This is a genomic window from Streptomyces sp. NPDC015345, assembly GCF_043078805.1.
Taxonomy (GTDB): Bacteria; Actinomycetota; Actinomycetes; order Streptomycetales; family Streptomycetaceae; genus Streptomyces.
In genome coordinates, this window is the sequence record NZ_JBIBTX010000009.1 from 57,672 (window position 1) to 288,357 (window position 230,686).

Sequence of the window (230,686 nt, forward strand, 5' to 3'; positions counted from 1 at the left end):
CCGCCGAACGTCCTGCTGCCGAGCGCCCCGCCGACCGCGCCCCGGAGCGCCCCACCGGACGCCGTGACACCGACGGCATGGCCGTCGCCTCCTTCGTCTGCGGCCTGCTCGGACTGCTCGTCCTGAACGTCTTCCTCGGCCCCCTCGCGATCGTCCTCGCGGGCCTCGCCCTGTGGCGCGGCACCGGCCGAAGCGGCCGTGCGCTGCTCGGACTCGGGCTCGGCGTGGCCGACCTCGTCGTCCTCGGCGTGCTCGTCTCGATGGACGGCACCGTGTCCTGGGGTCTCGCAGGCTGATACCACCGGGTCGTACGGTGCCGTACGGCTCGTAGAATCGTCGCACCATGGCCTACCTCGACCACGCAGCGACCACTCCGATGCTCCCGGAGGCGATCGCGGCGATGACCGCGCAGATCGCCGTCACCGGCAACGCCTCCTCGCTGCACGCGGCGGGCCGCCGGGCGCGCCGCACCGTCGAGGAGGCCCGCGAGACACTCGCCGAGTCGCTCGGCGCACGCCCCAGCGAGGTGGTCTTCACCTCCGGGGGCACCGAGGCCGACAACCTCGCGGTGAAGGGCCTGTACTGGGCCCGCCGCGACGCGGAGCCGGCCCGCACCCGCGTCCTCGCCAGCCCCGTCGAGCACCACGCCGTCCTCGACGCCGTCCACTGGCTCGGGGAGCACGAGGGCGCCACCGTCGAGTACATCCCGGTCGACGCCCACGGCCGTGTCCACCCCGATGCCCTGCGCGAGGCGATCGCACGCGACCCCGACGACGTCGCCCTGGCCACCGTCATGTGGGCCAACAACGAGATCGGCACGATCCAGCCGGTCCGCGAACTGGCCGACGTCGCCGCGGAGTTCGGCGTCCCGCTGCACGCCGACGCCGTGCAGGCCTACGGCCAGGTCCCCGTCGACTTCGGGGCGTCCGGGCTCGCCGCGATGACCGTCTCCGGACACAAGATCGGCGGACCGTACGGCATCGGGGCGCTGCTGCTCGGCCGTGAGTACAGCCCCGTCCCCGTGCTGCACGGCGGCGGCCAGGAGCGGCATGTGCGCTCCGGGACGCTCGACGTGCCGGCCGTCGCCGCCTTCGCCGTCGCGGGGGAGTACGCCGCCGAGCACCGCGAGCGCTTCGCCGCCGAGATCGGCGCGCTCCGCGACGACCTGGTGGCCGCGGTCCGCTCGGCGGTCCCCGAGGCGGTCCTCGGCGGTGACCCGTCCCCGGCGGGCCGGCTGCCCGCCAACGCGCACTTCTCCTTCCCCGGCTGCGAGGGCGACTCGCTCCTGCTGCTGCTCGACGCGCAGGGCATCGAGTGCTCCACCGGGTCGGCGTGCACGGCGGGCGTCGCCCAGCCCAGCCACGTCCTGCTCGCCACGGGCACCGCCCCCGCCCTGGCGCGCGGCACACTCCGCTTCTCGCTCGGCCACACGTCGACGAAGGCGGACGTCGACGCGGTGGCCGCGGCGATCGGCCCGGCGGTGGAGCGGGCGCGCTCGGCGGGCCTGAGCTAGGCGGGCCTGAACTAGGCGGGCCTGAGCCAGGCGGGTGAGCCGCAGGGCGAGGAAGGTGCCGCCTAGGCCTTCCTGGTGGCCTTCCGGGGTGCCTCGCGGGCGGCCCGCACCAGGCGCATGTACCGGTCCCAGTCCCAGTGCGGGCCGGGGTCCGTGTGGTCCGTGCCCGGCACCTCCACGTGCCCGATGATGTGCTCCCGGTCGACCGGGATGTCGTACCGCTCGCATATCCCGGCCGTCAGCCGCGCGGACGAGGCGTACATCGCGTCGGTGAACGACGACTTGTCGTCGACGAAGCCCTCGTGCTCGATGCCGACGCTTCGTTCGTTGTAGCTCCTGTTGCCCGCGTGGAACGCCACGTCCAGCTCGCGGATCATCTGCGCCACATGCCCGTCCTTGCGGACCACGTAGTGCGTGGCGGCGCCGTGGCTCGGGTCCTTGAAGACCCGCAGCGCCGTGGCGTACCCGCCCTGGACGACGTGGATGATGACGCGGTCGATGCCGTAGTCGTCGGGGCGGTCGGCGCGCCGCCAGTTGTAGTCCGACGCGGCGGTCCACTGCGCGCCCTTGGCGTCGACCTCGCCCTCCTTGCGTCTCTTGACGACCCCGGGCAGCCGCCACCACAGCCGCCCCAGCTCGTCCTGGGCGAGCACGGCCGTGCCGGCGGCGGCCACGCCGCCACCGATCAGCAGGGTGCGCCGGCTGACTCCGCGGCTTCCCGGCTTCTGCGCCTCTGGTTCCCCCATGTGATCGTCAACGCTTACTCACGGGCATCCGGTTCCCGCGGGCCCGTACTCTGTTAGGGCTATGACTTTGACCGAGACCCCGCAGCCCGCCCAGCGCCCCCTCCGTGTCCTGGCCGCCATGTCCGGAGGCGTGGACTCCGCCGTCGCCGCCGCCCGTGCCGCCGAGGCCGGACACGACGTGACGGGAGTGCACCTCGCGCTCTCGGCCAACCCCCAGTCGTTCCGCACGGGCGCGCGGGGCTGCTGCACCATCGAGGACTCGCGCGACGCCCGCCGCGCCGCGGACGTCATCGGCATCCCGTTCTACGTGTGGGACCTCGCCGAGCGGTTCCGTGAGGACGTGGTCGAGGACTTCGTCGCCGAGTACGAGGCGGGGCGCACCCCCAACCCGTGCCTGCGCTGCAACGAGAAGATCAAGTTCGCCGCGCTCCTGGACAAGGCCCTCGCGCTCGGCTTCGACGCGGTCGTCACCGGCCACTACGCCAAGGTGATCGTCCGCGAGGACGGCACGCGCGAGCTGCACCGCGCCTCCGACATGGCCAAGGACCAGAGCTACGTCCTCGGGGTCCTGGACGACCGTCAGCTCGCCCACGCGATGTTCCCCCTCGGTGACACGGTCACCACCAAGGAGGAGATCCGCGCGGAGGCCGAGCGCCGAGGCCTCGCCGTCGCCAAGAAGCCCGACAGCCACGACATCTGCTTCATCGCCGACGGCGACACCCAGGGCTTCCTCGCTGCCCGCCTCGGCAAGGCGGAGGGCGACATCGTGGACGAGTCCGGGGAGGTCCTCGGCACCCACGAAGGGGCGTACGGCTACACCATCGGCCAGCGCAAGGGCCTGCGGATCGGCACCCCCGCCCCCGACGGCAAGCCGCGCTACGTCCTGGACATCTCCCCGGTGAACAACACCGTGACGGTCGGCCCGGCCGCCGCCCTGGACGTGACCGCCCTGACCGCCATCAAGCCCCGCTGGTGCGGCGCGGCCCCCACCGGGCCCGGCACGTACACGGCACAGCTGCGGGCCCACGGTGGCGAGACGGAGGTCACCGCGGAGCTCGTCGACGGCGCCCTGAACGTCTCCTTCACCGAGCCCGTCCGGGGCGTGGCCCCCGGCCAGGCGATCGTCCTGTACGACGGCACGCGCGTGGTGGGCTCGGCGACGATCGCGGCGACGGAGCGGGCGACGGCCGGGGTCTGACCTGTCGGCATGCTCCGGGCGGGCTGCTTGTACGGGACTGGCCCCGGGCCGGCGTCGGCGTCTGCGGCGGGACCGAGCGGTGTCCACTCGCGGCGGCCGGTCCGGGCGAGGACGAGGCCGCCCGCGTGCTGTCCTGCGGGAGAAGGGACGAGGCCGCGAGTGAGCGGCGGGCGTCAGCAGGCGAACAGCGCGCGGGCGTGGTCCTCGGTCTGAAATAGACCTGGCATAGGGGCTGTCTGGAGTGTGCGCACGCTCGTGGCATGGTGCTCAAGCTCCGCCACATCCAGGAAACCCGGAGGGATTTCGCCTCGGCACTCGTCCCACCACCCGCGCGTGCCACCTCCGGTCATCGAGGCAAGAGCATCGCGATGTTGCGCGAAGCAGGCGTCCCGGCCCGCGCTATGCCTTGCGGCGGCATCCGGCGAGGAGGGTCGCGACCATGTGCTCCGCGTCGGCCCGGTCGTAGTCGGGGCCGGTGATGCAGAGGTTTCCGATGGCGCGCATGAGCGTGTAGGCGGTGATGTCCGGGCTGATTTCGTCGGCGGCGGCGCAGGCGTCGAGCAGCGTTGCGCAGGCCGGGACCAGGGTGTCGAGCATGAGGGCGTGGAGGTTCTCCAGTCCTGGATCGCCGGACCCCAGGGCGGCGCCGAGGCCGTGCTTGGTCACCAGGAACTCCACGAACGCGTCCGCCCAGCGGGTCAGGGCGGTGAACGGGGAGGCCGATTCCTCCAGGAGCCGGGGCGCGAGTGCGGTGCAGGTGTCGATCTGGTGCCGGTAGACGGCGGTGACGAGGTCCGCCCGTGTCGGGAAGTTCCGGTAGATGGTGCCGACGCCGACGCCGGCGCGTTCGGCGATATCGCGGATGGGGGCCTGCACGCCCTGGTCCACGAAGACCGCCGCTGCGGCCGCCAGCACGCCGCTGCGGGTGCGCTGCGCCTGTGCTTGACGTACTCCGGCCGGTTCCGGCACGAGGCTCTCCCTTTACTCGCGGAACAATGTTCCGCTAAATTGGCGGAACGGTGCTCCGCCAAAGTACGGCAGAGCGATCCCACGGGGAAAGCGCAGGTCTCCCATGTCTTCCAGCCATCTCGACCAGCAGATCGTCGCCGTCAAGCCCATCACTGTTTCCGCGCCCAGCCGCAGCGTCGGCCTCCAGGTAAAGGTCACCGCCCCGCTGACAGGCCAGAACCTTCCCGTCATCGTGTTCTCCCACGGCAACGCATGGTCCCTGGACGGATACGAGCCTCTCGTCGACAGGTGGGCAGCCAACGGATTCGTCGTCGTGCAGCCCACCCACCTGGACTCCCGCCGCAACGGCATCGGGTGGGACGACCCGCGCTTCGCCACCATCTGGCGCGTCCGGATCGCCGACCTCCACGCGGTCCTCGACAACCTCGGCGACATCTTTCTCCAGGCGGGCCTGGAGACCCGCGTCAACCCCGAGCGCATCGCGGTCGTCGGCCATTCCTGGGGCGCCCAGACCGCCGGCGCGATCCTCGGCGCACGCGTGCTCGACGCCGACGGCATTCCCGGAGAGGACTTCTCCCACTCCGCGGTCTCGGCCGGCGCGCTGATCGCCGCGACCGGAACCGGCGACACCCTCACCCCGTTCGCCGCCGAACACCTTCCGTTCATGAGGCCGGACTACTCCACCATGACCACCCCGGCCCTGGTCATCGCGGGCGGCAAGGACCAGTCCCAGCTCTCCACCCGGGGACCGGAGTGGTTCACCGACGCCTACCACCTCAGCCCGTCCCCGAAGAGCCTGCTCACCATCGCCGAGGGCGAGCACACCCTGGGCGGCCTCGCCGGCGAGATGGCCGCCGAGACCACCGATGAGGACCCCGCCCTCGTCGCCCTCGTCGCCGACGCGATCTCCGCCTACCTCCACGACGCCCTCAAGCTCGACGACGCCGCGTGGGCTGCCCTCAACAACGCCGCTGCGGCTGGTGACGGCACATGGAGCATCACCAGCAAGTGAACCCGGCCAGACGGCGCTGACGACCGAGCCGAGGGCGAGCGGAGCGGGCTCACGGGTGCACGCCAACCGCGACCGCCTGCGTCGACGCGGAATCCGCTGCACGGTTCCGAAGAAGCCCGACCTGATCCCCGACCGCAAGTCCCGGGCGGCTCGCGGCGGCGAACCGACGCGAGCGCCACGCGGTCCAGCGACAAGCATTCTCGATACGCGGCCTAGCCGACCTGGAGCACGATCTTGCCTCGCGTACGGCCCCGCTCGCCGTAGGTGTGCGCCTTCGCCGCCTCCTCCAGGGGCAGCACCGTGTCGATCTCGGCGCGCAGCTTGCCCTCGTCCACCAGGCGCGCGATCTCCAGCAGGCCCGCGCGGTCCGGCTCGACCACGGTCCAGCCCGTGTGGATGCCGCGCTCCCGCGCGCGGGCGGGGTCCGGGAGGCCCCCGGGGTCGGGGAGGGTGACCAGGTGGCCGCCGCGGCGCAGGACCTCCACGGACCGCGTGCCGTACGTCCCGCCCACCCCGTCGAGGACGACGTCCACGTCGCTGATCGCCTCGGTGAAGTCCACGCGCGCGTAGTCGACGACTTCGTCCACGCCGAGCCCGCGCAGGAAGTCGTGCTTCTCGGTGCGGGCGGTCCCGATGACGTACGCCCCGTGCGCCTTGGCGATCTGCACGGCCAGATGCCCCACGCCCCCGGCGGCCGCGTGGATCAGCACCCGCTGCCCGGCCCGCAGCCCGGCCGTCTCGACCAACCCCTGCCAGGCGGTGAGTGCCGCGAGGGGCAGTGCGGCGGCCTGGACGTGGTCGATGCCCGCGGGCTTGGGTGCGAAGCGCCGGGCGGGAGCGGCGACGTACTCGGCGTAGCCGCCCGCCTGCTCGGGGAAGCGGGGCATCCCGAAGACCTCGTCACCGGGGGCGTACAGCGTCACTCCGGGGCCCACCTCCTCGACGACGCCCGACACGTCGTAACCGAGGATCGGGGTGTCGCCCCAGGTGCCGAAGGCGCCCTCCGCGCGGGTCTTCCAGTCGACGGGGTTGACGCCCGCCGCGTGCACCCGGACGAGGACCTCCGTGAGGCCCGGCTCGGGCCGGTCGACCTCCACGGGGACCAGGTTCTCCGGGGCGCCCCAGGCGCGGGGGCTCACGGCACGCATCTTCATGATCATCCTCTTGAATCCTCGTTCGAAAACGGCCTGAGGACCCAGAGTGCGACGGGTCCGCCGATCACAGTGCTGGCAGTCCGGCCATGATGTGACAGGATTCGGCCATGGCTTCGGCAGACGGACGACACCGGGTGGCGGTCCTCGCGCTGGACGGCGCGTACGCCTTCGAGATGGGCATCCCACCCCGGATCTTCGGAGCCGCGCAGGACGCCGAGGGGCAACCGCTCTACGACGTCGTCGTCTGCACGGTGGACGGCGGCCCGGTGCGCACCGACGCCGGGTTCCAGGTGATGGCGGAGCACGGCCCCGAGGCGCTCGCCGAGGCGGACACGGTGGTGATCCCGCCCACGGACCGCCTCTGCGGCGGCACCCAGGACGGCGTCCTGCCCGGACCGCTCGCCGCCGCCCTCGCCCGGGTGCGGCCCGGCACGCGCTGGGTGTCGATCTGCACCGCCTCGTACGTCCTCGCCGCGGCCGGGCTGCTCGACGGGCGCCCCGCGACCACGCACTGGAAGGAGGCCGACCACTTCCGGCGGACCTTCCCCCGGGTCGACGTCGACGAGGACGTCCTCTTCGTGGACGACGGCGACGTCCTGACGGCGGCGGGTGTCGGCGCCGGCGTCGACCTCTGCCTGCACCTGCTGCGCCGCGACCACGGCAGCGCCGTCGCCCACCGTGTCGCGCGCCTGTGCGTGGTCCCGCCCTGGCGCGAGGGCGGCCAGGCGCAGTACATCGAACGGCCCGTCCCCGAGCCGACGCTCGCCACGACGGCCGCCACGCGCGCGTGGGCGCTGGAACGGCTCCAGGAGCCGCTTCCCCTCGGTGAGCTCGCCGCGCACGCGCGCATGAGCCTGCGCACCTTCACGCGCCGCTTCCAGGAGGAGGTCGGCATGCCGCCGGGCCGCTGGCTGACCGCCCAGCGCATCGAACTGGCCCGCCGGCTCCTGGAGTCCAGCGACCTGCCCGTGGACGTGGTCGCCCACCGCGCGGGCTTCGGCACGGGCAACTCCCTGCGCCAGCACATGCGTTCCGTGCTCGGCGTCTCACCGGCCGCCTACCGCAGGACGTTCGCCTCCGCCGCCCCGGTGACCGCCCCCGTGACCGCCCCCGCCGTCCGGTGACTAACCCTGCCGTGCGGTGATCTCCGCGTCGTAGAAGCAGTAGTGGTCCTTGATGGCCGCCACCTCCGGCTTTGGCTCCCGGTACGCCCACACCGCGTCCGGCGCGCCCGGCAGCGACCAGTAGGAGGCCGTGCCCTTGAAGGGGCAGTGCGTGGTGGTCCCGGAGGGTGTCAGCAGGTCGGTGCGCACGTCCTCCGGCGGGAGGTAGTGGCGCGCCGGGTAGCCCGTCTCGCGCAGCAGCAGCGGGCGGCTGCTCTCCGCCACCACCTGCCCCTCGTGCACCACCCGCACGTGGTCCGTGCCCTGCTCGACGGTGATCCGGTGTCCCTTGGTCACGACGTGTCCTCCTCGACAGGTGCTGTCAGCGTCGGACCGTACCGTGGGCGCATGAACATCTGCGTCTTCCTCTCCGCCGCCGACCTCGACGACCGCTACACCCGCCCCGCCCGGGAGTTCGCCGAACTGCTCGGCAAGGGCGGGCACACCCTGGTGTGGGGCGGTTCCGAGAGCGGTCTGATGAAGGTCGTGGCGGACGGCGTCGAGGAGGCGGGAGGCCGGCTCGTCGGCGTCTCCGTGGACTTCCTCGCGGCCAAGGCCAGGGTCATCGCCGAGCCCCACGAGATGGTGATCGCCCGCGACCTCGCCGAGCGCAAGGCGCTGCTCCTGGAGAAGGCCGACGCCATCGTGATCATGGTCGGCGGCACCGGCACCCTCGACGAGGCCACCGAGATCCTGGAGCTCAAGAAGCACGGCAAGCACACCAAGCCGGTGGTCCTGCTGAACTCCGCGGGCTTCTACGACGGCCTCAAGGAGCAGTTCCGCCGCATGGAGGACGAGGGCTTCCTGCCCCTGCCCCTCACCGACCTGGTCTTCTTCGCCGAGGAGCCCGTCGGCGCACTGGCGTACCTGGAGGCGAAGACACTAGCGGCTACCGCCGCGGGACAGGGCACCCAGTGATGCGAGCATGGCGGGTATGGCAACACATGTGATCACCGGGGCCGGCTCCGGCATCGGAGCGGCCGTCGCCCGCCGCCTGCACGCACGCGGCGACGAACTCGTCCTCCACGCGCGGGACGCGGGCCGCGCCAAGGAACTCGCCGCCCAGTTCCCCGGCGCGAGCACGCTCGTCGGCGACCTTGCGGACCCCGACAAGCTCTCCTGGGCCTTCGGGCACCAGTCGCTGCCCTCGCGCGTGGACTCGCTCCTGCACATCGCGGGCGTCGTCGACCTCGGACCGGTCGGCGAGCTGACCCCCAAGTCCTGGCACCACCAGCTCAACGTCAACCTCATCGCCCCCGCCGAGCTGACCCGCCACTTCCTGCCGCAACTGCGCCTCGCCCAAGGGCACGTGGTCTTCGTCAACTCGGGCGCGGGTCTGAACGCCCACGCCGACTGGTCCGCGTACGCCGCCTCCAAGCACGGCCTGAAGGCCCTCGCCGACTCGCTGCGTCAGGAGGAGCACGGCAACGGCGTCCGGGTCACCTCGGTCTACCCGGGCCGCACGGCGAGTGCCATGCAGGTCAAGGTGCACCAGCAGGAGGGCAAGGAGTACGACGCCTCGCGCTTCATCGACCCCGAGTCGGTCGCCACGACGATCATCATGGCCCTGGACCTGCCGCGCGACGCGGAGGTCAACGACCTGACGGTGCGGCCGGGCCGATGAGCGACACCTTCACCTGGGGCGCGGCCACCGGCGTCGGGTCCATGCCCGGCGCGGACGCCCGCGAGGCCGCGAAAACCGTCACCGGCAGCTTCGACGGGCCGCGGGAGGGCATGCCGTACCTCGCCGAGCTGCCCGCGCGCGGACCCGGCGCCGACATGATCGGCCGCACGGCCGGCCTGCTCGTCGACGTGTACGCGCGCGTGGAGCCCAGCGGCTGGCGCGTCGGCGACCGCCCCGGACGGGACACCAAGCGGGCCAGGGCCTGGCTCGGCGAGGACCTCGACGCCCTGGAGGAGTTCACGCAAGGGTACGAGGGCCCGCTGAAGATCCAGGCCGTCGGCCCGTGGACGCTCGCCGCCGCGCTGGAGCTGCGCAACGGCGAGGCGGCGCTCTCCGACCCGGGCGCCTGCCGTGACCTCGCCGGATCGCTCGCCGAGGGCCTGCGCGAGCACCTCGCCGACGTGCGCCGCAGGGTGCCCGGCGCCCAGGTGGTGCTGCAACTCGACGAGCCCTCGCTCATCGCCGTGCTCCGCGGGCAGGTCAAGACGGCGAGCGAGTACCGCACCCACCGGGCCGTGGACCGCCAGGTCGTGGAGGACACCCTGCGGGCCGTCCTGGCCGTACAGGGCGAGGGCCCGACGGTCGTCCACTCCTGCGCGCCGGACGTGCCCTTCGCGCTGCTGCGCCGCGCCGGCGCCCACGCGATCTCGTTCGACGCCTCGCTCCTCACCGAGCGTGACGACGAGACCATCGGCGAGGCCGTCGAGGGCGGCACGAAGCTCTTCGCCGGTGTCGTGCCGGGCGTGGGCGGCCGATTGTCAGACCCTGCCGGTAGCGTCATGGGTGTCAGGACGTTGTGGCGCAGGCTGGGGCTGAATCCGGGATCGCTCGCGGAGTCGGTCGTGGTCACTCCGTCGTGCGGTCTCGCGGGGGCGTCTCCCGCGTACGCGCGCGCGGTGCTCGCCCACTGCGTCAAGGCGGCGAGATCGCTCGCAGACAACCCTGAGTAATTGGGTATGACGTAACGGGAGGACTTTACGGTGGCTGTCGAACAGCAAGGCTCTGTGCCCGCCGAGGCACGGGATCAGCATGCCCAGCTGGCCGAGCAGATCGAGGAGCACCGCTTCCGGTACTACGTGAAGGACCAACCGGTCGTCAGCGACGCCGAGTTCGACAAGCTCCTGCGTACCCTCGAAGCCCTGGAAGAGGAATATCCGGAGCTGCGGACGCCGGACTCGCCCACCCAGAAGGTCTCCGGTTCGTACGAGACGGAGTTCACGGCGGTCGAGCACCGCGAGCGCATGCTCTCGCTGGACAACGCCTTCGACGACGCCGAGCTGGCGGCCTGGGCCGACCGCGTGGCCAAGGACGTCGGCTCGCCGGGCTACCACTTCCTGTGCGAGCTGAAGGTCGACGGCCTCGCGGTCAACCTCACCTACGAGCACGGCAGGCTGACCCGCGCCGCCACCCGGGGCGACGGCCGCACCGGCGAGGACATCACGCCGAACGTCCGTACGATCGCGGACATCCCGCAGCGCCTCAAGGGCGAGCGCGTCCCGGCCCTCGTGGAGATCCGCGGCGAGGTCTTCTTCCCGATGGAGAAGTTCGAGGAGCTGAACGCCCGCCTGGTGGAGGCGGGCGACAAGCCCTTCGCCAATCCGCGCAACGCGGCGGCGGGTTCACTGCGCCAGAAGGACCCCCGTGTCACCGCGACCCGCCCGCTGCACATGGTCGTGCACGGCATCGGCGCCCGCGAGGGCTTCGACATCGACTGCCTCAGCCACGCCTATGAACTGCTGCGCGAATGGGGCCTGCCCACCGCCAAGCACAACAAGGTCGTCGACGACATCGAGGGCGTGCGGGACTTCATCGCGTACTTCGGCGAGAACCGCCACTCCGTGGAGCACGAGATCGACGGCGTCGTCGTCAAGCTCGACGAGATCCCGCTCCAGGGCCGCCTCGGCTCCACCTCGCGCGCGCCGCGCTGGGCGATCGCCTGGAAGTACGCGCCGGAGGAGGTCAACACCAAGCTGATCAACATCCGTGTCGGCGTCGGCCGCACCGGCCGCGTCACGCCGTACGCCCAGGTGGAGCCCGTCACCGTCGCCGGTTCCGAGGTCGAGTTCGCGACCCTGCACAACCAGGACGTCGTGAAGAAGAAGGGCGTCCTGATCGGCGACACCGTCGTGATCCGCAAGGCCGGCGACGTCATCCCGGAGATCCTCGGCCCCGTCGTGGACCTGCGGGACGGCACCGAGCGGGAGTTCGTGATGCCCGCCGAGTGCCCCGAGTGCGGCACGGCGCTGCGGCCCATGAAGGAGGGCGACATCGACCTCCGCTGCCCCAACGCCCAGACGTGCCCCGCCCAGTTGCGTGAACGTCTCTTCTATCTGGCGGGCCGCAAGTCCCTGGACATCGAGAACTTCGGATACGTCGCCGCGGCCGCGCTGACCAGGCCCCTGGAGCCCGCCGAGCCGCCCATCCTCGACGAGGGCGACATCTTCGACCTCAAGGTCGAGGAGCTGCTCCCCATCAAGTCCTACGTCCTCGACCAGGACTCCGGCCTGCCCAAGCGCGACCCCAAGACCGGCGAGGAGAAGGTGGTCACCTTCTTCGCCAACCAGAAGGGCGAGGCGAAGAAGAACACCCTCGCCATGCTGGAGAACATCGCGGCGGCCAAGGAGCGCCCCCTCGCCCGCGTCCTGACCGGCCTCTCGATCCGGCACGTCGGCCCGGTGGCCGCCGAGGCGCTGGCCCGCGAGTTCCGCTCCATCGACCGCATCGAACAGGCCACCGAGGAAGAGCTGGCCACGACGGAGGGAGTGGGCCCGGTCATCGCGGCCTCCCTCAAACAGTGGTTCGCCGAGGAGTGGCACCGCGAGATCCTCCGCAAGTGGCGGGCGGCCGGGGTGCGCATGGAGGAGGAGTCGAGCGGCGAGGACGAGGGCCCCCGCCCCCTGGAGGGCCTCACCGTCGTCGTGACCGGAACGCTTGAGCACTACACCCGGGATGGCGCGAAAGAGGCGCTCCAGACCCGGGGCGCGAAGGTGACCGGTTCCGTTTCGAAGAAGACGTCGTTCGTGGTCGTCGGGGACAACCCCGGTTCCAAGTACGACAAGGCGATGCAGGTGAAGGTTCCGGTTCTCAACGAGGAAGGCTTCGTTGTGCTGCTGGAACAGGGACCGGACGCGGCGCGGGAAGTCGCGCTTCCGACCGAGGAGTAGCGGTTGAAGGCCACCCGTTCAGCGCATACCAGATGCATACGGGTGGCCGGGTCGCATTCGGGCAACCGTAGTCGACCGCTGCCCGTGGAAGCCTTCTGCGGCCTACTGTTGAGGTGTGCGCCTGCCGTGCCCCGCTGCGAACGGGGTATCTCCTGCTCAACAAGAGCTTGGAAGGGAGCATCCCCTGCTCGACACGGGCTCGGGAGCAGAGCAGCCCCTTGCTCGTCGAGAGCGAGGGGACGGATTTGTGGACGCGGCCGAATCCGGGCCGAGTCCGTATGGCGTGGGCACCGCCGGCTGTGAGAGGGACGGGAATGGAACCGACCGAGAGCGCCGCCCCGGACTCACCGCTGCGCGCGCGCCGGTGGCACGCGCCGGGCACCTGGCTGCGCGGCCGCCGGACCGCACAGGACACCGATTCCGCCACCTCGAGCGGGTCTTCGGCCGGGGCGCTGAGCACAGCCATCGAACCCCGTGAGCGGGCCTGGACGGCCCCCACCACAGGACGCGGCACGGAGAGCGCCGTGGCCCTGGCGGGCGGCCCCACCGAGCCGGACCCGCGCGACGCCTGGCCGCTGCTGCCCGTCGTGGTCGTCACGGCGGCCGCGGTCCTGCTGGGCACCGGCTTCTTCCAGGCTTTCACGGGCCGGCACACGCTGTTCCCCTCCGGCGCCGCCGGCTGGTCCTTCGCCGTGCTCACCGGCCTCATCGTCGGCCACCTCGTCGCCCTCGGCAGGGACCGCTGGTGGGGCGGCACGGGCTCCGGCGGGGCCCTCACCGTCGCCGTCCTGCTGCTGTACGGCTGGGTGCCGGCCGGCATGGTCAGCCTCACCGTCGTCGTCCTGGTCGGCGCCGCGCGCAGACACCGCTGGCGCCAGGGCGTGCTGCACGGCGCGGTCGACATCCTCGGCATCGGCGCGGGCGCGCTCACGATGGCCGCGTTCGGCACCTCACCGACGGCCGAGTCGCCCTGGCTGCCCGAGACCTGGGACCTGTACACCGCCCCCGAGGTGGCCCTGGTCGCCGTCGCCTACCTCGTCGTCACGCGCGTACTGCTCTGGTACGTCCACGCGCCGCGCACCGGCGCCCTGCCCACCGTCACCCGAACGGCCCTGGTGCGCCAGGGCCTCCTCGGCATCGCGCTGCTCGGCATCGCCCCGCTGATCTGTGTGGTGGCGATCTCCCTGCCGATCCTGCTGCCGCTCTTCGCGATCCCACTGGTCGCGCTCGACTCCACCCTGTGGATCGCCCGCGCCCGCGCGGAGGAGCAGCTGAGGGACCCACTCACCGGACTGCCCAACCGGCAGTGGCTGTTGGAGCGGACCTGGACGGCCCTCGACGACGCCGAGCGGATCGGGGCGCGCTCCGCCCTGATGCTGATCGACATGGACCGTTTCCGCTCGGTGAACGACACCCTCGGGCATCTCGCCGGTGACCGGCTGCTGTTGCAGATAGCGGACCGGCTGCGGCTCGCGCTGCCGCGCGGCGCGGAGGCGGCCCGGCTCGGCGGCGACGAGTTCGCCGTACTGCTCCCCATCGCCGACTCCACGACCTCCGCCACGCGCGTGGCCCGCCAACTGGTCGCGGCCCTCGGCTCGCCGCTCGACCTCGACGGCCTCACCCTGGTCCTGGAGGCCAGCGCGGGCCTCGCCGTCTTCCCCGACCACGCGCTCGACGCCGAGGGGCTGCTGCGGCGGGCGGACGTGGCGATGTACCAGGCGAAGCGGGACCGCACGGGCGTCGAGGTGTACGAGTCCAAGCGGGACTCCAACACCCCCGACCGCCTGGGTCTGTTGGGCGACCTGCGGCGGGCGCTGGACGCGGGCGACGTCGAACTGCACTACCAGCCCAAGGTCCGCTTCGACGGCAAGGTGGCGGGTCTCGAAGCGCTGGTGCGCTGGGTGCACCCCGAGCGCGGGAAGGTCCCGCCGGACGAGTTCATCGCCATCGCCGAGTCGTCCGGCCTCATGCCCCACCTCACGGAGTACGTCCTGGAGTCAGCGCTCGGCCAGGTGGCCAAGTGGCAGGCGCAGGGCCTGAAGGTCCCCGTCGCCGTGAACGTCTCGCCGCGCGACGTCCACACGCCCGGTTTCGCGGGCTCGGTCGCGGCGCGGCTCGCCCGGCACGGGGTCCCCGCGGGGGCGCTGCAACTGGAGATAACGGAACACGTGCTCCTGGAGGACCCGCAGCGCGCCGCCGACACGCTGGCCGGGCTCACCGGCCACGGCGTCAAGATGTCCCTGGACGACTTCGGCACGGGGTACTCCTCACTCGTCCACCTGCGGCGGCTGCCCGTCAGCGAGCTGAAGATCGACCGCTCCTTCGTGGCGCGGCTCGCCGTGGACAACGAGGACGCGGAGATCGTCCGCTGCACGGTGGACCTCGCGCACTCCCTCGGCCTGCTCGTCGTCGCCGAGGGCGTCGAGGACGACGAGACCTGGGAGCGGCTGCGCGACCTCGGCTGCGACGCCGTGCAGGGCTGGCTGGTCGCCGCGGCGATGCCGCCGGACGAGACCACGGCGTGGCTGCGGGCGCGCGGCTCCCGCGGCTGGCGCCGGCCCGCGGACGTGGCGGCGGAAGCGGCGGCGGCGCTCGTCGAGGGCTCCGACGTGGCACAGCCCCAGTCGTCGGACCACGTGGTGAACTGACCGCCCGCCTTCGGCCCTCCCGATGCGGAGGGCCGAGGCCGCCGGGCCCTCGCGGGGAAACCGTTTAACGGGCACACCACCCGGCCCCATAGGATTGGGGTCACAACCCGCACACTCACCCCTGAGGATCGCCGCATGCCTGGCATCACGCGCGAGGAGGTCGCCCACCTCGCCCGCCTTGCACGTCTGGAGCTGAAGGCCGAGGAGCTCGACCACTTCGCCGGACAGCTCGACGACATCATCGGCGCGGTCGCCCGCGTCTCGGAGGTCGCCGACCAAGACGTACCGCCGACCTCGCACCCGCTGCCGCTGACGAACGTCATGCGCGCGGACGAGGTCCGTCCGTCGCTCACCCCCGAGCAGGCGCTCTCTGGCGCCCCGGCCCAGGAGCAGCAGCGTTTCAAGGTGCCGCAGATCCTGGGGGAGGACTAAGAACATGACGGACATCATCAAGCTCACCGCCGCCGAGATCGCGTCGAAGATCGCCTCCGGCGAGCTCACGGCCGTCGAGGTCACCGAGGCCCACCTGGCCCGCATCGACGCCGTCGACGAGAAGGTGCACGCCTTCCTCTACGTCGACCGCGAGGGCGCCCTCGCGCAGGCCCGCGCCGTCGACGAGAAGCGCGCCAGGGGAGAGAAGCTCGGCCCGCTGGCCGGCGTCCCCGTCGCGCTCAAGGACATCTTCACCACCGAGGGCATCCCGACCACGGTCGGCTCCAAGATCCTCGAGGGCTGGATCCCGCCGTACGACGCGACGGTCACCAAGAAGCTGAAGGCGGCCGACGTCGTCCTGCTCGGCAAGACCAACATGGACGAGTTCGCCATGGGGTCCTCCACCGAGAACAGCGCCTTCGGCCCGACCGGCAACCCCTGGGACCTCACCCGCATCCCCGGCGGCTCCGGCGGCGGTTCCGCCGCCGCCCTCGCCGCCTACGAGGCCCCCCTCACCCTCGGCACGGACACCGGCGGCTCCATCCGCCAGCCCGCGGCCGTCACCGGCACGGTCGGCGTCAAGCCCACCTACGGCGGCGTCTCCCGCTACGGCATGGTGGCCTTCTCCAGCTCCCTGGACCAGGGCGGCCCCTGCGCCCGCACCGTCCTGGACGCCGCTCTGCTGCACGAGGCCATCGCCGGGCACGACGAGCTCGACTCGACGTCCATCGACGCCCCGGTCCCGCCGGTCGTCGAGGCCGCGCGCAACGGCTCCGTACAGGGCATGCGCGTCGGCGTCGTGAAGCAGTTCTCGGGCGAGGGCTACCAGGCCGGTGTCGTCCAGCGCTTCAACGAGTCGGTGGAGCTGCTCAAGTCCCTCGGCGCGACCGTCGTCGAGCTGGACTGCCCCTCCTTCGACCTGGCCCTGTCGGCGTACTACCTGATCGCGCCCTCCGAGTGCTCCTCGAACCTCGCCCGGTTCGACGCCATGCGCTACGGCCTGCGCGTCGGCGACGACGGCACGAAGTCCGCCGAGGACGTCACCGCGCTCACCCGCGAGGCCGGCTTCGGCGACGAGGTCAAGCGCCGCATCATCCTCGGCACGTACGCGCTCAGCTCCGGCTACTACGACGCGTACTACGGCAGCGCCCAGAAGGTCCGCACGCTCATCACGCAGGAATTCGAGAAGGCCTTCGAGCAGGTCGACGTGATCGTCTCCCCGACGACGCCGACCACCGCCTTCCCGATCGGCGAGCGCGCCGACGACCCGATGGCGATGTACCTGGCCGACCTGTGCACCATCCCGACCAACCTGGCGGGCAACTCCGCCATGTCGCTGCCCTGCGGCCTCGCGCCGGAGGACGGCCTGCCCGTCGGACTGCAGATCATCGCCCCCGCCATGAAGGACGACCGCCTGTACAAGGTGGGAGCCGCCGTCGAGGCCGCCTTCGTGGAAAAGTGGGGGCACCCGCTGCTGGAGGAGGCACCGTCGCTGTGAGCGCTCTGAACAAGGCCAAGGGCTTCAAGAAGTCCAAGACCGGTACGTATCTGTCGATCGGCACCACCGCGTTCGGCGCGGTCTCCGTGCTCAAGCAGGCCAAGCTGGCCCGCCGCGAACACGACACGCTCCGCCTCGTGGACGCCGTCGTCTCCGCTGCCGCCATCGCCACCGGCGTCGCGCTGCTCCTGCGGGAGCTCAAGCGCCTCGGCGACGACGACGTCCTGCTGGGCTGAGAGGGAAAGTTTCACCGTGACTGTCACTACCGACCTGGTGTCGTACGAGGAAGCCCTCGCGACGTACGACCCCGTCATGGGCCTTGAGGTCCATGTCGAGCTGGGCACCAAGACCAAGATGTTCTGCGGCTGCTCGACCGCCCTCAAGCAGGGCGCGAACAGCCAGACCTGCCCGACCTGCCTCGGCCTGCCCGGCGCGCTGCCGGTCGTCAACGAGATCGGCGTCGAGTCCGCCATCAAGATCGGCCTCGCGCTGCACTGCGAGATCGCCGAGTGGTGCCGCTTCGCCCGGAAGAACTACTTCTATCCGGACATGCCGAAGAACTTCCAGACCTCCCAGTACGACGAGCCGATCGCCTTCAACGGCTATCTGGACGTCCAGCTGGAGGACGGCGAGGTCTTCCGCGTGGAGATCGAGCGCGCCCACATGGAGGAGGACACCGGCAAGTCCACCCACGTGGGCGGCGCGACGGGCCGCATCCACGGCGCCTCGCACTCGCTCCTGGACTACAACCGCGCCGGCATCCCGCTGATCGAGATCGTCACCAAGCCGATCGAGGGCGCGGGCGAGCGGGCCCCCGAGGTCGCCAAGGCGTACGTCGCCGAGCTGCGCGAGCTGATCAAGGCGCTCGACGTCTCCGAGGCCCGCATGGACAAGGGCCAGATGCGCTGCGACGTCAACCTCTCGCTGCGCCCCAAGGGGCAGCAGGAGTTCGGCACCCGCAGCGAGACGAAGAACGTCAACTCGCTGCGCTCCGTGGAGCGCGCGGCGCGCTACGAGATCCAGCGCCACGCCGCGGTGCTCTCCTCGGGCGGCACGATCATCCAGGAGACCCGTCACTTCCACGAGGACGACGGCTCCACGACCTCCGGCCGCATCAAGGACAACGCCGAGGACTACCGGTACTTCCCGGAGCCCGACCTCGTCCCCGTCGCCCCGTCCCGTGAGTGGGTCGAGGAGCTGCGCGCCGGCCTCCCGGAGCTGCCGCGGCTGCGCCGCAACCGGCTCCGCGAGGAGTGGGGCATCTCCGAGCACGACATGCAGTCGATCCTCAACGCCGACGCGATCGGCCCGATCGTCGCCACCATCAACGCGGGCGCGGACGCCGCGTCGGCCCGCAAGTGGTGGATGGGCGAGCTGGCCCGGCACGCCAACGAGCAGGGCGTGGACCTCGGCTCGCTGGCGATCACGCCGGAGCACGTCGCCCGGGTCGCCGAGCTGGTCGCCAAGGGTGACCTGAACGACAAGCTGGCGCGCCAGGTCATCGAGGGCGTCCTGAAGGGCGAGGGCACCCCGGACGAGGTCGTCGAGAAGCGCGGCCTGAAGGTCGTCTCGGACGAGGGCGCGCTCACCGCCGCCGTCGACGAGGCCATCGCCGGCAACCCGGGCGTCGCGGACAAGATCCGCGGCGGCAAGGTCGCCGCGGCCGGCGCGCTGGTCGGCGCGGTCATGAAGGCCACCCGCGGTCAGGCCGACGCGGCCCGCGTGAAGGAACTGATCCTGGAGAAGCTGGGCGTCAGCGAAGGCTGAGCCCGGTCCGGCCAGGTGAGGGGCGGCGCACCCGAAAGGGGGCGCCGCCCCTTTCGCGTACCGCCAGGACCGCTACGGCACGTCGGGCCGCGGCGGTCCGAACGGCTCGAAGAACATCTCCTCCAGCGGGTCTTGGTCCTTGCGCAGGCCGTAGAAGGCGGAGTTGCCGGGGCCGCCGCGCAGCCAGTTCAGCAGCGTCTCGGTGAAGTCGCCCTCCAGGGGCGGGCCCTGGTTCGTGTGCCGGGGGTTGACGGCCACGCGCCACTGCTCGGGCTCTCCCTCGACGCACCAGCCGATCTGGTCCCCGTCGATCGTGGAGACGGCCGGCAGGAAACCTCCCGGCTCGGGCCAGGCGGGCAGGGGGTAGAACTGCGGATGCGCCTCGCGCAGGCTGCGGTACCCCTCCAGCATCTCCTCCACCCCCGCCGCCAGGCCGAGCCGGTGGCCGAGGTCGAGCGGGGCCGGCATGTCGAGCCACCAGCTCCAGTTCCCCGCGCCGTACCGCTCGCTCAGCGCCATGAAGTCCGGGGGCAGCCGGGTGCCGAGCCGCTCGAAGAGCTGCTCCCATGTGCCCTCGCCCACGTAGGGAACGAGGGGCGGGGGTATCAGCGCGGTGATCGCCTCCAGGCCCTCGCCCTCGGTGAGCGCGGCGTGCTGCCGGGCGTCCACATAGGTGCCGCGGGGCGGCGGCGCCCAGGGCGCGGCGCCGGCGAGGGGCGGCCAGGTGCGCACGGCGGGCGGCAGGGGGCCCAGGAGCCCGCCGGGCTCGCCGGGGTTCGGGACGCCGTCGCGGACGGCCGTGAACAGCCACTCCAGGAGCGGGAGTTCGTACGCCACCCAGGGCTTGGCGCCGCCGACCGCCACAGACGTGGTCAGCAGCACCACCGGCCACTCGTCCGGGTCCTTCGACACGGAGGTGTCCCAGAAGAGGTGGTCGCCGCCCGAAGTCGTGGCGAAGGCCAGCAGACCACCCTCGTCGGGCAGGAAGCGGCGCCGCTCCCGGGTGAACATGCCCGGCCTGATCGCGGAGTGGCGGTGGGTCTCCAGGACCCACGCGGCGAAGTCGTAGCGGCCGTCGGCGCTGACGCAGGGGGTGTGCAGCCGGACGGACGGGGCGTCGGGGCGGCCTGGTCCGCCTATCTCAGCCGGGCCGTACGCCGACACGAGCGCCTTGTAGTCGGCCGGGAGCGGCACCTCCAGCCAGGCTTCCACCGCCGCCCAGTCGACGGCGGGCACAGGGTCGGGCGGCGGCCCGACCAGGTCCGTGAAGGCGGCGATGCGTGCGGTGATCTCCATGCGTCCGAGGATGGCACCCGCCACTGACAACGCCCGCGCCGCGCGCCTTGGAAGCGGGCCAGCGGCCTCCGCGTCCGGGACCTTTTGGACGTTCACCCCGACTTCGGCCGGCGGCCTTCACAACGAAACCAGACGTCACTAGCGTCCCCGCCGTACAGGGCAATGGATCAGCAGAGAACCATTGGCTGTCGGCCAGCACTACTGGGAGGTCGTACGTGACTCCGGAGATTTCGCGCAGACGCCTGATGGCGATCGGCGGCGGCGCGCTCGGCGCGGCCGCCGCCGGCTCCTTCCTGCCACCGTCGTTGCAGGAGGCGCTCGCGCACGAGCCGCCGCGTGGCGGCGGTCTCGACTCGATCGAGCACGTCGTGATCCTGATGCAGGAGAACCGGTCCTTCGACCACTACTTCGGGTCCCTGCGGGGCGTGCGCGGCTTCGGCGACCGCAACGCCATCCGGCTGCCGAGCGGCAAGTCCGTGTTCGAGCAGCCCGACGCCCTGCGCACCGTCCTGCCCTTCCCCGTGCGGGAGGCCGCCAGGACGCAGAAGAAGGACCTCCAGTACATCGGCGACCTCGACCACTCCTGGAGCGGCGGCGCCAAGGCCTGGCATGACGGCTGGATGGACGGCTGGATCACCGCCAAGACCGCGGCGACCATGGCGTACTACACGCGCGAGGACATACCGCTGCACTACGAACTCGCCGACACCTTCACCGTCTGCGATGCCTACCACTCCTCCATCCACACCTCCACCAGCCCCAACCGCAACCACCTGTGGAGCGGGAAGACGGGCCACGAGGCGAACGGCAAGCGGGCCGTCGGCAACGACGCGTACGCCGAGGGCACCCACCCCGGCTACGGCTGGGGGACGTACGCCGAGCGCCTGGAGAAGGCGGGCGTGAGCTGGCGTACGTACACGGAGTGGGAGAACTTCACCGACAACCAGATCGAGTTCTTCACCACCTTCAAGGCCATCGCCCGCAAGGCGCTGGCCAAGACCGGCCTCACCTTCATGGAGGCCTTCTACGCCAAGGTGCGCGACGCCAAGGACGAGGCCGAGCGCGCCAAGCTCCTCGCCGCCCTGGAGGAGGGCGTCGCCATGCTGAGCAGACACGAGCGCTCACTGTTCGAGCGCGGCCTGCGGCGCGTGCCGACCGGCAAGCTGGCCGAGGAGTTCGCCAAGGACGTCGCGGGCGGCAAGCTCGCGAAGGTCACCTATCTGGTGCCCTCCGCGGTGGACTCCGAGCACCCCAGTGTCTCGTCGCCGATCCACAGCGCGACCATCGTCTACAAGATCCTCGACGCGCTCGCCTCGCACCCCGAGGTGTGGCGCCGCACCGCCGTCTTCATCAACTACGACGAGAACGACGGCTTCTTCGACCACGTGCCGCCGCCCGTCCCCGGCGGCGACTCGGCCGAGGAGCGGGAGGAGCGCTGGGAGGGCAGGCCGACCGGGCTGGGCGCGCGCGTGCCGATGCTCGTCGTCTCGCCGTGGACCGTCGGCGGCTACGTCTGCTCCGAGGTCTTCGACCACACCTCCGTCGTGCGCTTCCTGGAGAAGTGGACCGGCGTCGAGGAACCGAACATCAGTGCCTGGCGCCGCAAGGTCACCGGCGACCTCACCGGCGCCTTCGACTTCCGGCGCGCCCACCGGCAGCCCGACGTCGAGCGGCCGGGCCCGATCCCGGTGTTCAGCGGACGCTGGAGGCCCCAGCCGCCCCTGAAGCAGTCCATGCCGGTGCAGGAGCCGGGTGTCAGGCGTGCCCGCCCGCTGCCGTACCAGCCCGACGCCGACGTGCGGCCCGCCGAGGACGGCACGCTCACGGTGCGGCTGCGCAACGGCGGCAGCTCCAGCGCGCACTTCGCCCTCTACCCCTATGCCGGTGAGTTCACGATCCCCCGGCACCAGGACGTCGTCCGCAAGGGCTCCTGGACCGTGCCGGTGCCCGGCGACGCTTACGACTTCACCGTCACCGGGCCCAACGGCTTCCGGCGGGAGTTCGAGGGCGGTGCACCGGGCAAGGACGGCGGCGCGCGGCTCGCCTCCGCGATCACACGCCGCGAGATCCACCTCACCCTCGCCAATCGCGGCCGAGGGGAGCTCGTCTTCACGGTCAAGCCGCTCGGATACGTGGACGAGTCCGACGTCAGGCACCGGACGCGCACCGTCCGCGTCAAGGCGGGCAGCAGCCGCACCGTCGCCTGGCGGACCGACGACGAGCACGGCTGGTACGACGTCGAGATCACGACGGACCGCGACAGCGCGTTCCGCCGCCGCCTCATGGGCCACATCGAGAACGGCCGCGCCAGCGTCTCGGGCTGACGCCCCAGCGCGCGCGGGTGCGCGGAGGTGCCCCAGGTACCTCCGCGCACACGTCGTGTTCTTGTGAGTATGGCCACGAAAGGGACCAACGATCTTAAGCGGCTGTCAAGGTGACTGAGGCGCTCATGTCGTCTCACATGCGTTCTTTACGGGCTGTTCAGTTGATCCACTGCTGTTCCCGATGAAGATCCACAAATCACCCAGGGAGCCAGTACGTGGCAGCACTCGCACGGTGGTGTGTCAGGCACCGTCTTCTCGCCGTCCTGCTCTGGCTCATAGCCCTCGGTGGCGCCACGACCGCCGCCGCCGTCGCCGGATCCGCGTACTCGAACGACTACGAGGTCCCCGGCACCGAGTCCGGCCGCGCCACCCAGCTCCTGGACCGGGGCTTCCACGGCCTCGGCGGTGACAGCGACACCGTCGTCTGGCACACCGGCCCCGGCGGCACCGTCCGCGCGGCCGACGTGGAGCGGACCATGTCCGGCGCCCTGGGCAAGATCGCCGACCTGCCCGCCGTGGCCTCTGTGACGAGCCCCTACGACAGCCAGGGCGCGAGCCAGATCAGCCGGGACGGCCGCACCGCCTACGCCACCGTCACCTTCCGCGAGCAGGCCGACGACATCGACAAGGCCGACGCCCAGCGGGTCGTCGACACGGCCAAGGCCGCCGAGTCCGACGGCCTGGAGGTCGAGCTCGGCGGTACCGCCATCGGCCTCACCGAGTCCAAGAGCGCCCAGGTCGCCGAGGTCGTCGGAATCGCCGTCGCCGCCGTCGTGCTCTTCCTGGCCTTCGGCTCGCTCGCCGCCTCCGCCCTGCCCATAGCCACCGCGCTGGTCTCCGTCGGCACCGCGTACGCCGGCATAGTCCTGCTCGGCCATGTGATGACCGTCGCCGACTTCGCCCCGATGCTGGGCACGCTCATCGGCCTCGGCGTCGGCATCGACTACGCCCTGTTCATCGTGACCAGACACCGCAAGGGCCTCAAACGCGGCCTGCCCGTGGCCGTCGCCGCCGAGCGTGCCGTGGCCACCACCGGGCGCGCCGTCGTCTTCGCGGGCGCCACCGTCTGCATCGCCCTGCTCGGCATGCTCATCCTGCGGCTCAGCTTCCTCAACGGCGTCGCGATCGCCGCCTCGCTGACCGTCGTCCTCACCGTCGCCGCCTCCGTCACGCTGCTGCCCGCCCTCCTTGCCTGGATCGGGCCGCGCGCCCTGAGCCGCCGCGAACGCCGCAGGCTCGCCGAGCACGGGCCCGCGCCGGAGCTGCCGACCGGGCTCGCCGCCCGCTGGGCCGCCTTCGTCGAACGTCACCCCAAGCTCCTCGGTGGCATCGCGGTCCTCGTCATGGCCGTGCTCGCGCTGCCCACCTTCGCCCTCCACCTCGGCACCTCCGACCAGGGCAACAACCCCGCGTCCGCCACCACCCGGCAGGCCTACGACCTGCTCGCCGACGGCTTCGGGCCGGGCGTGAACGGCCCCCTGACGCTGGTCACCGAGGTCTACGGCGCGGGCGACCGCAACGCCCTGAACGACCTCGGCACGACGCTGAGGTCGACAGAGGGTGTCGCCTCCGTCAGCCCGGCGACGTACGACGACGGCGGCCGCACGGCCTTCCTCACCGTCGTCCCCGACTCGGCCCCGCAGTCCAAGGAGACCAGCGACCTCGTCGACCGGCTGCGCGACGACGTCCTGCCCGGCGCTGAGGCGGGCAGCTCCCTGGACGTGGCGGTCGGCGGCGTCACCGCGAGCTACGACGACTTCGCGGAGATCATCGTCGGGAAGCTGCCGCTCTTCGTGGGCGTCGTCATCGCGCTCGGCTGCGTCCTGCTCCTGCTCGCCTTCCGCTCGGTCGGCATCCCGCTCAAGGCGGCCGTGATGAACGTCGCCGCCGTCGCCTCCGCGTTCGGGGTCGTCGTCGCGGTCTTCCAATGGGGCTGGGGGAGCGAACTGCTCGGACTCGGCGCGGCCGGGCCGATAGAGCCCTTCCTGCCGGTGATCATGGTGTCCGTCCTCTTCGGGCTCTCCATGGACTACCAGGTGTTCCTGGTCAGCCGGATGTACGAGGAGTGGCTGGAGACCGGTGACAACCGGCGGGCCGTCCGCGTCGGCCTCGCCGAGACGAGCCGCGTGATCAACTCCGCGGCCGTCATCATGATCTCGGTCTTCCTGGCCTTCGTCCTCAGTGGCGACCGCGTCATCGCGATGTTCGGCATCGCCCTCGCGGCGGCCGTGGCCCTCGACGCCTTCGTCCTGCGGACCCTGCTCGTCCCCGCCCTCATGCACATGCTCGGCGGCGCCAACTGGTGGCTGCCGCGGAGCCTGGACCGTCTCCTGCCGCGCATCAGCATCGAGCCGCCCGAATCTCGTTCGAACGAGCGCCACGACCGTGCGAGTATCCCCGGGCAGTGCGGAAGGCAGAAGCCGCACGAGGACGTGAGTGGACCTGAGGAACGGGAGCGGGATGTTCGCGATATCGCTGGGCGAGGACGCTGAGCTGCGGCCGATCGAGCCGTGGCAGGCGCAGGAATTTCTCGGACACATCGAGCGCGCACGGGAGTACGCGGGCGCGTGGGTGCCCTTCACCGTGACGGTGAAGGACCTGGAGACGGCGCGCGGTTTCCTCCAGTCGTACGCCGACAAGCAGGCCTCCGACACCGGGCGCCTCTACGGCATCTGGCTGGAGGGCACCCTGGTCGGCGGCGTCCTCTTCCGGATCTTCGACACCGGCTCCGACAGCTGCGAGATCGGCGTGTGGCTGGAGCCGTCGGCCGCCGGGCGCGGCCTGGTGAACAAGGCCTCGCGGATCCTCATCGACTGGGCGGTCGAAGAGCGCGGCATGCACCGCGTGGAGTGGCTGGTGTCGTCCCGCAACGAACGCAGCAAGGCCGCCGCGGAGCGCCTCGGATTCGCCAGGGACGGTGTGCTGCGGGAGAGCTTTCCCTGGCAGGGGGTGCGGCACGACATGGAGGTGTGGTCCGTGCTCGCGCCGGAGTGGCGGGCGGCGCGGGCGGCCGCGGACGGCGTTCGTTAAGACGGCTCTCAGACTCCGTCCGTACGGTGCGGGGCATGGGTACTAAGACAGATGACGCGGCCGGTGCCAAAGGTGCGGCCGGGACCGGGGCCGAGGCCGACGAAGTGACAGGGGCCGGGAAGCCGGAGACGGTCGACGTCACGAAGTCCGACGCGGCCGACGCCGCCGGGCCCGAGGGCGCCGCCCCCGAGGCGGCGGAGGCCGCCGACGCGGACGCCGAGAACGCCGCCGCCGATGACGACGTGGATGCCGATGTGGTCGCCCGGCCCGCCGGGTCCGCCGGTGTCGGCCAGGGCGCCGCGGCCGTCGTGTCCGCCGCGCTCGGCGTGATCGGCCTCTCCGGAGGCTGGCTCGGCACGATCGCCGGGGCGCGCTCGAACATCATGGGGCAGCTGGAGACCAAGCAGTCCGCGAGCGTCTCCGACCAGCTCCAGGCCATGTACGGCGACTCCTGGCAGGCCACCGCGCTGGTCGCCGGCTTCTTCGCGGCCGCCGCGCTGGTCGTCGGCTTCCTGGTGCTGGTCAGGCCCGCGTTCGGCGCCCCCGGCCAGGAGCAGGCGCCGTGGATCAAGTCCGTGGCGTGGGCGGGTGTCGCGCTCGGCGTGATCGGGCTGATCCTCGCCGTCGCCAAGTACTCCGACCTGCTGCTCGGGCTGCCGTCCGCACCTTCCTGAGCCGCCGGTCCCCCGTACGCAAGGCACGTAAGGCAGGGGCGGGGCGAGGGCTAAGGCCCCCGCCCCGCCCCTCGTCGTACCTAAGGCCCCGCGCCCCCGGGAGATGCGGCATCCGCCCGATGTGGGCGACCCCCCTGGGAGACGAAAGTGGAGACATCGCAGAGCACGACACCGGCGATACCACTGACAACCCGAGGGGTACGACATGTTCGAGTACGAGATGCACCAGATGCGCGCCGCCGACCTGGCCCGCGAGGCCGACCGCCACCGGCTGCTCGGCGAGGCCCGCAAGCTCCGTGCCGCCGCCCGCCGTTCGGCCCGCCACGAAGCCGAGGGGCGGGTGAGTACGACGCTCTGGAGGAACCGCCTCATGCGGGGCAGGGCGCGCTTCACACGGGCCGCCTGAGATGACCGGACCCGTGCCGGTGACCGCTCCGCGGACATCGGGTGCCGCGCCGGCCGCCCTCTGTGCGATGCTCGCGGCTGTGCAGACCAGGTCCGTGAGCCCGGTGTTCGTCGGTCGGACCGATGAACTCGGCGTACTGAACGAAGCGCTCGCCCGCGCCACGGGCACCCCGCTCGAAGGAGCCGGGGGCCCGGGCCCGGGCGAGCCGCAGGCGTTGCTGCTCGGCGGCGAGGCGGGGGTCGGCAAGACCCGCCTCGTCGAGGAGTTCGCCGCGGCCGCCGAGAGCCAGGGCGCCGTCGTCGCGCTCGGCGGCTGCGTGGAGATCGGCGCCGACGGCCTGCCGTTCGCCCCCTTCGCCACCGCGCTGCGCTCGCTGCGCCGCCAGCTCCCCGACGAACTGGCCGCCGCCGCCGAGGGCCAGGAGGAGGAGCTCGCCAGGCTGCTGCCCGAACTGGCAGCGCCCGCCACGCACGGACACACCGCGCACGGACACGCCACCGGAGGCAGATCCGACGAGGGAACGGCCCGCCTCTTCGAGCTCACCGCACGCCTCCTGGAGCGCCTCTCCCGCGACCGCACCGTCGTCGTCGCCCTGGAGGACCTGCACTGGGCCGACACCTCCACCCGCCACCTCCTCGCCTATCTCTTCCGCACCCTGCGCGGCGGCCGCCTCGTCCTCATCGCCACCTACCGCGCCGACGACATCCACCGCCGCCACCCGCTGCGCCCCCTCCTCGCCGAGCTGGACCGGCTGCGCACGGTGCGCCGCGTCGAGCTGAGCCGCTTCAGCAAGGACGAGGTCGCCCGCCAGATGGCCGGGATACTCGCCGCCGAACCCGAACAGACCCTGGTCGACGACATATTCGACCGCTCCGACGGCAACGCCTTCTTCGTCGAGGAACTCGCCGTCGCCTCCCACGGCGGCAGCTGCGCGAGCCTGACGGACTCCCTGCGCGACCTCCTCCTCGTCCGCGTCGAGGAGTTGCCCGAGGACACCCAGCGGGTGGCGCGGATCGTCGCCGAGGGCGGTTCCACCGTCGAGTACGCACTGCTCGCCGAAGTCGCCGGACTCGACGAGGACGACCTCATCGAGGCGCTGCGAGCGGCCGTCGGCGCCAACATCCTGCTCGCCTCGCCGGACGACGACGGCTACCGCTTCCGTCACTCCCTGGTCCGCGAGGCCGTCAGCGACGACCTGCTCCCCGGCGAGCGCTCCCGCATCAACCGCCGCTTCGCCCAGGCCCTGGAGGCCGACCCCACGCTTGTCTCCGCCGACCAGCGCGCCGCCCGCCTCGCCACCTACTGGTACCACGCGCACGACGCGGCCAAGGCCCTGCCCGCCGTCCTCGACGCCTCCGTCGAGGCCCGCCGCCGGTACGCCTACGCCGAGCAACTCCGCCTGCTCGAACGGGCGATGGAGTTGTGGGACGACGCCCCCGAGTCCGTCCGCGAAGATCTCCGCCCCGCCGACTACGTCGAGGGCTACCCCGCCTGCGGCTGCGACCCCGCCACCGCCCCCCTGCGCTACCTGGACCTGATGGCCGAGGCCACGGTCGCCGGCCGCCTCTCCGGCGAACGCGACCGCGCCCTGAAGATCACCAAGCGCGCCCTCCGCTTCCTCGACGGCGAGCACGATCCCCATCGCTCCGCATGGTTCTGGGTGGCCCGCTCCCGGCTCGTCTCCACCCTCGGCCGCGGCGACGGCTGGGCGGAGATCGCCAAGGCCGAGGAGCTGATGCGCGGCCTGCCGCCCTCCGAGGTGCACGCCGACGTCCTCGTCTACCGCGCCTCCTGGGGCATGCTGCACGACCCGGGCCCCGAGACTCTCGCCGCCGCCGAACGCGCCGTCGAGTACGCCCGCATGGTCAAGGCCGACACCATCGAGCTCAACGCCCGCCTCACCCGCGGCGCCCTCCTCGTCGAGGCCGGCGACCCCGAGACGGGCCTCGCCGAGATGTACGAGGTCAGGGACCGCGTCGTCCGGGACGTCCTGGTCACCGACCTCAGCCGGGTCCACATCAACCTCCCCTCCTCCCTCGAAGGCGTCGGCCGCTCCGCCGAAGCGGTCGAGGTCGCGATGGAGGGCATCGACTTCTGCCGGAAGTACGGCCTGGTGGATTCCGAGGGCTGGGTCTGGGCCAACGTCGCCGAGTCGCTCATCTCCCTCGGCCGCTGGGACGAGGCGGCCCACGCCGTCGCGGAGACCCAACGCTGCGTGCAGAGTTCGAAGCCCCGGGCCTCGGCCTCCGAACGATCCGCGCGCATGGCGCTCTACCGCGGGGAGTACGCCGCGGCCGCCCGCCACATGCACACCGCCCACCAGCACCTCGGCACCCACGATCCACAGCCCCAGTACATCCTCGTCCTCGTCCGCATCGCCCTCGGCCTCGCCGCCGCCGAGGGCCGGATCCTCGACGGCCGCGCCGAGTTCGAACGCGGCCTCACCACCGGCCTCCCCCTCGGCACCTACAAATACGGCTGGCCCCTGCTTCTCGCCGCCGCCACGATGGAGGCCGACGCCCGCGGCCTGCCCGCAGCCGAACCAGGCCGCCCCGCCGCCCTCGAACGGATCCGCGGCGTCACCAAGACCCTCGCCACCCCCACCCCGCTCTCCCTCGCCCACGACGAGTGGACCCGCACCGAACTCCTCCGCGCCGAGGGCCGCGACCGCCCCGCCGACTGGGAAGCCGTCGTCACCGCCCTCGAACCCCTCGACCGCCCCTACGACCTCGCCCAGGCCCGCCTGCGCCTGGCCGAGTCCCTCCTCGCCCCGGACACCACCGACCGCGACCGCGCCGCCCTGCTGCTGCGCCAGGCCGGCGAGGTGGCCGACCGGCTCGGCGCCCGGCCGCTCTCCGACTCCATCAACGGACTCGCCCGGCGCGCCCGCCTCACGCTGCACCCCGCCGAGGCCCCCCGCGCCCCCGCCGCCCCGGCCGACCCCGCCGAGGCGCTCGGCCTGACCAGCCGGGAGCGGGACGTTCTACGCCTGGTGGCCGTGGGCCGCAGCAACCGCCAGATCGCCGAGGAGCTCTTCATCTCCCCGAAGACGGCGAGCGTCCACGTCTCCAACATTCTCGCCAAGCTGTCCGTCACCGGCCGCGGCGAGGCCGCCGCGCTCGCCCACCGGCTGCGGCTGTTCCCACCGGGCCGAGAGACCACCGCGAGTCAGGAGGCCGCCACCTAGGGCCTGCCGCGGTGACCTGCGCCTTTGTGGTCCCGGTCGGTTATCGGCCGCCTCGCTTACGCTTGACGACAGAGACTCGGCTCCAGGGAGGCGCAGTGTTCAACGCGATCGAGGCGCTCTTCGCGCCGGGGCGCAAGCACACCGACGATGAGCAGAAGCGTCTGGAGATGACCCGCGTCGACCTCGCCGACGGCGACCCCGGGCGCGGACCGATCGACCTGTCGTCGGGCAAGGTGGTCGTACGCCCACCCGTCCCCTCGCCCCGCGCGGACGAGACGCCGGACCCCGCCCGGACGCCGGACTCCGACGAGCAGGCGGTCGCGCGCGGCTGACTCACTTCACCTCCACCTCCAGGATCTTGTCGTCGCCCTTCTCCGGTGTGCCCCGCGAGTCCGTCTCGTTCGTCACCAGCCAGAGCTTGTCGCCGCCCGCCGCGAGGACCGTGCGCAGCCTGCCGTACTCACCCTTGAGGAACGACTGGGACTTCGGCTCGCCCTCCACGTCCCTCACCGGGATGCGCCACAACCGCTCACCCCGCAGGCCCGCCATCCAGACCGAGCCCTCGGCGTAGGCGATGCCGCTCGGTGAGGCCTCGGAGGTCTTCCACTGGGCGAGCGGATCGCGGAAGCCCTCCTCGCCGGCCTTGCCCTCGGCCTTGGGCCAGCCGTAGTTCTCCCCGGCCTTGATCTCGTTCAGCTCGTCCCAGGTGTCCTGGCCGAACTCGGAGGCCCACAGCCGCTTCTGCTCGTCCCAGGCGAGGCCCTGCACATTGCGGTGGCCCAGGGAGTAGACGGGGGAGTCGGCGAAGGGGTTGCCGGGAGCGGGCTCGCCGTCCGGGGTCAGGCGCAGGATCTTGCCGCCCAGCGACTTCTTGTCCTGCGCCAGGTCCGTGTCACCCGTCTCGCCCGCGCCCGCGTACAGCATCTTGTCCGGGCCGAAGGCGATCCGGCCGCCGTTGTGGATCATGCCCTTCGGGATGCCCTTGAAGATCGTGTCGGGCGCGCCCAGCTGCTCGCCCGCGGGCTTCTTCTCGTCGTACAGCATGCGGGCGATGCGGTTGTCGGACTCCGTCGTGAAGTACGCGTACACCATGTGGTCCGAGGCGTATGACGGGGAGAGCGCGAGGCCCATCAGGCCGCCCTCGCCGCCGGGGGAGACGCCGGGCACCGAGCCGAGCTCCGTCTTCTTGCCCGTCGTGCCGTCCACCCGGGTGATCGTCCCTTCGTCGCGCGAGGAGACCAGGAGGTCCCCGCCGGGCAGCGCGGCGAGGCCCCATGGGGAGGCGAGGCCCGTGGCGAGGGTGCGGGTGACCTTCGCCGAGCCCTTCTCCGGTGGGGGCTGGGCGCCCGGCTTTCCGGTGGGGGACTCGCTCTGCCTCCCCTGTGCGGAGGGGCTCTTGCGGTTGTCCGGCGCGTCCTCACCTCCCGACGAGCACCCGACCGCGAGGACGAGGGCGGCGGCGGTCAACACGGCCGTAACAGCAGGTCGTTGCACGATCAGGGTCCCTTCGACGCAGCGCTTCTACTGTTCATACACCGCTCGCGCCCCGCAGGTTCCCATTCCGCCACCACGAGATCACGAGGCGCCCGCCGTGGCAGGAGCCACCCTCAGTCCCACGACCCCAGCGCCGCCGGCAGCGCCGCGATCTCCGCCAGGTCCGTGCCGGTCAGCCGCAGCCCCGCCGCCCCGGCGTTCTCCACCGCCCAGCGCTCCCGCTTGGCCCCGGGGATCGGCACGACATGCCGGCCCTGGGCGAGCACCCACGCCAGCGCGACCTGCGCCGGCGTCGCCCCGTGCCGCTCCGCCACCCGGCGCAGCCCCACCACCAGCGGCTGATTGGCGGCCATCATCTCGGCGGTGAAGCGCGGATGCCGGGCCCGCAGGTCGTCCGGCTCGAAGCCCTGACCGGGCGTCAGCGTCCCCGTGAGGAAACCGTTCCCCAGCGGCATCGCCGCGAGGAACCCCACCCCGCGCGCCACACACCACGGCAGCAGCGCCTCCAGCGCCTCGGGCGACCACACCGACAGCTCGGCCTCCACCGCGCTCACCGGAAAGACCTGCTGCACCCGCTCCAGCTGGCGGATCGTCACATCGTGCAGCCCGGCCCCCGGCCGCCCCGGCGCCGCACGCCGATGCGAGCGCGCTCCCACCGCGCACAGCCCGAGCGCCCGTACCTTCCCTGCGGCGACGAGCTCGGCCATCGCGCCCCACGTCTCCTCGATGGGCACCTCGGGGTCGGCGCGGTGCAGCTGGTACAGGTCGATGGTCTCGGTCTGGAGCCGCCGCAGCGACGCGTCGCAGGCCCGCTTCACATAGCCGGGGCGGCCGTTGGCGACGATGTGCTGCTCGCCCACGAGCAGCCCGCACTTCGTCGACACGAACGCCTCCGCGCGCCGCTCCTTCAGCACCCGGCCGATCAACAGCTCATTGGTGAAGGGGCCGTACATGTCCGCGGTGTCGAGGAGCGTCACCCCCGGACCGGCGGCACCCGTGGCGTCCAGTGCGGCGTGCACGGTGCGCATCGACGCGTCGCCGCGCTGCTGTGAGCCGGTGTACGCCCAGCTCATCGGCATGCAGCCGAGGCCGACGGCGCCCACTTCGAGCGCCCCCGCGCCGATCGTCCTGCGCTCCACCTGGTCGTACCCTCCCGCCCCTCGTCCGGAGATCACCCAAACCTAACCGCTGCCGTCCCCGGCCCGAGCGCGGCCTCCCCGCGGCGGCGCCGGGAGCGGGCGCACTAGCCTCCTGACCATGGCGAAAGATGTATGGCTTCCCTACGAAGCGCAAGAGATCCAGGGGCTCCCCGACGCGTCCAAGGCGGGCCTCGACTACCGCTACTGGGACGGCGGCCCCGACTTCCCCGCGGACCCGGCCGACTGCGCCTTCTACGTGGTGCCCTACCTCAAGGGCACGGAGATCTCCGTGCGCCCCCTGTCCGAGATGACGTCCGTACGCGTCGTGCAGACGCTGTCCGCGGGCATCGACCACATGGAGCCGGGGCTCAAGTTCCTCGCCCCAGGAGTACGGCTGTGCAACGCCCGTGGGGTGCATGAGGCCAGCACCGCCGAGCTGGCCCTCGGCCTGATCCTCGCGTCCCTGCGGGGCATCCCGCGCTTCGTCGAGGGACAGCGGCAGGAGGAGTGGCGGTCCGGGTTCTACCCGGCGCTCGCCGACAAGTCCGTACTCATCGTGGGCTACGGATCGATCGGTTCCGCCATCGAGGACAGGCTCACCCCCTTCGAGTGTGCGCGGGTGACGCGCGTCGCGCGCTCTGCACGTGCCACGGAGCGCGGTCCCGTGCATCCGCTCGCCGAACTGCCGTCCCTGCTGCCCGAAGCCGACGTCGTCGTGGTCTCGACACCGCTCACCGAGGACACCCGAGGGCTGGTGGACGCCGGCTTCCTGGCCCGCATGAAGAACGGCGCGCTGCTCGTGAACGTGGCCCGCGGACCCGTGGTCGACACCGCCGCGCTCATCAACGAACTGGAGTCCGGCCGCATCACCGCCGCCCTCGACGTGACCGATCCGGAACCCCTGCCCGCAGGCCACCGCCTGTGGCACGCTCCTGGAGTGCTCATCAGCCCGCACGTGGGCGGTTCCACGTCCGCGTTCCTGCCCCGCGCCAAGCGCCTGATCGCCGCCCAGCTCACCAAATACGCCGCGCACGAGCCTCTTGACAACGTCGTCCGGACCACGGGCAGTTGATCGCCTGAGGCCGTTTCATGCACGCTACGCGCTCGTATGCGTGCGCCCCGTGTTCGCTCGGGCCTTGATCGTCACGCAGCGTAGAGCGGCTATGTCCCTGTGTGACGATGCTGGTGTATTGTCCCGACAGGGGATGCGCCGTGGACCTTTCGGCGCCGGGGATGAGACGTAGGACAGCGAGGGGGGCGACGGGCGATGTATGGCCTATGGGCGGACGATCCGACGCGGCGGGAAAGCCGTCGCCGACTCTCGCGCACACCGGTCGGCAGGCGCCGGAGCGGCGCGGACCGCATGAGCGGGGAGCCCCGCGCCCCGCAGCACCAGGACGGGTACGGCCGACGCACGGGGCGGACGGACATGGGGGCGGCACGGACCGGGGCGGTCCGGTGAGCGCCCCGCCGGCCACGACCGTCCTCGAAGCGGGCCCCTCCTCGGCCCCGCCGGCCCCGGGGACGCCGCCGGCCCGCCGCTCCTTGTCGGGCGGTCGCGGCCTCGTCTCCCAGTTCGCGCTGCTGCTGATCTGCGGCGCGTACGCGCTGGGCTCCGCGCTCGGCTGGGGTTCGGAGCGACTCGCCCTGATCATGGGCGACTTCGGGCTGAGCGTCGCCGCCGCGGCCGCCGCGGTCTCCTGCTTCCGCTACTCCCGGACCCGCCGCAGCCGGTTTCGACCCGCATGGCTGCTCTTCGCGCTCTCCTCCGCGATGGCGTCCCTCGGCAACGGCGTCTGGGGCTGGTACGAAGTCGTGCTCCAGCAGGAGGTGCCGAGCCCGGGCCTGGCCGATCTCTTCTTCCTGTGCTTCGCCCCGCCCGCCATCATCGGCCTTCTCGTGCTCGCCAAGCGCCCGGTGACCAAGGCGGGCTGGGGCTGCCTCGCCCTCGACTCGTGGCTGATCGGGGGCTCGCTCCTCACGCTCTCCTGGAGCCTCGCCCTCGCGCACACCGCCCACTTCGAGGGGCACAACGTCGCGCACGCCGCGCTCTCGCTCGCCTACCCGCTCCTCGACATCGCGCTGGTCAGCATGGTGCTGGCGCTGCACTTCAGAAGGTCATCGGCCAACCGCACCGCGGTGAACACCGCGATCGCCGCGCTCGCCCTGACCGTGATGTGCGACGCGCTGTTCACCTCGCCCCTGCTGCACGCGACGTACCGCTCCGGCCAGCTCCTCGACGCCGGCTGGTTCGCGGGCTCGCTGCTCCTCGCCTACGCCCCCTGGGCCGCGCCCTTGCGTCTGCGCGGGGAAGCGGGGACGGACCACGCGCGCGTGCCGGACGAGGTCCCCGAGGACGCGCGGGCCGCCGCCACCCGGCCGATCGCCGGATCGCTGGCCGCCCTCACGCCGTACCTCGCCGCGGCCGTCTGCACCTTGGGGATTCTCTACAACGTACTCAGCGGACGGAGCGTCGACCGCGTCGTGCTCTTCACGGCGGGCACCGTCGTGCTCGCCCTCGTCGCCCGCCAGGGCATCATGCTCCTGGACAACATCACCCTCACCCAGGAGCTGGCCCAGAAGGAGAACCACTTCCGCTCCCTGGTCCAGGGCTCCAGCGACGTCATCATGATCGCCGCCCCGAACGGCATCCTGCGGTACGTGAGCCCGGCCGCCGCCGGGGTCTACGGCCGAGACGCCGAAGAGCTCGTGGGATCCGAGCTCGCCTCGCTGATACACCCCGAGGACCTCGGCCGGGTCGTCCACGAGGTGCGCAGGTTCCTCGCAGCCAACCCCGTCGAGGAGCCCACCACCCGCATCGAGTGCCGCTTCAGGTCGGGCAACGGCGACTGGCTGAACGTGGAATCCACCGTCAACCGCCACCACGGCGGCCTGATCTTCAACAGCAGGGACGTCACCGAACGGGTCCGTCTCCAGGCGCAGTTGCAGCACAACGCCGAACACGACCCGCTCACCGACCTGCCCAACCGCGCGCTGTTCACGCGGAGCGTCAGCCAGGCACTGACCGGCCGCAGAGTGACCGACCGGGGCACGGCCGTGCTCTTCATCGACCTCGACGGCTTCAAGGCCGTCAACGACACCATCGGCCACCAGGCCGGTGACGAACTGCTCATCCAGGCGGCGCGCAGACTTCAGGAGGCGGTGCGTTCGGGCGACACCGCCTCCCGGCTCGGCGGCGATGAGTTCGCGGCTCTCATCGTCGGCGACGGGACCAGGGACCAGGCCGCCAGGGAGCAGCACATCTACGAACTCGCCGACCGGCTGAGGATCACCCTCTCCCAGCCCTACGCCATCGACGGCAACGACGTACGTGTCGCGGCGTCCATCGGAGTGGCGTTCGCCGAACCGGGCATCGGTGCCGGGGAGCTGCTGCGCAACGCCGACCTCGCGATGTACCGCGCCAAGGCGGCGGGCAAGGGGCGCGTCGAGCTGTACGCCCCGCAGATGCAGGCCGACGTCGTCCGCAAGGCGGAGCTCGCCACCCGGCTGCGCTCCGCCCTGCACGACGGCGAGTTCGCGCTGCTCCACCAGCCGGTGGTCTCCCTCGACGACGGCCGGATCACGGCGGTCGCCGCGCAGGCGCGCTGGCGCTCGGCGCAGGGCATACTCTTCACGCCCGCCGAGTTCCTGCGGGGCTCCGAGGCCGGGGACGGCCGGGAGGGCGACCGCACGGCCGAGCTCGGCCGCTGGACGCTGGAAGAGGCCGTCGAGCAGGCCGCCGAGCGCGGACGCACCGGCCACGCGGTGCCGGTGGCCGTCCGGATGAGCGCGCGCCGCCTGCTGGACCGCTCCATGCCCCTCGGTTCCATCGAGGCGCTCCTGACCCGCCACGGGCTGCCCTCCGGGGCGCTCATCATCGAGCTGGCCGACAACGACCCCCGGGTCTCGCTGGACGACCTGGAGCGCCGCCTCACGGCCCTGCGCAGGCTCGGCGTACGCATCGCCCTCGACGGCTTCGGCAGTGGCTACGCCGCGATCACGGCGTTGCGTCGCCTCCCCGTGGACGTGCTGAAGCTGGACCGCAGTCTGATCGAGGGCGTCGTCGAGTCCGCGCGGCTGCACAAGATCACCGCCGGTCTGCTGCGCATCGCGAACGACCTCGGGCTGCTCTCCGTGGCCGAGGGCGTGGACCTTCCCGAGCAGGTGGTCGCCCTGCGCGCGATGGGCTGCACGCACGGGCAGGGCGTGGCCTTCTCCGGGCCGCTCGACGAGTACCGGCTGCGCCGGGCGCTCTCCCTCGGCGAGTACCCGGTGCCGCGCGGTCCGGCCGAGCCGGTGCTGGCGGGCGGCCCCGCGGGCACGACGTACGTGGGCGGACCCGCCGGAGTCTTCGCCGGCGGGCCCCCCGGGGCCTACGCGGGCAGCCCGCCGGGAGCCTTCGCGGGCGGGTCCACGGGGGCGTACGCGGGGAGCTCCCCGGCGACGTACGCCACAGGCCTCTCGGCCTACGCCCGTTCACATAATGAGACCCCCATCCCACCTACTTGACAGGCACTGCGTGCCGGGGGGAGGGTCAATGCCATGCGCACCCGAATTCTCGTACTTGGAAAGCGCGTCGGCTGAAGCTGGGACCGACCGGTCCGAACACCGGATCCCAGCGACCGCACCCGGCGCGCTCCCCTCGCTTGCCTCACGGCACGAGGGGTTTTTTGTTGCACCGGCACCCGCCAAATCCCTGCAAAACCCCCGCAAAAACCCTCAGCTTCGAGAAGAGAATGCCGATGACCGAGCAGGCCACCGGGGCCCACCATCCGCAGCCGCGGCCCCGATCCTCTGGACAGCACTCCGCCCCCGTCGAGCACGTCACGGGTGCGCAGTCCCTCATTCGTTCTCTCGAGGAAGTCGGGGCCGACACGGTGTTCGGCATCCCCGGCGGCGCCATCCTTCCCGCGTACGACCCGATGATGGACTCCACCCGGGTGCGGCACGTCCTGGTCCGGCACGAGCAGGGCGCGGGCCACGCCGCCACCGGCTACGCCCAGGCCACCGGCAAGGTCGGCGTCTGCATGGCGACGAGCGGCCCCGGCGCCACCAACCTGGTCACCCCGATCGCCGACGCCCACATGGACTCCGTCCCGATGGTCGCGATCACCGGCCAGGTGGCCTCCAAGGCCATCGGCACGGACGCCTTCCAGGAGGCGGACATCGTCGGCATCACGATGCCGATCACCAAGCACAACTTCCTGGTCACCAAGGCCGAGGACATCCCGCGCACCATCGCCGAGGCCTTCCACATCGCCTCCACCGGCCGCCCCGGTCCGGTTCTCGTGGACATCGCCAAGGACGCGCTCCAGGCGCGGACGACGTTCTCCTGGCCGCCGCAGCAGGACCTGCCCGGCTACCGCCCGGTGACCAAGCCGCACGCCAAGCAGATCCGCGAGGCCGCCAAGCTCATCACCGCGGCCAAGCGTCCTGTCCTCTACGTCGGCGGCGGCGTCCTGAAGGCCCAGGCCACCGCCGAACTGAAGGTCCTCGCCGAGCTCACCGGAGCGCCCGTCACCACCACCCTGATGGCGCTCGGCGCGTTCCCCGACAGCCACCCGCTGCACGTGGGAATGCCGGGCATGCACGGTGCGGTCACCGCCGTCACCGCGCTGCAGAAGGCCGACCTGATCGTCGCCCTCGGAGCCCGCTTCGACGACCGCGTCACCGGCAAGCTGGACAGCTTCGCGCCCTTCGCGAAGATCGTCCACGCCGACATCGACCCGGCCGAGATCGGCAAGAACCGCGCCGCCGACGTGCCGATCGTCGGTGACGCCCGCGAGGTCATCGCCGACCTCGTCCAGGCCGTCCAGGCCGAGCACACCGAGGGCCACACGGGCGACTACTCCGCCTGGTGGAACGACCTCAACCGCTGGCGCGAGACATACCCGCTCGGCTACACCCAGCCCGAGGACGGCTCGCTCTCCCCGCAGCAGGTCATCGAGCGCATCGGGCAACTCGCCCCCGAGGACACGATCTTCGCGGCGGGTGTCGGCCAGCACCAGATGTGGGCCGCGCACTTCATCGAGTACGAGAAGCCCGCGACCTGGCTCAACTCCGGCGGCGCCGGGACGATGGGCTACGCGGTCCCCGCCGCGATGGGCGCCAAGGCCGGTCAGCCCGGCCGCACGGTGTGGGCCATCGACGGCGACGGCTGCTTCCAGATGACCAACCAGGAGCTCACCACCTGCGCCCTGAACAACATCCCGATCAAGGTCGCCATCATCAACAACGGCGCCCTCGGGATGGTGCGCCAGTGGCAGACGCTGTTCTACAACCAGCGTTACTCCAACACCGTCCTGCACAGCGGTCCCGAGGACATCGGCCCCAACAAGGGCACGCGGGTCCCGGACTTCGTGAAGCTGTCGGAGGCCATGGGCTGCGTGGCGATGCGCTGTGAGCGCCCCGAGGACCTCGACAAGGTCATCGCCGAGGCCAACGCGATCAACGACCGCCCGGTCGTCGTCGACTTCATCGTCCACGAGGACGCCCAGGTCTGGCCGATGGTCGCCGCCGGCACCTCGAACGACGAGGTCATGGCCGCCCGCGGGGTCCGCCCCGACTTCGGCGACAACGAAGACGACTGAGACCGAGAGCGAAAGAGAGACCACGAGTCATGTCCACCAAGCACACGCTCTCCGTCCTGGTCGAGAACAAGCCCGGCGTCCTCGCCCGGATCACCGCCCTGTTCTCGCGCCGCGGCTTCAACATCGACTCCCTCGCCGTGGGCGTCACCGAGCACCCCGACATCTCCCGCATCACCATCGTGGTGAACGTCGAGGACCTGCCGCTCGAACAGGTCACCAAGCAGCTCAACAAGCTCGTCAACGTCCTGAAGATCGTCGAACTGGAGCCGGGCGCCGCCGTGGCGCGCGAACTGGTCCTCGCCAAGGTCCGCGCCGACAACGAGACGCGCTCCCAGATCGTCGAGATCGTCCAGCTCTTCCGCGCCAAGACCGTGGACGTCTCCCCGGAGGCCGTCACCATCGAGGCCACCGGCAGCAGCGACAAGCTGGAGGCCATGCTCAAGATGCTGGAGCCCTTCGGCATCAAGGAGCTCGTCCAGTCCGGCACCATCGCGATCGGCCGCGGCTCCCGCTCCATCACGGACCGCAGCCTGCGGGCACTCGACCGCAGCGCCTGACCCCGGGGCCTTCCCGTATCCGCGGTCCTCTCGGATACCGAGACCCCTGAACTTCCCTCACTGAACCCGCCGTACGGTGGGACGCAACACCAGCACACATAGGAGATTCCCAGTGGCCGAGCTGTTCTACGACGACGACGCCGACCTGTCCATCATCCAGGGCCGCAAGGTCGCGGTCATCGGTTACGGCAGCCAGGGCCACGCCCACGCGCTGTCGCTCCGTGACTCGGGTGTCGACGTCCGCGTCGGTCTGCACGAGGGCTCCAAGTCCAAGGCCAAGGCCGAGGAGCAGGGCCTGCGGGTCGTCACGCCGTCCGAGGCGGCGGCCGAGGCCGACGTCATCATGATCCTGGTGCCGGACCCGATCCAGGCCCAGGTCTACGAGGAGTCCATCAAGGACAACCTCAAGGACGGCGACGCGCTGTTCTTTGGCCACGGCCTGAACATCCGCTTCGGCTTCATCAAGGCCCCCGAGGGCGTCGACGTCTGCATGGTCGCCCCCAAGGGCCCCGGCCACCTCGTCCGCCGTCAGTACGAGGAGGGCCGCGGCGTTCCGTGTATCGCGGCCGTCGAGCAGGACGCCACGGGCAACGGCTTCCAGCTGGCGCTCTCGTACGCCAAGGGCATCGGCGGCACGCGTGCGGGCGTCATCAAGACGACCTTCACCGAGGAGACCGAGACCGACCTGTTCGGTGAGCAGGCCGTGCTCTGCGGCGGCACCGCCGCGCTGGTCAAGGCGGGCTTCGAGACGCTGACCGAGGCCGGCTACCAGCCGGAGATCGCCTACTTCGAGTGCCTCCACGAGCTGAAGCTGATCGTCGACCTCATGTACGAGGGCGGCCTGGAGAAGATGCGCTGGTCGGTCTCGGAGACCGCCGAGTGGGGCGACTACATCACCGGCCCGCGGATCATCACCGACGCCACCAAGGCCGAGATGAAGAAGGTCCTCGCGGAGATCCAGGACGGCACGTTCGCCAAGCAGTGGATGGACGAGTACCACGGCGGCCTGAAGAAGTACAACGAGTACAAGACCCAGGACGAGAACCACCTCCTGGAGACCACGGGCAAGGAGCTGCGCAAGCTCATGAGCTGGGTCAACGACGACGACGCGTAAGTCGTACGGGTGAGGGCCGGGGCAGCTGCCCCGGCCCTTGTCCACCCTGTCCAGCCACGGACGGGTGATCCTTCCGTAGAGGCGCATGCTGATCCGTTCGGCGCCACTATGCTTCTGTTCAACATTCGCGTCGGGCCCACAGCGTCGTGCGTCTTCCACGCGGCTAAGCGACTCCGCCTGCGGCCGTCGGGACGGCCGTCCGCAATGGACTTGTGAGGACTCACGTGAGCACTGCTGCCACCGGCAAACCCGTCGTACTCATCGCTGAAGAGCTGTCGCCGGCCACTGTCGACGCCCTCGGACCGGACTTCGAGATCCGGCAGTGCAACGGCGCGGACCGCGCCGAGCTGCTGCCCGCCATCGCCGACGTCGACGCGATCCTGGTCCGCTCCGCGACCAAGGTCGACGCCGAGGCCATCGCCGCCGCCAGGAAGCTGAGGGTCGTCGCCCGCGCAGGCGTCGGTCTCGACAACGTGGACGTGTCCGCCGCCACCAAGGCCGGCGTGATGGTCGTGAACGCCCCGACCTCGAACATCGTGACGGCCGCCGAGCTGGCCTGCGGCCTGCTCCTGGCCACCGCGCGCAACATCCCCCAGGCCAACTCCGCCCTGAAGAACGGCGAGTGGAAGCGCTCCAAGTACACGGGCGTCGAGCTGGCCGAGAAGACCCTCGGCGTCGTGGGCCTCGGCCGCATCGGCGCCCTCGTCGCCCAGCGCATGAGCGCCTTCGGCATGAAGGTCGTCGCCTACGACCCGTACGTGCAGCCCGCGCGCGCCGCCCAGATGGGCGTGAAGGTGCTGTCGCTCGACGAGCTCCTCGAAGTCTCCGACTTCATCACCGTGCACCTCCCCAAGACGCCCGAGACCCTCGGTCTCATCGGCGACGAGGCGCTGCACAAGGTCAAGCCGACCGTCCGCATCGTCAACGCCGCGCGCGGCGGGATCGTCGACGAGGAGGCGCTGTACTCCGCCCTCAAGGAGGGCCGCGTGGCGGGCGCCGGTCTGGACGTGTACGCGAAGGAGCCCTGCACGGACTCCCCGCTCTTCCAGTTCGACCAGGTCGTCTGCACCCCGCACCTCGGCGCCTCCACGGACGAGGCGCAGGAGAAGGCGGGCATCGCCGTCGCCAAGTCGGTGCGTCTCGCCCTCGCCGGTGAGCTGGTGCCCGACGCGGTGAACGTCCAGGGTGGCGTCATCGCCGAGGACGTCCGCCCCGGCCTGCCGCTCGCCGAGAAGCTCGGCCGCATCTTCACCGCCCTCGCGAGCGAGGTCGCGGCCCGCCTCGACGTCGAGGTGTACGGCGAGATCACCCAGCACGACGTCAAGGTGCTCGAACTGTCCGCGCTGAAGGGCGTGTTCGAGGACGTCGTCGACGAGACCGTGTCGTACGTGAACGCGCCGCTGTTCGCCCAGGAGCGCGGCGTCGAGGTCCGCCTCACCACGAGCTCCGAGTCGCCCGACCACCGCAACGTGGTCACGGTGCGCGGCACGCTCGCCGACGGCGAGGAGATCGCCGTCTCCGGCACGCTGGCCGGGCCGAAGCACCTCCAGAAGATCGTCGCCATCGGTGAGTACGACGTGGACCTGGCGCTCGCCGAGCACATGGTCGTCCTGCGGTACGCCGACCGTCCCGGCGTCGTCGGCACCGTCGGCCGCGTCCTCGGCGAGGCGGGCATCAACATCGCCGGCATGCAGGTCGCGCGTGCCGATGTGGGCGGTGAGGCCCTCGCGGTCCTCACCGTCGACGACACGGTCCCGCAGTCGGTCCTGACCGAGCTGGCCGCCGAGATCGGCGCGGAGTCCGCGCGTGCGGTGAACCTCACGGACTAGGGGTTATGGGCCCTGGAGCTTCGGGCCCCGTCATCACCGGCTTCGCCGAGTTCGTCCTCAAACGCCGGACGGGCTGGATGATGTGCCGGACGAGCTGGGGGATATTTCCCCGGCTCGTCCGGCTTTTTTCGTGCGCAGCGCCCCCGCCGCCACTGTCGCCGCCGTCAGCAGGATCACCGCGCCGGTCAGTGCCGCGGCGTGCATCCCGTTGGTGAACGCCTCGCGCGCCGTCGTCAGGAGCGTGTCCGCCGCCCGCCCCGGCAGATGGTGGGCAGAGGCCACCGCGCCGCCGAGCGTCTCGCGGGCCTCGGCCGGTGCGGAGTCGGGGATCGCATCGCGGTAGACCGCGTTGCCGACGGAGCCGAGGAGCGCCATGCCCATCGCGCCGCCGAACTCCTGCCCGGTCTCCAGGAGCGACGAGGCGGAGCCCGCCTTCTCGACCGGGGCGGCCCCGAGGGCCAGGTCGGTCAGCTGCGAGCCGACGACGACCGAGCCGCAGGCCATGACGCCCGCGCCGGCGAGGACCACCCACAGGGAGTCGGTGCCGGCCAGGGCGAGCAGACCGCAGCCTCCGGCGGCGACGACGAAGCCGGCGGCCACCACGTGCGCACGGTCCACGCCGCGCCGCACCAGCGCGGTGGCGACGGGCGCCGCGAAGCCGATCGGCACCGAGGGCAGAAGCGCCCAGAGCGCGGCCTCGACGGCGCTCTTGCCGAGGACGGACTGGAGGTACTGGGTGGTGAAGTACGTCGAGCCCATCACCGCCAGGGCCGAGACGAGGTTCAGCGAGACGGCGGCGCCGAACGTACGGCCGCGCCCGCGGAAGAGGTCCGGCGAGATCATCGGCGAGGCGGTGGTGCGCTGGCGGTGGACGAACAGGGCGGCGAAGACCAGGCCCACGGCCACCGAGGCGACGTACTCGGTCCGGACGCCCTCGGCGGACGTCTCCTTCAGGCCCCAGACCAGCGGCAGTACCGCGGCCATCGACAGCGGCACGCTCAGCAGGTCGAAGCGGCCCGGCGCCGGGTCCTTGGACTCCGGGATCAGCAGGGGCGCGAGGAGCAGGAGCACGGCCATCGCGGGCAGGTTGACCAGGAAGACCGAGCCCCACCAGAAGTACTCGACGAGGACGCCGCTCATCACCGAGCCGAGCGCGATACCGGCGATCAGGACGCCGGACCAGATGCCGATCGCCGTCGCGCGCTGACGCGCGTCGTGGAACATGGCGCGCACCAGCGCCATGGTGGACGGCATCAGGGTGGCGCCGCCGATGCCTAGGACGGCGCGGGCCGCGATCAGGGTCTCGGCGCTGTCGGCGTACGCGGCGACGAGCGAGGCGGCGCCGAAGGCCGTGGCCCCGAACAGCAGGAGCCTGCGGCGGCCGATGCGGTCGCCGAGCGAGCCCATCGTCATCAGCAGTCCGGCGAGCACGAACGCGTAGATGTCGAAGATCCACAGCTGTTGGGTGCCGCTGGGGTCGAGGTCGGCGCTGATCTGCGGTATCGCGAAGTACAGGACGGAGACGTCCATCGAGACCAGCAGCAGCGGAAGCATCAGGACGGCGAGGGCGGTCCACTCCTTGCGGGTGGCACGAGCGGGGGCGTGCGGATTCGTCTGCATGGCGGCGACTGTACGGGCGTCTTATACGGGTGTCTAGTACGAGCGTATAAATCGGCCGTGTAAGACGTGGGTATGGGACACCTGTATGGGACGGCTTAGGCTGCCCGCATGGGACACCGGGAAGATCTGCTCGAAGGGGCCAAGCGCTGCCTGCTGGAGAAGGGGTTCGCGCGGACGACGGCCCGCGACATCGTGAAGGAGTCGGGGACGAACCTCGGGTCCATCGGCTACCACTACGGGTCGAAGGACGCGCTGCTCGCGGAGGCGTACATCGCACTCATCGAGCCGGTGGGAGACGGCTTCGAAAGCACGCGGGCCGGGGGAGACACCGGAAAAGGGGGCCTGGAGCGATTCCAGGAGGTCTGGGGGAACGTCATCCGCTCCGTCCCCGAGGCGCGGCCCATCTGGATGATGACGCTGGAGGTCATCACCCAGGGTGAACGTCTCGCGGGCATCCGCGAGTTGCTGATCCAGGCGCAGCAGCAGGGGCGCAGCGGACTCACGGCGCTGTTCACCGGCATCGAGGAGAGCGAGATCCCCGAGGAGGTGCTGGAGAGCGAGGGCCGCCTCTACACCACGCTCCTCAACGGCCTGATGGTGCAGTGGCTCTTCGACCCGGAATCGGCCACCACCGCCGAGCAGTTGACCGAAGGGCTGCGGCGGGTGATGGAGCGGGCGCGGGACGAGGCCTGAAACGGGTGCGCGCACCCGGGGCCGGCCGAGGTGCGGCCGCGGGTGCGCGCGAGGGGAACGCCGTGTGGGCGACTACCAGTCCATGCGGGTGGCCGGGACGTAACCCCTGATGTTGTAGTCACTCGGCATGACGTACAGCTCCGAGATCACCGCAGCGGCGGTTCGTTCTTCTTCGGTTCGGCCTCTCCCGCGACACCTGATGTGTTCGACTGTCAGGCAGCGTGCGCGGTGGCATGTTCCGACTTCTCGGGGAGGCATCTGATGCAAGGTCTGACGCGGGTGCCGCTGGAGGGCGGCGGAGTGATCCTGTTCGAAGCCGGGCCGGAACTGGAACTCGGCGGGCCGGTGAAGGCGGGGCGGGTCGGGGATGCGATCCGTGAGCTGCCGCAGACACTGCAGGCCGCTCTGGTGCCGGTTCGGGAGACCGCGCGGGTGGTACTGGAGCACCTGAAAGAGGCGGGGCCGGACGAGGCGGAGGTGGAGTTCGGGGTCAATCTCTCGTCGGAGGCCGGCGCCGTCATCATCAAGAGCGGCGCAGCCGTTCACCTGAAGATCCGGTTGCTCTGGAAAAAGGATGAGCCCGCGCCCGCCGCGGGAGACGCCGGAGCATGAGGGCCGATGAAGGCCTGCCGGCAGGCGGAGGCCGCAACCGCTCCGTGGGGGCCGCCCCACACCCGACAACCTCCGGTGAGGCACCTGGGTCCATGCCGGATTCGGTGGTCCAGGTACTGGCAGCGGACGGCGAGGTGGCCGGGGCGGGGTTCCTGGTCGGTGAGAGTGTCGTCGTCACCTGTGCGCATGTCGTGCGCGCGGCCGGACAGGGACCGGGCGGCCGGGTGGAACTCGCCTTCCCGCACCTGCCGAGTGCGCCGCGGGTGTGGGGTGAGGTACCAGCAGAGCAGTGGCGGAAACCGGAGGCCGAAGACATCGCCTTCGTGGAGCTGAGCAGTGTTCCCACAGGCGTACGGGCGTTACCGCTGGGGTCGGGGGCGGGGTGTCAGGGGCACAGGGTCTCCTCGTTCGGGTTTCCCGCCCAGGCGCCCCCCGGCGGCCATTTCGGCTTCGGCACGGTCGGTGATCTGTTGCCCGACAGCACCGGTACGGGCGAGCTGTTGCAGCTGACGGGGGCCAACAGCCTGACGACCGGGTTCAGCGGCGGGCCGGTTGTGGACGGGGCGACCGGGCTGGTGATCGGCATGGTCACTGCCATCACCACTCCTGACGCCCACCTGAGGGGGACGGGCATCGCGTATGCCACGCCGGTCGATGTGCTGCGCCAGGTCCGGCCCGAGCTGGCTGAGCACGAGGTGTGCCCGTACCTGGGGCTGGAGCCGTTCACCGCTGGGGACGTCGGCTGGTTCCATGGCCGCGACGCGGCGGTGGAGGAGGTCTTGGAGGCGCTTGGAGGGCATCGGCGGATGCTGATGCTGCTGGGCTCCTCCGGAGCAGGAAAGACCTCTTTGGTCAACGCGGGTGTGTTGCCCGCCCTGGCCGACGGGGCGCTCCCGGGCAGCGACCGCTGGCTGCCCGTGGTTGTTCGGCCCGGTCCGGACTTCTTCGCGGAACTGGACGGCGCGGGGTTGCCCGGCGCTGCCGCCGTCGGCCTGACGGCGGCGGTCGAGGCCCGCCTCGCGGCGGAGCCCGACTTCGATCGACTGCTGCTGGTCGTCGACCAGTTCGAGGAACTCCTCACGCAGCCGGGCCCCGCATCCGGTGGCGGGGCGTCCGAAAGGCGGCAGAGCGCGGCAACTCAACTCGTGGAGCTGAGTGACTCCCCGGTCGCCGTGACCATTCTGCTGATCATGCGTAACGACTTCTATGCTCCCCTCGACGCCTTCGCCCCTCATCTCATGCGAGCCGCCTTTCGCGGACTGCTGAACGTGCCCGCGACCGTGAGCCGCCGGGAACTCGAGGCGATTGTCACCAAGCCGGCCGAGGCCGTCGGCCTGCGTATCGAGAAGGGCCTGACCGAGCGGATCATCAACGACGTTCTCGACGCCGAGTCCACGGGGCGGCAGGCACCGGTGACCCTGCTGCCGCCCTTGGAGCTCGCTCTGCGGGAGCTGTGGCGGCGCCGTGAGGACGGTCGGCTGACTCACGCCGCGTACGAGAGAACCGGCCAGGTCACCGGCAGCATGACCACGTGGTGCGATACGGCTCTCAATCAACTGCCCGCCGATCAGCGGCCCATGGCGCAACGGCTCCTGACCTCGCTGGTCCGGCCCGCTGACGAGTCGGGCGGCATCCCCGCCACACGCCACCTCGTCCCTCTCAGTCGTCTGCGCTCCCTGGTGGTAGACGCCCACCGGGGAGGTCCGGACGCCGAGACCGCCTTCGAAGCAGTGCTGGCATCCCTCACCCATTACCGGATCGTCATCACCGGAGTCACCACCACCCGTGGTGAGACTGCGGGGGAACCGGCGGCCGAGCTCATCCACGACGCGCTCGTCCGGGACTGGGCCAGCCTCCGTGAGTGGGTCGCCCGCGATCAGCGGTTCCACCTCTGGCTGCACCGTGTCGCCGAACATCAGATCCGCTATTCCCGCAGTGGCCTGCCAGGTGATCTTCTGGACGGGTCCCTACTGGCCGAAGGCCTGCAGTGGGTCGGACAGCGGCCGCTGCCGGCCGATGTCTCCGCGATCGTCACGGCCAGTCGGCGCCACCACCAAAGAGCCATCCGTCGCACGCGGCGCATCAACGTCGCTCTCATCGTCCTGGTCGTCCTCGCACTGGTCGCCACGGGCATCGCCTTCCAGCAACAGCGCAGTGCCGCCACCGCAGAGCGGCAGGCCCTGTCCCGGCAGCTCTCCGCCCAATCGGCAAGCCTCCTCACCGAGAACGCCGATCTCGCGTTGCTGTTGGCCGTCCAGGCGTATCGCGTGAGCCCCACGGCCGAGGCGATCGCCAGCCTTCAGAGCGCATCCCAATTCCCTCTGACACGGAGTTTCGGTGTCCCCAAGGACGCCCACTCGGTGGCCTTCGATCCCCACGACGGGAACACCCTCGCGATTTCTCGCGAAACCGGTGTGCAACTACGGGATGCGACAACCGGTAAAACCTTGCGCACCTTCACCTACGGCGACACCGTTACGTCAATTGCGTTCGACCCCAAAAACAGTCGATTCCTTGCCCTTGCCGGATCCAAGGGGGTGCAAATCAGGGACACGGACACTGGGAAAATTCTAAGAACCGTCGCTCGCGACAAGGGTATCAGCGCTGTAGCCGTGGATCCGAAGGGGAATACCTTAGCCACGGGAAGCGTCGACGGCGAAGCCGAATTGTGGGACATAAGCACCGGAAGTTTTATCCGGAGATTCGACTTCTCAGAAGCTTCGTCAATCGGGACCATCGAATCCGTGGCCTTCAGCCCCAATGGGCGCACGCTTGCCGCAGGCAACGATTCGGCCTGGCTATGGGATGTCGCGACCGGAGAAATGTTGTCGAGCGAATCTCCGGGGGAGGACTCCGTAGGGTCCGCGGCATCTGTCGCGTTCAGCCCTGACGGAAAGAAGCTCGCGACCGGGCCCGGCGGAGCGGTGGGAGAGAAGGCGAAGCTGTGGGATGCCACCATCGGTCTGAGCACGGCCACCCTGGACGCCACCGGCTTCGTCTCGGTGGCGTTCAGCCCGGACGGCAGGACCGTGACCACCAGCGGCGAGAGCGGAGTCCAATTGTGGAACTCGGCAACCGGCCAGCTCCAGACCGCTCTCAGCCGCACCCCTTTCGGTTCCGTCACGTTCGGCCCGGACGGGCGCACTCTTGCCGCCATTGACGAAGACCGCGCCATGGTACGGATCTGGAACACCGGCATCCACCAGGCCCGTGGCATTCTTCCCTGTACCGAAAGCGACTGGGTGGCTTTCAGCTCGACCGGGAAGACATTTGCCACCAGTCCCCCAATCCCTGCCTACAGCACAGGGCCCCCAATAGGCGCCGTAACGCTGTGGGAATACCACTCGGAGCAATTCCCGAAAAAGCGACGGTGTGATGGCGAAGGGGCATATGCCGGCCGCCCCTTGGGGCGCCTCACGCCGCAGAGCAGCCCTCTCGGCGGCTCACCGGCGAAGTTCAGCCCCGACGGTCGCCTCGTCGCGACCGGGCGGACCTACACAGAAACAGAAGTGAATAATGAGGTGCATCTGTGGAGTGCGGTCAGCGGCGAGGGTAAAAAGCTCCCTGCGGGAACCGCGGCTCTTGCCTTCCACCCCAAGGTTGCCCGCACACTGGCCATTTCCAACAGTGTGGACGTCCGACTGTGGGATCTGAAAACTCATAAGGCTTCGGCTCTGCGGGGGTCGGACGGCGAGACCGTCCTGGAGTTCGGCCCGGATGGGAAAACCCTGGCCACCTGGGCAGAGGGCAAGGGGGCCCGCATCTGGGACCTGGGAACCCGAAAGGCCTGGACCCTTCCGGAAACGAAGGGCGAGACCGTCCTGGAGTTCGGCCCGGATGGGAAAACCCTGGCCACCTGGGCAGACGGCAAGGGGGCCCGCATCTGGGACCTGGGAACCCGAAAGGCCTGGACCCTTCCGGAAACGAACGACAAGACCGTCCTGAAGTTCGGTCCGGATGGGAAAACCCTGGCCACCTGGGCAGACGGCAAGGGGGCCCGCCTCTGGAACCTGGGCACCCGCAAGGCCTGGACCCTTCCGGAAACGAAGGACGAGACCGACTTGGAGTTCGGCCCGGACGGAAAAACCCTGGCCACCTGGGGAGCCGACAAGGGAGTCCGGCTATGGGATGCGGAGTCTCGAAAGGGCCGGGCGCTCAAGGGAACAAGCAGCAGCGGCAGTGTGGCATTCCATCCGAAGGACAGCCGCATCCTGGCCGTCCAGACCGACCGTGACGTGCTGCTGTGGGACATCACCATCGACCACGTCTGGGCCACCCTGCATGACAGTGGCACCACGAACGGCCTGTTCTTCAGTCCGGACGGGCGCACTCTCGCCACCAGTGACAGCAACTCGATCCCGGTTCGACTGTGGGATGTCCACCTTCCGCGTCCCGTCGAGTCGATTCGAAGGATCTGCAAGGCAGTTGTCCGCGATCTCACCCAGCAGGAATGGTCGCTGTACCTGCCGGGTCAATCCCCAAGACCTGTCTGCGACTCATGACGATCACCAGGGCTGTCCCGTAATCACAGTCGTGACGACTTCAGGACCATGTGCAGCAGCAGCCGGTCCTCGCCGTCGTCCAGGTCCAGGCCCGTGAGCTGTTCCACGCGCGAGAGGCGGTAGTAGAGCGTCTGGCGGTGGATGCCCAACTCCGCGGCCGCGCGCCCCGCCTGGCCCGCGCAGTCGAGGAACACCTCGGCGGTGCGGGCCAGTTCGCGGTGGGCGGGGGAGAGCAGTCCGCGGGCCACCGGATCGTGCGCCGCCTCCGGGGGCAGGGCCGTGAGGAGCCGGTAGGGGCCCACGTCCGACCACTGCGCCACCGGGCCGAAGCGCCGCTCGGCGAGCGCCGCGCGTGCCGCCCCGGACGCCTCCCACCAGGCGGCGCCCAGGTCCTCCAGGCCGTGCCGGGCCCCGGCGATCCCGGCGGCGCTCCCGGCAGCGGCGCCCCGCGCGGTCTCCAGGAGGCGCGCGGCCGCGGTGTGCGCGGGGGAGAGCACGTCGGCCGAGCGGAGGCGGACCAGCGCCGCGAGGGACTGGCCCGTCGTGCCCCACGGCACCGTGCAGATGGCCGCGGCGGACGGCACCGTGCGGACGGCGGGGGCGGCCTCCGGGCCGGCGGAGGGCCAGGGGGCCACGCACACCACCGCGTGCAGCCCGTCGGCGCCGGAGCCCAGAGCGGTGCGCAAGGAGGCTACCGCCATGTCCCGCTGCCAGCCGCGCTCGGCGGTCAGGGCCGCGCGGAACTCCCGGGTCAGATCGGCGCCCGCCTGCGCCTCGTCGGCCAGCAGCGCGCCGATCCTGGCCGTCACCTCCATGGCGGCGCCCAGCTGCCGCTCGGTCGGGCCCGGCTCGTCGTCGAGCAGCCATACGTACCCCAGGGCGAAGCCCCGATGGCGCACCGGCAGGCAGATCCGGCCCCGCAGGACGCCCGCCTCGGGGGTGGGCGGGATGCGGACCGGGCCGGTGGCGCGGGTGATGCCGAAGCCCTCGAACCAGGCGCGGACCTCGGCCGTGGAGCGGCGCGTCAGGATCGAGCGGGTGCGGACCGGGTCGAGGGCGGTCGCGTCGAACCCGCTGTCCCCGTCGCCCCCGCCGTCGTGCGCGCCGAAGGCGATCAGCTCGAAATCGCGGTTCTCCAGGGTCGCGGGAGCGCCGAGCAGCGCCGAGATCTCGTCGACCAGTTCTTGGTAGTCGCCCTTCACCTGTCCATTCTCGCCCAGGGTGCCGGGTTTCTCAGACATCTGTATGAGATCCAGGGCACGGATGCGTGACAGGTGTCGATGGTTCGGGGCGGGGGTGATCCTTAGATTTCACGGTGGTTCTCCGTGCCGTACCGCCGAGTCACCTCCCCGTAGGACTATGGCGGTAGGGCACTCGATTTCGTACACCCGTGGAGGTGCCCCGTGCTGGGTCCCGTGATTCTCGCCGCGTCACGCAGCGACAAGATGCGCCGTTTCGTCTCGGCGGCCCCCGGCACCAAGCAGGTCGTGGCCCGGTTCATCGCCGGTGAGAGCGTCGACCAGGTCGTCCCGATCATCGTGGACGCCGCCGACAAGGGCCTTGAGGTCACCCTCGACGTGGTGGGCGAGGACATCACCACCGTCGAGCAGTCCCACGCGGCCCGCGACGCCTACCTGGAGCTCATCGACCGCCTGAAGGACCTGGGCCTCGGCACGAAGGCCGAGATGTCGGTGAAGCTGTCGATGTTCGGCCAATCCCTCCCGTCGCCCGCCACCGCCCTCAACGGAGAGCCCTCCGGGCCCGCCGAACGATTCCCGGGCGGCCACGAGCTCGCCCTTGCCAACGTGCGGCCCGTCGTCGAGGCCGCCGCCGCCATCGGCACCACGGTCACCCTGGACGCGGAGGACCACACCACCCTCGACTCGATGTTCGCCATCCACGACGCGCTGCGCGAGGACTTCCCGCAGACCGGCTGCGTCATCCAGGCCTACCTCTTCCGTACGGAGGCCGACGCCCGCCGCCTCGCCGCGAACGGCAGCCGTGTGCGTATCGTGAAGGGCGCCTACAAGGAGCCCGCCGAGGTCGCGTACCAGGACAAGGCCGAGATCGACAAGGCGTACGTCCGTGTCCTGCGCATCCTGATGGAGGGCGAGGGGTACCCGATGATCGGGTCCCACGACCCGCGCCTGATCTCCATCGCACAGGAGCTCGCGCGGCGTGCGGGGCGCAAACTGGATGAGTACGAATTCCAGATGCTGTACGGCATCCGCAGCGACGAGCACCTGCGGCTGGCCGCCGAGGGCCACCGGATGCGCGTCTACACGGCCTATGGAACCGACTGGTACGGCTATTTCATGCGCCGTCTCGCGGAGAAGCCGGCGAACCTGCTCTTCTTCGCCCGCTCCATCCTCACCAAGGACTGAACCAAGGGCTGAGCTCCCACCCCCCTCGACCCTTTTAAGGAGATACGGAACTCATGGACGCTGTCACTCAGGTCCCCGCCCCGGTCAACGAGCCGGTGCACGGTTACGCCCCCGGCTCCCCCGAGCGCGCCCGCCTGGAGATCAAGCTCAAGGAGCTGGCCGAGAACCCCATCGAGCTGCCGATGACCATCGGTGGCGTCAAGCGCCTCGGCGGCGGCGAGCCCTTCCAGGTCGTGCAGCCGCACAACCACCAGGCCGTCATCGGCACCGGCCGCGGCGCCACGCAGCAGGACGCCCAGGACGCGATCGACGCCGCCCTGGCCGCCGCCCCGGCGTGGCGCGCGATGTCCTTCGACGACCGCGCCGCGATCATCCTGCGCGCCGCCGAGCTGCTGTCCGGCCCGTGGCGCGAGACGCTGGCCGCCTCCACCATGCTCGGTCAGTCGAAGACCGCCCAGCAGGCCGAGATCGACACCCCTTGCGAGCTCGTCGACTTCTGGCGCTTCAACGTCAAGTACGCCCGTGACCTGCTCGCCGAGCAGCCGCCGGCGAACGCCCCCGGCGTGTGGAACCGCCTGGACCACCGCCCGCTCGAAGGCTTCGTCTACGCGATCACGCCGTTCAACTTCACGGCCATCGCGGGCAACCTCCCGACCGCCCCGGCCCTGATGGGCAACGTGGTCGTGTGGAAGCCGTCCCCGACGCAGACCCACGCCGCCGTGCTGCTCATGCAGCTCCTGGAGGAGGCCGGGCTGCCCAAGGGCGTCATCAACCTCGTCACCGGTGACGGCATCGCCGTCTCCGAGGTCGCCCTGAACCACCGCGACCTGGCCGGCATCCACTTCACCGGCTCGACCCCGACCTTCCAGCACCTGTGGAAGACGGTCGGCGAGAACATCGCGAAGTACCGCACCTACCCGCGCCTCGTCGGCGAGACCGGCGGCAAGGACTTCGTCGTCGCCCACCCGAGCGCCGACCGCGCGATCCTCAAGACCGCGCTGACCCGCGGTGCCTTCGAGTACCAGGGCCAGAAGTGCTCCGCGACCTCGCGCGCGTACATCCCGGCCTCCATCTGGAACTCGGGCTTCAAGGAGGAGTTCGCGGCCGAGGTCGACGGCATCAAGATGGGTGACGTCACCGACCTGACGAACTTCATCGGCGCTGTCATCGACGAGCGCGCCTTCGCCAAGAACAAGGCGGCCATCGACCGCGCCAAGGCGGACGACACCTGCACGATCGTCGCGGGCGGCACCTACGACGACTCGGTCGGCTACTTCGTGCGCCCGACCGTCGTCGAGTGCACGGACCCGGCGAACGAGGTCTTCACGACCGAGTACTTCGGCCCGTTCCTCGCCGTCCACGTCTACGAGGACGAGAACTACGACGAGATGCTGGCCCAGATGGAGTCGGTCTCGGACTACGCGCTCACCGGCTCGGTCATCGCGGGTGACCGCGCGGCGGCCGCGTACACGATGGACAAGCTCCGCTACGCGGCGGGCAACTTCTACATCAACGACAAGTCGACCGGCGCCGTCGTCGGCCAGCAGCCCTTCGGCGGCGGCCGTGGCTCCGGCACCAACGACAAGGCGGGCGCCCCGCAGAACCTCCAGCGGTGGACGCTGACGCGCGCCATCAAGGAGACGCTGGTGCCGCCGACCGAGTACGGCTACCCGCACATGGGCTGACGCCCTCCCCGGGCCGCACAGGCCCGCCCCTGAACCCCGCCTCCGACCTGGGCCCCACCCCGGTCGGAGGCGGTGTCGTGTCCGGGGTCAGCCGAGCGTGTCGACGACGATCCGGGTGATGTCCTCGGCGATGCGGTCCTCGCCGGGGGTGTCCGGGTCGAGGCGGGTCGTGTAGACGGAGATGATCCAGGGGGCCTGGCGCGGCGGCCAGGCGACGGCGACGTCGTTGACTCCGCCGTAGGCCGGGGTGCCGGTCTTGTCGCCGACCCGCCAGTCCTTCGGGAGGCCGGCCCGGATCCGCTTGTCGCCGGTGGTGTTCTCCAGGAGCCACCGGATGAGCTGGTCGCGGTCGCGCGGGTGGAGGGCGTCGCCGAGGATCAGCTTGTCCAGGTCGGCCGTCATGGCCGCGGGGGTCGTCGTGTCGCGCCGGTCGCCGGGGAGGTTGGTGTTGAGGTCGGGCTCCCAGCGGTCGAGGCGGGTGCGGGAGTCGCCGAGCGAGCGGGCGAACTCGGTGATGCCGGACGGCCCGCCGATGCGCCGCATCAGCAGATTGGCGGCGCCGTTGTCGCTGTACGTGATGGTCGCGTCGCACAACTCCCGTACCGTCATGCCGGTTTCGAGGTGCATCTCGCACCTCGGCGAGTACGTGACCAGGTCGTCGCGCCCGTACCGGATCAGTACGTCGAGCAGCCCGGGCTCCTGTTCGCGCGCCCTGCGCAGGATCGCGGCGGCGGCCAGCACCTTGAACGTCGAGGCGATGGCGAAGCGTTCGTCCGCGCGGTAGCCGAGGCTGGCGCCGGTACCGGTGTTCAGGGCGTGCACGCCGATGCGGCCCGGATAGCCCTTCTCCAGCTCGCGCAGCCGCCGCCGGGCGTCGGTGGAGGGCGTCGCGGCGTGCGCCGTGCCGGGCACGGAGAGGAGGACGGGGGTCGCGGCGGCGGCGCCAAGGAGGATTCTGCGGGATGGGGTTGCGTTCATGATCTTGACCGTACCCGGGGGCCCCGGTGCCGGGCCAGGAAGTCGTCGATCAGCCCGGCGATCTGCGTGGCGTGCGTCTCCAGGGCGAAGTGCCCGGTGGGCAGCAGGTGGACCTCGGCCTCCGGGAGGTCGCGGAGGAAGGCGAGGGCGCCGTGCGGCACGAAGATCTCGTCGTGGGCGCCCCAGGCCGCGAGCAGCGGGACCCGGGAGGTGCGGAAGTACTCCTGGAACGCCGGGTAAAGGTCGATGTTGGCGCCGTAGTCGCCGATGAGCGCGAGCTGGATCGCGTCCTGGCCCTCGCGTGCCATCAGCGCCGCGTCGTGGTGCCATGCGTCGGGGTTCAGCAGGCTCGGGTCGGGGACGCCGTGCGTGTACTGCCACGTGATGCCCTCCAGGGAACGGATCTCCCGGATGGGCGCGGCGGTGTTCTCGTTCGGGTCCGCGATGTAGGCGAGGACCGGCGCCCAGGCCTCGGCGCCGAGGCCTTCCTCGTACGCGTTGCCGTTCTGCGTGATGATCGCGGTGACGCGCTCGGGATGGGCGAGCGCGAGGCGCAGGCCGATCGGGGCGCCGTAGTCCTGGACGTACAGCGCGAAGCGGTCAAGACCCACGGCGTCGGCGAACTCGGCCGTCACCTCCGCGAGTTCGGCGAAGGTGTACGTGAACTCGTCGGCGGCCGGCGCCGCCGAGCGGCCGAAGCCGATGTGGTCGGGGGCGATGACGCGGTAGCGGTGGGAGAGCAGCGGGATGAGGTCCCGGAACATGTGCGAGCTGGTCGGGAAGCCGTGCAGCAGGAGGAGGGCGGGGGCGTCGGCGGGGCCTGCCTCGCGGTAGGCGATCTCGTGGCCCCGGACGGTCTTGGAGCGGTAGTGGGTGCGGTGGGTCCGGTTCCGGTGCGCGCCGCTCATCTCTAACCCCTCAAATGCGCTTTGGTGGTTGGCGTGGGGCGAGTAGAGCACGCGCGCACCTAACCAGTCAATGTGTTGTGAGGGGTTGGCGGACGTGGGGGAGGGTCAGTGCGTCCGGCCCGCCGCCGCCGTGATGACCTCGTCCAGTACCTCGCGGGCCCGCAGCAGGTCCTCCACCTGGCGGTCGATCCTCGCGCGTTCCAGGGTCAGCTCGTCGACCAGCCACGGCGTCGCCTTCTCCGAGGGGCCGCCGTCCTGGTCCCGCATGCAGGGCAGGAGTTGGACGATCTTCGCGCTGGACAGGCCCGCCGCGAACAGCTCCTGGATGTGGACGACCCGGTCCACCGCGCTCTCGGGGTAGTCGCGGTGGCCGCCCGGGGTACGGTCCGCGTACAGCAGCCCCTGCTTCTCGTAGTAGCGCAGCGAACGCTCGCTCACGGCGGTGCGCTTCGCCAGCTCGCCGATTCTCATCCTCGCGGACCTCCGCACTTGAAACTCACACCGGTGTCAACTTCTACCGTTCCGGCATGACGAACACCACGCTTCTCGCGCCCTATTCCGCAGGCACCCTCGGTCTTCTCCCCAACCGCATGGTGATGGCCCCCATGACCAGGCTGCGGGCGACCGCCGACGGCACGCCGCTGCCGGTCGTCGCCGACTACTACGCCCAGCGCGCGAGCGCCGGCCTCATCGTCACCGAGGGCATCTGGCCCAGCAGCCGCGGCCAGAGCGGCTGGCGCTACCCGGGGCTCGAGACCGCCGCGCACATCGAGGGCTGGCGGCGCGTCACCGACGCCGTGCACGCCGCGGGCGGCCGGATATACGCCCAGCTGATGCACGGCGGCCGCCACGGCCACCCGCTGTCCCGCGTGGACGGTGACGTGCCCGCCGCGCCGTCCGCCGTGCTCGTGGACCCGAGCCCCGTGCACGTGCCCGGACACCGCAAGGCCGACGCCGTCACGCCGCGCGAGATGACCCGGGACGACATCCGCACGGCCGTGCGGGACTTCGTGGCCGCCGCCCGCAACGCCATCGCGGCGGGCTTCGACGGAGTCGAACTGCACGGCGCCAACAGCTACTTGATCCACCAGTTTCTCGCGGACAACAGCAACCTCCGTGACGACGAGTACGGCAGGGGCTCCATCGCCGACCGCATCCGCTTCGCCGTCGAGGTGGTGCGCGCGGTGGCCGACGCCATCGGCGCCGCACGGCTCGGGCTGCGCCTGTCGCCCGGCAACCCGCAGTTCGGCATGGCGGAGGCCGACCCCGGCCCCGTCTACCGCGCGCTGCTCGACGAGCTCGACGGGACCGGTCTCGCCTACCTCCACCTCACCGACAACGACCGCTACCCGGCCCTCGCCGACCTGCGCCCCCGCTGGCACGGCGTACTCATCGCCAACGTCGGCGAGAACGGCGACCCCACGACGCGGGAGGCGGGCGAGGCCCTGCTCGCGTCCGGGCTCGCCGACCTCGTCTCGTACGGGCGGGGCTTCATCTCCAACCCCGACCTGCCGGAGCGGTTCGCGGCCGGCGCGGCCCTCCGGCCGATCGACGAGGCGCACCTGTACGCGGAGGGCGCCGAGGGCTACACCGACTATCCCTCCCTCGCCCAGGAGAGCCGGCTCGTGTCCGCTCAGACCTCCGCTCAGACCTCCGCTCAGACCTCGACGAGGACCTGATCGAGCGACTTGCGCACCAGGTCGGGAACCTGGCAGTCCGGCGCCGGATACCCGACGGGGATCACCGCGAACGCCTTCTCGTTCTCGGGGCGGCCGAGCACCTGGGACAGGAACCGCATCGGGCTCGGGGTGTGGATCAGCGCGGCGAGGCCGGACAGATGCAGGGCGGACAGCAGCATCCCCACCGCGATGCCGACCGACTCGTCCACGTAGTAGTGCTTGTGCTTGGTGCCGTCCTCGCCCAGCCAGTACCGCTGCTGGAAGACGACGATCAGCGCGGGCGCGTCCGTCAGGTGCGGCTTCACCTCGTCCGTGCCGAGGGGCCGCAGGGCCGCCAGCCACTCCTCGCCGAGCCGCCCGTCGTACGACACCCGCTCCTCGTGCTCGGCGGCCTCGCGGATACGGCGGCGGACATCGGGGTCCTGGACGAGGACGAACGTCCACGGCTGCTGGTGCGCCCCGGACGGCGCCGTCGCCGCGCACGCGATGGCGTCCCGCACCACCTGCGAGGGCACCGGGTCCGGGGCGAACTGCCGCACCGTGCGCCGCTCCCGCATCCGCTCCCTCAACTCCGCCGCCCGCGTCAGGGACTGGGCCTCGGGCATCCGCTCGGGCCGGTACGGCACGGAGCGGTAGGGCTCGCCATGGATGGGGGTCCACTCTCGTTGCTGCTCGGTCTCAGGCATGCGTCCGATTCTGCTGCGGGCACCGGCCTCCGCGCCATGGTGCAGACCAATCAGATCCGGGCTGAGTACGGTGGGAAGGTGACGGAGAACTTCCTGCGCCGCGCCCACACCAGCGACCTGACCGCCGCCGACCTGCGCGCCGCCCGCGCTCTGCTCGACGAGGCCTTCGACGGCGACTTCAGCGACCAGGACTGGGACCACGGCCTCGGCGGCGTCCACGCCCTGGTCCACGACGGCGCGGGCACACTGCTCGCGCACGGCTCCGTGGTGCAGCGGCGGATCCTGCACAACGGCCGCTCCCTGCGCGTCGGTTACGTGGAAGCGGTCGCCGTCCGCCCCGGCCTGCGGCGGCAAGGGCTCGGCGGCCAGGTGATGGGCGCACTGGAACGCGTCATCGACAAGGCATACGCGATGGGCGCCCTGTCGGCGTCCGACGAGGGGGAGCGGCTCTACCTCGCGCGCGGCTGGCAGCGGTGGAAGGGCCGGGTCGGCACGCTCGGCCCGGCGGGCGCGCTCCACCTGCCGGACGAGGACCCGCCGCTGCTGTGGGGCGCCGGCCTCGACCCCGCGCACGAGCTCCTCATCGACTGGCGTGACGGAGACGTGTTCTGACCACCCGCGGCCGCGTCAGGCCTCGGCCCCGGCCGCGCGGACGATCATCTTCCCTTGGTTCTCGCCCCTCAGCATCCCGAGGAACGCGTCCACGATCCGGTCGAACCCCTCGACCACCGTCTCGTCGAGCGCGACCCGGCCGCTCCGCAGATGCGGCACCACGAACTCGTACAACTCCTCCTGGAGATGCGGGTAGTCGCGGACCAGGAAGCCCTCCATGCGCAGGCTCTTCTCGACGATGTCGGGGAGGTTGCGCAGCGCGTACGGCGTGCCCGTCGCGTCGTACTGCGCGATCGTGCCGACGCGTACGATCCGCCCGCGCTCGCGCAACGCGGAGATCGCCGCCTCCAGCTGCTCGCCGCCCACGCCCGGCGCGTCCTGCGGCTGCTCGACACCCTGGTGACGGAGGCGCGCGGCGCCGAGCGGGGCGTCGCCGAGGGCCCCCTGCGCGTCGCCGCCTTCCGCAGCGCGGCCCTGCACCTGCTCCCGGCCGCCCTGGAACGCCTCGCCGCCCGCCACCCCGGCATCCGCCCGGAGGTCAGAGTCGTGCGCGAGCTGGGCCCGGGTACCGCCGGCGAGGTCGCCGAGGGCCGCGCCGAGCTCGGCATCGCGACGCTCGGCGGCTCCTCGCCCGTGCCCGCCGGGCTCATCGGCGGCGTACTCCTCGACGAGCCGTACTCCCTCGTGCACCCGGCGGGCCATCCCGACCCGCGCTCCCTGCCGCTGGTGGACTGGCACGAGAACTGCGGGTCGTACACGCGCGCGTGGTGGGCCGGGCAGGACTGGATCCCGCGGGCGACCGTCCTGACGGAGGACGACGGCGCGGTGCTCTCGATGGTGGCCAACGGCCACGGCATGGCGATCATGCCCGCCCTCTCGCTGGCCGGAGCGCCCGATTCCGTCGAGATCACCGACCTGGGGGCGGACCGCCCGACCCGCTCCGTCGGCTACGTCACCACCCCTGAGCTGGCCTCTTCCGTCGTCGTGCGGGCCCTGATCCGCGAACTGAGAGCGGCCCACGCGTGAAGCCCGTCTCAGATAGTAGGAAGCCCGAGTAATTGTGGAGACAGGCGCTCCGGCCTGCCTTAGCTTTGTAGGAGCCGAACGTCTCGCTCGATCAAGCGAATGGCGGTCGTGAGCCGGAGCCCAGCGCAGGCGAACCCTGCCGCTCCGCAGCTCCCCGTCGCTTGGGGGTCCCCTCACGCCCATTAGGCAGTGGGGGAGTCTCGAAAATCACCCTTTCCTCTGCTTCAAGTGCTTCAAGGAGTGGATCTCCCATGGCCGAGACGACCGTCCGCCGAGTCCGTCACACCTCCCGCAAGAGCGACTCCGAGCGCACCGAGCGCAAGAACGCCGCCCTGGCCCTCCAGCGGGCCCTCGACCGCAGGGACAACGGCGGGGAGACGGGTCACTGAGACCCGCGCACCCCGCGTACGACCTCGAAGTGGTCGATGCGCTCGCCGCTCTCGGCGAGCGCGGAGACCGAGAGCTTCGGGCGCGCGCCCGCGCTCACCTCCACCGCGAGGAACGAGAAGCCGGTGTAGCGCACCCGTGACCACGCGACCTTCTCGGGGTCGGCCCGCCGCGACTTCGTCCAGCGGAAGGTCGTGATCTCGTCGCGATCACGGACGTCGCCCTCGTAGCTGTCCTTCACCCCGGGGCCGAACTCGTAGAGGTCCTTGCCCGCGCCGCCCGCGGTGACGTACACGATGCCGTCACGCGTCGGATCGGTCGACGCGCCGACCGGCACGGGCTTGCCGACCTCGCCGCCCTTGATGGCGTCGGTGCGTTCGTAGACGTGGTTGTGGCCGTTGACGACCAGGTCCACCTGGTGCTTCGTGAACAGCGGCAGCCACGCGTCGCGGACCCCGCCGTCAGAGGCGTGCCGCGACGTCGAGTAGGCGCAGTGGTGGAAGAAGACGACGACGAAGTCGATGCCGTCCTCCGCCCGCAGCTCGCCCAGCCGCTTGTCGAGCCAGGCGGTCTGCTTCCCGTCCGTATAGCCCCGGTTGGCGGGGATCTCGTACGAGACGTCGTTGGCGTCCAGCGCGACGACGCCGACGTTGCCGTACGTGAAGGAGTACACGCCGGGCGCGTTCCGCGGGTCGAAGCCGTTCTCGGGGAGCGACCAGCGCGCCGACTGCCCGCCGTAGCCGTTCGGCGAGTACCACGCCTCCATGTCGTGGTTGCCGGTCGTCACCATCCACGGCACCGACTTCGCGACGGACTCCGTCTGGGCGAGGAAGGTGTCCCATACGCGCGCGTCAAAGGTGTCCGAGTCCTTGCCGTGCCCGGTGGTGTCCGCGTAGCAGATGTCGCCCGCGTGCAGATGGAACGCCGGGTTCTGGCCCAGGATCACCTGGTCGTTGGCGAGCGCGTGATAGCTGACGCCCTGGTCGCCGAAGGCCGTGAACACGAACTTCTCCGCCCGCGCGGGCGCCGTCCTGAACGAGCCGACCGTCGCCATCCGCTCGGGCGAGGCCGGGTCGAAGCCGTCGTGGCCGACGCCGTAGTAGTACGTCGTGCCGGGCTCCAGGCCGTCGAGCGCCGCGTGCAGGTAGTACTGCTCCACGGCCGGCAGCTTCTTGGAGAGCGAGGGCGTGTGCAGGTCGCGTACCTCCGCCTCGATCTTCTGGCTCAGCTCCCAGGGCTTCGGGCCCACGCGCACGTAAGGGGACTTGACGGCGAGCGGCACCTGCCAGGAGACGCGCATCTGCGTCCTCGGGTCGGCCCCGAACGCCAGATGCCGGCCGAAGGGCGCGACCAGCTTGCCGTCGACCCGCACCGGGGCGGCCGGGGCGCTCGACGTGTGCGCGGCCGGCACGCCATGCCCGTACACGGTGCTCGAACTGCCCGTGAGCAGACCGGCGCCGGCCACCGTCCCCGCCGCCGCGAACGAACGGGCGAGCACCTTGCGCCGCGAGAGCTTCCCGCGCAGGTACTCGTGCTGCTCCGGCATGCTCATCCGGGCCGCCAGCCGCTCCGGAATGCCGAGGTTCGGAGTGCCGAGGTTCGGTGTGTCCATGGCAGGGAATTTCCCAGCGTCGCCCAACTCCCGCCACACATCGGAGTGAACAGAACCTGTCTGCCGAGCGGATGTCCGCATGTCGGACGGCTCATGTCATCCCCTGGGACGAAGAGTAGGCTGCCCGCATGTCGGCTAGCTCTCGCATCCTCAATCTCGCAGTGATCCCCGGTGACGGCATCGGCCAGGAAGTCGTGGCCCAGGGGCTCAAGGTCCTTGGCGCCGTCCTCCCGCCGGATGTGAAGCTGGAGACCACGGAGTACGACTTCGGCGCCAAGCGGTACCACGCCACCGGTGAGACCCTCACCGACGCCGACGTCGAAGCCCTCAAGCGGCACGACGCGATCCTCCTCGGCGCGATCGGCGACCCCTCGGTCCCGTCCGGTGTCCTGGAGCGCGGCTTCCTGCTGAAGCTCCGCTTCCTCTTCGACCACCACGTGAACCTGAGGCCCTCGAAGCTGCTCCCGGGTGTCGCGACCCCGCTCAAGGGCCAGCCCGAGATCGACTTCATCGTCGTACGCGAGGGCACCGAGGGCCCCTACACCGGCAACGGCGGGTCGATCCGCACCGGGACGCCGCACGAGGTCGCCACCGAGGTCTCCGTCAACACCGCCTTCGGCGTGGAGCGCGTGGTCCGCGACGCCTTCGCTCGCGCGCAGGCCCGCCCCCGCAAGAAGCTGACGCTGGTCCACAAGAACAACGTCCTCGCCTACGCCGGACACCTGTGGACGAACGTCTTCAACAAGGTGGCCAAGGAGTTCCCCGAGGTCACCACCGACTACATCCACGTCGACGCCGCGACGATCTACCTGGTCACCGACCCGGGCCGCTTCGACGTGATCGTCACCGACAACCTCTTCGGCGACATCATCACCGACCTCGCCGCGGCCGTCTCCGGCGGCATCGGCGTCGCGGCCTCCGGCAACATCAACCCGAGCCGCGAGTTCCCGTCCATGTTCGAGCCCGTGCACGGCTCGGCGCCGGACATCGCCGGTCAGGACAAGGCCGACCCCTCGGCCACCGTCCTCTCCGTCGCCCTCCTGCTGCGCCACCTCGGGTACGAGCCCGAGGCCGCCCGCATCGAGGCCGCCGTCTCCGCGGACCTCGCCGAGCGCGGGGAGAGCGTGCGCGGCACCGAGCAGATCGGCGACGCGCTCGCCGTACGAGTAGCGGGCTGACCCGGCAGCTCGAAGATCACACGGAAGCCGCCGGGTCCCCTCAGGACACCCGGCGGCTTCTCGTATGCGGCCCCGGGGTGTCACCATCGATCCCCGGGCCGCATTCATGCCGTTTCTTCCTCGGGACCCCGCGAGCGATAATCGAACGTGGGGCCGTGAAGACAGGGAAGCTCGGACGTCGTAGTACCGGTGGGAGCACCGCTCGGTACGGGCGTGAGCGCGGTCCGTCACCATCACACCGTGAAGGACGAAGCACTCATGACGACGACGCCGACCACGCCGACCATCGAGCTCAAGCCCTCCTCGTCGCCGCTGGCCGCGGCGGAGCGCGAGGCGATCATGGCCAACCCCGGGTTCGGCCGCCACTTCACCGACCACATGGTGACGATCAAGTGGACGGAAGGCCGCGGTTGGCACGACGGTCAGCTCGTCCCCTACGGCCCGCTCGCGCTCGACCCGGCGACGAACGTCCTGCACTACGCCCAGGAGATCTTCGAGGGTCTCAAGGCCTACCGGCAGCCCGACGGCACGGTGGCCACCTTCCGGCCCGACGCCAACGCCCGCCGCTTCCAGTCCTCCGCGCGTCGCCTCGCCATGCCGGAACTGCCCGTCGAGACGTTCATCGAGGCGTGCGACGTGCTGGTCAAGCAGGACAAGGCGTGGGTTCCGGCGCACGGTGGCGAGGAGTCCCTCTACCTGCGCCCCTTCATGATCGCGACCGAGGTCGGCCTCGGTGTGAAGCCCGCGAACGAGTACCTGTTCGTCGTCATCGCCTCGCCGGCCGGCGCCTACTTCCCCGGTGGCGTCAAGCCCGTCTCCATCTGGCTCTCGGAGGACCGAGTGCGCGCGGTGCCCGGCGGCATGGGCGACGCGAAGACCGGCGGCAACTACGCCGCGTCGCTGCTCGCGCAGGCCGAGGCCGCGGCGAAGGGCTGTGACCAGGTCGCCTACCTCGACGCGGTCGAGCACAAGTGGGTCGAGGAACTGGGCGGCATGAACCTGTACTTCGTGTACGGCAACAAGATCGTCACCCCTACGCTGACCGGCTCCCTGCTCGCGGGCGTCACGCGTGACTCGCTCCTCACGGTCGCCCGTGACCTCGGGTACGAGTCGGAGGAGGCCCGCGTCTCCATCGACCAGTGGAAGGCCGACTCCGAGAACGGCACGCTGACGGAGGTCTTCGCCTGCGGCACGGCGGCGGTCATCACGCCGGTCGGCACGGTCAAGTGCAATGCGGGGGAGTGGCGGCAGAGCGGTGGCGAGCCGGGGGAGGTCACGATGAAGCTGCGGGATGCGTTGCTGGACATTCAGCGGGGGACGGTGGAGGACAGCCACGGCTGGATGCACGGGCTCGGCTGAGGGCTTGACGGAATGTGGCGGGCCCCGCGGCTGTGCTGAGCGCGGGGCCCTCCCGTTTTTCGGCTGTGGGTGTGTGGGGGCTGGTCGCGCAGTTCCCCGCGCCCCTAGGGGGCCTTGCGTGTCGGATGGTGAGGGGTCTCCGGGTCCTTGGTGCGCGGGGCCCTTCTGTTTTCGGCTGTGGGCCCGGTGGGGGCTGGTCGCGCAGTTCCCCGCGCCCCTAGGGGGTCTTGCGCGTCGCATGGTGAGGGGTCTCCGGGTCCTTGGTGCGCGGGGGTCCTCCTGGTTTGCCTGCGGACGCGTCGTGGCTGGTCGCGCGGTTCCCGCGGCCCCTTGAGCGGCTCCGCCGCAGGGGCGCACACCGGCTCCTCAGGGGCGCGGGGAACTGCGCGACCAGCCCCCACCGGGCCCGCGGACGAAACCGCCCGTCCGCCGGGGGCTACCGCGCGGCAAGGGCGAGACTCCCCGGCACCGCGCCGCAGGCATCCCGTACTGCCGTCGCGAGGGAGTCCCGGGTCGGCGCGGGGCCCTCGGCCCACCCCTCCAGCGCCCGGTGGAACGCCGCCACCAGCAGGTCGATCGCCAGCCGAGGGCGCAGATCACCCCCGCCCGGCAGGGCGAACCGGCGCCGCGCCGCCACAAGCGCCGCCCGACTCGTGCGGTCGCAGAACGCGAGGCCGTGCGCGTCCATGGACGGAGTCACCGCCGCCAGCCGCCGGCTGAGCAGCACCCGCTGGACCCACCCCTCACCCGGCATCCGCGCGACCGCGCCGAGCAGCGTGTCCCGCAGTACGTCGAACAGCGGCTGCCCCGCGGCCGGTTCCGCCTTCTCCAGCTCTTCGAGGAACGCCGCCCACAGATCCTGGGTCGGCGCCATCGCCACGTCCTCCTTGCTGCTGAACGTACGGAAGAACGTGCGCTTGCTGACCTCCACCGCATCGCACAGCGCGTCGAGCGTGACGCCGTCGAAGCCCCGCTCCGTGAACAGCTCCAGCGCCGCGTCGACGAGCGCCTGACGCGTCCGCAGCTTCTTGCGCTCCCGCAGGGGCAGCCCTTCGAGGTCCATCGCGTCCATGCCGGGAGTGTAGCGGCCGTATGGGACGCGGAAGCGAATGCCTCTTGAGGGCTTGTGCCACTCAGTGGCAGTTGGCAGGATGAGTCGCCCACCCGCTGGCATACGTCGAAAGGCTCCACACCCATGCGCGCACTGCTGGTCGACCGTTCCGCCCCCGGCGGCCTGCGCCTCGGCGAGGCTCCGGACCCCGAGCCCGCGCCGCACCAGGCCCTGGTGCGGGTGGCCGCCACCTCCCTCAACTACGGAGAGATCCGCTTCGTCCTGGAGGGCGCCAAGGAAGGCGCGATCCTCGGCTGGGACGCGGCCGGCGTGGTCGAGCGGGCCGCCGCCGACGGCTCGGGGCCCGCGGCCGGGACCCCGGTGGTGACCGTGGACGGCGCCGGCGGCTGGGCCGAACTCCGCGCCGTCTCCACGGACTTGATCGGCACCGTGCCCGAGGGCGCCGACCCGGGGGCCATCAGCACCGTGCCGGTCGCCGGTGCCAGCGCCCTGCGTGCCTTGGACCGCATCGGCCCGATCCTCGGCAGACGTGTCATGGTCACGGGCGCCACCGGCGGCGTCGGGCGGTACGCGGTGCAGCTCGCCCGGCAGGGCGGTGCGGAGGTCGTCGCGGTGACCGGCGATCCCGAGGGGCGGGGCGAGGCGCTCAGGGTCCTCGGCGCGCACGAGGTGATTCACACGCCCGCCGCGGCCGCGGCTCCGGTGGACGGCGTGGTGGACGTGGTCGGCGGCCGGCAACTCGTCGAGGCGTACGAGCAGTTGGGGCAGCACGGCACGCTGGTGTCCGTCGGCCATTCCGGCGGTGACGCCGAGCACTTCCCGTACGGGACCCTCTATGGCGACCAGGGCCGCCACGACCGCTCGGTGGTCAGCTTCCACCTGTTCGGCTGCGCCGACCTCTCCGGAGCGCTGACCTGGCTCGCGCGGCAGGTGGCGTCGGGCACGCTCGACCCCGGCACCTCCTGGCGAGGTCCTTGGGGCGAGGTCCGGGAGGCGGCCGACGCGCTGCTCGACCGCCGCCTGCACGGCAAGGCCATCCTGGACATCGGCTGAGGCCCGGCGCCGCCGCGCGGTCTCTGAAGGGCTGAAGCCTCCCTCAGGCGAGGTGGTCGACGGAGGTGTCCACGGCAGGCTCCATGGCGAGGTCGGCCGGAGCCGTTTGCGGGGCGCCGCCCGCGGTGGCAGGCTTCTCGCGCGCCGTCAGCGCCAGATAGGCCGCGCCGCCCACCACCCCGGACAGCAGGAAGCTGCAGTCGACCCCGCCCGTCAGCGACAGCAGCGGACCCTCGTACGAGGGGAGGGAGACCGCGAACAGCCCGACGGCGGCGCCGAGCGCCCAGGCTGTGGTGGCCCGCACGTTCCAGCCCGCGCGGTACCAGTACGCGCCGCCCCGCGCGCGGCGGTTGAAGACCTGGAGGGCGTCCGCGTCGTACTGGCCGTGACAGCGCGCGAAGCCGATCAGGGTGATGACCGCCCAGGGCGTGCCGATGGCGGTCAGGAGCAGCACGAACGACGTCATCGCGTCCTGCGCCTCCCACGCGAAGTGGCCGACGAAGACGCAGGCCGTGGCGGCGACGGCGACGGTGTACGTGGCGCGGGCGCGGGAGGCGCGGGGCAGGATCGCGTCCAGGTCGAGGCCCATCGAGTACAGCATCAGGCCCGCGTTGCCGACCGACCCGGCGGAGGCGGCGAGCAGCAGCGGCAGCAGGTACCAGCTGGGAGAGGCGTCGACGAGCCCGCCCGCGTAGTCGAGGGCGGCGCGCGCCGCGTACGCCGTGAAGGTGCCGAAGAGCTGGGGGATCAGCAGCCCCGCGAGGAGCCCCGCCCAGGCCGCGCCGAGCACCGCGCGGGAGCTGTGCCGGGCCGGGGAGACGTAGCGGGTGTAGTCGCCGAGCAGCGTGATGAAGGCGATGGGCCCCGACAGGCCCGCAGCGACCAGGGCGAGGAGCCAGGTCGGCCAGAACGAGCCGAGGAGATAGCCGCCCGCGCCGGGCAGCGCCGAGGTCGTGAAGTCGGGCGCGTAAGCGATGACGCCGAGGATCAGCAGCGCCGTCATGCCGAAGGCGAGGATCCGGGAGAGCCGCAGCAGTACGCGGTAGCCGAAGACGGCGCCGATCACGGTGGCGGCGGCGAGCAGGGCGTAGACCACGCCGTACGAGAGACCGCCGGTCGGCAGCCCGGTCAGGCGGTGCAGCGTGCCCACCATCACGTCGCCGCCGATCCAGATGGTCAGCGCGGTGTAGCCGAGGGAGAGCAGCAGGCCGACGACCGAGCCGACGAGCCGGCCGCGCACGCCGAACTGGGCGCCGGATGAGGTGGAGAGGTTCGTCCCGGTGCGCAGCGACACCAGGGCGAGCGGCGCGGTGAGCGCGGTGCCGAGTACCGTGCCCGCCACCACCGCGCTCACCGACTCCCACCAGCCGAGGCCGAACGACACCGGCAGCCAGCCGAAGACGATCACCCCCAGGCAGAGGTTGGAGCCGATCAGGATCGACACGAGGTCTCCGGGGCCGCTGGTGCGCTCCCGGTCCGGGATGGTGTCGACTCCGCGCTGTTCTATCGGCATGAGGGTGCCCCTGACGCTCGGCTGATCTCGATGGCGCTCACAGAGTTTTGAGCAGCGCTCAATGTGACCCGTGCCAACCTCTCGCGTCAATGCTTCCGGCATGCGGATTTCGTGGTTAGAGTGATGTTCTAAATCTGCGATCAGGGAGGTGCGCGGCGTGCGACTGACGCCCACCGAACGCGACCGGCTGCTGCTCTTCGGGGCCGCCGAACTCGCCAGGGCCCGCAAGGCGCGCGGCCTCAGACTCAACGTCCCCGAGGCGACCGCGCTGATCGCCGACACGGTGTGCGAGGCCGCCCGCGACGGCGCCCGCCTCGCCGAGGCCGTCGAGCGCGCCCGCTCCGTCCTCGGCCCGGACGACGTCCTGCCCGGCGTCGGCGACGTGGTGACCGAGGTGCACGTGGAGGCCGTCTTCGACGACGGATCGCGTCTCGCGGTCGTCTCCGACCCCATCGGCGCGGGTTCGGGCGGTTCCGGCGGTTCCGGCAGCCTCGGCAGTGAGGCGCCGGGCGCGCTGCTGCCCGGCCCCGCGCACGAGGATCCCCCGGCCACCGTGACGCTGAGCGTGCGCAACACCGCCACCGTGCCCGTCTCCGTGACCTCCCACTTCCACTTCTTCGAGGCCAACCCCCGGCTCGACTTCGACCGCGCCGCCGCGTACGGCATGCGGCTGGCCGTCCCCGCCGGGTCCTCCGTCCGCTTCGGGCCCGGCGAGAGCGGCGAGGTCGGGCTGCTGCCCATCGGCGGCGAGCGCATCGCCATCGGCTTCGCGGGCCTGGTGGACGGCCCGCTGGACGCACCAGGCGCCCGCGAAGAGGCACTGCGCCGCGCCGCCGCCTGCGGCTACCTCGGCGTACCGGAACCGACTGACCAGACCGACCAGGAGGCCGAGCGATGAGCCGCCCCGGAGGCCACCCCGCGGAACCGCGCCGCCTCAGCCCGTACGAGTACGCCGCCACGCACGGCCCCCGCGCCGGCGACCACGTCAGGCTCGGCGACTCGGGGCTGACGATCCGCGTCGAGTCCGACGCCCAGAAGTACGGCGACGAGTTCCTCGCCGGGTTCGGCAAGACGGCCCGCGACGGACTGCACCTGAAGGCCGCCGCCGTCCGCGAGACCTGCGACGTCGTCATCAGCAACGTCGTCGTCATCGACGCGGCGCAGGGCATCCGCAAGGTCTCCATCGGCATCAGGGAAGGCCGTATCCACGCCATCGGGCGCGCGGGGAACCCCGACACCCTCGACGGCGTCGACGTGGTCGTCGGCACCGGCACGTCCATCGTGTCGGGGGAGGGGCTGATCGCCACCGCCGGATCCGTGGACACCCACGTCCACCTGCTCTCGCCGCGCATCATGGAGGCCTCGCTGGCCTCCGGCGTGACGACGATCATCGGCCAGGAGTTCGGGCCGGTGTGGGGCGTCGGCGTCAACTCGCCCTGGGCGCTGCGTCACGCGTTCAACGCCTTCGACGCCTGGCCGGTCAACATCGGCTTCCTCGGCCGGGGTTCGTCCTCGCACGACGCCCCGCTGATCGAGGCGCTCGCCGAGGGCGGCGCGTCCGGCTTCAAGGTGCACGAGGACATGGGCGCGCACACCCGCGCGCTCGACACCGCGCTGCGCGTCGCCGAGGAACACGACGTCCAAGTCGCCCTGCACAGCGACGGGTTGAATGAGTGTCTGTCGGTCGAGGACACCCTGAAGGTCCTCGAAGGCCGGACCATCCACGCCTTCCACATCGAGGGCTGCGGCGGCGGACACGTACCGAACGTCCTGAAGATGGCGGGCGTCCCGAACGTCATCGGCTCCTCCACCAACCCCACCCTGCCCTTCGGCCGGGACGCCGTCGCCGAGCACTACGGCATGATCGTCTCCGTCCACGACCTGAAGACGGACCTGCCGGGTGACGCCGCCATGGCCCGCGACCGCATCCGCGCCGGGACGATGGGCGCCGAGGACGTGCTCCACGACCTGGGCGCCATCGGCATCACCTCGTCCGACGCGCAGGGTATGGGCCGCGCCGGCGAGACCGTACGCCGCACCTTCGCGATGGCCGGGAAGATGAAGGCCGAGCTCGGCCCCATGGAGGGCGACGGCCCGCACGACGACAACGCGCGCGTCCTGCGCTACATCGCCAAGCTGACCATCAACCCCGCCCTCGCGCACGGCCTCGCCCACGAGGTCGGCTCCATCGAGGTCGGCAAGATGGCCGACATCGTGCTGTGGCGCCCCGAGTACTTCGGCGCCAAGCCGCAGCTCGTCCTCAAGTCCGGCTTCCCCGCCTACGGCGTCGTCGGCGACCCGAACGCCGCGACCGACACCTGCGAACCGCTCGTCCTCGGGCCGCAGTTCGGGTCGTACGGCGCGACACCCGCCGACATCTCCGTGGCGTTCGTCGCCCAGGCCGCCGTCGACCAGGGCAACGACCTGATGCCCACCCGCCGCCGCCGCGTCGCCGTGCGCGGCACGCGCGGCATCGGCCCCGCCGACCTGCGCCTGAACTCCCGCACCGGGGCCGTCGACGTGCATCAGAAGACCGGCCTCGTCACCCTCGACGGCGATCCGATCCGCTCCGAGCCGGCCGACTCGGTCTCCCTCAACCGCCTCTACTTCCTCTGACCCTCCTCCCTGCTCCCCCTCCTCCCTGTGAAGGTGTACGCCATGTCTGCTGCCGCCGACGGCTTCCGCATGCCCGCCGAGTGGGCCCCGCACGAACGCACCTGGATGGCGTGGCCGTGCCCCAACCCCACCTTCGACGACCCCGCGGACCTGGACGACTCCCGCCTCGCCTGGGCCAACGTCGCCCGCGCCGTACGCCGCTTCGAGCCCGTCACCGTGGTCTGCGGGCCCGCCCAGTCCGCGTACGCGAGCGAACTCCTCGGACCGGACATCGAGGTGGTGGAGCGGGAGCTCGACGACGCCTGGATGCGGGACATCGGCCCCACCTTCCTCACCGACGGCAAGGGCACGCTGGCCGCCGTGGACTGGACGTTCAACGGCTGGGGCGCCCAGGAGTGGGCCCGCTGGGACCACGACTCCAAGATCGGTGCGTACGTGGCCGACCTCGCCGGAGCCCGGACGTACACCTCGGCCCTCGTCAACGAGGGCGGTGGCATCCACGTCGACGGCGAGGGCACCGTGCTGCTCACCGAGACCGTCCAGCTCGGCCCCGAGCGCAACCCCGGCCTGACCAAGGAGGAGGTCGAGGCGGAGATCCACGCCCACCTCGGCACCACCAAGGCCATCTGGCTGCCGCGCGGCCTCACCGCCGACTACCCCGGCCACGGCTACGGCACCCTCGGCCACGTCGACATCGTCGCCGCCTTCGCCGCGCCGGGCGTCGTCCTCGTCCACTCCCAGCGCGACCCCGCCCACCCCGACCACGAGGTCAGCAAGGAGATCATCGCGACCCTGTCCGGCCAGACGGACGCGCGCGGACGCACCCTGCGAATCGTCGAGGTCCCCGCCCCGACCGTCCTCAAGGACGACGAGGGCTGGGTCGACTACTCCTACATCAACCACTACCTCTGCAACGGCGGCGTCGTCCTGTGCGCCTTCGGCGACCCGAACGACGAGATAGCGGCGGGCATCTTCCGGGGTCTCTTCCCGGGCCGGACCGTGACGCTCGTCGACGCCCGTACGATCTTTGCCGGGGGTGGTGGCATCCACTGCATCACCCAGCAGCAGCCGAAGGTGTGATCAAGGAGTGACGGATGGCCGGTCGGGCCCGCGCGCGGAAGAACGCCCCACCGCGTGAGGAAGTGCTGTCCGCCGCCATGGAGATGATCGCCGAGCGCGGCCTGGAGAAGCTGACCATGGCCGCGCTCGGCCGCGAGGTCGGCATGAGCTCCGGCCACCTCCTCTACTACTTCCGCACCAAGGACGAGCTGCTGCTGCGCACCCTGGAGTGGAGCGAGGGCCGCCTCGGCACCGAGCGCGGCCGCCTCCTCGCCCGCCCCGGCACGGCCCGCGCGCGCCTGGACGCCTACGTCGAGCTGTACGTCCCCGACGGCCCCGGCGACCCCCACTGGACGCTCTGGCTCGAGGTCTGGAACCGCTCCCTCAACGCCGACGAGGAGGGCCGCGACCGGCAGGCCGCGATCGAGGGCGCCTGGCATCGCGACCTCGTGGCGCTGCTCGCCGAGGGTGCCTCACGCGGCGAGTTCGGACCGGTCGACCCCGACCGCTTCGCCGCCCGGCTGCGGGCGCTCCTCGACGGGTTCTCCATCCATGTGGCGATCGGGCTGCGCGGGACAGGACGAGACCAAGTCCTCGCGCATGTACGGGAGTTCCTGGACGAAGCGCTCGCCGCCCCGGGCGCGTAGGGACACCTGGCGGCCTGTCTAGGTTGTACGCATACCGGCGGATTGCCCCACCCCCGGGCGGTGCGCTTGTATCCCGGTGGAGGCCGCCGCGCTCAGCGCCGACGGCACCGTCGTCGCCTTCGGCCCGGTGCACGACCAGCCGGCCGGCACGCCAAGAAACAACGGGGGAACAGCTCATGCGCACCACCAGGACCACCAAGACCACCAAGCACCGCACCGCGCTGACGGCCGCCCTCATCGCCGCCGTCACGGCCACCGCCCTGCCCGCGGCCGTCGCCGCCCCGGCCGCGCCCCGCACGGAGGGCGTCAGCGTCACGTCCGGGGGCAAGGCCGCGAACGACAGGTCCGCGGGGGCCGTGCTCAGCCGCGACGGCCGGTTCGCGGCCTTCGACTCCGAGGCCACCGACCTGGTCGCCGGCGACACGAACGGCGCGCGCGACATCTTCGTACGCGATCTGCGCACCGGAAGGACCGAGCGCATCGCACTGGCGGGCCGCCAGGTCAGCGGCCCCTCGCTGAGCGCCGACGGCCGCTACGTCGCCTTCGTCTCCAGCCCCGCCGACTCCTCCTCCGACCGGGACGTGCGGCTCTACGACCGCAGGACCAGGAAGGTCGAGCGCCTCGACGTCGAACTGCCCGACGGCTACCCCGGTGACAGCGCGGGCAGCGTCTCGCTGAGCGCCGACGCGCGGTACGCCGTCCTCACCACGGACGGGCCGCGATTCGACGGCACGGCGGTCTTCCTGCGCGACCGGAAGACCGGCACCACCGAGAAGGTCAGCCACCCCTACACGGGCGGCGACGGAGAGCGCAACGCCCACTCGCCGACCGTCAGCGACGACGGGCGCCGCGTCGTCTACGCCACCTCCTTCGTCAACGGCCCGCGCGGCGACGACTGGAGCGACCTGTGGCTGCGCGACCGCGGGACCGGACAGGTCACGCAGATCGACCGCTCCCACGACGGCTCCAGGACCGAGAAGGAGTCCCTGGCCCCGTCCATCAGCGGCGACGGCCGCACGGTCGTCTTCGAGTCCCGTGACACCCACCTGGTCCCGAACGACGACGACGCCGCGTGGAACGTCTTCGTCCACGACATCGCCACCGGCACCAACCAGCGCGTTCACGGCACGCAGGGCGGCCCCGGCGAGGTCTACACCCGCGCGCCGGCCATCAGCGCCGACAGCCGCCATCTCACCTTCATGTCGGAGCTGGCCGAGCCGGGTTCGACGTACGGCAAGGAGTGGCCCGTCTACCTGCGGGACCTGAAGGAGGGCGGCACCACCCTGGTCACGCCGGACACCGCGGGCGGCGCGGCCACGGCGACGGTCGCCCCGGGCGGCATCTCGGCCGGGGCCCGCCGCATCGCCTTCCTCTCCGGCGACGAGACGCTGCTGAGCGGTGACACGAACGACGGCGATGACGCCTTCGTACGCCGCCTGCGCTGACATCGCGCGGCCGAGCGGGCGGCGTGTGGACACGCCGCCCGCATCGTGAGACGGGGCGGCGCGGAGTGTCCGGGTTGTGGCAGGCTGCCACCGTGCTCTCGTTCGCCATGATTATTGGCAGCAGGCGCGCCGGTCCGCAGTGACCGTCTCGTACCACCATGTACGGGCGGACACCGTCGTCCTCGACCCGCGCGCAGACCTCTCGCACCCGCGAGGGGTTTTTTCGTTTCCCGGCCCAACTTCAGCCGGACGCGGAGCACGCGGGATCATTGTGGGCGGTGGAGCCGGTCCTTCCGGTAGACCGAGATCCGACACAGGAGCCAGATCAGCATGACGGAAACCAGCACCCCCGACGATTCCTTCCACGTCTTCGACACGACGCTGCGCGACGGCGCCCAGCGCGAAGGCATCAATCTGACCGTCGCGGACAAGCTGACCATCGCCCGGCATCTGGACGACTTCGGCGTGGGCTTCATCGAGGGCGGCTGGCCCGGCGCCAACCCGCGCGACACCGAGTTCTTCGCGCGGGCCCAGCAGGAGATCACCTTCCGGCACGCCCAGCTCGTCGCCTTCGGCGCCACCCGCCGCGCGGGCGCCAAGGCGGCCGATGACCCGCAGGTCAACGCCCTCCTGGAATCGGGCGCCCCCGTCATCACGCTCGTCGCCAAATCCCACGACCGGCACGTCGAGCTGGCCCTGCGCACCACCTTGGAGGAGAACCTGGAGATGGTGCGGGACACCGTCTCCTACCTCCACTCGCAGGGCCGGCGCGTCTTCGTCGACTGCGAGCACTTCTTCGACGGCTACCGCGCCAACCCCGAGTACGCGAAGGCCGTCGTACGGGCCGCCGCCGAGGCGGGCGCCGACGTCGTCGTCCTGTGCGACACCAACGGCGGCATGCTGCCCGCGCAGGTCCAGGCCGTCGTGGCCACCGTCGCCGCCGACACCGGCGCCCGGCTCGGCATCCACGCCCAGGACGACACCGGCTGCGCGGTCGCCAACACCCTCGCCGCCGTCGACGCCGGCGCCACGCACGTGCAGTGCACGGCCAACGGCTACGGCGAGCGCGTCGGCAACGCCAACCTCTTCCCGGTCGTCGCCGCCCTGGAGCTGAAGTACGGCAAGCAGGTCCTGCCCGAGGGCGCGCTGCGCGAGATGACCCGCGTCTCCCACGCCATCGCCGAGGTCGTCAACCTCACGCCCTCCACGCATCAGCCGTACGTGGGTGTCTCCGCCTTCGCGCACAAGGCAGGACTGCACGCCTCCGCGATCAAGGTCGACCCGGACCTGTACCAGCACATCGACCCGGACCTGGTCGGCAACCGCATCCGCATGCTCGTCTCCGACATGGCGGGCCGCGCCTCCATCGAGCTGAAGGGCAAGGAGCTCGGCGTCGACCTCGGCGACGACCGCGCGCTGGTCGGCCGGGTCGTGGAGCGCGTCAAGGAGCGCGAGCTCCAGGGCTACACGTACGAGGCCGCCGACGCCTCCTTCGAGCTGCTGCTGAGGGAGGAGGCCGAGGGGCGGGCCCGCCGCTACTTCCGCGTGGAATCCTGGCGGGCGATCGTCGAGGACCGCCCCGACGGCACGCACGCCAACGAGGCGACCGTGAAGCTGTGGGCCAAGGGCGAGCGCATCGTCGCCACGGCGGAGGGAAACGGCCCGGTCAACGCCCTCGACCGGGCGCTGCGGGTCGGCCTGGAGCGGATCTACCCGCAGCTCGCCAAGCTGGAGCTGGTGGACTACAAGGTCCGCATCCTGGAGGGCAAGCACGGCACGTCGTCCACCACGCGCGTGCTGATCTCCACCTCCGACGGCGCGGGGGAGTGGTCGACCGTGGGCGTCGCGGAGAACGTCATCGCCGCCTCGTGGGGCGCGCTGGAGGACGCCTACACGTACGGCCTGCTGCGGGCCGGGGTCGAGCCGGTCGAGTAACCCCCGCCCCGAACCTCCGTCGGCGGCCCCGCTGGGTTACGTTCGAAGTATGAGGAATCGGACGAAGCGGTTCAGTGTGGGGCTCTCCGGACTGCTGCTCGCCCTGGGTGCCGCGTCCTTCACGGCGGCTCCCGGGGCGTCGGCCGTGGGCGACACCTCGGAGGTGGCCGAGGCCTGGCAGAAGGATCCGGTGTACGTCGATCCCGCGGCGTCGGACCAGCTGTCCGATTCCCAGGCCGACGCCCTCGCCCAGAAGATCGAGGACGCGGGCAAGCCGGTGTTCGTGGCCGTGCTGCCGCAGGACTTCCCCCGGCAGGACATCTTCCAGAAGCTGCGCACCGAGACGGGCGTGACCGGGGTGTACGCGGTCCGGCTCGGCGACGGCTTCGACGCCAAGGCCGACCGGTCGGTGCTGACGGGCAACGCCGTGACCAACCTCGTCTCGCTCGTGCGCGGCCAGGACGCCAACACGCAGCTCAACGAATTCGTCGACGAGGCGATCGCGCAGGCGGCGGGCGGGGCGCCGCGGTCCTGGAGCGGCGCACCCGCCGGCGACGGCGTCTCGGTGGGCGCCCTCGCCGGGGTCGGTGTGGTCCTCGTGGCCGGGGGTGTGGGCGCGTACGCCGTGATCCGGCGCAAGCAGCGGCGCCACGAGCAGGCGCAGCGCGAGGCGCTGCGCAAACTGTCCGTCGTCGTCGACGAGGACATCACCGCGTTCGGCGAGGAACTGGACCGGCTCGACTTCCATCCCGCCGAGCCCGGGGCGGACGACGCGATGCGCGCCGACTACGAGCGCGCGCTCGACGCGTACGAGAAGGCCAAGTCGTACATGGCGGCCGCGACGCGCCCCGAAGACGTGCGCGGGGTGACCCAGGCCCTGGAGGACGGACGCTTCTGTCTGGCGCTGCTCGCCGCACGGCGCGAGGGACGCGAACTGCCGGAGCGCCGCGCCCCCTGCTTCTTCGACCCCCGGCACGGCCCCTCGGTCCAGGACGCGACATGGGCGCCGCCCGACGGGGCGCGGCGTGAGGTCCCCGTCTGCGCGGCCGACGCGGCACGCCTGGCGGACGGGCAGGACCCGATGGTGCGCACGGTCGCCACGGACTCGGGGGAGCGTCGTCCCTACTGGGAGGCCGGACCCGCGTACGGCCCGTGGGCGGGCGGGTACTTCGGCGGAGGCATCCTGCCGGGCCTGCTGATCGGCACGATGCTCGGCGGAATGATGGCGGGCCCCGCGTACGGCGCGGACTACGGAGGCGGCTACGGGGACGCCGGCGGCGGCTACGAGGGCGGCGACCAGTCGGGGGCGGACTTCGACCCCGGTGACTTCGGAGGCGGCGGCGACTTCGGGGGCGGCGGTGACTTCGGCGGAGGCGGGGACTTCGGCGGGGGCGGCTTCTGACCTGTGCGGCTTCTGACCCGTGCGGTTATCGGCCCGGTCTTGACCCACCTCTCTTCGAGACGATACGTTTCGTCTCGAATGTGGTTGGTCGGTCGGTCCGGTCGTGCGGGAGGGTGGCTCATGAGGTCTGGGGAAGAGCGGGTGCGGGAGCAGTACGTCGAGGTCGCGCCAGGAGTGCGGCTGTGGACGGAGCGGCGCGGGCCGGCCGGTGCCCCGGCGCTGCTCCTGGTCATGGGGGCGCAGGCCTCCGGGATCGGCTGGCCGGAGCCGCTGGTGGAGGCGCTCGCCGAGCACCACCACGTCATCCGCTACGACCACCGCGACACGGGCAGGTCGAGCCACCCCTTCGACGAGAACCCCTACCGCGTCACGGACCTGGCGCAGGACATCGTGGCCGTCCTTGACGGCCTCGGGGTCGACAGGGCGCACCTCGTCGGCCTCTCGCTGGGTGGCATGCTCACTCAGCTGGTGCTGGCCGACCACCCCGAACGGGTGCTGAGCGCGACCCTGTTGGGGACGTGTGCGCTGAGCGAGACACCGTACATGCGACCCGACGGTACGAGCGTGCCCGTCGCGGAGCTGCCCGGCATCGCGCCGGAGGTGCTGGAGCTGTGGGCGCGCCCGGTCGAGGACCACGGCCTTGAGGCCGAGTTGGACCGGCGGGTGGAACACTGGCGCGTGCTGGCCGGCGGGCGGATCCCCTTCGACGCCGGCTGCTTCAGGGAGTTGGAGCGGCGGATCATCGAGCATGCCGGTACGTACGCGGTATCGACCGCGCACGGCCGCGCCGACGACTCCGGGATGCTGCGCACCGCCGAGCTGGCCCGGAACGAGGTCCCGGCCCTCGTCGTGTCGGCTCCCGCCGAGCCGGTCTTCCCGCCGCCGCACCCCCAGCACCTGGCCCAAGTCATAGCGGGCGCCCGGCTGGTGGAGGTGCCGGGCATGGGGCACGCACTGCCCCCGGCGGTGCTCGGACCGCTGGCCGAAGCGATCCTGGGCCACACCGTCGGCCGACGGGCGGCGTGACGTCCGGGGCCCGGTCTCAGTCGCCCCGCGGGGCGGGAGTGGTCATGGACCCCGTCACCGCCCACTGTCCGGAGTGCCCCGGCGGCAGCGTCAGATCCCGCCGCACCGCCGCGTAGTACCCCTGCCGCGCGGCGCGCTGCCGCTCCAGCAGCCCGGCCCAGGCGTCCGGGTCCCGGGTGGCGTCCCGCAGGAACCGCTCCATCTCGATCACCGTGAGCACCCACACCCGCGCCTTGTCCACCACGTCCGGCGCCCCGAGCATGAGCAGCGCCTCGCCCGCCGGGTCGCGCGCGTCGGCGGCCTCCGTGAAGTGGGGCTCGGCCTCGTCGGGGGAGAGGGGGTGGGGGTGGGGGTCGTTGCCGAGGTGGGCGGCGACGCGGTAGGTCAGCGTGACGGATTGCTTCAGGACCCGGGCGTACTCGGTGTAGATGGCGAGCCGCCGCTCTTCCCAGCGGGCCGCCTGCTCCCGCTGGAAGCGGATCCGGTCGCCCCGCGTGATCGCCATGTACGACCCGAGGGCGCCGACGATCACGCCTATGAGGGCGGGCAGTTGCTGTATGAACTCGGGCACGGCGAAACCGTAGCGTGCGGCCGCGACCCGTGGTGCGGGCGGCCGGCGGGGGCGCCGTGGCGCCCCGGGCTCAGGCGGCCGCCTTGATCGCCGAGATGTCGAAGTTCAGCTTGATCTTGTCGGAGACGAGGACGCCACCGGTCTCCAGCGCGGCGTTCCAGGTGAGGCCCCACTCCGAACGCAGGATCTCGGCCTTGCCCTCGAAGCCGACGCGCTCGTTGCCGAACGGGTCCGTGGCCGAGCCGTTGAACTCCAGGTCGATGGAGAGCGGCTTCGTCGTGCCGAGGATCGTCAGATCGCCGGTGACGCGGTAGTCGTCGCCGCCGAGGGCCTCCGCCTTGGTGGTGCGGAAGGTCATCTCGGGGAACTCCTCCGCCTTGAAGAAGTCCGCGCTCTTCAGGTGACCGTCACGGTCGGCGTTGCCGGTGTCGATGCTGTCCATCCGTACGTCGATGGAAGCCGTCGAGCCGGACGGGTCGGCACCGTCCAGGTGCAGTGTGCCGGAGACGTCGCGGAACGATCCCTTGACGTTCGTGACCATGGCGTGCCGGGCGACGAAGCCGATCGTCGAGTGGGAGGGGTCGATCGTGTAGTCACCGGTCAGGGCGGCGAGCGCCGGGTCGATCGCGACGGGCGCGGTGGCCGGGGCGGTGGCGGCGGTGGCTGTGGTGTCGTTCTTGCGGCCGAAGAGACCCATGACGTGCTCCTTGTGGGACGAGCTCCGCTGCGGAGCTGCTCTTGTTGAAGGTTCAACGAGATTTAAGGTAGCGCGATTCAGTTCAATATTCAACTTCTAGGTCCAGCTTCCGGGTCCGTCGGCTGCCGGATCGCGGAGGGGGTGGGCCCTCCCGTGCCACTCTGGCGCGGCCGATGCTTGCGATGGCACCACGATGGTGCCACTATGGCGTCATGAACCTCACGCAGTACGTCGACCAGCTCCGGCAGGAGCTCGCGGTGGCCGCCGAAGCCGGTGGCGAAGAGGCCCGCGCCCTGGCCGAGCGCCTCACCGCCCCGCTCGAATCGGCCGCGCGGCTCACCCTCCTGAAAGCCCTGTCCGCCGCCGCGGAAGAGATCACCAGCGATCTCGCGCCGGGCTCGGTGGACGTGCGACTGCGCGGTCTCGACCCCGAGTTCGTGGTGACGCCCCCGCCGACGGCGGAGCCGTTCGACGCCGAGGCGGAGTACGCGGCGCTGATGGCGGTGAAGCCGCCCACGCCCCCCGCCCCAGAGGCTCCGGACGACGGAGGCACGGCCCGCATCAACCTCCGCCTGCCGGCCCACGTGAAGACCCGTGTGGAAGAGGCCGCGAGCCGCGACGGGCTCTCGGTCAACGCCTGGCTGGTCCGCGCCGTCTCCGCGGCCCTGGACCAGCCCGGCGGCGGGCCGGGCGCGACCGCCGGCCGCCGCGAGGCCCGCGGCTTCGGCGGCGGCTTCACGGGCTGGGTGCGCTGACCGGCCCCCACGAGCCGTCGCCGCCACCCCTCACCGCTGCTTCACCCACACCGACACCGAGCCCCCTGGGGCTCGTCGAGCCACCAGGACGGGACAGCCATGCCTGCTTTCGACACCCCCGAGCCCATCACCGCCACCCTCTCCATCGAGGCCGGATCCTTCCGCGTCATCGCGGGAGACGGTGCCTCCACGGTCGTCGACGTACGCCCCAACAGCGAGACCCGGGAGGCGGACGTCAGGGCCGCCGAGCGCACCCGCGTCGAGTTCGCGAACGGGACGCTCCTGGTCAAGGGGCCCAAGGAGCTGTCCCCCTTCTCCAAGGGCTCCTCGATCGACGTGGAGGTCACGCTGCCGGCCGGCTCCGAGGTGCGGGCCACCGCCGCGCTGGCGCACTTCTCGGCCCGGGGCAGGCTCGGCGACTGCGAGGTCAAGACATCCGCCGGTGACATCCAGCTGGAACAGGCGGGGACCCTGCGGCTGACCACGGGCTACGGCGAGGTCTCCGTCGGCCGCGCGAACGGCTCGGCCCACGTCACCACGGCCTCCGGCGAGATCCGGCTCGCGGCGGTCAAGGGCGCCGTGACCGTCAAGAACTCCAATGGGATCGTCGACCTCGGCGAGATCGAGGGCGAGCTCTCGGTCAAGGCGTCGAACGGCTCCGTCACCGTCGAGCGCGCGGCGGCGGACGTGACGGTGAAGAGCGCCAACGGCGCCATCCGGGTGGGCGAGTTGGCGAGCGGCACGGCCGTCCTGGAAACAGCCGCGGGCCAGGTCGACTTCGGCGTACGCGAGGGGACGGCGGCCTGGCTCGACGTGCGGACGCGCGCGGGAGCCGTGCGCAACGCGCTGGCGGAGGCCGAGCCGCCGGCCGAACCCGCGGACACGCTCAAGGTGCGGGCCCGCACCGGGATGGGTGACATCACGATCCGCCGGGCCTGACCGCCCGGGGCGCCCCTCACCGAGGGCCCGCCTACCCGCCTCTCCACACGCCCCGCGCATCGCCACGGAACCAGTATCGAACTGGTGTCCGATAATGGTGCTGCCCGAAAGCCCCGCGAACCCTTGAACCTCGACCCCGCGCCCCCCCCCGAACCGAAAGGGACCGAGCAATGACCGTCCCCCACCAGCCGCCGGCCCCCGCCGCGATCACCGCCACCGGCCTGCGCAAGTCCTTCGGCGAGAAGACCGTGCTCGACGGCATCGACCTGCACATCCCGAAGGGGTCGATCTTCTCCTTGCTCGGCCCGAACGGCGCCGGCAAGACGACCGCCGTACAGATCCTCTCGACGCTGATCACCCCGGACGCCGGCGAGGTGCGCGTCGCGGGCCACGACCTGGCCCGCGACCCCGGGGCGGTCCGCGCGTCGATCGGCGTCACCGGTCAGTTCTCGGCCGTCGACAACCTGCTGACCGGGGAGGAGAACCTGCTCCTGATGGCGGAGCTCCACGGATACCGCCGCCGCCGGGCGAGGCGACTCGCCGCAGGCCTCGTCGAGCGGTTCGACCTGGTGGAGGCGGCGAAGAGGCCCGCCTCGACGTACTCGGGCGGCATGCGGCGCCGCCTCGACATCGCGATGACCCTGGTCGGCGATCCGGGCGTCATCTTCCTCGACGAGCCGACCACCGGCCTCGACCCGCGCAGCCGCCACGGCATGTGGGAGATCGTCCGCGAACTCGTCGGCGACGGCGTCACCGTCTTCCTGACGACGCAGTACCTGGAAGAAGCCGATCAGCTCGCCGACCGCATCGCGGTGCTGAACGGCGGCAAGCTCGTCGCCGAGGGCACCCCCGCCGAACTCAAGCGCCTCGTCCCCGGCGGCCACGTCGTCCTGCGGTTCGCCGACGCGGCCGGCCTGGACCGCGCCGCCCGCGCCCTCGGCATCGGCACCGCCGACAGCGAGGCCCTCACCCTCCAGGTCCCCGGCGACGGCAGCGTGAAGTCCGTGAAGGCCCTGCTCGACTGGGTCGAGGCCACGGAGGCCGAGGTCGAGGGCCTCACGATCGACACCCCCGACCTCGACGACGTCTTCTTCGCCGTGACCGGCCACCCGACGGCGTGACCAGCCGCCCCGACAACGTGACCGGCTGCCCCGACGACGTGACCGGCCGCCCCGGCAACGTGACCGGCCGCCCCGGCAACGTGACCGGCCGCCCCGGCAACGTGACCGGCCGCCCCGACAACGAGAAAGCGACGACCCGATGAGCGCCTCCACCGCCCCCACGTCCACCGCGGCCACGGCGGCCGTCGTCCGCCCGCGCCCTGCCGCCCCGTCGGCCGTGCGCAACTCCCTGACCATGCTGCGCCGCAACCTCAAGCACGCCCGCCGCTACCCGGCCATGACGATCAGCCTGGTCAGCATGCCCATCGCCATGCTGCTGCTCTTCAACTACGTCTTCGGCGGCACGATGTCGGCCGGCATGGGCGGCCAGGGGTCCGGTGACTACATCGAGTACCTCGTCCCCGGCATCCTGCTGATGGCCGTCGGTTCGGGCGTCCTGCCCACCACGGTCGGTGTCTGCACCGACATGACCGAGGGCATCGTGACCCGCTTCCGGACGATGCCGGTCAACGGCTCATCGATCCTCACGGGGCGCGCCGTCGGCGCCGTCATCCAGACGCTGCTGAGCATCGTCCTCGTGATCGGCGTCGCCTTCCTCGCGGGCTTCCGCTCCGGCGCCGAACCCGTCGAGTGGATCGCCGCGGCCGGTCTTCTCACCCTCATGTGCTGCGCCCTCACCTGGCTCGCGGTCGCGCTCGGCCAGCTGGTCAAGGCCCCCGAGGCGGCCAGCAGCGTCGCCCTGCCCTTCTCCTTCCTGCTGCCGTTCCTCAGCAGCGCCTTCGTGCCGCTCGGCTCGATGCCGGACTGGCTGCGCCACTTCGCCGAGTGGCAGCCGTACACCGCCTTCATCGAGACCCTGCGCGGGCTGCTCCTCGGTGACGAGATCGGTCGCCACGGGCCGCTGGCCGTCGGATGGGGCGTACTGATCACGGTCGGCGGATTCCTCTGGGCGCGGTCCCTGTTCAACCGCGACGCCACCCGCTGAGACTGCGCGGCTTGTCGGCCCCCGCCAACTCGGCCCGCACCCGGTGGGCGGCGGCGCGGGCCGTGCCGCTACGGTGCGGGAACGGCATGCACCGGCCGCCGCTGTGAGCCGTGTCTCAGTCGGTCAGGGCGCCTCCCGGGCCAAGGCGCGGGCCCCTTTTTGTGGAGACTCCACAGAGGGTGCCGCTGTGAGCAGTCACTTCTTCAGCAACCCCGCCCGCTTCTGTCCGGGGCTGCCAGGAAAACGGCCCGGAGACTGTACGGAGTCGACGGTCCGTTTCCCCGTGGGCGCTCCGTAAGGTCGCTACATGACCGTTTTGGACGAGACCGCCTCCCCCGGGGGCGAGCCCACCGACGCGCGTGGGCGTGTGGCCGAACTGCACGAAATCCGTGCGGAGGCGCTGCGCGGACCCAGCGAGAAGGCGACCGAGGCGCAGCACGCCAAGGGCAAGCTGACCGCACGCGAGCGGATCGAGCTGCTCCTCGACCCGGGCTCGTTCAATGAGGTCGAGCAGCTGCGCAGGCACCGCGCCACGGGCTTCGGCCTGGAGGCCAAGAAGCCGTACACCGACGGTGTCATCACCGGCTGGGGCACGGTCGAGGGCCGTACGGTCTTCGTCTACGCGCACGACTTCCGCATCTTCGGCGGCGCGCTCGGCGAGGCGCACGCCACGAAGATCCACAAGATCATGGACATGGCCATCGCGGCCGGTGCGCCGCTGGTCTCGTTGAACGACGGCGCGGGCGCCCGTATCCAGGAGGGCGTCAGCGCGCTCGCCGGTTACGGCGGCATCTTCCAGCGCAACACCAAGGCCTCCGGTGTCATCCCGCAGATCAGCGTGATGCTCGGCCCGTGCGCGGGCGGCGCCGCGTACTCGCCCGCCCTCACCGACTTCGTGTTCATGGTCCGCGAGACCTCGCAGATGTTCATCACGGGGCCGGACGTGGTCCGCGCGGTGACGGGTGAGGAGATCACCCAGAACGGCCTCGGTGGCGCGGACGTGCACGCCGAGACCTCCGGTGTGTGCCACTTCGCGTACGACGACGAGGAGACCTGCCTCGCCGAGGTCCGCTACCTCATCTCGATGCTCCCCTCGAACAACCGGGAGAACCCCCCGGCGCACGAGTCCGAGGACCCGGCCGAGCGCCGCTCGGACGTGCTGCTCGACCTGGTCCCGGCGGACGGCAACCGCCCGTACGACATGATCAAGGTCATCGAGGAGATCGTCGACGACGGCGATTACCTGGAGGTCCACGAGCGCTGGGCGCGCAACATCATCTGCGCGCTGGCCCGCCTGGACGGCAAGGTGGTGGGGATCGTCGCCAACCAGCCGCAGTCGCTCGCCGGTGTCCTGGACATCGAGGCGTCGGAAAAGGCCGCACGTTTCGTCCAGATGTGCGACGCTTTCAATATCCCGATCGTGACGCTCCTTGACGTGCCGGGCTTCCTGCCCGGCGTCGACCAGGAGCACGGCGGCATCATCCGCCACGGCGCCAAACTGCTCTACGCGTACTGCAACGCCACCGTGCCCCGCATCTCGCTCATCCTGCGCAAGGCCTACGGCGGCGCCTACATCGTCATGGACTCCCAGTCCATCGGCGCCGACCTCACCTACGCCTGGCCGACGAACGAGATCGCGGTCATGGGCGCCGAGGGCGCGGCCAACGTGATCTTCCGTCGGCAGATCGCCGCCGCCGAGGACCCCGAGGCCATGCGCGCCCGCATGGTCAAGGAGTACAAGGCCGAGCTGATGCACCCCTACTACGCCGCCGAACGCGGCCTGGTGGACGACGTCATCGACCCCGCCGAGACCCGCGAGGTGCTCATCAACTCCCTCGCGATGCTCGCCAACAAGCACGCCGACCTGCCTTCGCGCAAGCACGGCAACCCCCCGCAGTAGCCCACAAGGAGAACGCTGCACATGACACCCCCCGACATCCGTGTCGAAAAGGGCCACGCCGAGCCCGAGGAAGTCGCGGCCATCACCGCGATCCTGCTGGCCCGCGCCGCCGCCCGGCCCGCCGCCCCGGCCCGCCGCGGCCGTGACAAGGCCGGCTGGCGCCGCCTGGAGCGCACCCCGGGCTTCCGCGCCCCGCACAGCTGGCAGGGCTGACCCCCCGCACCACCAAGGCCCCGCACTCCTCCGGGAGGGCGGGGCCTTACGCGTCCCCGAAGGGGCACGGGGAACCGCGCGCCCAGCCACATCCGGCCCGCACTCAGGAAGGGGTCCGGGCCCCCGCCCACCGCACGTCAGGACACCGCGGCCAGTCGACCCGCAGCCGACTCCGCCAGCGCCCGCACCGCGGGATGCCAGCGGCGGGCGCGCGGCCCGCTCAGGACCAGGCGGCGCGAGGTCCGGGGCTCCACCGGCAGCAGCACGAGGTCGCGGGGCACCAGCGGACGGGAGACCTCCGACAGGACGGTCACACCGATCCCGGCCTGCACCATGCTGATCAGCGTGACGAGGTCCCGTACCCGGTGCGCGGGGGCGAAGGGAACCCCGGCGAGGCGGTGGATCTCGCGGACGCGGGCCTCGCAGCCGTTCGGCGAGATCAGGAAGGCGTCGTCCGCCAGGTCACGGATGTCGACGGCCGCCTCGCCGGCCAGCGGGTGGTCGCGCGGGAGCAGCGCGCGGTAGCCGTCGAGGGCGAGCTGGACACCGGGCCCGGGCGGCGGGTCGATCAGAATGGCGGCATCGGCCGTGCCGTTCTCCAGCCACTGGGCGACCTCTGCGCTGTCACCCTCGAAGCCCCGCACGGTGATGCGCGGCAGCTCCTCCCGCCAGTGCCGCAACAGCTGGGGCACGAGGCCCTGGCTGACCGTGGGTGTCGACGCGAGCCGCACGGTGCCGGTCATGGCCCCGGCGGCGTCGGCGGCGACCTCCTCCAGCGAGCGGACGGCCGTCAGCGCGGTACGGGCGTAGGGCAGGACCCGCTCGCCGAGCGCCGTGGGCCGCACCGGGGCCGAGCGGACCAACAGCGGGGCGGACAGCTCCCTTTCGAGGGAGGCCACGGCGTGCGACACAGCGGACTGGCTCATGCCGAGGTCGGCGGCGGCAGCACTGAACCCGCCCGCCTCGACGACGGCGAGGAAGGCCCTGAGCTGCGGGATGTTCACGGTCATGCGGCGGCCTCATATCTCTATGACGGCTGTGCGTTGGATCTGGGGTGCCCTCCGGGGCGAGGCTTGCCCGGTACGAGAGATCACGTCGCCGGCCGACATGTCGCCGACCGAGAGATCAGCGACCGACGCCTCACCGGACCGAGGAGAGCCATGCCCCATATCAAGGCCACCGTCACCGACCCCGCACTGCCCGCCGAGACCCGGCGCGCTCTCGCCGAAGGCCTGACCCGCCTCGCGGTCTCCGCCCTCGGCAAGTCGAGAGAGCGGACCATCGTGCACCTTGACCTTCTCCCGGCCGATCGCTACTACGTGGACGGGCGCCCCCTCGCCGACGGCGTCCGTGACGCGCATATCGAGGTCAGCATCACCGCGGGCACCAACAGCGCGGCGGAGAAGGCCGCCTTCATCACCGAGGCCCACACGTTCCTCTCCGGTCTCCTCGGCCCGCTCGCGCGCGGCGGCGTGGCCCTGCACGAACCGCACCCCGAGAGCTACGGCTACCAGGGCGTGACGCAGTTCGACCACTACCGCCGGAACTGACAGGGGCCCGCACGCCGCAGCGTGCGGGCCCTCATCCGCGTACCGGCAAGAAAGGGGCGTGCTAACGGAGCCGCGCCATCAGCGCGTGCTCGACCAGTGTGATCAGCGCGCTCTTCGCGTCCGCGCGGTGTCGCGCGTCGGTGGTGATGATCGGCGTGTCCGGGCCGATCTGGAGCGCCTCGCGGACCTCGTCGGGCGTGTACGGCTGGTGTCCGTCGAAGCCGTTGAGGGCGATGACGAACGGCAGCCCGCTGTTCTCGAAGTAGTCGACGGCGGGGAAGCAGTCGGCGAGCCGCCTCGTGTCGACCAGGACGACCGCGCCGATGGCGCCACGGACCAGGTCGTCCCACATGAACCAGAAGCGGTCCTGTCCGGGCGTACCGAAGAGGTACAGGATCAGGTCCTGGTCCAGGGTGATGCGGCCGAAGTCCATGGCGACGGTGGTCGTCGTCTTGTCTCCGGTGTGGGTGAGGTCGTCGATGCCCGCGGACGCGGACGTCATGACGGCCTCGGTGCGCAGCGGGTTGATCTCAGAGACCGCCCCGACGAACGTGGTCTTGCCCACGCCGAAGCCGCCCGCCACCACGATTTTCGCGCTGGTGGTGGAGCGGGCTGTTGCTCCGCCGCTAGAGCTTGCGAAGTCCACTGAGCACCCTTTCGAGCAGTGTCACGTCTGGCTGGCCGCCGGCGGACTCGTCGCCGCCGGGCTGGTGGATGGCGACAAGTCCGGCCTCCGCCAGGTCGGCTACGAGGATCCGGGCGACGCCTAGGGGAATGGAGAGCAGTGCCGAGATCTCAGCGACTGACTTGATCTCGCGGCACAGGTTGCAGATCCGCTGATGCTCGGGCAACTGGCCCTGGAGCTGGTGCGGCGCGGCGGTGGTGTGCACCAGCGCCTCGATGGCGAGCTGGTAGCGCGGCCTGGTGCGGCCACCCGTCATGGCGTACGGCCGCACCAGCGGGTTGTGCGCCGAGCCGGCGGGCGCCGGTGCGGGGGCACGCCGCTGGGGCTGCACGGGCTGGATACGGGGCGCGTGCGCCGGTGTGTCCTGGTCGTACGGACGCGGGCCCGGCTGCTGGGGCTGCGCGTACGGCGGGCGACGGTGGCTCGGCGCGGAGGGGAAGTTGTACCGGTTCGGCCCGCCGTCGTGCTGACCACCCTGGCCATGACCAGGGGACCAGTTCGCCGATGACGAACCGTCTGGGGGTGTTGCCACGTTGCTTCCTCCTCCAACTGTGCCGGGCACCATCACTGTGGAGCCGCGTCCCGAAACCTTACGGGCACGGGACGCGAAATCGCACCGTCTGTCTGTTAGTTGAGAAGGCTCCCCTGGAGCTCCGCGCGCAGGTCCGGCGTGAGGACGGTGCCGGCACGATCGACAAGAAGTGCCATTTCGTACCCAACGAGACCGATGTCCGCATCCGGGTGGGCGAGAACGGCGAGCGAGGAACCGTCGGAAATGGACATGATGAAGAGAAATCCTCGCTCCATCTCCACAACGGTCTGGGTCACGGAACCGCCCTCGAAGATCCGGGAGGCCCCGGCGGTGAGGGAGGTCAGACCCGAGGCGACGGCCGCGAGCTGGTCGGCCCGGTCGCGGGGGAAGCCTTCGGACATCGCCAGAAGGAGTCCGTCGGCGGAGACCACCACCGTGTGGGACACCCCTGGGGTGTTGTCCACGAAGTTGGTGATCAACCAGTTCAGGTTCTGCGCCGCCTGGCTCATCGGGCTCACACTAACGCTCCTGGTTGTAGGTGCTATCAGGGCTGAAGCCCTGGCCATTCGTGTCACTGCCTGAGTTGCGTCCCCGCTGGACGCCCCGGCGCAGGTTGCTCAGCCTGCCCCGCACGTCCTCGGGGTCGCGGGAGACCTGGGGGCCGCCCTGTGGGGTCTGTTCGGCGGTGCCCTCGACCAGATTGGCCTTGGGCACCCGCCGCGGGAGCCCGGACGGGGTGACCCCGCCCGCCTTCGGCTCCTTGAGGCGCTCGGCCCGCTGCCAGCGCTCGTCGTTGGACGAACGCCAGTCGGAGCCGTCCCGGCCGCCCTGGGCATCGCCCTGACCGCCCTGGCCGTCCTGACCGCCCTGGCCGGCACCCGCGTCGGGGGCGCTCCCGTTCCCGTTCGGGGACGAGGAGCCGCGGCGGGGGAGACCCGCTTCGGTCATGTCGTGGACGACGGACGGAGCCGGTCCCGGCCGCTCGAAGCCTACGCGCTCGGAGTCGGCGGCGGGGGCCACCTGAGCGGATTCCGCTTCCTGCCCGTACTCGGGCTGGTAGCCGTCACCGCTGGGCCAGTCGTCCTGACGGGACCGCTCCGGATAGGAGATCTGGGGGTCCTGGTAGCCGCCTTGGGCCGCGGCGGCCGCGTCGGGGTAGTACTGCTCGTCGTACGCGGGCGCCTGCTGCTGCTCGTTGCCGTAACCGCCCTCGGCGTACTGAGTGTTGGCGTACGGGTCCTGGGCGTACTGATCGGTGGCGTACTGCTCACCGGCGTACTGCTCGTTGCCGTACGCGTTCTGGCCCTGGTCGTAGGTGACCTGCCGCTGCTCGTCGTACGCCGGCTCCTGCCGCTGCTCGTACGCGCCCTCCTGCGGCTGCTCGTGCTGCGGCCGCTGCGGCTCCACCTCGTCGCGGAAGAGCGGGCGGCTGCCGCCCGGCTGCTGGGCCTGCGCCTCCAGGGCGGCCCGGCGCTCCTCACGCATCAGGGAACGGCCGACGGGGTCGAGGCCGTGCTGCCCCTCGGCGCCGTCACCGTGGTAGCGGCTGTCGTCGAAGCCCAGCTCCGCCGCGGTGTGCAGCGGCTCGGCCTCCAGGACCTGCTGCTCCGGGATGATCGACGAGACGGTGAACTCGGGGTCCTGGGCGTGGTGTTCGCCGCCGCCACCGTGCGTGATCCCGTCCGGCAGCATGACCAGCGAGGTTGTGCCCGCCTGCTCGCCCGAGGGGCGCAGCTGGACGCGGATGCCGTGCCGGTCGGCGAGGCGGCCGACCACGAACAGGCCCATGCGCTGCGAGATCGCGGCGTCCACGGTCGGCGGGTTGGCCAGCTTGTGGTTGATGTCCGCGAAGTCCTCGGCGGTGAGGCCGATGCCCTTGTCGTGGATCTCGACCATGATGCGGCCGTCGGGCAGCCGGGTCGCGGTGACGCGGACCTTGGTCTGCGGGGAGGAGAACGTGGTGGCGTTCTCCAGGAGCTCGGCGAGCAGGTGCACGAGGTCGGTCACGGCGAGGCCGTGGATCTCGGCCTCCGGGACGCCCGACAGCTCGATGCGCTCGTACTGCTCCACCTCGGAGGAGGCGGCGCGCAGCACGTCGACCAGCGGGACCGGCTGGTCCCAGCGGCGGCCCGGCTCCTCGCCGGAGAGGACCAGGAGGTTCTCGCCGTTGCGGCGCATACGGGTCGCCAGGTGGTCCAGGCGGAAGAGGTTCTCCAGCTGGTCCGGGTCGGCCTCGTTGTTCTCCAGGTCGGTGATGAGGGTCAGCTGGCCCTCGATCAGCGACTGGTTGCGGCGCGAGAGGTTGGTGAAGATCGCGTTGATGTTGCCGCGGAGCAGCGCCTGCTCGGCGGCGAGCCGCACGGCCTCGCGGTGCACCTGGTCGAAGGCGCGGGCGACCTCGCCGATCTCGTCCGTGGAGGTGATCGGGATGGGCTGCACGCGGGTGTCGACGCGGCCCGGGTCGGTGCGCGAGAGCTGGTCGACCAGCATCGGCAGGCGCTGCTCGGCGATGCCGAAGGCGGCGGTGCGCAGCTGACGCATCGAGCGGGACATCTGGCGGGCCATCATCCCGGCCAGGATGAAGGCGGCGAGCAGCGCGAGCACCACGATGGCACCCGTGATGTACGCGTTGCGCTGCGCGGTGGCGGCGATGTCGGACGCCTCGTCCACGGCCTTGTCGGCGAGGTCCGACTCGATGGTGCGGTAGGCGTCGAACTTGGCGGTGGTCGTCGCCCACCAGGCCTGGCGCGTGATGCCCTTGCCGGCCAGCTCGACGCGGGCGCTCGGCTGCGTGCTCGGCAGGGTCGCGAGGGCGGCGACCATCTTCTCCTGGCTGGGCGCCGGGTTCGCCTGCTTCTCGGCGGCGGCCTTCAGCTCCTTCTTCGCCTGCTCCAGCTTGGCGACGTCCTCGGGGGTGCCGCCACCGGTGTACTCCTCGATGGCGATGCGCTCCAGGTAGGCGTACGAGGAGAGCGAGGTGCGCTGGAGCGCGAGCGAGCCGGTGCCGGGGCCCGGCTTGACGAGCAGGTGCGTGCCGAGGGACCGCTGGAGCGACAGCGCGGCCTTGGAGAGCGAGATCGCGTAGACGGTGCGGCCGTAGCTGGTGATGTTGCCGGTGCCCAGACCGAGTTCGTTGGCGAACTCCATCAGGGGGTGCTGGATGGCGACGTAGCCCTCTTCGGTCTTCGCGCCGCTGAGCTTGGTGGTGTACGCGGCCTGGCGCAGCGGCGCCAGGTGCGGCTCGACCTTGCGGAAGGCGGCCAGACGGCGGTTGAGGCCTTCCTTGTCCGGCATCTCCTCGACGGCGTCCTTGAACGCGGCGGCCGCCTTGTCGGTGGCCTTGCGGGCCCTGACGACGACGGGGTCGTTGCGCTTGCCGTTCAGCAGCGGGGCGGCGGAGAGGTCGCGCTCCTCGATGAGGCGGTTGCCGTAGTCGAGGGAGGCCCGCACCAGGCGGGCCGTGCTCTCGGCGTCCTGGGCCTCGCTCCAGGTGTCGATGGAGCCCTTCACCTGGAAGCCGCCCATGACGAGACCGACGAGCACGGGTATGAGCAGGATCGCGTTCAGCCTGGTCGGTACGCGCCAGTTGCGGGGGGACATCCGTCCGCCGGAGGAAGCCGGGGGCTCGTTGCCGGGAGCGGGGCTCACGTCAACGGGGGACGCCGCTGTGCGCGGCGGCGGGGTGAAGTTGCCCCGCGCGTCCCCGGTGGGGGGTGCCGCGGGGCTCGTCTTGCTTCGCCTCACTCGACCAACAACCTCTCGGCGGCGGCACTCACTCTCGTGCCGCTGTCGTCTCCAAGGCCCGTGCTACTGGGCAGTTCAGCGCATTCCAGCACGTCAGGCACCGCTCTACCAAACAGTGGGAAGACGAAGCCGGGAGTGGTGTAAGCCTCAGATAAATCGGTCATAAAGAGCGAGCCCCGCCAAAAGGCGGGACTCTTGTGCGCACAGCGACACCGGGCGACCGCGACGCGTGGCGGCCACCGGGGCAATTCTCTGTCGAAACGTTATGAACACGCGGGGCGGTCGTGTCAAAAGACACAGACCGCTCCGCGTGGCCTACGACAACTGCCGTATACACCTGCCTACTTGAGACGTGCCATAAGTGCGTGTTCAACCAGTGTGATCAGGCCACTCTTTGCGTCTGCACGGTGTCGCGCGTCGGTGGTGATGATCGGCGTACCCGGACCGATCTGGAGCGCCTCGCGCACCTCGTCGGGCGTGTACGGCTGGTGTCCGTCGAAGCCGTTGAGGGCGATGACGAACGGCAGCCCGCTGTTCTCGAAGTAGTCGACGGCGGGGAAGCAGTCGGCGAGCCGCCTCGTGTCGACCAGGACGACCGCGCCGATGGCGCCACGGACCAGGTCGTCCCACATGAACCAGAAGCGGTCCTGTCCGGGCGTACCGAAGAGGTACAGGATCAGGTCCTGGTCCAGGGTGATGCGGCCGAAGTCCATCGCCACCGTCGTGGTGGTCTTGTCCCCGGTGTGGGTCAGGTCGTCGATGCCCGCGGACGCGGACGTCATGACGGCCTCGGTGCGCAGCGGGTTGATCTCCGAGACGGCCCCCACGAACGTGGTCTTGCCCACGCCGAAGCCGCCCGCCACCACGATCTTGGCGGAGGTGGTGGAACGGCCCGAGCCGGAGCCTGAGCCGCCCGAGCCGTTAGAGCTTGCGAAGTCCACTGAGCACCCTTTCGAGCAGTGTCACGTCAGGCTGGCCGCCGGCGGACTCGTCGCCGCCGGGCTGGTGGATGGCGACGAGCCCGGCCTCGGCCAGGTCCGCCACGAGGATCCGCGCCACCCCGAGCGGCATCGACAGGAGGGCGGAGACCTCGGCCACCGACTTGACCTCACGGCACAGGTGGCAGATCCGCTGGTGCTCGGGGAGCAGCCCCATCAGCTGGGCCGGATCGGCCGTCGTGCTCACCAGCGCCTCTATCGCGAGCTGATAGCGGGGCCGGGTCCGGCCGCCGGTCATCGCATACGGACGCACCAGCGGCTGGTCGCCCTCCATTCCGTACGAGGGATCGCCGTACGGGTTGTGAGAGGCGGTGGGCGGGGTCATGGATCCTCCGGGCGGGACAGCAGGTCATCTGCGTGTGCCGTCTGACAGAGCCGGTGGGGGCAGTGTGGCGGCCGGACGGTTGGTCAGTACGTTCGGTCGGTGGGGCGGCCGAAGGGGCGAAAGCTCTTTCGGAGCCGGCTTGGGACTAGTGGAGCAGGCTGCCCTGCAACTCGGCGCGGAGGTCCGGGGTGAGTACGGCGCCCGCCCGGTCGACGAGCAGGGCCATCTCGTATCCGACGAGGCCGATGTCGCACTCGGGGTGCGCGAGCACGGCCAGGGACGAACCGTCCGAGACCGACATGATGAAGAGGAACCCCCGCTCCATCTCCACCACGGTCTGCGTGACGGTGCCGCCCTCGAAGATCCGGGAGGCCCCGGCCGTGAGGGAGGTGAGCCCGGAGGCCACCGCGGCGAGCTGGTCGGCCCGATCGCGCGGGAAGCCCTCGGACATGGCCAGAAGGAGGCCGTCGGCGGAGACCACGACCGTGTGGGACACCCCGGGGGTGTTGTCCACGAAGTTGGTGATCAACCAGTTCAGATTCTGTGCCGCCTGGCTCATCGGACTCAACTAACGCTCCTGCTGGTGAGTGGGGCGAGGGAAACTGCCGGTCTGGCCGGTACCGGCCTGGCGACCCTGCTGAATGCCCCGACGGAGATTCGTCAGCCGGCCGCGGACGTCATCGGGCGCACGCGAGACCTGCGGACCCGTGCTGCTTTCCTGCTGCTGCTGGGCCGTGCCCGCGACCAGGTTGGCCCGCGGGACGCGGCGCGGCAGTCCGGAGGTGGTGATGCCGCCCGCGGTGGGCTGGCGGACGCGCTCGGCCTGACGGCCCAGCTCGTCGTTGGGCGAGGAACGCCAGGTGGTGGCGGCGCCGCCATTGCTGTTCGTGTTCGCGTTCGCCGGAGCAGCCGTGCCCGGGCGCTGGGGACGCGACGGCAGCGGTTGCTGCTGGTCGCCGCCCTGGGGCGCCTGCTGCTGCTCCTGCTGACGGCTCTGCTGCTCGGCCTGCGCCCGCTGGTTCTGTTGCTGCTGGAACCAGTTGGTCTCCAGCGTGTCGTACAGCGGCGTACGACCGTCACCGGGACCGGCGGCGGGCAGCAGGTCCTCGGGCCGCGCGGAGGCGGGTTGCGCGGGCAGCGCGTGCTGCCCGGTCGCCTGCGGCTGCTGCTGTCCGGAGACCTGCGGGTGCTGCCCGGTGGCCTGCGGCTGCTGGGGCAGACCCTGGTGGGCGTCGCCCTGGCCGCGGCGCGGGGCCGGCGGGCGCGGGACGGTGTAGTCCGGCATCTCCCGGCCGCCCTGCTGCGCCGGGCCGCCCGCCTGGTCCTGCTGCTGACCCGGCTGGTTCTGCCGCCGGCCGGACCGGCCCTGCTGAGGGTTCCGCTGCGCGTCGCCCTGGCCGCCGAAGACGTCCGAGCGGACGAACTGGCCCGTGCCCTGGTCCTGCGGCGCGGGTGTGCCGGGCGGCGGCGCGTTGAAGTCCGGGCGGGGGAACTCCGCCGTGGAGCCGGGGCCCTGCCGGTCGTCGGGAGCCGCCGTGGGCTGCGCGAACTGGCCGGTGGACTCGTGCTCCTCGTGACCGCGCGGGGCGTCGAAGGGCTCGTGCGAGACCTGCGGCTGCGCGTTCTCGTCGCTCCAACTGGGCACGCGCGGCTGCGGGTTGCCGCCGGGCAGCTCGGCACGCGGCCCCCCACGGGGCGGCAGCTGGGGCCGACGTCCCTGGTCACCGGCGTCGGCCGGCGGGTTCATGGCGTTCGTACGCTGCTGGGGGACCGGAGGCTGCTGCGCACCGCCGCCGCGACCGCCCTGGGGCGCCTGCGACTGCTGTGCCTGCGGTGGTTGCTGAGCCTGCGGTCGACGGCCCTGCGGAGCGCCTGCGCCCTGCGGACGCTGCTGTCCGCCGTCGCGGGCGGGCAGCGCGGCCCGCGGGCCCGAACCGGCGACCTGCTGGCGCGGCGCACCGGCACCCTGCCGACCCGCACCGCCCGGACCACCGGCGGCGGGACCGCCGCCGAGCGCGGGACCGCCGCGGCCGGGACCACTGCCGAGGGCGGGGCCGCCGTTGCCCGCGGCCCCGCGGCGCGCGGCCGCGGCACCCGCGGCGGCCTGAGCCGCGGCGGGACCGCCGGTCACACCGGGGGCGCCGGGCTTGCTGGGCACCTTCTTGCCGCCCTGGGCGACATCGACGGGCAGCATGACCAGCGCGGTCGTACCACCGGAGTCGGAGGGGCGAAGCTGGATGCGGATGCCGTGGCGCTGCGAGAGGCGGCCGACCACGAACAGACCCATGCGGCGGGAGACGGAGACGTCCACGGTGGGCGGCGAGGCGAGCCGCTCGTTGATCGCGGCGAGGTCCTCGGGGGAGAGGCCGATGCCGGTGTCGTGGATCTCGATGAGCACGCGGCCGTCGGGCAGCGCGTGACCGGTGACCTTCACCTTGGTCTGCGGCGAGGAGAACGAGGTGGCGTTCTCCAGCAGCTCGGCGAGGAGGTGCACGAGGTCGTTGACCACGCGGCCCGCGACCTCGGTGGCGGGCACGGCGGAGAGTTCGATGCGCTCGTACTGCTCCACCTCGGAGGCGGCGGCACGCAGCACGTCGACCAGCGGCACGGGCCGCGTCCAGCGGCGACCGGGTTCCTCACCGGCGAGGACGAGGAGGTTCTCGCCGTTACGGCGCATGCGGGTCGCGAGGTGGTCGAGCTTGAAGAGCGAGGAGAGCTGGTCCGGGTCGGCCTCGCGGGACTCCAGCTCGGAGATGAGCGAGAGCTGGCGCTGGATGAGGCCCTGGGAGCGGCGCGAGAGGTTGGTGAACATCGCGTTGACGTTGCCCCGCAGGAGGGCCTGCTCGGCGGCGAGGCGAACGGCCTCGCGGTGCACGTCGTCGAAGGCCGCGGCCACCTGGCCGATCTCGTCCCGGGAGTGCACACCGACGGACTCGACGGAGGTGTCGACGTCCTGCGGGTCGGACTCCGAGAGCTGCTTGACCAGCTCGGGCAGGCGGTCCTGGGCAACCTTGGTCGCGGTGTCCTGGAGCCGGCGCAGCGAGCGGATCATGGACCGGGCCACGACGAAGGCGCCGACGAGCGAGACGCCGAGCACGAGCAGGATCAGCGCACCGTTGAGGATGGCCGCCTGCTCCGACTCGTTGCGCAGCTCGCGGGCCTTCTGCTCCATCTCGCCGAGCAGCGTCAGCTCGATCTTCGCCATCGCGTCGATCTTGGTGGTGTCGTTGTCGACCCAGTCCTTGTACGACCGCTTGTCCTGGAGCTTGATGCCGCCCTCCTGCTCGAGGACGCGCTTGGCGTACTCGTTGGCGGCCTTGATCTGGGCGTTGCCGCCGTCGATCGGCTTGGTCAGCTCGTCGGGGTTGCCCGCGTAGATCTTGCTGAACGTCTGGAGCTGCGAGCGCTCCTTCTCGTTGGCGCTGAGACCGAAGGTGCGGTCGGTCTCGGAGATCTTGCCGTACTCGCTGTCGTTCGCGGGCAGGGCGGCGGCGATGATCGCCCGCTGCACGGACGCGTACTCCTTGGCCGAGGAGAAGGCGGCCAGGGCGCGCGTGCGCTGGATCATGTCCGGGTTGCTGGTCGCCTGCGCCATGTCCTGCGACAGGGCGAGCAGCTGCTCGACGAGCTGGCTGTAGGCCTCGACGGTCTGCGAGGTGGAGGCGTCGTCGCTGTAGGCGTCCTTGCGGACCTTGTTGATCCCCTGGAGCTGCTGGGTGATCTGGACCGCGCTGTGCCGGACGCCGAGAAGACCCTTCTCGCCGTCCGTGTCGTTCAGGTCCTGGGTGCCCCGCAGGAAGCTGCGGTAGACCCGGTCGGTCCTGTCGCGCGCGCCCTTGACCGTGTAGTCCGTGGCCTTCGCGCCGTGCGCGAGGGGGCCGGCCGACTTGTCGCGCTCCTCCTGGAGCGCCGCGGCCAGCGCGGTGGCCTGCTTGGTCATGTCGGTCAGCAGCTTCATGTTGTCGAGCTGCTGGATCTCGTCCAGGGACGAGTTGATGCGGAGCGCGCCGAGCGAGGTCGCGGTGATCACGGGGAGCGCGAGCAGCGAGACCAGTCGGGTGGAGATGCGCCAGTTGCGCAGAGCTATTCGCGAGCCGGGGCCGGTGGGCGGCTTGGCGCCGGACGCACCCTTGCCCTTGCCCTTGGCCGGGGCGGCCGTCGGGCCGCCGCCCGGCACGCTCTGGCGCGCGGCGCCGGAGCCGTCGCCGGGCGCACCCGGGCCGGGGTTCTGGGCGTGCTGGGGCGAGGAGCCGCGGTCGGTTCCGCCGCGCTCCGGCTCCGCCGCGGCATCCCCTCGGCCGCGACCGGCCTGGGGAGACCCCTTGCCATCCCTCTTGAAACGTCCCTGCACTAGCGTCGCAACCTCTGGACCAGGCGTCCTGCCGCGTAACGGCGGGACGGTGTCGGCGTCGTGGGGCGTCAAGCGCCCCATGGGTGGTCGTGAGTGACCGGCGCTGCTCCCCCTTCCCGCCGCCACTCGGCGCTGCGTTGCGCCCCTGCGCGCCGGTTCGATCCCGCGGCGGTCCCGGGAATTCCAGCACAGTGCAGGATCTCCAACAAGGCCCGTGTGTCGCGCCGCGAACCAGGTGACACGGCGTGAGTGGAGGGTCACGAGCCGTAGAAAGTGATCCAGGAGAAAACGGACTGATCCGCGCAAAGCCGCTAGGGGGAGGGGGTGCCCCGGGGGTGTCCCAGTCTTCATGATCAGGAGCGGAATGGTGCCTTCAGTGGCGCAATGTCCGTTTCAAACTGCGGGGCGAGGGGTGTGATTTGACCCTTTTGCCCGCTCGCTCGTGAGCAAACTCACACGAAGATCATGGCCTCTTCCTGACTTTGGCCGGGAATTGGATGTTTAGCCTGACGCTTTACAGGGATGGCGAATCCGACAAAGCCGCGTCCAGTAGATGACGCCCCAACCGACAAGGTCCGAACAGCAGATGAAGACTGTGCAGTCGACGATGTTCCGCAACATAGCCAACCCGCGCCGCACCACCCTCGCGCATCTCAAGGACGCCGACGACGTCCAGCGCGCGGCCGAACAGCCGGAGCACGCCGTCACCCTGCCCACACAGACCGCCAACCCCCGGCGCACGATCCTCATGGAGACCCCCGAGGCGTTCACCCCGTCCGGCGCCTGAGGTCGAGCCACCCGGCGGCGATCGACGTTAGCCTGGAGTGTCAGACCCCACCCACCTCAAGAGGCTAAGGCTCACGTGCGCATCGCCAGGTTCTCCATCGACGGCAATGTCGGTTACGGCGCGGTCGAGGGGGAGAGCGCCCCCGGCAAGGAGGGCGGGCTCGTCCTCGACATCATCAAGGGCATCCCGTACGCCGACTTCGAGCTGTCCGGCACCAAGGTGCCGCTGAGCAAGGTCCGCCTGCTGCCGCCGGTGCTCCCGAACAAGATCGTGGCCTTCGGCCGCAACTACGCGGAGCACGCGGCGGAGCTCGGCAACGAGACGCCGGACGTCCCGTTCGCCTTCCTCAAGCCGTCCACCTCGCTCGTCGGCTCCGGGGACGCCATCACGTACCCCTCGTTCTCCGAGGAGCTGCACCACGAGGCCGAGCTGGCCGTGGTCATCGGCCGCATGTGCCGCGAGGTCCCGCGCGAGCGGGTCAAGGACGTGATCTTCGGCTACACCTGCGCGAACGACGTCACCGCACGCGATGTGCAGCGCCGCGAGAAGCAGTGGGCCCGCGCCAAGGGCTTCGACAGTGCCTGCCCGCTCGGCCCCTGGGTGGAGACGGGCCTGGACCTGGCGGCCGCGAACGACCTCACCGTCCAGTGCACGGTCAACGGCCAGCAGCGTCAGCTCGGCCGCACCAGCGAGATGGTCCACTCCATCGAGGACCTGATCGTCAACATCTCCGAGGCCATGACGCTGCTCCCCGGCGACGTCATCCTCACGGGCACCCCGGCCGGCGTCGGGCCCCTCAACGTCGGCGACGAGGTCGCCGTCACCATCGAAGGCATCGGCACTCTCACCAACAAGGTGATCAAGCGTGGCTAACGCGAACGTCCGCGTACGTTTCTGTCCCTCCCCGACCGGCAACCCCCACGTGGGCCTGGTCCGCACCGCCCTGTTCAACTGGGCCTACGCCCGGCACAACGAGGGCACCCTGGTCTTCCGCATCGAGGACACCGACGCGGCGCGCGACTCCGAGGAGTCGTACGAGCAGCTTCTCGACTCGATGCGCTGGCTGGGCTTCGACTGGGACGAGGGCCCCGAGATCGGCGGCCCGCACGCGCCGTACCGCCAGTCGCAGCGCATGGACATCTACAAGGACGTCGCGGCCAAGCTCCTGGACGGCGGCTACGCCTACCCCTGCTACTGCACCACCGAGGAGCTGGACGCACGCCGCGAGGCCGCCCGCGCCGCCGGCAAGCCGTCCGGCTACGACGGCCTGTGCCGCGCGCTGACCGCCGAGCAGATCGAGGCGTACGAGGCCGAGGGCCGCAAGCACATCGTCCGCTTCAAGATGCCCGACGAGGCGACCACCTTCACCGACCTGGTCCGCGGCGAGATCACGGTCCAGCCGGAGAACGTCACCGACTACGGCATCGTGCGCGCCAACGGCGCCCCGCTGTACACGCTGGTCAACCCGGTCGACGACGCCCTGATGGAGATCACCCACGTCCTGCGCGGCGAGGACTTGCTCTCCTCCACCCCGCGCCAGATCGCCCTCTACAAGGCGCTCATCGAGCTCGGCATCGCGAAGACGATCCCCGAGTTCGGCCACCTCCCGTACGTCATGGGCGAGGGCAACAAGAAGCTCTCCAAGCGCGACCCGCAGGCGTCCCTGAACATCTACCGCGAGCGCGGCTTCCTCCCCGAGGGCCTGCTGAACTACCTGTCGCTCCTCGGCTGGTCGTTCTCCGCGGATCAGGACGTCTTCTCGATGTCCGACATGGTGGCGAAGTTCGACGTGGCGGACGTCAACCCGAACCCCGCCCGCTTCGACCTGAAGAAGGCCGAGGCGATCAACGCCGACCACATCCGCATGCTGGACGTGAAGACCTTCGCCGAGGCCTGCGAGCCCTGGCTGAGGGCCCCGCACGCCAACTGGGCGCCCGAGGACTTCGACGAGGCCGCCTGGCAGGCCATCGCGCCGCACGCGCAGACCCGCGTGAAGGTCCTCTCGGAGATCACCGACAACGTCGACTTCCTGTTCCTGCCGGAGCCGGTCTTCGACGAGGCCAGCTGGACCAAGGCCATGAAGGAGGGCTCCGACGCCCTGCTGCGCACGGCCCGCGCCAAGCTGGAGGCGGCCGACTGGACCTCCCCCGAGTCCCTCAAGGAGGCCGTCCTCGCGGCCGGCGAGGAGCACGGCCTCAAGCTCGGCAAGGCCCAGGCCCCGGTCCGCGTCGCCGTCACCGGCCGCACGATCGGCCTGCCCCTCTTCGAGTCCCTGGAGATCCTGGGCAAGGAGAAGTCCCTGACCCGCATCGACGCGGCCTTGGCGAAGCTCACCGGCTGATCCGCCGTACGCCCATGAAGGGCCCGGAAGCCCAGACGGCTCCCGGGCCCTTCGCATACCGTCGCCACATGCCCATCAGAGCCGTGGTCTGGGACATCGACACTGCGTTCTTCGGGGGGTAACCCCCGAACCCCCAGCCGGGTGCGGCGGTTGCGATTACCGTCGACACATGCCCATCAGAGCCGTGGTCTGGGACATCGACACTGCGTTCTTCGGGGGGTAACCCCCGAGCCCCCAGCCGGGTGCGGCGGTTGCGATTACCGTCGACACATGCCCATCAGAGCCGTGGTCTGGGACATCGACGACACGATCTTCGATTACGCGCGCGCCGACACCACCGGCATGCACGCGCACCTCACCGCCGAGGGGCTCCTTGCGCGGTACGAGTCCGCCGAGCGCGCCCTGGAGCGCTGGCGGACGCTCACCGAGTACCACTGGGCCCGCTTCGGCGCGGGAGGGATCACCTTCGAGGCCCAGCGCCGCGACCGCGTCCGTGACTTCCTGGACGCCCCGGAGCTGACCGACGCCGACGCGGACGCCTGGTTCGGCCGTTACGTCGGTCACTACGAATCGGCCTGGTCCCTCTTCCCCGACACCCTCCCCACCCTGGACGCCCTCGCCGACGGCTACCGCCACGCCGTGCTCTCCAACTCCGCCCTGCTCGTCCAGGACCGCAAGCTGCGCGTCCTCGGCGTGCGCGACTGCTTCGAGGCCGTCCTGTGCGCCGCCGACCTGGGCGTCTCCAAGCCCGCCGCCGAGGCCTTCCACGCGGTCTGTACGGCGCTGGGGCTGGCCCCCGCCGAGGTCGCCTACGTGGGTGACCAGCCGGAGATCGACGCCCGGGGCGCCCGGGACGCGGGGCTCGTCGGGATCTGGCTCGACCGCAACGGCTCGGTGGTCGAGGCCCCCTCGGGCGTACACCGCATCTCGCGCCTGAGTGACCTGCCCGCGCTGCTGCGCGCCGATACCCGTTTTGGAGCGCAGTCCACCTTCGGGTAATGTTCTTTCTGCGCCGCCCGAGAGGGCCGAAAGGTCCGGCCGGGAAGCGTAAATCAAACAAAACCCCCACTCGGGGTTGCGCTTTGATGGCCTATGGTGTAATTGGCAGCACGACGGTTTCTGGTTCCGTTAGTCTAGGTTCGAGTCCTGGTAGGCCAGCTCGCAGAGCTCATCTGCAACCGCGGATCTCATCCGCAAAGCCCCCGTTGTGTAGCGGCCTAGCACGCTGCCCTCTCAAGGCAGTAGCGCCGGTTCGAATCCGGTCGGGGGTACAGATCCTTCCCACGGGAACAGCTCGGGTCGCACCCACTGTTCCTGATGCAGGATCGCTAGGGCCCCCGTTGTGTAGCGGCCTAGCACGCCGCCCTCTCAAGGCGGTAGCGCCGGTTCGAATCCGGTCGGGGGTACTGTGGTCTGGTCTAGACCACCAGTGGGCTATGGTGTAATTGGCAACACGAAGGTTTCTGGTTCCTTTGTTCTAGGTTCGAGTCCTGGTAGCCCAGCGCAGTACAGCAGTAGCTAGCCCCCGTTGTGTAGCGGCCTAGCACGCCGCCCTCTCAAGGCGGTAGCGCCGGTTCGAATCCGGTCGGGGGTACAGAAACGGCAAGGGGCCTTCCCGCAAGGGAGGGCCCCTTCGTCATTCCCCGCACTTCTCTGGACTGTGCTGTCCGTAGCGGCGGCGGGACTCCTCGGCCTGCGCGATCCGGCGCAGCGCGAGCAGCACCGGTTCGTACAGCACCGTGAGCGCGACGGCCGCCTCCAGCTGCTCGTCGGCGGACTCGTACCGCTCGATCAAGTCCAGGTCGCTCACGGCCAGTTGATGCCCCGCGTGGGCGTAGGGCGCCAAGTCCTCGACGGTGCACGGATATCCGAGCCTGGCCAGGGCGGCCACGGCGGTCACCAGCATCCGGTACGCCGGTGACTCGGCCGCGTACTCCTGGGCGGACCCCCACCCGAGGCGGCCGAGCAACGCGTCCACCGTGCGGCCCGCCCGCTCCCGGAGAACCTCGTCCTCCGTCGGCTCCGGACCGTGTGGCAGGGCCCAAACGGCCGTGCCCAGTCGGGAGTTGTGGTCCAGGGACTCGTCCTCCAGGGCGGTCAGGACCTCGCGCGCCGAGGCGATCGGCACCCGGCCCACCTGGATCAGCGCCCGGACGAGCCGCAGCCGCCGGAGGTGGGCGTCGTCGTACTCGGCCTGGGTCGCCGTCACGCGCCGGCCCGGCGGCAGCAGCCCCTCGCGCAAGTAGTACTTGATCGTGGCCGTGGGGACCCCGCTGCGCCGGCTCAGCTCCGCCAGTCTCATCGCTCGCGCCTCCTCTTGCGTACCTCTTTGGAGAGTGGCACTATCCAATCATGGATAGCGGAGCTATCCAACGTTCGATCAGGCCTCTACGAAGGGGGAATCGTCATGAGCGACAAGCCGATCGAAGGGCGCATGACCGCCGAGGCGACGGGCGACGTGGTCGTCTTCCACATCGGGATGCGCATCAACAACTTCCTTGCCGTACGCAGCTGGTGGCCCGTCTTCCAGGCGATGCCGCGCATGCTCAAGGAGCTGTCGAAGGACCCGGGGATCGGGATGCTGGGGTACCGGCTGCTGCTCGGCGGGCCGCGCCTGATGTACGTCGTCCAGTACTGGGAGTCACGCGAGAAGCTGCTCGCCTACTCGGTGGCGCAGGACAAGGCGCACCGCCCCGCCTGGGCGGCCTTCAACCAGCGGCTGCGGGAAGGCAGGGGGAAGGTCGGCTTCTGGCACGAGACGTATCTCGTGCCGGCCGGCGCCCATGAGGCGGTGTACGTCAACATGCCGGCGTTCGGCCTGGGGAAGGCCACGGGTGTGATTCCCGTGGGCCGTCGGGGCGAGCGGGCGGCCGACCGCCTCAAGGCGGCTTGAGGGGCGTCCGTCGTGCGACCGTCGTAAGTCCGTCAGGAGGGGTCGCCGCGGCGTTGAGGCGGCCCCTCCCGCGTCGCGTACGTCAGCCGGTGCGGCGCAGGGCCTCGGAGAGGCGTCCGGCGGCGTCGATGACCGCCTGTGCGTGCATCCGGCCCGGGTGGCGGGTCAGGCGCTCGATGGGTCCGGAGACCGAGACGGCGGCGACCACGCGGTTGGAGGGGCCGCGCACGGGCGCGGAGACCGACGCGACGCCCGGCTCCCGCTCGCCGATCGACTGGGCCCAGCCCCGGCGGCGTACACCCGAAAGGGCCGTCGCCGTGAAACGGGCGCCCTGGAGTCCGCGGTGCAGGCGCTCCGGCTCCTCCCAGGCCATCAGGATCTGGGCCGATGAGCCCGCCTTCATGGTCAGCGTCGAGCCGACCGGGACGGTGTCCCGCAGGCCCGAGAGGCGCTCCGCCGCGGCCACGCAGATGCGCATGTCGCCCTGGCGGCGGTAGAGCTGCGCGCTCTCGCCCGTGACGTCGCGCAGGTGGGTGAGGACCGGGCCCGCCGTGGCGAGCAGGCGGTCCTCGCCGGCCGCCGCCGCGAGTTCCGCGAGACGCGGGCCGAGAATGAAACGGCCCTGCATGTCCCGCGCCACCATCCGGTGGTGTTCCAGTGCCACGGCCAGTCGGTGGGCCGTGGGTCGTGCGAGTCCGGTGGCCGCGACCAACCCCGCGAGGGTGGCCGGACCGGACTCCAGGGCGCTCAAGACAAGAGCCGCCTTGTCGAGAACGCCGACGCCGCTAGAGTTGTCCATGCGTCGATACTCGCGTCTCACTCTGTGAAACGCAAGTTCATATTTCCGTGGAACGCGCCACTCTGTACGAGCGATCCGCGGACCAACGGATTTCGCGGCCGACGCGCGGCACGAGGGGTACGCGCGTCGGCGAACAGATTCTCTAGTTGGGCCGGCGAAGCGGCCGGTCGGAGGGAAAGCGATGGGTAGGACACTCGCGGAGAAGGTCTGGGACGACCACGTCGTCCGGCGCGCCGAGGGCGAGCCCGACCTCCTCTACATCGATCTGCACCTGCTGCACGAGGTGACCAGCCCCCAGGCCTTCGACGGCCTCCGTCAGGCCGGCCGCCAGGTGCGGCGGCTCGACCTCACCATCGCGACCGAGGATCACAACACCCCGACCCTCGACATCGACAAGCCCATCGCCGACCCGGTCTCGCGGGCCCAGCTGGAGACGCTGCGCAAGAACTGCGCCGACTTCGGTGTGCGCCTGCACCCGCTGGGCGATGTCGAGCAGGGCGTCGTCCACGTGGTGGGACCGCAGCTGGGACTGACGCAGCCGGGTACCACCGTCGTCTGCGGCGACTCCCACACCTCGACGCACGGCGCCTTCGGCGCGCTGGCGTTCGGCATCGGCACCTCGCAGGTCGAGCACGTGCTGGCCACCCAGACGCTGCCGATGGCCCGCCCCAAGACCATGGCCATCACCGTCGACGGCGAACTGCCCGACGACGTCACCGCCAAGGACCTGATCCTCGCCGTCATCGCGAAGATCGGCACCGGCGGCGGCCAGGGCTACGTCCTGGAGTACCGCGGCCCGGCCATCGAGAAGCTCTCGATGGAGGCCCGGATGACCATCTGCAACATGTCCATCGAGGCGGGCGCCCGCGCGGGCATGATCGCTCCGGACAAGACCACCTTCGACTACCTCCAGGACCGCGTCCACGCCCCGCAGGGCGAGGACTGGGACGCCGCGGTGGCGTACTGGAAGACCCTGAAGACGGACGAGGACGCGGTCTTCGACGCCGAGGTCCACATCGACGCCACCTCGCTCGCGCCGTTCGTCACCTGGGGCACCAACCCGGGCCAGGGCGCGCCGCTGTCGGCCCGCGTCCCCGATCCGGCTTCGTACGAAGACGCCTCGGAGCGCCACGCCGCCGAAAAGGCCCTGGAATACATGGGGTTGACCGCCGGGCAGCCGCTGCGCGACATCAAGGTCGACACCGTCTTCGTAGGTTCGTGCACCAACGGCCGTATCGAGGACCTGCGGGCGGCCGCCTCCATCGTCGAGGGGCGCAAAGTCGCCGACGGCGTACGGATGCTGGTCGTCCCCGGCTCGGTCCGGGTCTCCCTCCAGGCCGTGGCGGAGGGTCTCGACAAGGTCTTCGTCGCCGCCGGCGCCGAATGGCGGCACGCGGGCTGTTCCATGTGCCTGGGCATGAACCCCGACCAACTGGCCCCCGGCGAGCGCTCGGCGTCCACGTCCAACCGCAACTTCGAGGGCAGGCAGGGCAAGGGCGGCCGCACCCACCTGGTCTCCCCGCAGGTCGCCGCCGCGACCGCGGTCACCGGCCACCTGGCCTCGCCCGCCGACCTGTCCGACGCCCCCGTGACCGCCGGAGTCTGAGAACCATGGAAGCATTCACCACGCACACCGGCCGGGCCGTTCCGCTGCGCCGCAGCAACGTCGACACCGACCAGATCATCCCCGCCCACTGGCTGAAGAAGGTCACCAGGGACGGCTTCGAGGACGGGCTCTTCGAGGCCTGGCGCAAGGACCCGGAGTTCGTGCTCAACCGGCCCGAGCGGCGCGGCGCCACCGTCCTGGTCGCCGGACCCGACTTCGGCACCGGATCCTCCCGCGAGCACGCCGTCTGGGCCCTGCAGAACTACGGCTTCAAGGCGGTCGTCTCCTCCCGCTTCGCCGACATCTTCCGCGGCAACTCGCTGAAGAACGGCCTGCTCACCGTCGTACTCGACCAGCAGGTCGTGGACGCGCTGTGGGAGCTGACCGAGAACGACCCGCGGGCCGAGATCACCGTCGACCTCCAGGACCGCCAGGTCCGCGCGGAGGGCATCACCGCCGACTTCGAACTCGACGAGAACGCCCGCTGGCGGCTCCTGAACGGCCTGGACGACATCAGCATCACGCTGCGGAACGAGCCCGACATCGCCGCGTACGAGTCCAAGCGCCCCTCGTACAAGCCGCGGACCGTGCAGGTCTGACACCTCGCAACACCCCCGCAACGCCCTGATGTACCCCCAATCGTGGACGGTTGGGGGTACATCTGCGTCTGCTCCCCGAACGTGCCCGATGACCTGAACGGGTGGTCTCAACTCCCTTGATTCGGACGGAAGAAGAGGCCGGAAATCCCCTTGTACTCGGCTGGACCGGGTACCCTCATGAGGGCGGCGAACGGCGGTAGTTACCCCCTGCGGAGGCGACAACTCGCCCCAGATGGCACAATCGGTGCATGGGACGCGACAGCCAACTCGAGCTCTACCGGCTCGTCGCGGACCAACTGAAGGAAGCGCACTCACGAGTGCGCGCACTGCAAGTCCCGGAGGGCGTACGGATGGCGCTGACCCGGAAGCTGCTGGTCATTACGGCCGCGGCCAAACACGATCTCGCCGATGCGGCAAGGCGTCTGGAGCGATTGATGGCTTCCCTGGACGAAGCTGACGAGGGCCGATTCCCCGAAGACACCTGAGCCTCAAGCCTCAACGGGCCTTCGAGGAACTCCGAGATGGGCCAGTCCGTTGCGGCACAAGGGTGATTAGCCCGTTTCGTGTTTGATTTGCGGTATATATCTGCCTAACGTGCGAAAAAGCCGGAGTATTTCGCTCCCGGCAATGTCTCCGAAGGGGAAGACGTGAACAAGGCGCAGCTCGTAGAAGCGATTGCCGACAAGGTGGGGGGCCGCCAGCAGGCCGCCGACGCCGTCGACGCGGTCCTGGACGCCATCGTCCGTGCCGTGGTCAGCGGAGACCGTGTTTCGGTCACCGGCTTCGGCTCGTTCGAGAAGGTCGACCGCCCGGCCCGTTACGCCCGCAACCCGCAGACCGGGGAGCGCGTGCGCGTCAAGAAGACCTCGGTTCCGCGCTTCCGTGCGGGACAGGGCTTCAAGGACCTGGTCAGCGGCTCGAAGAAGCTCCCGAAGAACGACGTCGCGGTCAAGAAGGCGCCCAAGGGCAGCCTGACCGGCGGCGCTTCGGCGACGGTCAAGAAGGCCGCCGCGAAGAAGGCCACCACCGCCAAGAAGGCCACGGCGAAGAAGACCGCGCCCGCCAAGAAGGCCACGCCGGCGAAGAAGACCACGGCGACGGCGGCGAAGAAGGCGACGGCGAAGAAGGCCACCACCGCCAAGAAGGCGACGGCGACGCCGACGACCAAGAAGACGGCGGCCAAGAAGACCACCGCCAAGAAGGCCACCCCCGCCGCGAAGAAGACCACGGCGAAGAAGACCGCGCCGGCGGCCAAGAAGGCTACCGCGAAGAAGACGGCGCCCGCCAAGAAGGCCACGACGCGCAAGACGACCGCCAAGAAGGCCACCGCCCGCAAGAAGTAGGGGCACAGGGCACTCACGCGCCGGGCCGGGCTCCCCCAGGGGAGCCCGGCCCGCGTCGTGTGCCCGCCGTCGTGAGGCAGGTGGCCCCCGGGGGCCTCAGAACGTCTGGAGCGTCACCAAGGTGATGCGGCGTGCCTCGCCCTCCCCCTCGACCTCGATCCGCACCCGCTGCCCCGGCCGCAGCAGCCGCAGCCCGCCCGCGTCGAACGCGGGGGCTTCGAAGGGCACCGGGGTGCCGTCGTCGAGCAGCACGCTGCCGCTGCGGGTCTCGGAGTCGTACGTGTACGCGGTCGCCTGCATGGCAGCAGCGTACTCAGTCGGCTCAGCCGGCTCTGGCTCAGCAGGCTCTGGCTCAGTCGGCGATGAGCAGCCGGGCGGCGGCCTTCGCGGTGCGCGCGCCGACGCCGAGCGCGAGGGCGGCCCGCAGATCCTGACCGGTGTCCACGTCCTGGCGTACGGAATCGACGCCGTCCAGTGCGAGTTCCACCGCACCGGACACCGCGTGACGGGCACGGGAATCCATACCGAATGCGGGGCTCAATTCCGTACCGGCCGCCGCGGTCAGCAATGTCGTCCCGATTCCGGCGGCGTCCGCCAGAAATGCCCGGGGAAATAGGGCGGCGCCGTCGAGGACCCGGGCCAATTCCAGCGGGCGCAGCGCGGGCAGATCGGCGTTCAGGGTGGCGACGCACGCCTCGGGCCGGCCGGCGCGGACGGCCGCCGCGCCGTGCCGCAGGGCGGCGTTCAGGCCCGCTCCCGGCTCGTCCGGCACCACCCTCGCGCCCAGCGCCGCGAGCTCACGACGCGCCAGGGCGTCGTCCGTGACGACCGCCACATCCCGCACCGCCGGGCACGCGACCGCCGCGGCCACCGTGTCCTGCGCGAACGCCAGGGCCAGGCCCGGCCGCAGGCCGTCGCCGGCGGTCGCGGCGAGCCTGCTCTTGGCACGCTCCAGCGGCTTCAGGGGTATGACCAGGGTCCACTGCACGGGCGCTCCGTCCTTGTCGTCGCGCCCATTGTGACCTGCTGGGGGGCCTTGCTACCCGGGCGGGCGTACGGTGTTCTCGACAGACCGGCAGCCTGGGGCGACACTTGTGCGGCCGACCAGGTTCATGGAGGAAGGTGTCCGCGTGTCCCGCCGCAGAATCGGCTTCTGGTACCGCCTGGCGGCGGTCATCGCAAAACCGCCGCTGGTGGTTCTGTTCAAGCGGGACTGGCGTGGAATGGAACACATTCCGGCCGACGGAGGATTCATCACGGCGGTGAATCACAACTCGCATATCGATCCGTTGTCGTACGCACACTTCCAGTACAACACCGGCCGACTGCCCCGTTTCCTGGCAAAGGACGGCCTTTTCAAGGACGGCTTCGTCGGCAGGGTCATGAAGGGCACGGGCCAGATCCCGGTCTACCGCGAGACGACGAACGCGCTCGACGCCTTCCGTGCCGCGGTCGCCGCCATCGAGCGCGGCGAGTGCGTCGCGTTCTACCCCGAGGGCACGCTCACCAGGGATCCCGACATGTGGCCGATGACCGCCAAGTCCGGCGCCGCGCGGGTCGCCCTGGAGACCAGGTGCCCGGTCATCCCCGTCGCCCAGTGGGGCGCCAACCTCGCCCTGCCGCCGTACAGCAAGAAGCCCCACCTCTTCCCGCGCAAGACCCTTCAGGTGAAGGCCGGACCCCCCGTCGACCTGTCGCGCTTCTACGACAAGGAGCCGACGCCCGAGGTGCTCCGCGAGGCGACCGAGGCCATCATGGCCGCGATCACCGGACTCCTGGAGGAGATCCGGGGCGAGAAGGCCCCCGACCGGCCGTACGACCCGCGCAGGGCACGGCTGGCGCAACGACGCAAGGCAGCGGGCCGCCAGGCGCGGCACGGCACCACCCACAGCACCTCGGAGGACAGCAAGTGACGAACCCCGTGCACCCCGCGGACCCGGTGCGCCCGGTCAAGGCCGCCGTCTTCGGAACGGGCTCCTGGGGTACGGCCTTCGGCATGGTGCTCGCCGACGCGGGGTGCGACGTCACCCTGTGGGGCCGTCGCGCCGAACTCGCCGACGCGGTCAACTCCACGCGGACCAACCCGGACTACCTCCCCGGCGTCGAACTCCCCGAGAACCTCCGGGCGACCACCGACCCGGCCGAGGCCGCCGCGGACGCCGACTTCACGGTCCTCGCCGTGCCCTCCCAGACGCTGCGCGGCAACCTCGCCGCGTGGGCGCCGCTGCTGGCCCCCGAGACCGTCCTCGTCTCCCTCATGAAGGGCGTCGAGCTGGGCTCGGCCATGCGCATGAGCGAGGTCATCGGCGACGTCACGAAGGTCCCCTCCGAGCGCGTCGCCGTCGTCACCGGGCCCAACCTCGCGCGGGAGATCGCCGCGCGGCAGCCCGCCGCCGCCGTGGTCGCCTGCGAGGACGAAGCGGTCGCCCAGCGCCTCCAGAGGGCCTGCCACACGCCGTACTTCCGCCCGTACACCAACACCGACGTCGTCGGCTGCGAACTCGGCGGCGCCGTCAAGAACGTCATCGGCCTCGCCGTCGGCATCGCGGACGGCATGGGCCTCGGCGACAACGCCAAGGGCTCGCTCATCACGCGCGGCCTCGCGGAGACCACCCGCCTCGGGCTCGCCATGGGCGCCGACCCGCTGACGTTCTCCGGACTCGCGGGCCTCGGTGACCTGGTGGCGACCTGCTCATCGCCGCTCTCGCGCAACCACACCTTCGGCACCAACCTCGGCAAGGGCATGACCCTGGAGGAGACGATCGCGGTCACCAAGCAGACCGCCGAGGGCGTCAAGTCCTGTGAGTCCGTGCTGGATCTGGCCCGCCGGCACGGCGTCGACATGCCCATCACGGAGACGGTCGTCGGCATCGTCCACGACGGCACGCCCCCGGTGGTGGCCCTCAAGGAACTGATGTCGCGCAGCGCCAAGCCCGAGCGTCGCTGACTGTTTTTCGGTCAGCAGGTACGCTCAACGCGATATGAGCAGCGAGAACCTCCCCCTGAGCCCTGAAGCGACCCCCGAGTCGAGCGCCGGGCAGCAGCTCCGCAAGCCGCGCGTGGCCGTCGTGTTCGGCGGCCGCAGCTCGGAGCACGGCATCTCCGTCGTCACGGCCGGCGCGATCCTGAGCGCCATCGACCGCACCAGGTACGACGTCCTGCCCATCGGCATCACCACCGACGGCCGTTGGGCGCTGACGGCGGACGAGCCGGAGCGGATGGCCATCACCGACCGCAGGATGCCGAACGTCGCCGAGATCGCGGAGTCCGTGGACGGTGGGGTGCTCCTGCCTCTCGACCCGGGCAACCGCGAGGTCGTCTACAGCGAGCCCGGCTCCGTGCCCAAGGTGCTCGGCGACGTCGACGTCGTCTTCCCGATGCTGCACGGCCCCTACGGAGAGGACGGCACCATCCAGGGGCTGCTCGAACTCTCCGGAGTGCCCTACGTCGGCTCCGGAGTCCTCGCCTCGGCCGTCGGCCAGGACAAGGACTACATGAAGCGCATCTTCACGTCCTTCGGGCTGGACGTCGGCCCCTACCTGGTGATCCGCCCGCGCGAGTGGCGCCAGGACGAGGCGGGCGCCCGGCAGCGCATCGCGGAGTTCGCGGGTGAGCACGGCTGGCCGCTGTTCATCAAGCCCGCGCGCGCGGGCTCCTCGATCGGCATCACGAAGGTCGACTCCTTCGAAGGCCTCGACGAGGCGATCGCCGAGGCCCAGCGCCACGACCCCAAGATCCTCGTCGAGGCGCTCCTGCGCGGCCGTGAGATCGAGTGCGGCGTCCTGGAGTTCGAGGACGGCCCGCGGGCCAGCGTCCCGGCCGAGATCCCGCCGGTGCAGAGCCACGACTACTACGACTTCGAGGCGAAGTACATCGACTCGACGCCCGGCATCGTGCCCGCGCCGCTGACGCCCGAGCAGACCGAGGAGATCCAGCGGCTCGCGGTCGAGGCGTTCGAGGCGGCGTCCTGCGAGGGCCTGGTGCGCGCGGACTTCTTCCTCACCGAGGACGGCCGGTTCGTGATCAACGAGATCAACACGATGCCCGGCTTCACGCCCATCTCGATGTACCCGCAGATGTGGGAGAAGAGCGGCGTCAGCTACGCGGAGCTGGTCGACCGCCTCATTCAGGCGGCGCTGAACCGCTCGACGGACCTGCGCTAGCCGCCCGGGTCCGAGGGTGTCAGGCGATCCCCTTGGGGATGGTCTTCTTGATGGGGGCGGCGAAGTCCGTGAGCGGGCTGAGGCCGTCCCCCGTCCGCTCCTTGGGCAGCGTCACCTCGACGTAGGCGAGACGCGCCCCCGTGGTGAAGACGTACGACCCGTCGTCGCGCTTCTGGAGCAGCCAGGCGACGCCGTTCACCCGCACGCCGTTCTTCCCCGCGTACTCGGGATCGATCATCTCGGGGGGCCGCTCCACACCGCAGCGCAGTATGATCGCCGGGTCTCCCCACCCGGCGGTCAACTCGGACTTCGGCCCGGGGTCGCTGCGCTCCAGCCCGTCGACCTTCCGAGGGAGCTGTGCGTGCAGGTCCCGGCAGAGCCCCGCGGCCTTCGCCTCCGGGGACGGAACCACCACCGACGCCTGGTCGTCCGTAGCTGAGCAGGCCGCTGTCGTGATCGACAGGGCGAGCGCGGACGTACCGATGAGGCAGCGGCGCCGGAGACGATGGATGTTCACCGGGCCAGGGTAGACGGGGGCTACAAGTGCACGACCGGGCAGGTCAGGGTTCGGGTGATGCCGTCCACTTGCTGGACCTTGGCGACCACCATGCGGCCGAGCTCGTCCACCGTGTCCGCCTGGGCGCGCACGATGACATCGTAGGGACCGGTCACGTCCTCGGCCTGGATCACGCCGGGGATCTTGCCGATCAGCTCGGCGACGGTCGAGGCCTTGCCGACCTCTGTTTGGATCAGGATGTACGCCTGTACCACGGAACCTCCAGGGCGGCCACGAGGATCATGTGGGGAGAAGGGACGCCACGGTACCGCGTCGCCGCGCGCCGCGGGGAGACCCGGGTGGGCTGTGGCGCGCACATCGCGGCGCACGGACAGCAGAAGTGGACGGTCACGTCGACCGTACCGATGACGAAGACGGCTCGCGACCGCAAGCCGAGCAGCGTGAAAGGGCATGGTGAGACTCGGTGAAGGGAACCGTGGGCGAGTTGGGGGAGTTCGGGCTCATCAGAGAGCTCACCTCGCGGCTCACCTCCACTCCGGCCGTACGGCTCGGCCCTGGCGACGACGCCGCGGTCGTGTCCGCTCCGGACCGCAGGGTCGTGGCGAGCACCGACATCCTCCTGGAAGGGCGGCACTTCCGCCGCGACTGGTCCACCGCCTACGACGTGGGCCGCAAGGCCGCCGCCCAGAACCTCGCCGACATCGCGGCCATGGGCGCCGTGCCGACCGCGCTCCTGCTCGGCCTGGTGGTCCCCGCCGAACTGCCCGCCAGCTGGCCCACCGAGCTGATGGACGGCCTGCGCGACGAGTGCCAGGTCGCGGGTGCCGCCGTGGTGGGCGGCGACGTCGTCCGCGGCGACACCATCACCGTCGCGATCACCGCCCTGGGCGACCTGCGCAACCACGAGCCGGTCACGCGCGCGGGCGCCAAGACCGGCGATGTCGTCGCCGTCACCGGCTGGCTCGGCTGGTCCGCCGCCGGGCACGCGGTGCTCTCCCGGGGCTTCCGCTCGCCGCGCGCCTTCGTGGAGGCCCACCGCAGGCCCGAGCCGCCCTACCACGCGGGTCCCGCGGCCGCCGGGCTCGGCGCGACCTCCATGACGGACGTGAGCGACGGCCTCATCGCGGACCTCGGCCACATCGCCGAGTCCAGCAAGGTACGCATCGACATCCGCTCCGGAGACGTCGACGTGCCCACGCAGATGAACGACATCGGCCAGGCCGTCGGCGTCGACCCGCTCCAGTGGGTGCTCAACGGCGGCGAGGACCACGCGATCGTGGCGACGTTCCCGCCGGACGTGAAGCTGCCTGCCCGCTGGAAGGTCATCGGCGAGGTCCTCAACCCCTCGGCGCTGCCCCAGGTGACCGTGGACGGCGCGCCCTGGACCGGCAAGGGCTGGGACCACTTCGGGGACAACGGAGACGCGGAGTGAGCGCGCCGCCGCGGGTGCTCACCGTCGCCGGCTCCGATTCCGGAGGCGGCGCGGGCATCCAGGCCGACCTGAAGACGATGCTCGCCCTCGGCGCGCACGGCATGAGCGTCGTCACGGCCGTCACCGCGCAGAACTCCCTGGGTGTGCAGGGCTTTTGGGAGCTACCGGCGGACGCCGTGCGGGCCCAGTACCGCAGTGTCGTCGACGACATCGGCGTACAGGCCGTGAAGACCGGCATGCTCGCCTCGGCCGAACTCGTCGAGACGGTCGCGGAGTTGCTCGCGGGCACGGACGCGCCCGCCGTCGTCGACCCGGTCGGCGTCTCCAAGCACGGCGACTCTCTGCTCGCCGCGTCCGCCCTGGACTCGGTCCGCACGAAGCTGCTGCCGGCCGCCACCCTCGCCACGCCCAACCTCGACGAGGTGGCCCAGCTCACCGGCGTCGAGGTCACGTCGGAGGACGGCATGCGCCGCGCGGCCGCCGCCGTCCTCGCGTACGGACCGCAGTGGGTGCTCATCAAGGGCGGTCATCTGCGGGGTGACGCGGTGGACCTGCTCACCGACGGCTCCGAGGAGCATGTGCTGCGTGCCCCGCGCCACGACAACCGTCACACGCACGGCACCGGCTGCACCCTTGCCAGCGCCATCGCGGCGCAGCTCGCCAAGGGGCAGGACGTCCCGACGGCCGTGGCGGCGGCCAAGGAGTACGTGACGGGTGCGATCGCCGCGGGGTTCGCGCTCGGCGGCGGGATCGGGCCGGTGGATCACGGCTGGCGGTTCCGGGAGGCGTAGGCGTACGAGGGCTGCTTCACGCGGCCCTCACACGCCTGTGCGCGGGGCATACGAAAAAGCCGGCCCCCCGAAGGGGACCGGCAGTTTCAGCAACCAGCTAGGTGCCGCGCTGACGTCAGCGCGAGACCTTGCCGGCCTTGATGCACGAGGTGCAGGCGTTGAGGCGCTTCGGCGTCCCGCTCACCACGGCACGCACACGCTGGATGTTCGGGTTCCAGCGACGGGGCGTACGGCGGTGCGAGTGCGAGATGTTGTTGCCGAAGCCCGGCCCCTTGCCGCAGACGTCGCAGTTGGCAGCCACGGGTCACTCCAAAGACTTCAGATGCACTTACGGTTAATCCCGGCATGCCGAGATCAGTGCAATGATCGAAGTGGCGTTGCCAGGAGGAATGTCCCGATGAGTATCGGGCAACCGGAGCAGCATACAACGACTGCTTCGGTACAACGAAACTACCACGGCTCGCCCGGCCCCCGCCCCGGGCCCCGTGTTCACCCTCGGTCTACGCTGCGTCCATTCCGGATGGTCAAGGAGGCGAACAGGTGCCGCAGAACCTCGACGCGGTCGCGGTGCGCGCCTGGTGCCGACTGGCTCTGGACGCCCTCGGCAGGGCCCGCGAGGAGATCGACTCCATCAACGTCTACCCGGTCGCGGACGGGGACACCGGCACGAACCTGTATCTGACGGTGGAGTCGGCGTCCCAGGCGGTCGACGCGGCCTTCACGGGCCACGACCCGGCCCTGCCCTCACTGGCGGAGACCGTGCGCGCGATGGCGCACGGCGCCCTCATCGGGGCCCGCGGAAACTCGGGCACGATCCTTTCCCAGCTGTTCAGGGGCATGGCCCAGATCCTCGGCGGCCCGGAAGGCGACGAGCGCGCGGAGACCCATGACACGGATCACACCGCTCACGCCGATCAGACCGCTCACACCGATCAGACCGCTCACGCCGATCACGCCGACGGGCACGTCCTGGAGCTCGCCCTGCGCCGGGCAGCCGAGTCCGCGTACGAGGCGGTCGCGCACCCGGTGGAAGGCACCGTCCTGACGGTGGCGACCGCGGCGGCGAAGGCGGCGGGCGCCGCAGGCAGCACCGACTGCGGGACGGTGGCCAGGGCGGCGTACGACGGCGCCTGCGTGGCCCTGGACGCGACGCCGGGGCAGCTCGCCGTGCTGGGGCGCGCGGGAGTCGTGGACGCGGGCGGGCGCGGTCTCGTCGCCGTGCTGGGCGCTCTGGTGCGGGCCCTGTCCGGCGAGACGCTGTCGCACAAGGCCGCAGACGGCGGCCACGCGCGCGTGGAGGCCGCCGAGTGCGAGGAGCTGCCGACCGACGGCGGCGGACCGGCGTTCGAGGTGATCTACCTCCTGGAAGCCGACGACCGCGCGGTCGCACGGCTGCGCGCCCGGCTTGACCGGCTCGGCGACTCCCTCGTCGTGGTCGGCGGCGACGGGCTCTGGAACGTCCACGTCCATGTCGACGACGCGGGCGCGGCCGTCGAGGCGGGCGTGGAGGCCGGCCGCCCGCACCGCATCCGCATCACCCACTTCGGCGTGGGCGACGCGCACACCACCGCGCAGCCGCCCCGGGAGCGTACGCAGCGGGCCATCGTCGCCGTCGTGCCCGGCGAGGGCCTCGCCGGGCTCTACGCCGAGGCCGGGGCGACCACCGTGCCCACGCGCGTGGGGGAGCCTCCCGCGAGCGGCGAGCTCGTCGACGCCATCCGGCGGGCCCACGCGCGCGAAGTGGTACTGCTGCCCAACGACGCCGAGCTGCGCCACACCGCGGCCGCCGCGGCGGAACAGGCCAGGACCGAAGGCGTGCGCGTCGCCCTGATCCCCACCCGCTCCGCGGTCCAGGGCATCGCCGCCCTCGCCGTGCACGCGCCGGACCGCCGCTTCGACGAGGACGTCGTCGCCATGACGTCGGCGGCCGGCGCGACCCGCTACGGCGAACTGGCCGTCGCCGAGCGGCAGTCCTGGACCATGGCGGGCATCTGCCAGGCGGGCGACGTCCTCGGCCTGATCGACGGCGACGTCGCGGTGATCGGTTCGGAGGTCGCCCCCACCGCCGCCTCGGTCCTGGACCGCATGCTGTCGGCGGGCGGCGAGATGGTCACGCTCGTGCTCGGCGAATCCGTGCCCGACGCGGTCGCCGAGCGGCTGGAGAAGCACGTGCGCGACACGTACCTGGCCGTCGACACGGTCGTCTACCGCGGCGGCCGCCAGTCCGCGCTGATGCTGATCGGCGTCGAGTAGGCCCCGGCCAACCAGCAGTTCCGCGGGACCTGCGACGGATTGTCAGTGGCGTGGTGTGCAATGGATCTCGTGCCCGCGCTCGATGAACCCCTGAAGAAAGTGGTCGGACCCGCCACCGCGAAGGTGATGGCCGACCACCTCGACCTGCACACGGTCGGCGACCTCCTGCACCACTACCCGCGGCGGTATGCCGAGCGGGGCGAGCTCACCCGCCTCGCCGACCTCCCGCTGGACGAGCACGCCACGGTGGTCGCCCGGGTGGAGAGCGCACGCATCCTGAAGTTCAACGGCGGCCGCGGCCAGCGCCTCGAAGTCACCATCACCGACGGCAGCGGCCAGGTCCAGCTCGTCTTCTTCGGCCGTGGCATCCACAAGCCCCACAAGGACCTGCTCCCGGGCACCCGCGCGATGTTCGCGGGCAAGGTCTCGGTCTTCAACCGCAAGATGCAGCTGGCCCATCCCGCGTACGAGCTGCTGCGTGCCGACGGCGACCAGGTCGGCGAGGCCGTCGGCAACTGGGCCGGTGCCCTCCTGCCCATCTACCCGGCCACCGCCAAGCTGGAGTCCTGGAAGATCGCCAAGTCGGTCGACATGGTCCTGCCCAGCGCCCAGGAGGCCGTCGACCCGTTGCCGCCCTCCCTGCGCGACGGCCGCGCCCTCATCCCGCTCCCCGAAGCGCTCCTGAAGATCCACCGGCCGCACTCCAAGGCGGACATCGCCGCCGCCCGCGACCGCCTGAAGTGGGACGAGGCCTTCGTCCTCCAGGTAGCCCTCGCCAGGCGGCGGTACGCGGACGCGCAACTGCCCGCCGTGGCCCGCAGGCCCAAGCAGGGCGGCCTCCTCGACGCCTTCGACGCCAAACTGCCCTTCACCCTCACCGAGGGCCAGGAGAAGGTCTCCAAGGAGATCTTCGACGACCTCGCCACCGAACACCCGATGCACCGGCTCCTCCAGGGGGAGGTCGGTTCCGGGAAGACAATGGTGGCCCTGCGCGCCATGCTCGCCGTCGTGGACGCGGGCGGGCAGGCCGCGATGCTCGCGCCCACCGAAGTCCTCGCGCAGCAGCACCACCGCTCCATCGTCGAGATGATGGGCGAGCTGGCCGAGGGCGGCATGCTGGGCGGCGCCGAGCAGGCCACCAAGGTCACGCTGCTCACCGGGTCCATGGGGACCGCCGGCCGCCGCCAGGCCCTGCTCGACCTGGTCACCGGCGAGGCCGGCATCGTCATCGGCACCCACGCCCTGATCGAGGACAAGGTGCAGTTCCACGACCTCGGCCTGGTCGTCGTGGACGAACAGCACCGCTTCGGCGTGGAGCAGCGCGACGCCCTGCGCGGCAAGGGCAAGCAGCCCCCGCACCTGCTGGTCATGACGGCCACGCCCATTCCCCGCACGGTCGCGATGACGGTCTTCGGCGACTTGGAGACCTCCGTCCTGGACCAGCTCCCCGCCGGCCGCTCGCCGATCGCCAGCCATGTCGTGCCCGCCCAGGACAAGCCGCACTTCCTCGCCCGCGCGTGGGAGCGCGTGCGCGAAGAGGTGGAGAAGGGGCATCAGGCGTACGTGGTGTGCCCCCGCATCGGCGACGACATCGACGAACCGGCCGCCCCGAAGAAGGGCGCCAAGAAGAAGTCCGCCGAGGAGAAGGCCGAGGAGGCGGCCACCGCCGAGAAGCGGCCGCCGCTCGCCGTCCTGGAGGTCGCCGAGCAGCTCGCGCGCGGTCCCCTGAGCGGCCTGAAGGTGGAAGTCCTGCACGGGCGCATGCAGCCCGACGACAAGGACGCCGTGATGCGCCGCTTCGCCGCGGGCGAGACACAGATCCTGGTCGCGACGACGGTCATCGAGGTCGGGGTCAACGTCCCGAACGCCACCGCCATGGTGATCATGGACGCGGACCGCTTCGGCGTCTCCCAGCTGCACCAGCTCCGCGGCCGCGTCGGCCGCGGCTCCGCTCCTGGCCTCTGCCTCCTGGTCACCGACATGCCCGAGGCCAGCCCCGCCCGTGCCCGCCTCGGCGCCGTCGCCGCCACCCTCGACGGCTTCGAGCTCTCCCGCATCGACCTGGAGCAGCGCCGCGAGGGCGACGTGCTCGGCCAGGCCCAGTCCGGCGTCCGCTCCTCCTTGCGCATGCTCGCGGTCATCGACGACGAGGAGATCATCGCCGCCGCCCGCGAGGAGGCGGTCCAGGTCGTCGCCGCGGACCCGGACCTGGAGCGCCTGCCGGAGCTGCGCACCGCCCTCGACGCCCTGCTCGACGCCGAACGCGAGCAGTACCTCGACAAGGGGTGAAGCCCGTGCACGCCATATCGTGGAGGCAGCTCACCCATCGGCCAGAAGGAATCAGATGACCCGCGTGATCGCCGGTACGGCCGGCGGACGCCGTCTCGCCGTCCCGCCGGGCAACGGCACCCGCCCCACGTCCGACCGCGCGCGCGAGGGCCTCTTCTCCACCTGGCAGGCCCTCCAGGGCACGCTCGACGGGGCGCGTGTGCTCGACCTGTACGCGGGCTCCGGCGCCGTCGGCCTGGAGGCCCTCTCCCGGGGCGCGGCGCACACCCTGCTCGTCGAGGCCGACGCCAGAGCGGCCCGCACCATCAGGGAGAACGTGCGGGCGGTCGGTCTGCCCGGCGCCGAGGTGAGAGCGGGCAAAGCCGCCCAGATCGTCCAGCAAGGGGCGCCCTCCACCCCGTATGACCTGGTCTTCCTCGATCCGCCCTACGCAGTCACCGATGACGATCTTCGGGAGATACTGCTCACACTCCGCTCGGAGGGCTGGCTCACGGACGAAGCGCTCGTCACCGTTGAACGCAGTACAAGAGGCGGAGAATTCGGTTGGCCGGAGGGTTTTGAGCCCCTCAGGTCCCGTCGCTACGGCGAAGGGACGTTTTGGTACGGTCGCGCCGCCTCTACGTGCGACGACTCAGTGATCGCGCCATGACCGGACCGGAGAGCGAGGGACTCACGTTGCGCCGCGCCGTCTGTCCGGGGTCGTTCGACCCCATCACCAATGGACACCTCGACATCATCGCCCGCGCCTCCAAGCTGTACGACGTGGTGCACGTCGCGGTGATGATCAATCAGTCGAAGAAGGGCCTGTTCGAGATCGAGGAGCGGATAGAGCTGATCCGCCAGGTCACCGCCGACTTCGGCAACGTCGAGGTCGAGTCCTTCCACGGCCTCCTCGTCGACTTCTGCAAGCAGCGCGACATCCCCGCCATCGTGAAGGGCCTGCGCGCGGTCAGCGACTTCGACTACGAACTCCAGATGGCCCAGATGAACAACGGCCTCTCGGGTGTCGAGACCCTGTTCGTGCCCACCAACCCCACCTACAGTTTCCTCTCCTCCTCGCTGGTCAAGGAGGTCGCCGCCTGGGGCGGCGACGTGGCGCACCTGCTGCCGCCGGTGGTCCACGAGGCCCTGGTCGAACGCCTGGGCAAGAAGTGACCCCTCGGCCGACCCGGTGACAGCCCGTCATCCGGTGTCGGGTGGGCGTCCACTGGCCTTACAGTCGTCCCGTCCGTCTCCCAACCAGCTGTAGAGAGTGGCGAGCACACGGTGGACGTGCAGAAGAAGATCGACGAGATCGTCCAGGCGGTCGGCAGCGCCCGGTCCATGCCCATGTCGGCTTCGTGCGTGGTCAACCGCGCCGATCTGCTCTCGATGCTCGAAGAGGTGCGCCAGGCGCTGCCCGGCTCCCTCGCCCAGGCCCAGGAGCTGATCGGCGGCCGCGAGCAGCTGGTCGAGCAGGCCCGCCAGGAGGCGGAGCGGATCATCGAGAGCGCGCACGCCGAGCGCGGCTCCCTGATCTCCGACACGGAGGTCGCCCGCCGCTCGCAGGGTGAGGCCGACCGCATCCTCGCCGAGGCCCGCCAGGCCGCCGAGGAAGTCCGCGCCGAGGCCGACGACTACGTGGACGGCAAGCTCGCCAACTTCGAGGTCGTCCTCACCAAGACCCTCGGCTCGGTCGGCCGCGGCCGCGAGAAGCTCCTCGGCACCGGACCCGGCCTCGACGAGAACGGGTACGAGGACGAGGACGCCCCCGAGCGCAGCCACGACCCGGAGACCCTGCGCCGCAACGCCGACGCGTACGTCGACGCCAAGCTCGGCGCCTTCGAGGCGGTCCTCGCCAAGACCCTGGAGGCGGTCGGTCGCGGCCGTCAGACCCTGCACGGCCGGGCCCCCGCCGATGAGCTCGGCAGCCTCGGCGAGGGTGTCACCACGCAGGGGCACACCACCGACGCCGAGTACCTCGCGGACCTCGCCGCCCCGGCCCAGCAGCAGCCTCCCGCCCCGCAGCAGCCGCCCCAGGCCCCGCCGATCCCGGCCCAGCAGCCCTACGCGTCACAGCCGCCCCAGCAGCAGCCCGACCCGTACGGGTACCAGCAGCAGGACCAGTACGCGTACCAGCAGCCGTACGGCCAGCAGGACCCCTACGCGTATCAGGCCCAGCACCAGCACCAGGACCAGCAGCATCAGTACGGATACGCGCAGCAGGGCCGGCAAGGATACGAACAGCCCCAGCAGCCCCCGTACGAGGCGCCCCCGGCTCTGGAGGAGACCAGCCTCTTCGACACGACCATGATCAGTGCCGAGCAGCTGCGCCAGTACGAGCAGGGGCGGCAGTAGGGGCGTCGGCAGGGGCACCGGGCCGGATTGGGCCGAGAGCGAAAGGTCAAGTATCCTGGCTCTTCGGTCGCGCATACGTCCGCGACTCCGGCTGCCCGCCCACGTGGCACATGTGCCGCATCGGTGCGGCGGCCCTTCCTTTGGACTTCCAGGATTCGAAAGCAGGAAAAGCTCTGAGCACGCGCCTTGATCACCGAAACCCCCTCGTGTTCGACACACACGAGCTGGGTCGGCGTCCTGGTGCCATGCAGCGGCTGACCCGCGAGATCGAGGCGCCCGGCTCGCCGGCCCTCGGGATCGAAGGGGTCATCGGGGTGCCGCAGGGCGCCCCCGTCCAGCTGGAGATCCGCCTGGAGTCGGTCATGGAAGGGGTGCTTGTCACAGGCACCGCCCGTGCATCGGCCGAGGGGGAGTGCGTAAGGTGTCTGGAGCCGCTCGAGCTGGAGCTCGCAGCGGACTTCCAGGAGATGTTCTCGTACCCTGACGCCGACGACCGGGGCCGCGCAGCGGAACCGGCCGACGACGCCGAGGACGATGAGGACAGGCTCTTTCTCGAGGACGGCTTGTTCGACCTCGAGCCTGTGCTGCGTGATGCGGTGGTGCTCGCACTGCCGATGCAGCCGGTGTGCCAGGACGACTGTCCGGGCCTGTGCTCCCAGTGCGGGGTACGGCTCGCGGACGACCCGGACCACCACCATGACGCCGTCGACATCCGTTGGGCGGCACTGCAGGGACTCGCTGGCACCATCCAGGACGGCGAGAAGGACGAGATGAGCGGCGCCGAAGCGGAAGCGGGCGTCGACGAGAAGCAGGAGAAGTAGCCGTGGCTGTTCCGAAGCGGAAGATGTCGCGCAGCAACACGCGCCACCGCCGGTCGCAGTGGAAGGCTGCGGTCCCCACCCTGGTTTCGTGTGAGCGTTGCCAGGAGCCCAAGCAGCAGCACATCGCGTGCCCGAGCTGCGGCACCTACAACAAGCGCCAGGTCCTCGAGGTCTGAGCGGCTGGTGAGAGGCACCGTGTCTAGCCCCAAGAAGGCGGAAGACGCCAAGAAATTGGCGGAGACAACGGCCTCGTCCCACACGCTTCTGGAAGGGCGGCTCGGGTACAAGCTCGAGTCCGCCCTTCTGGTGCGTGCGCTGACCCACCGTTCGTACGCGTACGAGAACGGCGGCCTGCCGACGAACGAGCGTCTGGAGTTCCTCGGTGACTCCGTGCTCGGCCTCGTCGTCACGGACACGCTGTACCGCACCCACCCCGACCTGCCCGAAGGCCAACTGGCCAAGTTGCGGGCCGCGGTGGTCAATTCGCGTGCGCTGGCGGAGGTCAGCCGCGGCCTCGAACTCGGCTCCTTCATCCGGCTCGGCCGGGGCGAAGAGGGCACGGGAGGCCGGGACAAGGCATCCATCCTCGCCGACACCCTGGAAGCGGTGATCGGCGCGGTCTATCTGGACCAGGGTCTGGACGCGGCGGGCGAGCTGGTGCACCGGCTCTTCGACCCGCTGATCGAAAAGTCCTCGAACCTGGGCGCGGGCCTGGACTGGAAGACCAGTCTCCAGGAGCTCACCGCGACGGAGGGCCTCGGCGTACCCGAGTACCTCGTCACGGAGAGCGGCCCCGACCACGAGAAGACCTTTACTGCTGCCGCCCGCGTCGGAGGCGTCTCGTACGGCACCGGCACCGGCCGCAGCAAGAAGGAAGCGGAGCAGCAGGCCGCTGAGTCCGCGTGGCGCGCGATCCGCGCGGCCGCGGACGAGCGGTTGAAGGCGGCGGAGGCCGCTGTCGCTGCCGCGCAGTCCGAGGGGATCGCCGACGCCCCCTCGGCCTGACGGCCGTCTGTCCTTTGGTGCCGGTCACCCCTTCCGGGGGGGTGACCGGCACCGCCATTTCCTCCCCCGCGCGGCATTTGTCCCCGCGCTCCAGTCACCTGCCGCCCCCGACGTCTCCTCGGAGGAGAAATGCCCGAGCTGCCCGAAGTCGAAGTCGTCCGGCGCGGTCTTGAGCGGTGGGTCAGCGGGCGGGTCGTCGGGGACGTGCAGGTGCTGCATCCCCGTGCCGTGCGGCGGCATCTCGCGGGCGGCGAGGACTTCGGGGCCCGGCTGAAGGGGCACCGGATCGGGCTCGCGCGGCGGCGGGGCAAGTATCTGTGGCTGCCGCTCGCCGACTCCGGGCAGTCCGTCCTCGCCCACCTCGGCATGAGCGGCCAGCTCCTGGTGCAGCCGCACGACGCCCCGGACGAGAAGCATCTGCGGATCCGTGTGCGCTTCGACGACGTCCAGAGCACCGAGCTGCGCTTCGTGGACCAGCGGACCTTCGGCGGGCTCTCGCTGCACGACAACACCCCGGACGGGCTTCCGGACGTCATCGCGCACATCGCGCGCGACCCGCTGGACGACGCCTTCGACGACGCGGCCTTCCATCTCGCGCTGCGCCGGCGCCGTACGACGATCAAGCGGGCGCTGCTCGATCAGTCGCTGATCAGCGGCGTCGGCAACATCTACGCGGACGAGGCGCTGTGGCGCGCGCGGCTGCACTACGAGCGGCCCACCGCCACCTTCACCCGCCCCCGCACGGCCGAACTCCTCGGCCACGTGCGGGACGTGATGAACGCGGCCCTCGCCGTTGGAGGCACCAGCTTCGACAGTCTCTACGTCAACGTGAACGGCGAATCAGGCTACTTCGACCGGTCGTTGGACGCCTACGGCCGCGAGGGCGAGCCCTGCCGCCGCTGTGGCACGGCGATCCGCCGCCGTCCGTGGATGAACCGGTCCAGCTATTTCTGCCCGAGCTGTCAGCGGCCGCCGCGCGTCGCGTCGTAACGCTCCCGCGCCCTGAGCACGTCGTCCTGGCGGCTCTCCACGAAGCGGATCAGGGTCAGCAGCCGCTCGGCGATCTCCCGTCCCAGCGGGGTGAGTTGATAGTCCACGCGCGGCGGATTCGTCGGCTGCGCGTCACGCCGCACCAGGCCGTCGCGTTCCAGCGCGTGCAGGGTCTGGGAGAGCATCTTCTCGCTCACGCCGTCGACGCGGCGGCGCAGTTCGTTGAAGCGGAACGTGCCGTCGTGGAGCGCGCCGAGGGTGAGCGCCCCCCAGCGGCCCGTGACGTGCTCCAGCGTGCCGCGCGAGGGGCAGTGCCGCGAGAACACGTCGTACGCCATGTCCGTGGAATCCATGCAGACACCATACTCCGCACAGCGCACACCAGCGGATTGCGCTTACCGGCAGTTAGCGCTTCGGGTGTGGGTCAGAAGCCGAAGTCCTGCGTCCACCAGGGGCCGCCGGGGGCGAAGTGCGCGCCGACGCCCATGGTCTTGTAGTCGCAGTTGAGGATGTTGGCGCGGTGGCCGGGGCTGTTCATCCAGGACTCCATGACCGCCCGGGCGTCGGCCTGGCCGCGCGCGATGTTCTCGCCGCCCAGGTCCGGGATGCCCGCCTTCTCGGCGCGGTCCCACGGCGTCGCGCCGTCCGGATCGGTGTGGCCGAAGAAGTCGCGCTCCGCCATGTCCGCGCTGAACCGGCCGGCCAGCGCGGCGAGCCTGCTGTCGGCGGTCACCGGACGGCAACCGGCCTTGGCCCGCTCCTGGTTGACCAGCGTGAGCACCGCGGCCTCCGCCGCGCTCTCGTCGGACGGACTCTGCGCACTCGCCGGAGGGACCTTCGGCTTCTCCACGGGCGTACGTGAGGGACTCGGCGTCGACGGCACGGGGGCGTCGGGCTTCGGCGCCGATGACGACGGCTTCTCGGACGGCGTCTTCGACGGCGTCCTGGAGGACTTCGGAGCCGCCTCGGTCTTGGACGGAGTGGGCTTCGGGGACTCGGAACGGCCGGTGCCCCGGCTCGGGGACGGTTCACCGCGGTCGGTTTCGCCGCCCGAACCGCCTTGGGCGTCCACCTCGACGGGGGCGCTCGCGGAGCGCACCTCACCCGGCTCGCCGCCACCGTCCAGCCGGAAGCCGTCACCGCCGGGCAGCACCCCCGAGGCGACCGCGACGGCGCCCATCGCGACGGCCGCGGAGACACCGAGCAGGCCCGTGCGCACCGGAGTGAAGGCGCGGCCCTTGCGGCGGTGCGACACCGCCGCCCGGCCGGTCCCGGCCGGGTGCCGCGCAGGGGTGGCGGCTGCCTGCTCAGCGCCGGAGCGTCGGTGGCGTCCCATCTCCTGGCCCTTTCCGTTCTTTTCGATCTTTTGGATCGCTACGAGCTTTGTGATCTTTGCGATCAACTCTTTATGATCAATGCGACTCACCCATACGGGTGAGGTTTAGCGAAACGCGACTGTACGCGATGGCGTATGGGGGCGAAGTGCCCCCAGGGCAATTGGCCGGTTAGCGTGCACCCATGAACGAAGATGTACGACTCACCGCCTGGGTGCGCGGACGCGTGCAAGCCGTGGGTTTCCGCTGGTTCACGCGCGCCAAGGCGCTGGAGATCGGCGGCCTGAGTGGTTTTGCTCTCAATCTGGAGGACGGCCGCGTGCAAGTCGTCGCCGAAGGCCCCCGGGCCGGCTGCCAGGAACTGCTCGACTGGCTGCGTGAGGGCGACACACCCGGCCGCGTCGACGGTGTCACCGAGATCTGGGACACACCACGCGGCATATACGAGACGTTCGCCATCCGCTGACCGTGACCCGGACGTACGTCACCGGACGGGTTTCCGGGCGGCCCGTCCGGGTGCTCCAGGCAACTGCCCGGGGCGGGAAATACCTGGTGGTTGCCAAGAAGGGCTTGTCGTGGCAGGCTCCGCAGGTAAGGATGATCTCCACGCCCCCAGGGCCCCGAAGGAGTTGCCGCGCCGCCCGTTCCGAGGCCGCGCGCCCCCGGGTCGCCCGCCAATACGGGGCGTGATCGTGTTGACCGTCAAACTTTTTGGTGAGACTCTGGAAGCCCCGCGCACCTTAGCTGTTTGGCATGTGAGAACGGCCAGCAAGACCAGCAGAACAAAGAGTGCCAGACACCGCGGGTGCGATTCCCTCACGACCCACACCGCACCGCTTCGGTCGGTCACTCATTGTGGAGGACCATCCATCATGGCAAAGGCGCTTCTCGGTTACGTCGGCGGCAGCGACCCGCGACTCCTCGCCGAGATGCGACGGCTCCAGCAGCGCGTCCAGGACCTGGAATCCGAGCTCGTTCGGATCCAGGCGGAGAACGACGCGCTCGCGGCTGCCGCTTCTCACGAATCGCTCATGGAGAGCATCGACGTACCCCAGGCGGAGCCTGCGCTCACCTGACCACCATTTGATGATGTACGCACCAGGGCCTTCCTCCCGTGGAGGCGCCTCGCACTAGGCACGTGGTCAGGCTGTCCTGTCAGCCGCTGTCTCCAGATCTGCAAGGGACGCCGCCTCGGCGTCCCTTCTTTCTTGGCCCGGTTCGTCCCGGCGTACGCTGCTTTCTTTACCGTCTGATGTGCCCTGCACCTTCATCGGTGAAACGGCCAGTGAAAGGTAGAGTCCGACGGCGTGCATCTCAAGGCCCTGACCCTGCGCGGATTCAAGTCCTTCGCGTCGGCCACGACGCTGAAGTTCGAACCCGGCATCACCTGCGTCGTCGGACCGAACGGCTCCGGCAAGTCCAATGTCGTGGACGCCCTCAGCTGGGTCATGGGAGAGCAGGGCGCCAAGTCGCTGCGCGGCGGCAAGATGGAGGACGTCATCTTCGCCGGCACCACCGGGCGGCCCCCGCTCGGCCGCGCCGAGGTCTCCCTCACCATCGACAACTCCGACGGCGCCCTGCCCATCGAGTACGCCGAGGTCACCATCACGCGGATCATGTTCCGCAACGGCGGCAGCGAGTACCAGATCAACGGCGACACCTGCCGCCTCCTCGACATCCAGGAACTCCTCTCCGACTCCGGCATCGGCCGCGAGATGCACGTCATCGTCGGACAGGGCCAGCTCGACGGGGTGCTGCACGCCGACCCGATGGGGCGCCGCGCCTTCATCGAGGAGGCCGCGGGCGTCCTCAAGCACCGCAAGCGCAAAGAGAAGGCGCTGCGCAAGCTCGACGCCATGCGGGCCAATCTCGCGCGCGTCCAGGACCTCACCGACGAACTGCGGCGCCAGCTCAAGCCGCTCGGCCGGCAGGCCGCCGTGGCCCGCCGGGCCGCCGTCATCCAGGCCGACCTGCGCGACGCCCGCCTGCGCCTGCTCGCCGACGACCTCGTCCGGCTGCGCGAGGCGCTGAACGCGGAGGTCGCCGACGAGGCCGCCCTCAAGGAACGCAAGGAGCGCGCCGAGGCCGAGCTGAAGGCCGCCCTCCAGCGCGAGGCCCGGCTCGAAGAAGAGGTCCGCCGCCTCACCCCGCGGCTCCAGCGCGCCCAGCAGACCTGGTACGAACTCTCCCAACTCGCCGAGCGGGTGCGCGGCACCGTCTCGCTGGCCGACGCCCGGGTCAAGAGCGCCACCGCCGCGCCGCCCGAGGAGCGGCGTGGGCGCGACCCCGAGGACATGGAGCGCGAGGCCGCGCGGATCCGGGAGCAGGAGGCCGAGCTCGAAGCCGCCCTCGAAGCCGCCGAGCGCGCTCTGGAGGACACGGTGGCCCACCGGGCGGAGCTTGAGCGGCAGTTGACGGTCGAGGAGCGGCGGCTGAAGGACGTGGCCCGGGCCATCGCCGACCGCCGCGAAGGGCTCGCGCGTCTCGGCGGGCAGGTCAACGCGGCCCGTTCGCGCGCCGCCTCCGCCCAGGCCGAGATCGGCCGGCTGGCCCTCGCGCGGGACGAGGCCGCCGAGCGCGCGGTCGCCGCACAGGAGGAGTACGAGCAGCTCAAGGCCGAGGTCGACGGGCTCGACGCGGACGACGCGGAGCTGGGCGAGCGGCACGACGCGGCCAAGCGGGACCTCGCCGAGGCCGAGACCGCGCTCACCGCGGCGCGGGAGGAGGCGACCGCCGCCGAACGCAAGCGGGCCGCGGTCGCCGCCCGGCACGAGGCGCTCGCGCTCGGCCTGCGGCGCAAGGACGGCACCGGCGCCCTGCTCGCCGCCAGGGACCAGCTGACGGGGCTCCTCGGCCCGGCCGCCGAACTGCTCACCGTCGCTCCCGGGTACGAGGTGCCGGTCGCCGCCGCGCTCGGTGCCGGGGCCGACGCCATCGCGGTCAGCGGTCCGAGTACGGCCGCCGAGGCCATCCGGCTGCTGCGCAAGCAGGACGCGGGGCGCGCGGCGCTTGTGCTGGGCGGCGCCCCCGAGGACGTACGGCCGGCGCGTTCCGGTGGGCCGCCGTACGTCGCCGATCTCGTGCGGGGGCCCGATGAGCTGATGCCCGCGGTGCGGCGGCTGCTGCGCGGGTTCGTCGCCGTCGGAACGCTGGAGGACGCCGAGGACTTCGTCTACGCCCACCCGGAGCTGACCGCCGTCACCGCGGAGGGCGACCTGCTCGGGGCGCACTTCGCGCTGGGCGGGTCGGCCGGGGCGCCCAGCCTGCTGGAGGTGCAGGCTTCCGTGGACGAGGCCGCGGCGGAGCTCTCCGAACTGGCCTCGCGCTGTGAGGAGTTGGCGGGCCGACAGCACGGGGCGGCGGAGCGGCGCAAGGAATGCGCCGCACTCGTCGAGGAGTTGGGGGAGCGGCGCAGGGCCGCCGATCGGGAGAAGTCCTCCGTGGCACAGCAGTTGGGGCGGCTCGCCGGGCAGGCGCGGGGCGCGTCGGGCGAGGCCGAGCGGTCGGCGGCCGCGGCGGCCAAGGCACAGGAGGCGCTGGAGCGGGCGGTCGAGGAGGCCGAGGAGCTGGCGGAGCGGTTGGCCGTGGCCGAGGAGACCCCGGCGGAGGAGGAGCCCGACACCTCCGTGCGTGACCGCCTCGCCGCCGACGGGGCCAACGCCCGCCAGACCGAGATGGAGGCGCGGCTCCAGGCACGTACGCACGAGGAGCGCGTGAAGGCCCTCGCGGGCCGCGCCGACTCGCTCGACCGGGCCGCGCGCGCCGAACGCGAGGCACGCGCGCGTGCCGAACGGCGCAAGGCACGGCTGCGCCACGAGGCCGCCGTCGCGGAGGCCGTCGCCTCCGGTGGGCGGCAGCTGCTCGCCCACGTCGAGGTCTCCCTCGTACGCGCCGATGAGGAGCGCACCGCGGCCGAGCGCGCCAAGGAGGTGCGGGAGCGGGAGCTGGCGGCCGAGCGTGCCCGGGGACGCGGCCTGAAGGAAGAACTCGACAAGCTGACGGATTCAGTCCACCGCGGCGAGGTACTAGGTGCTGAGAAGCGGCTGCGGATCGAGCAGCTGGAGGCCAAGGCACTGGAGGAACTCGGTGTGGAACCGGCGGGGCTCGTGGCCGACTACGGCCCCGATCAGCCCGTGCCGCCCTCGCCCCCCGCCGAGGGCGAGGAGCTGCCGCAGGACCCGGAGCATCCGCGCAACAAGCCGGTGCCGTTCGTCCGCGGGGAGCAGGAGAAGCGGCTGAGGTCAGCCGAACGGGCGTATCAGCAGCTCGGGAAAGTGAACCCGCTGGCCCTTGAGGAGTTCGCGGCGCTGGAGGAACGCCACAAGTTCCTCAGCGAGCAACTCGAAGACCTGAAGAAGACCAGGTCCGACCTCCTCCAAGTGGTGAAGGAAGTCGACGAACGCGTCGAGCAGGTCTTCACCGAGGCCTACCGGGACACGGCCCGCGAGTTCGAGGGCGTCTTCTCGCGGTTGTTCCCCGGCGGCGAGGGGCGGCTCGTCCTGACCGACCCCGACAACATGCTCGCGACGGGCGTGGACGTCGAGGCCCGGCCGCCGGGCAAGAAGGTCAAGCGGCTCTCGCTGCTCTCGGGCGGTGAGCGCTCGCTCACGGCCGTGGCGCTGCTCGTCTCGATCTTCAAGGCGCGGCCCAGCCCGTTCTACGTGATGGACGAGGTCGAGGCCGCTCTCGACGACACGAACCTCCAGCGGCTGATCCGGATCATGCAGGAGCTCCAGGAGGCTTCACAGCTCATCGTGATCACCCACCAGAAGCGCACGATGGAGGTCGCGGACGCGCTGTACGGCGTGTCCATGCAGGGTGACGGCGTCTCGAAGGTGATCAGCCAGCGGCTGCGCTAGGCGCGGTGCGCTGTCACCCGCCGCGCCTTCAAGACTTGAACATGAGCGTCCTCACGGTGCCTAAAAATTCACAGCAGACCAACTATTGACTTCGAAACTTGAAGGCATAGTCTCTGCAACGTTGCTTTTACCTTCAGGTGGTGGGCGGCGTGAAGTTGTGCGCCACTTGAAGAGCTCGCCCCCACCCCCGGCAGTGCAGCCGGTGGCCCGAGGAGTACACGTGACCAGCACATCGCAGGCGCCGCAGTCCGGAGCCAGAGAGGCCCATCCGGACCATCTCGGCCATGTCATCTTCATTACGGCGGCCGCCGCGATGGGTGGCTTCCTCTTCGGCTACGACAGTTCGGTGATCAATGGCGCCACCGTCGCCATCCAGCACCGTTTCGACGTCGACGCCGACACGCTCGGCTGGATCATCGCGACCGCGCTGCTCGGCTGTGCCGTCGGTGCCGCCGTCGCCGGTCGCATCGCCGACCGCATCGGCCGCATCCGCTGCATGCAGATCGCCGCCGTGCTCTTCGCGGCCAGCGCCGTCGGCTCGGCCCTGCCCTTCGCGGCCTGGGACCTGACCATGTGGCGCCTGATCGGCGGCATCGGCATCGGCATGGCCTCGGTGATCGGCCCGGCGTACATCGCCGAGGTCGCGCCGCCCGCCTACCGCGGCCGCCTCGCCTCCTTCCAGCAGGCCGCCATCGTGATCGGCATCGCCGTCTCCCAGCTGGTCAACTGGGGCATCCTGAACATGGCCGACGGCAACCAGCGCGGCAAGCTGGCTGGCCTGGAGGCCTGGCAGTGGATGCTCGGCGTCATGGTCGTCCCCGCCCTGCTCTACGGGCTGCTCTCCTTCATCATCCCGGAGTCGCCGCGCTTCCTCGTCTCCGCCGGCCGGCACGCCGAGGCCAAGAAGGTCCTCGGCGAGGTCGAGGGCCACGCCATCGACCTGGACGCGCGCGTCGACGAGATCGAGCACGGTCTGCGCAGGGAGCACAAGCCGTCCTTCAAGGACCTGCTCGGCAAGGTCGGCTTCCTGCCGATCGTCTGGATCGGCATCGGGCTCTCGGTCTTCCAGCAGCTCGTCGGCATCAACGTGATCTTCTACTACTCGAACCAGCTGTGGCAGTCGATCGGCAAGGACCCCTCCAGCTCGTTCCTGTACTCGTTCGAGACGTCGATCGTGAACATCATCGGCACGGTCATCGCGATGATCTTCGTCGACCGCATCGGCCGCAAGCCGCTGGCGATCATTGGCTCGGCGGGCATGGCGGCCGCGCTCTTCACCATGGCCTGGGCGTTCTCGTACCGGACCGGCTCCGGTGACCACGTCTCGCTGCCGAACGCGCAGGGCCTGACCGCGATCATCGCCGCCAACGTCTTCGTGCTCTTCTTCGCCCTGTCCTGGGGTGTGGTCGTCTGGGTGCTGCTCGGCGAGATCTTCCCGAACCGGCTGCGCGCCGCCGCGCTCGGTGTGGCCGCCTCCGCGCAGTGGCTCGCCAACTTCGCGATCACCAAGACCTTCCCGAGCATGTCCGAGTGGTCGCTGACCGGCTCGTACATCGTCTACGGCGCCTTCGCCGCGATCTCGATCCCCTTCGTCATGAAGTTCGTCAAGGAGACGAAGGGCAAGGCCCTGGAGGAGATGGGCTAAACCCCGCTGCCCCTCCTCTTCAGGAAGCTGCCCCGGCTGAAGGACTCGTGCTCACTTGTCCTTGAGCCGGGGCAGTACGTTTTCGCAGAAGTGGTGCAGACTGCGCCAGCCCTCGTCCACGGGCATCCCGCCGGCGAGCGGATGCAGGATGAGGCCGCCGGTGCCGCCCTTCGCGTACGCCACGCACTCCTCCGGCGTCAGGACGCGGTAGATGCCCTCCGCGCGCAGTTCCTCGACCGTGGTGGCCGCCGACTTCACCGCCGAGCGGATGGCCCCCTTCGCCCGCGTCTGCCAGGAGGCGTAGGTGCGGGCCTCGTGCAGGAAGTGCGCGCCGTGCTCGGCCCAGGTGCGGTCGGGGTCGTCGGCGATGTGCAGGAGCGGGGTCTCGGCGGCGGGCATCATCGTCCAGCCCTCGGTGCCGTGCTCCGCGAGCTGCTCGGTGTAGTACGCCTCCAGCTCGGGCAGGTGCGCGCTCGGGAAGAACGGCAGGCCGAACCGGGCCGCGCGCCGGGCCGCCGCCTTCGACGAGCCGCCGACCAGCAGCAGCGGATGCGGCCGGCTGAACGGGCGGGGGGTGACGCGCACCGTGCGGCCGCGGAAGTCGAAGGGCTCGCCCGTCCAGGCCGCGAGCAGCGTCTCCAGAAGCTCGTCCTGGAGCTCACCGCGCCGCTTGAAGTCGACGCCCGCCCGCTCGTACTCCTCTGGCCGGTAGCCGATCCCCGCCACGGTGACCAGGCGGCCGCCGCTGAGCAGGTCGAGTACGGCGATGTCCTCGGCGAGCCGCAGCGGATCGTGCAGCGGGCCGATGATCGCGGACACCGTCACCGCGATGCGCCGCGTCGCGCCGAAGACCGCGCCGGCGAAGGCGAACGGGGAGGGCAGCCAGTTGTTCTCGGCGCCGTGGTGCTCCTCGGTCTGGACGGTGGAGATGCCGCGGTCGTCCGCGTACGTGGCCATCTCCAGGGCGGCCTTGTAGCGCTCGCTCAGCGAGGCGGGTGTGGCCGCGGGATCGACGAGGTTGAACCGTACGACTGTGGTGGGCATGGGAACGTCCCCCTTCACCGAGCGTGGGCGGCGAAGGGGGACGTTAGTTGACGTGATGTCAGATGGGTAGAGCGTGGCGGAAGTTGGCGGGTATCACCGCCTCCGCGGGCCCTCGGTCAGGCGGAGACCAGGTCCGGCTCGCCCTTGCCGGCCGCGTCCTTCTCGACGAGCGGGGTCTTCGGCAGCACCGCGTACAGCACGGCGGCGACGATGATCGTGGCCAGCCAGCCGAGGCCGTGGCGGCCGATCCAGGACGTGGCGAGCGGGCCGCTGAACCAGTCGACCTTGGTGAAGAGCAGGCCCACGACCAGGGCGATCGCCCACGCGGTCATGGCCTGCCAGGCGAAGCCCGCCTTGTACCAGTAGGCGCTGGTGCGCTTGGTGTCCATCAGGGCCTCGCCGTCGTACGTCTTGCGGCGCAGCATGTCGATGCCGAAGACGCCGATCCAGGCGGAGAACGCGACCGCGAGGAGCGTGAGGAAGGAGATGAACGAGCCCATGAAGCTCGTCGCCACGTTCATCAGGATGTAGCCGAAGATCAGGCTGATGATCGCGTTCACGCTGACCGCCCACGCGCGCGGGACCTTGATGCCGAGGGTCATCGCGGTGAAGCCGGCGGAGTACATCGACATCGAGTTGATCAGCAGCATGCCGACCAGGGCCATGATCAGGTACGGCACCGCGATCCACGTCGGGAGCAGCGAGCCGAGGAAGGAGACCGGGTCCTGCGCGGTGGAGAGCTTCGGCGCGGAGACCGCCATGACGGCGCCCATCAGGACCATCGGGACGACGACGATGGCGGCGCCGCCGACCGCGTGGCCGACCAGCGGCTTGTTCGAGGCGTTGCGCGGGAGGTAGCGGGTGAAGTCCGGGCCGGTGGGGACCCAGCTGATGCCGCCCGCGGCGATCGTGCCGACGCCCGCGACCATCATCGCCGTGGAGCCCGCGGGCTTGTCGAAGACGGCGGACCAGTCGGTCTCGGCGAGGAGGTAGACCAGCACGAGGACGCTGAACGCGCCGAAGGCGTACGTCGACCACGTGCTGCAGATGTGCAGGATCTTGCGGCCGAGGCCACTGATCAGGAACGTGCAGGCGACGAAGGCGACCAGCGTGACGACGGTCAGCCAGGTGCTCGACTCCACGTCGAAGCAGATGTTGAGGACCGTGATGATCGCGTACGCGCCCGTGACCGCGTTGATGGTCTCCCAGCCCCAGCGGGCGACCCAGATCAGCGCGCCCGGGAAGAGGTTGCCGCGCTGGCCGAAGACCGCGCGCGAGAGCGTCATGCCCGGCGAGCCGCCGCGCTTGCCGGCGATGGAGATCAGGCCGACCATGCCGTAGCTCAGCAGGGGCGAGACGAGGGCGACGACCAGGACCTGCCAGAAGTTCAGGCCGTTGGAGACGATCAGGCCCGCGCCCATGGTGAGCAGCAGGACGCTGATGTTGGCCGCCACCCAAGTGGGAAACAGCTCACGGGTCCTGCCCGTGCGCTCGGCGTCCGGGACGGGCTCAAGGCCACGTGTTTCGAGGGCGCCTTCGGTTTCGGCGGTGGTGCTGCTCATGGGGGTGGGTCCGTGCCTCTCGCTCGGCTCGCAACGTCGCGATCCGTCGGTGGGGGTGATCGCGATGGACTCTACGCGCGTTGATGCGGGGAGCTCCATCGTACTTTAATCCGAGTAGTGCCTTCTAGTGGCATATGTTCTTTGGAGGAAGACACAATCTGGGCCTCTGGAAGGGCCATGCCGGATACTGGGTGGGTTATGGAAATCGTCATCCTTGCTGTAGTCATCGCCGTGGTCGTGATCGGCGCGCTCGGCGGGCTCGTGATCGGCAGCCGCAAGAAGAAGCAGCTGCCCCCGCAGGCCCCGTCCAGTACGCCCACCATCACCGCCCCTCCCGCCGAACCGAAGGTCGGCGACGAGGCCGAGACGCCGCGCGACGAACCGCGCCGCACGATCGAGGAGGTGGACCTCCCGCTCGCCGAGCCCTCGGCGACCGCCCCCGTGGTGGTCGAGGAACCGGCCGCCCCGGAGATCGAGACCCCCGAGCCCACCGCCGGCCGCCTGGTCCGGCTGCGCGCCCGGCTCTCCCGCTCGCAGAACGCGCTCGGCAAGGGGCTGCTCACGCTGCTGTCCCGCGAGCACCTCGACGAGGACACCTGGGAGGAGATCGAGGACACGCTGCTCACGGCGGACGTCGGCGTCGCCCCCACCCAGGAGCTCGTGGAGCGACTGCGTGAGCGCGTGCGCGTGCTCGGCACCCGGACCCCGGACGAGCTGCGCACGCTGCTGCGCGAGGAGCTCATCGCGCTCCTCGGCACGGGCGCCGGCACGGACTTCGACCGCACCGTGAAGACCGAGTCCGGCCTGGAGACCCCGGGCATCGTGATGGTCGTCGGCGTCAACGGCACCGGCAAGACCACCACCACCGGCAAGCTCGCACGCGTCCTCGTCGCCGACGGCCGCTCGGTCGTCCTCGGCGCCGCCGACACCTTCCGCGCGGCCGCCGCCGACCAGCTCCAGACCTGGGGCGAGCGCGTCGGTGCCCGCACCGTCCGCGGCCCCGAGGGCGGCGACCCCGCGTCGATCGCGTACGACGCCGTCAAGGAAGGCATCGCCGAGGGCGCGGACGTCGTGCTCATCGACACCGCGGGCCGGCTGCACACCAAGACGGGCCTCATGGACGAGCTCGGCAAGGTCAAGCGCGTCGTCGAGAAGCACGCGCCGCTGGACGAGGTGCTGCTCGTCCTGGACGCCACGACCGGGCAGAACGGCCTCGTGCAGGCGCGGGTCTTCGCCGAGGTCGTCGACATCACGGGCATCGTCCTCACGAAGCTCGACGGCACCGCCAAGGGCGGCATCGTCGTCGCCGTCCAGCGCGAACTGGGCGTACCGGTCAAGCTCGTGGGCCTCGGCGAGGGCGCGGACGACCTGGCGCCGTTCGAGCCGGAGGCGTTCGTGGACGCGCTGATCGGCGACTAGCGCCGCCGGGGAGTCAGGTGCGTCGGCTGTCGCAGGCCCGTGGATTCGCCGCGGGCGCGTCGTGGCTGGTCGCGCAGTTCCCCGCGCCCCTTCGGGGCGCAACATCAGGGCCTCCTCGCATTGCGCAGTCGCGAGGGGGCCCTTCCCGCGTCTACGCCGGGGACCGGTGTGCCACGTACGCCAGGGTCCCGAGCAGGAGCCGGGCCTGCGGCGGGTCCGTCGCCGAGTCCAGGGCGGGGGAGCGGAGCCAGCGGACCGGGCCGAGGCCACCGCGGTCCGAGGGGGGTGCCGTGATGTGGTCGCCCGGGCCGAGGCCGTGGAGGTCCAGGGCGGCGTCGTCCCAGCCCATGCGGTAGAGCAGGCGGGGGAGTTCGGCGGCGGCGCCCGGGGCGACGAAGAACTGCGCGCGGCCGTCGGGCGTGACCGCCACCGGACCCAGGGGCAGACCCATCCGCTCCAGGCGGACCAGGGCACGCCGCCCCGCCGTCTCCGCCACCTCGATCACGTCGAAGGCGCGCCCCACCGGCAGCAGCACGGCCGCTCCGGGGAACTCGGCCCAGGCATCCGCCACTTCGTCGAGCGTGGCACCGGCCGGGATCTCGGGGGCGAAGCCCAGGGGGTGCGCGCCGGGGGCCGCGCAGTCGGTGGCGCCGCACGAGCAGGTACCGTCCAGGGCGCGGGCACCGGGCACCGCGTCCCACCCCCACAGTCCGGTGTACTCCGCCACCGCCGTACAGTCCGACGGGCGGCCGCGCCGCCTTGATGCGGTCCGGAGCTTGTCGGTCCCCCGGGTGCCGCCGATCGTGAAGCCCATGCCCCCTCCAACGGGTCGAGCGTGCCGCGGTTACGTGAGGGAATCGGAACGTGACCCTCTGCTCTTGAGACGGCGCTTGGAGGTCTCAGGGGTGGTGCGTCCGGCGACATGCGCCCCGGCGCACTCCTTTCCACCGCTTTCCGTCATCGCTGTCAAGTCAATCGCGTTGCGTAGTGCGGGAGTTCATTCGAAGGGGTGGCGAATGGTGGCGTTTCCGGGATCGCCCTCGCGGGAGCGGTGATCGTAGGATTACTTTGCGTACACGACCCCGGGATTTCGACTTCCCATGGGTATGCCGGAGGCAAGTCGGTTTCCTGTTCGACGGGTGGCATTCTCCGGACGGACAGCCGCAAGAGGCGGCATTCTGTTAGGGCTTGGCGTAGGAAGCGCACAGCGTGACGGCGCACAGGTGGCTTGAAGGATGGGGGCGTTCCAGTGGGCGGCAGTGGCGGAAGCGGAGCGAACGCTGAGAAGCGCCCCAATGAGATGCTCACGTCCTGGTTCGTGCGCAGCGGCTGGTCCAAGGGCGAGCTGGCCCGGCAGGTGAACCGTAGGGCACGCCAGTTGGGCGCCCACCACATCTCCACGGACACCTCCCGCGTGCGCCGCTGGCTGGACGGCGAGAATCCGCGCGAGCCGATCCCGCGCATCCTCTCCGAGCTGTTCTCCGAGCGGTTCGGCTGCGTCGTCGCCATCGAGGACCTCGGCCTGCGCGCCGCGCACCGCACACCCGCCTCCTCCGGGGTCGACCTGCCCTGGACCGGGCCCCAGACCGTGGCGCTCATCAGCGAGTTCTCGCGCAGCGACCTGATGCTCGCCCGCCGGGGCTTCCTCGGCACCTCGCTCGCGCTCTCCGCAGGACCCGCCCTCATCGAGCCCATGCAGCGCTGGCTGGTGCCCTCGCCGTCGACGCCTCGCGAGGAGCCCGAGCCCGCCGCGATGCGCCGCCCGGCGCGCCTGTCCAAGCCGGAGCTCGACCTCCTGGAGTCCACCACGGTGATGTTCCGCCAGTGGGACGCCCAGTGCGGGGGAGGGCTCCGGCGCAAGGCCGTCGTCGGGCAGCTGCACGAGGTGACGGACCTGCTCCAGGAGCCCCAGCCGGAAGCCACCGCCAAGCGCCTCTTCAAGGTCGCGGGCGAGCTGGCCGAGCTGGCCGGCTGGATGAGCTACGACGTGGGTCTGCAGCCCACCGCCCAGAAGTACTTCGTCCTCGCCCTGCACGCCGCGAAGGAGGCGGGCGAGAAGCCCCTCGGGTCGTACATCCTCTCCAGCATGAGCCGCCAGATGATCCACCTCGGCCGGCCCGACGACGCGCTCGAACTGATCCACCTCGCGCAGTACGGCAGCCGGGACTGCGCCAGCCCCCGCACCCAGGCCATGCTGTATGCGATGGAGGCCCGCGCGTACGCCGGAATGGGCCAGCCCGGCAAGTGCAAGCGGGCCGTGCGGATGGCCGAGGACACCTTCGCCGACGCCGAGGAGTTCGACGAGCCCGAGCCGGACTGGATCCGCTTCTTCTCCGAGGCCGAGCTGAACGGCGAGAACGCCCACTCGTACCGCGATTTGGCCTACGTGGCCGGGCGCAGCCCCACCTATGCCTCGCTCGCCGAGCCCGTCATGGACCGCGCCGTGGAGCTCTTCGAGACCGACGCCGAGCACCAGCGTTCGTACGCCCTGAACCTCATCGGCAAGGCCACCGTCCACCTGCTCCAGCGCGAGCCCGAGCAGAGCACGGTGCTTGCCGGGCAGGCCCTCGACATCGCCAAGAAGGTCCGCTCCGAGCGGGTCAATACGCGCCTGCGCAAGACCGTCGACACCGCAGTGCGGGACTTCGGCGACGTCGCCGAGGTGGTGGAGATCACCGAGCGGCTCGCCATCGAGATGCCGGAGACCGCGGAGGCGGTCTGAAGCCCGGCACGACCGGCCCCGGTCGCGGCGCGACCATCCCGAACAGCCCGACTCGGCTCCCCCTACGCCAGTCAGCCGGATGGCCGCCGCGGCCGGTTCGTACGCCCCGGGCAGGGTAGGAAACCGCGCCCCGCGCCACCCGGCAGTTCATGGCCGCGTAACACGCACGACCTCTTCGTCACTGCGGTGAAACACCGAGGGGCGCCCGCCGAAACCGCGCTGCGCCAATCTCTTGGCGCATAACCGGCCCACAGCCCCGCCTCTCCAGGAGCACGGGCCCCCTCGGCACCGCACAGGCTTCGCCCGCACGGGCCGCATACGACGACGAGGAGACGCCGATGCCCCCAGGCATCACGATCGCCGCAGACGCCCCCGAGCTGTCTGCCGCCAACACCGGGTTCATGCTCATCTGTTCCGCCCTGGTGATGCTCATGACGCCGGGACTCGCCTTCTTCTACGGAGGCATGGTCCGCGTCAAGAGCACCCTGAACATGCTGATGATGAGCTTCATCAGCCTCGGGATCGTCACCATCCTCTGGGTGCTGTACGGCTTCTCCGTCGCGTTCGGCACCGACCACGGCAGCCTCTTCGGGTGGAACGGCGACTACGTCGGGCTCAGCGGCCTCGGCATCAACCAGCTCTGGGACGGCTACACCATCCCGGTCTACGTCTTCGCCGTCTTCCAGCTGATGTTCGCCGTCATCACGCCCGCGCTGATCAGCGGCGCCCTCGCGGACCGCGTGAAGTTCACCGCCTGGGCGCTCTTCGTCGCCCTGTGGGCCACGGTCGTGTACTTCCCCGTCGCGCACTGGGTGTGGGGCACCGGCGGCTGGGCCTTCGAGCTCGGCGTCATCGACTTCGCGGGCGGCACGGCCGTCCACATCAACGCCGGAGCCGCGGCGCTCGGCGTCATCCTCGTCATCGGCAAGCGCGTCGGCTTCAAGAAGGACCCGATGCGGCCCCACTCGCTGCCGCTCGTGATGCTCGGCGCGGCCCTGCTGTGGTTCGGCTGGTTCGGCTTCAACGCCGGATCGTGGCTCGGCAACGACGACGGCGTCGGCGCGCTGATGTTCGTCAACACCCAGGTCGCCACCGCCGCCGCCATGCTCGCCTGGCTCATCTACGAGAAGATCCGCCACGGCGCCTTCACCACGCTGGGCGCGGCCTCAGGCGCCGTCGCAGGACTCGTCGCCATCACCCCGGCAGGCGGCTCCTGCTCGCCGCTCGGCGCCATCGCCATCGGCGCGATCGCCGGTGTGTTGTGCGCGATGGCTGTCGGGTTGAAGTTCCGGTTCGGTTTTGATGACTCGCTCGACGTGGTCGGCGTCCACCTGGTCGGCGGCATCGCGGGATCGGTCCTCGTAGGCTTCTTCGCCACCGGTGGCGGCCAGTCGAAGGCCCAGGGCCTCTTCTATGGCGGTGGCCTGGAGCAGCTGTGGAAGCAGCTCGCCGGTGTCGGCGCCGTCCTCGCGTACTCCCTGGTCGCCTCCGCGATCCTCGCCCTCCTGATCGACAAGACGATCGGGATGCGGGTTAGCGAGGATGACGAGGTCTTGGGCATCGACCAGGTCGAACACGCGGAAACGGCCTACGACTTCAGCGGCGCGGGCGGTGGTACGGCGCCGCGTACGGCGGCCGTCCCGGGCCCTGTGGTGGACGGCACTCAGGTACAGCGGAACAAGAAGGTGGACGCATGAAGCTCATCACCGCGGTCGTCAAGCCGCACCGGCTCGACGAGATCAAGGAGGCGCTGCAAGCCTTCGGTGTCCAGGGCCTGACGGTCACCGAGGCCAGCGGATACGGACGCCAGCGCGGGCACACCGAGGTCTACCGGGGCGCCGAGTACACGGTGGATCTCGTGCCGAAGATCCGCATCGAGGTGCTGGTGGAGGATGACGACGCCGAGCAGGTCGTCGAGGTCGTGGTGAAGGCCGCGCGCACCGGCAAGATCGGGGACGGCAAGGTCTGGAGCGTTCCGGTCGACACGGCCGTGCGGGTGCGTACGGGGGAGCGCGGGCCCGACGCGTTGTGAGCGGCGGGCTTTGACAGGGGGCTGGGCTGAACTGAGCGGAACGGACAGGAGCTGCCGGGTGACGAGTGTGGGCGTACGAACCGAAGCGGAAGACACCGGACCCAGCGGCTACGCGGCGGCCCGGCTGCGGCTCCTCCAAGAGGAGTCGCGGTCCGGGCCGCCGCGCCGTTCCGCCCTCTCCGAACTGACGGACGACTGGCTGGCCGGGCTCTTCCGGGCGGGTGCCGAGAAGCTGCCCCGTGGCGTCGCGCTCGTCGCGGTGGGCGGGTACGGACGTGGCGAGCTGTCGCCGCGCAGCGACCTCGATCTGCTGCTGCTGCACGACGGGAGCGCGGACCCCGCGGAGGTGGCCGCCCTCGCCGACCGCCTCTGGTACCCCGTCTGGGACCTCGGCCTCGCCCTCGACCACTCCGTGCGCACCCCGGCGGAGGCGCGCAAGACCGCCGGGGAGGACCTCAAGGTGCACCTCGGGCTGCTCGACGCGCGGCACGTCGCCGGGGACCTCGGGATGACCGCGGGGCTGCGCACCGCCGTCCTCGCCGACTGGCGCAACCAGGCCCCGAAGCGGCTGCCGGAGCTGCGTGAGCTGTGCGAGGAACGGGCGGTGCGGCACGGTGAGCTGGGCCACCTCCTCGAACCCGACCTGAAGGAGGCCAGGGGCGGCCTGCGCGACGCCACGGCGCTGCGGGCCGTCGCCGCGTCCTGGCTGGCGGACGCGCCGCGCGAAGGCCTCGCCGATGCCCGGCGGCGGCTGCTCGACGTCCGCGACGCGCTGCACCTCACCACCGGGCGGGCCACCGACCGGCTCGCCCTGCAAGAACAGGACCAGGTGGCGGCCGCGCTCGGCCTGCTGGACGCCGACACCTTGCTCCGGCAGGTGTACGAATCCGCTCGCGTCATCTCCTACGCCGGTGACGTCACCTGGCGCGAGGTCGGCCGCGTCCTGCGGGCCCGGTCCGTGCGGCCACGGCTGCGGGCCATGCTCGGCGGGCGGGGCGCGGCGGCCGAGCGGACGCCGCTGGCCGAGGGGGTCGTCGAGCAGGAGGGGGAGGCCGTGCTCGCCCGCGCCGCCCGGCCCGAACGCGATCCCGTCCTGCCGCTGCGGGCCGCCGCGGCCGCCGCGCAGGCCGGGCTCCCGCTCTCGCTGCACGCCGTGCGGCGGCTGGCCGCGGTGGGGCGGCCGCTGCCCACTCCGTGGCCCGCCGAGGCCCGCGAGCAGCTCGTGACGCTGCTCGGCGCGGGGCCGCCGACCGTCGAGGTGTGGGAGGCGATGGAGGCGGAGGGCCTCATCACGCGGCTCCTGCCGGACTGGGAGCGGGTGCGGTGCCGGCCGCAGCGCAACGCCGTCCATACGTGGACCGTCGACCGGCACCTCGTGGAGACGGCGGTACGGGCCGCCGCGCTGACCCGGCGGGTGGGCCGGCCCGACCTGCTGCTGGTGGCCGCGCTGCTGCACGACATCGGCAAGGGGTGGCCCGGGGACCACTCGGTGGCCGGGGAGATCATCGCGCGGGACGTCGCGGCGCGGGTCGGCTTCGACCCCGGTGACGTGGCCGTCGTCGCCCGTCTCGTACGGCACCATCTGCTGCTGGTGGAGACGGCCACGCGGCGTGACCTCGACGATCCGGCGACGGTGCGGGGGGTCGCCGAGGCCGTCGGGTCCGTGGGGACGCTGGAGCTGCTGCACGCGCTGACCGAGGCGGACGCCCTGGCCACCGGGCCCGCGGCCTGGTCGGCGTGGCGGGGGGCGCTCGTCGGCGATCTGGTGAAACGGGTGGCGGCGTCGTTGTCGGGGGATGAGCCGGAGTCCGGCTCCTCCTCGGAAGGGGCGGCGCCCACGGCCGAGCAGGAGCGGTTGGCGGTGGAGGCGTTCCGTACGGGTGGGCCGGTGGTGGCGTTGCGGGCGGAGGAGCCCGTGGGTGAGCCGGAGCCGCTCGGGGTGGAACTGCTCGTCGCCGTGCCGGAGCGGGCGGGGGTGCTGCCCGCCGTGGCCGGGGTCCTCGCGCTGCACCGGCTCACGGTGCGTACGGCGGAGCTGCGGGAGGTGTCGTTGCCGCCGGGGATCGAGGGGGCGGCGGGCTCGGTCCTGCTGCTGGACTGGCGGGTGGCGGCGGAGTACGGGTCGTTGCCGCAGGCGGCGCGGTTGCGGGCCGATCTGGTGCGGGCGCTGGACGGGTCCCTGGACATCGCCGGGCGGCTGGCCGAGCGGGACGCCGCGTATCCCCGTCGACGGGGGACGGTGGCGCCGCCGCCGCGGGTGACGGTGGCGTCGGCGGGGTCACGGCTCGCCACGGTCATCGAGGTGCGGGCCCAGGATGCGCCGGGGTTGTTGCATCGGATCGGGCGGGCGTTGGAGGGGGCGGGGGTGGTGGTGCGGAGTGCGCATGTGTCGACGTGGGGGGCGAATGCGGTGGATGCGTTCTATGTGACTGGGGGGGATGGGGGGCCGTTGGTGGGGGAGCGGGCGGTGGGGGTGGCTCGGGAGGTGGAGGAGGTGTTGGGGGTGGGGGAGTAGGGCGGGGGTCAGGGCCCGGCGGGTGGGGCGCCTGGGGTGCGTCTGTGGGGGCGGGGCCGTGGGGGTATGTCCGTGCTCGCCATCTTGGCGCGGGGCCTTTGCTGCTTCGCTCGCCCTGATGACCACCACTGTGCTCCGCGCGCACATACCCCCACGTCCCCTCGGGAGCGCGAGCGACTGCGGACCGTCGTTGGCTCGTGCCCTCCCTCGGACGCGCTCGCGGCTGCGGGCCGTCGTGGGCTCGTGTCCTCCCTCCGGCGCGTGGACGACTGTGGGCCATCGTCGGCTCACGCCTTCCCTCGGACGCGCTCGCGACTGCGGGCCCTCGTCGGCTCATGTCTTCCCTCGGGCGCGTGGATGACTGCGGGCCGTCATCGGCGCACGCCCTCCCTCGGGCCGACTGGCGCCTGCGGGCCCGTCGTCGGCTTGTATTGCTTCCTCGGCCGCGCGCGAACAGCTGCGGGCCGTCATCGGCCCCTGTTCCCCTGTTCCCTGTTCCTCTGTTCCCCTCGGGGTCGTATTCGACTGCGGGTGGTGCCCCGCCTTTCCCTGCCCCTACCTCGGCGTCTCGACGCCGAGTAACGGGCGGGTGGGTGGGAGACATCCGGCGCGGAGCGGCGGGGTAGGGGATACCGCCGGGTACTCGGGGCGCCGCGGGGTGCGCGAGCCCGGCCTGCTCCTAGCTCGGCGTCTCGACGCCGGGTTATGGGCGGGTGGGTGGGAGACGTCCGGCGCGGAGCGGCGGGGTAGGGGAGGCCGCCGGGTGCCCCGGGGGCATGGAGAAGCGACCGCAGCCCCAGGCACTGGCGCGCGGCAGATACTCTGGAAGGCGACCTGTCAGCCCGCCCCCAGACCTGAGGATTCGCGACCGCCGTGTTCGATACTCTCTCCGACCGCCTCGCAGCGACATTCAAGAACCTCCGGGGCAAGGGCCGCCTGTCCGAGGCGGACATCGACGCCACGGCGCGCGAGATCCGCATCGCCCTGCTCGAGGCGGACGTGGCCCTGCCCGTCGTACGCGCCTTCATCAAGCAGATCAAGGAGCGCGCGGCCGGCGCCGAGGTCTCCCAGGCCCTCAACCCCGCCCAGCAGGTCATCAAGATCGTCAACGAGGAGCTCATCGGCATCCTGGGCGGCGAGACCCGGCGCCTGCGCTTCGCGAAGACGGGCCCGACCGTCATCATGCTCGCGGGTCTCCAGGGCGCCGGTAAGACGACCCTCGCCGGAAAGCTCGGCCTCTGGCTGAAGGGGCAGGGCCACTCCCCGCTCCTGGTGGCCTGTGACCTCCAGCGCCCCAACGCCGTCAACCAGCTGAGCGTCGTCGCCGAGCGCGCCGGCGTCGGCGTGTACGCCCCCGAGCCGGGCAACGGCGTGGGCGACCCGGTGCAGGTCGCCAAGGACTCCATCGAGTTCGCGAAGACCAAGCAGTACGACGTGGTCATCGTCGACACCGCCGGCCGCCTCGGCATCGACCAGGAGCTCATGCGGCAGGCCGCGGACATCCGCGACGCGGTCAGCCCGGACGAGGTCCTCTTCGTCGTCGACGCCATGATCGGTCAGGACGCCGTCAACACGGCGGAGTCCTTCCGCGACGGCGTCGGTTTCGACGGTGTCGTCCTGTCGAAGCTCGACGGTGACGCCCGCGGTGGTGCCGCGCTCTCCATCGCGCAGGTCACCGGCCGCCAGATCATGTTCGCCTCCAACGGCGAGAAGCTGGACGACTTCGACGCGTTCCACCCGGACCGCATGGCGTCCCGCATCCTCGGCATGGGCGACATGCTCACGCTCATCGAGAAGGCCGAGCAGACCTTCTCCCAGCAAGAGGCCGAGAAGATGGCCTCCAAGCTGGCGAGCAGCAAGGGCAAGGACTTCACGCTCGACGACTTCCTGGCCCAGATGGAGCAGGTCAGGAAGATGGGCAGCATCAGCAAGCTGCTCGGCATGATGCCCGGCATGGGGCAGATCAAGGACCAGATCAACAACATCGACGAGCGCGACGTCGACCGCACCGCCGCCATCATCAAGTCCATGACGCCCGCCGAGCGTCAGGAGCCGACGATCATCAACGGCTCCCGGCGCGCCCGTATCGCCAAGGGCTCCGGCGTCGAGGTCAGCGCGGTGAAGAACCTCGTCGAGCGGTTCTTCGAGGCCCGGAAGATGATGTCCCGCATGGCCCAGGGTGGCGGCATGCCGGGTATGCCCGGGATGCCGGGCATGGGCGGTGGCGCCGGCAAGCAGAAGAAGAAGCAGAAGCAGGCCAAGGGCAAGCGCCGCTCCGGCAACCCGATGAAGCGCAAGCAGGAGGAGCTGGAGGCGGCCACGCGCCGCGAGCAGGCCGGCCAGGACGGCGGCGCCTTCGGCCTCCCGGGTGGACAGGCCGCGCAGAACTTCGAGCTGCCGGACGAGTTCAAGAAGTTCATGGGCTGAGGCAGGCAGGTCGCCCGGCGCGGTCTGGGTCTCGTACGACATCTGGGGCGTCCCTCTGAAGAGGGGCGCCCCAGGCGTCTTCCGGGTGAACCGGCGCGGGTGCCGTGGTGTGTTTCGTGACGTAACGTCCGGATATGAGCAACCCTGTGCCGCCGCGCCGGGCGCCCGATCAGCCATGGCGCTCCGAGGGCGCGCCCCCGCCCGCTCCGACGCCGCCTCCGAAGAAGAGGATGCCGGGCGGCTGGGGCGGGCTGATCCTGACAGCTCTGATCGTCTACCTCATCGCCAACCTCGTGCTCTCCTTCTTCAACGAGGGCGACGAGCCGACCATCTCGTACACCGAGTTCAGCAAGCAGGTCGACGCCGGGAACGTCTCGAAGATCTACTCCAAGGGCGACGCGATCCAGGGGCAGCTCAAGAAGGAGCGGGACAAGCCGGGCGACGAGAAGGGGACGTACACCAAGTTCACCACCCAGCGGCCCGCCTTCGCCGACGACAAGCTCTGGGACGACCTGACCGAGCACGGCGTCACCGTCACCGCCGAGCCCGTCGTGCAGGAGCGCAGTTTCCTCTCCAACCTGCTCATCTCGCTCGCCCCGATGCTGCTCCTCGTGGTGCTGTGGATCTTCATCGCCCGGCGCATGAGCGCGGGTATGGGCGGTGGCGGCATGCTCGGGCGCAAGACTCCGCCCAAGCCGGTCGAACTGGAGCCCGGGGCGAAGCGGACCACGTTCGAGGACGTGGCCGGGATCGACGAGGTGGAGGGCGAGCTCAATGACGTCGTCGACTTCCTGAAGAACCCGGACGACTACCGCACGATGGGCGCCAAGATGCCGCGCGGCGTGCTGCTCGCCGGACCGCCCGGCACGGGCAAGACGCTGCTCGCGCGCGCCGTCGCGGGCGAGGCCGGTGTGCCCTTCTTCTCGGCATCCGCCTCGGAGTTCATCGAGATGATCGTGGGCGTCGGTGCCTCGCGCGTACGGGAACTCTTCACCGAGGCCCGCAAGGTCGCCCCGTCGATCATCTTCATCGACGAGATCGACACCATCGGGCGCGCCCGGGGCGGCGGCAGCGGCATGGGCGGCCACGACGAGCGCGAGCAGACCCTGAACCAGATCCTCACCGAGATGGACGGTTTCTCCGGAGCCGAGGGCGTCATCGTCCTCGCCGCCACCAACCGTGCCGACGTGCTCGACCCCGCCCTCACCCGGCCCGGCCGCTTCGACCGCGTCGTCAACGTCTCCCCGCCGGACCGCGGCGGGCGCGAGGCCATCCTCCGGATCCATACGCGCGCCATCCCACTGGCCGACGACGTCGACCTCGCGCACGTCGCCCGTACGACACCGGGCATGACCGGCGCCGAACTCGCCAACCTCGCCAACGAAGCCGCCCTGATCGCCGTCAAGCGCAAACAGAAGACGGTCACGCAGTCCGACCTCTCCGAAGCCATGGAGAAGGTCCAGCTCGGTGCCGAGCGGCCGCTGGTCATGCCGGAGGAGGAGCGGCGGCGCACGGCGTACCACGAGAGCGGCCACGCCCTGCTCGGCATGCTCCAGCCCGGCGCCGACCCGGTCCGCAAGATCACGATCGTGCCGCGCGGCCGTGCCCTGGGCGTCACGCTGTCGACCCCGGACTCCGACAAGTACGCGTACACGGAGGAGTATCTCCGCGGCCGCATCATCGGCGCCCTTGGCGGCATGGCCGCTGAACACGTCGTCTACGGAGTCGTCACCACCGGCGCCGAGAACGACCTGGAACAGGTCACCAACATCGCCCGCGGCATGGTCGGCCGCTGGGGCATGAGTGAACTCGTGGGGCGCCTGTCGGCCCTGCCGAGCGACGCCCAGCAGGCGTACGGACTGTCGGCCGCCCCGCAGACGCTGGATGTGATCGACGGCGAGATGCGGCGGATCGTCGACGAGTGCTACGAGAACGCCTGCCGCCAACTGCGCGACCACCGGGACCAACTGGACGCCCTGGCCGCGGCACTGCTGGCGAACGAGACCCTGGAGGAGGCCGAGGCCTACCGCGTCGCCGGGGTCGTACGGAAGGCCGCGGGGTCCCACTGACCAGGCGAGGCCCGCGGGTTCAGCGGGGCGCCGCGGGATCAGGGACCGCTTTGAGCCGTGCTGCGGCGACCGGGTGAACGGTCCCCTCCCGCGCAACCTCCGCCCGCGCGCGCCGGTTGAACCCCGCGCGCCCACCGGTCCTGAGCGGCGCCCCGAACCGACGCGTGCCTGAACTCCCGCCGTGCTGGGCGCGACAGACGTTCCTCTCCCCGGGAGGTTGTGCATGTACGACATCAAGGCAACGCCATCGGAGCGGGCCATCGCCGTGGTCGGCGCGGCATGTCGCCTTCCGGGCGGCATCCATGACCTGGATCAGCTCTGGGACGCACTGCGACAGGGCCGCGACCTGGTCGGTGGGGTTCCCGACGACCGGTTCGAATCCTCCCGGTTCGTCGACACCGCGATGCCGCGCCCCGGCAAGAGCTACACCGCCGCGGGCGCCTTCCTCGACGACGTCACCGGCTTCGACGCCGCCTACTTCGGCATCGCCCCGAAGGAGGCGAGCCGGATGGACCCCCAGCACCGTCTGCTGATGGAGCTGGCCGTGGAGGCGCTGGACGACGCGGGCATCGCCCCCGAGCGCCTGGCGGGCACCGACGCGGCGGTCTACGTAGGGGTGTCGGACACCTCGTACGGCGGCCTGCAGATGATGACGCCGGAGACGATCAACGCCTACACCATGTCCGGCGGCGCCTCCTCGATCGCCGCCAACCGGCTCTCCCACTACTTCGATCTGCGCGGACCGAGCATGGCGGTGGACACCGCGTGCTCCTCGTCCCTGGTGGCCCTGGACCGGGCTTGTCGCACCCTGCTCGACGGCAGCAGCCGCGTGGTGCTCTCCGCCGGCGTGAACGTACTGCTCAGCCCGTACCACTACGTGGGGTTCTCGCAGGCGGCCATGTTGTCGCCGAGCGGCAGGTGCGCCTCCTTCTCGGCCGCGGCCGACGGGTTCGTACGCGCGGAAGGCGGCGGTCTGGTCGTCTTGAAGAAGCTGGCGGACGGCGACCGGATCCACGGAGTCGTCCTCGCGAGCGCCTCCAACAGCGACGGCAGGACGATGGGACTCGCGCTGCCCAACCCGGACGCACAGGAAGACCTGCTGCGATCGGTGTACGACCACGCGGGCGTCTCCCCCGACGAACTCGTCTACCTGGAAGCGCACGGCACGGGAACCCTGGTCGGCGACCCTCTGGAGTGCCGGGCCATCGGAGGCGCCCTGGGGCGCCGCCGCACCACCGGTGTGCTGCCGATCGGCTCCGTCAAGACCAACATCGGGCACCTGGAGCCTGCTTCCGGGATCGCCGGTCTGCTGAAGGCCCTGCTCGTCCTGCGGCACCGGACGATCCCGCCGTCGCTGCACGCCTCCCCGCCCAACCCCGACATCGACTTCGCGGCGCTGAACCTGCTGACCGCCGACGACACGATGCCGCTCGGCCCCGTAGAGCGTCCCGTCGTCGGCGTCAACTCCTTCGGCTTCGGCGGCTCCAACGCCCACGTCGTGCTCACCGCGGCCCCCGCCATGTCGGGTCCCCGGCGCGAGGATCCCCGCCCCCGCCCCACCGCGCAGGATGTGCGGGCGCTCCCGGTCATGGTCTCGGCCCGTACCCCCAAGGCGCTGGCCGAGGCCGCCACGCGGATGGCGGACCGGCTCGCCGCGGCCACCGCGCAGGAGTTCTACGACATCGCCTACACCACCTGCCTGCGCCGCGGCGCCCACCCGCACCGTGCGGTCGTCCTGGCCGGACCGCGAACCGCCGCCCAGCGGCTGCGGGCACTCGGCGGTCCGACACCGCCCGCCGACGGGAAGGCCCCCTCCGGGACGGCGTCGAGCGCCGACGCGGCGGACCAGCCGCCGTTCATCCCGCCGCCGCGTGAGGCGGACGAGCAGGGCCGCGCTGTCGCCACCGCCTCCCAGGCCGTGTCCCGGGGGCGTATCGCGTTCGTCTTCTCCGGCAACGGCTCGCAGTGGCCCGGCATGGCGGCCGACCTCCTGGCCGAAAGCACCGTCTTCCGGGAGGCCGTCGCGGACGTGGACGCGGCGCTCGCGCCCCGGCTGGGCTGGTCGGTCACCGACGAGCTGTCGGCACCGGCCCAACGCTCACGGTCGGCGCTGACCGATGTGGCCCAACCCCTGCTGTTCGCGGTCCAGATCGGCCTGGTGCGGATGCTCCAGGCGCAGGGAATCACCCCTCACGGCGTGCTCGGCCACAGCGTGGGAGAGGTCGCCGCCGCCCATGTCGCCGGCGCCCTGGACCTGGCACAGGCCGCCCACGTGATCGTCGAGCGCAGCCGCACCCAGGCCACCACCGCAGGGACGGGCCGGATGGCGGCCGTGGCGCTCTCCGCGGACGAGGCGGCCAAGGAAGCTGCCGTCTTCCCCGGGGTCGAAGTGGCGGCGGTGAACAGCGGCCAGGACGTGACCGTGGCGGGCCCCACCGACGTCTTGCGGGCCTTCCTGGCCGAGCTGGCCCGCAAGGGAGTCGCCTGCAAGGAGCTGGACCTCGACCACGCCTTCCACAGCGCGGCGATGGACCCGATCGAGCGACCAATGCGCCGAGGGCTGTCCGAACTGCGGCCCACCACCGCCCAGTTGCCGATGTTCTCCTCCGTGACCGGCGACCGGATCGAGGGCTCAGGCCTGGACGGGGCCTACTGGTGGCGCAACGTACGGGAACCCGTCCGCTTCGCCGACGCCACGCAGAAGGCGCTGGAGGACGGCGCCGACGTCTTCGTGGAGATCGGCCCGCACCCCGTCCTCCGCGCCTACCTGCACCGCGTCGCCCACTCCCGCACGCGGCACCCGGTCGCCGTGACGCCCACCCTGCGCCGTGACGTGTCGGGGTCCGACGCCATGGACCACGCCGTGGCCACGCTCATGGCCCAGGGCGCCGAGCTGCGATGGGACGTTCACTTCCCGCGCCCGGGCCGCGTGGTGGACCTCCCTGCCTACCCCTGGCAGCGCGAGCGCCACTGGAACGGGACGCCGCAGACCTGGCTGCGCACCAGCGGCTCCGGGCGCCTGGACCACCCGCTGCTCGGCGAGCGGCTGCCCTCCCCTGTTCCTACCTGGGAGGGGGCCATCGAGCCCGCGCTGACCCCCTGGCTCGCCGACCACCGCCTCGCGGGCTCGGTGGTGGTACCGGCGACGGCCTACGTCGAGATGGCGATGGCTGCCGGGCGGCTCACCCTCGACGGCCCGGCGGAAGTCGACTGCCTGGAGATCACCCGCCCGCTGCTCGTGCCCTGGGCGGACGCCGGCAGCGTACGCGTCCAGCTGGCCGTCACACCGGACGACGGCCTGGTGAGCATCACCAGCACCGACACGCGGGCCGCCCGGCCCCGCGCGCACGTACGGGCCAGGGTGAGGGCGCTGCTCGGCCGGACGCCCGCGGACGTCGACCTCGCCACCGTCCGGGCACGCTGCCCACGGGTCGTGGACGGCGCGCGGCACTACGACACGGTGGGCCGCGCCGGTCTCCAGTACGGCCCCGCCTTCCAGGTACTGCGCGAACTGCGCGTCGGAGACGGCGAGGTGCTGGCCACGTACCTGCACGAGGCCCCGAGCCAGGAGTACGAGGCGCACCCCGCCCTGCTGGACGGTGCCTTGCAGGCGGGCGCACCGCTGATCGGCGCGGCCGTGGAGGACGGCACGGTCTTCCTGCCCGCCGCCGTGGGGTCCGCCCGCGTGTGGCGCGCGCCCGCCACCCGCGGCTGGGTCCACGTCCGCCGGCGGTCCCTCTCGACGGCCGAGACCTGCTGGGACATCGTGGTGACCGACGACGACGGCCGGGTCTGCGTCGAACTGCTCCGCTGCCGACTGCGCAAGCTGGCCGGCGCTCACCGCACCGCCCTGACCACCCACCACACCACGATGCGCGCCGCGCCCGACCCCGGACCCTGGTCTGGCGACGACGGGCCACCGGTCAACCCCCGGCAGATCGCCTCGGCCGCCGCCGACCGCATCGCCGCCTGCCGCGCCGACTGGCACGACGCCGACTACGACCGCTTCATCGCGCTCTTCAAGAAGGCCGCCGCCCATCGGTACGCCGCCGCCGTCGCCGCCCTCGTGCCGGACCCGGGGGCCGCGTTCGGCATCGACGACCTGGTCAGTGCCGGGATGGAGCCGAAGCGCGTGCCGTTCGCCGAGACGATGTGCCCCGAGATGATCCGCCACGGCCTGGCCGAGGAAGCCGGGGAGGGGCGGCTGCGGCTGACCCGGTCGCGGTTCGAGGGCACGGAACTCCTGCGCGAACTGTCCCTGGAATTCCCGCGGTACTCCACCGAGTGCCGGCTGGCCATCAGCCGTACGCAGGACTGTCTGGCCCCCGACAGAGGCGACCCGACGGACCGGGCGGCATCCGGCAGGAGCCTCACGGACCTCGCGGACCTCGAACAGCTTTACGACACCGCCGTCATCAGCCGCTTCCACAACCGTCTCGCGCAGGCACTCCTGCGCGAGACCGTACGGGCCTGGCCGGCGGACCGGCCCCTGCGGGTGCTGGAAGTGGGCGCCGGCACGGGTGGCATGGCGGCCGCCGTGCTCCCCCTCCTGCCCGCCGAGCGCACCCACTACGTCTACACCGACGTCTCAGCCGCGTTCCTCGGCCGCGCCGAACGCCGCTTCGCCGCCTACGACTTCGTGACCTACCGCGCCTTCGACCTGGACGCCGACCCGGCCGGACAGGGGCTGCCCGAGGCGGGGTTCGACGTGGTGATCGCCGCCAACGCCCTGCACACCGCCAAGGACCTCGAAGCCGCCGTGGGCCGCGTCGCGAGCCTCCTGACCCCCGGCGGCATGCTCCTGGTCCTCGAAAGTCACGACACGCACGTCCTGTCCCCCTACTTCGGCACCGTGGACGCCTTCTGGGACCACACCGACCACGACGAGCGCCCCGGCTCACCGCTGCTGCCCGGGGAGCGCTGGCCGGAAGTGCTGACCAGGTGCGGCTTCGTCGACGTCGTGCGCACCGGCGACGACACCCCTGCCTGCCGCGACGACTTCTCCGTGCTCCTCGCCGCCACCCCCCCGCCGTGCCGTCGCCCCGCCCGCGCTGCCGACCGCCCCGGCCGGCCGCCACCGCGTCATCGCCGCCGAGACGGCCGGTGAACTCGCCCTGGCCCGGGCTGTCGCCGACCTCCTGCCACCGGCCGCGGACGGTGCCCGCGCCTCCGTGTACGCGCTGGACGAGGGCACGGTCGACTGGGCACGCGTCCTTGGGGACGAGGGCGCCGACGTGTGCGTACTCCTCGGCGACGCACCCGGCGTCGAACCGGCCGGGGCGGTGGCGCTCACCACCCGGCGCGCGGCACTCATGCGTGCGCTCTGCGAGGCGTGCGCGGCTCTCGACGGCGCCTCCCGGGCCTCGCTGACGATGGTGACCCGGCCCAGCGGCGCCCTGCCGCACCCGGAGCGGGCCGAGGCGACCCATGACGCGGCGGTCTGGGGCATCGCCCGCACCCTCGCCAACGAGGAACCCCGCCTGTCCCTCCGCGCCGTCTCACTGGACCGTTCCGGAGGGAGGGGCACCGACGCGCACCGGGTGGCCCGCGAACTGCTGGCCGAAGACGCCGAGACCGAAGTGGTGCTCACCGCGGGCGGTGGCCGGTTCGTCCCCCGCGAGCGAGAGCTGCCCGCCGCTCGTACGGAGGCGACGGCCGGGGGAGAGACTTCCTTCGGGCTGGAGGTGCGCTCCCCCGGACTCTCCTACCAACTGGCATGGGTCGAGAACACCCCCCTGCCCGCCGGGCCCGGCCAGGTGTCCATGGCCGTACGGGCCGCGGCGCTGAACTACCGCGACATGATGCAGGCGGTCGGCCTGCTGCCGGCCGAGGCGATCGAAGGGACGTACACGGAGGGCGGCCTCGGCCTGGAGTGCGCCGGGGTGGTGACGGCCGTCGGGCCCGACGTGACCGGCTTCCGGCCGGGCGACCGGGTGTACGGCCTGGCGCCGGCGTCGCTCGCCTCCCACACCCTGACCGCCGCCCAGGCCCTCGGACACATGCCCGAGGGAATGAGCTTCACCGAGGCCGCGACCCTTCCGGTCGTCTTCTCCACCGTCCACTACAGCCTCGACCACCTGGCGCGGCTCAGCGCCGGGGAGACGGTCCTGGTGCACGGCGGCGCCGGCGGCATCGGCCTCGCCGTCCTCCAGTACGCCCACCGGTGCGGTGCCCGGGTGATCGCCACCGCGGGCACGCCCGCCAAGCGGGAACTGCTGCGCATTCTGGGGGCCGAGCACGTCCTGGACTCCCGCAGCCTGGACTTCGCCGTCCGCGTCATGGAGGTCACAGACGGGCGCGGGGTCGACGTCGTGGTCAACTCCCTGGCCGGTGAGGCCATCACGCGCGGTCTGGAGCTGCTGTGCCCGGGCGGCCGGTTCATCGAGCTGGGCAAGCGCGACATCTACGAGAACAAGCCCCTGCTGCTGCGGCCCTTCCGCAACAACATCAGCTTCTTCGGAGTCGACCTCACCACGCTGGCCTTCGACCCCGACCGTGGAGCCAGGCTCTTCGCGGACGTGACCGAACGCGTACGCGACAGGTCGTACCGCCCGCTGCCCCACAGCGTGTACCCCGCGGCCCGCGTGTCCGATGCGTTCCAGCTCATGCAGCACTCCCGCCACGTCGGAAAGGTCGTCGTGACGATGGACCCGCTGGACGAGCCGGTGCCCGTCGAGCGGCGGACGCAGGCGCCCTCCCTGGACGCCGGCGGGACCTACCTGGTGACGGGCGGCCTGAGCGGATTCGGTGCCGCGACCGCCGCGTGGCTCGCCGAACGGGGCGCACGGCACCTGGCGCTGATGAGCCGGCGCGGCGACGCGTCACCCGAGGCCGGGACGGTGCTGGCCCGGCTCGCCGAACGCGGCGTGCGGGCCACCGCGTACGCGGCCGACGTCACCGACACCTCCGCCGTTCGAGAGGTCCTCGCACGCATCGACTCCGGGAGCCACCCGCTTCGCGGAGTCGTCCACTGCGCGATGCACCTGGAGGACGACCTGTTGACCGAACTCACCGACGAACGGTTCGCCGCCGCCCTCGCTCCGAAGGTGGCTGGCGCGGCCGTCCTCGACCAGCTGCTGGGCGACCGGGAACTGGACCTGTTCCTCCTGTACTCCTCCGGCACAGCCTTCATCGGCAACGTCCGCCAGGCCAACTACGTGGCCGCCAACCTCTGGCTGGAGGCCCTCGCGCGCCGCCGCCGGCGGTCGGGCGCCGCCGGGCAGGCGATCGCCTGGGGCGCCATCGGCGAGACCGGGTACGTCGCCCGCACCGGCCTGACCGGAGCGCTCACCTCGGTGGGCATCGAACCCGTCCCGCCGCGCGAGGCCTTCGCGGCCGCCGAGCCGCTGGCCGCACAGGGCCCCGAGGTGGTCGGCGTCGGGCGCTACAACTGGGCCCGGCTGCGCAACTTCCTGCCGGCCCTCGCGGCGCCCCGCTGCGCGACGCTGCTCCCCGAGTACATGGACGGGGCCGACCACTCACGCGAGGAGATCATGGCGGCGCTGGCGGCCATGGAGCCGCAGGACGCGGTACGCGCCGTCGCCGAGACGCTCGCGCGCCTGCTGGCCGGAGTGCTGCACATGGACGAACAGGACCTCGATCACGACCGCCGGCTCGACGAGTACGGACTGGATTCCCTCATGCTCGCCGAGATGCTGGTGTCCCTGCGCACCCGGTTCGACATCGACATCCCGCCGCTGGAGTTGCTGCGCAGTGGCGGGACCATCACCGACATCTCCCACCTGGTGCTGCTGCGCCTCGGTCTGACGGACAGCCCGTCAGCGGCGGCCGGAAGCGCCGAGCCAGCCGAAGCGGATTCCGTCTCCATGGTGTGAGGCGGGCCCGGAGGGCCACCTTCCAGAAGTGCTTCGCCGGCGGCCTCGATCACGTCGAACTGAACCACGTCGAACTGAACCACCGTGCGCCCCGCGCTACGGCGTACGCGCGATCAAGTACCGGAAGACGTTCGGCATCCACACCGTCCCGTCGTGCCGCCGGTGCGGATGCAGCGCCTCCGTCAGCTCCTTGTCGACCTGGGCCTTGTCCGTCGCGCCCACCGCCGCGTCGAACAGGCCCGTCGAGAGCAGCCCCCGGACCGCGCTCTCCACATCCGCGTACCCGAACGGGCAGGCGACGCGGCCGGAGCCGTCCGGCTTGAGGCCCGCACGCTGGGCCACCTCCTCCAGGTCGTCGCGCAGGGCGGGGCGCCAACTGCCCGCGCTGCGCATCGGATCGGCGAGCTTGGTCGCCACCCTCAGGACCATGGACGTGGCGCAACGCTCCGGAGGCCCCCATCCGACGAGCACCACCGGGGTGCCCCGGTCGGTGAGCGGAGCCGCCGTCTCCAAGAGGCTGGAGAGTCCTTCGGAGTCGCCCGCCATGCAGCCGATCGGCTGGAACGCGGTGACGAGGTTGTACGCGGGCGCGTCCGGGCCCGCCGCGTCCGCGGGGCCCCCTTCGACGAGCCTCGCCCCGCCTGCCGCGCCTGCCGCCGCCTCCGGCGCGGAGTCCGGCGACAGCCGCTTCCGCGCCAGCGCCAGCCGCTCGGGCGCCGACGGCTCGACACCGGTCACCGCGGCGCCCCGGGAAGCCGCCATCAGCAGGGCGAGGCCGGATCCGCAGCCGAGACCGAGCAGCCGGGTGCCGTCACCCACGTCGAGCCGTTCGTACACCGCTTCGAAGAGCGGGACCAGCATCCGTTCCTGGATCTCCGCCCAGTCACGCGCGCGTGCACCGAGGTCCACACGGGGCGCAGTGCCCGCGCGAGGGAGGTGCGACTGCACGAGTGTTGGTGTCATCGAAAGCGCCCCAATCCGCCGAGAGTAAATGCCGTGCCGTAATCAACGGTTCGTCCGCCCCCGTGCAGTGCGCTCGCACTCCCCCGTATGCCAGAGAACTCCGCATCCGTCGTGGCGTCCAGGGGTTGTGGGCCAATGCTTTGCGTGCCACCGCCGTGCGCCCCCCCGGCAGAAACGGATTCACGTACGGTGTCTGGTCGCGGAGGGCGGGGCGGTGCCGGACGCGGATGAGGCCCCGGGTAACGTCGCTGCCGCGGGTCAGTCCTACCGAGGAACGCGGTTCCGGCGGCGGGCGCCCGTTTTCGTCTCGTACGCGGGTAGAGGCAACACAAGCCCCGGCGTGAGGGCTTTCTCTACGCGCCGGGGCGTACGCGCCGCTACGTACCGGCTTGATGCGAGCTGCGAGGCTTCTCCGCAGATCAGCGCACCCGCCCTCGTCCGGACGCATCAATGGCAACTGACGGGTACGTGCAAATTATTTGGGATGCCCCGGAATGGAACCCCCAGGGCACCCGGCTCGTTGTCACGACGTGAGCACGACACCACCTGTTCTCGCCGCAGAGCTGGCACAGGCGTGGGCCGACATTCAGCGGCACCACCCCGAGCTGCCCGACCTTGCCGCGCCCGAATCCCTGATCGGAGAGTCGTCGTCCGCGTGTGGCGCCGAGCTCTCCTTCGAGCGACTGCTTCACGAAGCAGTCCATGGCATCGCCGCCTCGCGCGGCGTACGCGACACCTCACGCGCCGGCCGATATCACAACCGCCGATTCCTCGCGATCGCCGAGGAGCTGGGCCTGGACCATCCGGAGGAGCCGCATCCGAGCAGCGGCTTCTCGCTGGTCACGCTCAACCCCGAGGCCAAGAGGCGGTACCGCCCGACGATCGAACGGCTGCAGCGTGCCCTCAAGGCGCACACCGCGGCGACCACCGCGGACACCGCCCGCAGCTTCCGGGGCCCGGCCGCCCGGCACGGCTCCTCCGGAGGAGGCGTACGCGTGAAGGCCGTCTGCGACTGCGGGCGCAACGTCCGCGTCGTCCCGTCCGTGCTCGCCCAGGCGCCCATCATGTGCGGCGGCTGCGGCAAGCCCTTCCGTATCCCGGAGGCGATCGGCGCGGGCGTGGGCTGAGCAGCACCGGGGCGCCCGAACCGGGGTGCGGGTGCCCCGGCGGCGTATGGCACAATGGCTAGCTGTACTCGACAGCCGCATAGGACCCCTCTCTCCTCCGGCTGACGCGTCCATCGGGCACTCGAGTACCGCAACCCCACGCGGCATCACCCTTGTGCCCACCCACGTCAAGACCAGGAGACACCACTTCCGTGGCAGTCAAGATCAAGCTGAAGCGTCTGGGCAAGATCCGTTCGCCTCACTACCGCATCGTCGTCGCCGACTCCCGTACCCGCCGTGACGGCCGGGCCATCGAGGAGATCGGCCTGTACCACCCGGTGCAGAACCCCTCGCGCATCGAGGTCAACTCGGAGCGTGCCCAGTACTGGCTGTCCGTCGGCGCCCAGCCGACCGAGCCGGTCATGGCGATCCTCAAGCTCACCGGCGACTGGCAGAAGCACAAGGGCCTGCCGGCCCCGGCGCCGCTGAAGGTCGCGGAGCCCAAGGACAAGCGCGCCGCGTTCGAGGCCTTCACCAAGGGTCTCGAGGGCGACGACGTCAAGGGTGAGGCCATCACTCAGAAGGCCAAGAAGGCTGACAAGAAGGCGGACGAGGCTGCTGACGCGGCCGCGTCCACCGAGTCCACCGAGGCCTGAGCATGCTCGAGGAGGCTCTCGAGCACCTCGTGAAGGGCATCGTCGACAACCCCGACGACGTGCAGGTGGCCTCGCGCAACCTGCGTCGCGGGCGCGTCCTCGAGGTCCGGGTTCACCCCGACGACCTCGGCAAGGTGATCGGTCGCAACGGCCGCACCGCGCGCGCTCTGCGCACCGTCGTGGGCGCCATCGGCGGCCGCGGTGTCCGCGTCGACCTCGTCGACGTGGACCAGGTTCGCTGAACCGGGTTCACAGAACCACAGCAGCACCGGCTCGGGCCGGGGAGGGCTTCAGGGCCCTCCCCGGCCCGTAGTCGTCTGCGGAGCACTTCCGCGGGCGCACGGAGCCGTAGGCACACGACAGGAGAGAACGCAGTGCAGTTGGTAGTCGCTCGGATCGGCCGCGCCCACGGCATCAAGGGCGAGGTCACCGTGGAGGTACGCACCGACGAGCCCGAGCTGCGGCTCGGCCCCGGCGCCGTGCTCGCCACCGACCCCGCGTCGGTGGGCCCGCTGACCATCGAGACCGGCCGCGTGCACAGCGGCCGCCTCCTGCTGCGCTTCGAGGGCGTGCGCGACCGCACCGGCGCCGAGGCGCTGCGCAACACCCTGCTCATCGCGGAGGTCGACCCCGAGGAGCTCCCGGAGGACCCCGACGAGTACTACGACCACCAGCTGATGGATCTCGACGTGGTCACCAAGGACGGCACCGAGGTCGGCCGCATCACGGAGATCTCGCACCTGCCCTCACAGGACCTGTTCATCGTGGAGCGGCCCGACGGCGGCGAGGTCATGATCCCCTTCGTCGAGGAGATCGTCACCGAGATCGACCTGGAGGAGCAGCGCGCGGTCATCGACCCCCCGCCCGGCCTCATCGACGACCGCGCGGAGATCGCGTCCGCCCGTGACGCCGAGGGCGAGTCGGCACCGGAGGGCGAGTCGGCACCGGAGGACAAGGCGTAATGCGGCTCGACGTCGTCACGATCTTCCCCGAGTACCTGGAGCCCCTGAACGTCTCGCTCGTCGGCAAGGCACGCGCGCGTGGCCGGCTCGACGTGCGGGTGCACGACCTCAGGGAGTGGACCTACGACCGCCACAACACGGTCGACGACACCCCCTACGGCGGCGGCCCCGGCATGGTCATGAAGACCGAGCCCTGGGGCGCGGCCCTCGACGACGTACTCGCCGAAGGGTACGAGTCAGGGGCCCACGGGCCCGCCCTGGTCGTCCCGACGCCCAGCGGGCGCCCCTTCACCCAGGAACTCGCCGTCGAGCTCTCCGAGCGCCCCTGGCTGGTCTTCACGCCCGCGCGCTACGAGGGCATCGACCGCCGTGTCACGGACGAGTACGCCACCCGCCTGCCGGTGTACGAGGTGTCCATCGGCGACTACGTCCTCGCGGGCGGGGAAGCGGCCGTCCTCGTCATCACGGAGGCGGTGGCCCGGCTGCTGCCCGGCGTCCTCGGCAACGCCGAGTCCCACCAGGACGACTCCTTCGCGCCCGGCGCCATGGCCAACCTGCTCGAAGGCCCCGTCTACACCAAGCCCCCCCAGTGGCGCGGTCACGGCATCCCGGACGTCCTGCTCAGCGGCCACCACGGCAAGATCGCCCGCTGGCGGCGGGACGAGGCGCTGCGCCGCACCACCCGCAACAGACCCGATCTCATCGAACGTTGCGACCCCAAGGCCTTCGACAAGAAGGACCGCGAGATGCTCTCGATCCTGGGGTGGCGGCCGGGGCCCGACGGCCGATTTGGGCGAGACCCCGAGGCCGTGGAAGAATAGGCCGCTGCTGTACGTCCAGCGTGCGCCCCTGCCACAGGGGGATCGACCGGAGTTCCCCGCATACGCGGGAATGGTCCAGACGCCCGCCCGACGCGATCAGCTACCGAATCCTCATCACCACGTTCCGCTGATGACCTGTGGCATCAGTGAAGAAAGCAGACGATCATGGCCAACCTGCTCGACTCCCTCGACAGCGCGTCGCTGCGCGACGACATCCCGGCCTTCCGCCCGGGTGACACCGTCAACGTCCACGTCCGCGTCATCGAGGGCAACCGCTCCCGCGTGCAGCAGTTCAAGGGCGTAGTCATCCGTCGCCAGGGTGCCGGTGTGCGCGAGACCTTCACGGTCCGCAAGGTCTCCTTCTCCGTCGGCGTCGAGCGCACCTTCCCGGTGCACACCCCGATCGTCGAGAAGATCGAGCTCGTCACCCGCGGTGACGTGCGTCGCGCGAAGCTGTACTACCTCCGTGAGCTGCGCGGCAAGGCCGCGAAGATCAAGGAGAAGCGCGAGAGCTGAGCTCCCGCACGGGTCCGCGGCGGGGCCGGATAGCATCTGGCCCCGATGGACACCGAAGCACAGCACCCGGAGCGCGACCGCTCCTCCCCACCCTCCGACTCCGGAGACGTCCCGCACGTCGCCGAAGCCGGCGAGGAGACGGAGGAACGGTCGCGCTCCGTTTTCATGTCGCTCGTCTCCCGGCTGCCGGGCGGCGGCTTCACGCTCACGTTCCTGCTGTGCGTGGCGGCACTGCTCGTCGTCGGCACCTTCGTGGTGCAGCCCTTCCAGATTCCGAGCGGCTCCATGGAGCCCGCGTTCCGGGTCGGGGACCGGGTACTCGTCAACAAGTTGGCGTACCGTTTCGGTTCCGAGCCGCAGCGGGGTGACGCGGTCGTCTTTGACGGCAGCGGCTACTTCGGGGACGCCGACTACATCAAGCGGGTCGTGGGCACTGGGGGAGACCGGGTGGTCTGCTGCGAGCGGGGGAGGATCAAGGTGAACGGCGAGCCTGTCGACGAGCCGTACCTGTTTCCGGGCGACAGCCCCTCACAGGTGCCCTTCGATGTCGTCGTCCCCGAAGGCAGCCTGTTCCTGCTCGGCGACCACCGCAGCGACTCACGGGACTCCCGTGACCACCTGGGGCAGCCCGGGGGCGGCATGATCCCCGTGGACGAGGTCATCGGCCGGGCCGACTGGATCGCCTGGCCGGTCGGTCACTGGACCTCCCTGGAGCGCCCCGACAGCTACGCGCGCGTGCCGGCACCGGGCGGCGCGCATGGGTAACCGCGGGCGGACACGCGCCGCGGGCCACCAGGCCGACAGCCGGCTGCCCACGGGGTCCCGGCCGACCAGTGGTCCCGCCCGGCCGGGCAGGGCCGAGCGGCGCAAGCTCGCGAAGAAGGTCAAGCGGCGCAGGCGGCGCTCCGCGATCAAGGAGATACCTCTCCTCATAGGTGTGGCCCTGCTGATCGCCCTCGTCCTGAAGACGTTTCTGGTGCAGGCCTTCGTGATCCCCTCGGGCTCCATGGAGCAGACGATCCGGATCGGGGACCGCGTCCTGGTGGACAAGCTCACTCCCTGGTTCGGCTCGAAGCCCGAGCGCGGTGACGTCGTCGTCTTCAAGGACCCCGGCAACTGGCTCGAAGAGGAGCAGGGCAAGAAGAAGGACGACCCGGTGGTCGTCAAGCAGGTCAAGGAGGGGCTGACACAGATCGGCCTGCTGCCCTCCGACAGCGAGCGGGACCTGATCAAGCGGGTCGTCGGCGTCGGCGGCGACACCGTGAAGTGCTGCGACAAGAACAACAAGGTCACCGTCAACGGCGTACCGCTCGACGAGCCGTACATCCACCCCGGCGACAAGCCCTCGGCCTTCGAGTTCAAGGTGAAGGTCCCCAAGGGGCGCCTGTTCATGATGGGCGACCACCGCAGCGACTCGGCCGACTCCCGCTTCCACCGCACGGAGAAGTTCGCCGGGACCATCTCCGAGGAGGCGGTCGTCGGGCGGGCCCTCGTCATCGCCTGGCCCCTCGGTCACTGGCGCAAACTGGAGGAGCCCGAGACATATGCGTCCGTACCCGACGCGCGTGCGGGATCGGACACCGCCACAGGCGTGTCGCATAGGGTGGCACACGGCGATCGATACGGATTGATCCGACTCCCGACCCCTGCGGAACTCCCGCTCGTTATGGGAGTGGTGGGCCTGCATCGCATCTGGGGCAGGCGGCGGCACGGACTGAGGAGTGGATGTGGGGGATTTGGCGGTCGGCGCACGATCCGGACACGAGGGGCCCGAGGAGCGGCCGGGACGATCCGACGAGCCGGGCGTCGAGGCCGCCGCGGGCGGTACGAACCCCGGGAGTGACGCCGCGGACGGCGACGGGACTCAGAGCGGCCAGGACGCCAAGCAGCCGAAGAAGCAACGGTCCTTCTGGAAGGAACTGCCGCTTCTCATCGGTATCGCGCTGGTCCTGGCGCTGGTGATCAAGTCCTTCCTGGTGCAGGCGTTCTCGATCCCCTCGGACTCGATGCAGAACACGCTCCAGCAGGGCGACCGCGTCCTCGTCGACAAGCTGACGCCGTGGTTCGGCTCCGAGCCCGAGCGCGGCGAGGTCGTCGTCTTCAAGGACCCGGGCCACTGGCTGGACGGCGAGCCCACCCCCGACCCGAACGCGGTGCAGAGGGTCCTCGGCTGGATCGGCCTGATGCCGTCCGCCGACGAGAAGGACCTGATCAAGCGCGTCATCGCGGTCGGCGGCGACACCGTGGAGTGCAAGGGCACCGGCCCGGTGAAGGTCAACGGCAAGGCGCTCAACGAGCCCTACGTCTTCGCGGGGAACACCCCGTGCACGGTCGACGACCAGGGCGGCCAGTTCAAGGTCACCGTGCCCCAGGGCAAGATCTGGGTCATGGGCGACCACCGGCAGAACTCGCTGGACTCCCGCTACCACCAGAACCAGCCCGGCGGTGGCGCCGTCCCCGTGGACAACGTCGTGGGCCGCGCCATCGTGATCGCCTGGCCGCCCACCCGCTGGGCGACGCTGCCCAAGCCGGACACCTTCGACCAGCCGGGCATCAACGCCCTGTCGAGCGCCGCCCCCGGCGTCCTCGGCCTGGCGGGCGCGGTGCCGCTCGTCCTGTGGCGCAGGCGCCGACTGACGGTCGCCGCGGCACGGAACACGAGGGTTTCTGGCGGCAGTACCGCCGGGTAGGGTGCCGTCCCAGATCGTCGATCTTCCGCCGTCCGTACGCACGGGTGGCGGGGTCGTCTCCGAGACGGGGGAGCACCGGGATGAGCAGGACACGTCGTACGGACGAGGGCCAGGGCCGGCTCGGCAGCGTGCTGTCGGGCATCGCCGTGGCCCTCGGCTGTGTGCTCTTCCTCGGCGGATTCGTCTGGGGCGCAATCCTGTACCAGCCGTACACCGTGCCCACGGGTTCGATGACCCCGACGATCGGTGCGGGCGACCGGGTGCTCGCACAACGGATCGAGGGCGACGAGGTGCGCCGTGGTGACGTCGTCGTCTTCGAGCAGTCGACCTGGGGCGACCTGCCGATGGTCAAGCGCGTGGTCGGCGTGGGCGGTGACAAGGTCGCCTGCTGCACGGACGGCAAGCTGACCGTCAACGGCAAGGAAGTCGCAGAACCGTATCTTCCCGAGGGCAAGGGCGTCGCGGCCAGCGGCATTCCCACCACGACCGTCCCCAAGGGCCGCCTGTTCCTGCTCGGCGACGAGCGCAGCGGTTCCCTTGACTCCACCGCGCACCTGGACGACGCGGACGGCGGCACCGTGCCGCGCGACGTGGTGCGGGCGCGGGTCGACGCGGTGGCCTGGCCGATGGGCGAGTTCCGCATGCTGGAGCGGCCGGAGGGCTTCGCGGAGCTGCCGGGCGGCCTCTCCGAGCCCGGACCGCTGCGGGTGGTGCTGAGCGCGATCGTGGTGGGCATGGTGCTCGTCCTCGGCGGCGCCGCGTACGGCCCGGTGGCCAAGGGCCTGGGCCGCCGCGGCCGCGGGCGGAGCCGTACGACGGAGGCCGTCGGTGCCGGCTGAGGAGAGCGCGCATGCCGACCCGTCGTCGACGGGGCGGTCCCTGCGCAAGGTCGCGCGCGTGGTGCTGCTGGACCCGGACGACCGCATCCTGCTACTGCACGGCCATGAGCCAGGTGACCCGGCGGACGACTGGTGGTTCACGCCGGGCGGCGGCCTGGAGGGCGAGGAGACGCGCGAACAGGCCGCCCTGCGCGAGCTGCGCGAGGAGACCGGCATCACGGAGGTCGAGCTCGGCCCTGTGCTGTGGCGACGCGTCTGTTCCTTCCCCTTCGCCGGGCGCCGCTGGGATCAGGACGAGTGGTACTACCTGGCGCGTACGACGCAGACGGAGACCGCCGCCGAGGGCCTGACGGAGCTGGAACGCCGCAGTGTGGCCGGAGCACGTTGGTGGACGTGCCGGGAACTGACCAAGGCTCATGAGACGGTGTACCCGACCAGACTCGCCGAGCTGTTTCGCAGACTGCTCGACGAGGGGCCCCCGGACCGGCCCGAGATCCTCGACACGGAAATCGTGTAGGGGTTCGCGGGGCTGACGCACAATAGGGGGACGCACGGCTGAAGGGGAACATGCCATGAGCGCCGAGGACCTCGAGAAGTACGAGACCGAGATGGAGCTGAAGCTCTACCGGGAGTACCGCGATGTCGTCGGTCTGTTCAAATACGTGATCGAGACCGAACGGCGCTTCTATCTCACCAACGATTACGAGATGCAGGTGCACTCCGTTCAGGGTGAAGTCTTCTTCGAGGTGTCCATGGCGGACGCCTGGGTGTGGGACATGTACCGGCCGGCTCGGTTCGTGAAGCAGGTGCGGGTCCTCACGTTCAAGGACGTGAACATCGAAGAGCTGAACAAGAGCGACCTGGAGCTTCCCGGGGGCTGACCGCGTGAGGCGCGGTTGTTCACTCGCCGGGGTGGCGGAGTTTTCCACAACCGGTGAGTTGTGCACCAAGATCCAATAGGTGCGGGCCGAACCGTGACTGTGGGTGCCGGAGGTGGTGCCGGCATGAACGCACGGGGAGCACTCGGCAAGTACGGCGAAGACCTGGCCGCACGGCGGCTGGTCGAGGCGGGGATGACGGTCCTGGCGCGCAATTGGCGCGCGGGCAGGGCCGGTGAGATCGACATCGTGGCCATGGACGGCGAGGCCCTCGTCGTCTGCGAGGTGAAGACCCGCAGGGCGCCGGGTCTGGTCGGTTCGACGCTGTTCGAACACCCGATGGCGTCCGTGGGCAGGACCAAGGCGGAGCGGCTGCGGCGCCTGGCGGAGCGCTGGATCGAAGAGCGCGGCGGTCCACCGCCGGGAGGCGTCCGCATCGACCTGATCGGCGTCCTGCTCCCGCGGCGCGGAGCCCCCGTGGTCGAGCATGCGCGGGGGGTGGCCTGATGGGATTCGCGCGTACGTGTTCGGTGGCGCTGGTCGGCGTCGAAGGCGTGGTCGTCGAGGTGCAGGCCGATCTGGAGCCCGGCGTGGCGGCGTTCACGCTGGTGGGGCTGCCGGACAAGAGCCTGACGGAGAGCCGGGACCGCGTCAGGGCGGCCGTGGTCAACTCGGGCGCGGAGTGGCCACAGAAGAAGCTGACGGTGGGACTGAGCCCCGCGTCGGTCCCCAAGGGCGGCAGCGGGTTCGACCTCGCCGTCGCGTGCGCGGTCCTCGGAGCGGCCGAGCGGATCGACCCACGGGTGCTGGCCGACGTCGTGATGATCGGTGAGCTCGGGCTCGACGGACGGGTGCGACCCGTCCGGGGCGTGCTGCCGGCGGTCCTCGCGGCGGCCGACGCGGGGTACGAACAGGTGGTGGTCCCGGAGTGCACGGCCGCCGAGGCCGCGCTGGTGCCGGGCGTCTCGGTCCTCGGGGTGCGCAGCCTGCGCCAGCTCATCGCGGTCCTCACCGACGAGCCGGTGCCGCTGGAGGAGCCGGACGAGACGGGGCGGCCCGACCCGATGCTCGCCGGGCTCTGCGTGCCGGGCACCGGTGTGGGCACGGGCCTCGGTGTCGGCGGCGCGATGGACGATGCCCACGCGCTGGACCTGGCGGATGTCGTCGGGCAGACGTCGGCGAGGACCGCGGTGGAGGTGGCCGCCGCGGGGGCCCACCACCTCTTCCTCAAGGGGCCGCCGGGCGCGGGCAAGACCATGCTCGCGGAGCGGCTGCCGGCGATCCTGCCCCGGCTGACCCGCGAGGACTCCTTGGAGGTGACCGCGGTCCACTCGGTGGCGGGCATGCTCCCGCCGGGCAAGCCGCTGGTGGACATCGCGCCGTACTGCGCCCCACACCACTCCGCGACGATGCAGTCGCTCGTGGGCGGCGGTCAGGGGCTGGCGCGGCCGGGAGCGGTCTCCTTGGCTCACCGCGGGGTGCTCTTTCTGGACGAGGCGCCGGAATTCAGCAGCCGGGCCCTGGACTCCTTGCGGCAGCCTCTCGAATCGGGCCATGTGGTCATCGCGCGGAGCGCCGGGGTGGTGCGGCTGCCGGCGAAGTTCCTGATGGTGCTGGCGGCCAACCCCTGCCCCTGCGGCCGGCACACGCTGCTCGGTGACGGCTGCGAATGCCCCTCCTCCGTCATCCGCCGCTATCAGGCGCGCCTCTCGGGGCCGCTGCTCGACCGGGTGGACCTGAAGGTCGAGGTGGAGGCCGTCACCCGCTCCGAACTGGCCGGGTACGGCACGCCGGGGGAGTCCACCCGGACCGTCGCCGACCGCGTCCGCGCCGCCCGGGAGAGAGCGGCCGCCAGGCTGTCCGGCACCGGATGGCGGACCAACAGCGAGGTGCCGGGGCATGCGCTGCGCACCCGGTGGCCCGCCGCTCCCGGAGCGCTGGACGCGGCCGAGCTGGACCTGGAGCGCGGCTTCCTGACCGCCCGCGGCCTCGACCGCGTCCTGCGGGTGGCGTGGACCGTCGCCGATCTGGCGGGGCACGACCGGCCCTCCGCGCAGGACGTCGCCCTGGCGCTGCAACTGCGCACGGGAATCGCGCGCGGCGTGCCGGTGGCGATCGAGCCGATCGGAGCCCCGAGGTGAGCGCGGAACCGCCGACGGACGAGGATCGCCTGGCCAGGGTCGCCCTGACCCGGGTGCTCGAACCGGGGGACGAGATCGGGGGCCGGTGGCTCCGGGAGGCCGGGCCCGTGGAGGTGCTGCTCAGGCTCCGCGGGGAGGAGAAGCGGCTCTCGGGAGTGACCGCGCGGCGCTGGGATGGGCTGCGGGCACGGGCCGCCAGGGCCCGGCCGCAGGAGGACCTGGAAGCGGCGGGGGATGTCGGGGCGCGGTTCGTGTGCCCCGGGGACGCGGAGTGGCCGCTGCCGCTGGACGACCTCGGGGACGCCCGGCCGATCGGGCTCTGGGTGCGGGGGAGGGCTTCCCTGCGGATATGGGCGGTGCGGTCGGTGGCCGTCGTCGGAGCCCGGGCCTGCACGCAGTACGGCGCGCACATGGCGGCCGAGCTGGGCGCGGGCCTGGCGGAGCGCGGCTGGGTGGTGGTCTCGGGCGGGGCGTACGGCGTGGACGGCGCCGCGCACCGCGGAGCGCTCGGCGCGGGCGGGGCCACCGTGGCCGTGCTGGCCTGTGGGGTGGACCGGGCCTATCCCCGCGGCCACGCCGAGCTGATCGGGCGGATCGCGGAACAGGGCCTGGTGGTCGGGGAGTTGCCGCCGGGTGACCATCCGACACCGAGCCGTTTCATCCTCCGGAACAGGCTGATCGCCGCCCTCACTCGAGGGACGGTGGTGGTGGAGGCGGCGTACCGCAGCGGGGCGCTGGCCACGGCCCGTGGCGCCCAGGAGCTGGGGCGCTTCACCATGGGGGTGCCGGGGCCCGCGACCAGTGGCCTCTCCGCCGGGGTCCATGAACTGCTGCGGGGTGACGGCGCCCTGGTGACCGATGCCGCGGAAGTCGTCGAGCTGGTCGGTGACATGGGCGACCTGGCCCCGGAGCGGCGGGGCCCCGTCCTGCCGCGCGATCTGCTCGCGCCGGGGGCGGCCCGCGTCCTGGCCGCGCTGCCCGCGCGAGGTCGGGCGACGGCCGGGGACGTCGCTGTCGGCGCGGGGACGAGCGTGGACGACGCGGTAGGGCGCTTGTACGAGCTTCAGTCGTTGGGGTTCGTCGAACGACACGGCGACGGCTGGCAGTTGACACGCCAGGCGTTCGCGGCCGTCTTCGCTACTGGAGGTGAATCGTGACCGAGTGTGTTCCGCCGGACGGATGAACCCCCGACGACCTTGGGAAATCGCGCAGTTGATGCGCCGACGTCGTCACCCACGGCGACGGAGGCGGCTCCGAGGGCCACCCAGCGGAACGTATCTGCGCACGCACGATCCCATAGTCTTCGCTCACTGCGACACTTCAGTCACGCTACGCTCACAAGGATTCCGACGCGGACAGGCAACCAGACGGACAACCTCATTCACTTCACGCAAACGCACCACCAGACGAGCGCGGGCGGCCCCGGTGGATTCGCCGCCTCGCGCGATGTCACCGACCCACGCGACCTCACCGGTTCACGGCAGAACGGCTCAAGGCGACGAATGCCCCAGCACACCTCAGGGTCCGACCGGGCGGCGGTCCCTCCCGCCGCCCGTAGCGGCGAGCAGGAGCGGCCCCCCGCTCCCTCGTCGCTGGACGAGTTGTGGCGGTCGTACAAGGAGACCGGGGACGGGCGGCTGCGGGAGCAGCTGATCCTGCACTACTCACCGCTGGTGAAGTACGTCGCGGGCCGGGTGAGCGTGGGCCTGCCGCCCAATGTGGAGCAGGCCGACTTCGTCTCGTCCGGGGTGTTCGGGCTGATCGACGCGATCGAGAAGTTCGACATCGAGCGGTCGATCAAGTTCGAGACCTATGCGATCACCCGCATTCGCGGGGCCATGATCGACGAGCTGCGGGCGCTCGACTGGATCCCGCGGTCCGTGCGCCAGAAGGCGCGCAATGTCGAGCGTGCCTACGCCACCTTGGAGGCGCAGCTGCGGCGGACCCCCTCGGAGAGCGAGGTCGCCGCCGAGATGGGGATCGCGCTGGAGGAACTGCACGCGGTTTTCAGCCAGTTGTCCCTGGCGAACGTGGTGGCGCTCGAAGAGCTGCTGCACGTCGGCGGCGACGGTGGCGACCGGCTGAGCCTGATGGACACCCTCGAGGACCACGCGGCCGACAACCCCGTGGAGGTCGCCGAGGACCGGGAGCTGCGCAGGCTGCTCGCGCGGGCGATCAACACCCTGCCCGAGCGTGAGAAGACCGTCGTGACGCTCTACTACTACGAAGGGCTCACGCTCGCCGAGATCGGCAATGTGCTCGGGGTGACCGAGAGCCGGGTGAGCCAGATCCACACGAAATCGGTGCTCCAGCTGCGCGCGAAGCTGGCCAGTTTTGGTCGCTGACGCGGTGCGTCGAGTGAGCTGAATCGTCCCTGCCCGACGGTTGTGCGCCCCGCCGTGACTCCCGTGCGGCGCGTCCCGTCCGTAAAGTGGAACCGTGCCAAGGATTCGAGCGGCCTCAGTGGCCGAGCACCGGACGATGCAGCGCGGGGCCCTGCTGGACGCCGCGCGGTCCCTGTTGTCCGAAGGCGGTACGGAGGCGTTGACCTTCCCCGCCCTCGCCGAGCGCACCGGTCTCGCCCGGTCGTCCGTCTACGAGTACTTCCGGTCGCGGGCGGCCGTGGTCGAAGAGCTGTGCGAGGTGGACTTTCCCGTCTGGGCGGCCGAGGTGTCGGCGGCCATGGAAGGCGCGGAGTCCGCCGAGGGCAAGGTCGAGGCCTATGTGCGGCGGCAGCTGGCGCTGGTCGGCGACCGACGGCACCGCGCCGTGGTCGCCATCTCCGCCAGTGAGCTCGACGCCGGGGCGAGGGAGAAGATCCGGGCCGCGCACGGCGGGCTCATCGCGATGATCGTCGAGGCGCTCGAAGAGCTCGGGCACGAGCAGCCCCGGATGGCGGCGATGCTCCTCCAGGGCATCGTGGACGCGGCCGTGCGGCGGATCGAGCTCGGCGTCGCCGAAGAGCCCGAGGCCATCACCGAGGCGGCCGTGGCCATGGCCCTGCGAGGCGTGCGGGGCTGAGACCCCGGCCGGGATCCCATCCATCCCATGCCACGCCCGCCCGCATCCCAGGCGGTGCGTCCGTGAGGGGCAGCAGTCGCGACGGGCCCCGGCGCAGCAGCCACGGTGGCAGCAGCCTCAGGGGATCGAGGTAGGTCTCGCCCCTGAGCAGACCCCAGTGCAGGCAGCCCCCGGCGCAGTGCCCCGTCGGCGGTTCCAGGACGCCGACCTCCTCACCCGCGGTGACCTCGGCGCCCTTCTTCACGGTGGGCCGCACCGGCTCGTACGTCGTGCGCAGCGGAGGATCTCCCGTGCCGTCCAGCTCCACCGAGACCACGCCCTCGCCCGCCACCCTGCCCGCGAACGACACCCGGCCGGGTGCCACCGCCCGGACGGCCGTGCCGGGGGGTGCGGCGAGATCGACGCCCCGGTGGCCCGCGCCGTACGCGGTCGAGGGCGGATCCCAGGCGCGCAGGACCGGCGGGTGGGTGCCCACCGGCCAGTTCCCCGCCACGCGTGGCGGGGAGGACGCCGGGGGCGGTCCCGGGGGAGGGGCCGGGGGGTTCAGGGCGGCCGCCAGCAGTGCGGCCAGCGTCGGCAGGAGCAGTTCCAGGCGGATGACAGGCATGGCAGAACCGTCCCGCGTCCCGCCGATCCGTAGGGATCATGGTCCGGATCCGTGGAGTACCGGCCGGTTGTGGACAGCGTCGTCACCCGTGTGAGTGAAAGAGGCCCCCTAACCCCCCGACGACATGGACGGCACCACCGGCACCGCCGGTATCGACGGCGTCATCGGCTTCGACGGCTCCGCCGCCAGGTCACGGACGGCGGCGTCACTTGGCGCCCCGCGGGTCCCGTACACTTCTTGTGGCGATCCGGGTCACCGGGTCGACTTCGCACGCCCCGACATCAGGCCATCAACAGCCGGTGTCAGCGCCCCTCGGTCCTTCGTGGCAAGGCGCACAGCGGGCGTCAGGCGCGAGTGCCGTCCGGCACACGCGGCACAACCGAGAATCTCAAGGAGAACGGCCATGGCCGTCGTCACGATGCGGGAGCTGCTGGAAAGCGGCGTCCACTTCGGTCACCAGACCCGTCGCTGGAACCCGAAGATGAAGCGCTTCATCTTCACCGAGCGCAACGGCATCTACATCATCGACCTGCTCCAGTCGCTGTCGTACATCGACCGCGCCTACGAGTTCGTCAAGGAGACCGTCGCCCACGGCGGCACGGTCATGTTCGTCGGCACGAAGAAGCAGGCGCAGGAGGCCATCGCCGAGCAGGCCACCCGCGTCGGCATGCCCTACGTCAACCAGCGCTGGCTGGGCGGCATGCTCACCAACTTCTCGACCGTCTACAAGCGTCTGCAGCGCCTCAAGGAGCTCGAGCAGATCGACTTCGAGGACGTCGCCGCCTCCGGTCTGACCAAGAAGGAGCTTCTCGTGCTCTCGCGCGAGAAGGCCAAGCTGGAGAAGACCCTCGGTGGTATCCGCGAGATGTCCAAGGTGCCCAGCGCCGTCTGGATCGTGGACACCAAGAAGGAGCACATCGCGGTCGGCGAGGCCCGGAAGCTCAACATCCCGGTCGTCGCCATCCTCGACACCAACTGCGACCCCGACGAGGTCGACTACAAGATCCCCGGCAACGATGACGCGATCCGCTCCGTCACGCTGCTCACCCGCGTGATCGCCGACGCCGTCGCCGAGGGCCTCATCGCCCGTTCCGGTGCCGCCACCGGTGACTCGAAGCCGGGCGAGAAGGCCGCCGGCGAGCCGCTCGCCGAGTGGGAGCGCGACCTGCTCGAGGGCGACAAGAAGGCCGACGCCGAGGGCGAGAAGGCCGCCGAGGCCCCCGAGGCCGAGGAGAAGCCGGCCGAGGACGCCGCCGAGGCTCCCGCCGCCGAGGCCCCCGCAGCCGAGGCCCCGGCCGCGGACGCCGAGCAGGCCTGACCTCACAGGTTCGGTAGTTGACGGCGGGGGCCCGATCGGCCCCCGCCGTTCACCCGTAGACCTCCGTAGATCTTTCAAGACTTCGAGAGAGAATTTTCGATCATGGCGAACTACACCGCCGCTGACGTCAAGAAGCTCCGTGAGCTCACGGGCGCCGGCATGATGGACTGCAAGAAGGCGCTCGACGAGGCCGAGGGCAGCGTCGACAAGGCCGTCGAGGCGCTCCGCATCAAGGGCCAGAAGGGCGTCGCCAAGCGCGAGGGCCGCTCCGCCGAGAACGGCGCCGTGGTCTCCCTCATCGCCGACGACAACACCTCCGGCGTCATCGTCGAGCTGAAGTGCGAGACGGACTTCGTCGCCAAGGGCGAGAAGTTCCAGGCCGTGGCGAACAACCTCGCCGCCCACATCGCCAAGACGTCCCCGGCCGACCTCGAGGCGCTGCTCGCCTCCGAGATCGAGGCCGGCAAGACCGTCCAGGCGTACGTCGACGAGGCCAACGCCAACCTCGGCGAGAAGATCGTCCTGGACCGCTTCGCGCAGTTCTCCGGCGCCTACGTCTCCGCGTACATGCACCGCACGATGCCCGACCTGCCCCCGCAGATCGGTGTCCTCGTCGAGCTGGACAAGGCCGACGCCGACGTCGCCAAGGGCATCGCGCAGCACATCGCCGCCTTCGCGCCGAAGTACCTCTCCAAGGAGGACGTGCCGGCCGAGGTCGTCGAGTCCGAGCGTCGCGTCGCCGAGGAGACCACCCGCGCCGAGGGCAAGCCCGAGGCCGCGCTCCCGAAGATCGTCGAGGGTCGCGTCAACGGCTTCTTCAAGGAGGCCACCCTCCTCGGCCAGCCGTACGCGCTGGACAACAAGAAGTCGGTCGAGAAGGTTCTCGCCGAGGCCGGTGTCACCCTGAAGCGCTTCACGCGCATCAAGGTCGGTATCTGAGTCCGTACCGCGATCGACGGTAGGCCCCCTATAGGGTCGACAGCGGTCGCCCGCGTGGGGAGCCCCGGAAGGGGAACCCCGTACGCGATGTACGACCGCAGGATCTGACGAGGAGGCCACTGCCGAGCATGGGATGCGAACGACACCCCACCGGCAGTGGCCTTTTTCGTATGTGTGTCAAGTAAGAGAAGCGAGAACACCATGACCACCAAGGCCGACTCGAAGAGTGACGACGGCAAAGTTGCCGGACGCTTCCTGCTGAAGCTCTCCGGTGAGGCGTTCGCCGGTGGAGGCGGCCTCGGGGTCGACCCCGACGTGGTGCACGCCATCGCCCGGGAGATCGCGGCCGTGGTCCGCGACGGCGCCCAGATCGCCGTCGTCATCGGCGGCGGCAACTTCTTCCGCGGCGCCGAGCTCCAGCAGCGCGGCATGGACCGGGCCCGCTCGGACTACATGGGCATGCTCGGCACGGTCATGAACTGCCTCGCCCTCCAGGACTTCCTGGAAAAGGAGGGCATCGACTGCCGCGTCCAGACCGCCATCACCATGGGCCAGGTCGCGGAGCCGTACATCCCGCTGCGCGCCGTGCGCCACCTGGAGAAGGGCCGTGTGGTCATCTTCGGCGCCGGTATGGGCATGCCGTACTTCTCCACCGACACCACCGCCGCGCAGCGCGCCCTGGAGATCGACGCCGAGGCGCTGCTCATGGGCAAGAACGGCGTGGACGGCGTCTATGACTCCGACCCGAAGACCAACCCCGACGCGGTGAAGTTCGACGCTCTCGGCTACGGCGAGGTCATCACCCGCGACCTCAAGGTCGCCGACATGACCGCCATCACGCTGTGCCGGGACAACAAGCTGCCCATCCTCGTCTTCGAGCTGCTCTCCGAGGGCAATATCGCCCGAGCCGTCAAGGGTGAGAAGATCGGCACACTCGTGGGCGACCAGGGAAGCCGGAACTGACCTCAGGGCCTTGGGCCTCAGGGATCTGAGCCCGACTCAAGGGACGTACGCGAGACGCCCCTTGAGGGGATGGACAAAGCCCTGCCGGTCGGACACCGTGCAGGAAAGACACGCGACGCAGCCGGCCGCCCCGTGCTAGCCGGGCCTACTCAAGACACGCAGGAGCAAGTGGTGATCGAAGAGACCCTCCTCGAGGCCGAGGAGAAGATGGAGAAGGCCGTCGTGGTCGCCAAGGAGGACTTCGCCGCGATCCGCACCGGCCGTGCGCACCCGGCGATGTTCAACAAGATCGTGGCGGACTACTACGGCGCGCTGACGCCGATCAACCAGCTGGCCTCGTTCTCGGTGCCCGAGCCGAGGATGGCGGTGGTGACCCCGTTCGACAAGACCGCGCTGCGCAACATCGAGCAGGCGATCCGCGACTCCGACCTCGGCGTCAACCCGAGCAACGACGGCAACATCATCCGGGTGACCTTCCCCGAGCTGACGCAGGACCGCCGCAAGGAGTACATCAAGGTCGCCAAGACCAAGGCCGAGGACTCCAAGATCTCGATCCGCTCCATCCGCCGCAAGGCGAAGGAGACCATCGACAAGGCCGTCAAGGACGGCGACATCGGTGAGGACGAGGGCCGCCGCGCCGAGAAGGAGCTGGACGACACCACCGCGAAGTACGTCGCTCAGGTGGACGAGCTGCTCAAGCACAAGGAAGCCGAGCTGCTCGAAGTCTGAGGCTCGAGTCCGAGGAATCAGGAAACCGATCCGTGAACGACTCTTCCTGGGGGGCGCCGCCCAGAGCCGGGTATTGGGGGCCGCCCGACCAGGGACCTGGTCAGGGGGCGCCCCCGGCAGGTCCCGCGTACGATGCGCAGGACGCGCTGCTTCCGTCCGTGACGCAGCCGATGCCCATCGTGCCCGACGCACCGGTGAGCGGCTCTGACCAGGACGACCGGGGGGCCACTCGGATGGGCGGCCCCCTGTTCCGTGACGAGCCCTCGCAGGAGCCCATGCCCAGCGCACCACAGCCCGCCCCGGCAGCGCCGCAGCCCGCGCCGAAGAAGAGCGCGGGCCGCGATCTCGGTGCGGCCATAGGAGTCGGTGTGGGTCTCGGCGCGGTGATCATCGCGTCGCTGTTCATCGTGAAGGCCGCCTTCATCGGCGTGATAGCGGTCGCCGTGGTGGTCGGCCTCTGGGAGCTCACCTCCCGCCTGGAGGAGCGCAAGGCCATCAAGGCGCCGCTGGTGCCGCTCGCGGTGGGCGGCGCGGCGATGGTCGTCGCCGGCTACGTCCGGGGCCCCGAGGGCGCCTGGGTGGCGATGGCGCTCACCGCGCTCGCCGTCCTGGTCTGGCGCATGACCGAGCCTCCCGAGGGCTATCTGAAGGACGTCACGGCGGGGGTCTTCGCGGCCTTCTACGTCCCGTTCCTCGCCACGTTCGTGGCGCTGATGCTCACCGCGGACGACGGACCGCAGCGGGTGCTCACCTTCCTGCTCCTGACCGTGGTCAGCGACACCGGGGCGTACGCGGTCGGCTGGCGCTTCGGCAAGCACAAGCTGGCGCCGCGCATCAGCCCCGGCAAGACCCGCGAGGGCCTGCTCGGCGCGATCACGTTCGCGATGGCGGCGGGCGCGCTGTGCATGGAGTTCCTGATCGACGGCGGGACGTGGTGGCAGGGGCTGCTCATCGGCCTCGCGGTCGCGGCGAGCGCCACGCTCGGCGATCTCGGCGAGTCGATGATCAAGCGGGACCTCGGCATCAAGGACATGGGCACGCTTCTGCCGGGGCACGGCGGCATCATGGACCGCCTGGATTCCCTGCTGCCGACGGCGCCGGTCGTCTGGCTCCTGCTGGTGATCTTTGTCGGGTCCGGCTGACCTCTACCTGGTCTGACCTGCGCGAATGTGTGTGAGGGGTCCGTTGTCCACAGGGCGGCGGGCCCCTCGTCGTATGTCTGCGACACTGGATGGACCATGCCTGTACCCGGAGAACTCACCTTCGTCGCGCCCCGCGGAGCCAAGAAGCCCCCGCGGCACCTCGCCGACCTCACGCCCGCCGAGCGCAAGGAGGCCGTCGCCGCCATCGGCGAGAAGCCGTTCCGCGCCAAGCAGCTCTCGCAGCACTACTTCGCGCGGTACGCCCACGACCCGGCCGAGTGGACCGACATCCCCGCCGGCGCGCGCGACAAGCTCCGTGAGGCTCTGCTGCCCGACCTGATGTCCGTGGTGCGGCACATCAGCTGTGACGACGACACCACCCGCAAGACGCTCTGGCGGCTCTTCGACGGGACGCTGGTGGAGTCGGTGCTCATGCGGTACCCCGACCGGGTCACGATGTGCATCAGCTCCCAGGCCGGATGCGGCATGAACTGCCCGTTCTGCGCCACCGGCCAGGCCGGTCTCGACCGGAACCTGTCGACGGGCGAGATCGTGCACCAGATCGTCGACGGCATGCGCGCGCTGCGCGACGGCGAGATCCCCGGCGGGCCCGCCCGTCTGTCCAACATCGTCTTCATGGGCATGGGCGAGCCGCTGGCCAACTACAACCGCGTGACCGGTGCCATCCGCCGCCTCACCGACCCCGAGCCGGACGGCCTCGGGCTCTCGCAGCGCGGGATCACGGTGTCGACGGTGGGGCTCGTCCCCGCCATCCACCGGTTCTCCGACGAGGGCTTCAAGTGCCGTCTCGCGATCTCGCTGCACGCCCCGGACGACGACCTGCGAGACACCCTCGTGCCGGTCAACACCAAGTGGAAGGTGCGGGAGGTGCTCGACGCCGGCTGGGAGTACGCGGCCAAGTCGGGGCGCCGCCTCTCCATCGAGTACGCGCTGATCCGCGACATCAACGACCACGCGTGGCGCGGTGACCGCCTCGGCCGGCTGCTCAAGGGCAAGCCGGTGCACGTGAACCTGATCCCGCTGAACCCCACGCCGGGCTCGAAGTGGACGGCCTCGCGGCCCGAGGACGAGAAAGCGTTCGTGGAGGCCATCGCCGCCCATGGTGTGCCGGTCACGATCCGGGACACCCGGGGCCAGGAGATCGACGGGGCGTGCGGTCAGCTCGCCGCGGCCGAGAGGTAGTCTGGCCGTCGTACACACATCTGCATATTCCGACAGGGGAGCGCCACAGCGCTGAGAGTGCGGCACCTTGGACAGGTGGGCCGCAGACCCTCTGAACCTCGCCCAGGTCATTCTGGGTAGGAAGTTCGGGCACCACTCAAGCTGTTGCGCCCTGCCCGCGGCCATCCGGTCGGCGGGCAGGGCCGCGTCTCTTCCTGGACACCCAGGAGGACAACTCAGTGAGCACCAAGAAGATCACGTCCGTCGCCATCGCGGTGGGTCTCGGGCTCGTCGCCGTCTCGGCGTGCGGCTCCGGCGACGACGCCTCGAAGGCGGACTCCAAGTCCGTCACGCTCGTCAGCCATGACTCCTTCAACGTCTCCAAGGACGTGCTGAAGGAATTCGAGAAGCGGTCCGGGTACCAGGTCAAGGTCCTCAAGGACGGGGACGCGGGCGCCGCCGTGAACAAGGCGATCCTCTCCAAGGACAACCCGCAGGGCGACGTCTTCTTCGGAGTCGACAACACCCTGCTGTCGCGGGCGCTCGACAACGGCCTCTTCCAGTCGTACGAGGCCAAGGGCTCCGACAAGATCAAGCCGGAGTACCGCGTCGACCAGGGCAAGCACCGTGTGACACCTGTCGACAGCGGCGACATCTGTGTCAACTACGACAAGAAGTACTTCGCCGACAAGAAGCTCGCGCCGCCGAAGTCCTTCGACGATCTGCTCAAGCCGCAGTACAAGAATCTGCTGGTCACCGAGAACGCCTCGACCTCGTCGCCCGGCCTCGGCTTCCTGCTCGGCACCGCCGCGAAGTACGGCGACAAGGGCTGGGAGAGCTACTGGAAGGAGCTCAAGGCCAACGGCGTCAAGGTCGTCGACGGCTGGGAGCAGGCGTACAACGAGGAGTTCTCCGGGTCCGCGGGCGGCAAGAAGGCCAAGGGCGACCGGCCGCTCGTCGTCTCCTACGCCTCTTCGCCGCCCGTGGAGGTGCTCTACGGCAAGCCGCGGCCCAAGGAGGCGCCGACCGGCGTCGCGACCGGCACGTGCTTCCGCCAGGTCGAGTACGCGGGCCTGCTCGGCAACGCCAAGAACGCCAAGGGCGGCAAGGCGCTCCTGGACTTCCTGGCGGGCGAGGAGTTCCAGGCGGACATGCCGCTGAACATGTTCGTGAACCCGGTGCGGGAGGGCGTCGAGCTGCCCGAGCTGTTCACGAAGCACGGTGTGACGGTCGACGAGCCGCAGACCATGGACCCGAAGAAGATCGCCGACAACCGCGAGCCGTGGATCAAGTCGTGGACCTCGCTCGTACTGAAGTAAAGGCCCGTCCCCTCAGGGGATTCAGCCGCGGGGGCGCGGCTCGGCTCGGTCTGATGGCCGTGCCCGTCGCGTTCTTCGCGCTCTTCTTCGCCTATCCGGTCACGGCGATCGTCGCGCGCGGACTGCACGTGGACGGCGGCTGGCGGTTCGGGCGGATCGTGGACGTGCTCGGGCAGTCCGACATCCGGCACGTCCTGTGGTTCACCACCTGGCAGGCGCTCGCGTCGACCGCGCTCACGCTGCTGATCGCGCTCCCCGGCGCGTATGTCTTCGCGCGCTTCGACTTCCCGGGCAAGCAGGTGCTGCGGGCCGTCGTCACCGTGCCGTTCGTGCTGCCCACCGTCGTGGTCGGCACGGCGTTCCTGGCGCTGATCGGGCGGGGCGGGCTCTTCGACGAGCTGTGGGGTGTGCGGCTCGACACCACCGTGTGGGCGATCCTGCTCGCGCACGTGTTCTTCAACTACGCGGTCGTCGTCCGCACCGTCGGCGGGCTCTGGTCACAGCTCGACCCGCGCCAGGAGGAGGCCGCGCGGATGCTCGGCGCCTCGCGCTGGAGGGCCTGGCGGACGGTGACGCTGCCCGCGCTCGGGCCGGCCGTCGCGGCCGCCGCCCTCATGGTCTTCCTCTTCACCTTCACCTCCTTCGGCATCGTCCAGATCCTCGGCGGGCCCGCGTACTCCACACTCGAGGTGGAGATCTACCGGCAGACCGCGCAGTTGCTCGACCTGCCCACGGCCGCCGTCCTGACCGTCGTGCAGTTCGCGGCGGTCGGGCTCATCCTCGCGATCCATGCCTGGACCGTGCGGCGGCGCGAGAGCGCGCTGAAGCTGGTCGACGCCTCGGCCGTGGCCCGCCGCCCGCGCGGCGCGGGGCAGTGGACGCTGCTCGGCCTGGTCATGGCCACGGTCGCCGTGCTGATACTGCTGCCGCTCGGCGTGCTGGTCCAGCGCTCCCTCGACGCTCCCGGCGGCCATGGATTCGCGTACTACCGGGAGCTGACCTCGGCGGAGGGCGGTGCCTTCCTCGTGCCGCCGATCGAGGCGGTGTGGAATTCGCTCCAGTACGCGGTGGTGGCCACCGGCATCGCGGTCATCATCGGCGGGCTTGCGGCGGCCGCGCTGACGCGCAGAGCCGGTCGTCTCGTACGCGGATTCGACGCACTGCTCATGCTGCCGCTCGGGGTATCGGCGGTGACCGTCGGCTTCGGGTTCCTGATCGCGCTGGACGAGCCGCCCCTTGATCTGCGGGCCACCTGGATCCTGGTGCCGCTCGCCCAGGCCCTCGTCGGCGTGCCCTTCGTCGTACGCACCATGCTGCCCGTCCTGCGCGCGGTGGACGGGCGGCTCCGGGAGGCGGCGGCCGTGCTCGGGGCGTCGCCGCTGCGGGCCTGGCGGGAGGTGGACCTGCCGATGGTGCGGCGGGCGCTGCTGATCGCCGCCGGGTTCGCCTTCGCGGTGTCGCTCGGCGAGTTCGGGGCGACCGTCTTCATCGCGCGGCCCGACAACCCGACCCTTCCGGTGGCCGTGGCGCGGCTGCTCGGGCGGGCCGGGGACCTCAACTACGGCCAGGCGATGGCCCTTTCGACCATCCTGATGGTGGTGTGCGCGGTGTCGCTGCTGCTGCTGGAACGCATCCGTACCGACCGCACTTCGGGGGAGTTCTGATGACGACCGCCTTGCTGAGCCTGCGTGAGGCGACCGTCCGGTTCGGGGCGCGGGCCGTGCTCGACGCCGTGGACCTGGAGGTCGCCGAGCACGAGATCGTCTGCGTGCTCGGGCCGAGCGGCAGCGGCAAGTCGACGCTGCTGCGGGCCGTCGCAGGGCTCCAGTCGCTCGACGCGGGGCGCATCGAGCTCGGCGGGCGTGACCAGCGCGGGGTGCCGGCGCACAAGCGGGGCGTCGGCCTGATGTTCCAGGACCACCAGCTTTTCCCGCAGCGCGACGTGGCGGGCAATGTCGCCTTCGGGCTGCGCATGCGGGGCGCCTCGCGCGCCGAACAGGCCGGCCGCGTCGCCGAGTTGCTCGAACTCGTCGGCCTGCCGAAGGCACAGCGGCGGGCGGTCGCCTCGCTGTCCGGCGGGGAGCAGCAGCGGGTCGCCCTCGCGCGCGCGCTCGCGCCCCGCCCCCGGCTGCTGATGCTCGACGAGCCGCTGGGTCAGCTCGACCGCTCCCTGCGCGAACGCCTCGTCGTCGAACTGCGGGAACTCTTCGACGAGTTGGGCACGACGGTGCTCGCCGTCACGCACGACCAGGGTGAGGCCTTCGTGCTCGCCGACCGGGTCGTCGTGATGCGGGAGGGGCGGATCGCCCAGTCCGGCACGCCCCTTGAGGTGTGGCAGCGCCCGGTGGACGAGTTCGTGGCTCGGTTCCTCGGCTTCGAGAACGTGCTTCCGGCGACGGTCACCGGCGAGACGGCCGACACGGCATGGGGCAAGGTCCCCGTGCCGAGGGGCGCCCCCGCCGGGCGGTGCGAGATCCTGGTGCGGCCGGCCGGGGTGCGTCTCGTCCCCGTCGAGCAGGGGCTGCCCTGCGCCGTGACGGCACGCACCTTCCGCGGCACCCATGTCGCGGTGCGACTCCAGCCGGCGGAAGGACCGCGCCTGGAGGCGGCGTGCGCGCTGCGGGAGGCGCCGGAGGTGGGCGAGAGGGTCGGGGTCGCTTTCGACGCGGGGGATGTCGTGGTTCTCGGGGGTGCGGCGGCGGAGGCGGGCGTGTCGGCGGTGCGCAAGCCGGTCTAGCGTGCGCGCGCCGCCCTGCGGCACCGGCCTGTGGCACTCCCTGTGGCACCGACCTGTGGCGTCCCCCTGTGGCACCGGCCCCGTCTGGGTGCTCCCGGCTCAGCCCCGCGCCGCCGCGGCCCTCACCAGTCCCCGTTCGTACGCGAGGATCACCGCCTGTGCCCGGTCGCGCAGCCCCATCTTGGTGAAGAGGCGGTTGATGTGCGTCTTCACCGTGTGGTCGGTGATCGTGAGGCGGTCGGCGATCTCCGCGTTCGACAGGCCCTGCGCGATGAGGACGAGCACCTCCACCTCACGGGCCGTCAGCCCTTCGACGCCGCCCGCGGGGACCGGGGGGACAGCGGCCCGCTGGCGCGTGAACTCGGCGACGAGACGCTTGGTGATCTCGGGCGACAGCAGGGCGTTGCCCGCCGCCACGACCCGTACCGCGTGCAGCAGTTCGGGGAACGTCGCGTCCTTCAGCAGAAACCCCGAGGCCCCGGCGGTCAGCGCCTCGTACACGTACTCGTCGAGGCCGAACGTCGTCAGCATCAGCGCCTTCGTCGCGCCGCCGGACGCCGCGAGGATCTCGCGGGCCGCGTCGATGCCGTTCTTGTGCGGCATACGGATGTCGAGCAGGACCAGGTCGGGGCGGTGCTCGGCGGCGAGGCGGACGGCCTGGGCGCCGTCCTCGGCCTCGGCGACGACCTGGATGTCGTCCTGGGTGCCCAGGAGGTTCACGAAACCGGTGCGCACGACGGCCTGATCGTCCGCGACGAGGGTTCTGATCACTGCGGGCCCCTTCCGCTCCGGAGCGGGTCCGTTCCTCATCGGAGCCTGGATGTCCTTCGTCACCACGGCAGTTCCGCCTCCACGCGGAACCCGCCGTCGCGGCCCGCGCCCGCGGTGAGGCTGCCGCCGACCAGGGCGGCGCGCTCACGCATGCCGGTCAGGCCGTGGCCGCCCGCGCCGCCGCCGTCACGCGGCGGCCCGGGGCCGTCGTCGGTGACGCGGAGCGCCAACCGGTCCTTGCGGTAGTCGAGTTCGACGAGCGCGCGGGCGCCCGGGGCGTGCTTGCGGGCGTTCGTCAGGGACTCCTGCACGATGCGGTACGCCGACAGCTCCCACACGGCGGCCAGCGGCACCCGCTCCCCGCTGATCCGCAGCTCCGCGGCTCCGCCCACCGCGCGGTGCTGGTCGATGAGTTCGTCGAGGTGGTCGAGGGTGGGCTGCGGGGCGGTCGCGGCGACCGCGGTGGTTCCAGTGTGCCGCGGGGCCGGGGTGCGCAGGACGCCGAGGAGCCGGCGCAGCTCGGCCAGGGACGCGCGGGCCGTCCCCGCGATCTGCTGGAAGCCGTCACGGGCCTGCGGGCTCAGCCCCGGCGTCGTGTACGTCGCGCTCTCCGCCTGCACCGCGATCATCGACACGGAGTGCGAGACGATGTCGTGCAGTTCACGGGCGATGGCCGCGCGCTCGGCCTCGGCCGCCCGCCGCCGCTCCTCGGCGATCAACTGTGCCTGCGTATGGGCGCGTTCACGCCGTGTCTCCTCGCGGGAGCGCACCGCGTCGCCCATGCAGACGGCGCCGAGGATCACCGCCGAGAGCCCGAACGCCTCGGCGAACAGGCCGAGTGACCCGGCGTTGCCGAGCGGCGGCACGTCGGGCAGCCGGTCGTCGCGGGCCCAGCGCAGGACGTGCCACAGGTTCACCGCGAGGGCCCCGAACGCGCCGCCCGCGATCAGCAGCGCCGGGTGCAGCACGCGGTGGCGGCCGAGGACGTAACAACTGGCGAGCCCGCTGATCATCACCGCGATCGACAGCGACGAGTCGGCGCCGAAGCTCAGCAGCCCGGCGGCCACGCTCACCAGGGCGACCGGCGGAAAGGCCCGGCGCCACATCAGCGAGGCCGTGGAGATCAGGATGGCGGCCCCGTTCGTCAGCGAGCCAGGGAACGCGCTGAGTTCGGCGACCGCCCCCACGGTCAGGACCGCGCCCGTGCACCACGGGTAGGCGGGGGCGGCTGCCAGGGCGCGCAGACGTCCGCGCACCGGGGCGGGCCGCCGAGGAATGGTCGTGCTCATGCCCCGATTCTCGCGGGGCGGAAGGGAGCGCCGCGTCGGCGCCGAGGTGGAGAACGGCGCGGGATGTCATGCCACGGGTTGATCCACGGTCCCGGAGCCTCGTGCGACGCGCCGCGCGCCGCGCGTTCCTAACGTCGGAGCATGCCTCACCCGCCTCGCACTCTCGTCATCACCAACGACTTCCCGCCCCGGCAAGGCGGCATCGAGACCTTCGTGGACACCCTCGCCCGGCGCTTTCCGCCCGGCACGGCCGTCGTGTACACCTCCGCCGAGCCGGGCGACGTGGCGTACGACAGCACGTTCCCCCACCCCGTCGTACGCGACCGGGCCCGCACCCTGCTGCCGACGCGGCGCACGGGCGAGCGGGCCGTCGCCCTCGCCCGGCGGTACGGCTGCGACCGCGTCTGGTTCGGCGCCGCGGCCCCGCTCGGGCTGCTCGCCGGACGGCTGCGGCGGGAGGCCGGGGTGCGCACGGTCGTCGCCACGACCCATGGCCACGAGGTGTGGTGGGCCCGCACCCCCGGCGCGCGGACGCTGCTGCGCCGCATCGGGACGGGCGCCGACTGCGTCACGTATCTCGGGCCGAGCACCCGCGAACCCGTCCGCCGTGCCATGGACCCCGATGTGCGGTTCGCCCGCCTGGTGCCGGGCGTCGACGCCGAGGAGTTCGGGCCGGGCGTCGACGGCCGCCCGGTGCGCGAGCGGTACGGACTCACGGACGGCAGGCCGGTCGCCCTGTGCGCGGCGCGCCTCGTGCCGCGCAAGGGGCAGGACACCCTGATCGAGGCGTGGCCGATGGTGCGCAGGGCGGTCGCCGACGCCACGCTGCTGCTGGTCGGCGCCGGACCGTACGAGGCGCGGCTGCGCCGGCTCGCCGAGGAACAGGGCGTCCTGGACGGCGTCGTCTTCGCGGGCGGTCACCCGCACCACGCGATGCCGCCCTTCTACGCCGCCGCCGACGCCTTCGCCATGCCGTGCCGCACCCGCAGAGGGGGCCTGGAGGTGGAAGGGCTCGGCATCGTCTTCCTGGAGGCGGCAGCCGCCGGACTCCCCGTCGTGGCCGGGGACTCCGGGGGCGCACCGGACGCCGTACGGGACGGCGAGAGCGGCTACGTGGTCGACGGCCGCTCCCCGGCAGCCGTCGCCGACCGCCTCGTACGCCTGCTGCGCGACCGCGGCCTCGCCCGCTCCATGGGGGACAAGGGGCGGGCATGGGTGCGGGAGGAGTGGGACTGGGGGCGGTCCTACGAGGTGCTCGCCGGGCTGCTGGAGCCGCGCGCCTAGGGGTGACCGGGGGTGTGACCGGCGGTGTGGCCCGGAGTGTGGCCGGGGGCGGGCTCCGGGGCGTACCCCCCGGCCGAGAGGAGGGAGTCCAGCTTGGCGGGGGCGTCCTCGACCCGGTCCACCAGGGCGATCCGTGACTCCATGGACCTGCCGCGCGCCAGCGACTGGAGCAGGGGCCAGACCGGGAGGTGCTCCGTCCAGTGCGCGCGGTCGACCAGGACCATCGGGGTGGGCTCGCCGCGCGACTCGTAGTAGTTGGGCGTGGTGTTGTCGAAGACCTCCTGGACCGTGCCCGCGGCGCCCGGCAGGAAGACGACGCCCGAGTTCGAACGGGCCAGCAGGCCGTCCTCGCGCGTGGCGTTGGCGAAGTACTTGGCCAGGTGGGAGGCGAAGGCGTTCGGCGGCTCGTGGCCGTAGAACCACGTGGGGATGCCGACCGAGGCGCCGCCGGAGGGCCAGCGCTCGCGGACCGCGAAGGCCGCCCGCGCCCACTCGGTGACCGACGGCGTGAACGACGGCGCCTTGGCGAGGATTTCCAGGGCCTCCTCCAGCATGCCGTCGGCGAAGACGGCGGCGTACGCCCCGAGGTTCGCCGCCTCCATCGCGCCGGGGCCGCCGCCCGTCGCGACCGTGAAGCCGGCGCGGGCCAGCGCGCGGCCGAGCCGGGCCGCGCCCGCGTACTCCTGCGTGCCGCGTGCCATCGCGTGGCCGCCCATGACGCCCACGACCCCCGCGCCGGCGAGCAGTTCGTCCAGGGCGTCGGAGATCGAGTCGTCGTGTATCGCGCGCAGCATCGAGGAGAAGACGTCGCCGTCGGCCTTGGTCCGCTGGAACCAGTCGTACGCGTGGGCGTCCGGCGTCGCGTCGTACCCGCCCCCGGCGAGGCCGGCGAACAGGTCGTCGGGGGTGTAGAGCAGCCCCCGGTAGGGGTTGAACGGCAGCCCCGGGACCGGCGGGAAGACCAGCGCGCCCGAGGCCCGCACCTTCGCCGCCGCGTCCTCGCTCATGGGACAGCCCAGGAAGACGGCGCCCGCGACATGCGCGGCCTTGAGCGTGGCGGTGCGCTCCGTCAGGTCGACGGCCTGGACGCGGCAGCCGGCGAGAGCGCCGCGTCCCGAGACCTCGTCGAACTCGGCGAGGGTCTCGATCTCACGGTCCTCGCCGGTCGCAGGGGATGCGGATGTCGGTTCGTCGGTCGGCTGCATCCGCCCATACTAGGAAACGATGACCGTAGCGCCTGGGGGTCGGGTGCGGCGCCGGCATCGCGGAAGGCGAGTCGCGCACCCGGGTAGGTCGGGGGGCGACCTGCTGCGTATCTTCGTACAGCCGTTATCGGACGGTGATGACTGTGCGAGTCGGATGGTGACACTCCTCAGGGAGGCACACGCGGTGTGCCGGGGGTGGCCCCTTGTCGCGGTAGCTGAGTGAAACGAGGACGATCATGGCTGAGGTGGCGGTCGAGAAGGAGCGCTCGGTGCCACGGTCGCGGGCCTCTCGTGGGAGCGGCGGGGTGGGCGAGCCGGAGCTGCGGCAGTTGCTCGCGGGGCTGACGGCCGTACGGGACGGCGATTTCGGTACGAGGCTGCCGGACGAGGGCGACGGGCTGATCGGGGAGATCGCCGCCGTCTTCAACGGCATGGTCGATCAGCTGTCGCTGTTCACGTCCGAGGTGACGCGCGTGGCGCGCGAGGTCGGCACGGAGGGAACGCTGGGCGGGCAGGCCGTCGTACCCGGTGTCTCCGGGACCTGGGCGGACCTGACCGACAACGTGAACGCCATGGCGGGCAACCTGACGACCCAGGTCCGCGACATCGCCCAGGTGGCGACCGCCGTGGCCAAGGGCGACCTGTCGCAGAAGATCGACGTGGACGCCCGCGGCGAGATCCTGGAGCTGAAGGACACCGTCAACACGATGGTCGACCAGCTCTCCGCGTTCGCCGACGAGGTGACCCGCGTCGCCCGTGAGGTCGGCAGCGAAGGGCAGCTGGGCGGGCAGGCCCAGGTGCCGGGCGTCGGCGGCGTCTGGCGGGACCTGACCGACTCGGTGAACCTGATGGCCGGCAACCTCACCGACCAGGTCCGCAACATCGCCCAGGTCACGACCGCCGTGGCCAAGGGCGACCTGTCGCAGAAGATCACCGTCAACGCGCGCGGCGAGATCCTCCAGCTGAAGGAGACCATCAACACGATGGTCGACCAGCTCTCGTCGTTCGCCGACGAGGTCACCCGCATGGCGCGGGACGTGGGCACCGAGGGCATCCTGGGCGGCCAGGCCGACGTCAAGGGCGTCTCGGGTACCTGGCGGGACCTGACCGACTCGGTGAACAGCATGGCGGGCAACCTCACGGACCAGGTGCGCTCGATCGCCCAGGTGGCCACCGCGGTGGCCGGGGGAGACCTGTCGCAGAAGATCACGGTCAACGCGCGCGGCGAGATCCTCCAGTTGAAGGAGACCATCAACACGATGGTCGACCAGCTCTCCGCGTTCGCCGACGAGGTGACCCGCGTCGCCCGTGAGGTGGGCACCGAGGGCAATCTCGGCGGCCAGGCGACGGTCCGCGGTGTCTCCGGCACGTGGAAGGACCTCACCGACAACGTGAACGTCATGGCCTCCAACCTGACGGGCCAGGTGCGCTCCATCGCCCAGGTGGCCACCGCGGTGGCGCGCGGTGACCTCTCGCAGAAGATCACCGTGGAGGCCAAGGGCGAGGTCGCCGCGCTCGCCGGCGGGATCAACACGATGGTCGACACGCTCTCGGCCTTCGCCGACGAGGTGACGCGCGTGGCGCGCGAGGTCGGCACCGAGGGCCAGCTCGGTGGTCAGGCCCGCGTCCCGAACGTGGCGGGCACGTGGAAGGACCTCACCGACAACGTCAACTCGATGGCCAACAACCTGACCAACCAGGTGCGCAACATCGCCCTGGTCACCACCGCGGTGGCCAACGGCGACCTGTCCAAGAAGATCGACGTGGACGCCCGTGGGGAGATCCTGGAGCTGAAGACGACCATCAACACGATGGTCGACCAGCTCTCCGCGTTCGCCGCCGAGGTGACGCGCGTGGCACGCGAGGTCGGCAGCGAGGGCAGACTGGGCGGCCAGGCCGAGGTCGAGGGAGTGTCGGGCACCTGGAAGCGCCTGACCGAGAACGTCAACGAACTGGCCGGCAACCTCACCCGGCAGGTCCGCGCCATCGCCGAGGTGGCGAGCGCGGTGGCCGAGGGCGACCTGACCCGCTCCATCACCGTCGACGCCTCCGGCGAGGTCGCCGAACTCAAGGACAACATCAACACCATGGTCGAGTCGCTGCGCGAGACGACCAGGGCCAACCAGGAACAGGACTGGCTCAAGTCCAACCTCGCCCGCATCTCCGGCCTCATGCAGGGTCACCGGGACCTCGCCGTGGTCGCGGAGCTGGTCATGGACGAGCTGGCTCCCCTCGTCGCGGCGCAGTACGGAGCCTTCTACCTCGTCGAGGAGATGGACGGGTCCACCGGACTCACCCTCGTCGGGTCCTACGGCCGCCCCGTCGGCAGCGTCGGCCGCAGACGGTTCCAGCTCGGGGAGTCCCTGGTGGGCCAGGCGGCGCGCAGCCGCCGGCCCATCGCCGTCAACCGGATCCCGGCGGACTACGTCAGCATCTCGTCCGGGCTCGGGCAGGCCGCGCCGGGCAGCTTGATGGTCGTACCGATCCTCGTCGAGGACCAGGTCCTCGGCGTCATCGAACTGGCGTCGTTCGAGCAGTTCACCCCGGTGCACCGGGACTTCCTGGAACAGCTGATGGAGACGCTCGGGGTGAACGTCAACACCATCGTCGCCAACGCGCGCACCGACGAGCTGCTGGAGGAGTCCCAGCGGCTGACCGCCGAACTCCAGGCCCGCTCGGCGGAGTTGCAGGTCCAGCAGGAGGAGCTCCAGCGCTCCAACGCCGAACTGGAGGAGAAGGCGGCCCTGCTGGCGACCCAGAACCGCGACATCGAGACGAAGAACCTGGAGATCGAGCAGGCCCGCCAGGAACTGGAGGCACGGGCCCAGCAGCTGTCCCTCACCTCCAAGTACAAGTCGGAGTTCCTGGCCAACATGAGCCACGAGCTGCGCACCCCGCTGAACAGCCTGCTCATCCTCGCCCAGCTCCTCGCGCAGAACCCGACCCGCAACCTCACCGCGAAGCAGGTCGAGTACGCGGGCATCATCCACTCGGCGGGTTCCGATCTGCTCCAGCTCATCAACGACATCCTCGACCTGTCCAAGGTCGAGGCGGGCAAGATGGACATCAACCCGGAGCCGGTGCCGCTGCGCAAGCTCCTGGACTACGTCGAGGCGACCTTCCGCCCGATGACCACCCAGAAGCACCTCGAATTCACCATCAGCACCGCGCCCGACGTGCCGTCCGAGCTGCGCACCGACGACTCCAGGCTGCGGCAGGTCCTGCGCAACCTCCTCTCCAACGCGGTCAAGTTCACCGAGCGCGGCAGCGTCGAGCTGCGCATCGAGCGCGCCGGGGACAGCGAGGTGCCGGCGTCCGTCCGGCGCGGCGAGGCGATGCTGGCCTTCCGCGTGAAGGACACCGGCATCGGCATCGCCGAGCACCAGCTCGAAGCGATCTTCGGCGCGTTCCAGCAGGCCGACGGCACCACCAGCCGCAAGTACGGCGGCACGGGCCTCGGCCTGTCCATCAGCCGGGAGATCGCCCACCTGCTGGGCGGCGTGGTCGTCGCCGCGAGCACGCAGGGGCAGGGCAGTACGTTCACGCTCTACCTGCCCGTGAGCCGCGCCGAGTGGGAGGCCGGGGCCGTCGCCCCGCCGGTCACGCGGGCCACACCCGTCCGTGCGGCGGGCGACGGGGCCGGCATCGCCGCCGCCCCGGTGCCGCAGCGCAAGCGCCGGCTGCTCGTGGTCGAGGGGCGGGCGCGCGGCCTGCTGTCCCTGGTGGCGGAGAGCGCCGTCGCCGACCTGTCCGGCGGCCGGGAGCCGTCCGTGAAGCCGGCGGAGGCGGGCTTCGAGGTCATCACCGCGGTCGGCGCGGTGGAGGCGGCCGAGAGCCTCGCCGCGGGGGCCTGCCACTGCGTCGTCCTGGAGCTGGACATGCCGAAGGACGAGGCGTTCGCGTTCCTCGACGCGATGGACGGCGACACCGCCGTGACGTCCGTACCGGTTCTCGCGCACAACAGCCGCCGCCTCGACCCGGAGCACGAGCAGCGGCTGCGGTCGCGCTCCCACACGCGCCCCCTGGAGCTGATCTCCGGTCTGGACGAGCTGCGTGAGCGCATCGCGCTGCACCTGTCCGCCGAGCAGCCCGGCGACGTGGTCCCGCTGGCGCGGGGCGAGGAGGTCGGCGAGCAGCCCCCGCCGGCCGCGGGCGGCAGCCTCTCCGGACGTGTCGTGCTGGTCGTGGACGATGACGCCCGCAACCTGTACGCCATCAGCGGCATCCTGGAGCTGCACGGCATCGAGGTGCTGCACGCCGAGAACGGCCGCAAGGGCATCGAGACGCTCCGGGCCAACCCGGAGATCGACCTGGTCCTGATGGACGTGATGATGCCCGAGCTGGACGGGTACGCGGCGACGACGGAGATCAGGCGGGACCCGGCCTACGCGACGCTGCCCATCATCGCCGTGACGGCGAAGGCCATGCCGGGCGACCGGGAGAAGAGCCTCGCCTCCGGGGCCAGCGACTACGTCACCAAGCCCGTCGACGCGGACGACCTCATCGCCTGCATCGGGCGCTGGCTCAGTGAGGAGTCGACGGTCCGGTGACCACCTCACAGCCCCTTGAGGGCCCCGCCTCGCCGGAGGACCGCCAGGTCCCCGGCGCCCGGGTGGAGAACACCGGCGTGGGAAGGCTCGCGGCGACGGTGGAGCGGCTGCGCGGCGAGATCCTCGCCGCGCAGGCGGCAGCCGACGGCCGTGCCCTGATCGAACTGGCCAAGGGCGTGCTGATCGAGCGGCTGCGGTGCGGTCCCACCATGGCCGCGCGGCAGCTGGCGTCACTGGCCGGGGAAGCGGGCGTCTCCCAGCTGGAACTGGCCGCGGACATCGTCAACCAGTCCTCCCAGGACCAGCTCACCGAGATCGCCGCCGGTTTCGCCAGCCAGGCCAACGGCGAGGCGCCTGCGGGGCAGACCGAACCCTCCGTCGGCGTGCGCCTGCGTGCGGCGGAGAGCGGCGCGCTGGCCGCGGGCGACACACAGGCAGCCGCCCAGTCGCTCCTCGCCCACGCCCTGACCCCGCTGGGGGCCTGCGCCGTCGCCGTGTGGAGCGCGGGAGCCGACGCGTCGCTGGCCCTGGCGGGGCACGCGGGATTCACCGCGGGCGAGGCCGGCCGCTGGCGCTACGTCCCCCCGGGCGTGTCCACCCTGGCCCGCCGGGCGCTGACGGAGCGCCAGCCGGTGCACGTCACGGACATGTCCGCGGAGGGCCTGCCGTCCATCGGCCGTGCCGATCACCCCCGCGGCGGACGCATCGCGCTCCCGGTGGGCACCGGAGGCCGCGTCAACGGCGTCCTGGAGATCTGCTGGCCGAGCCCGCTGGAACCACAGCCACCGCAGATCCTCCGCCAGATCGAGGCGCTGGCGGAGCTGTGCGCCCACACCCTGGAAAGCCGGCCGGCCCCGGCGACGCCCTCGGCGGACACGTTGCCGCCCACGCCCTACCTCGCCGAACTGGTGGAACTCGCGGAAGGGCTGTACGACCCCGCCCTGGTCCTGGTCCCGTACCTGGACGCCGACGGCCGGCTCACCGACTTCCGTGTCCACCACGCCAACAGCAGCTTCGTCGACCCCGCGGGCAGGCCCCGCAGCGCCGTGCACGGAGCACTGCTGCTGGAGGCCTACCCGATGGCCGTCGGCGGCAGCGAACTGTTCGAGCGGATCGAGCGGGTGTACGCGACCGGCGAGCCGTTCCGCACCCGCCGGATGACCCTCACGGCGCTGGTCGGTCAGGTCTCCCTCGCCGCGGTCGCCGACATCAGCGTCAGCCGTCAGAGCGGCTGCGTGCTGCTCATCTGGCGCATCGAGGACGAGGCGGCCCGCCTGGCCCACCTCCTGCAGCACGCCCAGCGCCTGGGCAGGATCGGCGGCTTCGAGGAGGACCTCACCACGGGCGAAGTCACCTGGAACGAGCAGCTGTTCGATCTGTACGGCCGGCCGCACGACGCGTCACCCGTACCCCTGGAAGCGCTGACCTCGTACGCCCACGCCGACGACGCCGCCACCATCCGCCGTTTCCTGCGCACCGTGCTCCATCACCGCAGGTCGGCCTCCGCCGCATTCCGCCTCGAACGTCCCGACGGCGTCACCCGGCACATGCGGGTGATCGCCGAACCCGTTCTCGACGCCGACGGCCGACTGCTGTCCGTGCGCGGCGCCTATCAGGACATCTCGTCCCAGCACTGGACCGAGGTGGCCCTGGCGGCGACCCGCGACCAACTGGCCCACACCGAACAGCAGGCCGCCGAGAGCAACCGCCTGACCCTGCAGTTGCAACACGCGATCATGCCGCCCACCGAGGCCCCGCTGAGCAGCCCGGGGCTGCAGATCGCCGTGCGGTACCGGCCCGCGGAGTCGGAGTCCATGGTCGGCGGAGACTGGTACGACGCGGTGACCCTGCCGTCCAAGCAGATCATGCTGTGCGTGGGAGACGTGGCGGGGCACGGCATACAGGCCGCCACCAGCATGGTCGTCCTGCGCAACGCCATGCGCGGCCTGGCCGTCACCGGGGCCGGGCCCGGGCAGCTGCTGTCCTGGCTCAACATCGTGGCCCACCACCTGACCACCCACGTCACGGCGACAGCGGTGTGCGGTCTGTACGACCCGGAGCGGCACACCCTGCGCTGGGCGCGCGCCGGGCACCTGCCGCCGGTGCTGCTGCGCGGGCAGCAGGCGACACCCCTGCCCGCGGTCGGCGGCATCCTGCTGGGAGCCCTGGCCGACACCGACTATGAAGAGCAGGAACTGCGCCTGGAACCGGGCGACACCCTGCTGATGTACACCGACGGGTTGGTCGAGCGCCGTGACGAGGCGGTCCAGGACTCCCTGGCCCGTCTGCTGACCGCGGCGGGGCCCGCCGCCACGGACCTGGAGCAGCAACTCGACGGACTGCTGACGCACAGCGCCTCCGACACCGACGACGACACCTGCCTCATCGGCGTGCGGGTCACGTGAGCGGCTCACGGCGACGGCTCCGGCGTCCGCCCGGAGCAGAGATACTGGGGGCGACGTCCTGGACGGAAGCGGGAGGACGATGTGAACGACCCGCATGAGCGGAAGAAGGGGGCGGACGAGGCGCTGCTCGCGGGCAAGCGCCTGCACCTCCGCCCCCTGACGGACCGAGCCGGCCTCGCGGTGGCCGGCGAGGTCTGCCTGCCCACGCACATGGTGTGGGAGCAGGCCCTGGAGCGGGTGGCCCAGCGGCACCACGGCTCATACCACTTCGATCTCTCGGCACTGACGTTCATCGACATGGCCGGAGCCACGGCCCTGGCGCTGACCGCTCAAGGCCTGACCGGCGAGCAGCGGCTCGTTCTGGAGAGTCCGCCACCTGCCCTGAGCCGTCTGCTGGAGCTGTTCTGGCCCGATCTGCCTGCAATCGAGGTGGCCACGTCATGAGTGCCATGACCGAGACCGAACCCTTCGTCCACCCCGCGCTGTTCTACCGGGGCGAGCGGGAGTACGTGGCGGGCACCGTACCGTTCGTCGAAGAGGGGCTGGACGCCGGCGAGGCGGTGGCCGTGTCGGTCCCCGGCCCCAACCTGGAACTGATCCGCGACGGGTTGGGCGCACGGGCCGCGCGGGTGAAGCTCCTCGACATGACGCAGGTGGGGCGCAATCCCGGCCGGATCATCCCGCGGGTGCTGCGCGCCTTCGCGGACGCCCATCCCGCGGGGCGGGTGCGGATCATCGGCGAGCCGATCTGGGCCGGCCGCTCCGCGACGGAGTACCCCGCCTGCGTCCAGCACGAGGCGCTGATCAACCTCGCGTTCCAGGGCCGGGCGGTCACCATCCTCTGTCCCTACGACGTGGAGCGCCTGGAAGAGACGGTCCTGGCCGACGCCTATGCCACGCACCCCACGATCATCGAGGCCGGTGCGCAGGGCACCAGCGCGGCCTACGCCCCCGAAGCGGTCATCTCCCGCTACAACGAGCCGCTGACCGCACCCGGTGACGTGCCGCAGACGCACTACACGGCGAAGACCCTGCCCGACGTACGGCATTTCGCCACCGGCCGGGCTGCCGAGCTGGGCCTGCCCGAGCCCCGGCTGCAGGATTTCGCCCTCGCCGTCGCCGAGCTGACGACCAACAGCGTGGTGCATGGGCGGGGCTCCGGTGCGCTGCGGGTCTGGCGCCAGGACGACTCCGTCGTGTGCGAGGTGCGGGACGCCGGGCTCCTCACCGACCCGCTGGCCGGCCGCTGCCCACCGCCGCCGGGCCAGGCCGGGGGCCGGGGCCTGCTGCTGGTGAACGTGGTCGCCGACCTCGTCCGCGTCCACACCGCTCCCGGCGAGGGCACGACGATCCACGGTTACTTCCGCTGCTGACCGTCGATGCCACGTCCGGCGTGGGCTGCCGTGGGGCGCCCGCGCCGGACGCGGAGGGCGCCCCGGCGGGGCTCAGCCCTGGACCTCGGAGGGGTCCATCCACATGAACTCCCAGGTGTGGCCGTCCAGGTCGTCGAAGCCGCGGCCGTACATCGTGCCGTAGTCCTGGACCTTGCCGGGGGTGGCACCGGCTGCGATCGCCTTGTCGACGATCTCGTCGACCTTCTCGCGGCTCTCCGCGCTCAGACACAGCAGCGCCTCGCTGGTCTTCGTGGAGTCCGCGATCTCCTTCTCGGTGAAGTCCGCGTAGCGCTGCTTGCCCAGCATCATCGCGACGATGGTGTCGCTGATGACCACGCACGCGCAGTCGTCCGTCGTGAACTGCGGGTTGATGGTGTAGCCGAGCTCCGTGAAGAACTTCTTCGTCGCGTCGACGTCGTTCACGGCGAGGTTCACGAAGATCATCTGCTGGTACATGGGTGTCTCTCCCGGTGAGGTGCGAGTCCGTGTGCCGTAGGCGTTTGCCGTACGCAGGGTTAGACGCGTGTTCGACACCGAACTCATCGCTCGCCGTGAGGTTTTCCGTACGAATTCTTTTCAGGGGCTCAGGGGCAGTGCCGCCAGCTCCGCCACGACCCAGGTCAGCGGGGCGAACACGGCGGTGAGCGTGCCCGCCCGCAGCGCCGCTGAGCCGCGGAGCATGGTCGCGGGCGCCCCGAGCCGCAGCAGCGCGGCGGTCGTGTGCGCACGGGACTGCCGGGCCTCGACGGCGGTCGTGGCCAGCGTCAGCACGGCGCAGCCCGCGACGAGCAGCGCGCCCAGTGCGGTGAGCGGCCCGACGCCGGGGAGGGGCCCCGCGTACAGGACGACCGAGGCGTACGCGCCCGACGCCACCGCGCACAGCACGCCGAGCGGTCGGCCGATGCGCCGCGCCTCCTCTTGCAGGACGCGCCCGGCGAGCAGCCGCATCGCGCCGGGCCGCGCGGCCTGGAGCACCCGGCCGCAGAGGTAGGTCAGGCCCGGCCCGGCGAGCGCGAGGCCGAGCGCGGTCAGGGCCCATCCGGAGAGGACACCCACGGAGGCGCCACTTGCCCCGCCCGGCATCCTGAAGCCGGCGCCCGCCACGCTCCCCGAGCCGCTCGCGTACGTCTCCACGGCGAGCCCGGCAGCGAGCAGCGCGACGCCCCACGGCAGACCGCTCGGCGCCGGTGCCGGGGCGGCCGGCTCCTCGGCACCCTCATCACCACGGGGCCGCGCCCCCGCCTTGCCGGGCCGGGGCCGCAACGCGGTGGCGCTCGCGGCCGAGGCGGCGAGGGGGACCACGGTGAGCAGGGTCAGCGCGGCGGCGAGCGGCAGCGGCCGGTCGGCAGCGAGCAGTCCGGCCGCGGCGCCGTCGAAGGGCAGCCCCGACAGGTCGCCGCGCAGATGCAGGAAGAAGAGCAGCGCGAGCAGTGAGCCGAGGGTGCAGGCCACCGCCGTGGAGATGCCGGCGAGCACCATCAGGCGCCCGGGGCCGAGCCCCACGGCGGAGAGCCCGGGGCGCGGGCGGGTGCCGGGGTCGGTGCGCGCCACGGCGACGGCGAAGTACACGGTCGCGGCGATGGGCGCGACGCACCAGGCGAGACGCAGCACGGAGCCGGTGCCCGGGTACCGCATCGCGTACGCCAGGGTGCACAGGAGCAGGAAACCGGTACCGGCGGACGCGGCGGCGACGAGCAGGCGCCGCAACTGCACGCCCGGGTGCGCCCCACGGGCTAGACGGAGAGCGAGCACGCGGCCCGGCCTTCCGCCTCAAAGGCGCGGGGGGCTCCGCCGTTCCCTGGGGCTGGGGTGTCTGGGGTGGCTGATGGCTCGGGCGTGGCGGTGGCGGTGGCGGCGTCGGGAGAGGCAGGGGCCGCGGAGGTTTCGGCGGGACTCGCGCCCTCGGCGACGTCTGAATGGTCGGCGGTGCTCGACTTGTCCGAAGGGCTCGAAGCCGTGGGGGTACGCGAAGTGCTCGCGGGAGCCGCGGCCCCGGCGGAGCCGGCAGCGCGGGCTCGGCGCGGACCTTTCTTGGCCTTCCCCGGAGTCGAGGCCGCCGAGGTCCCCGAAGCCTTCCCGGAAGCCGAAGCCGCGCGGGAGCTCGAAGCCCGCGCTCGGCGCGAGGCCCGCTTGGGCGCGGCCCCTGCCGCCTCGCCCGCACCACCGGCACCACTGGCACCACTGGCATCACCGGCACCGGACGACGGCTCCGCACCCCCAGCCGCCGTCGCCGTCGAGCGATCCTCGGCCGTGCCGTCCTCGGCGGGCGGGAGATGCACCGTGCTCACCCGGCGGCCGTCGAGCAGCGCGGCGGTGCGGTCGGCGAGGGCGGCGAGGTCCGGGTCGTGCGTGGCGAGGACGACCGTGATGCCGTGCGAGCGGGCCGCGGTCATGAGCGTGCGCAGCACATGCGCGCGGTCGGCGCGGTGCAGCGGCGCCGTGGGCTCGTCGGCGAAGATCACCGACGGCGTGGTGGCCAGCGCGCGGGCGACGGCGACGCGCTGGCGCTCGGCCTGGAGGAGGGCGTGCGGGCGCTTGCCGGCGCAGCCGCCGACGTCGAGGCGCTCCAGCCACTCCTTGGCGGCGGGCTTGGCGGCACGGTGAGAGGCGCCGCGCAGCATCAGCGGCAGCGCGACGTTCTCCCAGGCGGTGAGTTCGGGCACGAGGTGCGGCGCGGGGTCGATCCAGCCGAAGCGGTCGCGGCGCAGGCGTTCGCGCACGCGCGGGCCCATCGTGTGGACGGGGGCGCTGTTGAACCACACCTCGCCCTGCTGGGGGAGCAGTTGGCCCGAGAGGCAGCGCAGAAGAGTCGTCTTGCCGCTGCCACGTGGACCGGTGACGGCGAGGATCTCACCCTCGCGGACACCGAGCGAGACGCCGGTGAGAGCGGGGGAGCCATTGTGTGTGACATGCAGTGCGCGTGCCCACAGCACGTCGTTGTCCGGCGGGGCCACCATGGCGTACACCTCGGTTCAGATCAGTTGCCTCCCCCGTACGGGGGAACGAAGGCGGGGCCGATCGGTCACTGGGCACGCTATGGATTCGGGCGGACTCGCCAGGAAAGGACGCGGCCCGGAGGCGCCCGTTCTCACTCGAACGGTCGCCTCCGGGCCGGTGTTGATCAGACCATCACGCGCGATCCGCTGACGGTCAGAGCTTCGTCCACGCCTCCGTGAGCACCTGCCGCAGGATGCCCTCGATCTCGTCGAAGGTCTCCTGGGTGGAGATCAGCGGCGGGGCCAGCTGGACGACCGGGTCGCCGCGGTCGTCGGCACGGCAGTACAGGCCGTTGTCGTACAGCGCCTTGGAGAGGAAGCCGTACAGGACGCGCTCGGTCTCCTCGTCGTTGAACGTCTCCTTGGTGGCCTTGTCCTTCACCAGCTCGATGCCGTAGAAGAAGCCGTTGCCGCGGACGTCGCCGACGATCGGCAGGTCGTGCAGCTTGCGCAGCGTCTGGTAGAACGCGTCCTCGTTGTCCAGGACGTGCTGGTTCAGGCCCTCCTTCTCGAAGATGTCGAGGTTGGCGATGCCGACCGCGGCCGACACCGGGTGGCCGCCGAAGGTGTAGCCGTGCAGGAAGGTGTTGTCACCCTTGTAGAACGGCTCGGCGATCTTGTCCGAGATGATGCACGCGCCGATCGGGGAGTAGCCCGAGGTCATGCCCTTGGCGCAGGTGATCATGTCCGGGACGTAGCCGAACTTGTCGCAGGCGAACATCGTGCCGAGGCGGCCGAAGGCGCAGATGACCTCGTCCGAGACGAGCAGCACGTCGTACTTGTCGCAGATCTCGCGCACGCGCTGGAAGTAGCCGGGCGGGGGCGGGAAGCAGCCGCCCGCGTTCTGCACCGGCTCCAGGAAGACGGCGGCGACCGTCTCCGGGCCCTCGAAGAGGATCTCCTGCTCGATCTGGTCGGCGGCCCAGCGGCCGAAGGCCTCGGGGTCGTCGCCGTGTATCGGGGCGCGGTAGATGTTGGTGTTCGGCACCTTGTGCGCGCCGGGGACCAGCGGCTCGAAGGGGGCCTTGAGCGCCGGCAGACCGGTGATGGACAGGGCGCCCTGCGGGGTGCCGTGGTAGGCGACCGCGCGCGAGATGACCTTGTACTTCGTGTGGTTGCCGGTGAGCTTGTGGTACTGCTTCGCCAGCTTCCACGCGGTCTCGACGGCCTCGCCGCCACCGGTGGTGAAGAAGACCTTGTTGAGGTCGCCCGGGGCGTAGTCGGCGAGGCGCTCGGCCAGCTCGACGGCCTTCGGGTGGGCGTAGGACCACACCGGGAAGAAGGCCAGCTCCTGCGCCTGCTTGTAGGCGGTCTCGGCGAGTTCGTGACGGCCGTGTCCCGCGTTGACGACGAAGAGGCCGGAGAGGCCGTCAAGGTACTTCTTGCCCTTGTCGTCGTAGATGTAGGTGCCCTCGCCACGCACGATGGTGGGAACGGGCGCGTTCTCGTACGACGACATGCGGGTGAAGTGCATCCACAGGTGGTCGTAGGCGGTCTGGCTGAGGTCCTTGCTCACGGCTATCGGGTTCCCCACATATAGGTCTGCTTCTTGAGCTTGAGGTAGACGAAGCTCTCGGTGGAGCGCACGCCGGGGAGGGCGCGGATGCGCTTGTTGATGACGTCGAGCAGGTGGTCGTCGTCTTCGCAGACGATCTCCACGAGGAGGTCGTGCGAGCCCGCGGTCATCACCACGTACTCGGCCTCCGGCATGGCGGCCACGGCGTCCGCGACCGGGTCCACATCGCCCTCGACGTTGATACCGACCATCGCCTGCCTGCGGAATCCCACGGTGAGCGGGTCCGTGACGGCGACGATCTGCATCACGCCTTGGTCGAGCAGCTTCTGGACGCGCTGGCGCACGGCCGCCTCGGAGAGGCCCACGGCCTTGCCGATGGCGGCGTACGGACGGCGTCCGTCCTCCTGGAGCTGCTCGATGATCGCCAGAGAGACGGCGTCCACGGGAGGGGTGCCGTTCCCACTGCCGCTGCCGCCCGGATTGCCGGTGCGGGAGCTGCGGGGGTTACTGGGGTCTGCGCTGCGACTGGCCACGACCTCACTGTGCACGACGTCTCGTCACTTCCGCAAGGCCAGATCGATGAAATTCGTTGTCTGGGACTCCGATACTCACGGATTCCGCAGTTCTGGGGCGCCGGGTATGTTGAAAGCGTCGGTACAGCGACTAGGGTGGGAGTCTCAACCACTGGACATCTGACTTGGAGGGCCGCGGAAGTGACCACCGAGCTGCGCCGTCTGCGCAACTACATCAACGGAGAATTCCGGGACGCGGCCGACGGACGGACCACCGAGGTGATCAATCCGGCGACCGGCGAGGCCTACGCCACCGCGCCGCTGTCCGGCCAGGCCGACGTCGACGCGGCCATGAAGGCCGCCGCCGACGCGTTCCCCGCCTGGCGCGACCAGACGCCCGCCGAGCGGCAGAAGGCCCTGCTGAAGATCGCCGACGCGTTCGAGGAGCGGGCCGAGGAACTCATCGCCGCCGAGGTCGAGAACACGGGCAAGCCGATCGGACTCACGCGGTCCGAGGAGATCCCGCCCATGGTCGACCAGATCCGCTTCTTCGCGGGCGCGGCCCGGATGCTCGAAGGCCGTGCCGCGGGCGAGTACATGGAGGGCCTCACCTCCATCATCCGCCGCGAGCCGATCGGCGTCTGCGCCCAGGTCGCGCCGTGGAACTACCCGATGATGATGGGCGTATGGAAGTTCGCCCCGGCGCTCGCGGCCGGTAACACGGTCGTGCTGAAGCCGTCGGACACCACCCCCGCCTCGACCGTCCTGATGGCCGAGATCATCGGCTCCATCGTGCCGCCCGGCGTCTTCAACGTCGTCACGGGCGACCGCGACACCGGCCGCATGATGGTCGAGCACCCGACCCCCGCGATGGCCTCCATCACCGGTTCGGTGCGCGCCGGCATGCAGGTCGCGGAGTCCGCGTCCAAGGACCTCAAGCGGGTGCATCTGGAGCTGGGCGGCAAGGCCCCGGTCGTCGTCTTCGAGGACACCGATATCGCCAAGGCCGTCGAGGACATCTCGATGGCGGGCTTCTTCAACGCCGGCCAGGACTGCACGGCCGCCACGCGCGTGCTCGTCCACGAGTCCATCCACGACGAGTTCGTGACGGCGCTGGCCAAGGCCGCCGCCGACACGAAGACCGGCCAGCCGGACGACGAGGACGTGCTCTACGGCCCGCTCAACAACGCCAACCAGCTGAAGCAGGTCTCCGGCTTCATCGAGCGGCTGCCCGCGCACGCCAAGGTCGAGGCGGGCGGTCAGCGGGTCGGCGAGAAGGGCTACTTCTACGCCCCGACCGTCGTCTCGGGCCTCAAGCAGGACGACGAGATCATCCAGAACGAGGTCTTCGGGCCCGTCATCACCGTCCAGTCCTTCACGGACGAGGCGCAGGCCGTCGAGTACGCGAACGGCGTGGACTACGCGCTCGCCTCCTCGGTGTGGACCAAGGACCACGCGCGCGCGATGCGGATGTCCAAGGTGCTCGACTTCGGCTGCGTGTGGATCAACACGCACATTCCCCTCGTGGCGGAGATGCCGCACGGCGGGTTCAAGAAGTCGGGCTACGGCAAGGACCTTTCGGCGTACGGCTTCGACGACTACACCCGCATCAAGCACGTGATGACCTCGATCGAGGGCTAGTCCGTCTGCCGGGCTGTTCGCCGTTTGCCGCCGCGGGTCGTGGGGGTTGCTCGCGCAGTTCCCCGCGCCCCTGACGGGCGCTTCTGCGGCGCCTTATTCGGGTGACCACCGAGCCGCCCCCGCGTACCGTTGCGTACGCGGGGGCGGCTCCGTGGTGTGCTTCCTTCTTTCTTCTTATGCAAAAAGATCCGTAGCGCACCCACTTCCCGCCCCCGCTTTTTCTCTGCACCACGGGGGTGGACCTGATGACGACGAGCACGACGAGCGACGACCTCGCCGGGCTGCTGCTGCGCCGCCGCCAGGGCGTGTACGTTCCTGAAGGCGCCGGCCGGTCCGCCGAGGCCGAGGCCGCGGTGGTCGTCCTCGAAGCCGAACTCGCCGACCGGGGCCACCTGTTGACCGGGCCGCTGCGCCGCGCCCTGACCGCGCTCGGGCCCGCGGACCTCGCCACGACCGGGCGGAAGCTGCTCGCCGACGTCGACGCGCTGATGGGCTCGGACCGTACGCATACCCCGCTGTTCGCGCGCTTTCCCGCCGAGATCCCCTACCAGCACGCGTACGACCGCTTCACCGCGACCGTCGTCGCGCACCTCGCCGCCCAGCCGCACCAGCCCTGCATGAACTGCGCGGGCACCACGGCCCGGGTCCGCGCGCTCACGCCCTGCGCCCATCTGCTGTGCGACGACTGCCATCGCAAGGAGAAGGACTGGGGCTGCTGCGACCAGTGCTGCGAGTGGTACGCCTGCCCGGTCTGCGACCAGCGCTATGAGACGGACGGCCCCACCGACCCCTGGCTCGACACCGGCGCCGGCCTCGGCGGCGACGGCGGCCCGGTCCTGCGTGCCCTGCGCCTCGCCGAGCCCGGTGAAGCCGCCGCCGAACTCTCCGCCCTGCTCGCCCGCCGCACCCCGCTGAGCCCGCAGGACCACGACGACCTGGTCCTGCTCCTCGGGCACACCGACCCGGCCGACGCCGCCGACTGGCTGCCCGCGTCCATACCGCTGCGTGAGAGCAAGGCCCTCGCCCTCGCCCCGCTCCTGGATCTCCCCGAGACGCGGCCGCTCGTCGTGCGGTACGCGGACACCGCCACCGACGTCCTGCGCATCCTCGTCGTACGCTCCGGCGGCGACCCCGACCTGCTCGAACCGCCGCGCCTGCGCGGCCTTCCGCGTCCCGTGCGCCGCGCCCTCCTCGCCCTGCTCGACGGGCTGGACTTCGCGCGCCTCGCCGAGGACATGGCCCGCCACCCGCGCGCGTGGAAGCGCGTCGGCGAAATCCTCCACCCCTTCGAGAACGCCCACCGGCACGCGCGCGTGGCGCTCGCGTTCGCCGTCCTGCGCGAGACCCGCCTCGACGACGGCGCCCTCAGCGAGGTGCTGCTCACCGAAGCCGCCCGGCACGACGGTGTCCGGCTCGCGGGCGACCGGCTGCGCGTCGTCACCTGGCAGAGCCGTGTCGAGGAGGCTCTTGGCCGCTGGGACACGGCGGCCGCCGCCGGGCTCCTGCGCGCCCGCCCCGGCGAACTGCTGCGCCGCCTCGACCTGTTGCTGGCCCGCTCGGGCTCGAAGACCCTCCCCGAGCCGGTCGGTGAGGCACTCGCCCACGCCCTGCCGCGCACCGCTCCCGGCCCGCTGCTCGGCGCGTACGGACAGCTGCGGATCCGCTCCGTGCCGTGGCACCGCCGCGTCTTCTTCCCGCGCGGGCGCGTCACCAAGGCGTACGCCGTGGAGGACCACCGCCCGCCGCTGCCCTCCCGTGTGGCGGGCCGCGCCGCCGAGCTGATCGAGGCCGAAGCCGTCCGGCGCCTTACCGCGCGCGAGGGGGAGCGCTACGACGTGGCCGTCCTGGACGCCTCCCTCGCCGACCTGCCGGTGCCGTTCGCCGAGCGCGCGTCGGCGGCCTCCCTGGTCGCGGTGCCGCGCGGCAGCTCACTGCCCATGCCCACGGACAGCGAGACCGTGCGGCTCTTCCTGCACTGGACGCAGCCCAAGGGCACCCGTGTCGACCTCGACCTGTCCGTCGCGCTCTACGACGACCTGTGGCGGTTCATCGGCCACTGCGACTACACCCACCTGGAGTACGCGGGCGGCGCCGCCCGCCACTCCGGCGACCTGACCTCGGCGCCCGCCCCGCACGGCGCCACCGAGTACCTGGACCTCGACCTGCCCCGGCTCGCGAGCACGGGGGTGCGGTTCGTCGTGCCGGCGGTCATCTCGTACAACGACGTGCCCTTCGACGAACTCCCGGACGCCTTCGCGGGGTTCATGGCGGTCAAGGGCAAGGAGCGGGCCGTCTACGACCCGCGCACGGTGCGGCAGCGCTTCGACCTCGGGGGTGACGCGAAGCTGCGCGTGCCGATGATCGTCGACCTGCGGACGCGGCACGCCTGGTGGGCGGACGTCACGCTCGCCACGACGGGCACCGGCCACGACGTGTGGCGCTACCGCAAGCAGATCGGCCGCCTGGGCAACGACCTGCTCGACACCTTCCAGCCGCGCGGCCGGGCCACCCTGTGGGACCTGGCCTGCTGGACCGCCGCGGCCCGCACCGACGGCGAGGTGTACGTCCGCGGACGCGGCCACGTCCTGTGGGGCTACCGCCGCGCGGCGGACGAGCCGCGCGCCGACTTCGCGCTGCGTATCCGCGACGGCTGGGAGCCGGACATGCTCCGGGCCGAGCCCGACCTGGCCGGCCGCCGCACCCTACTCGCCCTGCTGCACGGCGAGTTGGCGGGCGCGGAGGACGTCACGTCCGGCACGGCGTACCGCCTCTACCCCGGCCCGGTCGACGCCGCGCCGCTGGAGCGGATCACCGCGGGGGACCTGGCGGCGTGGCTGGCGCCCGTCGGCTGAACCGCCGCGCGGGGCGGTGATCGACAGGGTGTCGGGTCAGGCGCGCCCGGCTCGACGCAGCGTCCATTGCCCGGCGGGGAAGCGGGGGCGCATGCTGCCGGGTGTGCGAGCGAACCCGAGAGCCTCCTCCGTGTCCCGTCGGTCCCTGCTGCGCGCCCTGGGCGGCGGGGCGGCCGTCAGTACGCTCGCGGGGTGCGGGGTCCCCGCCGCGTACATCGCCCCGGACGAGCGGTCCGCGGCCGACCGCTCGGCGCGGGACAAGAAGCTGACGTTCGCCAACTGGCCCCTGTACATCGACACGGACGACGAGAACGAGACGAAGCGCCCCTCGCTGGACGCCTTCGAGAAGCGGACCGGGATAGACGTCCGCTACACGGAGGAGATCAACGACAACGACGAGTTCTTCGGCAAGATCAGCCCGTCCCTGATGAACCACCAGGACACCGGCCGCGACCTCATCGTCATCAGCGACTGGATGTGCGCCCGTTTCGTACGCCTCGGCTGGGTGCAGGAGATGGACCGGGCCGCGCAGCCCAACGTCACCAAGTACCTGGACCCTCTCCTCCGTTCCCCGCACTTCGACCCGGGGCGGAAGTACACCGTGCCCTGGCAGTCGGGCATCACCGGCATCGCGTACAACAAGCGGAAGGTCGGCCGGGAGATCAAGCAGGTGTCCGACCTGTGGGCGGACGATCTCAAGGGGCGGGTCACGCTGCTCTCCGGGCTCGACGAGGCGTTCGCGCTGCTGCTCCAGGGCGACGGCGTCGACATCACCAAGTGGAAGGCCGACGACTTCCACCGGATGTGCGACAAGGTCGAGAAGATGGTGAACAGCCACCACATCCGCCGCTTCACCGGCAACGACTACATCAAGGACCTTTCCAGCGGCGACGTCCTGGCCTGCCAGGCCTACAGCGGTGACGTCATCCAGCTCCAAGCGGACGACCCGGACATCGAGTTCGTGGTCCCCGAGGAGGGCGCGGAGCTGTGGGCCGAGTCGCTGATGATCCCCAACCTGGCAGCCCACAAGCGGAACGCCGAGCGGCTCATCGACCACTACTACGAGCCGGAGGTGGCGGCGGAGCTGGCCGCCTGGGTCAACTACGTCTGCCCGGTCCCGGCCGCCCGTGACGTCCTCGCCTCCGCCAAGGACAAGGAGCTGGCCGCTCTCGCCGAGGACCCGCTGATCTTCCCGGACGACGCGATGCGGGGGCGGCTCGCCATCGCGCGGGACATCACGCCGAAGGAGCGGACGGAGTTCGCGAAGCGGTGGAACGTGTTGGCGGGTCTGTAGGACTCCGCGTCACCGGTCTCCACGGAGGCCCGCGGACGGCCCCCATTAGACTGCGGGCCGGGAACAGGTGTTCGTGGGCCGGTCGACTCGACTGCCCGCGCGCGACAGGAGAGGCACAGCACGATGGAGGACCGCGACGCCGTCGCGCTCGACGACCCGGTGGGTGCTTCTCTCCGCGGTACACACGCACATCTCGGCCGCCGGGTCGGCCGGGCCGCGACCTACCTGCCGGACGTCGCGACCTTCTCAGCGGTGCCCGCCGACGCCGGCGCGGCGGAGTGGGCCGACCTCGCCCGGCTGCTCGGTCCGGACGCGTTCGCCGACATGTTCAGCTGCCCCGCGATCCCGCCCCCGGACTGGGAGCCGGTCTTCGTCCTCGAAGGCCGGCAGCTGATCTGGCCCGGCCGCGGCCGCCCCGGCCCGCCGGATGCCGGGGCCGACACCGGCGAGACCCAATCCGGAGTCGTCGAACTGGGCGCCGACGACGTGCCCGAGATGCTCGACCTGGTGGAACGGACCAGCCCGGGGCCGTTCTGGCCCCGCACCCACGAACTCGGCGCCTACCTCGGCATCCGTGACCGGGGCACGCTGGTGGCGATGGCGGGCGAACGGCTCCGCCCGCCGGGCTGGACGGAGATCAGCGCGGTCTGCACCGCCCCCGAGGCGCGGGGACAAGGCCATGCCGCACGCCTGGTGAGCGCGCTCGTCGCGCGCGTCGTGGCACGGGACGAGCGCCCCTTCCTGCATGTGGCGGAGGCGAACACCGCCGCCATCGCCCTCTACGAACGGCTCGGCTTCAAGACCCGCAAGGATGTGACGTTCCGGGGGTTCCGTACGCCGTGATGCCGGGCGGGGGACCTGTCCGCCCGGGATCAGTGGTGCCGGTGGAGAGCACTGCGGGCGTCCTCGACCCGCGTCGTACGCGTGGTCCTCGGTCCAGTCGTGGGCGTGGACGGCGGTGACGCGCCCCGCCGCGTCCAGGGCGCACTTCGAACAACCGACCGGTGAAACGTACCTCAGCTCAGCGCGGCCTCCGCGATGCGCTCGGCCACCGGGTTCATGTCCTCGCCCTTCGCGTCGGTCGCGTTGACCGAGTACACGAGCGTACGGGAGCCGTCCCCGGTGGCGGCGATCATGTTCGTGTAGCCGTAGCGGGCGCCGGTCTTGAGCCACACCGTCTTGCCGTTGACCTGCATGTACTGGAGCCCCGCACCGAACGTCGCCTCGGGCACGCCCGGTGCGAGGCGGGGCCGTGTGAGCATCTCCTTCAATTGCGCCGGCGGCAGGAGCTTCCCGCCGAACAGTGCCTGCGTGAAGGTCTCCAGGTCGGCCGTGCTGGAGATCATGTCGCCCGCCGCGAAGCGGTCGAACTGGTTCCACTCGGTGACGTCGACCAGCCGGGTCGTCCCGTCCGGCCGCTCCATCTTCTGGTAGCCGCGGTTGTGGGGTCCGCGGATGCGGGGGTCAGTGCCGGGGAAGTACGTGTCGCGCATGCGGAGCGGTTCGAAGATCCGCTCGCGGGCCTGGTCGGCGTACGAGTCCCGGGTGACCCGCTCGATCAGCAGACCGAGGACGGTGTAGCCGATGTTGCGGTAGTGCTGCTCCTTGCCCGGGTCGTGCTGGGGGCCCTTGGCGATGGCGGAGGCGACGACGGTCCGCGGGTCCAACGTGTCGTAGCGGTGGGCGAATTCGTCGTCGAAGCCGTCGCCGGTCTTCAGGCCGCTGGTGTAGTCGAGGAGGCTGCGGACGGGGATGGGCAGGAACTCCTTGTCCTTGTCCGCGGGGCGCGGGAACAGGTCCGGCATGTAGTGCTGGAGCGGCTTGTCGAGGTCGAGCGTGCCCTCGGCGGCCAGTTGCAGCGCCACCGCCGCCGTCACGATCTTGGTCGTGGACCCGGCGCGGAAGCGGCCGTGCGGGTCGGCTCTGCGGTGCGTCACCAGGTCGTGTACGCCGGAACTGCCGCGCCACGTGCCGTGCTTGCCGCCCACGCGGACGAGGGCGGCGGTCGCGTCGTCGTTCGGCAGGCCTTCGATCGCCTTGCGCAGGGCCTCTCCGTTCGGTCTGGTGGAGGGGTCCGCCGCCGGGGCGGGCGTCGCGGAGGTGCTCGGGGCGTGCGTGTGCGTGTGGGCGAGGGCGGGGACGGCCGCGGCGCCGGTGAGGGCGAGGGCCAGGGCGGTGGCGAGGGCGGCGCGGGAGGGGGACTTCATGAGAACTCCAGGGACTCAAGGGACTTCAGGGACGGCCGTGCTGTGCCGCGGTGTTCCCATCCTGGTGATCTCCGGGAGGTGGTGGATCGTCGATGCGGAGGATGCGGCCCCTCTGGCGACTCAGGGTCGGGGCCCGCTCAAACGGCCCTGCGCGCCAGGGTGTTGACCGGGATGTCCCCTAGGTGATCCGAGCCGATCAGCTGCGCCATCGACTCCGCCGCGCGTACGGCGGCGTCCGCGCAGCAGTTGTTGAACAGCACGTGGACCTCGTCGGCACGCTCGGCCATGGAGCGCACGCGCGGCAGCCACTCGGCCAGTTCGTCGGTGGAGTAGGAGTGGCGGAACCGGTCCTCCTTGGACCCCGTGCCCCACGCGGGACTGCGCCCGTGGAAGCGGACCACCGCATGCCGCTCCACGCTGACCGGTGCCACCGGAGGCATGGAGCGCGGCAGCCCCTGCACCGTGTCCACCGCCACCGCGGCCATGCCCAGGTCGGAAAGGAGGGCGGTGGTGCGGTGCCGTTCGCCCTCCCGCCACCAGTCGGGGTGCCGGAACTCCACGGCCACCGGCCAGCCCTCGGCGCGTCGCGCGCTCTCGGCGAGGATCTTCTCCGCGCGCGGGCCGGGGGAGAGCCACGGCGGGAACTGGAACAGCAGGGTCCCCAGCCGGTCCGCCTCGCGCAAGGGTCCGAGCGCCGTGCTGAAACGCTGCCAGACGGTGTCCAGTAGTTCGGGGCCCACCGGCTCGCCCCGCAGGTCCGCGGGGAGCGCGGCCTCCCGGGTGGGATGACCGGTCAGCAGGGAGAACGCCTTCACGTCGAAGCGGAAACCGTCCGGCGTGCGGTCCGCCCACAACCGGCAATTGCGGTCGCTCGGCAGCGCGTAGTAGGTCGAGTCGACCTCCACCACGGGGAAGCGGTCGGCGTAGTGCCGCAGCCGCCCCTCCGCGTCCTTGCTGCCTCGCGGATACCAGCCACTGGCCAGCAGCGCGCGGTCCGTCCACGAACAGGTCCCCACCAGAATCTCACTCATCCGGCACGGGTACCCAGACGGCCCCGATGGATCAGGAGGTGCGCAGCGCCGCCAGGACGTCGACGCGGTTGGTGGTGATGGCGTCGACGCCCGCGTCGATCAGGCGCCGCATCGAGCGGCGGGTGTCGGGGGTCCACGCCGAGACGAGGAAGCCCTCGCGGTGCACGTGGCGGACGAGTTCGCGGTCGACCAGCGGGAAGCGGTAGTTGAGCCAGCGCGGCTTCACCGCGTCGAGCAGGACGCGGCGGGGCGGCGCCAGGGTCGTCCAGGTCAGGGCGATCTCGGCGGCGGGATCGGCCTCCCGCACGGCGAGCATCGTCTGCGGGCCCGCACAGTAGTACGTACGCTCGGCCGCCCCGCAGTCGGCGATGACCCCGACGACCGTGCGCACCGCCTCGTACGAGGCGCCCGGCAGGTCGATCATGAGCCGGTGCCCCTCGGTGGCGGCGAGGGCCGCCTCCAGCGTCGGCACGCCCCCCTCGGTGAGGCCGTCGAGCTCGGCGAAGGACAGGACACCGAGCGGACGGTCGTACGCCCATAGGCGCTTGAGCGTCGGGTCGTGCAGCAGTACGGGTACTCCGTCGCTGCTCAGGCGGACGTCGATCTCCACCGCGTCCGCGCCCCTTTCCAGCGCCGAGCGCAGGGACGGGAGGGTGTTCTCGCGGAAGCGGTAGGGATCGCCTCGGTGGGCCACGGCTGTCACGGTGCGCATGGCCCCATTGTGGTGCCGGGTCAGGGGGCGAGCCACGTCTCCGTGTACGTGTCGATCTCGGCGGTGATCCGGGCCTTGCCCGCCGGGTCGAGGAAGGACGCCTCCACGGCGTTCTTCGCGAGGGCCGCGATGCCGCGCTCGTCGAGGTCCAGGAGGCGGGCGGCGACCGCGTACTCGTTGTTCAGGTCGGTGCCGAACATCGGCGGGTCGTCGGAGTTGATCGTGACCACGACCCCTGCCTCGACGAACTGCTTCATGGGGTGTTCGTCGAGCGTGCGCACCGCGCGTGTCGCGATGTTCGAGGTCGGGCAGACCTCCAGCGGGATGCGGTGCTCGGCGAGGTGGGCGAGCAGCTTCGGGTCCTGGGCGGAGGTCGTGCCGTGGCCGATGCGCTCGGCGCCTAGGTGGACCAGGGCGTCCCAGACCGTCTCGGGGCCGGTGGTCTCGCCCGCGTGCGGCACCGAGTGCAGGCCGGCCGCGATGGCCTGGTCGAAGTAGGGCTTGAACTGCGGGCGCGGCACGCCGATCTCGGGGCCGCCGAGACCGAAGGAGACGAGCCCATCGGGGCGCAGCTTCTCGCTGGTGGCGAGGCGGAGCGTCTCCTCGGCGGACACGAGTCCGGCCTCGCCCGGGATGTCGAAGCACCAGCGCAGTACGGTGCCGAACTCGTCCTGTGCGGCCTTGCGGGCGTCCTCGATGGCGTCCATGAAGGCGCGGTCGTCGATGCCGCGGCGCACCGAGGAGTACGGGGTGATGGTCAGCTCGGCGTAGCGGACGTTCTGCCGCGCCATGTCGCGGGCCACCTCGTAGGTGAGCAGGCGTACGTCCTCCGGGGTGCGGATCAGGTCCACGACGGAGAGGTACACCTGGATGAAGTGCGCGAAGTCCGTGAACGTGAAGTAGTCGGCGAGCGCCTCGGGGTCCGTCGGCACGGAGGAGTCGGGGTGGCGGGCGGCCAGCTCGGAGACGATGCGGGGGGAGGCCGAGCCCACGTGGTGCACGTGCAGTTCCGCCTTGGGCAGTCCGGCGATGAAGGCGTGCGGGTCTCTCGCTGTCGTGGCTGCGGTCTGCTGCTCGGTCACGGTTTCCTCCCCAGGAACGGAATTGATCGGCTGATCGGTGGGTCGGGGATCATCGTAGGCCTCGGTCGTCGCGCGCAAAGCGTGGGCCGTAACATGACGGAACGTATGAAAGAGGTGACCTCGTGACCGCCAGGCCTTCCGGATCCGGGGACGACGCCGTGCCGCGTGGCGCGGACGCTCCGGAGGAGCGGGACCCGTGGGCTCCGCCGCCGGAGGATGCCGCGGTGCGGCTGGACAAGCGGGGGGACCGGGCTTCGCCCGCGGCTCCCTCCGGGGCCGGGACCGGGACTGGGGCCGGGGCGCCGCCGCCTCCACCTCCGGCGGCCTGGGCATCGGGCGCCGGCAACGCCTTCGCGGCTCCCGGCGAGCCGGTGCCACCGCCCCCGGTCTCGCCGGACGGGCCGGGGCAGATGCCTTACGGGCCTTACGGGTACGGGGGCCACGGGGTACACCCAGGGCCCCCCGGTCACGCGAACGCTCCGGGGCATCAGGGCCCCCAGGGGTACGCGGGACCGCAGGGGTATCCGGGGTACCCCGGATACCCGGGTCAGGGAATGCCCGGATACGGCTGGCCCGCCATGCCGATGGCGCCCGCGAACGGCATGGGCGTCGCCGGGCTGGTCCTCGGGATCATCGCGACGGTCGGCTTCTGCCTGTGGCCGCTCGCGATCGTGCTCGGCATCCTCGCGGTGATCTTCGGCGCCGTGGGGCGCGGGAAGGCGCGCCGCGGCGAGGCGACGAACGGGGGTCAGGCCCTCGCGGGGATCATCTGCGGGGCGGTCGGCATCGTGCTGGCCGTGGTGCTGCTGGTGATCATCCTCGTGATGCCGGACGAGGAGACGGACTCCCGCTCCCTGGAGCCGCCGGGCCGCACGACGACGGCAGCGCAGCCCGGCTGAGGCTGTGGCCGGGATTGGCTGGGGGCTGCGGTTGGGACCGGCCGGGGGCCGCAGCGGGGATTGGCCGGGGGCCGCAGCTGAGGCCGATCGGGGCTGCGGCTGAGCCTGACCGGGGCCACGGCTGGGGTCGGCGGGCCCGCAGCCGGGACCGGCCGGGAGCTGCGGTTGAGACCGACCCGTGCCCGCAGCTGCGGGCCCTCCCCACCGACCCCCCCCGGGGCTTTGCTCCGCGCCCGCCCCCGCTCCGCGCCACCCCGCGCCATCCGCCCCCCGCTCAGCCCGCCGCCACCCCATCCCGCGCCCCCATCAACGCGAACCCCAGCAGATTCGGCCCCCGCCACTCCTCCGGGTCCTGGATGCGGGGGTCGTCGGCGGCCAGGCCCACGCCCCATACCCGGTCCAGCGGACTCGCCTCCACCAGCACTCGCTCGCCCGTGCCCCGCAGGAACTCCCGCAGCGCCGGGTCCGAGGTGAACTTGTGGACGCTGCCGGTGAGCACGATCCCGAACCGCTCCCGCGCCCATATCGCCTCGTCGAAGCCCCGCACCAGCCGCCCCGCGTTCTTCGCCTCGGCGGGTGTACGCGCCGCGAGGACCGCGCGCTCGGCGTCCGCGTCGTCGAAGAGGCGGGCCTTGGCCGCCATCATCCAGTGCTCCGCGGTCGCGTACGTGACGCCGTCCACGGTGAACGGCGAGGGCCACCACTGGCTCAGGCAGCTCGCGCCCAGCGTGCCGTCGCGGCGCGGGGTGTGCCCCCAGAAGTACAGATACTTCACTCGCTGCCCCGCGTGCACCGCGCCGACCAGCGCCTCCACCGAGTCGATCTTCGTCATGCACGCGAGTCTGGCACGCACCACTGACACTCCGTCCTGGGTTTTCGAGGACGACTCGACACCTGGTCGACAGATTCCGTCGCGTAACCAAAAGGCAACAACGGAATCACTTGTTGGACCTGTACTGCTCTGTCAGGATCGGCACTCAAATCGATCTGGAGCTACGCCGACCCCCGCGACGGGGAGGGTGGCGGAGGAGAGCGTCATGCACAACTTCCAGGCGCAGGACCATTTCGCGGACGGCGCGCAGTACATCGCCGGACGGCTGACGAAGGGGACCTCGGGACGCACGCACGCAGTCGTCGACCCCGCCACCGCCGAGGAGGTCTACTCGTACGAACTCGCCGGAAGGGACGACGTCGACGCCGCCGTCGCGGCCGCCGCAGCGGCGTTCCCCGGGTGGGCCGGTGCCACCCCCGGCGAGCGCTCCGACGCCATGCATCGCTTCGCGGGCGTGCTGGCCGACCGCGCGGAGGAGTTCGCGCAGGCCGAGTCGTTGCAGTGCGGCAAGCCGATCAAGCTGAGCCGGGAGTTCGACGTCCCCGGCACCGTCGACAACGCCGCCTTCTTCGCGGGCGCCGCCCGGCACCTCCAGGGCCAGGCGGCCGGTGAGTACACCGGGGACCACACCTCGTACGTACGCCGTGAACCCATCGGTGTCGTCGGGTCCATCGCGCCCTGGAACTACCCCCTCCAGATGGCCGCCTGGAAGGTGCTCCCGGCGATCGCGGCCGGCAACACCATCGTCCTCAAGCCCGCCGAGCTGACGCCCTTCACCTCGCTGCTCTTCGCGCGGGCCGCCACCGAGGCCGGTATCCCGGACGGTGTCGTCAACATCGTCTCGGGCGCGGGCAGGGACGCCGGTGAGCATCTCGTCGGGCACCCCGACGTCGCCATGACCTCCTTCACCGGGTCCACCGGCGTCGGCAAGCGCGTCGCCGAGATCGCCACCGCCACCGTCAAGCGCCTCCACCTGGAGCTCGGCGGCAAGGCCCCCTTCGTGGTCTTCGATGACGCCGACCTGGACGCCGCCGTGCACGGCGCGGTCGCCGGCGCCCTCATCAACTCCGGGCAGGACTGCACGGCCGCCACGCGCGCGTACGTCCAGCGTCCGCTGTACGACGCCTTCGTGCAGGGCGTCGCCGACCTCATGGAGAGCGTGCGGCTCGGCGACCCGTTCGACCCGAGCACCGACATGGGGCCGCTCATCTCGCACGTCCACCGCGACCGCGTCGCCGGCTTCGTCGACCGGGCCCGCTCCTACGCGCGCGTGGTGACCGGCGGCGAGGCGCTCACCCACCCGGGCGCCTTCTACAAGCCCACCCTCATCGCGGACGCGGCGCAGGACAGCGAGGTCGTACAGTCCGAGATCTTCGGGCCCGTCCTCGTCGTACTGCCCTTCGACAGCGACGACGAGGGCATCCGGCTCGCCAACGACACCCCCTACGGACTCGCCGCCTCCGCCTGGAGCCGCGACGTGTACCGCGCGGGCCGCGCGACCCGCGAGATCAAGGCCGGGTGCGTGTGGGTCAACGACCACATCCCGATCCTCAGCGAGATGCCGCACGGCGGCTACAAGGCGTCGGGCTACGGAAAGGACATGTCCACCTACTCCTTCGAGGAGTACACGCAGGTCAAGCACGTCATGTTCGACAACACCGCGGTGGTCCGCAAGGACTGGCACCGCACGATCTTCGGGGACCGTTAGGCGCGTGGCCGCTCGGCCACGCCGCCACGTCGTCACAGGCCGCCCGACCAGCGGCCGCCTTCCTCCCGAAAGGGCAACCACGCGCATGGAGCAGTACGAGCCCGACCCGCTGTCCCCGGCCCAACTGGCGGCCATGCACCGCAGCCTGCGGTACGGCAGGGGGTCCCTGACCCGCCGTTCCCTGCTGCGCGCCTCCACCGGCGGCGCGCTCGCCGTCGGCGGCCTCGGCGCCCTGAGCGCCTGTGGCATCCCCCCGGCCGGCAAGAGCCAGGGCGAGGTCTCGTCCGATGACCACTCGGCCGAGGAGAAGCAGATCGCCTTCTCCAACTGGACCGAGTACATGGACGTCGACGAGAAGGACGAGAACAGGCGGCCGACCCTGGCGGCGTTCACGAAGCGCACCGGGATCAGCGTCAAGTACACCGAGGACATCAACGACAACGTCGAGTTCTTCGGGAAGATCAAGCCGCAGCTCGCCGCGGGCCAGGAGACCGGACGCGACCTGATCTGCGTCACGGACTGGCTCGCCGCACGGCTGATCCGCTTCGGGTGGGTCCAGAAACTGGACCCGGCCAACCTGCCGCACGCGTACACCAACCTGTCGACCCAGTTCCGCGACCCCGACTGGGACCCGGGCCGGGCCTACTCGTATCCCTGGACCGGCATCTCCACCGTCATCGCGTACAACAAGAAGGCGACCGGCGGGAAGAAGATCACCTCGGTCTCGCAGCTCCTCGAGGACCCCAAGCTGAAGGGCCGCGTCGGGTTCCTCTCCGAGATGCGCGACACCGTCGGCATGACGCTCATCGACATGGGCAAGGACCCCGGGGACTTCACCGACGACGACTTCGACTCGGCCATCGCCCGCCTCCAGAAGGCCGTCGACAAGAAGCAGGTCCGCCGCTTCACCGGCAACGACTACACCTCGGACCTCGCCAAGGGCGACATCGCCGCCTGCCTCGGCTGGGCCGGCGACATCGTGCAGTTGCAGGCCGACAACCCGGACATCGGCTTCCACATCCCCGACCAGGGCTACATCACGTCCACGGACAACCTGCTGGTCCCCAACAAGGCGCGGCACAAGCGCAACGCCGAGCGCCTCATCGACTACTACTACGAGCCGGAGCCCGCGGCACGCCTCGCGGCGTACATCAACTACGTCTGCCCGGTCGACGGGGTGCGGGACGCGCTCGCGAAGATCGACAAGGACGCCGCGGCCAATCCGCTGATCATCCCTGACGCGGAGATGAAGGCGAAGTCCCGGGCGTTCCGGTCGCTCACGCCCAAGGAAGAGACCGCCTACGAAGAGAAGTTCGCGAGGCTGACCGGCGTGTGACACGGCGCCGCTGCGCTGGGCTGTGGCCGCTTGAAACTGCGGGTCCGTTGTGGCTGGTCGCGCAGTTCCCCGCGCCCCTTGCGGGGCGCCTTTGTTCCCCCTCGACTTCATCTGGACCCCACCATGACCTCTGCTCAAGAAACCGGCGGCGACGTCCGTCTCACCGGGATCAGCAAGACGTACGGCTCCTTCACCGCCGTGCACCCGCTCGACCTCACCGTGCCGCAGGGCTCCTTCTTCGCCCTGCTCGGCGCCTCCGGCTGCGGCAAGACGACCACGCTCCGCATGATCGCGGGCCTGGAGGAACCCAGCTCCGGCACGGTCCACCTGGGCGAGCAGGACGTCACGTCCCTGCCGCCGTACAAGCGGCCCGTGAACACCGTCTTCCAGTCGTACGCGCTCTTCCCGCACCTGGACATCTTCGAGAACGTCGCCTTCGGCCTGCGCCGGCGCGGCATCAAGTCGGTGAAGGGCCAGGTCGGCGAGATGCTCGACCTCGTTCAGCTCGGCGAGCAGGCCCGCAAGAAGCCGCACCAGCTCTCCGGCGGCCAGCAGCAGCGCGTCGCCGTGGCCCGCGCGCTCATCAACCACCCCAAGGTGCTCCTCCTCGACGAGCCGCTGGGCGCCCTCGACCTCAAGCTGCGCCGCCAGATGCAGCTGGAGCTCAAGCGCATCCAGACCGAGGTCGGCATCACCTTCGTGCACGTCACACACGACCAGGAGGAGGCCATGACGATGGCCGACACCGTGGCCGTGATGAACGGCGGCCGCGTCGAACAGCTCGGCGCCCCCGCCGACCTCTACGAGAACCCGCGCACCACCTTCGTCGCCAACTTCCTCGGCACCTCCAACTTCATCGAGGCGGAGGTCGCCGCGACGAGCGGCGACGACCTCGTCGTGAAGGCCGGCGACTGCAAGCTGACGCTGCCCGCCGCCCGATGTACCGGCCCCACCGCCACCGGCGGCAAGGTCCTGGTCGGCGTCCGCCCCGAGAAGATCTCCCTCGCGCACGCCGACGACGCGGGGCGGATTCCCGAGGGGCGCAACCGCATCACGGGACGCATCGCCGACAGCAGCTTCATCGGCGTATCGACGCAGTACGTGGTGCGCAGCCCGGTCTGCCCCTCCTTCGAGGTGTACGCGCAGAACATCGAGCGCGACGGCCGGCTCACCCCGGGCGCCGAGGTCGTCCTGCACTGGAACCCCGCGCACACCTTCGCCCTCGACGCCGCCCAGGACATCGAGGCGGGCGCCTCAAAGGTCGAGGAGGACGCCTCCGCATGACGACGACCCTCACCGAAGCGCCACCGGCGAAGGACCCCGAGGACCCGGCCCCGGCCGCCCGCGGGCCCCGCAAGCGCGGCCGCCTCGTCCCCTACTGGCTGCTGCTCCCCGGCCTCCTCTGGCTGGTCGTCTTCTTCGCGCTGCCGCTGGTCTACCAGGCCTCGACCTCCGTCCAGACCGGGTCGCTCGAAGAAGGCTTCAAGGTCACCTGGCACTTCGCCACCTACTGGGACGCGCTCACCGACTACTGGCCGCAGTTCCTGCGCTCGGTGCTCTACGCGGGCGCCGCCACGGTCCTGTGCCTGCTGCTCGGCTACCCGCTCGCGTACCTCATCGCGTTCCGCGCGGGTCGCTGGCGGGGCATCATCCTGGTCCTGGTCATCGCGCCGTTCTTCACCAGCTTCCTCATCCGTACGCTGGCGTGGAAGACGATCCTCGCGGACGGCGGCCCCGTCGTCGGCGCCCTCAACTCCCTGCACGTCCTCGACGTCACCAGCTGGCTGGGCGTCACGGCGGGCGACCGGGTCCTCGCGACGCCGCTCGCGGTGATCTGCGGCCTCACGTACAACTTCCTGCCGTTCATGATCCTGCCGCTCTACACCTCGCTGGAGCGCATCGACGGCCGGCTCCACGAGGCCGCGGGCGACCTCTACGCCAAGCCGAGCACCACCTTCCGCAAGGTGACGCTCCCGCTCTCCATGCCGGGCGTCGTCTCCGGCACGCTGCTGACCTTCATCCCGGCGGCGGGCGACTACGTGAACGCGGACCTGCTCGGCTCGACGGACACCCGCATGGTCGGCAACGTCATCCAGACGCAGTTCCTGCGCGTCCTTGACTACCCGACGGCCGCGGCCCTCTCCTTCATTCTCATGGCCGCCATCCTCTTCATGGTGACCTTCTACATCCGCAAGTCGGGGACGGAGGACCTGGTCTGATGGCCTTTGTACGCTGGCTGCGGCGCAACCTCGTCGTCATCGCGGGCCTGTGCACGCTCGCCTATCTGCTCCTGCCGAACATCGTCGTGACCGTCTTCTCCTTCAACAAGCCGAAGGGGCGCTTCAATTACTCCTGGCAGGAGTTCTCGCTCGACGCGTGGAAGGATCCGTGCGGCGTCGCCGACATGTGCGGGTCGCTCTCGCTGAGCCTCCAGATCGCCACCTGGGCGACGATCGGCGCGACCGTACTCGGCACGATGATCGCCTTCGCGCTGGTGCGCTACCGCTTCCGCGCGCGCGGCGCCGTGAACTCGCTGATCTTCCTGCCGATGGCGATGCCCGAGGTCGTCATGGCCGCCTCGCTGCTCACCCTCTTCCTCAACATGGGCGCACAGCTGGGCTTCTGGACCGTCCTCATCGCCCACATCATGTTCTGCCTCAGCTTCGTGGTGACCGCCGTCAAGGCGCGCGTCATGTCGATGGACCCCCGCCTCGAACAGGCCGCGCAGGACCTCTACGCCGGTCCCGTGCAGACGTTCCTGAGGGTCACGCTGCCGATCGCCGCACCGGGCATCGCGGCGGGCGCGCTGCTCGCCTTCGCGCTCTCCTTCGATGATTTCATCATCACGAATTTCAACGCGGGCTCGACCGTGACCTTCCCCATGTTCGTCTGGGGATCGGCACAGCGGGGCACGCCCGTTCAGATCAATGTGATCGGTACGGCGATGTTCCTCGTCGCCGTGCTCCTGGTGCTCGCCGGAATGCTGATCGGCAAGCGCCGCAACAAACAGCCCAAGTAACCGTGACGCAGTTCTCGAAGGAGTGGAAATCATGGCCCCAAGCGCCATGACCCGTTGGACCAAGTCCCTCTCCGACGCCCAGCCGGTCTCGTACTGGCTGGACGACCCGGGCAGGCCCGCCCCCGAGCCCGCCCTCACCGGCGACGACCGCTGCGACCTCCTCGTCGTCGGCGGCGGTTACAGCGGCCTGTGGACCGCGCTCATCGCCAAGGAGCGCGACCCCGGGCGCGACGTCGTCCTCGTCGAGGGCCGCGAGGCGGGCTGGGCCGCCTCCGGCCGCAACGGCGGCTTCTGCGCCGCCTCCCTCACGCACGGCATCGCCAACGGCCTGTCCCGCTGGCCCGGCGAGATCGAGAGGCTGGAGGAGCTCGGCGCCCGCAACCTCGACGAGATCGAGGCGGCCGTCAAGCGCTACTCCATCGACTGCGACTTCGAGCGCACCGGCGAGATCGACGTCGCCACCGAGCCGCACCAGGTGGCCGAACTGCGCGAGATGTACGAGGAGATGGCGGCCCACGGCCTGGCGGGCGGCGCCGAGCTGCTCGACGCGGACGCCGTGCGCGGGCAGGTCGACTCGCCCACCTTCCTCGGCGGCCTCTGGGACCGCGACGGCGTCGCCATGCTGCACCCGGCGAAGCTGGCGTGGGGCCTGAAGCGGGCCTGCCTGGAGAAGGGCGTACGCGTCTACGAACACACGCCCGCCCTGGAGCTGGCCTCCGCCGGCGCCGGGATGGCGGTCCGCACGCCGTACGGCCGCGTCTTCGCCCGCCAGGTGGCGCTCGCCACGAACATCTTCCCCTCGCTGGTCAAGCGCGTCCGCGCGTACACCGTGCCGGTCTACGACTACGCGCTGATGACCGAGCCGCTGAGCGAGGAGCAGCTGGCCGCGATCGGCTGGCGCAACCGGCAGGGGCTCGGCGACAGCGCGAACCAGTTCCACTACTTCCGGCTCTCCGCCGACAACCGCATCCTGTGGGGCGGCTACGACGCGATCTACCCGTTCGGCGGGAAGGTCCGCGCCGAGTACGACGACCGGCCCGAGACGTACGCGAAGCTCGCCGGGCACTTCTTCACCTGCTTCCCGCAGCTGGAGGGGGTCCGCTTCACGCACGCGTGGGGCGGCGCGATCGACACCTGCTCGCGCTTCTCGGCGTTCTTCGGCACGGCGCACAAGGGCCGCGTCGCCTACGCCGCCGGGTACACCGGGCTGGGGGTCGGGGCCACGCGGTTCGGCGCCGACGTGATGCTGGACCTGCTCTCCGGGGAGCGCACGGAGCGGACGAGCCTGGAGATGGTGCGTACGAAGCCGCTGCCGTTCCCGCCGGAGCCGTTCGCCTGGACGGGCGTCGCGCTGACCAAGTGGTCGCTGGCCCGCTCCGACGCCAACGGCGGCAAGCGGAACCTCTGGCTCAAGACGATGGACAAGCTGGGCCTCGGCTTCGACAGCTGAACCGGCGTACGCCCCACCATCCCGCCGTGAGCCGCTTCACCACCAGCGGGTGCCCGAACCCGCGTAATGCCCGCGACCCGGGCCCCTCTCACCTGTGACACGCACGGTCGTCGCACAGGAAAGGGAGGTCCGGTCATGGCTGGCACGGGTGGCTCGGGTGACACGGGCGGCAGGGGCCGCACGGGCGGCCCGGGGGCGAGGTCGGCGGTCGAATGGCTCGTGTCGGTGGCGCCGGATCCGGACGCCTGCCGCTGGGAGTGGGAGCGCAGTCCGCTCGGGGTCGCGCTCCTGCCGGCGGGGCGCCGCTGGGACGTGCTGATCCTCCCCGGCGAGCTCGGCCGCACCACGCTCGACGTACTGAACCGCCGCGTCGAGCGCCCCGGACCGGTGCTCGCCGACTTCGGGGACGCGCGCGTGGGCTTCTTCGTGCCCGCGGGCACGGCCGCCCGCTGGCTGGGCACGGGCGTACGCGGCGCCGGCCGCGGCACCTGGATCGTCGTGCCCCATCCCGGGCGGGCGAGCGGCGGGGTCCGCTGGCTGGTGCCGCCGGACGGCCGGGGCACGCTGACGGATCCGGCACTGCTCGAACTGGCCATGCACGAGGCGGCCGCGGGGCTGCTGGGGGAGGGGGAGGAACGCGGGGAGTGACCTCGGGATGCGCGCGCGGGCCTCCCGGCAGTCATCCGAGCCCCGCGCGACGGTCACTCCGGGCCCGGTTCCCGGCCGTACCGCTCAGTCAGCGCGGTCATGGCCGTCAGCAGCATCCCGCACAGCAGCCAGGAAGCCACCACGTCCAGCGGCCAGTGATATCCGCGCCGCACGAGTCCGAAACCGACCGCCACGTTCAACAGGACGCAGCCGAGGAGCAGTCCACCTCGGCCGTACGCGCGCCGCAGCAGCGGCAGCGCCAGCAGCGCGGCCGCCCCATAGGCGACGGCGGCCGTCGCCGCGTGCCCCGAGGGGTAGAAGCCGTCATGCCCCGCCATGCCCGGCGGCCCCGGCCGGTCCACGGCCGCCTTGAGCGGCACGACGAGCGCGGGCACCGCGGCCATGGCGACGGCGGCGGCCAGCGGCGCCAGCCACCAGCGGAACACCCCGGCACGGCGTCCGTGCCAGGCGGCGTACGCGAGGACGGCCCCGAGGACCGGCACGGCGACGCCGAGGTTGCCGAGGTCGGCGAAGAACTCCGCGGCGCGCTCCGGGAAAGAGCTGCCGACGGTCGCCCGCCCCGCGCGCTCGTCGGCGCGGCGCAGCGGACCGTCGACGACGATCTGCCAGGTGAGGAGCGCGAACAGGCACGCGCACAGGGAGAGCGGGAGAAAAAGGGGCGGCCGCCTCGGAACAGGGGGGGTGGTTCCGAGGCGGCCGAGGGGACCGGGTCGCCGCGCGCCCCGGGGGGTGTGGGGCGGGCGGCCATCCGATCGGTGAGGAGTTCCGGAGCCGGAAGCTCCGGGTGCGTGCGCGAAGGCACGACCAAGACGGGGCTGGGGAGGCTCCGCCCTGGTGTCGCCCACAGTCCCCTGTGGGCGGGGTGTCTCTCTCATCTGCAGAAACCGTACGGCAGGCGATGGCGGGCCGACAGGAACATCGGCAACCCGTCATGGGGCCCGCACACGTTCTTCACACGCCCCCGATGGTCACTCCGACAGGCCCCGGCGGTCTCAGAGGCCCGCGAAGGCGCCCTCAAGGATGTCCAGGCCCTCGTTCAGCAGGTCGTCGCCGATGACCAGCGGCGGCAGGAAGCGCAGGACGTTGCCGTACGTGCCGCAGGTCAGGACCAGCAGGCCCTCCGCGTGGCAGGCCTTGGCCAGGGCCGCGGTGGCCGCCGGGTTCGGCTCCTTGGTCGTACGGTCCTTGACCAGCTCGATGGCGATCATCGCGCCGCGGCCACGGATGTCGCCGATGATGTCGAACTTCTCGGCCATGGCGCCCAGGCGGGCCTTCATGGTGGCCTCGATGCTCTTCGCCTTGGCGTTGAGGTCGAGCTCCTTCATGGTCTCGATGGCACCCAGCGCACCGGCGCAGGCCACCGGGTTGCCGCCGTAGGTGCCGCCGAGGCCGCCCGCGTGCGGGGCGTCCATGATCTCGGCGCGGCCCGTGACGGCGGCGAGCGGCAGACCGCCCGCGATGCCCTTGGCCGTGGTGATCAGGTCCGGGACGATGCCCTCGTCCTCACAGGCGAACCACTGGCCGGTGCGGCAGAAGCCGGACTGGATCTCGTCCGCCACGAAGACGATGCCGTTGTCGTTCGCGAACTTCACGATCTCCGGCAGGAAGCCCTTCGCGGGCTCGATGAAGCCGCCCTCGCCGAGCACCGGCTCGATGATGATCGCGGCGACGTTCTCCGCGCCGACCTGCTTGGTGATCTGGTCGATGGCCTGCTTGGCGGCCTCGGGGCCGGCGTTCTCGGCACCGGTCGGCCAGCGGTAGCCGTAGGCGACCGGGACGCGGTAGACCTCGGGGGCGAACGGGCCGAAGCCGTGCTTGTACGGCATGTTCTTGGCGGTCAGCGCCATCGTGAGGTTCGTACGGCCGTGGTAGCCGTGGTCGAAGACGACGACGGCCTGGCGCTTGGTGTACGCACGGGCGATCTTGACGGCGTTCTCGACGGCCTCGGCGCCGGAGTTGAACAGCGCCGACTTCTTCTCGTGGTCGCCCGGCGTCAGCTCGGCGAGCGCCTCGGCGACGGCCACGTAACCCTCGTACGGCGTGACCATGAAGCAGGTGTGCGTGAAGTCCTGGAGCTGGGCGGAGGCCCGGCGCACCACGGCCTCGGCGGAGGCGCCGACGGACGTCACGGCGATGCCGGAGCCGAAGTCGATCAGCCGGTTGCCGTCGACGTCCTCGATGATGCCGCCGCCCGCACGGGCCGTGAAGACGGGCAGCACGGAGCCCACGCCACCGGCCACCACGGCGGTGCGGCGGGCCTGCAGCTCCTGCGACTTCGGACCGGGGATGGCGGTGACGAGGCGACGCTCCTGCGGAAGTGCGCTCATGGGGGACTCCTGGGGGTGGGGTCTTGGGTGGATCGGTGACCGCGGGACGCCGGCCGGCCACGAGGAGCGTCCGGGACGCCGTCTTCCGGGCGTATCTCTGCTTTCTTCGCAGGTTAGGGGCGGCACGGGGGCGCGGGCATGCTCCATGGGGGAGTTGTTCGGCGCGGCGGTTGTCCGTGATGGACATAGCAGGGCCCCCGGCCGGGCAGGGGCCGCCATCGATCAGGAATCGAGAAGCGCGGCGCGGCCGCCCTGCCTAGCCTCATCGTCATGGACATCACCATTCACACCACGGCCCTCCCGCACGACGACCCGGACGCCTCCCTGGCCTTCTACCGCGACACCCTCGGCATGGAGGTCCGCAGCGACGTCGGTCAGGGCAGGATGCGCTGGATCACCGTCGGCCCCGTCGGCCAGCCCGGTACGTCCATCCTCCTGGCCCCGCCCGCCGCCGACCCCGGGATCACCGAGGACGAGCGGCGCACCATCGCCGAGATGATGGCCAAGGGCACCTACGGCTGGATCCTGCTGGCCACCCGGGACCTCGACGCCACCTTCGAGAAGGTGCGGGCGGGCGACGCCGAGGTCGTCCAGGAACCGACCGAGCAGCCGTACGGCATCCGCGACTGCGCCTTCCGCGACCCCGCGGGCAACCTGATCCGCATCCAGGAGGTCCGCTGAGCCGCACCCGTACCACTGCGCCTCATCCGCACGGCTGTGCCTCACCCACCCGAAGGAGTTCCCTCATGTGTCACCCCTCGTGGGGCCGCGCACGCGCCGCGGCACATCGCACGGGCGACCTCGCCAGGCTGCGCCGCGTACGTGACCGGATCGACCGGGAGTACGCCCGGCCGCTGAACGTCGAGGCGCTCGCCCGCGGCGCGCACCTGTCCGCCGGGCACCTCAGCCGCCAGTTCCGGCAGGCCTACGGCGAGTCGCCCCACGCGTATCTGATGACGCGTCGCATCGAACGCGCGACGGCTCTGCTGCGCCGCGGAGACCTCGGCGTCACCGAGGTCTGCTTCCTGGTCGGCTGCTCCTCGCTCGGCACCTTCAGCACCCGCTTCACCGAGCTGGTCGGCATGTCGCCGGGCGCCTACCGGCGCGCGGCGGCCCGCGCCGCGGAGGGGATGCCGCCGTGCGTGGTGAAACAGGTGTCGAGACCGGTCAGGAACCGACGGACCCCGGCCGCCGAACCCCAGGCGGTGTGAGGGCATGACCGTCATCGACACCGTCACCCTCGGCGTGGCCGACCTCGCGGCCGCCCGCCGCTTCCACGCCGCCGCCTTCGACCTGGACACACAGATACGGCTGCGGGCCTCGCAGGCCCCCACCACGGGCTTCCGCGGCTTCACCCTGGGACTCACCGTCCCGGGACCGGCCACCGTCGACAGCTTCATCGGCACCGCGCTCGACGCCGGGGCCACCTCGCTGAAACCCGCCACGAAGTCGCTCTGGGGGTACAGCGGTGTCGTACAGGCCCCGGACGGGACGATCTGGAAGGTCGCGACCTCGGCGAAGAAGGACACCGGCCCCGCCGCCCGGCGGATCGACGCGATCGTCCTCCTGCTGGGTGTCGCGGACGTCGGGGCGAGCAAGCGGTTCTACGTGGGCCGGGGCCTCACCGTGGCGAAGAGCGCCGGCCGCGTGTACGCGGAGTTCGAGCCCGGCCCGAGCCCGGTAAAGCTGGCGCTCTACCGTCGCCGCGCCCTCGCCAAGGACCTCGGGGTGTCTCCGGACGGCAGCGGCTCGCACCGGCTCACGATCGGCACCGACACAGGTCCCTTCACCGACCCGGACGGCTTCTCGTGGGAGACCGCCCTCACCACCGTCGTTCACCACCCGGGCGCGTAGCCGGTGAACTCCCCCTGCCATGGCACTAGATTGGCCCGCGAACCAGGAGAGCGGCAGGCCAGGGGGCAAGGATCATGGATTCCGACGGTACGCAGGACGTGCACGGCACGCACGCGACTCCCGTGCCGCGCCGGCCGGACAGCCTCCCGGCCCCGCCCGTCGTCCTGCCGCCCGAGCCGTCCGCGGCTGTGCCGGCGCCGCCGATGCCGCGCCGGCCGCCCGCGGCGCCGTCGGAGACCGCCGACTGGCTGAACGCGCCGCGCCCCGAAGCGGGCCCCGGGATCTGGCGGTTCCGGCACGTCCCGCCGCCGCCGGACGAGGAGGACGGGCGGCGCCTGGACCGCGCCCTGCTGGCCGGGATGACGATCTCCCTCGTACTCGGGCTGTTCGTCTGGTTCCTCTGGCGGCAAGGGCGCGTGCCCTACCAGACGCCGCTCATCCAACTCTTCCTGCCCGGCGAGTGGTTCTACGCGGCGAGCCTCCAACCGAGCGTGTGGCAGGGCTACGAAGCCCTGGTCGTCGTCAACGGCGTCTTCTTCGGACTGCTGGTGTACGGCGTCGGGCGCCTCGGGAACTGGTCCGAGGCCCTGCGGCATGTCATCGCCCGGAGGGAGCAGCCCGTCCGGGCGATCCGCTCGGCGCTCGGCGCGCTGCTCGTGCTGGTGTTCGTCTGGCCGCAGGCTTTCCCCGCAGTCTCCTGGGACGCGCTGCCGATCGCCACACCCGTCATGGCCCTGATGGCGTTGTGCACGGGCGGATACCAGGTCTTCGAGAACGAGTTCGTCACCTATGGCCTGTACACCCTGATCACCGCGGCGGTCCTGTGGCCCTTCGCGCGGCTCGGCGACTGGCGGGGCCTCGTGCGGAGCTGGGCGGCCGACTCACGGAAGGACCCGAAACTGCCGCCGCCCCCGCCGGGCCCCGCCCCGGTCGCACCCCGCGCCCAGTGGCCCGAACTCAGGGGGGCGGGACAGCACCAGGCGGCCGACGTGCTCGCCGCCGAGGTGCTCGGCGGCCGGATGAACGACGTCGACTGCGTCCGGGTGCGCCGGGAGTGGAGCGCGGCACAGCAGCGCTCGGCCCTGATCGCCTCGTTCACCGAGACGGTGCTGCGCCAGGGCGGCGCGGCATGGACGCACCCCTCCGGAGCCCGCGACCTCCCCTCGCGCGACGCGCTCCACGACCTGCTCGTGGGGCAGGTCAGGATCGGCCGGTGCGTCCCCGAGGAGCGCAACCCCCGGGCCAGCCGCGGCGCGGGCATCGCCCTGGACCCCGCGGTGCTCGGCACCTCGCTGCTCGCGGTGGGACCGTCCGGCGCGGGCAAGACCGGCAGGCTCATCCGGCCCGTCGTCGAATCCCTCTCCCTCCAGGCGCTCACCGGCAGCTGCGCGGTCGTCGCGGTGTGCCCCGCGGGTACGCCGCTCGGCGCGGACGACGCGTACGACGTCGTCGTCAAGCTCGGCGACCCCGCATCGACGCACGACCTCGACCTGTACGCGGGCACCACGGACCCCGACGAGGCCGCCTCCTTCCTGGCCGAGGGCCTGGTCGGCGACCTCGACGCGGTGGACAGCCGCCGCGCGGCCACCACGCTGGCCCAGGTGCTCGGCCCCTACTGGGCCGCGTACGGACGGTTCCCCTCCGTGCCGCTGCTCCGGGAACTGCTCGAAGGCGTGCCCGCGGCGGTGGCGGACCTGCGTCAGGCCCTCGGCTCGCAGGAGCACGCCGTGATGCGGCGCGAACTCGACGCGCGGATCCGCCAGCAGGGCAGCGTCGCCGACCCGGGCCCCGCCCTCGCCGACCGGCTCGCTCTCCTCGACCGGCCCGCGTTCGCCGACTTCTTCGGCGCGGGCAGCGACAGCCCCTTTTCCCTGCGCGCCGTGGTGCACCACCCGATGCGCGTCCGCATCGACCTGCCCGAGCGGGGGCACGCGGAGGCGTCCCGGCTGCTCGCCCGCCTCCTACTCGCCCAGTTCAACGCCATGGCGCACACCCGCGCCGACCGTGAGCACTTCATCTGCCTCGTCCTCGACGACGCCACGCGGACCGTGACCGCCGAGACGGTCAGGGGCATGCAGCGCCTGCGGTCGGCGAACGCGGGAGTGGTGCTCGCCCTGCGCACCGTGAGCGACGTACCCGAACCGCTGCAAGGACCGCTGTACGCCACCGTCGGCTGCCGTATGGCCTTCTCGGGCATCTCGACGTGGGACGGCAGACGCTTCGCGGAGGCGTGGGGCAAGGCGTGGATCGAGACCCGCGAGGTCGCCCAGCACGCGGTCTTCGCGGACCAGCCGATGACCCGCGCCCTGCACGCGCTGCGCAAGCTGGTCACCGGCAAGACGGTGACCAGGGACGCCGTCACCGTCCGCCAGGTGGAGCGCGAGCGCTGGTCGGCGTCCGAGCTGGCCCACGCCATGCCGCCGGGGCACGCGGTGCTCTCGCTCACCGACGTACGAGGGGAGTACGCGCCGCCGCTGCTGGTGGACCTGCGCGGCTGACGGCGGCCCGGAAAGGGCGCCGACCCGATGACACACGTACGGGGGCGACCGGTCTTGTCCACACCGTACGGTGAGGCAGAATCGACACAGGTCGTTCATACGGACCGGCCAAAAGATCCACATCCCGGCGTCCGGGCCACCGAACCTCGGAGCCCACGGGCCCTCGGGCCGCCGGGAAGCCCGCCCGCCCCGCCTGCCGCAGACCTGAAGGTCCCATGCCGCCCACGCTCGCCTCGCTCGTCCACCACTCCGCGCTCAAGCTGACCGTGCGTGCGGGCGAGGAGCGCCTGGACACCCCCGTGCGCTGGGCGCACGCCAGCGAACTCGCCGACCCCGTGCCCTACATGGAGGGCGGCGAACTGCTCCTGATCACCGCGCTCAAACTGGACGCGGAAGACCCGCAGGCCATGCGGCGCTACGTGAAACGGCTCGCGGGCGCGGGCGTCGTCGGCCTCGGCTTCGCCGTCGGCGTCCACTACCCCGACATCCCCAAAGCCCTCCTCGACGCCGCCACCGAGGCGGAGCTCCCGCTCATCGAGGTGCCGCGCCGCACGCCGTTCATCGCCATCAGCAAGGCCGTGTCCGCCGCCATCGCGGAGGAGCAGTACCGCGCGGTGACCGCCGGGTTCTCCGCCCAGCGCGAGCTGACCAGGCAGGCGCTGAGCGACGGCCCCGAAGGCCTGCTGCTCGCGCTCGCCGGGCAGGTCGACGGCTGGGCCGCGCTGTACGACGCGTCCGGCGCCGTCGTCGCCACCGCACCGGAGTGGGCCACCCGCCGGGCCGCCCGGCTCACCGCCGACGTCGAACGCCTGCGGGAGCGGCCCGCGCCCGCCAGCTCGGTCGTCGCGGGCGCCGAGGACCGCGTGGAGCTGCACTCCCTCGGCACCGGCCGCAGGCCGCGCGCCGCGCTCGCCGTCGGCACGGCGTCCACCCTCGGCACCGCCGAGCGGTACGCGGTGCACTCCGCGATCGCGCTCCTGACCCTCACCACCGAGCGGTCGCGCGCGCTGCACGCGGCCGAGCAGCGGATCGGCGCCGCCGTGCTGCGGATGCTGCTGGCCGGGGAGCCCGACCACGCGCGGACCGTCGCCGGGGATCTCTACGGCGGCCTCCTGGACGCCCCTTTCCGGCTCGTCGTCGCCGAGGTGGCCTCCGCCTCGGCGGCCCGGGTGCGGGCGGGCGCGGCGCCGGGCCCCGAGGAGAGCGGCGAGAAGACCGGCGCTCCGGCAGCGGCCGCGACATCGGCCGCGGTGCTCGCTGTGGCGGCGGCCTCGGTCGGCGGCGACCCGCTCGCCGCGCTCGTCGACATCGTCGAGACCGCGGCCGCCCGCTCCGGCGAGGCCCTGCTCGTCGTCCCCTACGGGGAGCGGCTGGTGCTGCTCGTCGTGGACGGCGGCGCCGGGGCGCGGGCCTGCGCGCAGTACGCCGCCGCCCTGGAGGCCGGGCGGGGCACCGCCGGGCGCGAGGCCACGGCGTCCGGCGAGGAGCCCGAGCTGGTGATGGGCCTGTCCGCACCGGCGGGACCGATCGCCGCTGCCACCGCGTACAAGCAGGCCGAGCAGGCGCTGTCCGTCGCCCGGCGGCGCGGCAGGGCCCTGGTCGAGCACGAGGAACTGGCCGCCGGGTCCGTGCTCCCGCTGCTCGCGGACGACGCGGTGCGGGCCTTCGCGGACGGCCTGCTGCGAGCACTGCACGAACACGACGCGACCGGCCGCGGCGACCTCGTCGCCTCCCTGCGCGCCTGGCTCTCCCGCCACGGCCAGTGGGACGCCGCAGCGGCAGACCTGGGCGTCCACCGCCACACCCTGCGCTACCGCATGCGCAGGGTGGAGGAAATCCTCGGCCGCTCCCTGGACGACCCGGACGTCCGCATGGAGCTGTGGCTGTCCCTGAAGGCGACAACGACGACAACGGACTGAGACGCGCCCCCGTAGGGGCGCGGGGAACGGCGCGCTCAGCCACGACGCACCCGCACATGCCGCACAGCGCAGTCGCCAAGCCAAAACACCCCCGCACATGCCGCGCAGCGCCGGCGCCAACCAAAGCCCCCCCCACACCCCCCGCCAGTACAAACCGGCGCGAGGCCCCCGGCCAGTACTCCGCCCCGGACAAACGTCAAGAACTCCACCTCCCCCTACGGTGAGGGACGTACCACGTACCCCCCAGACACACCTCCGCGGAAGGGCCGGGAAACACATGACTTCCATCCACGCCTTCTGGCTCGCCGGTCGCCAGACCACCGGCGAGACCACGTTCGACGTCACCTCCCCCTGGGACGGACGGCTCGTCGCCAAGGCGGCCGTCCCGACCGACGCCCAGGTCGAGGAGGCCGTCGCCGCCGCGTACGCCGTCCGCGACGAGTTCGCCGCGACCCCCGCCCACGCCCGCGCCGCCGCCCTCGACCACGTGAGCCGCCGCCTCGTCGAGCGCACGGAGGAGATCGCGCAGCTCATCTCCGCCGAGAACGGCAAGCCGATCAAGTGGGCCCGCGGCGAGGTCGGCCGCGCGGTCTCCGTCTTCCGGTTCGCCGCGGAGGAGGCCCGCCGCTTCAATGGTGGCGAGGCCCAGCGCCTGGACACCGACGCCGGCGGCCAGGGCCGCCTGGCCCTGACCCGCCGCTTCCCCAAGGGCGTCGTCCTCGGCATCGCGCCGTTCAACTTCCCGCTGAACCTCTGCGCGCACAAGGTCGCCCCGGCCATCGCCGTCGGCGCGCCGATCATCCTGAAGCCCGCCCCGGCGACCCCGCTGTCCGGCCTGATCCTCGGCGAGCTGCTCGCGGAGACGGACCTGCCCGCCGGCTCCTGGTCGGTCCTGCCGGTCGCCAACGACAAGATGCCCGCCCTCGTCCAGGACGAGCGCATGCCGGTCATCTCCTTCACCGGCTCCGACAAGGTCGGCTACGCGATCATGGACTCGGTGCCGCGCAAGCACTGCACCCTGGAGCTCGGCGGCAACGGCGCGGCCGTCGTCCTCGGCGACTTCTCCTCGGACGAGGACCTGGACTGGGCCGCCTCGCGCATCGCGACCTTCTCCAACTACCAGGGCGGCCAGTCCTGCATCTCCGTGCAGCGGGTCATCGCCGACGCCTCCGTGTACGACCGGCTCGTGCCGCGCGTCGTCAAGGCCGTCGAGGCCCAGGTCACCGGCGACCCCTCCGACCCGAAGACCGACGTGGGCCCGCTGGTCAACGAGGACGCCGCCAAGCGTGTGGAGTCCTGGGTCGACGAGGCCGTCAAGGCGGGCGCGCAGCTGCTCACCGGCGGCAAGCGCGACGGCGCCACCTACGCGCCGACCGTCCTCGCCGACGTACCGGCCGACGTGACCATCGCCTGCGAGGAGGTCTTCGGACCGGTCCTCACCCTCAAGAAGGTGGACGGCGAGGCGGAGGCGTTCGCCGCCGTCAACGACTCCAAGTACGGCCTCCAGGCGGGCGTCTTCACGCACGACCTCCAGACCGCCTTCCGTGCGCACCGCGCCCTGGAGGTCGGCGGCGTGGTCATCGGCGACGCCCCGTCCTACCGCGCCGACCAGATGCCGTACGGCGGCGTCAAGCAGTCCGGCGTCGGCCGCGAGGGCGTCCGCTACGCGATGGACGACTACACCTACGAGCGGGTCATGGTGCTGACGGGCCTCGCCCTGTAAGCCACTCAGCAGCCACGACCCCCGAGGACAACGGCCGGAGCCCACTGTGCGGGGGCTCCGGCCGTTTTCGTGCGTGCGCCGGACGCGTCTCGTACGAACGCTGCGCGAGG

The 230,686-nt window shown here is 71.3% G+C and carries 197 protein-coding genes, 5 tRNA genes, 1 pseudogene and 1 riboswitch; of the genes and pseudogenes, 145 read left to right on the plus strand and 58 right to left on the minus strand.

Features of this window, described 5'->3' with window-relative positions; translation table 11 throughout:
* Window positions 1–77: 77 nt before the first annotated feature.
* Together ACF062_RS31670 and ACF062_RS31675 are read left to right on the plus strand one after the other, a co-directional pair.
* Window positions 78–296: a DUF4190 domain-containing protein gene (locus ACF062_RS31670; protein ID WP_320591924.1), complete on the plus strand. Its 219-nt coding sequence runs from the start codon at window positions 78–80 to the stop codon at window positions 294–296.
* 47 nt (window positions 297–343) lie between these two features.
* The gene (locus ACF062_RS31675; protein ID WP_392143070.1) at window positions 344–1,513 is read left to right on the plus strand and encodes a cysteine desulfurase family protein; all 1,170 of its coding nucleotides are present in this window, start codon (window positions 344–346) and stop codon (window positions 1,511–1,513) included.
* A 62-nt stretch (window positions 1,514–1,575) separates the two neighbouring features.
* On the opposite strand, the gene ACF062_RS31680 is transcribed toward ACF062_RS31675, so the two are convergent.
* Window positions 1,576–2,259, minus strand: coding sequence for an N-acetylmuramoyl-L-alanine amidase (locus ACF062_RS31680; RefSeq protein ID WP_392143071.1), 684 nt, complete (start codon window positions 2,257–2,259; stop codon window positions 1,576–1,578).
* 67 nt (window positions 2,260–2,326) lie between these two features.
* Here ACF062_RS31680 and mnmA point away from each other — a divergent pair, with 67 nt between their 5' ends.
* The gene (gene mnmA / locus ACF062_RS31685; protein WP_392143251.1) at window positions 2,327–3,457 is read left to right on the plus strand and encodes a tRNA 2-thiouridine(34) synthase MnmA; all 1,131 of its coding nucleotides are present in this window, start codon (window positions 2,327–2,329) and stop codon (window positions 3,455–3,457) included.
* A gap of 173 nt (window positions 3,458–3,630) precedes the next feature.
* Here the strand turns inward: mnmA and ACF062_RS31690 are convergent, their stop codons facing one another.
* Together ACF062_RS31690 and ACF062_RS31695 are read right to left on the minus strand one after the other, a co-directional pair.
* Window positions 3,631–3,807 carry a Scr1 family TA system antitoxin-like transcriptional regulator gene (locus ACF062_RS31690; RefSeq protein WP_392143072.1) on the minus strand — a complete coding sequence of 59 codons (177 nt, stop codon included), beginning with the start codon at window positions 3,805–3,807 and terminating at the stop codon, window positions 3,631–3,633.
* 49 nt (window positions 3,808–3,856) lie between these two features.
* On the minus strand, window positions 3,857–4,426 hold the full coding sequence (locus ACF062_RS31695) for a TetR/AcrR family transcriptional regulator (RefSeq protein ID WP_392143073.1): 570 nt from the start codon (window positions 4,424–4,426) through the stop codon (window positions 3,857–3,859).
* A gap of 103 nt (window positions 4,427–4,529) precedes the next feature.
* Here ACF062_RS31695 and ACF062_RS31700 point away from each other — a divergent pair, with 103 nt between their 5' ends.
* Complete coding sequence (locus ACF062_RS31700; RefSeq protein ID WP_392143074.1) at window positions 4,530–5,438, plus strand: alpha/beta hydrolase family protein; 909 nt, start codon at window positions 4,530–4,532, stop codon at window positions 5,436–5,438.
* A 212-nt stretch (window positions 5,439–5,650) separates the two neighbouring features.
* Here the strand turns inward: ACF062_RS31700 and ACF062_RS31705 are convergent, their stop codons facing one another.
* Window positions 5,651–6,586: an NADP-dependent oxidoreductase gene (locus ACF062_RS31705; protein ID WP_392143252.1), complete on the minus strand. Its 936-nt coding sequence runs from the start codon at window positions 6,584–6,586 to the stop codon at window positions 5,651–5,653.
* Window positions 6,587–6,699: 113 nt separating this feature from the next.
* Between ACF062_RS31705 and ACF062_RS31710 the strand changes: the two genes are divergently transcribed.
* On the plus strand, window positions 6,700–7,716 hold the full coding sequence (locus tag ACF062_RS31710) for a GlxA family transcriptional regulator (RefSeq protein WP_392143075.1): 1,017 nt from the start codon (window positions 6,700–6,702) through the stop codon (window positions 7,714–7,716).
* On the opposite strand, the gene ACF062_RS31715 is transcribed toward ACF062_RS31710, so the two are convergent.
* A complete protein-coding gene (locus tag ACF062_RS31715; protein WP_356580486.1) occupies window positions 7,717–8,052 on the minus strand; it encodes a DUF427 domain-containing protein in 336 nt (111 codons plus the stop codon).
* A gap of 51 nt (window positions 8,053–8,103) precedes the next feature.
* Between ACF062_RS31715 and ACF062_RS31720 the strand changes: the two genes are divergently transcribed.
* The 9 genes from ACF062_RS31720 to gatB all read left to right on the plus strand — a co-directional run bounded on the left by ACF062_RS31720 (window position 8,104) and on the right by gatB (window position 18,948).
* On the plus strand, window positions 8,104–8,673 hold the full coding sequence (locus ACF062_RS31720) for a TIGR00730 family Rossman fold protein (RefSeq protein ID WP_392143076.1): 570 nt from the start codon (window positions 8,104–8,106) through the stop codon (window positions 8,671–8,673).
* A gap of 7 nt (window positions 8,674–8,680) precedes the next feature.
* Window positions 8,681–9,379: an SDR family oxidoreductase gene (locus ACF062_RS31725; protein WP_392143077.1), complete on the plus strand. Its 699-nt coding sequence runs from the start codon at window positions 8,681–8,683 to the stop codon at window positions 9,377–9,379.
* Window positions 9,376–10,389, plus strand: coding sequence for a methionine synthase (locus ACF062_RS31730; RefSeq protein ID WP_392143078.1), 1,014 nt, complete (start codon window positions 9,376–9,378; stop codon window positions 10,387–10,389). Before ACF062_RS31725 ends, ACF062_RS31730 begins: the two co-directional genes overlap by 4 nt.
* A gap of 30 nt (window positions 10,390–10,419) precedes the next feature.
* Window positions 10,420–12,603, plus strand: coding sequence for an NAD-dependent DNA ligase LigA (ligA, locus tag ACF062_RS31735; RefSeq protein ID WP_392143079.1), 2,184 nt, complete (start codon window positions 10,420–10,422; stop codon window positions 12,601–12,603).
* A 530-nt stretch (window positions 12,604–13,133) separates the two neighbouring features.
* A complete protein-coding gene (locus ACF062_RS31740) occupies window positions 13,134–15,251 on the plus strand; it encodes a putative bifunctional diguanylate cyclase/phosphodiesterase (RefSeq protein ID WP_392143253.1) in 2,118 nt (705 codons plus the stop codon).
* A gap of 135 nt (window positions 15,252–15,386) precedes the next feature.
* Window positions 15,387–15,683, plus strand: a complete 297-nt coding sequence (gene gatC, locus ACF062_RS31745; RefSeq protein ID WP_010984178.1) for an Asp-tRNA(Asn)/Glu-tRNA(Gln) amidotransferase subunit GatC — start codon at window positions 15,387–15,389, stop codon at window positions 15,681–15,683.
* A gap of 4 nt (window positions 15,684–15,687) precedes the next feature.
* Window positions 15,688–17,181: an Asp-tRNA(Asn)/Glu-tRNA(Gln) amidotransferase subunit GatA gene (gatA, locus tag ACF062_RS31750; RefSeq protein ID WP_392143080.1), complete on the plus strand. Its 1,494-nt coding sequence runs from the start codon at window positions 15,688–15,690 to the stop codon at window positions 17,179–17,181.
* Window positions 17,178–17,417, plus strand: a complete 240-nt coding sequence (locus ACF062_RS31755) for a hypothetical protein (protein WP_223776919.1) — start codon at window positions 17,178–17,180, stop codon at window positions 17,415–17,417. Before gatA ends, ACF062_RS31755 begins: the two co-directional genes overlap by 4 nt.
* Before the next feature lie 16 nt (window positions 17,418–17,433).
* Window positions 17,434–18,948, plus strand: coding sequence for an Asp-tRNA(Asn)/Glu-tRNA(Gln) amidotransferase subunit GatB (gene gatB, locus ACF062_RS31760; protein WP_392143081.1), 1,515 nt, complete (start codon window positions 17,434–17,436; stop codon window positions 18,946–18,948).
* 72 nt (window positions 18,949–19,020) lie between these two features.
* Here the strand turns inward: gatB and ACF062_RS31765 are convergent, their stop codons facing one another.
* The gene (locus ACF062_RS31765) at window positions 19,021–20,244 is read right to left on the minus strand and encodes an SMI1/KNR4 family protein (protein ID WP_392143082.1); all 1,224 of its coding nucleotides are present in this window, start codon (window positions 20,242–20,244) and stop codon (window positions 19,021–19,023) included.
* Between the two features lie 215 nt (window positions 20,245–20,459).
* Here ACF062_RS31765 and ACF062_RS31770 point away from each other — a divergent pair, with 215 nt between their 5' ends.
* The 7 genes from ACF062_RS31770 to ACF062_RS31800 all read left to right on the plus strand — a co-directional run bounded on the left by ACF062_RS31770 (window position 20,460) and on the right by ACF062_RS31800 (window position 30,197).
* Window positions 20,460–22,568: a phosphocholine-specific phospholipase C gene (locus ACF062_RS31770; protein ID WP_392143083.1), complete on the plus strand. Its 2,109-nt coding sequence runs from the start codon at window positions 20,460–20,462 to the stop codon at window positions 22,566–22,568.
* Between the two features lie 215 nt (window positions 22,569–22,783).
* A complete protein-coding gene (locus ACF062_RS31775; RefSeq protein ID WP_392143084.1) occupies window positions 22,784–25,060 on the plus strand; it encodes an MMPL family transporter in 2,277 nt (758 codons plus the stop codon).
* Window positions 25,029–25,598, plus strand: a complete 570-nt coding sequence (locus tag ACF062_RS31780; RefSeq protein ID WP_392143085.1) for a GNAT family N-acetyltransferase — start codon at window positions 25,029–25,031, stop codon at window positions 25,596–25,598. The genes ACF062_RS31775 and ACF062_RS31780 overlap by 32 nt, the downstream gene beginning before the upstream one ends.
* A 35-nt stretch (window positions 25,599–25,633) precedes the next feature.
* Entirely contained in the window at window positions 25,634–26,272 is a 639-nt protein-coding gene (locus tag ACF062_RS31785) for a hypothetical protein (RefSeq protein ID WP_392143086.1), read from the plus strand.
* A 205-nt stretch (window positions 26,273–26,477) separates the two neighbouring features.
* Complete coding sequence (locus ACF062_RS31790) at window positions 26,478–26,678, plus strand: hypothetical protein (RefSeq protein ID WP_392143087.1); 201 nt, start codon at window positions 26,478–26,480, stop codon at window positions 26,676–26,678.
* Between the two features lie 67 nt (window positions 26,679–26,745).
* Complete coding sequence (locus ACF062_RS31795) at window positions 26,746–29,865, plus strand: AAA family ATPase (RefSeq protein WP_392143088.1); 3,120 nt, start codon at window positions 26,746–26,748, stop codon at window positions 29,863–29,865.
* A gap of 95 nt (window positions 29,866–29,960) precedes the next feature.
* Complete coding sequence (locus ACF062_RS31800; protein WP_392143089.1) at window positions 29,961–30,197, plus strand: DUF6191 domain-containing protein; 237 nt, start codon at window positions 29,961–29,963, stop codon at window positions 30,195–30,197.
* 1 nt (window position 30,198) lies between these two features.
* Here ACF062_RS31800 and ACF062_RS31805 read toward each other — a convergent pair whose 3' ends face one another.
* Window positions 30,199–31,335, minus strand: a complete 1,137-nt coding sequence (locus ACF062_RS31805; protein WP_392143090.1) for a PQQ-dependent sugar dehydrogenase — start codon at window positions 31,333–31,335, stop codon at window positions 30,199–30,201.
* A 137-nt stretch (window positions 31,336–31,472) separates the two neighbouring features.
* Window positions 31,473–32,498, minus strand: coding sequence for an aldo/keto reductase (locus tag ACF062_RS31810; RefSeq protein ID WP_392143091.1), 1,026 nt, complete (start codon window positions 32,496–32,498; stop codon window positions 31,473–31,475).
* 118 nt (window positions 32,499–32,616) lie between these two features.
* On the opposite strand from ACF062_RS31810, the gene ACF062_RS31815 reads away from it, so the two are divergent.
* From ACF062_RS31815 to serA, 6 genes are all read left to right on the plus strand, one after another.
* Window positions 32,617–33,570, plus strand: coding sequence for a 2-hydroxyacid dehydrogenase (locus ACF062_RS31815; RefSeq protein ID WP_392143092.1), 954 nt, complete (start codon window positions 32,617–32,619; stop codon window positions 33,568–33,570).
* 386 nt (window positions 33,571–33,956) lie between these two features.
* Window positions 33,957–37,007, plus strand: a complete 3,051-nt coding sequence (locus tag ACF062_RS31820) for a putative bifunctional diguanylate cyclase/phosphodiesterase (RefSeq protein ID WP_392143093.1) — start codon at window positions 33,957–33,959, stop codon at window positions 37,005–37,007.
* A gap of 233 nt (window positions 37,008–37,240) precedes the next feature.
* Entirely contained in the window at window positions 37,241–39,088 is a 1,848-nt protein-coding gene (locus ACF062_RS31825; RefSeq protein WP_392143094.1) for an acetolactate synthase large subunit, read from the plus strand.
* 29 nt (window positions 39,089–39,117) lie between these two features.
* Window positions 39,118–39,645, plus strand: a complete 528-nt coding sequence (gene ilvN / locus ACF062_RS31830) for an acetolactate synthase small subunit (protein WP_030785263.1) — start codon at window positions 39,118–39,120, stop codon at window positions 39,643–39,645.
* 112 nt (window positions 39,646–39,757) lie between these two features.
* Window positions 39,758–40,759, plus strand: coding sequence for a ketol-acid reductoisomerase (ilvC, locus tag ACF062_RS31835; RefSeq protein WP_365362254.1), 1,002 nt, complete (start codon window positions 39,758–39,760; stop codon window positions 40,757–40,759).
* Between the two features lie 224 nt (window positions 40,760–40,983).
* Complete coding sequence (gene serA / locus ACF062_RS31840; RefSeq protein WP_392143095.1) at window positions 40,984–42,588, plus strand: phosphoglycerate dehydrogenase; 1,605 nt, start codon at window positions 40,984–40,986, stop codon at window positions 42,586–42,588.
* Window positions 42,589–42,645: 57 nt separating this feature from the next.
* Here the strand turns inward: serA and ACF062_RS31845 are convergent, their stop codons facing one another.
* Window positions 42,646–44,208, minus strand: a complete 1,563-nt coding sequence (locus ACF062_RS31845; RefSeq protein WP_392143096.1) for an MFS transporter — start codon at window positions 44,206–44,208, stop codon at window positions 42,646–42,648.
* Window positions 44,209–44,316: 108 nt separating this feature from the next.
* Between ACF062_RS31845 and ACF062_RS31850 the strand changes: the two genes are divergently transcribed.
* The 3 genes from ACF062_RS31850 to ACF062_RS31860 all read left to right on the plus strand — a co-directional run bounded on the left by ACF062_RS31850 (window position 44,317) and on the right by ACF062_RS31860 (window position 50,015).
* Window positions 44,317–44,901, plus strand: coding sequence for a TetR/AcrR family transcriptional regulator (locus tag ACF062_RS31850; RefSeq protein ID WP_392143097.1), 585 nt, complete (start codon window positions 44,317–44,319; stop codon window positions 44,899–44,901).
* 261 nt (window positions 44,902–45,162) lie between these two features.
* Window positions 45,163–45,513: a CU044_2847 family protein gene (locus ACF062_RS31855; protein WP_223776936.1), complete on the plus strand. Its 351-nt coding sequence runs from the start codon at window positions 45,163–45,165 to the stop codon at window positions 45,511–45,513.
* Between the two features lie 92 nt (window positions 45,514–45,605).
* Window positions 45,606–50,015: a trypsin-like peptidase domain-containing protein gene (locus ACF062_RS31860; RefSeq protein WP_392143098.1), complete on the plus strand. Its 4,410-nt coding sequence runs from the start codon at window positions 45,606–45,608 to the stop codon at window positions 50,013–50,015.
* A gap of 23 nt (window positions 50,016–50,038) precedes the next feature.
* Here the strand turns inward: ACF062_RS31860 and ACF062_RS31865 are convergent, their stop codons facing one another.
* Window positions 50,039–51,256: a PucR family transcriptional regulator gene (locus ACF062_RS31865; RefSeq protein ID WP_392143099.1), complete on the minus strand. Its 1,218-nt coding sequence runs from the start codon at window positions 51,254–51,256 to the stop codon at window positions 50,039–50,041.
* Between the two features lie 162 nt (window positions 51,257–51,418).
* On the opposite strand from ACF062_RS31865, the gene ACF062_RS31870 reads away from it, so the two are divergent.
* Together ACF062_RS31870 and pruA are read left to right on the plus strand one after the other, a co-directional pair.
* The gene (locus ACF062_RS31870; protein ID WP_392143100.1) at window positions 51,419–52,399 is read left to right on the plus strand and encodes a proline dehydrogenase family protein; all 981 of its coding nucleotides are present in this window, start codon (window positions 51,419–51,421) and stop codon (window positions 52,397–52,399) included.
* Between the two features lie 53 nt (window positions 52,400–52,452).
* On the plus strand, window positions 52,453–54,084 hold the full coding sequence (gene pruA / locus ACF062_RS31875; protein ID WP_223776940.1) for an L-glutamate gamma-semialdehyde dehydrogenase: 1,632 nt from the start codon (window positions 52,453–52,455) through the stop codon (window positions 54,082–54,084).
* Window positions 54,085–54,171: 87 nt separating this feature from the next.
* Here the strand turns inward: pruA and bla are convergent, their stop codons facing one another.
* The 3 genes from bla to ACF062_RS31890 all read right to left on the minus strand — a co-directional run bounded on the left by bla (window position 54,172) and on the right by ACF062_RS31890 (window position 56,441).
* On the minus strand, window positions 54,172–55,062 hold the full coding sequence (gene bla / locus ACF062_RS31880; RefSeq protein ID WP_392143101.1) for a class A beta-lactamase: 891 nt from the start codon (window positions 55,060–55,062) through the stop codon (window positions 54,172–54,174).
* The gene (locus ACF062_RS31885) at window positions 55,059–55,970 is read right to left on the minus strand and encodes an alpha/beta fold hydrolase (RefSeq protein ID WP_392143102.1); all 912 of its coding nucleotides are present in this window, start codon (window positions 55,968–55,970) and stop codon (window positions 55,059–55,061) included. The genes bla and ACF062_RS31885 overlap by 4 nt, the downstream gene beginning before the upstream one ends.
* A 105-nt stretch (window positions 55,971–56,075) precedes the next feature.
* Entirely contained in the window at window positions 56,076–56,441 is a 366-nt protein-coding gene (locus ACF062_RS31890) for a MerR family transcriptional regulator (protein WP_392143103.1), read from the minus strand.
* Window positions 56,442–56,497: 56 nt separating this feature from the next.
* On the opposite strand from ACF062_RS31890, the gene ACF062_RS31895 reads away from it, so the two are divergent.
* On the plus strand, window positions 56,498–57,649 hold the full coding sequence (locus ACF062_RS31895) for an alkene reductase (RefSeq protein WP_392143104.1): 1,152 nt from the start codon (window positions 56,498–56,500) through the stop codon (window positions 57,647–57,649).
* On the opposite strand, the gene ACF062_RS31900 is transcribed toward ACF062_RS31895, so the two are convergent.
* A complete protein-coding gene (locus tag ACF062_RS31900) occupies window positions 57,628–58,335 on the minus strand; it encodes a nitroreductase family protein (protein ID WP_392143105.1) in 708 nt (235 codons plus the stop codon). The two genes, ACF062_RS31895 and ACF062_RS31900, sit on opposite strands and share 22 nt — an antisense overlap.
* Before the next feature lie 78 nt (window positions 58,336–58,413).
* Here ACF062_RS31900 and ACF062_RS31905 point away from each other — a divergent pair, with 78 nt between their 5' ends.
* Window positions 58,414–58,947, plus strand: a complete 534-nt coding sequence (locus tag ACF062_RS31905) for a GNAT family N-acetyltransferase (RefSeq protein ID WP_392143106.1) — start codon at window positions 58,414–58,416, stop codon at window positions 58,945–58,947.
* A gap of 15 nt (window positions 58,948–58,962) precedes the next feature.
* On the opposite strand, the gene ACF062_RS31910 is transcribed toward ACF062_RS31905, so the two are convergent.
* On the minus strand, window positions 58,963–59,166 hold the full coding sequence (locus ACF062_RS31910; RefSeq protein ID WP_392143107.1) for a hypothetical protein: 204 nt from the start codon (window positions 59,164–59,166) through the stop codon (window positions 58,963–58,965).
* Between ACF062_RS31910 and ACF062_RS31915 the strand changes: the two genes are divergently transcribed.
* Both ACF062_RS31915 and ACF062_RS31920 read left to right on the plus strand, forming a co-directional pair.
* Window positions 59,134–59,973: a LysR substrate-binding domain-containing protein gene (locus ACF062_RS31915; RefSeq protein WP_392143108.1), complete on the plus strand. Its 840-nt coding sequence runs from the start codon at window positions 59,134–59,136 to the stop codon at window positions 59,971–59,973. The two genes, ACF062_RS31910 and ACF062_RS31915, sit on opposite strands and share 33 nt — an antisense overlap.
* 251 nt (window positions 59,974–60,224) lie before the next feature.
* Window positions 60,225–60,362 (plus strand): hypothetical protein, encoded by a 138-nt coding sequence (locus ACF062_RS31920; protein WP_167515840.1) that lies wholly within the window; start codon window positions 60,225–60,227, stop codon window positions 60,360–60,362.
* Here ACF062_RS31920 and ACF062_RS31925 read toward each other — a convergent pair.
* Complete coding sequence (locus ACF062_RS31925; protein ID WP_392143109.1) at window positions 60,356–61,972, minus strand: purple acid phosphatase family protein; 1,617 nt, start codon at window positions 61,970–61,972, stop codon at window positions 60,356–60,358. The two genes, ACF062_RS31920 and ACF062_RS31925, sit on opposite strands and share 7 nt — an antisense overlap.
* A gap of 128 nt (window positions 61,973–62,100) precedes the next feature.
* On the opposite strand from ACF062_RS31925, the gene ACF062_RS31930 reads away from it, so the two are divergent.
* On the plus strand, window positions 62,101–63,150 hold the full coding sequence (locus ACF062_RS31930) for a 3-isopropylmalate dehydrogenase (RefSeq protein WP_392143110.1): 1,050 nt from the start codon (window positions 62,101–62,103) through the stop codon (window positions 63,148–63,150).
* Between the two features lie 258 nt (window positions 63,151–63,408).
* Window positions 63,409–64,509, plus strand: coding sequence for a branched-chain amino acid aminotransferase (locus ACF062_RS31935; RefSeq protein ID WP_392143254.1), 1,101 nt, complete (start codon window positions 63,409–63,411; stop codon window positions 64,507–64,509).
* A 436-nt stretch (window positions 64,510–64,945) separates the two neighbouring features.
* On the opposite strand, the gene ACF062_RS31940 is transcribed toward ACF062_RS31935, so the two are convergent.
* A complete protein-coding gene (locus ACF062_RS31940) occupies window positions 64,946–65,581 on the minus strand; it encodes a TetR/AcrR family transcriptional regulator (RefSeq protein ID WP_392143111.1) in 636 nt (211 codons plus the stop codon).
* A 123-nt stretch (window positions 65,582–65,704) separates the two neighbouring features.
* Here ACF062_RS31940 and ACF062_RS31945 point away from each other — a divergent pair, with 123 nt between their 5' ends.
* A complete protein-coding gene (locus tag ACF062_RS31945) occupies window positions 65,705–66,634 on the plus strand; it encodes a zinc-binding dehydrogenase (RefSeq protein WP_392143112.1) in 930 nt (309 codons plus the stop codon).
* 43 nt (window positions 66,635–66,677) lie between these two features.
* On the opposite strand, the gene ACF062_RS31950 is transcribed toward ACF062_RS31945, so the two are convergent.
* Window positions 66,678–68,147, minus strand: a complete 1,470-nt coding sequence (locus tag ACF062_RS31950; protein ID WP_392143113.1) for a cytosine permease — start codon at window positions 68,145–68,147, stop codon at window positions 66,678–66,680.
* Between the two features lie 157 nt (window positions 68,148–68,304).
* Between ACF062_RS31950 and ureA the strand changes: the two genes are divergently transcribed.
* From ureA to ACF062_RS31990, 8 genes are all read left to right on the plus strand, one after another.
* The gene (gene ureA, locus ACF062_RS31955) at window positions 68,305–69,045 is read left to right on the plus strand and encodes an urease subunit gamma (protein WP_392143114.1); all 741 of its coding nucleotides are present in this window, start codon (window positions 68,305–68,307) and stop codon (window positions 69,043–69,045) included.
* Window positions 69,042–70,763, plus strand: a complete 1,722-nt coding sequence (locus tag ACF062_RS31960) for an urease subunit alpha (RefSeq protein WP_392143115.1) — start codon at window positions 69,042–69,044, stop codon at window positions 70,761–70,763. Before ureA ends, ACF062_RS31960 begins: the two co-directional genes overlap by 4 nt.
* 42 nt (window positions 70,764–70,805) lie before the next feature.
* On the plus strand, window positions 70,806–71,843 hold the full coding sequence (locus tag ACF062_RS31965; RefSeq protein ID WP_392143116.1) for an agmatine/peptidylarginine deiminase: 1,038 nt from the start codon (window positions 70,806–70,808) through the stop codon (window positions 71,841–71,843).
* Window positions 71,844–71,857: 14 nt separating this feature from the next.
* Window positions 71,858–72,469, plus strand: a complete 612-nt coding sequence (locus ACF062_RS31970) for a TetR/AcrR family transcriptional regulator (RefSeq protein WP_392143117.1) — start codon at window positions 71,858–71,860, stop codon at window positions 72,467–72,469.
* Between the two features lie 176 nt (window positions 72,470–72,645).
* Entirely contained in the window at window positions 72,646–73,914 is a 1,269-nt protein-coding gene (locus ACF062_RS31975; RefSeq protein WP_392143118.1) for a TolB family protein, read from the plus strand.
* A 330-nt stretch (window positions 73,915–74,244) separates the two neighbouring features.
* Entirely contained in the window at window positions 74,245–75,849 is a 1,605-nt protein-coding gene (cimA, locus tag ACF062_RS31980) for a citramalate synthase (RefSeq protein WP_392143119.1), read from the plus strand.
* Between the two features lie 49 nt (window positions 75,850–75,898).
* Window positions 75,899–77,251, plus strand: coding sequence for a hypothetical protein (locus ACF062_RS31985; RefSeq protein ID WP_392143120.1), 1,353 nt, complete (start codon window positions 75,899–75,901; stop codon window positions 77,249–77,251).
* A 120-nt stretch (window positions 77,252–77,371) separates the two neighbouring features.
* On the plus strand, window positions 77,372–78,277 hold the full coding sequence (locus ACF062_RS31990; RefSeq protein WP_392143121.1) for an alpha/beta fold hydrolase: 906 nt from the start codon (window positions 77,372–77,374) through the stop codon (window positions 78,275–78,277).
* Between the two features lie 16 nt (window positions 78,278–78,293).
* Here the strand turns inward: ACF062_RS31990 and ACF062_RS31995 are convergent, their stop codons facing one another.
* Window positions 78,294–78,848, minus strand: a complete 555-nt coding sequence (locus ACF062_RS31995) for a hypothetical protein (RefSeq protein WP_392143122.1) — start codon at window positions 78,846–78,848, stop codon at window positions 78,294–78,296.
* A 70-nt stretch (window positions 78,849–78,918) separates the two neighbouring features.
* Window positions 78,919–79,545 carry a YceI family protein gene (locus ACF062_RS32000; protein WP_392143123.1) on the minus strand — a complete coding sequence of 209 codons (627 nt, stop codon included), beginning with the start codon at window positions 79,543–79,545 and terminating at the stop codon, window positions 78,919–78,921.
* Between the two features lie 212 nt (window positions 79,546–79,757).
* On the opposite strand from ACF062_RS32000, the gene ACF062_RS32005 reads away from it, so the two are divergent.
* From ACF062_RS32005 to ACF062_RS32035, 7 genes are all read left to right on the plus strand, one after another.
* The gene (locus ACF062_RS32005) at window positions 79,758–80,300 is read left to right on the plus strand and encodes an Arc family DNA-binding protein (RefSeq protein WP_392143124.1); all 543 of its coding nucleotides are present in this window, start codon (window positions 79,758–79,760) and stop codon (window positions 80,298–80,300) included.
* Between the two features lie 99 nt (window positions 80,301–80,399).
* Window positions 80,400–81,239: a DUF4097 domain-containing protein gene (locus ACF062_RS32010; RefSeq protein WP_392143125.1), complete on the plus strand. Its 840-nt coding sequence runs from the start codon at window positions 80,400–80,402 to the stop codon at window positions 81,237–81,239.
* A 170-nt stretch (window positions 81,240–81,409) separates the two neighbouring features.
* Window positions 81,410–82,360 (plus strand): ATP-binding cassette domain-containing protein, encoded by a 951-nt coding sequence (locus ACF062_RS32015; RefSeq protein WP_392143126.1) that lies wholly within the window; start codon window positions 81,410–81,412, stop codon window positions 82,358–82,360.
* On the plus strand, window positions 82,357–82,503 hold the full coding sequence (locus tag ACF062_RS32020; RefSeq protein WP_392143127.1) for a hypothetical protein: 147 nt from the start codon (window positions 82,357–82,359) through the stop codon (window positions 82,501–82,503). Before ACF062_RS32015 ends, ACF062_RS32020 begins: the two co-directional genes overlap by 4 nt.
* Window positions 82,500–83,345, plus strand: a complete 846-nt coding sequence (locus tag ACF062_RS32025; protein WP_392143128.1) for an ABC transporter permease — start codon at window positions 82,500–82,502, stop codon at window positions 83,343–83,345. The genes ACF062_RS32020 and ACF062_RS32025 overlap by 4 nt, the downstream gene beginning before the upstream one ends.
* A 307-nt stretch (window positions 83,346–83,652) precedes the next feature.
* Window positions 83,653–85,245, plus strand: a complete 1,593-nt coding sequence (locus ACF062_RS32030) for an acyl-CoA carboxylase subunit beta (RefSeq protein ID WP_392143129.1) — start codon at window positions 83,653–83,655, stop codon at window positions 85,243–85,245.
* A gap of 21 nt (window positions 85,246–85,266) precedes the next feature.
* A complete protein-coding gene (locus ACF062_RS32035) occupies window positions 85,267–85,458 on the plus strand; it encodes an acyl-CoA carboxylase subunit epsilon (protein ID WP_223776987.1) in 192 nt (63 codons plus the stop codon).
* Window positions 85,459–85,595: 137 nt separating this feature from the next.
* Here ACF062_RS32035 and ACF062_RS32040 read toward each other — a convergent pair whose 3' ends face one another.
* Complete coding sequence (locus tag ACF062_RS32040) at window positions 85,596–86,468, minus strand: LysR family transcriptional regulator (protein WP_392143130.1); 873 nt, start codon at window positions 86,466–86,468, stop codon at window positions 85,596–85,598.
* Between the two features lie 150 nt (window positions 86,469–86,618).
* Here ACF062_RS32040 and ACF062_RS32045 point away from each other — a divergent pair, with 150 nt between their 5' ends.
* Complete coding sequence (locus tag ACF062_RS32045) at window positions 86,619–87,008, plus strand: 4-oxalocrotonate tautomerase family protein (RefSeq protein ID WP_392143131.1); 390 nt, start codon at window positions 86,619–86,621, stop codon at window positions 87,006–87,008.
* 61 nt (window positions 87,009–87,069) lie between these two features.
* Here the strand turns inward: ACF062_RS32045 and ACF062_RS32050 are convergent, their stop codons facing one another.
* The 8 genes from ACF062_RS32050 to ACF062_RS32085 form a co-directional block, all read right to left on the minus strand.
* Window positions 87,070–87,654, minus strand: coding sequence for an ATP/GTP-binding protein (locus ACF062_RS32050; RefSeq protein ID WP_030361923.1), 585 nt, complete (start codon window positions 87,652–87,654; stop codon window positions 87,070–87,072).
* A complete protein-coding gene (locus ACF062_RS32055; protein WP_320589843.1) occupies window positions 87,635–88,225 on the minus strand; it encodes a DUF742 domain-containing protein in 591 nt (196 codons plus the stop codon). Before ACF062_RS32055 ends, ACF062_RS32050 begins: the two co-directional genes overlap by 20 nt.
* Window positions 88,226–88,320: 95 nt before the next feature.
* The gene (locus tag ACF062_RS32060; RefSeq protein ID WP_055564496.1) at window positions 88,321–88,734 is read right to left on the minus strand and encodes a roadblock/LC7 domain-containing protein; all 414 of its coding nucleotides are present in this window, start codon (window positions 88,732–88,734) and stop codon (window positions 88,321–88,323) included.
* A gap of 10 nt (window positions 88,735–88,744) precedes the next feature.
* Window positions 88,745–91,969 (minus strand): nitrate- and nitrite sensing domain-containing protein, encoded by a 3,225-nt coding sequence (locus ACF062_RS32065; RefSeq protein WP_392143132.1) that lies wholly within the window; start codon window positions 91,967–91,969, stop codon window positions 88,745–88,747.
* A gap of 341 nt (window positions 91,970–92,310) precedes the next feature.
* Entirely contained in the window at window positions 92,311–92,910 is a 600-nt protein-coding gene (locus ACF062_RS32070) for an ATP/GTP-binding protein (RefSeq protein ID WP_125515316.1), read from the minus strand.
* A complete protein-coding gene (locus tag ACF062_RS32075; protein ID WP_030787427.1) occupies window positions 92,891–93,292 on the minus strand; it encodes a DUF742 domain-containing protein in 402 nt (133 codons plus the stop codon). Before ACF062_RS32075 ends, ACF062_RS32070 begins: the two co-directional genes overlap by 20 nt.
* A 145-nt stretch (window positions 93,293–93,437) precedes the next feature.
* Window positions 93,438–93,851 carry a roadblock/LC7 domain-containing protein gene (locus ACF062_RS32080; protein WP_030787430.1) on the minus strand — a complete coding sequence of 138 codons (414 nt, stop codon included), beginning with the start codon at window positions 93,849–93,851 and terminating at the stop codon, window positions 93,438–93,440.
* A gap of 9 nt (window positions 93,852–93,860) precedes the next feature.
* Window positions 93,861–97,643 (minus strand): nitrate- and nitrite sensing domain-containing protein, encoded by a 3,783-nt coding sequence (locus ACF062_RS32085; RefSeq protein ID WP_392143133.1) that lies wholly within the window; start codon window positions 97,641–97,643, stop codon window positions 93,861–93,863.
* Between the two features lie 586 nt (window positions 97,644–98,229).
* On the opposite strand from ACF062_RS32085, the gene ACF062_RS32090 reads away from it, so the two are divergent.
* The 9 genes from ACF062_RS32090 to ACF062_RS32130 all read left to right on the plus strand — a co-directional run bounded on the left by ACF062_RS32090 (window position 98,230) and on the right by ACF062_RS32130 (window position 102,365).
* Window positions 98,230–98,430 (plus strand): hypothetical protein, encoded by a 201-nt coding sequence (locus ACF062_RS32090; RefSeq protein ID WP_223776988.1) that lies wholly within the window; start codon window positions 98,230–98,232, stop codon window positions 98,428–98,430.
* A 75-nt stretch (window positions 98,431–98,505) separates the two neighbouring features.
* Window positions 98,506–99,303, plus strand: coding sequence for a fumarylacetoacetate hydrolase family protein (locus ACF062_RS32095; RefSeq protein ID WP_223776989.1), 798 nt, complete (start codon window positions 98,506–98,508; stop codon window positions 99,301–99,303).
* A complete protein-coding gene (gltX, locus tag ACF062_RS32100) occupies window positions 99,296–100,771 on the plus strand; it encodes a glutamate--tRNA ligase (RefSeq protein ID WP_392143134.1) in 1,476 nt (491 codons plus the stop codon). Before ACF062_RS32095 ends, gltX begins: the two co-directional genes overlap by 8 nt.
* 270 nt (window positions 100,772–101,041) lie before the next feature.
* Window positions 101,042–101,770 carry an HAD family hydrolase gene (locus tag ACF062_RS32105; protein WP_392143135.1) on the plus strand — a complete coding sequence of 243 codons (729 nt, stop codon included), beginning with the start codon at window positions 101,042–101,044 and terminating at the stop codon, window positions 101,768–101,770.
* Window positions 101,771–101,857: 87 nt separating this feature from the next.
* A tRNA-Gln gene (locus ACF062_RS32110) sits at window positions 101,858–101,929 on the plus strand.
* Between the two features lie 40 nt (window positions 101,930–101,969).
* Window positions 101,970–102,042: transfer RNA gene (locus ACF062_RS32115), tRNA-Glu, on the plus strand.
* Window positions 102,043–102,104: 62 nt separating this feature from the next.
* A tRNA-Glu gene (locus ACF062_RS32120) sits at window positions 102,105–102,177 on the plus strand.
* Between the two features lie 24 nt (window positions 102,178–102,201).
* Window positions 102,202–102,273: transfer RNA gene (locus tag ACF062_RS32125), tRNA-Gln, on the plus strand.
* 19 nt (window positions 102,274–102,292) lie between these two features.
* Window positions 102,293–102,365, plus strand: a tRNA-Glu gene (locus ACF062_RS32130).
* Between the two features lie 42 nt (window positions 102,366–102,407).
* On the opposite strand, the gene ACF062_RS32135 is transcribed toward ACF062_RS32130, so the two are convergent.
* Complete coding sequence (locus ACF062_RS32135; protein WP_392143136.1) at window positions 102,408–103,073, minus strand: MerR family transcriptional regulator; 666 nt, start codon at window positions 103,071–103,073, stop codon at window positions 102,408–102,410.
* 105 nt (window positions 103,074–103,178) lie between these two features.
* Between ACF062_RS32135 and ACF062_RS32140 the strand changes: the two genes are divergently transcribed.
* Window positions 103,179–103,664: a DUF4188 domain-containing protein gene (locus tag ACF062_RS32140; RefSeq protein WP_392143137.1), complete on the plus strand. Its 486-nt coding sequence runs from the start codon at window positions 103,179–103,181 to the stop codon at window positions 103,662–103,664.
* Between the two features lie 82 nt (window positions 103,665–103,746).
* On the opposite strand, the gene ndgR is transcribed toward ACF062_RS32140, so the two are convergent.
* Window positions 103,747–104,463: an IclR family transcriptional regulator NdgR gene (gene ndgR / locus ACF062_RS32145; protein ID WP_010984119.1), complete on the minus strand. Its 717-nt coding sequence runs from the start codon at window positions 104,461–104,463 to the stop codon at window positions 103,747–103,749.
* A gap of 181 nt (window positions 104,464–104,644) precedes the next feature.
* Here ndgR and leuC point away from each other — a divergent pair, with 181 nt between their 5' ends.
* The 4 genes from leuC (at window position 104,645) to ACF062_RS32165 (ending at window position 108,011) form a co-directional block, all read left to right on the plus strand.
* A complete protein-coding gene (gene leuC, locus ACF062_RS32150; RefSeq protein ID WP_392143138.1) occupies window positions 104,645–106,069 on the plus strand; it encodes a 3-isopropylmalate dehydratase large subunit in 1,425 nt (474 codons plus the stop codon).
* Between the two features lie 5 nt (window positions 106,070–106,074).
* A complete protein-coding gene (gene leuD, locus ACF062_RS32155) occupies window positions 106,075–106,668 on the plus strand; it encodes a 3-isopropylmalate dehydratase small subunit (protein ID WP_392143139.1) in 594 nt (197 codons plus the stop codon).
* 248 nt (window positions 106,669–106,916) lie between these two features.
* The gene (locus ACF062_RS32160; RefSeq protein ID WP_223776996.1) at window positions 106,917–107,153 is read left to right on the plus strand and encodes a hypothetical protein; all 237 of its coding nucleotides are present in this window, start codon (window positions 106,917–106,919) and stop codon (window positions 107,151–107,153) included.
* Between the two features lie 162 nt (window positions 107,154–107,315).
* Window positions 107,316–108,011, plus strand: coding sequence for an HU family DNA-binding protein (locus ACF062_RS32165; protein ID WP_392143140.1), 696 nt, complete (start codon window positions 107,316–107,318; stop codon window positions 108,009–108,011).
* A 96-nt stretch (window positions 108,012–108,107) separates the two neighbouring features.
* Here the strand turns inward: ACF062_RS32165 and ACF062_RS32170 are convergent, their stop codons facing one another.
* Window positions 108,108–108,311 (minus strand): hypothetical protein, encoded by a 204-nt coding sequence (locus ACF062_RS32170; protein WP_392143141.1) that lies wholly within the window; start codon window positions 108,309–108,311, stop codon window positions 108,108–108,110.
* Window positions 108,312–108,363: 52 nt separating this feature from the next.
* Entirely contained in the window at window positions 108,364–108,999 is a 636-nt protein-coding gene (gene cofC / locus ACF062_RS32175; protein WP_392143142.1) for a 2-phospho-L-lactate guanylyltransferase, read from the minus strand.
* Window positions 109,000–109,141: 142 nt separating this feature from the next.
* Between cofC and ACF062_RS32180 the strand changes: the two genes are divergently transcribed.
* From ACF062_RS32180 to ACF062_RS32190, 3 genes are read left to right on the plus strand one after another with little or no spacing between them, the layout of a single operon-like run.
* A complete protein-coding gene (locus ACF062_RS32180; RefSeq protein ID WP_223777000.1) occupies window positions 109,142–109,924 on the plus strand; it encodes a 1-acyl-sn-glycerol-3-phosphate acyltransferase in 783 nt (260 codons plus the stop codon).
* Window positions 109,925–109,950: 26 nt separating this feature from the next.
* On the plus strand, window positions 109,951–110,958 hold the full coding sequence (locus tag ACF062_RS32185) for an NAD(P)H-dependent glycerol-3-phosphate dehydrogenase (RefSeq protein WP_392143255.1): 1,008 nt from the start codon (window positions 109,951–109,953) through the stop codon (window positions 110,956–110,958).
* A gap of 34 nt (window positions 110,959–110,992) precedes the next feature.
* Window positions 110,993–112,174 (plus strand): D-alanine--D-alanine ligase family protein, encoded by a 1,182-nt coding sequence (locus ACF062_RS32190; RefSeq protein WP_392143143.1) that lies wholly within the window; start codon window positions 110,993–110,995, stop codon window positions 112,172–112,174.
* A gap of 19 nt (window positions 112,175–112,193) precedes the next feature.
* Here the strand turns inward: ACF062_RS32190 and ACF062_RS32195 are convergent, their stop codons facing one another.
* Window positions 112,194–112,691 carry a DUF3515 domain-containing protein gene (locus ACF062_RS32195; RefSeq protein WP_392143144.1) on the minus strand — a complete coding sequence of 166 codons (498 nt, stop codon included), beginning with the start codon at window positions 112,689–112,691 and terminating at the stop codon, window positions 112,194–112,196.
* A gap of 20 nt (window positions 112,692–112,711) precedes the next feature.
* Complete coding sequence (locus tag ACF062_RS32200; protein ID WP_016642988.1) at window positions 112,712–112,945, minus strand: Lrp/AsnC family transcriptional regulator; 234 nt, start codon at window positions 112,943–112,945, stop codon at window positions 112,712–112,714.
* 209 nt (window positions 112,946–113,154) lie between these two features.
* Here ACF062_RS32200 and ACF062_RS32205 point away from each other — a divergent pair, with 209 nt between their 5' ends.
* Window positions 113,155–114,123, plus strand: coding sequence for a thiamine-phosphate kinase (locus tag ACF062_RS32205; protein ID WP_392143145.1), 969 nt, complete (start codon window positions 113,155–113,157; stop codon window positions 114,121–114,123).
* Entirely contained in the window at window positions 114,120–114,914 is a 795-nt protein-coding gene (thiD, locus tag ACF062_RS32210) for a bifunctional hydroxymethylpyrimidine kinase/phosphomethylpyrimidine kinase (RefSeq protein ID WP_392143146.1), read from the plus strand. Before ACF062_RS32205 ends, thiD begins: the two co-directional genes overlap by 4 nt.
* A 115-nt stretch (window positions 114,915–115,029) precedes the next feature.
* Here thiD and rpmB read toward each other — a convergent pair whose 3' ends face one another.
* The gene (gene rpmB / locus ACF062_RS32215) at window positions 115,030–115,215 is read right to left on the minus strand and encodes a 50S ribosomal protein L28 (RefSeq protein ID WP_016642993.1); all 186 of its coding nucleotides are present in this window, start codon (window positions 115,213–115,215) and stop codon (window positions 115,030–115,032) included.
* Between the two features lie 239 nt (window positions 115,216–115,454).
* On the opposite strand from rpmB, the gene ACF062_RS32220 reads away from it, so the two are divergent.
* The 9 genes from ACF062_RS32220 to mutM all read left to right on the plus strand — a co-directional run bounded on the left by ACF062_RS32220 (window position 115,455) and on the right by mutM (window position 124,609).
* Window positions 115,455–117,167 carry a DAK2 domain-containing protein gene (locus tag ACF062_RS32220; protein ID WP_392143147.1) on the plus strand — a complete coding sequence of 571 codons (1,713 nt, stop codon included), beginning with the start codon at window positions 115,455–115,457 and terminating at the stop codon, window positions 117,165–117,167.
* 60 nt (window positions 117,168–117,227) lie between these two features.
* The gene (gene recG / locus ACF062_RS32225) at window positions 117,228–119,456 is read left to right on the plus strand and encodes an ATP-dependent DNA helicase RecG (protein ID WP_392143148.1); all 2,229 of its coding nucleotides are present in this window, start codon (window positions 117,228–117,230) and stop codon (window positions 119,454–119,456) included.
* Window positions 119,457–119,475: 19 nt separating this feature from the next.
* Window positions 119,476–120,105 (plus strand): 16S rRNA (guanine(966)-N(2))-methyltransferase RsmD, encoded by a 630-nt coding sequence (gene rsmD / locus ACF062_RS32230; RefSeq protein WP_392143149.1) that lies wholly within the window; start codon window positions 119,476–119,478, stop codon window positions 120,103–120,105.
* A 26-nt stretch (window positions 120,106–120,131) separates the two neighbouring features.
* Window positions 120,132–120,611, plus strand: coding sequence for a pantetheine-phosphate adenylyltransferase (gene coaD / locus ACF062_RS32235; RefSeq protein ID WP_223779214.1), 480 nt, complete (start codon window positions 120,132–120,134; stop codon window positions 120,609–120,611).
* A gap of 111 nt (window positions 120,612–120,722) precedes the next feature.
* Window positions 120,723–121,793: a cell division initiation protein gene (locus ACF062_RS32240; protein WP_392143150.1), complete on the plus strand. Its 1,071-nt coding sequence runs from the start codon at window positions 120,723–120,725 to the stop codon at window positions 121,791–121,793.
* Window positions 121,794–121,903: 110 nt separating this feature from the next.
* Window positions 121,904–122,614: a YceD family protein gene (locus tag ACF062_RS32245; protein WP_392143151.1), complete on the plus strand. Its 711-nt coding sequence runs from the start codon at window positions 121,904–121,906 to the stop codon at window positions 122,612–122,614.
* Window positions 122,615–122,616: 2 nt separating this feature from the next.
* The gene (gene rpmF / locus ACF062_RS32250; protein WP_026165248.1) at window positions 122,617–122,790 is read left to right on the plus strand and encodes a 50S ribosomal protein L32; all 174 of its coding nucleotides are present in this window, start codon (window positions 122,617–122,619) and stop codon (window positions 122,788–122,790) included.
* Window positions 122,791–122,797: 7 nt separating this feature from the next.
* Window positions 122,798–123,619 carry a ribonuclease III gene (gene rnc, locus ACF062_RS32255; protein WP_392143152.1) on the plus strand — a complete coding sequence of 274 codons (822 nt, stop codon included), beginning with the start codon at window positions 122,798–122,800 and terminating at the stop codon, window positions 123,617–123,619.
* Window positions 123,620–123,748: 129 nt separating this feature from the next.
* Window positions 123,749–124,609, plus strand: a complete 861-nt coding sequence (gene mutM / locus ACF062_RS32260) for a bifunctional DNA-formamidopyrimidine glycosylase/DNA-(apurinic or apyrimidinic site) lyase (RefSeq protein ID WP_392143153.1) — start codon at window positions 123,749–123,751, stop codon at window positions 124,607–124,609.
* On the opposite strand, the gene ACF062_RS32265 is transcribed toward mutM, so the two are convergent.
* Both ACF062_RS32265 and ACF062_RS32270 read right to left on the minus strand, forming a co-directional pair.
* A complete protein-coding gene (locus ACF062_RS32265; RefSeq protein WP_223777013.1) occupies window positions 124,582–124,962 on the minus strand; it encodes a helix-turn-helix domain-containing protein in 381 nt (126 codons plus the stop codon). The genes mutM and ACF062_RS32265 overlap by 28 nt on opposite strands.
* Before the next feature lie 71 nt (window positions 124,963–125,033).
* Window positions 125,034–125,945, minus strand: coding sequence for a CAP domain-containing protein (locus ACF062_RS32270; RefSeq protein WP_392143154.1), 912 nt, complete (start codon window positions 125,943–125,945; stop codon window positions 125,034–125,036).
* A 182-nt stretch (window positions 125,946–126,127) separates the two neighbouring features.
* Between ACF062_RS32270 and ACF062_RS32275 the strand changes: the two genes are divergently transcribed.
* From ACF062_RS32275 to ACF062_RS32290, 4 genes are all read left to right on the plus strand, one after another.
* Window positions 126,128–126,409 (plus strand): acylphosphatase, encoded by a 282-nt coding sequence (locus ACF062_RS32275; protein ID WP_392143155.1) that lies wholly within the window; start codon window positions 126,128–126,130, stop codon window positions 126,407–126,409.
* A 406-nt stretch (window positions 126,410–126,815) separates the two neighbouring features.
* On the plus strand, window positions 126,816–127,019 hold the full coding sequence (locus tag ACF062_RS32280; RefSeq protein WP_223777016.1) for a hypothetical protein: 204 nt from the start codon (window positions 126,816–126,818) through the stop codon (window positions 127,017–127,019).
* 231 nt (window positions 127,020–127,250) lie between these two features.
* The gene (gene smc, locus ACF062_RS32285) at window positions 127,251–130,802 is read left to right on the plus strand and encodes a chromosome segregation protein SMC (RefSeq protein ID WP_392143156.1); all 3,552 of its coding nucleotides are present in this window, start codon (window positions 127,251–127,253) and stop codon (window positions 130,800–130,802) included.
* 220 nt (window positions 130,803–131,022) lie between these two features.
* Complete coding sequence (locus tag ACF062_RS32290) at window positions 131,023–132,447, plus strand: sugar porter family MFS transporter (protein WP_392143157.1); 1,425 nt, start codon at window positions 131,023–131,025, stop codon at window positions 132,445–132,447.
* Window positions 132,448–132,498: 51 nt separating this feature from the next.
* Here ACF062_RS32290 and ACF062_RS32295 read toward each other — a convergent pair whose 3' ends face one another.
* Window positions 132,499–133,491, minus strand: coding sequence for an LLM class flavin-dependent oxidoreductase (locus ACF062_RS32295; RefSeq protein ID WP_392143158.1), 993 nt, complete (start codon window positions 133,489–133,491; stop codon window positions 132,499–132,501).
* Between the two features lie 116 nt (window positions 133,492–133,607).
* Window positions 133,608–135,053 carry a purine-cytosine permease family protein gene (locus tag ACF062_RS32300; protein WP_392143159.1) on the minus strand — a complete coding sequence of 482 codons (1,446 nt, stop codon included), beginning with the start codon at window positions 135,051–135,053 and terminating at the stop codon, window positions 133,608–133,610.
* Window positions 135,054–135,251: 198 nt separating this feature from the next.
* On the opposite strand from ACF062_RS32300, the gene ftsY reads away from it, so the two are divergent.
* Window positions 135,252–136,472, plus strand: a complete 1,221-nt coding sequence (gene ftsY, locus ACF062_RS32305) for a signal recognition particle-docking protein FtsY (RefSeq protein WP_223777021.1) — start codon at window positions 135,252–135,254, stop codon at window positions 136,470–136,472.
* Between the two features lie 151 nt (window positions 136,473–136,623).
* Here the strand turns inward: ftsY and ACF062_RS32310 are convergent, their stop codons facing one another.
* The gene (locus tag ACF062_RS32310; protein ID WP_356580271.1) at window positions 136,624–137,286 is read right to left on the minus strand and encodes a bifunctional DNA primase/polymerase; all 663 of its coding nucleotides are present in this window, start codon (window positions 137,284–137,286) and stop codon (window positions 136,624–136,626) included.
* Window positions 137,287–137,721: 435 nt separating this feature from the next.
* On the opposite strand from ACF062_RS32310, the gene ACF062_RS32315 reads away from it, so the two are divergent.
* The 8 genes from ACF062_RS32315 to ACF062_RS32350 all read left to right on the plus strand — a co-directional run bounded on the left by ACF062_RS32315 (window position 137,722) and on the right by ACF062_RS32350 (window position 156,072).
* Window positions 137,722–139,194 (plus strand): hypothetical protein, encoded by a 1,473-nt coding sequence (locus ACF062_RS32315; RefSeq protein WP_392143160.1) that lies wholly within the window; start codon window positions 137,722–137,724, stop codon window positions 139,192–139,194.
* Window positions 139,195–139,532: 338 nt separating this feature from the next.
* Window positions 139,533–140,891, plus strand: a complete 1,359-nt coding sequence (locus tag ACF062_RS32320; RefSeq protein ID WP_392143161.1) for an ammonium transporter — start codon at window positions 139,533–139,535, stop codon at window positions 140,889–140,891.
* Window positions 140,888–141,226, plus strand: coding sequence for a P-II family nitrogen regulator (locus tag ACF062_RS32325; protein WP_127912634.1), 339 nt, complete (start codon window positions 140,888–140,890; stop codon window positions 141,224–141,226). Before ACF062_RS32320 ends, ACF062_RS32325 begins: the two co-directional genes overlap by 4 nt.
* A 58-nt stretch (window positions 141,227–141,284) precedes the next feature.
* Window positions 141,285–143,741, plus strand: a complete 2,457-nt coding sequence (locus ACF062_RS32330) for a [protein-PII] uridylyltransferase (RefSeq protein WP_392143162.1) — start codon at window positions 141,285–141,287, stop codon at window positions 143,739–143,741.
* 873 nt (window positions 143,742–144,614) lie between these two features.
* A complete protein-coding gene (gene ffh, locus ACF062_RS32335; protein WP_392143163.1) occupies window positions 144,615–146,168 on the plus strand; it encodes a signal recognition particle protein in 1,554 nt (517 codons plus the stop codon).
* A gap of 134 nt (window positions 146,169–146,302) precedes the next feature.
* The gene (gene ftsH / locus ACF062_RS32340; RefSeq protein ID WP_392143164.1) at window positions 146,303–148,237 is read left to right on the plus strand and encodes an ATP-dependent zinc metalloprotease FtsH; all 1,935 of its coding nucleotides are present in this window, start codon (window positions 146,303–146,305) and stop codon (window positions 148,235–148,237) included.
* A 223-nt stretch (window positions 148,238–148,460) separates the two neighbouring features.
* Window positions 148,461–153,344 (plus strand): beta-ketoacyl synthase N-terminal-like domain-containing protein, encoded by a 4,884-nt coding sequence (locus ACF062_RS32345; RefSeq protein WP_392143165.1) that lies wholly within the window; start codon window positions 148,461–148,463, stop codon window positions 153,342–153,344.
* 64 nt (window positions 153,345–153,408) lie between these two features.
* A complete protein-coding gene (locus ACF062_RS32350) occupies window positions 153,409–156,072 on the plus strand; it encodes an SDR family NAD(P)-dependent oxidoreductase (RefSeq protein ID WP_392143166.1) in 2,664 nt (887 codons plus the stop codon).
* A 96-nt stretch (window positions 156,073–156,168) separates the two neighbouring features.
* Here ACF062_RS32350 and ACF062_RS32355 read toward each other — a convergent pair whose 3' ends face one another.
* A complete protein-coding gene (locus tag ACF062_RS32355) occupies window positions 156,169–157,035 on the minus strand; it encodes an SAM-dependent methyltransferase (RefSeq protein ID WP_392143167.1) in 867 nt (288 codons plus the stop codon).
* Between the two features lie 494 nt (window positions 157,036–157,529).
* Between ACF062_RS32355 and ACF062_RS32360 the strand changes: the two genes are divergently transcribed.
* The 17 genes from ACF062_RS32360 to ACF062_RS32440 all read left to right on the plus strand — a co-directional run bounded on the left by ACF062_RS32360 (window position 157,530) and on the right by ACF062_RS32440 (window position 170,665).
* Window positions 157,530–158,162, plus strand: a complete 633-nt coding sequence (locus tag ACF062_RS32360; RefSeq protein ID WP_223777029.1) for a hypothetical protein — start codon at window positions 157,530–157,532, stop codon at window positions 158,160–158,162.
* Window positions 158,163–158,353: 191 nt separating this feature from the next.
* Window positions 158,354–158,797 (plus strand): 30S ribosomal protein S16, encoded by a 444-nt coding sequence (gene rpsP, locus ACF062_RS32365; protein ID WP_223777030.1) that lies wholly within the window; start codon window positions 158,354–158,356, stop codon window positions 158,795–158,797.
* Between the two features lie 2 nt (window positions 158,798–158,799).
* Window positions 158,800–159,039, plus strand: a complete 240-nt coding sequence (locus ACF062_RS32370; RefSeq protein ID WP_014176063.1) for an RNA-binding protein — start codon at window positions 158,800–158,802, stop codon at window positions 159,037–159,039.
* A 132-nt stretch (window positions 159,040–159,171) separates the two neighbouring features.
* Window positions 159,172–159,759, plus strand: a complete 588-nt coding sequence (rimM, locus tag ACF062_RS32375) for a ribosome maturation factor RimM (protein ID WP_392143168.1) — start codon at window positions 159,172–159,174, stop codon at window positions 159,757–159,759.
* Window positions 159,759–160,580, plus strand: a complete 822-nt coding sequence (trmD, locus tag ACF062_RS32380; RefSeq protein WP_223777032.1) for a tRNA (guanosine(37)-N1)-methyltransferase TrmD — start codon at window positions 159,759–159,761, stop codon at window positions 160,578–160,580. Before rimM ends, trmD begins: the two co-directional genes overlap by 1 nt.
* 165 nt (window positions 160,581–160,745) lie before the next feature.
* Window positions 160,746–161,096, plus strand: a complete 351-nt coding sequence (rplS, locus tag ACF062_RS32385; protein ID WP_223777033.1) for a 50S ribosomal protein L19 — start codon at window positions 160,746–160,748, stop codon at window positions 161,094–161,096.
* 45 nt (window positions 161,097–161,141) lie between these two features.
* A complete protein-coding gene (gene lepB / locus ACF062_RS32390) occupies window positions 161,142–161,861 on the plus strand; it encodes a signal peptidase I (RefSeq protein ID WP_392143169.1) in 720 nt (239 codons plus the stop codon).
* The gene (gene lepB / locus ACF062_RS32395) at window positions 161,854–162,939 is read left to right on the plus strand and encodes a signal peptidase I (protein WP_392143170.1); all 1,086 of its coding nucleotides are present in this window, start codon (window positions 161,854–161,856) and stop codon (window positions 162,937–162,939) included. The genes lepB (ACF062_RS32390) and lepB (ACF062_RS32395) overlap by 8 nt, the downstream gene beginning before the upstream one ends.
* Window positions 162,824–163,786, plus strand: a complete 963-nt coding sequence (lepB, locus tag ACF062_RS32400) for a signal peptidase I (RefSeq protein ID WP_392143171.1) — start codon at window positions 162,824–162,826, stop codon at window positions 163,784–163,786. The genes lepB (ACF062_RS32395) and lepB (ACF062_RS32400) overlap by 116 nt, the downstream gene beginning before the upstream one ends.
* 80 nt (window positions 163,787–163,866) lie before the next feature.
* Complete coding sequence (gene lepB, locus ACF062_RS32405) at window positions 163,867–164,625, plus strand: signal peptidase I (protein WP_392143172.1); 759 nt, start codon at window positions 163,867–163,869, stop codon at window positions 164,623–164,625.
* Window positions 164,615–165,142 carry an NUDIX hydrolase gene (locus tag ACF062_RS32410; protein WP_392143173.1) on the plus strand — a complete coding sequence of 176 codons (528 nt, stop codon included), beginning with the start codon at window positions 164,615–164,617 and terminating at the stop codon, window positions 165,140–165,142. The genes lepB (ACF062_RS32405) and ACF062_RS32410 overlap by 11 nt, the downstream gene beginning before the upstream one ends.
* Window positions 165,143–165,197: 55 nt before the next feature.
* Window positions 165,198–165,506, plus strand: coding sequence for a DUF2469 domain-containing protein (locus ACF062_RS32415; RefSeq protein ID WP_003965949.1), 309 nt, complete (start codon window positions 165,198–165,200; stop codon window positions 165,504–165,506).
* Window positions 165,507–165,629: 123 nt separating this feature from the next.
* Complete coding sequence (locus ACF062_RS32420) at window positions 165,630–166,010, plus strand: YraN family protein (RefSeq protein ID WP_356580297.1); 381 nt, start codon at window positions 165,630–165,632, stop codon at window positions 166,008–166,010.
* Entirely contained in the window at window positions 166,010–167,644 is a 1,635-nt protein-coding gene (locus ACF062_RS32425; protein ID WP_392143174.1) for a YifB family Mg chelatase-like AAA ATPase, read from the plus strand. Before ACF062_RS32420 ends, ACF062_RS32425 begins: the two co-directional genes overlap by 1 nt.
* The gene (gene dprA / locus ACF062_RS32430; protein ID WP_392143175.1) at window positions 167,641–168,801 is read left to right on the plus strand and encodes a DNA-processing protein DprA; all 1,161 of its coding nucleotides are present in this window, start codon (window positions 167,641–167,643) and stop codon (window positions 168,799–168,801) included. Before ACF062_RS32425 ends, dprA begins: the two co-directional genes overlap by 4 nt.
* A gap of 345 nt (window positions 168,802–169,146) precedes the next feature.
* On the plus strand, window positions 169,147–169,989 hold the full coding sequence (whiG, locus tag ACF062_RS32435) for an RNA polymerase sigma factor WhiG (protein ID WP_223777042.1): 843 nt from the start codon (window positions 169,147–169,149) through the stop codon (window positions 169,987–169,989).
* Window positions 169,990–170,107: 118 nt separating this feature from the next.
* A complete protein-coding gene (locus ACF062_RS32440; RefSeq protein ID WP_392143256.1) occupies window positions 170,108–170,665 on the plus strand; it encodes a TetR/AcrR family transcriptional regulator in 558 nt (185 codons plus the stop codon).
* Here ACF062_RS32440 and ACF062_RS32445 read toward each other — a convergent pair.
* Complete coding sequence (locus ACF062_RS32445) at window positions 170,619–171,272, minus strand: peptidoglycan DD-metalloendopeptidase family protein (protein ID WP_392143176.1); 654 nt, start codon at window positions 171,270–171,272, stop codon at window positions 170,619–170,621. The two genes, ACF062_RS32440 and ACF062_RS32445, sit on opposite strands and share 47 nt — an antisense overlap.
* Window positions 171,273–171,675: 403 nt before the next feature.
* Between ACF062_RS32445 and rpsB the strand changes: the two genes are divergently transcribed.
* The 9 genes from rpsB to ACF062_RS32490 all read left to right on the plus strand — a co-directional run bounded on the left by rpsB (window position 171,676) and on the right by ACF062_RS32490 (window position 181,601).
* Window positions 171,676–172,590: a 30S ribosomal protein S2 gene (rpsB, locus tag ACF062_RS32450; RefSeq protein ID WP_392143177.1), complete on the plus strand. Its 915-nt coding sequence runs from the start codon at window positions 171,676–171,678 to the stop codon at window positions 172,588–172,590.
* Between the two features lie 102 nt (window positions 172,591–172,692).
* Complete coding sequence (gene tsf, locus ACF062_RS32455; protein WP_392143178.1) at window positions 172,693–173,529, plus strand: translation elongation factor Ts; 837 nt, start codon at window positions 172,693–172,695, stop codon at window positions 173,527–173,529.
* A gap of 201 nt (window positions 173,530–173,730) precedes the next feature.
* Window positions 173,731–174,492, plus strand: a complete 762-nt coding sequence (pyrH, locus tag ACF062_RS32460) for a UMP kinase (protein ID WP_223777047.1) — start codon at window positions 173,731–173,733, stop codon at window positions 174,490–174,492.
* A gap of 171 nt (window positions 174,493–174,663) precedes the next feature.
* On the plus strand, window positions 174,664–175,221 hold the full coding sequence (frr, locus tag ACF062_RS32465) for a ribosome recycling factor (RefSeq protein ID WP_223777048.1): 558 nt from the start codon (window positions 174,664–174,666) through the stop codon (window positions 175,219–175,221).
* Window positions 175,222–175,253: 32 nt separating this feature from the next.
* Complete coding sequence (locus ACF062_RS32470; RefSeq protein ID WP_223777049.1) at window positions 175,254–176,363, plus strand: phosphatidate cytidylyltransferase; 1,110 nt, start codon at window positions 175,254–175,256, stop codon at window positions 176,361–176,363.
* A 96-nt stretch (window positions 176,364–176,459) separates the two neighbouring features.
* Window positions 176,460–177,566, plus strand: coding sequence for a 23S rRNA (adenine(2503)-C(2))-methyltransferase RlmN (gene rlmN, locus ACF062_RS32475; RefSeq protein WP_055534624.1), 1,107 nt, complete (start codon window positions 176,460–176,462; stop codon window positions 177,564–177,566).
* Between the two features lie 24 nt (window positions 177,567–177,590).
* A riboswitch (TPP riboswitch) is annotated at window positions 177,591–177,707 on the plus strand.
* A 77-nt stretch (window positions 177,708–177,784) separates the two neighbouring features.
* Window positions 177,785–178,864, plus strand: coding sequence for a thiamine ABC transporter substrate binding subunit (locus ACF062_RS32480; protein WP_392143179.1), 1,080 nt, complete (start codon window positions 177,785–177,787; stop codon window positions 178,862–178,864).
* Window positions 178,840–180,528 (plus strand): ABC transporter permease, encoded by a 1,689-nt coding sequence (locus tag ACF062_RS32485; protein WP_392143180.1) that lies wholly within the window; start codon window positions 178,840–178,842, stop codon window positions 180,526–180,528. The genes ACF062_RS32480 and ACF062_RS32485 overlap by 25 nt, the downstream gene beginning before the upstream one ends.
* The gene (locus ACF062_RS32490) at window positions 180,528–181,601 is read left to right on the plus strand and encodes an ABC transporter ATP-binding protein (protein WP_392143181.1); all 1,074 of its coding nucleotides are present in this window, start codon (window positions 180,528–180,530) and stop codon (window positions 181,599–181,601) included. The genes ACF062_RS32485 and ACF062_RS32490 overlap by 1 nt, the downstream gene beginning before the upstream one ends.
* Window positions 181,602–181,700: 99 nt before the next feature.
* Here the strand turns inward: ACF062_RS32490 and ACF062_RS32495 are convergent, their stop codons facing one another.
* Together ACF062_RS32495 and ACF062_RS32500 are read right to left on the minus strand one after the other, a co-directional pair.
* A complete protein-coding gene (locus ACF062_RS32495; RefSeq protein ID WP_392143182.1) occupies window positions 181,701–182,411 on the minus strand; it encodes a response regulator in 711 nt (236 codons plus the stop codon).
* 20 nt (window positions 182,412–182,431) lie between these two features.
* The gene (locus tag ACF062_RS32500) at window positions 182,432–183,661 is read right to left on the minus strand and encodes a sensor histidine kinase (protein WP_392143183.1); all 1,230 of its coding nucleotides are present in this window, start codon (window positions 183,659–183,661) and stop codon (window positions 182,432–182,434) included.
* A gap of 141 nt (window positions 183,662–183,802) precedes the next feature.
* Here ACF062_RS32500 and ACF062_RS32505 point away from each other — a divergent pair, with 141 nt between their 5' ends.
* Window positions 183,803–184,945, plus strand: coding sequence for a glycosyltransferase family 4 protein (locus tag ACF062_RS32505; RefSeq protein WP_392143184.1), 1,143 nt, complete (start codon window positions 183,803–183,805; stop codon window positions 184,943–184,945).
* On the opposite strand, the gene ACF062_RS32510 is transcribed toward ACF062_RS32505, so the two are convergent.
* Window positions 184,942–186,150, minus strand: a complete 1,209-nt coding sequence (locus tag ACF062_RS32510) for an LOG family protein (RefSeq protein ID WP_392143185.1) — start codon at window positions 186,148–186,150, stop codon at window positions 184,942–184,944. The genes ACF062_RS32505 and ACF062_RS32510 overlap by 4 nt on opposite strands.
* A gap of 236 nt (window positions 186,151–186,386) precedes the next feature.
* Between ACF062_RS32510 and ACF062_RS32515 the strand changes: the two genes are divergently transcribed.
* The 4 genes from ACF062_RS32515 to ACF062_RS32530 all read left to right on the plus strand — a co-directional run bounded on the left by ACF062_RS32515 (window position 186,387) and on the right by ACF062_RS32530 (window position 194,478).
* On the plus strand, window positions 186,387–190,700 hold the full coding sequence (locus ACF062_RS32515) for a HAMP domain-containing protein (protein ID WP_392143186.1): 4,314 nt from the start codon (window positions 186,387–186,389) through the stop codon (window positions 190,698–190,700).
* Window positions 190,697–193,105: a SpoIIE family protein phosphatase gene (locus ACF062_RS32520; protein WP_392143187.1), complete on the plus strand. Its 2,409-nt coding sequence runs from the start codon at window positions 190,697–190,699 to the stop codon at window positions 193,103–193,105. The genes ACF062_RS32515 and ACF062_RS32520 overlap by 4 nt, the downstream gene beginning before the upstream one ends.
* Before the next feature lie 81 nt (window positions 193,106–193,186).
* On the plus strand, window positions 193,187–193,549 hold the full coding sequence (locus tag ACF062_RS32525; protein WP_392143188.1) for an STAS domain-containing protein: 363 nt from the start codon (window positions 193,187–193,189) through the stop codon (window positions 193,547–193,549).
* The gene (locus ACF062_RS32530; RefSeq protein ID WP_392143189.1) at window positions 193,546–194,478 is read left to right on the plus strand and encodes an anti-sigma factor RsbA family regulatory protein; all 933 of its coding nucleotides are present in this window, start codon (window positions 193,546–193,548) and stop codon (window positions 194,476–194,478) included. The genes ACF062_RS32525 and ACF062_RS32530 overlap by 4 nt, the downstream gene beginning before the upstream one ends.
* Before the next feature lie 72 nt (window positions 194,479–194,550).
* Here the strand turns inward: ACF062_RS32530 and ACF062_RS32535 are convergent, their stop codons facing one another.
* From ACF062_RS32535 to ACF062_RS32555, 5 genes and pseudogenes are all read right to left on the minus strand, one after another.
* Window positions 194,551–194,955: a VOC family protein gene (locus tag ACF062_RS32535; RefSeq protein ID WP_223777060.1), complete on the minus strand. Its 405-nt coding sequence runs from the start codon at window positions 194,953–194,955 to the stop codon at window positions 194,551–194,553.
* A gap of 120 nt (window positions 194,956–195,075) precedes the next feature.
* Complete coding sequence (locus tag ACF062_RS32540; protein WP_392143190.1) at window positions 195,076–196,251, minus strand: hypothetical protein; 1,176 nt, start codon at window positions 196,249–196,251, stop codon at window positions 195,076–195,078.
* A 503-nt stretch (window positions 196,252–196,754) separates the two neighbouring features.
* Window positions 196,755–197,456 (minus strand): annotated as a pseudogene (locus ACF062_RS32545) (ABC transporter ATP-binding protein); the annotation flags it as partial.
* A gap of 193 nt (window positions 197,457–197,649) precedes the next feature.
* Window positions 197,650–199,029: an aspartate aminotransferase family protein gene (locus tag ACF062_RS32550; protein ID WP_223777061.1), complete on the minus strand. Its 1,380-nt coding sequence runs from the start codon at window positions 199,027–199,029 to the stop codon at window positions 197,650–197,652.
* Window positions 199,014–199,559 (minus strand): Lrp/AsnC family transcriptional regulator, encoded by a 546-nt coding sequence (locus tag ACF062_RS32555; RefSeq protein WP_127911332.1) that lies wholly within the window; start codon window positions 199,557–199,559, stop codon window positions 199,014–199,016. The genes ACF062_RS32550 and ACF062_RS32555 overlap by 16 nt, the downstream gene beginning before the upstream one ends.
* 165 nt (window positions 199,560–199,724) lie before the next feature.
* On the opposite strand from ACF062_RS32555, the gene ACF062_RS32560 reads away from it, so the two are divergent.
* The 4 genes from ACF062_RS32560 to ACF062_RS32575 all read left to right on the plus strand — a co-directional run bounded on the left by ACF062_RS32560 (window position 199,725) and on the right by ACF062_RS32575 (window position 206,153).
* Window positions 199,725–201,164 (plus strand): gamma-aminobutyraldehyde dehydrogenase, encoded by a 1,440-nt coding sequence (locus ACF062_RS32560; protein ID WP_392143191.1) that lies wholly within the window; start codon window positions 199,725–199,727, stop codon window positions 201,162–201,164.
* 245 nt (window positions 201,165–201,409) lie between these two features.
* Window positions 201,410–204,016 carry an MXAN_6230/SCO0854 family RING domain-containing protein gene (locus ACF062_RS32565; RefSeq protein WP_392143192.1) on the plus strand — a complete coding sequence of 869 codons (2,607 nt, stop codon included), beginning with the start codon at window positions 201,410–201,412 and terminating at the stop codon, window positions 204,014–204,016.
* A 130-nt stretch (window positions 204,017–204,146) separates the two neighbouring features.
* Window positions 204,147–205,310 (plus strand): PotD/PotF family extracellular solute-binding protein, encoded by a 1,164-nt coding sequence (locus ACF062_RS32570; RefSeq protein WP_392143193.1) that lies wholly within the window; start codon window positions 204,147–204,149, stop codon window positions 205,308–205,310.
* 123 nt (window positions 205,311–205,433) lie between these two features.
* Entirely contained in the window at window positions 205,434–206,153 is a 720-nt protein-coding gene (locus tag ACF062_RS32575; protein WP_392143194.1) for a GNAT family N-acetyltransferase, read from the plus strand.
* A gap of 173 nt (window positions 206,154–206,326) precedes the next feature.
* Here ACF062_RS32575 and ACF062_RS32580 read toward each other — a convergent pair whose 3' ends face one another.
* The 4 genes from ACF062_RS32580 to ACF062_RS32595 all read right to left on the minus strand — a co-directional run bounded on the left by ACF062_RS32580 (window position 206,327) and on the right by ACF062_RS32595 (window position 210,342).
* A complete protein-coding gene (locus tag ACF062_RS32580; protein ID WP_392143195.1) occupies window positions 206,327–207,517 on the minus strand; it encodes a serine hydrolase domain-containing protein in 1,191 nt (396 codons plus the stop codon).
* Window positions 207,518–207,654: 137 nt separating this feature from the next.
* Window positions 207,655–208,548 (minus strand): DUF72 domain-containing protein, encoded by an 894-nt coding sequence (locus tag ACF062_RS32585; protein WP_392143196.1) that lies wholly within the window; start codon window positions 208,546–208,548, stop codon window positions 207,655–207,657.
* A 31-nt stretch (window positions 208,549–208,579) separates the two neighbouring features.
* Complete coding sequence (locus tag ACF062_RS32590) at window positions 208,580–209,260, minus strand: glycerophosphodiester phosphodiesterase (RefSeq protein WP_392143197.1); 681 nt, start codon at window positions 209,258–209,260, stop codon at window positions 208,580–208,582.
* A gap of 20 nt (window positions 209,261–209,280) precedes the next feature.
* On the minus strand, window positions 209,281–210,342 hold the full coding sequence (locus ACF062_RS32595) for an adenosine deaminase (RefSeq protein ID WP_392143198.1): 1,062 nt from the start codon (window positions 210,340–210,342) through the stop codon (window positions 209,281–209,283).
* A gap of 554 nt (window positions 210,343–210,896) precedes the next feature.
* Here ACF062_RS32595 and ACF062_RS32600 point away from each other — a divergent pair.
* Complete coding sequence (locus ACF062_RS32600) at window positions 210,897–211,241, plus strand: DUF4190 domain-containing protein (protein ID WP_392143199.1); 345 nt, start codon at window positions 210,897–210,899, stop codon at window positions 211,239–211,241.
* Between the two features lie 274 nt (window positions 211,242–211,515).
* Here the strand turns inward: ACF062_RS32600 and ACF062_RS32605 are convergent, their stop codons facing one another.
* The gene (locus ACF062_RS32605) at window positions 211,516–212,073 is read right to left on the minus strand and encodes an NADAR family protein (protein WP_392143200.1); all 558 of its coding nucleotides are present in this window, start codon (window positions 212,071–212,073) and stop codon (window positions 211,516–211,518) included.
* 205 nt (window positions 212,074–212,278) lie between these two features.
* Here ACF062_RS32605 and ACF062_RS32610 point away from each other — a divergent pair, with 205 nt between their 5' ends.
* The 7 genes from ACF062_RS32610 to ACF062_RS32640 all read left to right on the plus strand — a co-directional run bounded on the left by ACF062_RS32610 (window position 212,279) and on the right by ACF062_RS32640 (window position 220,234).
* Window positions 212,279–213,781, plus strand: coding sequence for a gamma-aminobutyraldehyde dehydrogenase (locus ACF062_RS32610; protein ID WP_392143201.1), 1,503 nt, complete (start codon window positions 212,279–212,281; stop codon window positions 213,779–213,781).
* Window positions 213,782–213,866: 85 nt separating this feature from the next.
* Window positions 213,867–215,117 (plus strand): spermidine/putrescine ABC transporter substrate-binding protein, encoded by a 1,251-nt coding sequence (locus ACF062_RS32615; RefSeq protein WP_392143202.1) that lies wholly within the window; start codon window positions 213,867–213,869, stop codon window positions 215,115–215,117.
* 123 nt (window positions 215,118–215,240) lie between these two features.
* The gene (locus ACF062_RS32620; RefSeq protein WP_392143203.1) at window positions 215,241–216,401 is read left to right on the plus strand and encodes an ABC transporter ATP-binding protein; all 1,161 of its coding nucleotides are present in this window, start codon (window positions 215,241–215,243) and stop codon (window positions 216,399–216,401) included.
* Window positions 216,398–217,336 carry an ABC transporter permease gene (locus tag ACF062_RS32625; protein ID WP_392143204.1) on the plus strand — a complete coding sequence of 313 codons (939 nt, stop codon included), beginning with the start codon at window positions 216,398–216,400 and terminating at the stop codon, window positions 217,334–217,336. The genes ACF062_RS32620 and ACF062_RS32625 overlap by 4 nt, the downstream gene beginning before the upstream one ends.
* Window positions 217,336–218,136: an ABC transporter permease gene (locus ACF062_RS32630; RefSeq protein WP_223777077.1), complete on the plus strand. Its 801-nt coding sequence runs from the start codon at window positions 217,336–217,338 to the stop codon at window positions 218,134–218,136. The genes ACF062_RS32625 and ACF062_RS32630 overlap by 1 nt, the downstream gene beginning before the upstream one ends.
* Before the next feature lie 31 nt (window positions 218,137–218,167).
* Window positions 218,168–219,586, plus strand: a complete 1,419-nt coding sequence (locus ACF062_RS32635) for an NAD(P)/FAD-dependent oxidoreductase (protein ID WP_392143205.1) — start codon at window positions 218,168–218,170, stop codon at window positions 219,584–219,586.
* Between the two features lie 135 nt (window positions 219,587–219,721).
* Complete coding sequence (locus ACF062_RS32640; protein WP_223777079.1) at window positions 219,722–220,234, plus strand: hypothetical protein; 513 nt, start codon at window positions 219,722–219,724, stop codon at window positions 220,232–220,234.
* Window positions 220,235–220,287: 53 nt separating this feature from the next.
* Here ACF062_RS32640 and ACF062_RS32645 read toward each other — a convergent pair whose 3' ends face one another.
* Together ACF062_RS32645 and gabT are read right to left on the minus strand one after the other, a co-directional pair.
* The gene (locus tag ACF062_RS32645) at window positions 220,288–221,130 is read right to left on the minus strand and encodes a phosphatase PAP2 family protein (protein WP_392143206.1); all 843 of its coding nucleotides are present in this window, start codon (window positions 221,128–221,130) and stop codon (window positions 220,288–220,290) included.
* A gap of 117 nt (window positions 221,131–221,247) precedes the next feature.
* Window positions 221,248–222,582 carry a 4-aminobutyrate--2-oxoglutarate transaminase gene (gabT, locus tag ACF062_RS32650; RefSeq protein WP_392143207.1) on the minus strand — a complete coding sequence of 445 codons (1,335 nt, stop codon included), beginning with the start codon at window positions 222,580–222,582 and terminating at the stop codon, window positions 221,248–221,250.
* A 270-nt stretch (window positions 222,583–222,852) separates the two neighbouring features.
* Between gabT and ACF062_RS32655 the strand changes: the two genes are divergently transcribed.
* From ACF062_RS32655 to ACF062_RS32680, 6 genes are all read left to right on the plus strand, one after another.
* Window positions 222,853–223,263 carry a VOC family protein gene (locus ACF062_RS32655; RefSeq protein ID WP_356580366.1) on the plus strand — a complete coding sequence of 137 codons (411 nt, stop codon included), beginning with the start codon at window positions 222,853–222,855 and terminating at the stop codon, window positions 223,261–223,263.
* A gap of 65 nt (window positions 223,264–223,328) precedes the next feature.
* Window positions 223,329–223,793, plus strand: a complete 465-nt coding sequence (locus ACF062_RS32660) for a helix-turn-helix transcriptional regulator (RefSeq protein WP_392143208.1) — start codon at window positions 223,329–223,331, stop codon at window positions 223,791–223,793.
* 4 nt (window positions 223,794–223,797) lie between these two features.
* The gene (locus ACF062_RS32665) at window positions 223,798–224,436 is read left to right on the plus strand and encodes a glyoxalase (RefSeq protein WP_392143209.1); all 639 of its coding nucleotides are present in this window, start codon (window positions 223,798–223,800) and stop codon (window positions 224,434–224,436) included.
* A 74-nt stretch (window positions 224,437–224,510) separates the two neighbouring features.
* On the plus strand, window positions 224,511–226,934 hold the full coding sequence (locus ACF062_RS32670; protein WP_392143210.1) for an ATP/GTP-binding protein: 2,424 nt from the start codon (window positions 224,511–224,513) through the stop codon (window positions 226,932–226,934).
* 215 nt (window positions 226,935–227,149) lie between these two features.
* Window positions 227,150–228,853, plus strand: a complete 1,704-nt coding sequence (locus tag ACF062_RS32675; protein WP_392143211.1) for a PucR family transcriptional regulator — start codon at window positions 227,150–227,152, stop codon at window positions 228,851–228,853.
* 277 nt (window positions 228,854–229,130) lie between these two features.
* Complete coding sequence (locus tag ACF062_RS32680) at window positions 229,131–230,576, plus strand: aldehyde dehydrogenase family protein (RefSeq protein ID WP_392143212.1); 1,446 nt, start codon at window positions 229,131–229,133, stop codon at window positions 230,574–230,576.
* Window positions 230,577–230,686 lie beyond the last annotated feature (110 nt).

Excerpts from the sequence above, each read along its gene's own strand:
- ACF062_RS32610 (WP_392143201.1), top strand. The coding sequence starts at position 212,279 with ATGCACAACTTCCAGGCGCAGGACCATTTCGCGGACGGCGCGCAGTAC.
- ACF062_RS32325 (WP_127912634.1), top strand. The coding sequence starts at position 140,888 with ATGAAGCTCATCACCGCGGTCGTCAAGCCGCACCGGCTCGACGAGATC.
- ACF062_RS32000 (WP_392143123.1), bottom strand. The coding sequence starts at position 79,545 with ATGGGTCTCTTCGGCCGCAAGAACGACACCACAGCCACCGCCGCCACC.
- ACF062_RS31850 (WP_392143097.1), top strand. The coding sequence starts at position 44,317 with ATGGGACACCGGGAAGATCTGCTCGAAGGGGCCAAGCGCTGCCTGCTG.
- ACF062_RS32490 (WP_392143181.1), top strand. The coding sequence starts at position 180,528 with ATGACGACCGCCTTGCTGAGCCTGCGTGAGGCGACCGTCCGGTTCGGG.
- ACF062_RS32670 (WP_392143210.1), top strand. The coding sequence starts at position 224,511 with ATGGATTCCGACGGTACGCAGGACGTGCACGGCACGCACGCGACTCCC.
- ACF062_RS31700 (WP_392143074.1), top strand. The coding sequence starts at position 4,530 with ATGTCTTCCAGCCATCTCGACCAGCAGATCGTCGCCGTCAAGCCCATC.
- ACF062_RS32010 (WP_392143125.1), top strand. The coding sequence starts at position 80,400 with ATGCCTGCTTTCGACACCCCCGAGCCCATCACCGCCACCCTCTCCATC.
- mutM (WP_392143153.1), top strand. The coding sequence starts at position 123,749 with ATGCCCGAGCTGCCCGAAGTCGAAGTCGTCCGGCGCGGTCTTGAGCGG.
- ACF062_RS32535 (WP_223777060.1), bottom strand. The coding sequence starts at position 194,955 with ATGTACCAGCAGATGATCTTCGTGAACCTCGCCGTGAACGACGTCGAC.
- ilvN (WP_030785263.1), top strand. The coding sequence starts at position 39,118 with ATGTCCACCAAGCACACGCTCTCCGTCCTGGTCGAGAACAAGCCCGGC.
- ACF062_RS32605 (WP_392143200.1), bottom strand. The coding sequence starts at position 212,073 with ATGACGAAGATCGACTCGGTGGAGGCGCTGGTCGGCGCGGTGCACGCG.
- ACF062_RS32320 (WP_392143161.1), top strand. The coding sequence starts at position 139,533 with ATGCCCCCAGGCATCACGATCGCCGCAGACGCCCCCGAGCTGTCTGCC.
- ACF062_RS31730 (WP_392143078.1), top strand. The coding sequence starts at position 9,376 with ATGAGCGACACCTTCACCTGGGGCGCGGCCACCGGCGTCGGGTCCATG.
- ACF062_RS32565 (WP_392143192.1), top strand. The coding sequence starts at position 201,410 with ATGACGACGAGCACGACGAGCGACGACCTCGCCGGGCTGCTGCTGCGC.
- ACF062_RS32620 (WP_392143203.1), top strand. The coding sequence starts at position 215,241 with ATGACCTCTGCTCAAGAAACCGGCGGCGACGTCCGTCTCACCGGGATC.
- ACF062_RS31710 (WP_392143075.1), top strand. The coding sequence starts at position 6,700 with ATGGCTTCGGCAGACGGACGACACCGGGTGGCGGTCCTCGCGCTGGAC.
- ACF062_RS32600 (WP_392143199.1), top strand. The coding sequence starts at position 210,897 with ATGCCCGGATACGGCTGGCCCGCCATGCCGATGGCGCCCGCGAACGGC.
- ACF062_RS32090 (WP_223776988.1), top strand. The coding sequence starts at position 98,230 with ATGAAGACTGTGCAGTCGACGATGTTCCGCAACATAGCCAACCCGCGC.
- ACF062_RS31975 (WP_392143118.1), top strand. The coding sequence starts at position 72,646 with ATGCGCACCACCAGGACCACCAAGACCACCAAGCACCGCACCGCGCTG.
- ACF062_RS32105 (WP_392143135.1), top strand. The coding sequence starts at position 101,042 with ATGCCCATCAGAGCCGTGGTCTGGGACATCGACGACACGATCTTCGAT.
- ACF062_RS32005 (WP_392143124.1), top strand. The coding sequence starts at position 79,758 with ATGAACCTCACGCAGTACGTCGACCAGCTCCGGCAGGAGCTCGCGGTG.
- ACF062_RS31920 (WP_167515840.1), top strand. The coding sequence starts at position 60,225 with ATGGCCGAGACGACCGTCCGCCGAGTCCGTCACACCTCCCGCAAGAGC.
- ACF062_RS32575 (WP_392143194.1), top strand. The coding sequence starts at position 205,434 with ATGGAGGACCGCGACGCCGTCGCGCTCGACGACCCGGTGGGTGCTTCT.
- ACF062_RS31925 (WP_392143109.1), bottom strand. The coding sequence starts at position 61,972 with ATGGACACACCGAACCTCGGCACTCCGAACCTCGGCATTCCGGAGCGG.
- ACF062_RS32590 (WP_392143197.1), bottom strand. The coding sequence starts at position 209,260 with ATGCGCACCGTGACAGCCGTGGCCCACCGAGGCGATCCCTACCGCTTC.
- ACF062_RS31940 (WP_392143111.1), bottom strand. The coding sequence starts at position 65,581 with ATGGACGCGATGGACCTCGAAGGGCTGCCCCTGCGGGAGCGCAAGAAG.
- ACF062_RS31865 (WP_392143099.1), bottom strand. The coding sequence starts at position 51,256 with ATGTCTGAGAAACCCGGCACCCTGGGCGAGAATGGACAGGTGAAGGGC.
- ACF062_RS32495 (WP_392143182.1), bottom strand. The coding sequence starts at position 182,411 with ATGAGGAACGGACCCGCTCCGGAGCGGAAGGGGCCCGCAGTGATCAGA.
- ACF062_RS31680 (WP_392143071.1), bottom strand. The coding sequence starts at position 2,259 with ATGGGGGAACCAGAGGCGCAGAAGCCGGGAAGCCGCGGAGTCAGCCGG.
- ACF062_RS32625 (WP_392143204.1), top strand. The coding sequence starts at position 216,398 with ATGACGACGACCCTCACCGAAGCGCCACCGGCGAAGGACCCCGAGGAC.
- ACF062_RS32035 (WP_223776987.1), top strand. The coding sequence starts at position 85,267 with ATGACACCCCCCGACATCCGTGTCGAAAAGGGCCACGCCGAGCCCGAG.
- ACF062_RS32415 (WP_003965949.1), top strand. The coding sequence starts at position 165,198 with ATGAGCGCCGAGGACCTCGAGAAGTACGAGACCGAGATGGAGCTGAAG.
- gabT (WP_392143207.1), bottom strand. The coding sequence starts at position 222,582 with ATGAGCGCACTTCCGCAGGAGCGTCGCCTCGTCACCGCCATCCCCGGT.
- ACF062_RS32040 (WP_392143130.1), bottom strand. The coding sequence starts at position 86,468 with ATGACCGTGAACATCCCGCAGCTCAGGGCCTTCCTCGCCGTCGTCGAG.
- ACF062_RS32025 (WP_392143128.1), top strand. The coding sequence starts at position 82,500 with ATGAGCGCCTCCACCGCCCCCACGTCCACCGCGGCCACGGCGGCCGTC.
- ACF062_RS32425 (WP_392143174.1), top strand. The coding sequence starts at position 166,010 with ATGGGATTCGCGCGTACGTGTTCGGTGGCGCTGGTCGGCGTCGAAGGC.
- rlmN (WP_055534624.1), top strand. The coding sequence starts at position 176,460 with ATGCCTGTACCCGGAGAACTCACCTTCGTCGCGCCCCGCGGAGCCAAG.
- ACF062_RS31960 (WP_392143115.1), top strand. The coding sequence starts at position 69,042 with ATGAGCCGCCCCGGAGGCCACCCCGCGGAACCGCGCCGCCTCAGCCCG.
- ACF062_RS31790 (WP_392143087.1), top strand. The coding sequence starts at position 26,478 with ATGTTCGAGTACGAGATGCACCAGATGCGCGCCGCCGACCTGGCCCGC.
- ACF062_RS32515 (WP_392143186.1), top strand. The coding sequence starts at position 186,387 with ATGGCTGAGGTGGCGGTCGAGAAGGAGCGCTCGGTGCCACGGTCGCGG.
- ACF062_RS32300 (WP_392143159.1), bottom strand. The coding sequence starts at position 135,053 with ATGAGCAGCACCACCGCCGAAACCGAAGGCGCCCTCGAAACACGTGGC.
- ACF062_RS31910 (WP_392143107.1), bottom strand. The coding sequence starts at position 59,166 with ATGGAGGGCTTCCTGGTCCGCGACTACCCGCATCTCCAGGAGGAGTTG.
- ACF062_RS32675 (WP_392143211.1), top strand. The coding sequence starts at position 227,150 with ATGCCGCCCACGCTCGCCTCGCTCGTCCACCACTCCGCGCTCAAGCTG.
- pyrH (WP_223777047.1), top strand. The coding sequence starts at position 173,731 with ATGACCACCAAGGCCGACTCGAAGAGTGACGACGGCAAAGTTGCCGGA.
- ACF062_RS31705 (WP_392143252.1), bottom strand. The coding sequence starts at position 6,586 with ATGCGTGCCGTGAGCCCCCGCGCCTGGGGCGCCCCGGAGAACCTGGTC.
- ACF062_RS31900 (WP_392143105.1), bottom strand. The coding sequence starts at position 58,335 with ATGCCTGAGACCGAGCAGCAACGAGAGTGGACCCCCATCCATGGCGAG.
- ACF062_RS32080 (WP_030787430.1), bottom strand. The coding sequence starts at position 93,851 with ATGAGCCAGGCGGCACAGAATCTGAACTGGTTGATCACCAACTTCGTG.
- recG (WP_392143148.1), top strand. The coding sequence starts at position 117,228 with ATGGATCTCGTGCCCGCGCTCGATGAACCCCTGAAGAAAGTGGTCGGA.
- ACF062_RS32170 (WP_392143141.1), bottom strand. The coding sequence starts at position 108,311 with ATGCAGGCGACCGCGTACACGTACGACTCCGAGACCCGCAGCGGCAGC.
- lepB (WP_392143172.1), top strand. The coding sequence starts at position 163,867 with ATGAGCAGGACACGTCGTACGGACGAGGGCCAGGGCCGGCTCGGCAGC.
- leuC (WP_392143138.1), top strand. The coding sequence starts at position 104,645 with ATGGGTAGGACACTCGCGGAGAAGGTCTGGGACGACCACGTCGTCCGG.
- ACF062_RS31795 (WP_392143088.1), top strand. The coding sequence starts at position 26,746 with ATGCTCGCGGCTGTGCAGACCAGGTCCGTGAGCCCGGTGTTCGTCGGT.
- ACF062_RS32680 (WP_392143212.1), top strand. The coding sequence starts at position 229,131 with ATGACTTCCATCCACGCCTTCTGGCTCGCCGGTCGCCAGACCACCGGC.
- lepB (WP_392143169.1), top strand. The coding sequence starts at position 161,142 with ATGGACACCGAAGCACAGCACCCGGAGCGCGACCGCTCCTCCCCACCC.
- ACF062_RS32615 (WP_392143202.1), top strand. The coding sequence starts at position 213,867 with ATGGAGCAGTACGAGCCCGACCCGCTGTCCCCGGCCCAACTGGCGGCC.
- ACF062_RS31785 (WP_392143086.1), top strand. The coding sequence starts at position 25,634 with ATGGGTACTAAGACAGATGACGCGGCCGGTGCCAAAGGTGCGGCCGGG.
- ACF062_RS31725 (WP_392143077.1), top strand. The coding sequence starts at position 8,681 with ATGGCGGGTATGGCAACACATGTGATCACCGGGGCCGGCTCCGGCATC.
- bla (WP_392143101.1), bottom strand. The coding sequence starts at position 55,062 with ATGAACGCAACCCCATCCCGCAGAATCCTCCTTGGCGCCGCCGCCGCG.
- ACF062_RS32015 (WP_392143126.1), top strand. The coding sequence starts at position 81,410 with ATGACCGTCCCCCACCAGCCGCCGGCCCCCGCCGCGATCACCGCCACC.
- ACF062_RS31965 (WP_392143116.1), top strand. The coding sequence starts at position 70,806 with ATGTCTGCTGCCGCCGACGGCTTCCGCATGCCCGCCGAGTGGGCCCCG.
- ACF062_RS32510 (WP_392143185.1), bottom strand. The coding sequence starts at position 186,150 with ATGCAGCCGACCGACGAACCGACATCCGCATCCCCTGCGACCGGCGAG.
- cimA (WP_392143119.1), top strand. The coding sequence starts at position 74,245 with ATGACGGAAACCAGCACCCCCGACGATTCCTTCCACGTCTTCGACACG.
- ACF062_RS32640 (WP_223777079.1), top strand. The coding sequence starts at position 219,722 with ATGGCTGGCACGGGTGGCTCGGGTGACACGGGCGGCAGGGGCCGCACG.
- ACF062_RS31780 (WP_392143085.1), top strand. The coding sequence starts at position 25,029 with ATGTTCGCGATATCGCTGGGCGAGGACGCTGAGCTGCGGCCGATCGAG.
- ACF062_RS32500 (WP_392143183.1), bottom strand. The coding sequence starts at position 183,661 with ATGAGCACGACCATTCCTCGGCGGCCCGCCCCGGTGCGCGGACGTCTG.
- ACF062_RS32655 (WP_356580366.1), top strand. The coding sequence starts at position 222,853 with ATGGACATCACCATTCACACCACGGCCCTCCCGCACGACGACCCGGAC.
- pruA (WP_223776940.1), top strand. The coding sequence starts at position 52,453 with ATGGACGCTGTCACTCAGGTCCCCGCCCCGGTCAACGAGCCGGTGCAC.
- gatC (WP_010984178.1), top strand. The coding sequence starts at position 15,387 with ATGCCTGGCATCACGCGCGAGGAGGTCGCCCACCTCGCCCGCCTTGCA.
- ACF062_RS31890 (WP_392143103.1), bottom strand. The coding sequence starts at position 56,441 with ATGAGAATCGGCGAGCTGGCGAAGCGCACCGCCGTGAGCGAGCGTTCG.
- ACF062_RS32075 (WP_030787427.1), bottom strand. The coding sequence starts at position 93,292 with ATGACCCCGCCCACCGCCTCTCACAACCCGTACGGCGATCCCTCGTAC.
- ACF062_RS31815 (WP_392143092.1), top strand. The coding sequence starts at position 32,617 with ATGGCGAAAGATGTATGGCTTCCCTACGAAGCGCAAGAGATCCAGGGG.
- rpsB (WP_392143177.1), top strand. The coding sequence starts at position 171,676 with ATGGCCGTCGTCACGATGCGGGAGCTGCTGGAAAGCGGCGTCCACTTC.
- ACF062_RS31675 (WP_392143070.1), top strand. The coding sequence starts at position 344 with ATGGCCTACCTCGACCACGCAGCGACCACTCCGATGCTCCCGGAGGCG.
- ACF062_RS32190 (WP_392143143.1), top strand. The coding sequence starts at position 110,993 with ATGAGCAGCGAGAACCTCCCCCTGAGCCCTGAAGCGACCCCCGAGTCG.
- tsf (WP_392143178.1), top strand. The coding sequence starts at position 172,693 with ATGGCGAACTACACCGCCGCTGACGTCAAGAAGCTCCGTGAGCTCACG.
- ACF062_RS32445 (WP_392143176.1), bottom strand. The coding sequence starts at position 171,272 with ATGCCTGTCATCCGCCTGGAACTGCTCCTGCCGACGCTGGCCGCACTG.
- ACF062_RS31845 (WP_392143096.1), bottom strand. The coding sequence starts at position 44,208 with ATGCAGACGAATCCGCACGCCCCCGCTCGTGCCACCCGCAAGGAGTGG.
- ndgR (WP_010984119.1), bottom strand. The coding sequence starts at position 104,463 with ATGGACAACTCTAGCGGCGTCGGCGTTCTCGACAAGGCGGCTCTTGTC.
- ACF062_RS32355 (WP_392143167.1), bottom strand. The coding sequence starts at position 157,035 with ATGACACCAACACTCGTGCAGTCGCACCTCCCTCGCGCGGGCACTGCG.
- lepB (WP_392143170.1), top strand. The coding sequence starts at position 161,854 with ATGGGTAACCGCGGGCGGACACGCGCCGCGGGCCACCAGGCCGACAGC.
- ACF062_RS32370 (WP_014176063.1), top strand. The coding sequence starts at position 158,800 with ATGCTCGAGGAGGCTCTCGAGCACCTCGTGAAGGGCATCGTCGACAAC.
- ACF062_RS31915 (WP_392143108.1), top strand. The coding sequence starts at position 59,134 with ATGCGGGTAGTCGCGGACCAGGAAGCCCTCCATGCGCAGGCTCTTCTC.
- ACF062_RS32295 (WP_392143158.1), bottom strand. The coding sequence starts at position 133,491 with ATGCCCACCACAGTCGTACGGTTCAACCTCGTCGATCCCGCGGCCACA.
- ACF062_RS31670 (WP_320591924.1), top strand. The coding sequence starts at position 78 with ATGGCCGTCGCCTCCTTCGTCTGCGGCCTGCTCGGACTGCTCGTCCTG.
- ACF062_RS32660 (WP_392143208.1), top strand. The coding sequence starts at position 223,329 with ATGTGTCACCCCTCGTGGGGCCGCGCACGCGCCGCGGCACATCGCACG.
- ACF062_RS32030 (WP_392143129.1), top strand. The coding sequence starts at position 83,653 with ATGACCGTTTTGGACGAGACCGCCTCCCCCGGGGGCGAGCCCACCGAC.
- ACF062_RS32630 (WP_223777077.1), top strand. The coding sequence starts at position 217,336 with ATGGCCTTTGTACGCTGGCTGCGGCGCAACCTCGTCGTCATCGCGGGC.
- ACF062_RS32635 (WP_392143205.1), top strand. The coding sequence starts at position 218,168 with ATGGCCCCAAGCGCCATGACCCGTTGGACCAAGTCCCTCTCCGACGCC.
- ACF062_RS32420 (WP_356580297.1), top strand. The coding sequence starts at position 165,630 with ATGAACGCACGGGGAGCACTCGGCAAGTACGGCGAAGACCTGGCCGCA.
- ACF062_RS32045 (WP_392143131.1), top strand. The coding sequence starts at position 86,619 with ATGCCCCATATCAAGGCCACCGTCACCGACCCCGCACTGCCCGCCGAG.
- ACF062_RS31855 (WP_223776936.1), top strand. The coding sequence starts at position 45,163 with ATGCAAGGTCTGACGCGGGTGCCGCTGGAGGGCGGCGGAGTGATCCTG.
- ACF062_RS31970 (WP_392143117.1), top strand. The coding sequence starts at position 71,858 with ATGGCCGGTCGGGCCCGCGCGCGGAAGAACGCCCCACCGCGTGAGGAA.
- ACF062_RS31690 (WP_392143072.1), bottom strand. The coding sequence starts at position 3,807 with ATGACCGGAGGTGGCACGCGCGGGTGGTGGGACGAGTGCCGAGGCGAA.
- ACF062_RS32270 (WP_392143154.1), bottom strand. The coding sequence starts at position 125,945 with ATGGGACGCCACCGACGCTCCGGCGCTGAGCAGGCAGCCGCCACCCCT.
- ACF062_RS32580 (WP_392143195.1), bottom strand. The coding sequence starts at position 207,517 with ATGAAGTCCCCCTCCCGCGCCGCCCTCGCCACCGCCCTGGCCCTCGCC.
- ACF062_RS32245 (WP_392143151.1), top strand. The coding sequence starts at position 121,904 with ATGTGCCGCATCGGTGCGGCGGCCCTTCCTTTGGACTTCCAGGATTCG.
- ACF062_RS32645 (WP_392143206.1), bottom strand. The coding sequence starts at position 221,130 with ATGAGAGAGACACCCCGCCCACAGGGGACTGTGGGCGACACCAGGGCG.
- ACF062_RS31985 (WP_392143120.1), top strand. The coding sequence starts at position 75,899 with ATGAGGAATCGGACGAAGCGGTTCAGTGTGGGGCTCTCCGGACTGCTG.
- leuD (WP_392143139.1), top strand. The coding sequence starts at position 106,075 with ATGGAAGCATTCACCACGCACACCGGCCGGGCCGTTCCGCTGCGCCGC.
- ACF062_RS32665 (WP_392143209.1), top strand. The coding sequence starts at position 223,798 with ATGACCGTCATCGACACCGTCACCCTCGGCGTGGCCGACCTCGCGGCC.
- trmD (WP_223777032.1), top strand. The coding sequence starts at position 159,759 with ATGCGGCTCGACGTCGTCACGATCTTCCCCGAGTACCTGGAGCCCCTG.
- ACF062_RS32505 (WP_392143184.1), top strand. The coding sequence starts at position 183,803 with ATGCCTCACCCGCCTCGCACTCTCGTCATCACCAACGACTTCCCGCCC.
- ACF062_RS32345 (WP_392143165.1), top strand. The coding sequence starts at position 148,461 with ATGTACGACATCAAGGCAACGCCATCGGAGCGGGCCATCGCCGTGGTC.
- ACF062_RS32160 (WP_223776996.1), top strand. The coding sequence starts at position 106,917 with ATGGGACGCGACAGCCAACTCGAGCTCTACCGGCTCGTCGCGGACCAA.
- ACF062_RS32530 (WP_392143189.1), top strand. The coding sequence starts at position 193,546 with ATGAGTGCCATGACCGAGACCGAACCCTTCGTCCACCCCGCGCTGTTC.
- ACF062_RS31825 (WP_392143094.1), top strand. The coding sequence starts at position 37,241 with ATGACCGAGCAGGCCACCGGGGCCCACCATCCGCAGCCGCGGCCCCGA.
- ACF062_RS32265 (WP_223777013.1), bottom strand. The coding sequence starts at position 124,962 with ATGGATTCCACGGACATGGCGTACGACGTGTTCTCGCGGCACTGCCCC.
- ACF062_RS32310 (WP_356580271.1), bottom strand. The coding sequence starts at position 137,286 with ATGGGCTTCACGATCGGCGGCACCCGGGGGACCGACAAGCTCCGGACC.
- gatA (WP_392143080.1), top strand. The coding sequence starts at position 15,688 with ATGACGGACATCATCAAGCTCACCGCCGCCGAGATCGCGTCGAAGATC.
- whiG (WP_223777042.1), top strand. The coding sequence starts at position 169,147 with ATGCCCCAGCACACCTCAGGGTCCGACCGGGCGGCGGTCCCTCCCGCC.
- ACF062_RS31935 (WP_392143254.1), top strand. The coding sequence starts at position 63,409 with ATGACGACGACGCCGACCACGCCGACCATCGAGCTCAAGCCCTCCTCG.
- ACF062_RS31720 (WP_392143076.1), top strand. The coding sequence starts at position 8,104 with ATGAACATCTGCGTCTTCCTCTCCGCCGCCGACCTCGACGACCGCTAC.
- ACF062_RS31990 (WP_392143121.1), top strand. The coding sequence starts at position 77,372 with ATGAGGTCTGGGGAAGAGCGGGTGCGGGAGCAGTACGTCGAGGTCGCG.
- ACF062_RS32280 (WP_223777016.1), top strand. The coding sequence starts at position 126,816 with ATGGCAAAGGCGCTTCTCGGTTACGTCGGCGGCAGCGACCCGCGACTC.
- ACF062_RS32360 (WP_223777029.1), top strand. The coding sequence starts at position 157,530 with ATGGAACCCCCAGGGCACCCGGCTCGTTGTCACGACGTGAGCACGACA.
- rplS (WP_223777033.1), top strand. The coding sequence starts at position 160,746 with ATGGCCAACCTGCTCGACTCCCTCGACAGCGCGTCGCTGCGCGACGAC.
- ACF062_RS31885 (WP_392143102.1), bottom strand. The coding sequence starts at position 55,970 with ATGAGCGGCGCGCACCGGAACCGGACCCACCGCACCCACTACCGCTCC.
- ACF062_RS31945 (WP_392143112.1), top strand. The coding sequence starts at position 65,705 with ATGCGCGCACTGCTGGTCGACCGTTCCGCCCCCGGCGGCCTGCGCCTC.
- ACF062_RS32060 (WP_055564496.1), bottom strand. The coding sequence starts at position 88,734 with ATGAGCCAGGCGGCGCAGAACCTGAACTGGTTGATCACCAACTTCGTG.
- ftsH (WP_392143164.1), top strand. The coding sequence starts at position 146,303 with ATGAGCAACCCTGTGCCGCCGCGCCGGGCGCCCGATCAGCCATGGCGC.
- ACF062_RS31950 (WP_392143113.1), bottom strand. The coding sequence starts at position 68,147 with ATGCCGATAGAACAGCGCGGAGTCGACACCATCCCGGACCGGGAGCGC.
- ACF062_RS32140 (WP_392143137.1), top strand. The coding sequence starts at position 103,179 with ATGAGCGACAAGCCGATCGAAGGGCGCATGACCGCCGAGGCGACGGGC.
- ACF062_RS32275 (WP_392143155.1), top strand. The coding sequence starts at position 126,128 with ATGAACGAAGATGTACGACTCACCGCCTGGGTGCGCGGACGCGTGCAA.
- ACF062_RS31860 (WP_392143098.1), top strand. The coding sequence starts at position 45,606 with ATGCCGGATTCGGTGGTCCAGGTACTGGCAGCGGACGGCGAGGTGGCC.
- ACF062_RS31895 (WP_392143104.1), top strand. The coding sequence starts at position 56,498 with ATGACGAACACCACGCTTCTCGCGCCCTATTCCGCAGGCACCCTCGGT.
- ACF062_RS31765 (WP_392143082.1), bottom strand. The coding sequence starts at position 20,244 with ATGGAGATCACCGCACGCATCGCCGCCTTCACGGACCTGGTCGGGCCG.
- ACF062_RS31930 (WP_392143110.1), top strand. The coding sequence starts at position 62,101 with ATGTCGGCTAGCTCTCGCATCCTCAATCTCGCAGTGATCCCCGGTGAC.
- ftsY (WP_223777021.1), top strand. The coding sequence starts at position 135,252 with ATGGAAATCGTCATCCTTGCTGTAGTCATCGCCGTGGTCGTGATCGGC.
- ACF062_RS32585 (WP_392143196.1), bottom strand. The coding sequence starts at position 208,548 with ATGAGTGAGATTCTGGTGGGGACCTGTTCGTGGACGGACCGCGCGCTG.
- ACF062_RS32135 (WP_392143136.1), bottom strand. The coding sequence starts at position 103,073 with ATGAGACTGGCGGAGCTGAGCCGGCGCAGCGGGGTCCCCACGGCCACG.